This window comes from Brevundimonas sp. NPDC007368, assembly GCF_042869015.1.
In the GTDB taxonomy this organism is placed as follows: domain Bacteria; phylum Pseudomonadota; class Alphaproteobacteria; order Caulobacterales; family Caulobacteraceae; genus Brevundimonas.
Map to the genome: position 1 here is coordinate 1 of NZ_JBIAFA010000002.1, position 224,148 is coordinate 224,148.

The following is a 224,148-nucleotide window of genomic DNA, read 5'->3' on the forward strand; positions in this document are numbered from 1 at the left end:
GTTCGAGAACGCTTCGGCGGAATCGACGGTCTCGGGCCGTCGCTAGGCGCGCTCTCTCCCCGGAGCGCCCACTGAAACGCCCGCCGGAACACTCCGGCGGGCGTTCTTCATGACCGGGCCTCATCGAGCCAGCGTCCGGCGCGGCCCAGCAGCCGCACCGCATTGGCGTGCAGGCGCTCGCCTGGCGGTCTTTGACGATGAAGGTTCATGCGGCGGCCTCTGGCGAGGTCCCAAGGCGAGGGGCTTTGAGCGAGGCCGTTCGTCTAGACGAGGCCGGCGTAGGCCCCGCCGTCGAGCTGGAGGTTCTGGCCGGTGATGTAGCCGGCCCGGGACGAACAGAGGAAGGCGCAGGCGTCTCCGACTTCTTCAGGCCGGCCGAAACGTCCCGCCGGGAGCGAGCGCGCCATCTCCGCACGGGCGGCGCTCTCGTCGACGCCTTTCAGGCGGGCCAGGGACCGCGTCATCCGCTCAAGGCGATCCGTGTCGATCTTCTCCGGGAGAAGGCAGTTCACCGTGACGCCGTCGCCGGCGACCTCCCGGGCCAGGGCCTTGCAGAAGGCGGTCAGACCGGCGCGCGGACCTGCCGACAGGGCCATGGGCAGCTGCGGTGACTTCACCATGGCGGAGGTGATGACGACGATTCGGCCTGATCTCCGGGCGCGCATACCGCCGATCAGGCTCTGGATCAGCAGGATGGGGGAGACCATCTTGGCCGACACGGCCTCGGTCCAGGCGGCTTCGTCCCACTGGTCCATATGGCCAGGCTTGGGCCCCCCGCTGTTGCAGACCAGGATGTCCGGGGCGGGGCAGGCCGAAAGCGCCTCCGCGCGGCCTTCGGCGGCGTCGATGTCTCCGACCACCGTATACGGGCGGCGACCGACGGCGTTCTGGATCTCGTCCGCCGCGCGGGCCAGCCGCTCTTCATCGCGCCCGTTGAGCCAGACCTCGGCGCCCTCGCGCGCCAGAGACAGGGCGCAGGCCTTGCCCAGGCCGGCGGAGGAGGCGCTGACAAAGGCGCGTTTGCCCTGGAGGCCAAGGTCCATGATTTTGCTCCGACGACCGCCCTCAAAGGGTGCGGGCGATGATTTCCTTCATGATCTCGGATGTGCCGGCGTAGATCCGCGCGACCCGGGCGTCGACCCAGGCGCGGCCGACGTCGTATTCGCTCATGTAGCCGTAGCCGCCGTGCAGCTGCAGCAGTTCGTCCAGCAGCTGACCATGAAGTTCCGCGCCGGTAAGCTTGGCCATGGCGGCGGTCTCGGGGGTCAGCTCCCCGTCCAGGAGCTTCTGCAGGCAGTCATCGACGAAGACCCGCAGCATGGTCGTGCGCGCCTTCACATCGGCCAGTTTGAAGCGGGTGTTCTGGAACTCCAGCAGGGGCTTGCCGAACACGATGCGCTCACGGGTATAAGCGATCGTCTTGTCCAGCATGGCCTCCAGCGAGGCGGCGGCCCGGATGGCGATGACCAGACGTTCCTTCGCCAGCTCCGTCATCAGACAGGCGAAGCCCCGACCCTCCTCGCCGAGGCGGTTCTCCACGGGCACCCGCACGTCGGAGAAGAAGAGTTCCGAAGTGTCCTGGCCGCGCAGGCCGATCTTCTCGAACTTGGCGCCCTTGGTGAAGCCCGGCGTTCCCTCCTCGACGCAGAAGAGGGTGATGTCCTTGGGATTGGCCTGCCCCTCCACCTTGGCGGCGACAATGGCGAGCCCGCTGTTGACGCCATTGGTGATGAAGGTCTTCTGGCCGGACAGGATGTAGTGGTCGCCCTCGCGGCGCGCCTTGGTCCGCATGCCGCGCAGATCGCTGCCGATCTGGGGTTCGGACATGGCGATGACGGCGATGAGCTCGCCGCTGATCAGCCTTGGCAGCCAGCGCGCCTTCTGGTCGTCGGAGCCGTAGTTCACCAGATAGGGAACGGCGATGTCGGAATGGGTGGTGAAGCCCACAGCGGTCGCATTGACCCGCGCCAGCTCCTCGATCAGCACGGCGCTGTGGCCGAAGTCGCCGCCGGAGCCGCCGAAGGCCTCCGGCGCCGTCACGCAGAGAAGACCTTCCTCTCCGGCCCGGAGCCAGAGGGACTTGGGCACGATCCCGTCCCTTTCCCATTGGGCGTGATGAGGCGCGATTTCGGTCTCGACGAAGCGTCGGACCTGATCGCGGAACATCTCATGATCCTCGCGGAAGACCTTGCGCATGGTGAACTCCGTCTAGCTGTCAGTGAAGCGCGCGGGACGCTTTTCAAGCATGGCCGCCACGGCTTCTGCATGATCGGAGGTGTGGTGCGCCAGCGCCTGGTAGGCGGCGGACAATTCCAACAGGGCGCCGAGCCGCATATGCTGCCCCTCGCGAAGCAGCCTCTTGGTGAGGCGCAGGGCATGGCCGGGATTGCCGGCGATACGGTGCGCCAGGGCCATGGCGGTCTCCATCAGCGCGTCCGGCGCCGTCAACTGGGTGACCAGGGTCCAGTCCAGCGCAGTCTTGGCGTCCAGGGAGTCGCCCGTCAGGGCCATGTGGCTGGCGCGCGGCATGCCCACGATGCGCGGAAGCAGCCAGGCGCCGCCATCGCCAGGGACGATGCCGAGCTTGACGAAGCTTTCCGCGAAGGTGGCGGTTTCTGAAGCGATCCGGATGTCGCACATGCAGGCCAGATCCAGGCCGGCGCCGATCGCCGGCCCGTTGACGGCGGCCACGATCGGCGTTTCCAGCTCATAGAGGGCCGTGGGTATCCTTTGGATGCCGTCGCGATAGCGATTGCGCAGCTGGTAGGGCGAGCCTTCGAAGATGCCGGTACGGTCCCGCATGGCCTTGACGTCGCCGCCTGCGCAGAAGGCAGAGCCTGCTCCGGTCAGTACCACGACGCGGATGGAGGGATCGGCGCGGACCTCCTCGCAGGCGTCCTCGAAGGCGTACATGTCTTCGGGGCGGCTGAAGGCGTTGCGCTGTTCCGGTCGGTTCAGGGTCCAGACGGCCACCGGGCCGTCGCGAGACTTCAGAAGAAAGTCGCTCATGGCTGAGGGCGCTCCTTGAGGGTTTCGGTGATGAAGGGCCAAAGGCCGTCCTCGCCAGCGTCGGCGATGATGCGGCCGAGCCGTTCGGACCATCGCGCGTCGGATCCGTATTCGGTCCGCCAGGCCCAGAGGCGTCGTGTCAGGAAGTGCAGGCTGTGTTCGTGGGTGAAGCCCAAGGCGCCGTGAACGGCATGGGCGATGGCCGCGCCCTTGCCCGCAGCTTCGCCGGCGACGGCCTTGGCCGAGGCCGTGGTCGCGAAATGCGGCGTCCGCCGGGCCTGCATGAAGGCGGCTTCAGCGACGGCGCCGGCTGCGGCCGCCTGCGTCGCAAGCTGGGCGAGTTGCTGCTGGACCGCCTGGAACTTGCCGATCGGGCGGCCGAACTGGACACGTTCGTTGGCGTATTGGGCGCTCATCTCGGTCAGCCGTCCGAGTGCGCCGGCTATCTGGCCCGAGCGGATCAGGGCGCCGCTCAGGCGCGCTGTGTCAGGCGGGCCGTCGAAGGCCGCGTCCGAGACCAGGGAGCCGGACGCGAGGACGACGGTGTCGCGCGGCTCGCCGGCGACGTTCACGTCTTGCTCCACGGCGGCGCCCGTCATGTCGTGCAGGCCCAGGCGTCCGCGCGCCGTGTCATGCAGGACCAGCCAGCGCGCCTGACGGCCCCATGGCAGGTCGGGCAGGACCGAGACGGCGTCGCCCGCCGCGAAGACAGTCACGCCGCTCTCGGGCGGGGCGATGCCGCAGGCGGACAGAAGGGCGTTGGCGACGAGGGTTTCCGGCAGGGGGGCGGGGACGGCGCTGGCGCCGCAGGCCCGGATGACGGGAAAGAGGTCGGTCCAGCTTGCGCCGATTCCTCCCAGGTCCTCGGAAACGGCGGCCAGGGGCAGGCCGAGCGCCTCCACCTGAGCCCACAGGCTGTCGGACCAGGCGCCGGTCTCGGCGAGGCGCAGCGTCTCGGCGTCGACCGCGTCCGCAAACAGGCGCTCGACGCTCTCCTGGAACATGGCGCGCATCAGCGGACTCCCAGACCGCGCGCAAGAATGCCGCGCAGGATTTCGCGGGTGCCACCCCGCAAAGAAAACGAGGGCGCCATGCCCTGGGTGACGGCCAGGACCCGACGCGTGGTTCGCGCCTGATCGGCCTCGGGCAGAGAATCAATCAGGCGGATCGCGGTCTCGACGGTGTCCTGCTCGTATCCTGTGCCTAGGTCCTTGACGCAGGACGCCGCCCAGACCGGATCCTGTCCGCCGGCTAATTGTCCGGTGACGGAGATGGACATGGCGCGCAAGGCGACCAGCCAGGCCCCCAGGCGGCCGATCTCCACCGCCTGGCGGGCGTCGGGGGAGCGGCCGACCGCCTCCGTAAGGCACCGGAACAGCGTCAGGGCGCTCAGGAACCGTTCGGGGCCGCTGCGTTCGAAGGCCAGCTCCGAGGTCGCCTGCGCCCAGCCTTCGCCTGCGGTTCCCACCAGGGCGTCAGCCTCCAGGATCACGTCGTCAAAAGTGACTTCGTTGAAATGTTCATGGCCGGAAATGTCGCGGATGGGACGGATGGTCACGCCGGGCAGGTCTAGGTCGACGATCACCTGGGACAGGCCGGCGTGTCGTTCGCTGGCCGGATCCGTGCGAACCAGGGCGATCATGGCGTGGCACCGGTCGGCGTTCGTGGTCCAGACCTTGCGGCCGTTCAGCCGCCAGCGGCCGTCCGACTGACGGTCGGCGCGGGTCCGGACGGAAGCAAGGTCGGAACCGGAATCGGGTTCGCTCATACCGATACAGAAGTACATCTCCCCGGCGGCGATGGCCGGAAGATAGCGCTGCTTCTGGCTCTCGACGCCATGACGCAGGATCAGGGGCGCGCTTTGTCGATCCGCGATCCAGTGCGCCGAGACCGGCGCCCCAGCGGCCAGCAGCTCCTCGCTGACGACAAATCGCTCGAACGACGTCGCGTCGTGTCCGCCGTATTGTTTGGGCAGAGTGAGGCCGACCCAGCCCTGCCTGGCCAGGGCCCGGCTGAATTCGGGGTCGAAGCCCATCCAGGAGAGGGCGCGTTCTTGAGCAGGATAGTCGGCTAGCCGCTGCGCCAGGAAGGCGCGGACCTGGTCTCTCAGGGGCTCAAGGCCGGGGGGGAGCGCTGGCGCGCCGAACTGATCGAGGAGATTCACTGATGATTCCGGGATGTTGGCCCGCTTCCCTGGGAAGCCCCAAATCCATACATCCGAGAATGTAGTTCTGACCAGAGAATTTTGGGCAACTCAAGAACCGTCTCGACCTCGTCGGTCCTCACGGTGGCCGGAGAGGGGCGCGCCCCGATGCGCTCCGGAGCCCGGGGGACGCAGTCGAGGGCGGCGCGCCAGGCTTTCCGCGGCGGTTCCGGTCCGGCCGGCGTCGTACGTCTCAGAATAGACCTTGAGGGATTGGACTAGAGTTAGAATGATATTTCAGTGTGAGAAAATTTGTTGACTCGGCGAAGTCCATAACCGAGTGGGAGACGACAAGCGGCCGTGTCGGCGGGGCGACCTCGCGGCAAAGGTCGCGGGCATGGCGGGTCTCTGCCGTCGCGCCGGACATTAGGGAGAGTGTCGTTGACCGCTGTTCATTGGAAAGCCCTGCTTTGCGCTAGCGCATCCGTGCTGGTTCTGCCCTCCGCCGCCCTGGCCCAGACGACGGGTGCGGCGCCCGAGTCTGAGGCGCCTGCGAGCGGACCGACGGGTCTTGAGGATGTGATCGTGACCGCCCAGCGGCGCGAGCAGCGCCTGCAGGACGTGCCGGTCGCCGTGACCGCCTTCGGGGTCAAGGAGCTGGAACGCCGCCAGATCACCGACGTGCGGGCTCTGACCGAGAATGCGCCGTCCGTGACCTTTACCGCGACCCCGTATGGCAACAACGACCTGATCCTGGCGATCCGCGGCGTCGCGCCGGGCGGCGTGCTTCCCAACGTCGACCAAGCGGTCGGCACCTATGTCGACGGTCTGTATTACGCCCGTCCCGAAGGCAGTAATTTCGCCCTGGTGGACGTCGCCTCGGCCGAGGTTCTGCGTGGTCCCCAAGGGACCCTGTTCGGACGCAATACGATCGGCGGCGCGCTGAACATCACGACGAACAAGCCGAACTATGAGTTCGGGGGCTCGCTGAAGGTCGGCTACGGCAACTACGACGCCCTGAGCGCCACGGCCATCGTCAACCTGCCGCTGGTCGAAGACAAGCTGGCGGCGCGCCTGGTCTACGGTCATGTCGAGCATTCGGGCTACGGCCGCAATCCGACGCTGGGCAGCGACGTCGCCGACCAGAACGACGACTTCGTTCGCGCCTCGGTTCGGGCCGACATCGCCCCCGAGCTGCGGGTGGATCTGAGCTTCGACCACTACTGGGGCTCGAACCATCAGCCTCTGTGGGTGCTGAACTCCTATCAGGCCGGTTTGAGCCCGGCCATGTACGCCCCCTATGTTGCCGAGCCTGGGTCACGGATCAGCCAGGCCGGCATCAATCCAGTCAACGACTCTAGGGTCTATGACTTCAACGGGACCATCACGGCCGAACTGCCGTTTGGCGTGTTGAAGTCGATCTCCGCCTATCGCAACGTCTACTTCGAAGGCGCGACCGACCTGGACGGCACGCCCCTGCCGACGGCGGACACCCGCGAGTTCGTTCTTGACGGCGAACAGGTCTCGCAGGAGCTGCAGCTCTCGGGCGCGAGCCTTTCCGATCGTCTGAACTGGACGGTGGGCGCCTATTATTTCCATGAGCAGGTGCGCAATACGCCCCTGACGCGTATCCCCGCCGCCATCCAGGACAATACGATCCGGCCTGACAACAAGTCGGTCAGCGTGTTCGCCCAGGCAAGCTACGAGATCCTCCCGAGCCTGCGCTTCACGGCCGGCGTCCGCGCCGTCAAGGACACCCGCGGCATGACCTATACGCCTGCGCGCTATGTGGTGACGGGCTTTCCGACCAACGCGGAACCGCCGGCTTCGGCGATCACGCCGGGACCCTGTCCCTTCACGGCCATGGGTCTGAATGAAGCGCCGGGGAGCTGCCTCTACACGCCGGACGACATCAGCTTCGAGACCGTGCCCTTCACCGTCGGCCTGGACTACCGGCTTCCCGGCGACGGTCTGCTGTACGCCAAATACTCCAAGGGCTTCCGCACTGGCGGCTTCCAGCAGGCCAGCGGCACGACGGCGGCCTTTTTCACGCCCTTCAACGAGGAGAGCGTCGGCAGCTACGAGATCGGCGCGAAGCTGGCCCTGTTCGAGAACCGGCTGCGGTTTTCCGCCAGCAGCTTCTTCTCCACCTTCGACGACATCCAGCAGAATGCTATCTTGCAGACGTCGCCGGTCGTCATCGCCGTGCTCAACTCGGGTACTGCGGAAATCTACGGCGCGGAGTTTGAAGCCACGGCCTTGCTGGGCGACCTGCGCCTGCACGGGTCGCTCGGCCTGATCGAGCCCAAGTTCACCGATGGCCCCTACAAGGGCAGCGAGGTGCCGACGGTGGCCAAGACGACCTGGTCGGTCAGCGCCGACTATCCCGTCCAGTTCAACGCCGGACGTCTTGACCTGCATCTCGACTACAATTGGCGTTCGGATGTCTACTTCCTGAATACGGTGACGATCACTGCGGCCGGACCGGTGGACCTGTCGGAGTTCCAGCGGAAGTCTATCCGCCAGGACGCCTACGGCCTGCTCAACGCCCAGGTGTCGTGGACCTTCGACGCGCGGCCGATCACATTGGCCCTCTACGGCAAGAACCTGACGGACGAGTATTTCGCCGCAAGGTCGGGCTCGTTTGCGGCCTCGAACTTCAACAGCATCGTCGTCGGCAGCCCGCGCACCTACGGAATGTCGGTGTCCTACGCCTTCTGAGCCGCGCGTAAGTCTGGGGGTTCCAGCCCTCTATCCTCGGGGCGCGGTTCAGTGCGACCGCGCCCCGCCTTTTCTGCTTCGGCCGACCCTTTTCCAGGGCTGGTCTTGCCGGGGAGCATGGCCATGTCGGCATCGCTGGACGGTCGCCGCATCATCATCACCGGCGGCGCCAGCGGCATGGGAGCCGCCATGGTTCGAGCCTTTCCCGCCATGGGCGCGCGAGTGGCGTCGCTGGATGTCCAGTCGGCTGAAGGCGCGCGGATCGTCGATGAAGCCGGGGCTGCGGCCTTCTTTCAGGTCGACGTGGCCTCGGAAGCTTCCGTAATTGCAGCCGTGGAGGCCGCCGTCGGGGTTCTGGGCGGGCTGGACGTCCTCATCCATGCCGCCGGCGTCGCGCCCTTCGCCGCGGCCGCCGAGACCAAGCTGGATCTCTGGAACCATGTCATGGCGGTCAATGCGACCGGCGCCTTCCTGACCAATCGCGCCGCCTACCCGCATCTGAGAGCGAAAGGCGGGACGATCCTCAACTTCGCGTCCGCCGCCGGCGTGAAGGGGCATCCCGGCAAGGCGGCCTATGCGGCGGCCAAGGGCGCCGTGCTGGCGTGGACGCGAACCATCGCCGTGGAGTGGGGGCGGGAGGGCGTCAGCGCCAACGCCTTGGCCCCGGCCATCTGGACCCCGATGTATGACCAGACCCGCGCCGCGATGGACGAGGACCAACTGGCGGCCCACGACGCCGCCAAGGCGCAGACCATCCCGCTCGGAGGGCGGCTGGGCGACGTCGCCCGCGACTTCGTGCCCGTGCTCGCCTTCCTGGCCTCAGACGGCGCCCGCTTCATCAACGGCCAGGTGATCGCCGTCGACGGCGGCATGCTCATGGTCCGCTAGGGATCAGCGCTGTCCGTGGTTCCGGGACGGGCGCACTTCGCCTGGTAGTGCTTGTATACATTCTGCTATGCGAACAATATTTCGATATCAAAACATTTCTTGACAGCCCCTGTGACGACGCAGGTATTCTGTCCGCTGCTGCGGACGCTGGCGGCCAGGAAAGAAACGCGCCGCCTGCTGCAGGAGAAGGCGCCATCGGCCGGGATCGACCGGACAAGAGACGAGGGAGAGATTGATGGTCGGGACCACACACAAGCCAGGCGAGAGGTCCGGCGTCGAGCCGCCGTATCCGCCGCTCAAATACGCCTGGTATGTGATTGGGGTCCTGTTCGTCGCCACCCTGCTGTCGCAGTTGGACCGGCAGCTGCCAGCCCTCCTGGTCAAGCCCATTCGCGCCGAGTTCGGCATCTCCGATACCCAGTTCAGCTTCCTACAGGGCTATGCCTTCGCCCTCTTCTATACCGTCGCGGGCCTTCCGTTCGGATGGCTGATCGACCGTACCGTGCGGCGCAACCTGATCATCGTGGGCATGGTCGTCTGGAGCGTCATGACGGTCCTCTCGGGCTTTGCGCAGAACTATAACCACCTGGTCCTGGCCCGAATGGGCGTCGGCATCGGCGAAGCCGTGCTGGCCCCCGCCGCCTATTCCATCATCGCCGACTATGTCGCGCCTCATCGGCGGGGCCGCGCCTTTAGCGTCTATTATCTCGCCCTGGCCATCGGCTCGGGCGCGTCCCTGATCCTCGGCGCCCTGATAGCACATCTGGTGCCGGAAGCCGGCCTAGCCCTGCCGTTCGTGGGACAGATGGAGCAATGGCGGATGACCTTCCTCATCGCCGGCGCTCCGGGGGTGATCCTGGCCTTGATCGTCCTGACTATCCGCGAGCCGGTTCGGCGCGATCAGGCGACGGGCAAGAGCAAGGCGGAAGGCACCTGGATGGAGTTCCTTCGTCATCTGGGGCGCTTCAGGTCCGCCTACAGCCGCGTGCTGACCTATCCGGGCGTGGTCGCTATCGTCGGTTACGGCAACCTGGCCTGGGCCCCCACCTTTTTCGATCGTCGCTTCGACATCCCGACCAAGACCTCGGGTCTGATCATCGGCGTCCTGGTGGCGGTCGGTGGTCTCGCGGGCACCCTGGCGAGCGGCTACATCAGCGACCGCTGGGCGGCGAGAGGCGTGCCTGCGGCCCGCCTGCGGGTCGCCATGCTGGCCTGGCTGCTGGTGCTGCCGACGGTCTGCGCCTGGTCCCTGGTGGGAACGCCCTGGTTGAGCTTCCTCTTGCTGACGCTGGTCGTCACCGGATTCGGCATGGCCCAGGCGGCGGCGCCGACCGCGGTTCAGGAAATCACGCCCAATCGCATGCGCGGCAAGGCCGTGGCCCTCTATCTCCTGATCGGCGGCCTGGTGGGCATCGGTTTCGGCCCCATGTCGGTCGCCCTGGTGACCGACCATGTGTTCAAGAGCGACGCCGCCTTGCCCTATGCTCTGGCCTTGGTCGGGGGGCCGGTCTCTCTGCTGGGCCTGTGGCTCACCTGGTCGGGGCTCAAACCCTATGAGCGCACGGCCCAGGCCTTGCGCGCGGGGGAATAGGAATGCGGATCTGGCGGCTAAGGCCGTCCGGACCTCAAGCGGCGCCAGCGATGCGGTGTCCCGGTTTCAGAGCGGCGCGACGGTCGGCCTCCTCGAGCGGATCAACCCCTGTCTGGGCAAGGATATCGCGATGGTGGCCCTGTGAAACGATTTCGTAGGCTTCCGCTCACGATCGTTGCGGCGGGTGACTGGAGCTAGGCCTTAAGCCCCCTTGTCGGCGGCGTCGCTCTGTGACGGGCGACGACGGATGGAGCCGGTGATTATCAATTCGTCCGCGCCGCATGCCGGCCGGTCTTACATCAGGAAGATATCATGGCCGGGACGCGTCGCCCCTCGCGCAGGAGAGACCTTCAAGGGCTTACGATCACGGAGCTTGCAAACCTCGCCGGCACGACGGCGCGCGCTCTGAGATATTATGAGGAGTTGGACCTCCTGAGGCCGCATCGCGGAGAGCGCCAGGAGCGCTTCTATTCGTCGGCTTCGGTGGGCAAGGCTCTGCAGGTGGTGAGGATGCGACGCCTCGGCGTCCCTCTGGCGGATATCGCCAGGATCATGAAGGACGGCGACGCAGGCGGCTTCAGGCGAATCATTGAGGAGAAGCTGACCGATGTGGAAAGCCAGCGTGAACAGCTGGCGGCCTTACTCCAGCGGCTCACGGCCGATGAAACCGCGGGCTGGATGCGGGAGGTGTTAGACAGCGACGTCGATCATATTTGTCAGGGCAGGTGTGAAACGGGCGTAGAGAGCGCCGCCTCTAGATTGTGAAAGGGGGCGGCCGGGCCGCCTCTTCATCAGGAGCAGAGCGGCCGTTGCCTGTCGAACTTGTCCCAGATGAGGGTGGTCCCGCTGCGGATCATGGCGCAGTTGATCTCTTCCCCCTCCGCCGTCCGACAGATGGCCGTGACGCGTTTGTAGCTTCGACCTGTCGGCTCGCAGGTCAGCGTCTTTCCCGCCGTGAGCCGGTTCAGCGTGGCGGTCGCCGATGCGCCGCTGGCGGTCGGGCAGGGATGTCCAGGCGAACAGGTCTCGTCCGCCTCCCGGGCGGCGACGGCGTGTAGCCTGACCTTCACGCCGTCCTTGCAGCGCAGGGTGTCGCCGTCGTTTACATAGGCCACGTCGCAGAGGAAGGTCGTGTCTGGCGCCGCAGACTGGAGAGCGGAGGCCGGCTGCGGGGCCGGCCCGGTCGCGTCCGTCGCGGGCCAGTTCAGGGCGGCCAGGACGACCAGGGAGCCGAGGAGCGTCGTCGGGACGAGGGTGCGGCGGCCGTGCCGACGAGGACCGGTGCGGCGGTAGGGTTTCAGTCTCATGGACGGCAGCCTAGGGGCCGTCGGGTTTAGGCTCCGTGAGCAAGCTTGGCCGGAGGGGAAAGGAAGGGCGGATCGGGGCGCTCCGATCGGGAGCGCGCTGCCCAGGAGGCCGCCGTGTCGCCATCTGCTTCCGTTCTCCGCCCGTCCCTGTCGCCGACCCCGACGACCGACGACGATATCGACCTGCTGGCCGCCCTGCTTGGACGAACCCTGTCCTCGTCCGCCGGGCGGGCCGCCGCCGCAGGCTTGGTCGAGACCTTTGGGGGATTGGCCGGGGTCGCCGCGGCCGATGAGGCGGCCCTGCGCCGCCAGGGACTTTCGCAAGCTACGGTCGCCGAGCTGGGCCGCGTCCAGGCGCTGGCCGTGCCCATGGTCCGGGCGGAGGCCTGCCGACGGCCGGTTCTGTCGTCCTGGACCGCCCTGACCGCCTATCTTCGCGCCGCCCTGGCCCATGCGCCGAGGGAACAGTTTCGCACCCTCTATCTCGACAAGCGCAACATCCTCATCCGTGAGGAATGGCGGGCCGACGGCACCGTGGACCACGCTCCCGTCTTCAACGCGGGCCCGGCGCGCGTGGCGCGTACGGGGCGTATCCCTCGCATCAGGGAAACCGAGCAATATGTTGAATTGGTTGTGGAATGCTATCTTGCCTTGGCGGCAGGACGGGTGGTCCGTTCGGCCCGTGACTGTAGGCGGACGGAGGTCGGGCCATGATCGGCGACCTGACTGGCGGGTCCGTGTCGACGGACGGGGACGATGTGCTCCTGACGCGAAAGGAGGCCTCCGCCTTTCTCGCCCAGATGGGCGTAAGGCTGAAGCCGGCCACCCTGGCCAGGATCTGGTCGGTGGGCGGCGACGGTCCGCCCTGTCGCCACGTGAGGTCGAAGCCCTATTACCCGCGCGGCCTGTTGCGGGCCTGGGCCCTGACCCAGATTTCCGAAATCCGGAGCCGGGCGCCGGCGGCCGCCCAGGCGCGCCGTCGTGTCTGAGGATGTCGACGAAAGCTCCACCGGCGGGGGACCGGGGGACCGGATCCTGCCCTGGGCCCAGGTCCAGGCCCTGACCGGTGTGAGCCGAACCACGGCCTGGCGGATGCGGCGGACGGGTGAGTTCCCACGATCCGTCGTTCTTTCTCCCGGGAGGGTCGGCTGGTGGGAAAGCGAATTGGCCGCCTGGCGAAAGACACGGGGAGGCCGGGTCTTCGCGCCGCCCTCCCGCCCTCGCCCTGCGGAATCCACCCGGCGCATGCGTCCGCCTGAACCCTCAGCCTGCTTGCCGCAGGAGGCGGAGGCCCAGGAGGCGTCGCGTCCGCGCGCCACTCTGGCTCCGCGCGGCGTCCGGCGTCGCGTTTTCGTCCATCCCGACCAGATCGACTTCGGTTTTTAGAACGCGACGGATGAGTGCAGTGTTTCGGAGCCTGCGCTGCTTTCGGAAATGACGCAGCGAGTTTGGCGCTTGGCTAAAAGCGCTGCGGGAAATAGCTGCGACTTAAAAAGCGAAATCAGACGCAACATTAAAAGCGAAATTTAGCGCAGCAAAAAAAGCGTAATTTAAAACGACATAAAAAGCGAAATTTGATACATCATAAATAGCGAAAAATAGCGCATTGGAGGGCGCTATTTTCGAACCGCAAGTTTTGAACGCAGGAAGCAGACCTTTTGGCCACGCCGCAGGAAAAGCTAGCTGACGCTCTGGAGGCGCTCCACGCGCTTCAGGAGCAAGGGCGGGCTATCATTCGCACGCAGGATCTCACGCGGGTTCAGCGCGAACGCCTCACCAGGCAGGGTTTCATCCGTCCGGTCATCAACGGCTGGTACATTCCGGCTCGCCCGGACGAGGCGGTTGGAGAAACCACCGCCTGGTATGCCTCCTACTGGGATTTCGTCAGCGCCTATCTTGAAGACCGCTTTGGCGACGCCTGGTCGCTTTCTCCGGAGCAATCCCTCCTGCTGCACGCAGAGCAGTGGCGAGTGCCTGACCAACTCCTGGTGCGATCTCCGCGTGGCCGTGGTCAGGTGACGCAACTCATCCACGGTTCCAGCCTGTACGATCTCCGCCTGCCAGGGGCCCAGGACCAGGATCAGGCGGTTCTCAGAAGTCTGCGAGTCTACAAAGTGGAAGCGGCGCTCATTGCGTCCGGACCCGGCGTATACGCAACCTTTCCCATGGAGATGCGAGCCGTTCTGGCGGGGCAGCGCGATTTCTCCGCCGTGCTCGAGCGGTTGTTGAACGGGGGTCATTCCGTCATCGCGGGCCGGCTGGCGGGCGCGTGCCGAAATATCGGCCGTGACAGGGAAGCCGACGATATTCTCGAAACCATGCGCGCCGCTGGCTATGACGTCAGGGAGACAGACCCCTTTGCAGGACGACTGCCGGGGTTCGTCTACCGCCGCGACGAGTCGCCGGCTTCCCAACGAATTCGGCTGATGTGGCAAACCTTGCGGGAGGATATTTCCGGACGATTTCCGGCGCCCGCTGAACAACCCGTCGTCTCCGAGGACTATCTCCAGGCGGTGGAGGACCTCTACGTCACCGACGCCTATCATTCGCTTTCGATCGAGGGCTATCGGGTCGATGCGGCCCTGATCGATCGGGTTCGGCGCGGAGACTGGAACCCTGAGGCCAATGACGAAGATCGCCGGCAACGCGACGCTCTGGCCGCAAGAGGCTACCATGACGCCTTCCAGGCGGTGAAGGCGAGCGTCGCGCGGGTGCTGGAGGGCCAGAACGCTGGGCGCATCGCCGATCAGGACCATAGAGGCTGGTATCGTCAGCTCTTCGGGCCGAGCGTCACGGCGGGTCTTATTCCTGCCGGCGCGCTTGCCGGCTATCGCAACGGGCCAGTCTATATTCGCGGGTCGCGTCACACGCCGCTCAACCCCGATGCGGTGAGAGACGCCATGGGGACGCTGTTCGAACTGCTCCATGAAGAGGTCGAACCCAGCGTGCGCGTGGTGCTGGGCCATTTCGTCTTCGTCTATATCCACCCCTACCTCGACGGAAACGGCCGGATGGGGCGGTTCCTGATGAACCTCATGTTCGCTTCGGGCGGCTATCCGTGGACAGTCATCCCGGTGCAACAGCGGCAGGCCTATATGGCCGCGCTGGAGCAGGCGAGCGTCGATCAGAACATCGGCCCCTTCGCCGACTTTCTTTCGGGTCTGATCGGCGAGACGCCGCCCGCGGCTCCGGCATGATAGGCTGCTGGTCGATCATCCCTTCGCGATGCTGCGCCTCAACGTCGGCTGTGTGAAGGGGGCTCATCCCGAGACGAATCGCGGCAGCGTCGCCGCCTCGGAGGAGACAGGCGGGTGTTGCGGTGATCGGCAGGTGGAGGAGAAGCGCTCGGTCCGCGCCGTCGACGTTCGGCTATTCGCTTCTGTCCGCAGATAACCTGCAGGCCATGATGGCCGAACGTCTGGATCGCGCCGACCTCCGTACGGAAGCCTTTGCCGAGGGGGTGAGGTCCTTGAAGGGCATCCTCGGCGAAGTGCGTCCGCTCCAGGTCCTGGCGACCCTGGCGCACTGGGGTTTGAGCCATGCGGTCGGCCCTGACGGTGTGGCCGAGAAGTCTCTTATCCCGGACCTGTCCCAGCACCATGTCGAAATACTCCAGGCGTTGATCCTCAGCCTTCCGCCGGAAGCCTGGGGAACCGCCGTCGCCACACCTTTGCAAATCCAGAAGGTGATCGATCTTCTCAAGGAGGTCGGCGCCGCCTTCCATGAGAAACGCGCCCGGGCCGTCCTGGCGGCCAAGACGCCTCAAGCCGGTGCGCTTCTGTCTCTTCAGGAACGTATCCGCACCCATACGCAGGTCATCCGCAACTGGGGCTATTTCGGCGATGTCCTGACCATGGTCCGGTCCCTCTATTCGCCGCTGGATGCTCGCATGGCCGATGCTGTCGGGGTGTCGGCGAGCCAGATGATCGAGGTCATGGAGGCGCTGGTCAGGGTATTGGAAGAACGAAAGGCGGAGCAGTTCGTCATACTCAAGTCGGTCTTCGCAGCCAGGGACGTCCGCCGGCTGGTGTGCGGCTATTTCGAGCAATACGCCTCCGAGGATGATCCCGAAGCCTACCTGTCAGCTATCCCGCGCGGGACCCCGATCCGGACGGTTCGCGAGTGGCTGCTGGTGCACGCAGACCAGTCGCGGATGCACTCAGGCCTGGTCTCGATAGACGAGATCGCCGCAGCAGCCGGCGTCCAGTTTGAGATCGCCGGAGCGGTACTGGAGCGGTTGTGCGAGGCGCCGGGAGCGCTTGTCGGCGCCTCCCCTGAACGCTTCTTCATGGACAATCCTGTCTGGACTGCGCCCGGCGTGAAGCTAGGGAACGGGGGCTTCTTCTTCGCGGCGCCGCAGATCGCATTCAGCTTCATTCACGCCATCATGGCCAGGGTTTGCTCGGAAGCGGGGCTTGACGAGGCCCTCTCACGGCGACGCACCACCTATCTCGAGAAAGAGGTCGAGCGGCAGGTAAGGCGGGCCTTCCCGCAGGCCCGGGTCCTTGCCGGCGCAAAGTGGCGCTGGGAGGAAGCCGCTTATGAAACAGACTGTCTGGCGGTCATCGACCGGACACTGGTCATCGTCGAGGCGAAATCCGCCGCCCTCACGCCCCAGGGCTTGAGGGGGGCGGAGGGCCGGCTGAAGCGACATGTCGACGACCTCATCGTCGACGCCGCTTTGCAGTCGGCCAGACTGGAGATGGTGCTGGGCAGGGCGAGGGAGGGCGACGCTGCGGCCCGCGCCGTCGCGGAAGAATTGGGGCTGGACGTGGAGGCTATCCAGCGCGTCGTTCGTATCTCGGTCACGCTGGACGACTTCTCCGCCGTCAGCTCGGCGGAGCTGGAATTGAAGCTCGCAGGGCTTTGCCCGGCCGAGGTCGAACTTCCCGCGACCCTGTCCATCGCGGACATGCGTTGCGTGGTGGATCTTCTGCAGCCGATCCACGTGCTCCACTATTTCCATGCCCGCGGGCGGTTACAACGACAGATCAGACTGGTGGCCGATGAGCTGGATCTGCTCGGCTTCTATCTGGCGTCCCGGTTCAATCTTAGCGGTCTTCCTGCGACCGGTGGAATCGTCCTGACAGGCATGTCCGCAGCTGTAGACCGCTATTATATTAATCGCGACGCTGACACACCTTCATCGCCTCCGACCCTGGCTCCCTCGCCAGTCCTAGATTCGGTCGTGAGGGGCTTGCAGGAGCGGCACCCAAAGGGATGGACGACGAAGGCGATCGACCTGCTGGATGCCGGCAGCCTCGCCGAGATGGAGGAGCTATCTCGCCGGCTTGAAAAGATTCGGCGCGAGGTAGCTCGGCGGAAGCCAGACAAGGAGGGAGAGTGCGCCCTGGTCTGGGCTCCGCCTGAACCGGCCCGGCATCTGGTCATGTTCCTTGTTTTCACTCGCCGCCAGGAGAGCTTGGCTGAAGATGTGGCCGCTGATCTGGCGGCGGAGGCGCTTATGCTCAGCGGACGCGATCGATGCCTGGTCGTGGCGCGCAGGGTGGAAACCTGGGACGCGCCCTACGCCTTCGTAGGGACCTTCCGCAGACAGGCGTCGCTGTTCTCAGGACCATGGGGAAACAGGGGGGCTCCCCATCATCCTGGTCGCGGCGACCAGGGGCTTGAACAGGGGCAACGCACGAAGGGACAGTGATGAACGGGGTGACGGAGCGCGTAAAATACAAGGCTCAGGTCTTCGATAGCGTGATCAACGCCTTCTTCCGCCTGCGGGACCTGGATTCAGAGCTGCTCGGGCAATCGAGGGCCGACACCGGCCGGGATGTCGCCGAGGCCATGGTGAGCGCCGCTGTGAGCGGTTTGACCTATGGAAGGGCCGGCGTCGCCCGTCGGGGAGAGGCGGCGGCCATGCTTCGCGCCCTGGCCGACCGGGTGGAGAGCGACGGGCTCGTGGGTCTGGAATGGGGACTTGAAGGCACGCTGGCCAGACATGCCTGGCGTCCTGATATCCGCTCGCCTGAGGGACGCGCCGAACTTGATGCGCGGGTAGATCTGGTCATCGAGGGGATGATGGGCCCCGCCCGAGCTTTGACCGTCCCTGAAACCCGAGCCATCGTTTGCGCCTCATTCATGCGCATGGCCCTCGAACATGTCATGGATCTGGTGGCCGAGCGGCCGGACCAGGCGGCAAGCCTGCACGCCGACGTCATGGCGAGTCTGGACCCCGTGCTGGCGCGTTTCCAGGCGGCTTTGGATGAGGATGGCGCTGCGGCGCCGAAGACGTCAGACCGTCAGTCGTCCAGTTGATCGAGCAATAGAGACCCCATCTCGATGATGGTGCTGAAGTCGGCGAGCATCTGCGGATGGAAGATCACGGGCGGCCCCCGGTCGAGCCGATGCTGCATGACCGGTACGAACCGCGCCATAGCCATGGCTTCGTCGTCCAGTCGCATGGCTTCCTCATCCGCGCCGCCTAGCCGGGCGGCTTCGGCGCGCGCTTTGAGGGCGTTGTAGGCGTCGGCGTCCTCGGGATCGACCGACCAGGGCGGAATGTACAGGGGGATCTGATGGGCCAGCGCGTCCCGGAAGTCCTTCAGGTGGACGAACCACGGATCCCGGGACGCCAGATAGGCCTGGAAGCGTGCGGGAAAAGTGGAGCGAAACTCATCCTGACCCGGCAGCAGGCCGACACGTGTTCGGGGCCAGGCGCGGCCGCCCCGAGCCTCGGGCTGGCGTTCGTGGAGCCAGATCCAGGCCATGTTCTCGCAGCATCCGAAGGCGTTCATGACGAAGGCCTGGATGTGCGCGGTCGCCGATTGGGTCGCGTCCCGCGTCGGGATGTGCTCCAACGCCGGCGGGAGAAGAGCGTAGGTCTGCTCGATGCAGTGGGCCAGCATGGACAGGCGTCGCCCGAGGCCGTGGTCGGCCTGTTCACGGGCCGCAGCGGTTCTGAGCGGCGCGCGAACCAGGCGCAGACGGAAGCCGGCGTAGTCCCGGCGCATCTGTTCCAGACCGGCGGCTAGGTCCTCGACCTGTTCCTGGGTGAAGAACACGCGATCCTCCGGCAACAGGGAAGGATCAGGCCAGGGCTTGCCGCGCCTCGCGGATATCGATCCGGGCGCGGCGGCCATGCTTGTCCAGAAGGTGGAGGAGGTTGGCGCCGTTGAGCAGGGTCAGGGGCTTGCCGTTGGCGAACTGATAGGCGTCGGGGCCATAGTCCGCCGTGGTGACCAGAATGCCCTTGGAGGCGCCCTCGTTCATGACCGTGCCGTAGAGGTCTCGAACCGCGCCGACGCCGACGGTGCGCGTATAGCGCTTGGCCTGGATGACGATCTTGCCGCCGCTGATGGGATCGGGGTCGAAGGCGACGGCGTCGACGCCGCCGTCGCTGCTCGAGCGCGTCACCTTGACCTCGCCGCCGCGCGAGCGGAATTCCTGCTCGAAAAGTTCGCGGACCAGATGCTCGAAGTCCTCCCAGGACATGCTTGCGAGATTGGTCCCTTCGTCGAGGGTATGGGCGACATCCCGGCCTTCGATGAATCGACGGTCCTCGCGGTTCATCTCCATCACGGGCGGGACGGCGGTCAGCGAGGCCAGGCTCGCGGCGGAGACGCCCTTGAGGCTCTTGAAGCAGGCCTTGGGATCAACGCGGGCGAGATCGATCGCCTCGAGACTCGCGCGATCCACCAGCACCGACAGCAGGCAGGCGCGCGCCTCCTGTCCGGTCCTGGGGTCCACGTATTCGACGTGGCCGTTGAAGAGGACGCGGTCGATGTTGTGGTCGACGTCCGCCTCGAAAAGCTCGTGCAGGGTGCGCAGGCAAATCTGATAGGCGGCGCTTTCGAAATTGGCCTTGCGGTCACGCTCGGGGATCAGGGTCTCCTTGAGTTCGCCAGACGCCTTCACGAACTTCACGCTCTTTACGGCAGGCAGGACGTCCGGAGAGGGCAGGTCATAGCTGACGAGCAGGAGGCGACCCTCCGGCTGATACTGGACCTCGTAGGACTTCTCGAAAAGACCATCATAGTCGGAGGCCTCCAGAACGAGGCTGGCGTGTTCGACGACCGCTTCGGGGTCACCGGCCGCCACCGACATGCGCAAGGCGTCGACCTTGGCGTTGGTCTCGGCCTGTTCAGCGAGGAAGGCGTTGTTGGCGGCCTCATGCTCTGCCCAGAAGTCGTCGTGCTCCTTCTGCCACTTCGATACCTCGTCTGCATGCCGCGAACGCCCGAGCGCCTCCTGGGCCTCCCATACTGCGATGGCCTCGCGATGCTTGCCGGCGGCCTGTTCCTGGATGCGGGCCATCTTGCCCGTCAGGCGGCTCCAGAAGGAGATGATGGGCTCGGCGAACGCCGGCGCCGGGGCGGGTTTGAAGGCGGGTTTGGCGCGAGAGAAGCGCAAGGGCATGGGATAGGTGCTGCGGTCTTTCAGCCCCTCCCAGTCGATGGCGTCATTGACCGAGAGGGTATGGGCCAGGATGCGGCCGAGGTTATCGAGCCGCTCCATGGCGTCGGCCGTCATCTCGTCTGCCGATTCCTTGCCGGATTGCAGCAGTGCCCGAACCTGGTGCTGTTCCCACTTCTCGTCCCATGCGGCCAGCAGGGCGTCGACCTTGCTCTGAAGGATGAACTTCTCCGGCGCGCTGAGTTCGCGGTGGAGGTTCATCTTCGAATGGCGGAGGTCAATGTAATAGCGCAGGATTCGCGTGCCGGAGGCGTTCCAGCGGGCGGTGAGGGAGCCGGCGACGATATTGCTGAGGTTGGACGATCTGAGAACGAGGTCCGCCATGAAATCCCCCTTGAAGAACGCGAATCATTGAAAATCTTGAGCGGTGGACAAGAAGCTCCGTTTTCCCTGCGTTGCAACCTCAAGGTTATGAGGCGGCTGTCCCAGCGTGGCATGGGCTATCCACTATCGTATCCTAGCTTCGGCGCCTGATGCCGGTCGCCCCCTGCTCCTAGAATGCGCTAACGCCCCCTGTCTGCCGTATGCGCGCTGTGAATTCAGAGCAGCGAACGCTCGACATCCTTCGTCCCGGCGGCTTTTCGGGCCGCGCGCTCGGCCTGTCGTAGGGAGACCTTCATGTTCGTGACGCGGGCCGACACCTCGGGGTCCTCCGCAAGGTGCCGGCGGTAGTCGGCGAAGCCATCGCCGGTTGCGTCGGCGCAAGCGGGCGCGAGGTGTCCCTAGTAGAGGGCATCCAGCCGACGGTGGGCGTCAGCCAACTCGCGGAGCAGGAGATCGAGGTCCCCGGCCGAAATCAGCCGGCTGCCTTCGAATATCCGACTGTGATCGACGGGCAGGCGCGTGGTGCCGGCCTCTGCCGCGGCGGCCATGAGCTGGCCAAGGAGGTTCTGGGTCTCAGGTGACATGAGGACCAGTCGATCCTCGGCGCCCTGGGCCTGGGCCCAAACGCCGTGCGCCAGTTCATGCCGTTTCGTCGCTGGGGCCTCGGCGAGCGCCAGCACCGCCTTGAGCAGGAGGCGGTCGTCATCGCTCAATCGCCCGTCGCTGGCGGCGACAATGGCCTTGGTGCGTCGATCCCAGCCCTTGAGCCGATCAAATTCTCCGCGGGCGTCCATGTCGCCCCCGGTGATCAGGGCGTGGATCTGGTCGAGTTGTTTCTCGATCAGACTCCAGCGGGCGAAGGCGCTGCAGATCCGCGGTGCGAGCGCCTCTATCCCTGGCTGACCAAGGACCGGTTCCTCGAACTGGATGATGCGGGTTTCTAGGGGGATGCGAACGGTGCTGATGCGCATCTCCGGAATGGGCGGGGGATCGCTCGGTCGTGTCTCAGGGGGAGAGGTCTCATGCAGGCCTCCGCCGCCGGGCGCCGAGAAGAAGGGCGATAAGGCTATCTCAGCCTCGTCGATCGCTACCTCGCTCGCGTCGCCGTTTTCGACGGCCTTCGTCCTGGCCCGGGCGGCCGCCGCCAGCATCTGGCGGCCGAGGATATCGAAACCTAGGAGAATGGCGAACACGACTACCAGCCCGACGGCGTACATCTGCAGCAGGCCGTTCGAGAAGAAGGCTGTCGCCACAGCGACCGCGCAGAGAAGGGCAATTACAGAGGTCGCTAGGACGCCGGACCGGCGAGACCAGACCATCACTATGGGAGTGAGGAGCACGGCGGTAGCGCCGATGGCGAGATTGGCGGCCACCTGCTGGGCGACGCCGCCCGGCGGGATCGCGTAGAAGGAAAAGACGAACAGGGCGAGGGCGGCAAGCGCGGAGGCGCCGAGAAGGCCCTTGAAAACCAGGTCCCGGACAAGGAGTTCCAGGGCGGCGGCGGACTGGACGAAGGGCGCATAGGCGAGGGTTTGGGTCGCCGCGACTCGTTGGGCGAAGGCGTCATCCGCCGTCTCATTGGCCTCCTGCGTCATCCCCCAGCTTTCCCTTTCTGCACAAACGGCAGTATTCGAGTGCGGTGCAGTTCTGTCGAGAGGGCGACGGCCGTCCCGACTTCACCAGCGAATGGCGTGGGTGGCGGTCAGCAGTCGTCAGCGTGACTCGGCGTCAGCGAGCATATTCGACAAAAGGCGATCCCAGGCCAGGAGCGCCGTGCGCTTCTCCGACATGAAATCATAGAGGGCATAGGTAGTGAGGGTGACTGCGGCGGCTCCGCCTTTTTCACTCGTATGGTTGAGGATCCGGCCGATTACGAAGGGAGAAATACTGAGTCTTTCGCTGGCCATATTTGTCGCCGCCGTCCTTCGAAGATCGTGCGGAGTCACGGGCGGCAAAGACAGAGAGGCGCTTACGTCTCGCAAGGCGCGGCTCAGGGCGGCTGGGGTCAGGGATTTCGTCTGATCCCAGCGCGCGGGAAAGATGAACGTCGAGGGCTTCTCGCTGGCGATGTCGGCCAGGGCGACGGCCTCGCGAATGAGCGTGACGGCGCCGGGAGGCAGCGGCACAAGAGTGGTTCGCCCGTTCTTCGTCCGACTCCCGGGAATGGTCCAGACGGCCTGATCGAGATCCACTTCTTCCCGGGTCATCCCGGCGACCTCATGCCTGCGCTGCAAGGTGATGAGCAGCAACTGGATGGCGATCGTTACGGGCCGACTTACGTAGATACGCTGGTTGTCTCTGCGCACGCCGCCCTCACGGGTCAGGGACGCCGGAGCGTCGAGCGCGCGCCAGACCAGCTTGATCTCTTGATCGCGCAGTACCCGTTCGCGAGGCATCTCGACGCCCATGGCCGGAACTCTGGCGACCGGGTTGGCCGCAACCGCTTCGGCTTCAACGACCGCGTAGTTGAACATCTGGCGGATCTGGGCGCGAACGCGGTTGGCGCTCGTGTCCTGTCCCTTGGCCGTTAGTTTTCGAAGAACCTGCTTAATCTCGGCGGGCGTAACATCCTCTAGCCTCAAGGAGCCAAGCGCAGGCTCGATATGCTTGGTCCATAGCCACTTCTCGGCCTTGATCGTGGATGGCCGCTTGCGCTTTCCTCGAGGCTTCCATTCCCCCCGGTCCGTCGCTTCGAAGTAGGCGACGCTGAGATCACGGAATGTCTTGATGGTCTGTGATCTTCGTTCAACCCTCTTGCGACGCTTTGCGCCAGCGGGATCGACGCCGTCTGTCGCCTGCAGACGGGCTTGAGCGCAGCGCCTGCGGGCGTCGGCGAGAGAGACGTCGGGGTACAGACCAAGGCTGAAGCGACGTTTGTCGCCGTCTTCTGTCAGGTAGCGAAGTGTCCACGCCTTGCGTCCCGTTACGCTCACCCGAAGCATCAAGCCCGCGCCCAGCGGGTTTTCATCATGGATATCAAGGCGCGTTCCGGGAGGCGCGGAAACCGACGCGACGAATTTGTCTGTCAATCGGACCTTGGGCATGGCGCCAGTGTCGCAGATTTGATCTTGGACCCCAAGGCATTTTGGGGTCCATATGGGGTCCAAAAAGCTGAAACAGTCTGAACTCGCCTGAGACCGATTGAAACAATATATTGTTATTAATCAATAAGTTGATTGAAGGTGATGCAGCCGCCTGAAACCCAATGAAACCGGTATTCCGTCTGACTTTTAATCAGAGGGTCCTCGGTTCGAGCCCGAGGGGGCGTACCATCTCCCCTTTTTTCTGAAGTGCTGCGTTCGACTGCGGAACGACCGCTCGGCGCCCCTGGTTCTGTTCAGGAAGCCACGGGAGATCGGCCATGCCGCATCAGAACACCACCTCGTCCAAAGCCACGTCCCAGAACGCCGTGAACGACCCGATCACGCCCAACGATCAGGCACGCGAGCAGGATCGGTCGGTTCATCCCGAGCCGCGATCCTACGCCGCGCATGACGTCGTTGATTCGACCCTGGCGGGGCCGGCGGCCGGAGAGGTTGCGGACTATGCCGACGAGGGCGAGGCCATGGGGATGTCGGGCCAGCAGCAGGGCCGAAATCACAGCGTTCGCCCGATCCGCACCGAGTCGCACAACGGGCAGGGCCGCAAGACGCGTCAAGCCAACCACGAGCGCTTCGGCCGTCGGCCGCAATAGCCTTCACCGTGGGAGAGGCTTCACCATGGGGGTGGGGCGTGGTCTAAGGCGGGATGCGCCAGATTTCCCATGCCGTCGCCGCCGTCTCCCTTTCGCTGGCCTTGGCCGGCTGCAACGCCGGAGCCTCGGCGCGCGGCGGCGCTGAACAGGTCGGCGCGGGGTTGGGCAACGCCGTCACGGCGCCGCTGGATGATCTGAACCTGCGTCGGCAGGAGATTCCAACTGTTCTGCTGCAGGCGGAGAGCAACCCCTACGACCTGCGCAACCTGAACCACTGCCGCACCATCGCCGCCGAGATCGCGCGGCTGGACGACGCCCTGGGGCCGGATACGGATGCGCCGCCGTCGCAGGACGGCTCCTATCTCAGCGAGCGGGCGGCGGACGCCGCCGCCGGGGCCACGCTGGATGCCGTGCGCGGGGCCGTGACCGACTTCATTCCCGCGCGCAGCTGGGTGCGGCGTCTGAGCGGCGCGGACGCCCACAGCAAGCACGTACAGTCGGCCATTCAGGCCGGGCTGCGCCGTCGGTCCTTCCTCAAGGGGGTCGGGATGCAGCGCAACTGCGCCCCGCCGGCGGCGCCGGCGGGGTTCGTGCCCCGTCAGACCCGCGGCGCGCGCTAGGCTTTCAGGTGCCGGGCGCGGAAGTCGCGCCGGAACTGCTCGAACCGACCTTCGCTGATGGCGTCGCGCATGGCCGCCGTCAGGGCCTGGAAGAAGGCGATGTTGTGCCAGCTGAGCAGGATCTTGCCGAGGATCTCATCGGCGCGGATCAGGTGATGCAGATAAGCCTTTGAATAGTCGTTGGACGCGGGGCAGGGCACGCCCCTGTCCAGCGGGTCCTGATCCTCGGCAAAGCGGGCGTTCTTGATGTTGATCGGCCCGTCCCAGGTCCAGGCCTGGCCGTGGCGACCGGCGCGGGTGGGCAGGACGCAGTCGAACATGTCAACGCCGCGCCAGACGGCCTCGACCAGATCGATCGGCTTGCCGACGCCCATCAGATAGCGGGGGCGGTCCTTGGGCAGGAACTCAGGCGCGAAGTCCAGCACCTCGCACATGGCCTCATGCCCCTCGCCGACGGCCAGGCCTCCGATGGCGTAGCCGTCGAAGCCGATCTCCTGGAGGCGTTCCGAGGATTCGCGGCGCAGGTTCTCATAGGTCGAGCCCTGCTGGATGCCGAACAGGGCCTGCGTATCGCGCGTGCCGAAGGCGTTCTTGGAGCGCTGGGCCCAGCGGGCCGACAACTCCATGCCCTGACGGGCGCGCTTTTCCTCGGCGGGCCAGGCGACGCATTCGTCCAGTTGCATGACGATGTCGGAGCCGAGGCGGTCGGCCTGAATCTGGATCGAGCGTTCCGGCGTCAGGACGTGTTTCGAGCCGTCGATGTGGCTGGAGAAGGTCACGGCCTCCTCGGTCAGCTTGGAAATGCCCGACAGGCTCATGACCTGGAAGCCGCCGGAGTCCGTCAGGATCGGCTTGTCCCAGCGCATGAAGTTGTGAAGCCCGCCCAAGCGCTCCATCCGCTCGGGGCCGGGGCGCAGCATCAGGTGATAGGTGTTGCCCAGCAGGATGTCCGCGCCGGTCTGCTTGACCTGATCCACCGTCAGCGCCTTGACCGTGGCGGCGGTGCCGACCGGCATGAAGGCGGGGGTGCGGATGTCTCCGCGCGGGGTCTTCAGCGCGCCGGTGCGGGCGCGGCCTTCGGTGGCGTTGATCTGGAAAGGAAAGGGCAACAGTTAACTCCGCTCATCCCCGCGGAGGCGGGGACCCAGGCTTTAGCCATGTCCATGCGGCTGGCTCGTGGCTCTCAAGCATATGCGGGTCCGCCCTGTCACCCCCGACATCGTCATCCCGGCCTTGAGCCGGGATCGCGGCAGGCGTCGCGTTTTGAGCGGTCCCGGATAACGGCTTCGCCGTTTCCGGGATGACGACCTGTTGGGACTAGCGCAGGCTTTCCAGCATTTCGGCGCGCTGCAGGTCCTTGGGGCGGCCGAACAGGCGGCAGGTCTCGATCTGCTCGGTGATCGAGGGCGTGAAGACGGTGAAGTCCTCCAGCACGATCGGCACGCGGGTCGAGAAGGTGACGGGAACCCAGTCGCCGCCGGCGCGCACGTCCATATTGGCCATGACGTCCAGCGGCACGGGCGTGGTCAGGATCTGGCCGAAGACCTGCGAACGGAACAGACCCTCGCCGGGATCGGGCGTGACCTCGCCGTGAAGACCCTCGATCAGGCGGCGCGCGTCACGCGGACTGCACAGGATGTCGATGTCCGGCGCCCGCCAGTCCTGCAGCCCCCACAGCACCATGGCCGCGCCGCCGAAGATCCACCACGGGTCCTGCATCTCGCTCGCCGCTGAAGCGAGGATGTCCAGGGAGGCGGCGAAATCGTCGGGCAGGTTCTCGGTCATGCGTCCTTCCTGAACAGCAGGCTCCCGTCGCCATAGGAATAGAAGCGGTAGCCGTTGTCGATGGCGTGGGCGTAGGCGGCGCGCATGGTCTCCAGCCCGGCGAAGGCGCTGACCAGCATGAACAGGGTCGATTTCGGCAGGTGGAAGTTGGTCATCAGCACGTCGCAGGCGCGGAAGCGGTAGCCGGGCGTGATGAAGATGGCGGTGTCGCCGTGGAAGGGCTGGACCACGCCGTCCTCGGTCGTGGCGCTTTCCAGCAGGCGCAAGCTGGTGGTGCCGACGCAGACGATGCGGCCGCCGGCGGCGCGGACGGCGTTCAGGGCGGCGGCGGTCTGGGGCGAGACCTCGCCCCACTCGGAGTGCATCTTGTGGTCGGCGGTGTCGTCGGCCTTGACCGGCAGGAAGGTGCCGGCGCCGACGTGCAGGGTCACGGCGTGGGTGCTGACGCCGCGCGCGCGGATGGCGTCCAGCAGGGCCGGGGTGAAGTGCAGGCCCGCCGTGGGCGCTGCGACCGAACCGTCATAGGTGGCGAAGACCGTCTGATAATCCCTCAGGTCGCGGTCGTCCTCGGGCCGCTTGGCCGCGATATAGGGGGGCAGGGGCATGACCCCGACGTCGCGTATGGCGTCGTCCAGCGCCGGCCCGGCCAGGTCGAAGCGCAGGGTGATCAGGCCGTCTTCGTCCTTCGCCTCGACCGTGGCGTCGAGGCGGCCCAGCTCGCAGGCGGCGTCGTTGCTGCGGCCGAAATGGATGCGGTCGCCCGGCTTGATGCGCTTGCCCGGCTTCATGAAGGCGGACCAGACGTCGGGGGCGTCGCGGTGGTGCAAGGTGGCCTCGACCTCGACGGTCAGGGTCTCGCCCTCCGGCCCGATCCGCTGGCGCACGCCGGACAGGCGCGCGGGGATGACCCGCGTGTCGTTGAACACCAGGGCATCGCCGGGCTGCAGGAAGTCCGGCAGGTCGCGGATGATCCGATCGTCCAGCGCGCCGTCCCTGACCACCAGCAGACGCGCGGAATCGCGCGGCTCGGCAGGGCGCAGCGCGATGCAGGCATCGGGCAGGTCGAAGTCGAAATCGGAGGTCAGCATGAGGACGGGCAAAGGCCATGCCCGCGCCGCCGGGTCAAGGCGCAGGGCGGTTGGCCGCGCCGCGCGAAGCGACTATCTGACCCCCAGTTCGCATGAGGAAGACGACATGGCCGATCGCTATCTGGACGACCTGACGGTCGGTGAAAGCTGGGAAGGGGCGCCCTTCACCATCACCGAGGCCGAGGTGATCGCCTTCGCCGAGCAGTTCGACCCCCAGCCGATGCACATCGACGCCGCCGCCGCCGCCGAGGGCCGGTTCGGCGGTCTGATCGCCAGCGGCTGGCACGTCGCCTCGCGGGTGATGCGCGAGTTCGTCGATGCGGGCTATTTCGGCGCGACGCCACTGCTGGGCATGAATGTCGACGCCCTGTGGTGGGTACGACCTGTACGGCCGGGCGACACGCTGACGGTTCGCCGCGAGATCATGGAAATCCGCCCGTCAAAGAGCCAACCCGACCGGGGCGTGGTCCGCACCAAGACCTGGGTGACCAATCAGGACGGCGATCTGGCCATGAGTTTCGAGAACCAGATGCAGTTGCCGAGAAACGCCGAAGCGCGGCTCTAGGCCCCGCCGATCAGGCGGGGTCGACCCAGTTGGCGGACCAGAGGGCTCCACATCGTGGCGATGTGGCTGCCGCCATAGACCACGAGGACGCGGCGATGCGTGTCCAGCCGTGACCGGATTAGGTCGAGCAGGTGCTGGTCCCTGATCCTCATATGCAGTTTGTTTTCCCTTTGGATGGGGCCTGCATAGTCGGGGTCGTGGCTGGCCAGCCAGTCTGGGTCGGCGTTCAGATCCAGGCCGGTGCGGTTGCGATACCAGGCGCGAAAGGCCCCGACGCTCGGGTCGGGGGCGGGCCTCAGGCCGCGCGCGCTGGATCGCGCCCAGCGTTCGAAGACGGCGTCGAAGCGGGGATCGGAGGGGCCGGTGATGTCGCCCTCCCGCCTGCTCTGCTCAAGCGGGCCGAAGAGGGAGGCGTAGAAGGCGTCCTGAGGGTCGCTGCCCCCGGCCAGCAGGGCGGCGTAGATATCCTGATCAGGCTCGCCGCCCCACAGGGGGAGATCGCGCGCCATGGCCAGTTGCGCCGTATAAAGGGCTTCGCCGGCTGAAGCGGGGTCCGGTGAGGCCACGCAGGATGAACACGGCGGGTGGGCCGCGCCTACTTAAATGCCTGTCATGCGAGGCAGGGTTGGGTTGATCCGCCCGCTGCGGTTGACCGCGCGCGTTCAAGGCTGCAAAGCCCGTGGATGCTTCAGAACCTTGAAACCCTGTCCCGTGAGGCCCGTTCGTGGCCGTTTGAGCAAGCGCGCAACCTGCTGGCCCACGTGCTCAAAAAACGGCTGTCGGACGCGGAGCGCGATGCGGCGAAACTGCTGATCGACGCGGGCAAGGCGGACGAGGCTCTGGCGACCTTCGAGGCGCTGAACCGGCCGGTGATCCTGGAGACGGGTTACGGACCGTCCGGCCTGCCGCATATGGGCACCTTTGGCGAAGTCGCCCGCACGACCATGGTGCGCAATGCGTTCCGCGCCCTGACCGGCGATCACTGGCGCACGCGCCTGATCGCCTTCAGCGACGATATGGACGGCCTGCGCAAGGTGCCCGAGGGGGTGCCGAACCCGGAGATGCTGCGCGAGGACCTTCATCTGCCGCTGACCAAGGTGCGCGATCCGTTCGGCACGCATGACAGCTTTGGCGCGCACAACAACGCCCGCCTGCGCGCCTTCCTCGACAGCTTCGGCTTCGACTACGAGTTCATGTCCTCGACCGAGACCTATCGGTCGGGCCGGTTCGACGCGACCCTGCTGACCCTGCTGGAACGCTTCGACAAGGTCATGGGCATCATGCTGCCGACCCTGGGCGAGGAGCGTCGCGCCACCTATTCGCCCTTCCTGCCGATCAGCCCGATCACCGGCCATGTGCTGCAGGTGCCGACGCTGGAGCGCAATGTCGAGCGCGGCACCATCGTCTTTGACGATCCTGCGGGCGGCCGCACCGAGGTCCCCGTCACCGGCGGCCATGTGAAGTTGCAGTGGAAGCCCGACTGGGCCATGCGCTGGACCGCGCTGGACGTCGACTATGAGATGTCGGGCAAGGACCTGATCGAGAGCGTGCGCGAGAGCGGCAAGATCTGTCGCGCCCTGGGCGGCACGCCGCCGGAAGGCTTCAACTACGAGCTCTTCCTCGACGTCGAAGGCAAGAAGATCTCCAAGTCCAAGGGCAACGGCCTGACGATGGAGGAGTGGCTGCGTTACGGCACGCCCGAGAGCCTGAGCTGGTACATGTTCCAGTCGCCGAAGTCGGCCAAGAGCCTGCACTTCAACGTCATCCCGCGCGCGACGGACGACTATCTGTCCTTCATCGAGCAGTACAGGACGCAGGAACCGGCCAAGCAGATCGACAACGCCGTCTGGCACATTCACTCAGGGACCCCGCCCGAGAGCGCCTCTCCGGTATCCTTCGCGCTGCTGCTGAACCTGGTCGGCGTGGCCAACGCCTCCAGCAAGGACCAGCTGTGGGCCTATTTCGCCAAATACCTGCCGGACGCCACGCCGACGAGCGAGCCCGTGCTGGACCGCCTGATGGGCTATGCGCTGAACTACTACGAGGACTTTGTGAAGCCCTCGAAGACCTATCGTCTGCCCGACGACAAGGAGAAGGCGGCGCTGCTGGATCTGGCGGACCGTCTAAAGGCCCTGCCGGCCGACACGACCGACGGCGAGATCATCCAGGGCGAGGTTTACGCCGTGGGCAAGGCGCATGAGTTCGAGCCGCTGCGGGCCTGGTTCCAGGCGCTCTACGAGGTGCTGCTGGGCGCCTCGCAGGGACCGCGCTTCGGGTCGTTTGCGGCCATCTATGGTCTGCCCCAGACCATCGCCCTGATCGAAGCGGGCGCGAACGGCGAACTGGCCTAGAGCTGAATGATTGGAGCCGTCGCAGGAAACTGTGGCGGCTCTTTTCTATTGAGGGGGCAGGGCCTCAAGCAGCCCGAAGGGCGATAGGCCCAACAAGGATGTGCGGTAGGCCCAAGAAAGATGAACCGAAAATAACGGCGAGGCCGGGGGAGCCTTCAGCTTCGCCGGGGCATTGTCCTCCTCACGACACTCGATGACAGGAGAGAGACATGTCGAAGTTCTTCAAGGCGGGTCTGGCCGCCACCGCAATGTTCGCCGCTCTGGGCTCGGCCGCCGTGCCGATGACCGCCAGCGCCATGCCGCAAGCCAACGGCGTCACCAACTGTGACGCGCCGGGCGGCCGTCAGCGCGCCGGCGCCGCGATCGGCGCCGTACTGGGCGGCCTGGCCGGCAGCCAGGTGTCCAAGAATGAGCGCGCCCTCGGCGCCGTGGTCGGCGCGGGCGCCGGCGCCGCCGCCGGTTCCTACATCGGCTGCAACCAGCAGCGCGCGCGTTCGGCCAACCAGGCGGCCGCCAACTCCTACCGCGCCACGTCGAACCTGCGCATCCGCACGGGTCCGGGGACCAGCTATCGCCAGACCGGCAGCCTGTCGGCCGGCCAGCCCTTCACCGCCGTGGGTTCGCAAGGCGAGTGGGTCCAGATCGCCGGCGGCGGCTGGGTGAACGCCCACCACGTCGCGCCGAACTAAGCCACTGACAGTCTGAATGGAGAGAGCCGTCCCTGACCGGGGGCGGCTCTCTTTTTGTGCGCTATCGGCCGTTCGGCCTACTTGAGCGCCAGTTTCGTGGCTGTGCCGGCCTTGGGCTACTGACTGACCCAGAGGATGCGTGCCATCCACAGGATGTCGCGGCGGGGCAGGGCGCGGGGCGGATAGGCGGGGTTGATCGAGGCCAGGGTCACTTCGCGCGCATTCATCGCTGCGATCTCCTTGGCCAGGGTCTCGCCTTGAGCGGTTCGCACCGCCACCCGGTCGCCGCGCCGCACATCTGAAGCCTCCAGATCCACGATCACCCGGTCGCCGGGGCGATAGAGGGGCGCCATGGAATCCCCGTCGATGGTCAGGCTGAACAGGCTGTCCTTGTGCGTCGGCAGGCTGGTCTGGTCCCAGCCCTCGGCCAGGGGCAGGCCGGCGTCGTCGAAGAAGCCGTCGGCGCCCGCCTTGGCCAGGCCCAGCAGGGGGATGGAGCGGTCTTCGGCCGGGGCGTCGTCGGCGAGTGCGGCGAAGGCGGCCAAGGAAAGGCCAGTCGCCTCCAGAACTCGGGTCAGGCTCTCGGTCGAAGGCCAGCGCGGACGGGGCGGCTCGCCGGGGCCGAAGCGTTTGGACGGATTGAAGCTGGTGGCGTCCAGGCCCGCGCGACGCGCCAGGCCGGACGGCGAGGTTCCCTCGCGACGCGCCAGGGCGTCCAGGGCCTTCCAGAGTCTGGCGTGGGAGAGGGGCAAGGGCGTTCCTGCAACGGCGACGCCAGCAATCTATCGCGGAGTGATAGGAATATCCACCTATTCGGCTTCGTCGCCGATGGCGCGGCGTTCTTGCCACGCCCAGAAGGTGCCGATGGCGATCGCGAGCATGATGCCGTAACCGGTCATGTTGACGACGGTATAGAAGGCCGAGATGGGGGTGCGCAGGTCCGCCATGATCATGATGTGGCTGGTCACGGCCAGAAGCTGCAGGGCGCAGGCCCAGACCGGCCACGAACGCGGCGCCTTCCAGACCATGGTGCCGAAGACGATCAGCAGCACGACGTCGACTGCGAAGACGCCCCATTGCACGCCGAAATAGCCGCCCGAAGTTTGCGCCATCAGCGACGCAAACCAAGCGAACAGATAGGCGCCGGCGCCTATGCGCTCGGGTTCTCCGCCCTTGAGCAGGGCGAACAGGCCTACAATGACCATGAATCCGGCACCAACGTAGCCAGCAATGGTTTCAAACACGAAGGCCCCCACTGTCGCCATGACAATGGGGGCCAACATACAGCAGAGTTATCGAGAACCGGAGCCTCGATATCCTAGATTACGCCGAATTAAGCGACGCGCAGATGATCGCTCTTGCGGGTCATCGGGCGGTCGTCCCACTCGTCGGGCTTGTTCAGCGGGCCGGCGGCGTAGACGCCGTAGCCGAGGCGACGGTGATCCTTCTGCAGCTCGGCGTGGCAGGCGACGACGGCGTCGCGGGCGGTGCTGAGAGCCATGATGGCCTCGATGGCCTTGGCTTGCGAAGCAGCGCCGGACACCGGAGAGATCGACAGGGCGGCGCGGGCGCCGATCATCGACTGAACCAGGGTGGTGGCGTGGGTGATGGCGTCATCCACAGCCTTTTCGGTGGCGTAGAGGTCGCCAGCGACGCTGGCGATGACTTCAGAGCGATCCATGGCTTTACCCCTCAATAAAGAAACACCGTCATTTCTTAACGCGTATTAAGGGTGTTTGGTAGGGGTTTGTTTACCAAGGGTTACGTTTCAATCTTAAGTTGTTTTCGCCGCCCTAGGTTGAGCCCTCATCGTCATCGAGCAGGAAGTGGGCGGTCAGGGCGGCGATGGGCTGGTCGCGGCCTTGCTGCCAGGCCTCGGCCACCACGTATGCGACGCGCCGGCCGGCCTTGTTGATCCGGGCCTGGGCGAAGACGTCGTTCGGGCGACCCGAACGCAGATAGGCCACGGTGACGTTGATCGGGCGGGGCAGACGCAGGCGCGGATAGGTGAGCGCCACCTGGGCGACGGCGGTCATCTCCAGCAGGGCGGCGGTCGATCCGCCGTGCAGGGCCGGCAGCATGGGATTGCCGATCAGATGGTCGGCAAAGGGCATGACGACCGTCAGTTCGTCCCCGTTCAACTGCGTCTGCAGGCCCAGGAAGCGGGCGTAGGGCAGGCTGTCGAGCAGGGGGGCGCTCATGCAGCGTCTCCAGTGTGGCTGGCCCGAGGGCGCAGGTTGGCGCCGGCGCGGTGATCGCCCTCGGCGCTGATGACATAGGCGGACTGGGCGGCCGCCACGGGATCGGCGGAGTCGTCCTCGAAAGCCCAGGCGCGGACGAAACCGATGCTGCGCGTCAACCGGTAGCAGCGTGCCTCGGCGATCAGATCGCGCTTGGGCATGGCGGCGCGCATGTAATCGACCCGCAGATCGAGGGTGGCGATGGGTTGATAGGTCCCAAGGCCGACCCAGACCGCCAGGCCGCCGACATGGTCCAGCAGGGTGGTGACCAGCCCCCCGGCGAGGACGCCGGTCTCGGGATCGCCGATCAGGTCGTCACGATAGGGCACGCGCAGGCGCACGCGGTCGCCGTCCAGACCTTCATACTGAAAGCCCAGGGCATGGGTGTGAGCCGCGCCCGCGGCGAGTTGCGGCAGCAGGTTGGTCAAAAACATATCCGTCATCGAGACGCCCTTGGCTAAGGCTGTCGACGGTCAGGCCGAGCGTGACAGCGCTCGCCTTGGTGGCCCGTGGCGCGGGGGCTTGTCCAGTGGCCGCGGGTCAGGCCGCCGGAGGGCGAGGGATCAGGCGGCGGGACGTTTCCGCGCCGTCGGCGCGTCCGACGCGACGGCGGGGTCGGCGGCGAGAGCCGCGTTCATCGCCATGCGCAGGCGCTCCGGTTTGATGGGCTTTTCCACCACGGCGGCCATGCCGACGGCCAGATAGTGCTTGGCGTCCTCAGGATCGGCGTTGGCGGTCAAGGCCACGATGGGAATGTTCCGGCTGTCACCGGGCAGGGCGCGAATGGCCTGAGTCGCCTGGACGCCGTCCATGCGCGGCATCTTGATGTCCATCAGGATCAGGTCGAACGGACGAATCTGAACGGCTTCCAGCGCTTCCTGGCCGTCCTCGACGGTTTCCGACGTGCAGCCGAACATTTCGCACAGGGCCTGGGCCACGACGCGGTTGGTCGCGTTGTCGTCGGCGATCAGGACGTGCGGGCGGGCCTGCAGATCCAGTTCGTCCAGGGTGGAGACGTTGGACGGCTCTTCCTGTTCGATGACGGCGCGCGGCGCCGACAGGTCGAAGGCGAAGGTGGCGCCGCGACCGATATTGTTCTCGGCCCAGATGCGGCCGTCCATCTGCTCGATCAGGTGGCGGCTGATCGCCAGGCCCAGGCCTGCGCCGTCCGCGCCGTCCGTCTGTTCGAAAATCTGGTCGATGCGCGTCGAGTCTACGCCGGGGCCGTCGTCACGAACGCGAGCTTCCAGGCGCACATGGTCGCCGATGACCATGGCCTTGAGGCTGGCTTCCACCATGCCGTTGCGGGCGAATTTCAGGGCGTGGCCGATCAGGTTGTTGAACACCTGGGTCAGGCGCGCGCCGTCCAGCACGCCGGCCAGCTCGGTGTCGCCTTCATAGCCGACCATCAGGGTCACGCCGTCCTGGGCGGCGCGGGGCGCCCACAGGGCTTGAACCTCGTCCATTACGGCGCGCAGCGGCGTCGGCTCGGGCTTCAGTTCCAGCTCGCCGGCCTGGGCTCGTGCCAGGTCCAGGGCGTCCTGCAGGGTGTCGAGCAGGGTTTCCGAGGAATCGATGATGGTCTGGACGTGGGCGAGAGCGGCTTGGCTCAGAGGCTGGCGACGCAGCAGTTCGGCGACGGCCAGGACGCCGTTCATCGGCGTGCGCAGTTCGCGGCTCATCAGGCCCATGAACTGGCTCTTGGCGCGGGCCGAGGCTGCGGCCTGGACCTCGGCGTCGTTGAGGGCGCGCACCTGATCGCTCAGGTCGAGGTTCTGCTGGCGCTGGATGGCGTTGACCGCGCGCAGCAGGGACACAGCCGTGCCGACGCCGCGATAGGCGCCGTTGCGGGTGACGATGAAGCCGCGCATCAGGGCGCCGGGCCCGCTCTTCAGGATGATGTCGGAAAAGGCGTCGATGCGGACCCCGGCTTCGACCACGGCGGGTTCGGCGTCCATGACGTGGGTGACTTCGCGGGCGCCGTACAGACTCTGACCCAGCGAGCTGGACAGCTTCATCAGGAAGTCGCTGCGTTCGATCAGCCCCAGGGGGCGTTCGCCATCGACGACCGGGATGACCAGGGTGTCCGGTTCGCGCTCAAACCGAGCAAGGACCGCGCTCGCCATGGTGGCGGCGGTCACCGGCTCTGCGCGCTCGGTCAGCACTTCGATCGTCGGCATACGGCCGGCACTCCAATATGGAGTTTTACATTCTGTGAGAACGCTTTGCGAAAGGGTTAAGGGCGAACCGAATTTGCTCAAACTGACGAAAAGGGTGGAGCGGTCGTGTTTTGCGGCGCGACGCCGAGTGGCGTATAGGGAGGGCTGATCCAATCTTTCCCTGTCTCCTTCTGGATGCGCGCGGCCGTCGGCCGACCGCAGGTTCGTCATGAGCGTTACGCCGCAAGCTTCTGAAAAATCGGCCCTTGTTTTGTTTTCGGGCGGGCAGGACAGCGCCACCTGCCTGGCCTGGGCGCTGAAACGCTATGACCGCGTCGAGACCATCGGCTTCGACTATGGCCAGCGTCACGCGGTCGAGATGCAGGCGCGCCAGACGGTGCGCGAGCAGATGGTGAACGTCCTGCCGCAATGGTCCGACCGGCTGGGGCCGGATCACGTGGTCGACCTGACAGGTTTCGGGGCCATCGGCGAGACGGCCATGACCACGGATCGCGCCATCGAGGCTGACGCGCGCGGCCTGCCCAACACCTTCGTGCCGGGGCGCAACCTGATCTTTCTGGTGGCGGCGGCGGCCCTGGCCGACCGCAGGGGGCTGGAGGTTCTGGTCGGCGGCATGTGCGAGACCGACTTCTCGGGCTATCCCGACTGCCGCAACGATACGATCCAGGCCATGAGCCAGGCCCTGACCCTGGGGCTGGCCAGGCCGTCGCCGATCGAGACGCCGCTGATGTTCCTGACCAAGGCCCAGACCTGGGCCCTGGCCGAGCGGATCGGCGGCGCGGCGTTGGTGGAGATGATTGTGGAGGCCAGCCACACCTGCTATCTGGGCGACCGGACCCATCGCCACGACTGGGGCTATGGCTGCGGCACCTGCCCGGCCTGCGAGCTGCGCGCGGCGGGCTATGGCGAATGGGCGGCGCGCGCGTGACCTATTCGGCCAAGGAAGTCTTTCTGACGGTGCAGGGCGAGGGTGGTCAGGCCGGAAGGCCCGCCGTCTTCCTGCGCTTTGCCGGCTGCAACCTGTGGAGCGGGCTGGAGCGGGACCGGGCCACCGCCGTCTGCAGCTTCTGCGACACGGATTTCGTCGGCGTGAACGGCGACGGCGGCGGCAAGTTCAAGACCGCCGACCTGATGGCCGACCATGTCGCCGGCATGTGGCGGGGTCGCGAGGGCGATCCCAAGCTGGTGGTCTGCACCGGCGGCGAGCCGCTGATGCAGTTGGACGCGCCCCTGATCGAGGCCCTGCACGCCCGCGGGTTCGAGGTCGCCATCGAGAGCAACGGCACCCTGGCCGCGCCCGAGGGGATCGACTGGATCTGCATCAGCCCCAAGGCCGACGCGCCGGTGGTCCAGACCTCGGGGCAGGAGCTGAAGCTGGTCTTCCCTCAGCCGCTGGCCATGCCCGAGCGGTTCGAGGGTCTCGACTTCGAACGCTTCTGGCTGCAACCCATGGACGGCCCCGACCAGGCCGCCAACACCGCCGCCGCCATCGAATACTGCCTGACCCACCCGCAATGGCGGCTCAGCGTCCAGACCCACAAATACATCGGGGTGCGATAGGCGCGAAGCGCAAGGTTGACGACCATCGTTCTTTGAATGACTGTGTGCTCCTTTCTCAAGGAGTGGGCTAATGAGATGTTCTGCGTTGGGCTTCCTCATCTGTATATCGGTGGGAGCGGTCGGCGCTTCGGCGCAAACCTCAAATCCCCCTGTTCAGCCAATGTTGCTGCCGCCACAGTCGCCACCGGTGGTGCAAAGGATCCCCGATCCGAATTGGCGCAATGTCATGGAGATGCGGATCTCTGAGTGGGAAATCGGCGTACGGGGGAATCGTGAGGCGGCCCGTGATGAGCGTCAGAAATTCAGGCGGGCTCAGCGTCTTGCCAGGATGATCAATGGCGGGCGGTGCGATGATGCATTCAAGCAAGCATTGCTTGAGAAGGATCGCGATATGGCTCAGCGCGTTGCTGATGTCTGTAGCAATGGCAGCGTATCCTAAAGGGACGAATGTCGCGTCTCATTGTATTAATGCGTCGCACGGGTTCAGGGTGGTCTTGAATTCCGTGCGACGTATTCAGTTGCGCTGCGTTGGCGGGGCCATATGCCTTTTTGGTAGTAGAGTAAGTATATTGAGGGGCTTTTCGCGATAGGGGCTCGCTTCGGCCCTGATTGTTTGCTCAACGGCTTGTCGCCCTGCTTAGGCTAATGCTGAGCGCCCTCGGGCTTTAGAAGCGGCCCACCGCCGCCATCGCCCGCGCGACGTATTCAGCCTTCTCGCCGACGGGGGCGACGTAGTGGATGGCGTCTTCGGCGTCCTGAACTGTCGCCAGGCGGGCGATCATCCAGGCGGCGAGGTATTGCGAGGCGAGGCAGCCGCCGGCTGTGGCGACATTGCCGTGCGCGACGAAGGGGGCGTCCACGACATTGACGCCGGCCTCGACCACCCAGGGCCTGGTGGTCAGGTCGGTACAGGCGGGCAGGTCGCCGATCAGGCCCAGTTTGGCCAGCAACAGGGTTCCCGAGCACTGGGCGCCGATCAGTTGACGCGACGGGTCCAGTTGCAGGCGCGACAGGAAGGCGGGATCGGCGGAGTAGTCGCGGGTCTTGATGCCGCTGCCGATCAGGACGGCGTCGGCCTCGGCCAGGAACTCCAGCGGCTTCTGGCGCTGGATGGTGACGCCGGCCATGGAGGTGACCTCGGGCGTGGGGCAGGTGATGTGGGCGGCCCAGCCTTGCGCTTTCATCCGGTTCAGGATGCCCGCCGCGATGAAGCTGTCCAGCTCGTTGAAGCCGTCGAGGGTCAGGATGGCGATCTGCATGCTTGGCTCGCTTGGGGAGGAAGGCTCACCCTAGGCCGCAAATGGCGCGGTCCGACAGGGCCGCTTGGCGCGTGAGCGGCCTGATCACAGCCAAGGGGCTGTCAGAGGCCTTCTCTCGCAACGGCGATCAGCAGAGGGACAAAGATATAGGCGACCTTGCCTTCGTTGGCGGCGGCGTCGTCGGGGTGAAGGCGCGAGCCGTTTCTGTTGAGGGCTTCGCTTCGCGCGCTTCGGACGTTCATGGCCTTTGGAAAGTGGTCGGCATGGCATTGGCTGTAGGCGCCGTTCTGAATGATGCAGCTCAGTTCCAGAGAACGTCCGGGGCGACCGCCGACGTCGCCTTCGCGCGGAGGCCTTTGCAGTCGCAGGTCCGGCGCTGCCCTGGGTATGGCGTCCCGGTCGTCCACAAGCGGGTATCCGCAGGCTGTCAGTACGCGATCGAGATTGGCGGACTGGGCTGGAAGATCGAACGCGGCGTTGATCGGTGCGCTGTCTCCGGGAGCGGACCGAAGCCGCAATCCGCCGCCCGCGCGCAGGAACCGCGCATCGCGGGCAGGCAGGGTGCTGGTCAGGGAGCCGCCTTCATCCATGGTCCACGACTGGGTGTCGGTTGCGCCGCCTGAACGGGTAGCGGTGAGAAGGCGCGACGTTTCGGTGGTCGCCGGCAGGCCGGCCAACAGAACCCGGAGTTGGCCATTGGCGCACTGGGCGATGACGGCGTGGCCCGAGTCGTAGCGGACAGCGGCGACGGTCAGGCTGCGAGCGGCGTCCTCAGCGAATTCCCAGTCGTCATCGGCCTGAGCCGCAGCCGTTGTTGTTCCCCCAAGACCGAGGCCGGCGATCGCCAGCGCTGCAAGTCCTTGCCTCAATCCACGCATCGCCGATCCCCTCTTCCGGCTAAGGATTTGGGGTCTGGCGGGTGAGGTCGTCAAGACTGTGAGAACGGCATGAACAAGGCCCTAGCAGTCCTTGCCCTGGCGCTGGCGTTGTTCGCAGCGGCGCTGTTCGCGTTCCCATTCGCGCTGCTCGCGCTCGCGCCTGGCCTTGGTTTCCTCGTCCGAGGTGGTGACGGCGTCGAAGCCCGCGCCGACCACGGCGCCAGTGGCCTTGACCGTGCCGCCGACGACGGCCGCGCCGGTGCCGACCACGGCCCCGACCAGGCAGCCTTGCAGCATCAGCGAACCGCCGATGACGGCCAGAAGGGCGGTCGCCCGCGCGAAGGGTTTGGTCATGAGAATCTCCCGAGGCGCCCATTCTGCGCGACGGAAGTGAACAGAGGCTGACGGCGGGATCGTGGCCCGCATCCTTTTGCCGTCATCCCGGGGCCGCGAAGCGGAACCCGGGACCCAGACGTGGGCGGCCAGCGGGACGGCACAGTGGATAGAGCCGCCGCCTGGGTCCCGGATAACGGCTGCGCCGTTTCCGGGATGACAGAGGGTGTTCTTACAAACTGTCGACCATGACCAGTTCGGCGTCTTCGCTGGCCGTGATGGTGATCACGGCTTCGTCGACGATGCCGGCGCCGTCGCGGGCGTTCAGCGTCGTTCCATTGACGTCCACCCGGCCCACGGCGGGCACCAGATAGGCGCGACGCCCGGCGGCCAGGTCATAGGTCAGGCTCTCGCCCGCCTTCAGCGTCGCCGCCAGAATCCTGGCGTCGGCGTTGATCGACAGGGCCTCGTCCGCCGGATCGCCCGAGGCGACGACGGTGAAGCGGCCCGAACGGTCGCTCTTGGGAAACTCCCGCTGGCCCCAGGACGGCGGGGCGCCCGGCTTGTCCGTCTCGATCCAGATCTGGAACAGGGTGGTCGTCTCGTTCTCGAGGTTGAACTCGGAGTGACGCACGCCCGTGCCGGCGCTCATCACCTGAACATCGCCCGCGCCGGTGCGGCCCTTGTTGCCCATCGAGTCCTCGTGGGTGATGGCGCCGGTGCGGACATAGGTGATGATCTCCATGTCGGCGTGGGGGTGGGGCGGGAAGCCCGACTTGGCGGCGATCTCGTCGTCGTTCCAGACGCGCAGACGGCCCCAGCCCATACGCTTGGGATCATAGTAGTTGGCGAACGAGAAGTGGTGTTTGGCGTTCAGCCAGCCGTGGTTGGCGCCGCCGAGGGTGCTGAAAGGTCTGACGTCGATCATGGTGCGGTCTCCCTGTGGCGCAGCCTATGCCGCGCTGTTCGAGACCTATATAGGTAACAATGACTGTTGCGAAAAGGGGTGTGACACAAAGCTTGTCATCCCGGAAGTGTCGGAGCCGCTATCCGGGACCGCGAGAAGTGCTGACGGCGGCGTTCCTTGCGGTCCCGGCTCTGCGCTGCGCTTCGGCCGGGATGACGGCTGTGGGGCGCTACCCCACCTGCGCCCGGTGGCGCAGCATGGCGTCGGCCAGGACGATGGCGGCCATGGCCTCGACGACCGGGACGCCGCGCAGGGCGACGCAGGGGTCGTGGCGGCCCTTGGTGCGCAGGTCGATCTCGGCGCCGTCGCGGTTGATGGTCTGGCGCAGGGTCAGGATGGAGGAGGTGGGCTTGAACGCCACGCGCGCCGTCAGCGGCTGGCCGGTGGAGATGCCGCCCAGAACCCCGCCCGCCTTGTTGGACAGGAAGACCGGCAGGCCGTCGTCGCCCAGGCGCATTTCATCGGCGTTGTCCTCGCCCGTCAGTTCGGCGGCGCCGAAGCCCGCGCCGATCTCGACGCCCTTGACCGCGTTGATCGACATCAGGCCCGAGGCCAGTTCGGCGTCCAGCTTGGCGTAGAGCGGCGCGCCCCAGCCGGCAGGGACGCCCGTGACCTCCAGCGCCACGACGGCGCCGATGGAGGAACCGGCCTTGCGCACGCCGTCCAGATAGGCCTCCCACGCTGGGACGACCTCAGCCGAGGCGGCGAACAGGGCGTTGTCATAGACGGCGTCGAAGTCGAGGGCCTCGTCGGCGATGTGGTGCGGACCCAGCTGGACCACGCCGGCGCGGATGCGGATGGTCTCACCCAGAACCTTGCGGGCCACGGCGCCTGCGGCGACGCGGCTGGCGGTTTCGCGGGCGGAGGAGCGACCGCCGCCGCGGTGGTCGCGCACGCCGTACTTGGTCTGATAGGCGAAGTCGGCGTGGCCGGGACGGAAGGCGCGGGCGATCTCGCCGTAATCCTTGGAGCGCTGGTCGGTGTTCTCGATCATCAGGCTGATCGGCGTGCCGGTGGTGACGGGACCGTTTCCGTCGTCGAAGACGCCGGACAGGATGCGGACCTGGTCAGCCTCCTGCCGCTGGGTGACGAAGCGGCTGCCGCCGGGCTTCCTCAGGTCGAGCAGGGGCTGGATGTCGGCCTCGGTCAGCGGGATCAGCGGCGGGCAGCCGTCGACGACGCAGCCGATGGCCGGGCCGTGGCTTTCGCCCCAGGTGGTGACGCGGAACAGATGACCGAAGGTATTGTGCGACATGGCCTAACGCTTAGGCCGCGATGCGCTCCGGCGTCCAGACCCGCGTGAAGCGCAGCAGCAGGTCTTCGGCGGCCGAGGGCAGGTCGGCCGAGGCCTCCAGCTTGACGAACAGGTCGCCGGCGGGCCGACTGCCGCGTGCGGGCAGCCCCAGGCCTTTCAGGCGCAGACGCACCGGCTCGACCATGTCGGGAACCAGCCAGGACGAGCGCGGACCGGCGTGTGTCATGATCTCGATGCGACCGCCGTCGTCCATCATCCGTTGCGGCACGGCCCAGGTCATGAACAGGTCGCCGCCCAGGACCGACAGGCCGTCGGCGGGCCGGATCAGGGCAGGCAGCAGAAGGTCGCCGCCGTTCGCGGCGCCGCGTTTCAGCCGGATCGTGTCGCCGCTGCGGACGCCCGGCGGAGCGTGGATCAGCAGGGTGCGACATCCGACGACCACGCGGACGCAACCGCCGCTGATCGCCTGCATCGGCGTCAGGGTCAGCAGGGGCGCAGGGGCGGGCGGCGGCGTGAAGGGCGCCGACTTGGCGTGCGATGCGGGGGCGGGCAGGGCCAGGGTCTGGGCCTGCAAGAGGCGATAGGCGGCGATGACGCGGCGGAACCTGTCGGCGTCGCCGCCGTGCGCGTCGGGACGCGCGGCCTTGACCGCCGTACGGAAGGCAGCGGTCAGGCCTTCAGGACCGACGGGCCCGGTCAGGCCCAGCAGCGACCGGGCGTGTTCAGGGGTGAGGGCGTCCGCGCACATGGCGACCAGCCTCGGGCCAATATGGTCAAGACTGGGTTAACCTTGTCGATTGAAACGAGAATTTCAGTTTATGGTGAAGCTTGGTGTCGCGCCTTAGTCTACGGCTGATGACGTAGGGGAAATGCGGGTGTAGAGAATCACGCATGACCCAGCCCCTGATCCCGCCCAGCCCGTCTGTTCAGGACTACGCCGCGCAACTGGCGGCCAATGCGGACGAGACCATGTTCGAGCAAGTCGAGCCCTATGGCCTGTTCGCCGAGTGGCTGGAGGCGGCCAAGGCGTCGGAGCCGAACGACGCCAACGCCATGACCCTGGCGACGATCGACGCTGAGGGAATGCCGGATGCGCGGATCGTCCTGCTGAAGGATGTGGACGTGCGCGGCTTCACCTTCTTCTCAAACCAGGAAAGCGCCAAGGGCGAGCAGCTGTGGGCCCATCCGTCGGCGGCCCTGGTCTTCCACTGGAAGAGCCTGCGCCGGCAGGTGCGCGTGCGTGGTGTTGTCGAGCAGGTCAGTGTGGCCGAGGCCGACACCTACTTCGCCAGCCGTGCGCGCGAGAGCCGTATCGGGGCCTGGGCTTCTGATCAGTCGCGGCCGCTGGCCAGTCGGGCGATGCTGGAAGCGCGCGTCGCTGAAAAGACGGCGAGCTTTGACGGGCAGGAAGTGCTGCGCCCGGATCGCTGGACGGGCTGGCGAGTCGTGCCGCAGCAGATCGAGTTCTGGCGCGATCGAGCTTTCCGGCTGCACGATCGGTTGCGGTTTGACCGCGAAGGCGAGGCCTGGCGCCGGACGCGCCTCTGGCCGTAAGGGGCTCGACTAGACGGCGTAGCGGGCGAGGAAGGTTTCGACTGCGTCCTCGGCGATCGCGCGCGGCGCACGTTCAGCGACGACGTCGTCGCCCGTGACCAGCGGGACGAAGAAGACGGGGTGTTCGATCATCCCCATCAACTGCCCCGCCGCCCATGAAGGCTTGTCGACCTTCATCTGGCCATCGGCGGTCATTTCCATGAGCATTCCGATCAGGACGGCGCCGAAGTCGTTTCGTCCCCGCTCGAAGAAATGCATGGCGATGGCTTCAAAGCGCGGGCGTTCCGCCAGCACCAGTCGAAACACGGAGCGAACGAAGGTGTCGCTCATGAACTCTGCATAGGCGCTCATGAAGGCCGCCAGCCGCTCGCGCGGCGTGCCGCTGACGATGGGCACGGCGCCCATGTGTCGGGCGAAGTCCTCCGAGGCGTCGTTGATCACCGCTTCGAAGAGCACCGCCTTGCTGTCGAAAAAGGCATAGAGGGTGGCCGTTGAGACGCCGGATTCCCGAGCGATCGGCTCCATTCGTGTGCCAGCGTAGCCTTCGTTGATGAAGTGCAATCGGGCCTGGCGCACAATGGCGGCGCGTCGAGGATCATCGAGATCTTGGGCCAAAGCAGTCATCGTTACATACCCGTAAGGACTATGGATAACGTGCCTTTAAAATGCCACGATTGCAACAGGGAACGAAGTTCTGCGAATCGAAATCAATTAATGATGCCAAGCCGCTAGGAGCGGGTGGGCGAGAACCGGAGCGGCGAGGCGAATGACCGCCTGCGGATCTTCCAGCCGTACGGCCGCCGTAGCGTCAGCGACGATGAAATCGGCGTGGGTGCGCGAAGGTTCCGTATGGCGCTCGTGCCCGGGCCGCACCGTCAGCAGGTACTGGTGAATGACGGATTCGGCGGTGCGGCCGCGCTCGGTCTGGTCGCGCAGCAGTCGGCGGATGAAGCGGATGTCGGCGGGGGTGTCGACAAAGACCTTGATGTCGAACAGGGCGGTCAGAGCCGGGTCGCACAGCACGTGGGTGCCTTCCAGAATCACCACTTCGGCCGCCGGGATGGGTTCGCCGCCCGGATCGCGGCCGTGGTGGATGAAGGAATAGAGGGGGGCGACGACGGGACGGCCGGCCTTCAAATCCTTCAGGTGCTGGATCAGCAGGTCGTGGTCGCGAGCGGCGACATCATCGAAATCATGAGTCTCGGCGTCAAAGCCCGGCACGCTGGCGGCGTCCAGATAATAGGAATCTTCGCGCATCAGCACGGCTACGCCGGCGGGCAGGGAGGCGACCAGGGCTTCGGCCAGTGTGCTCTTGCCGGAGCCTGAGCCTCCAGTGATGGCGATGAGGATGGTCATGGGGGTCTCCGTGCGTTCCGGCGGCTTTTAGGCGGATCGCGCGCGATTGACGACAGGCCAGGGCCGCAGAAGCGAGGAGAGGCGCGTTCGCCGAAGAAAGATCGTCAGACGAGCGGCGGCGGCCAAGGCGCGAGATCAGCCGTCGGGTTTGGCAAACCGTCGATAGAAACTGCGACTTTGTTTCCCTAACGGCACGTTGCTTATCGCTGTTCACCTAGATAGCGTCGCTGCAAAGCGCCACGTTCTAGAGGGTGCGAGACGAGGGAATGCGATGCTGGGTTTGATGCAGGACTGGCCGCTGACGGTCGACAAGATTCTCGATCACGCGAAGAATTGGCACCCGAACCGCGAGGTCGTGACGAGATCCGTCGAGGGGCCGATCGAGCGCACCACCTATGGAGCCATCCACGGTCGGGCCAAGCGGGTGTCGAACGCCCTGAAGGCCTGGGGCGTGCAGCCTGGCGACCGGATCGCCACCCTGGCCTGGAACACCGGCGACCATATCGAGACCTGGTACGGCATCATGGGCATCGGCGCGGTGTGCCACACCCTGAACCCCCGCCTGTTCCCGGAGCAGCTGGTCTATATCATCAACCACGCCGGTGACCGGATCATCTTCGTCGACCTGACCTTCGTGCCGCTGCTGGACGCCATCCTGCCGCACTGTCCTTCGGTCGAGCGCGTCGTCATCATGACCGACCCGGACCACATGCCGCAGACCAGGCTGCCGGTGGTCGAGTGCTATGAGACCGTGCTGGAGCAATCCTCGGAAGACATCGAGTGGGGCGGCTTCGACGAGCAGACCGCCTGCGGCCTGTGCTACACCTCGGGCACGACGGGGAACCCCAAGGGCGTCCTCTATTCGCACCGCTCGAACTTCATCCACACCCTGCTGGGTCTGCAATCGACGGTCCTGGGCGCCACGCCCAAGGAAGTCATCCTGCCGGTCGTGCCCATGTTCCACGCCAATGCCTGGGGCATCGCCTTCGGCGGGCCGGCGGCGGGCTCCAAGCTGGTCATGCCGGGCGCGCGTATGGACGGCCCGGCCATCTATGAACTGCTGGAGACCGAAGGCGTCACCTTCTCGGCCGCCGTGCCGACCGTCTGGCAGGGGCTGCTGAACCACCTGCGCGAGAACAATCTGAAGCTCTCGACGGTCAGGCGCGTGCTGATCGGCGGCGCCGCCGTGCCGGAAAGCATGATCCGCGCCTTCCATGACGAGTTCGGCGTCGAGGTGTTGCAGGGCTGGGGCATGACCGAGACCTCGCCCATCGGCACCCTGTCGAACATGACGCCCGAACTGGCCGCCCTGCCGTTCGAGGAGCAGCTGAAGTGGCGCGTCAAGCAGGGCACGCCGCCGCTGGGCGTCGAACTGAAGCTGAAGAACTACGCCGGTCAGGAGATGCCGCACGACGGCTCGACCTACGGCCGCCTGATGATCAAGGGGCCGACCATCGCCCGCGCCTATTTCCGCGACGAGGGCGGCGAGATCCTGGATAACGAAGGCTTCTTTGACACCGGCGACGTCTCGACCATCGACGACCACGGTTTCATGCAGATCACCGACCGGGCCAAGGACGTCATCAAGTCCGGCGGCGAATGGATCAGCTCCATCGAGATCGAGAACCTGGCCGTGGGCCATCCCAAGGTCGCCCTGGCCGCCGTCATCGGCTCGGCCCACCCGAAATGGGATGAGCGCCCGGTCCTGCTGATCAAGCTGAAGGAGGGCGAGACCGAGGACAAGCAGGAGCATCTGGACTTCCTGGTCGGCAAGATCGCCAAGTGGTGGATGCCGGACGACGTGGTCTTCCTGGCTGATATTCCGCTGGGCGCCACGGGCAAGATCGACAAGAAGCTGCTGCGCGAGCAGATGAAGGATTACCGTCTGCCGACCGCAGGCTGATCTTTCAGGAGGGCCGCATGGCTGAACCATCCCGAACGCAGGCGCGAACGGCTGAAATCCGTCTGCGCTGGCTGACGCTGGCGGCGTTCGCGGCGCCTCTGCTGGTGCTGGCCGCCGTCTTCGGGACGCGGCTCGGTCTGTGGAGCGCCGAGTTCGGCCTGGAGGTGCTGACGCTGAGGATCGGACGCATCCTGGCCTTTGTCGGGCTGGCGGCGGCTTTGGTCGCCGTCATCGTCGCGATGAAGGACATGAGGCGCCGCGGGCTCTACGCCGCGGTTTCACTGGTCGTAGCGGGCGCGGCCGTGGCCCTGTTCATGGTGCAGGGGCAGCGCTTCGCCGTCCCGGCCGCCAATGATGTGACCACCGACGCGGGCGAGCCTCCCGCCTTCTCCCGTGCGGTGCTGGCCATGCGCGGCGGGCAGGGGGGGGCGACCCCATCCGTCGCCTGTCCTGATCTGGTTTCCGTTCCGCGCCAGGTGGCGCCCGAAACGGCGGCGGCGGCGCTGGAGGCGGCGGGATTCACGCCTCGCGGCGCTGCGGCTTTCAGGGCGGACGGCTCCAAGGAAGGCTTCTGGTTCGGCCTGACCCATGACGCCGCCATTCGCATTCGTCCGGGCCGCACTGACGTGCGCGTGGCCCAGCGAGAGGGCGTGGCGGTCGGCGACGAGGCTTGCCGACTGGCCCGCGCCATTACGGACGGTCTGCAGCCCTAGTCGGCGGTCAGGCTGTAGCTGGCGGCCAGCGTCGGTTCCGGCGTGGCCGCGGCGCGGCCCTCCTTCACCAGCTTGATCAGGTGTGACAGCACCGACAGGCTGGCGGCCGGCCACAGCCGCTGATCGACGGCGGCATAGAGGGCCGGAACCATCTGGGCGATGGTCGTGTCGCCCGCCGCCAGCCGGGCCATGATCTGCGCCTCGCGCTCCAGCCGATGGTCGCGATAGGCCTTCAGGAAGGGCGCGACCTGGGTGATGGCCGGGCCGTGCGTCGGCCAGATGGTCGAGAAGCCGCGCGCCAGCACCCGGTCAAGACTGGCCATATAGGCGGCCATGTCGCCGTCCGGCGGGGCGACGACCGTGGTGGACCAGCCCATGACGTGGTCGCCGCTGAACAGGGCGTTCTCCTCGCGCAGGGCAAAGGCCATGTGGTTGGACGCATGGCCGGGGGTGGCCATGGCCTCCAGCGTCCAGCCGTCGCCATCGACCCTGTCGCCGTCGCTCAGGATGACGTCCGCTGTGAAGTCCGCATCGTCGTCCTCGTCCATCGAGGCCTTATCCATGGCGTCCGAGGCGTGGATGGTCGGCCCTTGCGGCGCCGCCGCCAGGATCGGCGCGCCGCCGACCGCCTCGGCCAGGGCGCGCGACAGGGGGGCGTGGTCGCGATGGGTGTGGGTCACCAGGATATGGCTGACGGTCCGCCCCTTCACCGCGCGCAACAGGGCGTGCAGGTGAGCCTCGTCTTCGGGGCCGGGGTCGATCACCGCCACACTCGTCCCCGGCATGTCGCGCCCGACGATATAGGTCCCTGTTCCGGTGAAGGTGAAAGGTCCCGGATTGTCGGCGATGACCCGCTGGATCAGCGGCGACACCTGATCACGATGGCCGTAGGTGAAGTCGAACTGTCGGACATAGGGGATCACGGGCGGGCGTCCTCGGCGTGCAGCGGGGGCCAGCGTGGCGCCGACCTTGCGTTCAACGCTTGTAACCCATTCAGGAGCCGTCGCCGTGATCCGAACTGCCGCTTTTCCTGTCTCAAATCGGCTTCCGGCCGTGATCGCCGCCTTGCTGTGTCTTGCGACGACGCAGTGGATCGTCGCCTCATGTACGCCCGAACCCGCCGCGCCCTATGCGGCGCGGGCCGCCGTCCGCTAAAGCGGCAGGCGGCTCAGGTCGTAGCCGGCGGCCAGCGCCGTCGCTCGCAGATCATCCGCATTCGCGCCCCGCAGGCGCTCGGCCATGGCCCAGGCGGCGGTTGATCTCATGCCCGACCGGCAAAAGAGAAGGATGCGTTCTCCCGGAGACAGGCTGTTCATAGCTTCAAGCGTGCGAAGAGCAGCGGCCTGATCCGGAAGACCCGAGACTGGAATTTCCAAGTAGCGCATGCCGGCCTTGGCGGTCATCTCCGTCATTTCCGCAGACGTGGGCTGATTTGGGTCTTCGCCTTGAGTTCGATGGCTGACCACGACCTTCACATTGGCCCTTGCGGCTTCCGCGAGGTCATTGAAGTCGATCTGGCCGGCGACAAATGTGGCTTCATCTAGGGGGTGCATTGCAACTTTCTTTGCTCAATGTGGCTAAAAATCAGCACGTTAAGTAATAGTGTGGCGAGTATGTGACGATATGACACACATCGTGCGACGAAGCAGAAATTTCCATGCGGCGCTTTCAGCGTCCCGCTAACATGGGTCTGCAGGGAGCGTGAGGGGCGACCGGCCCGGCTGCAGATGCCCATGAACTTTCCCTGATAGGGCGGGTAGCGGCTTATTGGATGCTTCCAGAGGAGGATATCTTGAAGATTAGAAACATTCGGCAGCGTCTGCTTCAGTCTACTATGATTGGCGGCACGGCGCTCATGGCGTTGACGGCTGTATCGGTCGGGACGCTCGCAGCGCCCACAGTTGCATCCGCACAGGATTACACCAGCGGCGTTCTGACCGGCACGGTCTCGGATGCTTCTGGCGCGCGGGTGGCGGGGGCCACGGTCACCACCACGTCGGCTCAGGGAACTGTGCGGACGACGACGACCGACGCCAACGGCTCATTCCGCCTGCCGGCTCTGGCTGTCGGCTCGTATGAGGTTAGCATTTCATCCTCCGCTGGCTCGGCCACCGATCGCGTGTCGGTGTCGCCGGGTGGCAGCAGCTACGCCTTTACCGTGGCCAACTCGGGCGGAGCGACGACCGTGGGTGACGTGATCGTCACTGGCGCGCGCAAGACGCAGGACTTCAGTCGCACCGACACCGGTCTGAGCGTTGATGTGCAGGAATTCGCTGATCGGGTGCCTACCGGCCGCAGCATCAATGCTGTGACCCTGTTCACTCCGGGTGCCAGCGCCCCCGATGCCACAATCGCGGCTAGTTCGCGCCGCAACCAGTCGCTGGTTTCGCTGTCGGGCACCTCGGCTGCTGAAAGCGTTTATTATATTAACGGTCTGAACGTCACCGATCAGCGCAGCTTCCTCGGTTACGGCGAGCTCCCGTTTGATTTTATCCAGACGATCGACACCAAGACGGGCGGCTATCAAGCTGAGTACGGCCGCGCTACCGGCGGCGTCGTCAACATCGTGACCCGCTCTGGCAGCAATGAGTGGACCGGGGGGGTCAGCACCTATTGGACTCCGAACGGTCTGCGTAGCTCGCGAGGCGTTTCCTACCAGGCTGGTGGCAACAACGCCGCCGGCATTCAAAACTTCAACCAGTATTCAGAGAGCGATGTGAAGGATTATACCGCCTATATCGGCGGTCCGCTCTGGAAAGATCATCTCTTCCTGTTCGGCGTCTACAACATTCGTGATGTCGAAACGGCCGGCGCTCGTTCGCGGACATATGCGTACAGCGCCGCGAACCCGGATGGCGTTGCCGGCGCAACGCGAACCCAGAGCTATGCGTCTTATGACGATCCCCGCTGGGCGGTGAAGCTGGACTTTGTTTTGAACCCGCAGCATCGTCTTGAAGCAACGCTTATCAACGACGAAACGACCACCACCACTGTCACCAAGACGTTTGACGCCACCACCGATGCATACCTGCGCGAAACTGCGCCGATCTACGCCGATGCCGGAGGTCTGACGCAGATTTACAAGTACACGGGCGTTTTCACCGATTGGTTCACCTTGTCGGCGCTGTTTGGTCGTCAAGAAAATTCTCAACTGGATTATGGTGATCCAATCAACATTCCGGGCATTCGCGACTATGTGGCGAATGGTGGGGGCTATATTACGTCAGGTATTCATGCCGGACCCTACAATCTGGAAGGCGAGGATATCCGCAAGACCTATCGTGTGGATGCCGACTTCTACGTCAACCTGCTTGGCGAGCACCATCTCCGTGTGGGCTATGACAAGGAGGATCTGACGTCCACGGCGCGCAGCGCCTATTCGGGCGGGGCGCTCTACTATGCGCTGGATCAGGCTGATTGCCCGGCCGGTACGCCCGCTGCCGGTTGCGTCGAAGTGCTGACCTTCGCCAACAACGGCCGCTTCACGGCTGAGCAGACCGCGCTGTATGTTCAGGACTCGTGGGACATTCTGCCCAACCTGACGCTGCAGTTGGGTGTCCGCAACGACCAATACGATTACAAGAACGTCGATGGCGAGAGCTATATCAAGGTCGACGACCAATGGGCTCCGCGTCTTGGCTTCAACTGGGACCCGCTCAGTGATGGAGTGAATCGTATTTATGGTTCGTTCGGTGATTACTATCTGCCGATCGCGACCAATACGTCCATTCGTGCTTCCTCGGGTGAGGTCTATACGGACGAGTTCTTTGATGCGACCCGCAATCCGGATGGCTCTTTGACCCTGAACGGCAACTACCCGGTTCTCGGTACGCGCCGTCAGATCGACTACCTCAGCCCTCCGGGCGCTCCCGATCCGCGCACGGTCGCCGAAGCCGACCTGAAGCCGATGTATGAGCGCGAGTTTGTGCTTGGCTACGAACACAGCTTCGTGGACGGCATGTTCGCCGACTGGTCTGCAGGCGTTCGTTATGTCAACCGCAACCTGGAAGAAGCGATTGAGGACACGGCGATCGGTGACGCCATCGTCCGCTATTGCATCCGCACCAATACGGCCTGCGGCCAGTCCGGACCGGGCGATGCTGATTTCGCTTCGCTGTTCCCCTATGTGCTGGTGAACCCGGGCGATGGAGCTTCGGTCTTCATCGACCTTCAGGGCGATACGCGCACGCTGGGCAATGGTGCGCCGAATCCGGCCTACAATCCGCAGCAGATCAATCTGACAGCGGCAGACTTGGCGCTGCCGGAAGTTGAGCGCAAGTATCAGGCTTTGGAGTTCACCTTCCAGCGTCCGTTTGATGGTACTTGGGGGCTCCAAGGATCGTACACCTTGGCCGAGTCCAAGGGTAACTACGAAGGCGCTGTGAAGTCCGACATCGGTCAGACCGACACGTCGATCACCCAGGACTACGACCACGCGGCCAACTCGTTGGGCGCCTATGGCTATCTGCCGAACCATCACGCCCACACGATCAAGCTGTTCGGTTCCTATGCGCCGAACGACTTCTTCAACATCGGTGCCAACTTCACGGCGCAGTCGGGCCGTTATTATGGCTGCTTGGGCCGTGTGCCGGTGTCGGTCGATCCGCTGTCGCCTCAAGTCGGCACCCCGTCGGGTTGGTACTGCCCGATTGGCGCGAACAATGCCGTCATTTCTACGCCGCGCGGTTCGCAAGGGGAAACGCCCTGGACCTATCAGCTTGACCTGAGCATGAACTTCAACCTGCTCCAGGACGAGACGAAGGGCGCTCTGACGGCCTCGGTCGACATCTTCAACGTCTTTGACAATGACGAAGTCACGCGAGTCGTGGAGCAGGGTCTGGTTCGCACCGGCAGCAATGCCCCGAATGCTCGTGCGCCTTATTTCGGCATGGCGCGCAGCTACCAGGCTCCGCGTACGCTTCGCTTCGGTCTGCGCTACCGCTTCTAAGTTTGAGGTAGTCTGATCAGGGCGGCGAACTTCGGTTCGCCGCCCTTTTTTTGACTTCGGTTGCGCGCGCCCGGCGTCAGATGGGACGACAGCTGACGCCCCGTGCGGCGGTGTGGTCGAGAATGGGCTAGGCCACCGTCTCACGCGCCGCTGTACTTGGCTCGTAGTTGAGGATGGGGGCCAGCCAGCGTTCGGCGGTTTCGACGTCCCAGCCCTTGCGGCGGGCGTAGTCTTCGATCTGATCGCGGTCGATCTTGCCGACGCCGAAGTAGTGGCTGCCCGGATGGCCGAAGTAGAGGCCCGAAACCGAGGCCGGCGGGGTCATGGCGTAGCTTTCGGTCAGGGCCATGCCCGCGTTGTTCCCCGCGTCCAGCAGGCGGAACAGGGTGGCCTTTTCCGTGTGGTCGGGCTGGGCCGGATAGCCGGGGGCGGGGCGGATGCCCTGGTACTTCTCTTCGATCAGGTCCTGCGTCGTCGTGACTTCGTCGGCGGCATAGCCCCAAAGCTCGGTCCGCACCTTCTTGTGCAGGGCCTCGGCGAAGGCTTCGGCTAGGCGGTCGGCCAGGGCCGTGGCCATGATCGAGGAATAGTCGTCGCCGGCGTCCTTGAACTTCCTGGCGATTTCCAGTTCGCCGTGACCCGCCGTGACGGCGAAGGCGCCGACGTAGTCCTGGCCTTCTTCCGCGATGAAGTCTGACAGGGCCAGGTTGGGCTTGCCGTTCGACTTCTTGATCTGCTGACGCAGGGTGTGGAAGCGAGCGATCTCTTCGGCGCGGCTCTCGTCGGCATAGACGGCGATGTCGTCGCCCACGGCCTGAGCGGGCCAGAAGCCGACGACGCCCTTGGCCGTGAACCACTTCTCGTCGATGATCCGCTTCAGCATGGCCTGCGCGTCCTTGAACAGGTCCTGCGCCGCCTCGCCGACGATCTCGTCTTCGAGGATCAGGGGATAACGGCCGATCAGCTCCCAACTGGCGAAGAAGGGCGTCCAGTCGATGTGGTCGGCCAGATCGGCCAGGTCCCAGGCGTCAAACGCCCGCACGCCGATAAACGACGGCTTGCCCGGCATGGTCGCGGCGGGATCGGCGTTGAAGCGGTTTTCGCGCGCCTGCTGCAGCGTGGCGCGGGCCTTCACCTCTTGTCCGCGCGCGTACTGTTCGCGGATGCGGATGTATTCGTCGCGCGTGGCGGCTTCGTTGTTGGCCTTTTCGGTGGGCGACAGCAGACCGGACACCACGCCGACGGCGCGGCTGGCGTCGATGACATAGGTGGTCGAGCCCTTGCGATAGCCCGGCTCGATCTTGACCGCCGTATGGGTGCGGCTGGTCGTGGCTCCGCCGATCAGCAGGGGCATGTCGAAACCGCGTCGCTCCATCTCGCGGGCGACGAAGACCATCTCGTCCAGTGACGGGGTGATCAGGCCCGACAGGCCGATGATGTCGACCTTGTGCTCGATGGCGGCGTCCAGAATGCGGTCGGCCGGGACCATGACGCCCAGGTCGATGACCTCGTAGTTGTTACACTGAAGCACGACGCCGACGATGTTCTTGCCGATGTCGTGAACGTCGCCCTTGACCGTGGCCATCAGGATGCGGCCCGCCTGCTCGCGCGGTTTTCCGGCCTTCTCGGCCTCCATGAAGGGTTCCAGCCAGGCGACGGCCTGCTTCATCACGCGGGCCGATTTCACCACCTGCGGCAGGAACATCTTGCCCGAGCCGAACAGGTCGCCGACCACGTTCATCCCGTCCATCAGCGGGCCTTCGATGACGTGCAGGGGGCGTTCGGAGGCCAGGCGGGCCTCCTCGGTGTCGGCCTCGATGAACTCGGTGATGCCGTGGACCAGGGCGTGGGCGATGCGGGCCGCGACGGGCTGTTCGCGCCAGCTCAGGTCGACGACGCGCGCCGCGCCCTTTTCGCCCTTGTAGCGGGGGGCCATGTCCACCAGCCGCTCGGTGTTGGACACATTGGTCCGCTGCGGCCGGTTCAGGATCACGTCCTCGACGGCTTCGCGCAGTTCGGCGTCGATGTCGTCATAGACGGGCAGGTCGCCCGCGTTGACGATGCCCATGTCCATGCCGGCGTTGATGGCGTGGTACAGGAAGACGCTGTGGATGGCCCGGCGTACCGGCTCGTTGCCGCGGAAGCTGAACGAGACGTTGGACACCCCGCCCGAGACGCGGGCGTAGGGCAGGGTGGCCTTGATGACCTTCGTCGCCTCGATGAAGTCGACGGCGTAGTTGTCGTGCTCCTCGATCCCTGTCGCCACGGCGAAGATATTGGGGTCGAAGATGATGTCCTCGGGCGGGAAGCCGACCTCGTTGACCAGGATGTTGTAGGCGCGGGTGCAGATCTCGATCTTGCGCGCGGCGGTGTCGGCCTGACCCACCTCGTCAAAGGCCATGACCACGACGGCGGCGCCGTAGCGCAGGCATTTGATCGCGTGCTCGCGGAAGGCGGCTTCGCCCTCCTTCATCGAGATCGAGTTGACGATCGGCTTGCCCTGAACGCACTTCAGGCCCGCCTCGATGACCTCCCACTTGGAGCTGTCGATCATCACCGGCACGCGGGCGATGTCGGGCTCGGCCGCGATCAGGTTGAGGAAGGTGCGCATGGCGACGGCGCCGTCCAGCAGGCCTTCGTCCATGTTGATGTCGATGATGGCGGCGCCCGCCTCGACCTGTTGACGCGCGACGTCGAGGGCGGCGGTGTAGTCGCCGTCCACGACCAGCTTACGGAACTTGGCCGAGCCGGTGACATTGGTCCGCTCGCCGACGTTGATGAAGACAGGACGCATCAGGCAGTCTCGGAATTTAGGACGGGCAGTTTTGAACGCTGCCACAGACTCTTCTTGATTGAACGGGCGCGTCGGCACGACCAGACGGACACCGCTGTGCTCTTGGCCGCCTCCTTGAAGCCTCGACTATCGAGGAATACCCACGAGCGAGTGGGGTATCCGCGAGGTCCGCTGACGGTTACGCCCCGGCCAGAAACCACGGCATCGCAAAGAGCGAGCGCTCGTTCGACGTCGCGATCATCCAAGAGGGGTTCGTAATCCAGACCTTGGCCGGTGCTTACGCGCAGTTCGAAACTGCCGATGCGCGCGTCGAGATAAGACAGGTTGTTGCCGTCTCCCAATCGCAGCAGAACCGCTTTTTCGGAATCATGATCAATCTCGCAGGCAGAATTAGCGGCTGCGAAGCTGGCTAGTTCGATCCGCATACGCCGGAACGCTTCGATTTCGGGGGCCTCACTCACGCCACCAGCTCGAAGGGTTCGAGGCCCGCCAGACGCATGGCCACGGGGCGCTCGGGGATTTCGCGCGGTTTCAGCGGCGCGACTTCTTCGGCGACGTGCTTGATGTGGTCGGGGGTGGTGCCGCAGCAGCCGCCGACGATGTTGACCAGGCCCGAGGCGGCCCATTCCTCGATGAAGTGGGCGGTTTCGTGCGGTTGCTCGTCGTACTGGCCCATGGCGTTGGGCAGGCCGGCGTTGGGGTAGGCGGCGACCAGGGTGTCGGCCACGCGGCTCAGTTCGGCGATGAAGGGCCGCATCAGGTCGGCGCCGAGGGCGCAGTTGAAGCCGACGGCGAAGGGCTTGGCGTGACGCACGGAGTTCCAAAAGGCCTCGGCGGTCTGACCGCTGAGGGTGCGGCCTGACCGGTCGGTGATGGTGCCGGAAATCCAGATGGGCAGGGCGGGGAGGCCCTCGTCCTCGAGGTCCTTGATCGCCTTGATGCAGGCCTTGCAGTTCAGCGTGTCGGTGATGGTCTCGATCAGATAGAGGTCGACGCCGCCCTCGTTCAGGGCCTGCACCTGATGGCGATAGGCGTCATAGACCTGATCGAAGGTCACGCTGCGCGCGCCGGGATCGTTCACGTCCGACGACATGGACAGCATCTTGGTCAGCGGCCCGATGGAGCCGGCGGCGAAGCGGGGCTTGTGCGGCTCTTTCGCCGTCCAGCGGTCGGCGGCGGCGCGGGCCAGCCGGGCGCCTTCCAGATTGATGTCCCAGACAGCCTGAGCGTCCAGATGATAGTCATCCTGGGCCAGCACCGTGCCGGAGAAGGTGTTGGTCTCGCTGATGTCGGCGCCCGCGCCGTAATACTGGTCGTGCAGGTCGGCGATGATGTCGGGGCGAGTGATGCAGAGGATGTCGTTGTTCCCCTTCATCTGGTGCTTTTCGTCATAGCCCTTGGCCGCGACGAAACGGTCGCCGCGGAAGTCGGCTTCCTCCAGCCCGCGCCGCTGGATCATGACGCCCCACGACCCGTCGAGGACCAGGATGCGTTCCTTGGCCGCCGCGTGCAGGGCTGCGATCCGTTCGGGACGGGTAAGGGGGGAGGTCATTTACGCAACAGCCTTGGTTTCACGCACGCCCAGCACCCGGCAGATCGCATAGACCAGCTCGGCGCGGTTCAGGGTGTAGAAGTGGAAGTCCGAGAAGCCCTCTTCTTGCAGTCGCGCGCAGGTCTCGGCGGCGATGGAGGCGGCCAGCAGCTTGCGGGTCTCGGGATCGTCGTCCAGCCCGTCGAAGTGGGCGGCCAGCCAATCGGGGATGGAGGCGCCGCAGGCCGCGCTCATCCGGCTCAGGCCCTTGAAGTTGGACACGGGCATAATGCCGGGGATCAGGGGGATGGTCACGCCCGCCGCCCGCACCCGGTCGCGGAAGCGCAGGAAGGCCTCGATGTCGAAGAAGAACTGGGTCACGGCGCGGGTCGCGCCGGCGTCGATCTTGGCTTTCAGGACATCAATGTCGTGATCGATCGACGGGCTTTCCGGGTGTTTCTCGGGATAGGCGCCGACGGTGATGTCGAAGCCGCCGACGCGGCTGATGGCCCGGGACAGTTCGGTGGCGTTGGCGTAGCCGTCGGCGCGAGGGGCATAGGCGCCGCCGATGCCCCCAGAATTATCATGTCCGCCCGGTGGATCGCCGCGCAGGGCCACGATGTGATCGACGCCGATGGCCTTGTAGCCCTCGATGACCTCATCCACCTCGTCCCGGCTGGCCTCGACGCAGGTCAGGTGGGCGGCGGGGCGCAGGGTCGTCTCGCTGATGATGCGCTGGACCGTGCGGTGGGTGCGCTCCCGCGTTGAGCCGCCCGCGCCATAGGTGACCGAGACGAAGGCGGGGTTGAGCGGCTCCAGCCGACGGATGGCGGACCACAGATTGGCCTCGGCCTCGTCCGACTTGGGCGGGAAGAACTCGAAGGAGACGCTGACGGCGTTGTGGTTCGAACCGGCGCGCGCCACAGGGCCGAGCGGCGACAGCAGCAGGGCGCGGGCTTCGGCCAAATTCAGCGAGGAAGCGGAGGAGGGAGCCATCAGGCGGTCTTTCGAGCAGGGACATCGGCGCGCTCGCCGGTCCAGATGTGGACGGTCAGGCCCTCGGTGTCGGGCGGCAGGGCGACCGGGGCGTCGGCGGTCAGGCCTGCGTCGGCCAGCCAGCCCTGGATTTCCTCGTCGGCGAAGCCCAGGCGGCGATGCTGGTGCGCTTCACGCAACTGCTCCAGCTGGTGCGGGGCGAAGTCGACGATCAGAAGCTTGCCGCCGGGCATGACCAGACGCGCGGCCTCGGCCACGGCGGCGGCGGGGTCGGCCAGATAGTGCAGGACCTGATGCACGATCACCAGATCGGCGCTGCCGTGCGGCAGGCGGGTCGAGAAGATGTCGCCGTGACGCAGCTCGACCTTGTCCAGCCCGGCCTTGGAGACATTGGCGCGGGCGATGTTGAGCATGTTCTGGCTGAGGTCGAGCCCGACCGACATCTTCGCCTTCTTGCCGAACAGGGTCAGCATCCGACCCGAACCGGTGCCCAGATCGACGACGCGCTCGAACGGGCCGGGACCGGCCGCCTGCTCGACGGCGGTCTCGACCGCGCTCTCGCAGACATAGAGGCTGCGCATCTGGTCCCACTGGGGCGCGACCTGCTCAAAATAGCGGGCGGCGTCGATGGCGCGCTCCTTGCGCACCTCGTCCAGACGGCGATGGTCGGCCTCGCCCTCGGCGTCGTCCAGCAGGTCCAGAACGGTGTCGATCAGCCGCCGCGACAGGGCGTCGTGGGACAGGCGGTAGAAGACCCGCGCCCCGTCAGGGAATCGTTCGATAAGCCCGGCGTCGGCCATCAGCTTCAGGTGACGCGACACGCGCGGCTGGCTCTGGTCCAGAACCCGCGACAGCTCCATGACCGACAGCTCCTCGGCGGCCAGCAGCGACAGCACGCGTAAACGGGTCGGTTCGCCCGCGGCGCGCAGGGCCTCGACGGTCTGGTCAGCAGTCAGTGTCATGAGGTCGTATAAAGATATCCTTATACGATTATGCAAGCAAAATCTGACCGCAAGCGGGCGCGATGCGACGGTCAAGCCGCATGGATCATTCAGAGACCCGTGAGATCGTGCGGGCTCACGTCGTGACGGGCGTCTTGAGCGGTTCGCCCGCGAAATGGGCGGTCAGATTCTGCAGCAGCAGCATCAGCATGCCCTGCACCGCCTCGGTCGTGGCTCCGGCGGTGTGAGGCGTAAGCACGGTGTTGGGCACGCTGGCCCAGCGTGCGGCGTCGGTCGGCTCGATTTCGAACACGTCGAGCGCGGCGCCGCCGAGGCGTCCGTCGCGCAGGGCGGCGATGACGGCGTCCTCGTCCACCAACTGGCCGCGCGCGACATTGACCAACAGGCCGGACGGGCCGAGCGCCTCGATCACCTCGGCCGAGATCAGGCCGCGATTGGTCTCGTCCGCGCGGCAGGCGACGACCAGAATGTCTGAGGCGCGGGCCAGATCGATCAGGCTGTCGGCGCGCGGCCAGGCGGCGTCCTTGGCGCGCGGCGCCCACCACTGGACGGTCATCCGCATGACCTCGGCGCGACGGGCCACGGCCTCGCCGATGGCGCCCAGACCGATGATGCCGAGGGTCTGACCGCCCATCGACGGGGTGATGGTCTTGGAGGCAGGGGTCCAGCCGCCCGCGCGGACCTGGCGGTCGCCCTCGGCGATCTGACGCCGCGCGGCCAGGATCAGGCCAACGGCGTGATCGGCCACGTCCTCATGGTTGATGGCGGGGGCGTGGGTGACGGGCAGGCCGCGCGCGCGGCACCAGTCCACGTCGATGCCGTCATAGCCGGAGGTGAAGCAGGCGATCAGCGACAGGTTGGGCAGGCGTTCGATCAGGGCCTTGTCCAGCTCGAACTCGCCCGCCACGACCAGGACGCGCACGTCGGCGGCGGCCTCGACCGGCGGTCCTTCCCAGAAGCGATAGACGTCGTAGGCGCTTTCGAGAAAGGCGCTGAGCGGTCCGAGGTGCCGCTGCATGATCAGGATGGCGGGGCGCTGGGTCATGGGCCGCAGACTAACCCGGTTCCGCCACTTCGCCAGCGGCCAAAGAAAAACGGCCCCCCGAGCGGATCGGAGGGCCGTTTAATCTAGCTTAGCGCTGGATCAGCGACCGAACTTCTGGTGCTGGATGCGCTTGGGAATGATGCTGTCCGCACCCAGGCGGCGCATCTTGTCCTGTTCGTAGGCTTCGAAGTTACCCTCGAACCATTCCACGTGGCCGTCGCCTTCGAAGGCGAGGATGTGAGTGGCCAGACGGTCAAGGAACCAGCGGTCGTGGGAGATGACCACGGCGCAGCCGGCGAACTCTTCCAGAGCCTCTTCGAGGTTCTGCAGGGTCTCGATGTCCAGGTCGTTGGTCGGTTCGTCGAGCAGGATCAGGTTGCCGCCGGCGGCCAGGGTCTTGGCCAGGTGCACGCGGTTGCGCTCACCGCCGGACAGTTGACCGACCTTCTTCTGCTGGTCGCCGCCCTTGAAGTTGAAGCTGCCGACATAGGCGCGGCTGTTAATCTCGCGCTTGCCGACCAGCATGATGTCGGTGCCGCCCGAGATGGCCTGCCAGATGGTGTCGTCCGGCTTCAGATCGTCGCGCGACTGGTCGACATAGGCCAGCTTGACCGTCTCGCCGACCTTGATGGTGCCGCCGTCAGGCGTTTCCTGGCCGGTGATCAGCTTGAACATGGTCGACTTGCCGGCGCCGTTGGGGCCGATGACGCCGACGATGCCGTTGGGCGGCAGCTTGAAGGTCAGGTTGTCGAACAGGGTCTTGTCGCCATAGGACTTCTTCAGGCCCTCGACTTCCAGCACCACGTTGCCGAGGCGCGGGCCAGGCGGGATCTGGATGACGGCGAAGGACTGGGCCTGACGCGAGTTTTCCTGCTCGGAGACCATCTTCTCGTAGGCGGCCAGACGGGCTTTGGACTTGGCCTGACGGGCCTTGGCGCCCGAGCGGACCCATTCCAGTTCACGGGTGAGGGCGCGCTGGCGAGCTTCCGATTCCGACTGCTCCTGGACGACGCGCTTCTGCTTGGCTTCCAGCCACGAGGAGTAGTTGCCCTCGTGCGGGTGGCCCTTGCCGCGGTCCAGCTCCAGCGTCCACTTGGTGACCTGATCCAGGAAGTAGCGGTCGTGGGTGACCAGGATGACGCAGCCCGGGAAGTTCTCCAGGTGGTGCTGCAGCCAGGCGACGGATTCGGCGTCCAGGTGGTTGGTCGGTTCGTCCATCAGCAGCATGTCGGGCTTGCTGAGCAGCAGGCGGGCCAGGGCCACACGGCGCTTCTCACCGCCCGACAGGTTGGTGACTTCCCAGTCATCCGGTGGGCAGCGCAGGGCGCCCATGGCCATTTCGATGCGACTGTCGATGTCCCAGACGTCGCCCGCGTCGATCTTTTCCTGGAGGGCGGTCATCTCCTCCATCAGTTCGTCGGTGTAGTTTTCGCCCAGCTCGTTGGCGACTTCGTTGAAGCGGTTGACCCACTGCTTCTCTTCACACCAGGCTTCGACGTTCTGGCGAACGTTCAGGGCGGGATCCAGCTGGGGCTCCTGCTCCAGATAGCCGCGCTTGATGCCGTCGGCGGCGCGCGCCTCGCCCTGGAACTCGTTGTCCAGGCCGGCCATGATCTTCAGCAGGGTGGACTTACCCGAACCGTTGACCCCGACGACGCCGATCTTGGCGTCGTTGTAGAAGCTCAGCCAGATGTTCTCGAAGATCTTCTTGCCGCCGGGGAAGGTCTTGGTCAGACCCTGCATCTGGAAAATATATTGCTGCGCCATGAGGTGCGGTTTCGCCCTGTCGTCTGATCTGATGGGGAGGTTGGCGCGGGATGTAGCCGTCGCGGACCCTTTGGGCAAATCTCTAGACGTAACGCGGGGCGGTTTGAAGGCGCTGCATCCGTTCCGCCCGCTCGCGGCCTCTACCCGTCAGCCCGTTGAGGGCAGGGGAGCGGCGTTTATGAAATCACTGGCGATGGGAGTGCTGTTGGCGGGGACGCTGGCCGGCACGGCGGGCGGGGCGAGCGCGCAGGACCGCGCGGCCTTCGGCGCGGCGATGGACGCCTTTGCCAGCCGGGCGATGCAGCGGGTCGAGGCGGCGCCCGGTCTGGCCGTCGCCGTGGTCGACCGGGACGGGCTGGTTCATGCGGCGGGTTTCGGCGTGGCGGACGTGGCGACGGGCGCAGCCGTCACGACGGACACCCAATTCTACATCGCCTCGGCCACCAAGAGCTTCACCGCTCTGTCGTTCGCCGCCATGGCGCACCGAGGCGAGGTGGATCTGGACGCGCCCCTTGCCGATTGGGCGCCGCCGTCCGGCGTCCCGTCGGACATCGCCGCCCGGATCACCCTGACCGACTTGCTCAGCCACCGCTCGGGCGTGGACAACGCCCCGATCGCCTTCCGCCTCGCCTATTCCGGCGACTGGACGCCCGAGGTCCTGTGGCGGCTGACGGCGGAGACGCGACCGCGCGACACTCCCTATGGCCATTTCGTCTATGCCAACGCGGGCTACAACCTGGCCACCTTGCTGGCGGAGCGCCGCTGGGGGCGGGACTGGCGCGAGATGGTCGAGGACGAGGTGCTGACGCCGCTGGGCATGACCGCCACGACCGCGCGCATCGACGAGGCCCGTGCGTCGGGGGCGGTGGTCGCCGTCGGACATTTCGGACGGATCCCCAGCCAGCCCGAGCGGTCGCCCCTGCAGAAGACCGACGCGACGATGCAGTCGGCGGGCGGGCTGATCTCGACCGCGCACGACATGGCCCTGTGGCTCGAGGCGCAGATCAACGACGGCCGTGTCGGCGGGCGCCAGGTCTTGCCGGCGGGGCTGGTCGCCTCGACCCACGTGTCGCGGGTGGGGCAGGAGGCGACCTTCGGCCCCTATGTCCGCACCGGCTATGGTCTGGGCTGGCAGGTGGGGCGGTATGGCGACGACGTGCTGATCCACCACTTCGGCAACTTCTCGGGCTCGCGCGCCCATGTCTCCTTTATGCCGCAGCGGCGTCTGGGCGTGGCCGTCATGGTCAACGAAGACGCCTTCGCCGGCGATCTGGCCGATGTGGTCGCCAACTACGCCTATGACTGGTTCGCCGGTCTGCCCGACATCGACGCCGTCTATGACGCCAGGCTCGACGCCCTGGTCGTCGAGCGCGACCGCCGCCGCACAGGCATCACGGGCGCCGTGGAGGCGCGGGGCAAGCGACCCCGCACCCTGTCGCTGCCGAACGCGTCCTACGTCGGGGACTACGTCAACCCGGCCTATGGAACCCTGACGATCCGCGAAACGGGCGAGCGTCTGTCCGTCGCCATCGGCGTGCAGCAGGTGCTGGCCGACTACCTGACCGAGCCGGAGGGCCTCCGCGTCGAACTGACTCCGTTCCGAGGCGAAGGCGTCGTGTTCAAACTGGATGCCGACGGTCGCCCCGCCTCGCTGGTCAGGACGCAGTGTTCGAGCGAAACTAGGGCTTGGCGGGCAGGACCGCCATCAGGGCGCGTGTGAAGCCGCGTGGCGCGACCGTCAGGTGGTCCTCCTCGTTCAACACTTCGCTGGTCAAGGTCAGGCCCTGATAGCCGCGCGACCGGAGGCGCTTCTCGAAACGAGCGTTGTCTCCGACCATGTCATAGCGGGTGTTGAGGCGACCGGACCCCGGAAACTCGTACTCGCCGATATACATATGGACCCGCGCCGGAAGGTCCGTGTGCGCGCGGGCGTAGTCAGCTTCAGTCTGCATCATGGCGTGATCGCCGAACCAGAAGGACGGACTGCCCAGAATATAGCCATCGAACAGTTCCGGTTCGCTGAACAGGATCTGCGCCCCCAGCAGCCCGCCATAGGAATGGCCCAGCAGGATGCGGCGCGCGGGGTCCGCCCGGAAGCGGTTTTCAATGAAGGGCAGAGCCTGAGTCTTCAGATAGGCCTGATAGGCCGCGCCGCCGCCCGTGCGATCATTGATACGGACGGGGGTGTAGTCGCGGGTGCGGCTGCTCATGCCGCCTTCTCCCACCGCGTAGGACAGACCGACCAGGATGAACTCCTCGATGACCGGACCATCCAGATTCACCCGCCGGGCGATCTGGCGAATGATGGGGAAGGCGTAGTCGGCGTCGGTGACATAGAGGACCGGATAGCGGCGGTTGGGCTGGGCCTCATAGCTGGCGGGCAGGCTGACGAAGACCTCGTAGTCGCGGCCCGACACCGGATCGGGCACGCTCCAGACCTGGGTGCCCGTCAGCACATAGGGCGCGCCCTCGGCGGCGGATCCGGCGGTGGTTTGGGCGTCTGCCCGTTCGCCGCAGCCAGCGGCGAGGCTCGCCGCTACCAGAATCGTCGCCAGTCCCAATGCCCGCATGGAGCCCCCCCCCTCAAGCTTCACCAGAAGGGCAGACTTCAGGGCAAATGCGGCGTTGAAAGGGCGATCAGGCGTAGTTGAAGCTGATCGAGATGCGCTGTTCCTCGGCGCGGTTGGCCGGGACCTCGTGGCGCAGCCAGCTTTCCCACATCAGGATCGTGCCCGAGGCCGGCTTCAGATAGACGAAGGGTTTCTCGGCCTCGCTGGCCTCGGCGGTCAGGCCGGGGCGGGCCATCATCATGACCAGGCGCGGATCCTCGATCTTCAGCGACGAGGCGCCGTCGGGGACGTGGATATAGATGGTGCCGGAAATGATGGCGTGGGGGTGGATGTGGCCGGTGTGGCCGCCGCCGGGCATCAGGACATTGACCCACAGATTGTCCAGCTTGGGCTTGCGCGCCAGATCGAAGTGCAGGGCCTTGGCGTAGGTGGCGGCGTGCTTGTCGAGCAGCTTCTTCAGCTCGGCGAACTCGGGGAAGCGGTGCGGCAGGTCGTTGATCGAGCCGTAGGAGGTGTAGCCCGGATAATGATTGGCCTTGCACCATTCGATCCCGGCCTCGTCCTCCTCGGCCATGACCAGGCAGAGGTCGAGGATTTCCTCATGCAGTTCGGGCCAGGCGGCGGTTTCGGCCAGCGAGGCTTCATAAACCTGGGTAGGGAAGAGGGGGCGCAGGGACATGGCGGTTCCATACCGCTCCGTCGCCGGTTTGGGGAGGGCGTTGCCAGTAAACCCGCTCATCCCGGCGAAGGCCGGGATTCAGATGCAAACGCCGATGACCTTTCATGAAGGCGCGACGGGAGCCCGGTTTTCTTCAGGTCGCGACATACAATCTGGATCCCGGCCTTCGCCGGGATGAGCGGCTTCGGGGGTCAGAAGGGGAGCGCAGATTCCCCGCGCAGAATCGCCTCGGCCTCAGGGCTGTGCTTGGCGTCGGTGCGGTCGTGCAGGACCAGGGGCGGCAGCAGGCGCAGCGGCGCCTTGCCGGTCTTGATGGCTTGGACCAGCACCCGCTTGGCGGGTTGGTCGGCGTAGGGCTGGATGGGGCGGATGGCGAAGGAACCGGCCTTCTCGCCCAGCAGGGCCAGCAGGTCGGCCAGGCGGTCGGCGCGGTGGATGACCACGATCTTGCCGCCCTCGCGGACGGCCTTCAGCAGAAAGCCCGTCCAGGCCTTCAGCCCGTCGTCGGCCATCCATGCGCCCTGCTTGCCGGGAGCGGGCACCCGCAGCGCGCCGGGGTCGTCGAAGAAGGGCGGGTTGCTGACCGCCCAGTCGAACGCCGGCAGGTCCAGGGCGCGAAACCCCTGCGCCACATCGCCGCTGAGAATGGTGGCGCGGTCATCGACGCCGTTCAGGGAGGCGTTTTCGCGGGCCAGTCCGGCGGCGGTCGCATCGCGCTCCAGCCCGGCCAGGATCACGCCGGGGCGACGGGCGGCCACTTGCATCAGCACAGCGCCCGCGCCGCAGCCCGCCTCGATCAGGCGCTCGCCCGGCTTGGCCTCGACGGCGGCGGCCAACAGGGCCGCGTCCATACCGGCGCGATAACCCTTCACCGGCTGGCGCAGGCGGACACGTCCGCCCAGCAGGGCGGATTCCGCAACTTCGGCGGCGACAGTAAGGGCTGACCCGGCTTGACCCATCATGACGCCGCCACCATTGTGCGCCGCATCGCGTTCGGGCAAGCGGATGCGAGTGATTTCCGGGCGAATCTTCCCCTTCGCCCCCTGAGTTGAAAGAGATTTTCGTGGACGCAGCTCTCGTCGCCGCTCCCCGCCCCAAGGGCGATGTGGACGCTCTTGTTCGTCTGGCAAAGGACGACATGGCGGCGATCGACGCCCTGATCATCGCCCGGATGCAGTCCGACGTGCCGGTGATCCCGCTGTTGGCCGAGCATCTGGTCTCGGCGGGCGGCAAGCGTCTGCGCCCCCTGCTGACCGTCGCCGCTGCACGCGCCATCGGCGCCACAGGCGAGATCGAGGGACCCAAGAAGCTGGCGGCCTCGGTCGAGTTCATCCACACCGCCACCCTGTTGCATGACGATATCGTCGACAGCTCTGAGATGCGACGCGGCAAGGTGGCGGCGCACCTGATCTGGGGCGCGGCCTCGTCGGTGCTGGTCGGCGACTTCCTGTTCGCGCGGGCCTTTGAGCTGATGGTCGAAACCGATTCCTTGCGTGCTCTGGGTATTCTGGCGACGGCGTCCAGTGTGATCGCCGAGGGCGAGGTGCTGCAACTGACGCGCGCCCACGACCTGAACCTGGATCAGGACACCTATCTGCAGATCATCCGCGCCAAGACCGCCGAACTGTTCGCCGCCGCCGCCGAGTCAGGCGCGGTGGGCGCCGGCGCGACCGAGGAACAGGTCAAGGCGCTGCGCGACTACGGCATGGCCCTGGGAATCGCCTTCCAACTGGCCGACGACGCCCTGGACTACGGCAGCGACACCGCGACGCTTGGCAAGAACGCCGGCGACGACTTTAACGAGGGCAAGGCCACCCTGCCGCTGCTGCTGGCCGTCCAGCGCACCAAGGGCAAGGAAGACCTGTTCTGGGACCGCGTCATCACCAAGGGCGAGCGCACGCCCGAGGACTTCAACCGGGCGCGTGAACTGATCCTGGGCACGGGCGCGGTCGAGGCGACGCTGGACGCCGCCGGCGACTATGCCGACCGGGCCAAGGCGGCGCTGTCGGTGCTGCCGGCCAGCGACTGGCGCTCGGCGCTGGAAGACCTGGCCGACTTCGCGGTCAGCCGCGCGGCCTAGTTTCGACGCCGCAGCCCGCCTAGCCCCCTCAGAAGAGAACGCGCGGCGGCGCCCACGGTCGGCGGCGTGGGAACACTGCGGTCCTGAGCGCGCGCGCCATCGGCCCCGTCGCCCATGTCCATGTCCGACATGTCCACGCCCAGCATGGTCGTGGTGGTCGAGCCGTAGCGCACCTTGACCACGTGCTCGATGTTCCAGGCCTCGCGCCGGTTGGCCGGGCGCGGCGGATAGGTGAAGTCGGCCTCGCCGCCAAAGGCCGTGACCTTCACCATGGCCTGGGGCGCGGCGGCCAGGACGGCGCCGGGGATCGGGCAGCGCGTGGTCGTGGCGGGCAGAACCACCTTCTGCGCGATCAGCCGGTCCAGATTGCCGGGCGACAGGAAGTCGGGGATCATGCCGGGCGAGATGGCGATGTCGCTGGAGCTCCAGATGACGACGTCGCCGGCCTCGTTCGCGCCCATGGTCAGGGCGAAGTAGCCGCGCGCGTTCGGCACGATCTGCCAGCCCAGGCCCGAGCCGTCGTTCGGCCCGACGCCCGTCAGTTGCAGCGGGGCCAGGAAGTCCTGATCGCCGTTCAGGCTGAAGGCTATGTCGGGGGTGTAGTCGCCCTGAACCTTGTGCTCGCCGACCAGGGAGCCGTCAGGCGGCACGGTCTGGCTGTCGCGGCTGTTGGGCCAGTCGCCGTAGGTGCGGCCCGAGCCGGGCGAGGGCGGCGTGGGCGAGGACAGGCGGATGTTGTTCGCAAGGGCGCCGAACTGGCTGCCGCTGTTGCGAGACAGTTCGATCACGACGGGTTGGCCGGCGCCGGTCGCCTCGCCGCAGCCGTGATAGATCAGCATCCGCAACGAGCCGCCGTAGTCCTGCGGCGCGTCGCGGTCGTAATCGGGTCCACGTTCGGGCATGTCCGGCGTGATCAGCGGCAGGCTGGGGCCGACGCCCAGGGCGGCGGGCGGCAGGTGCTCGGCGTGGGGCGAGGCCGTGGTGCGGCTGGATTGAAGCTGCAGCGTCAGCGACTTGTGGACGCCGCCGCCGGACATCATCGCCATGGGGTTGAACCCGCGACCGCCGGCGCCGCCCATGCCGGGCAGGCCGCTGCTGGTCTGGGCGGTCATCCAGTAGGTGGCGACCGGGCCGGTGGTGGGCTGGGACTGGGCGGCGGCGAGGGCGGGCGCAGTCAGGGCGGCGGTCAGCGCCAGGGCGCTGGCTGTCGTCAAACGCTTCATGAGACTAGCCTCCGAAGGATCGAGTATCGACGATCTTCGAACGCTACGCCTCTCGCGACGATCGCGCCAGAGACGCGACCGCCGCTCTATGAGGAATGCCTATTTCAGCGAGGCGCAGAACTTCTGGATACGGCGGCAGCCTTCTTCCAGCACGGCTTCCGAGGTGGCGTAGCTGATGCGGAAATAGGGGCTGAGGCCGAAGGCGGCGCCCTGGACCACGGCCACGCCTTCCTGGTTCAGCAGTTCGGCGGTGAAGACCTCGTCGTCGGTGATGACCACGCCCGATTCCGTCGTCTTGCCGATCAGGCCCTCGATCGAGGGATAGACGTAGAAGGCGCCTTCCGGCGTCGGGCAGCGGATGCCCGTGGCCTGGTTCAGCATGGACACCACCAGATCGCGGCGCTTCTCGAAGGCGCCGGCGCGTTCGGTCAGGAAGTCCTGCGGCCCGTTCAGGGCCTCGACGGCGGCCCATTGGCTGATCGACGACGGGTTCGACGTCGTCTGGCTGGCCACCTTGCGCATCAGGTCGATCAGCGGCTTGGGGCCGCCCGCATAGCCAATGCGCCAGCCGGTCATGGCATAGGCCTTGGACACGCCGTTGCAGGTCAGGGTGCGGTCGTAGAGGTCGGGCGCGACCTGGGCGATGGTGACGTATTCGAAGTTGCCATAGACGAGGTGCTCGTACATGTCGTCGGTCAGAATCCAGACCTGCGGGTGCTGGCGCAGCACCACGGCCAGGGCTTCCAGCTCGGCGCGGGTATAGGCGGCGCCGGTCGGGTTCGACGGCGAGTTGAGGATCAGCCACTTGGTCTTGGGCGTGATGGCGGCGTCCAGAACCTCAGGGCGCAGCTTGAAGCCGTCGGCTTCCTCGCCGATCACGGTGACGGGCTCGCCGCCGGCCAGCAGCACCATGTCCGGGTAAGAGACCCAGTAGGGGGCGGGCACGATGACCTCGTCGCCGGGGTTCAGGGTGGCCACCAAGGCGTTGTAGATCACCGGCTTGCCGCCTGAGGCGACGTGGATCTGATTGGTTTCGTACTTCAGGCCGTTTTCGCGCGCGAACTTGGCGACGATGGCCGCCTTAAGCTCCGGCATGCCGTCGGCGTCGGTGTACTTGGTCTCGCCGCGGTGGATGGCCTCGATGGCGGCGGCCTTGATGTTGTCGGGGGTGTCGAAGTCCGGCTCGCCGGCGCCCAGACCGATGACGTCGCGTCCCTGGCGTTTCAGCTCGCGCGCCTGAGCAGTCACGGCCAGGGTGGCCGAAGGCTTGACGCGGGCGAGAGAGGCGGACTGAAGGCTGGACATGTCTATCCCGTCTGGTGGATGTGGTGAGAGCCGGGGAGGCGAGGCTTGATACGCAACCCGGCGCGGGCGCACAACGTTTGTGCGTCCTGCGGACGATCAAAAGGCGATTTGGGCGAAATTTATGCGGCGGATCGTCGATTTTCTGCTGAATATGGAAGCCCAGCGGTGGCGAACCCTGCTGGTCAGCCTGCTGCTTCTGGCGGGAATCATCGCCCTGTTCGCCTTCGGCAAGGCGCACTTCACGCTCGGCGCCGAAGAGAAGCTGGAGGCCTGGCTGGCCGGCTATCGCGTCGGGCCCTGGGGTCTGGCTGCGGCCATCATCGTCTTCACCCTGTCGGCCTTCGTCGGCATACCGCAGTTCATCCTGATCGCCGCCTGCGTGGTGGCCTTCGGGCCGTGGTTCGGTTTCCTGTACAGCTGGATCGCGACCGTAGCCTCGGCGGCCGTCACCTACTGGCTGGGGCGCGGCCCCACGGCGCGGGCGCTGGAGCGTTTCGGCGGCGGAGTGACGGAGCGGCTGCAGCGCTTCGTCGGACGCAACGCTTTTTCCGCCAGCTTCATCATTCGCAACGTGCCCTCGGCGCCCTTCATCGTCGTCAACATGGCGTTCGGGGCGGTGCGGGCGTCCTTCCCGGGCTATCTGGCGGGCTGCGCCCTGGGGGTTCTGCCCAAGACCGCTCTCGTCGCCTTCTTCGGCGGATCCTTCATGGCGGCGGTGTCCGGCGACGGGGTGTGGACCTCGTTGATCCTGGCGGGTGTCGCCGTCGTCTGGCTGGGGCTTATGCTGGCGGTACGCGAGATCGTGAAGCGTCGGGAGGCGGCGCGCGCGGACTGACATCGGCGTGAGGCGAGCCGCTTCTCGGCCGTTGAAGCGGCCTTTCGGCGTTCAACGAGCGGGCCGTGTCCGGGACCCGAGGGTGCGACCGGCAAGCGGGGCCGAAAAAGCTTGAGCGGACAGGCTTTCAAGCCTTGCCGTGACAAGGCTGTGATCGACGAGTCATAGGCGCTTGCAATCGACGCGGCATGAGGGCAAACGGGCCTGTAGTCGGCCAGGCGAGGACGATCAGGACAGCGCTGTGCACACGGGTGCGCGGGGCAGGGGCGTCGCCAGAGCGGACGAACAAGACTCACGCCCTAGCAGGCCCGAACAAGCGGTAACCTACGCCCATGCTTTCACCCCTCTTCGGCATGATCTCCAACGACATCGCGATGGATCTGGGGACGGCCAACACCCTGATCTACATGCGTGGCAAGGGCATCGTCCTGAACGAGCCGTCGGTTGTCGCCCTGCGCAACGTCGGCGGCCGCAAGATCGTCCACGCCGTCGGCCTGGAAGCCAAGCAGATGCTGGGCCGCACGCCCGGCCACATGGAAGCCATCCGTCCGATGCGCGACGGGGTCATCGCCGACTTCGAAGTCGCCGAGGAGATGATCAAGCACTTCATCCGCAAGGTTCATAACCGCAAGGGCTTCGTGAACCCCAAGATGATCGTCTGCGTCCCCTCGGGCGCCACGGCCGTCGAGCGCCGCGCCATCAATGATTCCTGCCTGAACGCCTCGGCCCGCCGCGTCGGTCTGATCGACGAGCCCATGGCCGCCGCGATCGGCGCCGGCCTGCCGATCCACGAGCCGACCGGCTCGATGGTCGTCGACATCGGCGGCGGCACGACCGAAGTGGCCGTCCTGTCGCTGTCGGGCATCGTCTATTCGCGTTCGGTCCGCGTCGGCGGCGACATGATGGATGACGCCATCATCAGCTACATGCGCCGCAACCATAACCTGCTGATCGGCGAAACGACCGCCGAGCGCATCAAGAAGGACATCGGCACCGCCCGCATCCCGGCCGACGGCGAAGGCCTGTCGATCGAGGTCAAGGGTCGCGACCTGATGCAGGGCGTGCCGCGCGAAGTGAAGATGAGCGAGCGTCAGGCCGCCGAGGCCCTGGCCGAGCCGGTCTCGCAGATCGTCGAGGCCGTCAAGGTCGCGCTGGAAGCCACCCCGCCGGAACTGGCCGCCGACATTGCCGACAAGGGCATTATGCTGACGGGCGGCGGCGCCCTGCTGCGCGGTCTGGATGTCGAGATCCGCGATCATACCGGCCTGCCGGTCCAGGTCGCTGACGATCCGCTGTCCTGCGTCGCCATCGGCTGTGGCAAGGTGCTGGAGCACCCGTCGTGGATGAAGGGCGTCCTCGAGTCCTCGCTCTGAGGCTGATCAGCCTGTCGTAGGGACCGGGTTCTTCGGGAATCGGTTTTTGCGATAGGCTCTCACCATCGGCGGAGCAGACTTCGCCGGTCCCGGATCTCTAGGTAGGAAGGCTGGCCGTGGCGTTTCGCGACGGACCGTTCGAGACCATCAAGGTGCCGCTGGCCTGGACGGCGGCGGTCGTGGTCATTGTCGGCCTGATCGGCGCGGCCATGCTTCTGCTTGGCGACCGCCGGGGCGCTCAGGACGTTGACGGATACGCCCCCGCGCGGGCGGCTTTCGAGGCCGGCGCGGCTCCGGTCGGCGCCGGACTGTCCGCGCCCGTCCGTTGGACCGGCAACGTCGTCGACTACGTCAAGGGCTACTTCTTCGCCGTGTCTGAGAACCGGCGGCTGCGTCAGCAGGTGGTCGAGCTGAGCGCCTGGCGCGACGAGGCGCTGGCGCTGAAGAACATCAATGGCCGCTATGAACAGATGCTCGGCGTCAAGACCGAGCCGCCGATCCCCATGGTCACGGGCCTGGCCATCACCGACGCGCGCGGGCCCTTCGCCCGGTCGCGCCTGCTGAACATCGGCGCCGCCAAGGGCATCCGCGTCGGGAATCCGGTGTTGAGCGAGCACGGCCTGGTCGGCCGTATCATGGGCGTTTCGGGGGGCAACAGTCGTATGCTGCTGCTCACCGACGTGGCCTCGCGCACGCCGGTTCTGGTCGAGCGCACCGACGCTCGCGCCATGCTGACCGGCGACGGCAGCGGCAGCCCGCGTCTGGACTATGTGCGCGGCGCCGGGTCGATCAAGGAAGGCGACCGCATCATGACCTCGGGCGACGGCGGCGGTTTCCCGCGCGGCCTGCCCATCGGCGTGGCCGCCAAAGGCGTGGACGGGACCTGGCGGGTCAAGCTGTTCAGCGACCGTACGGCCATCGACTATGTCCGCGTCCTTCTGTTCCAGGACTTCGGTCAACTGGCCGACCAGAACGCTCTGAACGCGCCGCCGCTGGCCAGCCTGGCCGCCGCGCCGCCGCCGACCCCGGCCCAGGCCGCCGCCATCCAGGACGTGGCTACGCGCCGGGCCGCTGCAGCGGCGGCGACCGCCGAGCGCGTCCGCGCCGCCAACGCCGCGCCGCCGCCCGCCCCCGTAGCTGCTGCGCCGGCCCCGACGTCAACGGCTCCTGCGACGACGACCCGTCCCGCAGCTACGCGCCCGGCGACGCCCCAACCGCGTCCGGCCACGCCTCGGCCGACGGCGCCCGCGTCGGTTCAGCCCGCCGTCACGCCTGACGCCGCGGCGACCCCTGCGGGAGCGGCAGAGTGAGACGGGCGATCACGGTCCGCGTCGTCGGCCCGCTGCAATGGATCGTCTATCCGGCGCTGATCGCCATAGCGGCGACAGTGCTGTTGGCCGTTCCCTTCCGGCTGTTCGGTCTGAACCTGCCCGAGCCCGTCTTCCCCATCGTCCTCGCCTTCGCCTGGCCGCTGATCCGGCCCTCGATGTTGGCGCCGGCGGTCCTGTTCGGCCTGGGGCTGTTCCTGGATCTGTTCTGGGGCGCCCCCATGGGCCTGTGGGCGCTGAGCCTTATGGCCGTCTATGGCGCCGTCCTGCTGGCCTCGAACTTCATGGCGGGGCAGGCGACCATCGTCCTGTTTGCCCTTTACGCCGCCTCGACGGGCTTCGCCTTCTTGCTGGCCTACATCATCACTACCTTGAGCCTGGGGAATGCACCGAGCATCCTCGCGGTTCTGGGTCAGGTCGTGCCGACGCTGCTGCTCTTCCCTCTGGCCGATTGGTTGATCCAGCGGTTTGACGACGCCGACGTGCGGTTCCGATGAGCAGCGAACCTCATATCTTCTTTTCGGACGTCAATGAGCGGCAGGGGTCTTTCCTGCGGCGCACCTTCCTGCTGGGCGGGGGCATGGCGCTGGGGACGGTGGCCCTGGTCGGTCGCCTGGCGCAGTTGCAGATCGTCAAGGCCGAGGAATACGCCACCCTCGCCACCAACAACCAGTTCAACTTCCGCCTGGTCCCGCCGCCGCGCGGCCTGATCAAGGACCGCAACGGCGTGGTCGTGGCGGGAAACCGGCCCAGCTTCCGCGTCTTGGTCGTGCGTGACGAGACCAAGGATCTGGACCAGACCCTGGACCTGTTGGGTCAGTTGCTGCCGGACACCTTGGAGCGTCGCCGGACCTTGATCCGTGAGATCAACGCCGCGCCGCGCTTTTCGCCGGTGCCGGTCAAGGCCGACCTGACCTGGGAGGAGTTCTCCAAGGTCAATCTGCACGCGGCCGAGCTTCCCGGCGTCATGGCTGATATGAACGAGGCCCGCTACTATCCGTTCGGCGGCGCCTACGCCCATGTGATCGGCTATGTGGCCAAGGTGTCGGACCGCGACGTCAAGGCGATCCGCGACAGGGGCGAACAGCCGCCCTCCATCCTGTTCAATCCGGGCTTTCGTATCGGTCGCCAGGGCATCGAGAAGGCCCTGGACACCGACCTGCGCGGCGAGGCCGGCGGCAAGCGGGTCGAGGTGGACGCGCGCGGCCGGGTCGTGGCCGAGGATGTCGCCGGGTCAAAGCCCCCTGTTCAGGGCGCCGAGGTCATGCTGACCCTGGACAACGACGTCCAGAACCGTGCCCTGGAAGTGTTCGGCGAGGAAGCGGGCAGCTGCGTGGTCATGGATGTGCGCAACGGCGACATCCTGGCCATGGTCTCGTCGCCGTCGTTCGATCCCAATCTGTTCGTGTCGGGCGTTCCGTCGAAGATCTATCGGGCGCTGGCCGATTATGAACGGCGGCCGCTGCTGGACAAGGCCCTGGGCGGCACCTTCGCGCCGGGCTCGACGTTCAAGCCGGTCGTGGGGCTGGCGGCGATGAAGCGGGGCTGGGACCCGAACCGCCGCGTGGTCTGCAACGGCAGCTTCTTCCTCGGACGTCGTTTCGCCTGCCTGGGACGGCACGGGGCGCTGGACATGCGTGGCGCCATCAAGGCGTCTTGCAACGTCTACTTCATGACCGTGGCGACCGAGTTCGGCCCCGACGCCATCGCCGAAACCGCGCGTGAAATGGGCTTTGGTCAGACCTTCGACATCGGCCTGACGGGACAAAAGGCGGGGCTGGTGCCGGACCGCGAATGGCGGCGGCGCAATCCCGTGCGCGGCGACGGCAAGTGGTATCCGGGCGAGACGCCCAGCTATGGCATCGGACAGGGCGCGTTGAACGTCAACGCCCTGCAGCTCGCGGTCTATACGGCCCGCATCGCCAATGGGCGGAAGGCGGTGACGCCGCGCCTGATCAAGTCGATCGGCGGCGTCGAGCAGACGGCCGGAACGGACTTCGCGGACCTGCCGTTCGACGCCGCCATGCTGCAGGTGCTGCGCGACGGCATGGAGGCGGTGACCGACGTGGGCGGCACCGGCTTCCGCAACAGCCAGCTGGGGCTGGGCGCCGTGCGCATGGCCGGCAAGACCGGCACGGCCCAGGCGCAGAACTACGGCGCGGGATCGCGCAAAGGGGCGGGGCGCCCCTGGGCCCAGAAGGACCACAATCTCTTCATCGCCTACGCCCCGACCGACAATCCCCGCTACGCCGTCTCCGTGATCGTGCAGCACGGCGGTTTGGGCGGAGGCACGGCCGGCGCGCCGCGTGCGCGTGAAGTGATGAAGGTGGCCCTGCTCAAAGACCCCGAGATCCGCGCTCGTATCGAACAGGCGGGCTTCGAAGCCCCTGAAGACGCCGGCGCTCGCGAGGCCGAGGCCCGCGGAGAGCCCATTGACGGGCTGACGGTCGAGGCGCCGATCGTTGACCAAGCCGCCCCGCCGCCGGAGCCTGTACAGTGACCGCCTCCGCCCTGTCCCGTCCCGGTGAACGCGACCGGATCTCCAGCAAGCTGGCCGAACTGGACTGGCGGGTCATCGGCCTGCTGTGCGTCCTGGCCGGCATCGGCACGGCCATGCTGTATTCGATCGCGGGCGGCAGCTGGTCGCCGTGGGCTTGGAAGCATCTGCTGCGTTTCGGCGTCCTGCTGGTCGCCATGATCGGCCTGGCCATGGTCCACCCGAAATGGTGGTTCCACGCGGCCTATCCCGTTTATGGCGTCCTGCTGCTGCTGGTGCTGATGATCGAGTTCACACCGCTGGGCTATACGGCGGGCGGCGCCAAGAACTGGCTGAACCTGGGCTTCATCCGCATTCAGCCGGCCGAGTTCGTCAAGATCGGCCTCGTCCTGGCCTTGGCGCGCTGGTACCACGGCCACTCGGCTCAGGACGCCCGCTGGTCGTGGAAGCTGCTGATCCCGGCGGGCATGATCGGCGTACCCTTCCTGCTGGTGGCCAAGCAGCCGGACCTGGGCTCGGCCATGGTGATCGGCCTGACCGGCGCGGCCGTCATGTTCATGGCGGGCCTGAGCTGGCGCGTGATCGCGGCGGGCGCCGCGGCGGCCGTGGCGATCATTCCGCCCTTCGTCATGTTCGTCATGCACGACTATCAGCGCAACCGGGTCCTGACCTTCCTGAACCCCGAGGCCGATCCCTCCGGCACGGGCTACAACATCATCCAGTCCAAGATCGCCCTGGGCTCGGGCGGGCTGCTGGGCAAGGGTTACGGGCTGGGCAGCCAGAGCCAGCTGGAGTTCCTGCCGGAACGCCACACCGACTTCATCTTCTCGACCGTGTCCGAGGAGTTCGGCTTCCTGGGCTCCTTTACCGTTCTGGCCTGCTATCTGGCCCTGATCCTGATCTCGCTGCGGATCGCCTCGCTGTCGCACAGCCATTTCGGCCGGATCAGCGCGGCGGGCATGACCGCCTTTCTGGCCATCTTCATCCTGATCAACGGGGCCATGGTCATGGGCTTGGCGCCGGTCGTGGGCGTGCCCATGCCGCTGCTGTCCTACGGCGGTTCGACGATGATGACGGTGATGATCGGTTTTGGCCTGATCCTGTCGACCCATGTGCACCGCTACGTCGAACTGCCGAAGGGCCAGGGGCTGTTCTGATCGCGGTTTCAGGCGTTAGGCTAAGGCCATGACCGACAAAGCGCCCGAACCCGACGCCATCCCTAAAGCCGATCCCTCGATGTTCTCGGACTGCGGCGACACGCCCTGTCCGCAGCCGGTCATGGCCGATCCCAAGAACGAGGCGGCGGCCCTGGCCGAGGGCGTGAGGATGCGCAACAATCCGGCCGAATGGGCCTTTGTGCGCCTGTCCAAGCTGATCGAGGAGTTCGAGGCCAAGCTGGACAAGGACGAGGAGATCGGCGCCCGCGTGGTCGGCCTGCCGGGCGAAGGCACGATGCAGATCGTCGATGTCGGTTTCTGGGGCCCGGACCTGATCATCTTCTTTGGGCGCAACGCCGACGGCAAGCCGGTGCGCCTGATCCAGCACTACACCCAGCTCAACGTGGTCCTGGCTGCGATCAAGAAGCCCGAGGAGCGCGAGGCCCGCCGCATCGGCTTCCAGCTCAATGAAATGGTTATGAAGACCAATCCGCAGCCGGCCGCATAGAACCGTCATCCCGGCCAAGCGGCGCAAGCCGCGCCGAGCCGGGACCGCCAAGGACGCGGCGGTTTGCCATTAGCCGAGGTCAGGCGGCTGTGCTTCCGGCGCTCCCGGATAAGGGCTGCGCCCTTTCCGGGACGACGAGGAAGGCGGTGCGACGATCTAAAGCGTCGCCGCCCAGTCCGTGCCCTTGATCAGGCTGTCGATGATGCCCGGCTCGCTGGAGGCGTGGCCGGCGTCGCCGACGATGTCCAGCTTGGCCTCGGGCCAGGCGCGGTGCAGGGCCCAGGCGCCCGAGATCGGCGTCACCACGTCAAAGCGCCCTTGCGCGATCCAGCAGGGGATATGGCGGATGGTGTCGATGTTCTCGAGGATCCAGTGCTCGCTGTCGAAGAACCCGCCGTTGGTGAAGTACCAGTTCTCGATCCGGGCGAAGGCCACGGCGAACTCGGGCTCGGCGAACTTGTCCGGCTTGCCTGAAGGGCCCTGGACGCTGACGGTTTCGCCTTCCCAGCTGGACCATGCCACGGCGCAGCGATTGCGCTCGGCGATGTCGTCGCCGAGCAGGCGCTTGTTGTAAGCGGCCATCAGGTCGCCGCGCTCGGCCTCGGGGATGGGGGCGACGAAGCGTTCCCAGGCGTCGGGGAAGATCATCGAGGCGCCGTCCTGATAGAACCAGTGCAGCTCCTTCTTCGTCAGCAGGAAGATGCCGCGCAGGACCAGGGCCCGGCAGCGGTCCGGATGCTTGATGGCGTAGGTCATCGACAGGGTCGACCCCCACGAGCCGCCAAAGACGACCCATTTGTCGATGCCCAGCATCTCGCGCAGGCGCTCGATGTCGGCGACCAGGTCCCAGGTGGTGTTGTTTTCCAGCGAGGCGTTGGGCCGCGACAGGCCGCAGCCGCGCTGGTCGAACATGACGATGCGGTACTTGGCCGGATCGAAGTAGCGGCGCATCCCCGGATTGACCGCCCCGCCGGGGCCGCCGTGCAGGACGATGACTGGCACGCCGTGCGGGTTGCCGCTTTCCTCGTAATAGATCTCGTGGACGCTGTCGGTCTGCATCCAACCCGAGGCATTGGATTCCAACTCGGGATAGAGGTCGCGGCGGGGGGTGTCGGTCAAGGGAAACGCCATGTCAGAAATGAGGGGTTTTCAGATTGGCCGGTCAGGCGTTGACGATGTGTGAGCGGAACGCGGCGACGGCCAGCACGATCCATCCGGCGATCATCAGGGTTCCGCCGACAGGGGCGACGGTCCCCATGACGGGCAGGCTGAGCAGACCGATCATGGCCAGGGCCAGGCAGAAGATCAGCCCGCCGCTCGCCGCCAGCCAGCCGGCGATCCGCGCGATCTTGCCGCCCGCGGCCCAGGTCGCGCAGACGACCGCCAGGACGGCGTGGACCATCTGATACTGGGCGCCCGTGGTCAGCAGGCTCTTGATCGCCGGACCGGCGCCGTGGGCGGCGAAGGCGCCGAGCGCCACGGCCATGGCCCCGTTGAAGGCGGCCAAAACAAGCAGGTTGCGGTCATGGCTCATGGCCTAATGTCTAGACCACAACTTTACCGGAGTCTGCTATCGCAGCGGCGATGAAGTCCGCTCCGCGCATGGCCCTGCAATACGTCCTGCTGTTCGCCGCCAGCGGCGTGACCCTGCCCTTCGCCGGCCTGTGGTTTCGCGAGCAGGGGCTGAGCGGGGCCGAGATCGGCGCCCTGCTGGCCATCCCCATGCTGGGACGGGTCGTGACCGGCCCGCTGCTGGCGGTCTGGGCGGACGGGTTCAGATACAGGCGCACGCCGATCGCCCTGCTGGGGCTGGCCATGGCCCTGGGCTACGGGGGGGCGGGCCTGGTGCAGGGCTTCGCCGCCTGGGCGGTCTGCTGGTTCGTCGGGGCCACGGCGGCGGCGGCGCTGATCCCGCTCAGCGACGTCATGACCTTGCGGGTGGCCAAACGCGAGGGCTTCGACTTCTCCCTGCCGCGCGGCTGCGGCTCGGCGGCCTTCGTGGTCGCCAATATCGGCATGGGGGCCCTGCTGACGCGCACCTCGCCCGACGTGGTCATCATCTGGATTGCGACGGCGGCGGTTCTGATCGCAGCAACGGCCTGGCGCGTCCTGCCGGCCGAGCCGGTCACGGATGGTCCCCGCTTGCCTGGGCTGGAACGCTTCAAGGGATTGGGGCGGCTGGTGGTCGACCCTGTCTTCATGGCTGCGGTCTTCGCCATCGGCGCGGTGCAGGCGGCGCACGCCTTCTACTACGGCTTCTCGGCCATCGCCTGGAAGGCGCAGGGCATTCCCGAGAGCATGACCGGCCTGCTGTGGGCCTTTTCCGTTCTGGTCGAGATCGGCTTCATGTGGGTGGTCGAGCCGTGGCGACGGCGCGCCGGGATCGGAGCGTGGCTGATGCTGTCCATCGGCGCGGGCGCGGCGGTCGTGCGCTGGACGTTGATGGCCTTCGCGCCGCCGCTGTGGGCGCTGTGGCCTTTGCAGACCCTGCACGCGTTCAGCTTCGCCGCCACCTATCTGGCCGGGGTGCAGATAGTTGAGCGCCTTTCTCCGCCGGACGATCACACAGCGGCGCAGACGCTGGGCTCCGTACTGTCGGCAGGACTGCTGATCGGCCTGGCGACGGCGGTGTCTGGGCCTCTGTATGACGCTTACGGCCTCAAGGGTTATCTGGCCATGGCCGGGCTGGCGGCGAGCGGAGGGCTGGCCGGCGTGGTCCTGCAGACGCGACTGAGGAAGGCCTAGGCGGCGCTGGGACGGGGCAGGGGCGCCAGGTGGCGCGCGATGGCCGAGGCCGCGGTCTTGACCGCCAACTGCACCTTGGCGTTGGTGACATCGGACGGCGCGCGGATCAGGCCGATGGCGGGCGAGGCCGGGCCGTCCGGCAGGTCGTTCAGAATGCGATAGAGGATATAGCTGCCCGCATCCTCCTCGGCGTCCGAGGCGGCCACGGCGTTTAGTCCCGCTGCGCTCAGGTCACGGACGATCTCGGCGGTCGGAGCGGTGGCGCGGGCCACGCCGGGGCCGGTGTGATCCAGCCGGTCGGCCCTGTCCAGACATCGGTTTTCGGCCCGCATCTGCACGCGGAAGACGCCGGTGTGGGCGGTTCGCCCAACCAGAAGGAGGGCGCCGCATTCGCCTTTGGCCAGCAGGTCGCTGAGTTGGGCGGCCAGGGCGTCCGCCTCGGCCGAGCCGGCAACGGGCAGGGTGCGGGCTCCGATCGGATTCCAGGGATCGCCCGACAGGTCTTCGACCGGGTCCCAGGCCGTGAAGCTCGGGTCCCAGGCGCAGATGGCGATAGCGGGGCGCCGATCAGGGCGAAGCCCGTTGTCCATATCCAGCAAGGAGTCCACCCTGTGTGACACTAACGCGACAGCGGCCGGAACGGTGCGGTCAAACCCGGCGGGAGGTCAAGCCCGTCGGGGCAAAATGTGACAGCTTTGCGGCAAGCTTAGCCGAGGTCGCCGATGGCGGCGTCCAGCAGCATGAAGGCGCGGCCCTCGTCTGTCGCCAGTCGCGCCTGCACGTCGTGGGCGTCGCCGCGGCGCGCCTGATCCTGCATTTCCCGACCGAAGGCGCGGACATAGGCGTCGGCGTCGGCGCGCAGTTCGGCGTCGGCCAGAATGCGGCGCGAGACGCTGCGCACGGCGGCGGGGGCGACGCGGCGTACGATCTGGCGGGCCCGGTCGGGGTCCTGTGCGGCCAGGGCGCGGGCGGCTTCCTCGATGCGGGCGCGCGGCAGCAGCGCATTGGGATCGACCCCCATGCGGCGTATAGCGGCGGTGATGCGGTCGGCGAGGGCGGCGGCGTCGACCGGCGCGGCGACCGGTGCATCCAGCTCCAGCGGCGCTTCATAGGCCTCCTGATCGTAATCCTTGGCCAGATCGTTCCAGTCCAGGGCCTCGTCCTTGGCGGGCGTCGGTGCGGGCGGCGCGGCCGGGCTTTCGTCGCCCGTCGGCTCCAGCCGCAGGCGGCCGCGCAGGCCGAAGCCGCGCTCCTTGGGCTCCGGCTTGGGTTCGGGCTTCGGCTCAACCGGGCGCGGCTTGTAGCGCGGCGTTTCCGGCGCGGCCGCGGACAGCAGGGGCTCGCGGCGACGACTGGTCGGCGTGTCGCCCGACACTACGCCCATGACGCGGACGGCCTCGGTCAGCATCTCGTAGTTGCGGCGCACGCGGTCCTGGAAACCCGACTCCAGGGCTTCGGTGTCCTCGGCGGCCTTGCGCGAGGCGGCGGACAGGGCCGACAGGCCGCTCTCCACCGAGGACCGCACGGCGTTGACGCGGGCGGCGGCTTCTTCCGGCAGGCGGCTGGCGCGATCGTCCATCTCGGCGACGACGGTTTCGACCTGGGCCAGGGCGGCGGTCATGCGCTCCAGCGTGCCCTCCAGACGTTCGATGACCTTCTCGCCGGTCAGATCGACCATGTCGGCGGTCTGGTTGACGATCTTGCGGGCGCCGTCGATGCGGGCCTCCGCGGCTTCGTCGGCCTTCTGGGCGGCGTCGAACAGGGACTCGCCCAGTCGGTCGGCGCGGATCTGGGCCTGTTCGATGGCGGCGGTGGCGGCGGCGCGCTGCTCCTCGGCGGTGGCCTGCAGGGCCGAGAGGGCGCGGCGGGTTTCCTCGACCAGAAGATCGCGGGCCTCGGCGGCCAGGGCCTCGAAGCGGTCCAGCGCCAGCTTGGTGGCGTGGTCGAAGCCGTCGGCCTCGCGCTGCGACAGGTCCACCAGGGCGCGGAACTGATCGGTCACGGCCTCGACCTGGGCTTTCAGGGCGTCGCTGACGTCGCCGCTGGTCTGGGTCAGCTCGCCGGCGGCGCTGCGGGTCAGGGACAACTGCTCGGTGAACTGGGCGCGTTGGCTCTCGATCTGGGCCGAGAAGTCTTCCTGATCGGTGCGCAGGGCGTAGGCGGCGGTGACCAGCGACGCGCGCTGCTGACTCAGGCCTTCCTCGACCGACTGGATCTGCTCGGCGACGCCGGTTCCGGCGGTTTCCAGACGCAGGGTCTGGCGGGCCAGGTCGTCGGCGGCGGCGCGAGCGGCGTCCTGGGCCTCGCCGGCGGCGGCGGCCAGATCGGCGGCGCGAGCGGCCAAGGCGGCCTCGGCCTCGCGCAGTTGGGTCTGGGCCAGGTCAGAGGCGTCGACCACCATGCGCGACTGGCGCTCGACGGCGTCGATGACGCCGGTCGCCTGGCTGTCCAGTTGCACGCCGAGGGCGCCCATCTGTTCGCGCTCGCGGCCCAACTGGTCGGCCAGACGGCGGGCGGTGCGGCCGGCGCTCTCGGCGGCCTCGTTCAGGCGGACCGTTTCCTGAGCCAGGGCTTCGCGCAGCAGGGCCATGTCGTTGCGGGCGCGTTCGGCGGCCAGGGCCGCCTGATCTATGTCGCCGCGCAGGCTGGTCAGAACCTGGCCCGTCTGATGGGCGGCCAGGGCGGTCGGTCCGACCAGGGACTCGGCCATGTCACGCGCACGACGGGTCTCGTTCGCCAGATTGGCGCCTTGACGCACGGCATGGGCCAGCATGATGGCGAGGCCCGCAGGGGCGAGAGCGATCAGGGCGTAGACGGCCAGCCGCAGCGGCTCCAACTGTACCGCGCCCGATCCGAACTCATAGGCGAACCAGGAGGCCACGCCGCCGATCCAGAGGGCCGAGGCCAGGCCGGCGATCATATAGGCGTTGCCGCCGGGGCGCGCGACGGCGGAGCGGCGGCTCGAAGCGGCGGTGATAGGGGCGGGGTGCGACGTCTCGTCGACGACGGCGGGGGGCGCATCGGCCGAAATGGACAGTTCGGGCTGGGCGTGCAGCGCGGCGGCGCGCTCCTCGGCCAGACGCTGCTCCTCGAGCAGGCGGCGACGACGACGCTCGGACATGGGGCGTTCGGGCTCGAGCGTCCGCTCGAGCTCCAGGGAGTCGTCGGAAGCGAGCGCCGAATCCTCTTCGGACGTCACAAAGGGACTGGACTCGTCGTGACCCTCGCCCGGTTCCGGGTCGGAGAGGTTGAGCGGCGGCCGATGGCTGGACTTCATGGGGCGTCGATCTCGATCACTATTCGCCGGATACGCGGCGAGGGCGCGCGGAGGGATTGAACCCTAGCGGCTGGATCCGGTCGCGCAAAGGCTCGGACGCAGGGATTCAACGGGAAGATCGGGGATGATCGCCGCTGAAGCGGCCGTATCAGCAGTCGCTGGGCGCGGCGACGGTGATGGCGGCGGCGGGCTTGTCCTTGCTGCAGTCCTGCACGCGCTGGATCTCACGATCAGCGTTGCGCGGGGCGTGCAAATCGACGCCGAACTGCGACAACGCCGCCGCAGCGAGCATCGCAATCAGGCCAGCCAGCATTTCCAGCAGCATTTGCATGGTCGGCGTTATGACAGACGCAGGGCCGTATTACAATGAGGCGGCAATATGAAGCGGAGCCATTGACCGGCGGTCGTGGAACGAAAATCGTGGCAGCGTCACTGTAACATCGGACGCTGGGCGGATCGTCACGCGAATCAGACAGCTAAGGCCGCATGCACGACCAGGGCGACACTTATGAAGGCAGCCTGCTCGATCCCGGGCGCGACTGCTGGCGCGTGGCGATAGCCAGCCGTTTCACACCGCTGATGGAGAACAACGCCTACTTCGACGCCCTGGCTTCGGCCTTGCAAAAGGCGACTACGTCCATCGTCGTTCTGGGTTGGCAGTTCGACCCGAGGACGCGGCTGGACCCTGAATCCCCGCTGACTGACCGGCGCGGCGAGATCGGCCATCAGTTGCGGATGCTGGTGCGTGAAAAGCCTGATCTGGACGTGCGGCTGCTGATCTGGAAGTCGCCGTTGCTGATCGCCGCATCCCAGGGCTTCTATCCGCACAAGGCGCAGCGCTGGTTCCGTAAGCGCACGGTGGAATTCCGCCTCGACAACCCCGGCATCCTCGGGGCTTGCCACCATCAGAAGGTGATCGTCATCGACGACAAGGTGGCCTTTTGCGGCGGCGGCGACATCGCCACGGACCGTTGGGACACCGCCGAGCATCTCGACAACGACCCGCGCCGCTGCCAGCCGTCCGGCCTGTTCAGCGCCCCCCGGCACGAGGTCATGTGCGTCATGGACGGGCCGGCGGCCAAGGCTCTGGGCGATCTGGCGCGGGAGCGCTGGTATCGCGCCACCTGGGAACGAACCCTGCCGGACGTGGTCCAGAGCGACCCCTGGCCGGACGGCGTGGAGCCGAGCCTGACCAACGTGCCCGTCGGCATCGCACGCACCGAGCCGCGCGTTCGAGGGCGGCCCGAGGTGCGCGAGAACGAGGCCCTGCATCTGGAATCGATCCGCAGGGCGAAGCGGCTGATCTATCTCGAGAACCAGTACTTCACCTCGCCCGTTATCGCCGCCGGTCTCGCTGAACGGCTGGCCGAGCCGGAGGGGCCGGAGGTGGTGCTGGTCTCGACCGGGCGTAGTCCCAGCTGGTTCGACAGTCTGACGATGGACACGGCCCGCGCCGAGGTCCTGTACCGGCTGGAGCAGGCGGATCAATACAACCGTTTCTTCGCCTTCAGTCCGCGCACCATTGAGGGCGACCGGATCATCGTCCACGCCAAGATGTCGGTCATCGACGATCGCTTGCTGCGGATCGGCTCGACCAATCTGAACAACCGCTCGCAGGGCCTGGATACCGAATGCGACGTGGCCGCCGAGCCGACGACGGAGGAGGGGCGCGAGGCGATCCGCCGCTTCCGCCAGCAATCCATCGGCCATTTTCTCGGTATATCGGGCGAGGACTTCGCCCATGCCGAGGCGGTCATGGGTTCGGTCGGGCAGGCGGTCCAGACTTTCGGCGCCGATCGGATGACGGTGCTGGGCTCGGACCCGCCCAGCAAGGCCCAGCGGATGATCGCCGAATGGCAGCTGGGTGATCCCGGCTCGTCGACGGATGCGTGGCGGCCCTGGAAGCGATTGAATCGCTCGCAGCGTCCCCGCCTCAAGGGGCCTCAAACGCCGGGCTGAAACTCGAAGTCGATCGCCAGCGGCAGATGGTCCGAAGCGGCCCGCGCCAGCGGATGCAGCGGCGTCATGGCCCCCGTCACCCGGATCTCAGGGCTGACGAAGCAGTGGTCGATGCGGATGGCCGGGAAGCTGGAGGGGAAGGTCTTCACCGAAGGCTTCAATCCCAGTTCGCGCTGGGCGTCGGCCAGCCGTCGGGTCAGGGCGTGATAGGGGCGGGTGATCGAGGTGGCGTTGAAGTCGCCGGTCAGGATGGTTGGACCCTTGCAGGCCGGATCGCCCAGCCAGTCCCGTCCGACCAGGGCTGCCGCCTGCAGCCTCTGCTCGCGCGGCACCAGACCCAGGTGGGTGTTGAAGACGTTCAGGATGGTTCCGTCGAAGTCGATGGCCGACCACAGGGCGCCGCGCGGCTCCAGGCCTCGCAGATTGGGCAGGGTCGGCAGGGCGGCGGCGCGGATCAGCCGCTCGGGTCGCGCCGTCAGGATGGCGTCGCCGTACAACTCGGCCTCGATGGTCATGGCCGGATGGAAGCGGAAGCCCATCGAAAGCCGCTCGGCGATGGCGTGGGCCTGATCGACGCCGTTGGTGCGGGCGCGGCCGACGTCCAGTTCCTGCAGACAGACGATGTCCGGCTCCAGTTCGGCGATGACGGCGGCGACGCGCGCCACGTCCAGCTTGCGGTCGACGCCGACGCAGCGGTGCACATTATAGGTGACGAGTCTGGGCATGGGTCCTTGTCGGCGCGGTCGATCCCGCAGCCTGTCTATACAGTCTAGATGACAACCAGACGGTCGGGGACCTCGTTGATATCAGCGGCTCGCGGCGGAAACTGTTCCGCCAGAACCTGACCGCACAGGGCAATGGCCTGCTGCATGCCCTCGACCGGCTGATTGCGGCGCAGGCCCTCGGTGAGGGCGGCGACGGCGTCGGCCCAGACCTCGGGGCTGACGCAGGCGTGGATGCCTTCATCGGCGATGACCTCGACCTGATGATCGGCCAGGGCGGCGAAGATCAGCACCCCGGTCCGCGCCTCGGTGACGTGCAGGCCGTGGGCCAGGAACTGCTGCATGGCGGCGCGGCGCACGCGGGTGCGGCGCAAGGGGGCGGGGGTGAGCAGCCGGCGCACGGCGGGGATGAGGCTCAGCAGGAAGACGCTGACGAAGACCGCCGCCTGCACCAGAGCATAGGCGGCCAGAGCCTGTCCGATCTCGACCTCGCGCGCGGCGGCGTGGGCCGCCTGCCAGTCGGCGCTGCCCAGGCCCGCCAGATTGGGCAGCCAGTGAGCCCCGAAGCCCAGGGGGATCAGGCCGAGCGGCAGCAACAGGGCCGCCGCCGCCGCCCAGGCCAGACTGACGTCGCGATAGGAGGACACCTGCCGCGCCACGACGCAGAAGATCTCGCCCGAGGTGTTCTCCTCGGCGCGTGCGATGGCCTCGGCGACGCGGGCGTGGTCGTCGGTCGTGAACTGCATCACCATCCCCCCGAGGCGCCGCCGCCGCCGAAGCCGCCGCCGCCTCCGCCAAATCCGCCTCCGCCAAATCCGCCGCCGCCGAAACCGCCTCCGCCGCCCCAGCCGCCGCCTCCACGACCGCCGCGGCCCTGGTTCTTCAGCGCCTCGCTGGCGGCCCAGATCAGAATGGGGGTCAGGCCGTCACCCTTGCCGTGACGTCTGCGACCGCCCGCCGCCGCCCCGACCAGGCTGATGAACAGGAAGAAGAAGATCAGGAAGATGATCAGGGCCGGCAGGATCGGCTTCTCGCGCTCGCTCGCCGCGCTCTTGGCTTCGGCCGCGCGGGCCTGGGCCTCGGCGGGATCGGCGGTCAGCTGGGCGATGATGGCGTCGGCCCCGGCGATGATGCCGGCGGCGTAGTCGCCCTGTCGGAAGGCGGGCAGGATGTCGTTGCGGATGATCAGCGAGGAGTAGGCGTCGGTCAGGACGCCTTCCAGCCCGTATCCGACCTCGATCCGCACCTTGCGCTCGTTCGGGGCGACGATCAGCAGGGCGCCGCCGTCGTTTTCCTTCTGACCGATGCCCCAGTGACGACCCAGCTGATAGCCGAAATCCTCGATCTCCTGATCCTGAAGCGAGGGCAGGGTGACGACGACCAGTTGATCCCCGGTCTGCTGTTCCAGCGTGGCCAGCTTGCCGGTCAGGGCCTGTTCCTGTTCCGGGGTCAGCAGTTGGGCGTCATCGACGACCCGGCCCGTCAGCGTCGGGAATTTGATCTCGGCGGAGAGGGCGGGCAGGGCCGCCCAGAACAGGACAAGGCCGAGCAGCAGCGCCGGGATCAGGCCCGACGCTCGCCGTTCCCTCGGGGCGAGGGCGGAAGGGCTCATGTCAGGCTGACTACGCCGCCGGAGCCGGAGCCGCCGCGGGCGGGGGCGAACCGGGCGCGGCTCCCGGCGCGGTCGCGGGCGCGCCGCCGCCGGGTTGGGCGCCGGGAACGCCGAGGTTGAAGTTCACGCTCGGGGCGCTCTGGGCCTCGGCGGTGGCGGTAAACAGCTGCATGGGCTTGGAGCCGCCGTGCAGGGTCTTGGCCCAGATCACGGTCGGGAAGGTGCGCAAGGACGTGTTGTAATCGCGGACCGCCTCATTGTAGTCGCGGCGCGCCACGGCGATGCGGTTCTCGGTGCCTTCCAATTGCGACTGCAGGGTCAGGAAGTTCTGATTGGCCTGCAGCTGCGGATAGGCCTCGACCGTCACCAACAGGCGCGACAGGGCGGACGACAGCTCGCCCTGAGCCTGTTGATACTGCTGGAAGGCGGCCGCGTTATCGAGGTTGGAGGCGTCGATGTTGACGCTGGTGGCCTTGGCGCGGGCCTCGATCACCTGGGTCAGGGTGGTGCGTTCCTGAATGGCCGCGCCCTGAACCGTAGCGACCAGATTCGGCACCAGGTCCGAACGGCGCTGATACTGGCTCTGGACATCGGCCCAGGCCGCCTCGGCCCGTTCCTGCTTGGTCGGAATGGTGTTGTAGCCGCAGCCCGCCACGGCGGGGGTCAGGACGACGACGGCGGCGACGGCCGCGAGACGGGGCGAGAATCCAGCCATGAGCTCCTCCGGCGGCCATGATGACCGCTGATCCGGTAAAGACTATCGGGGCCGAAAGGCTCCGCTTCAAGGCTGGATTTTTCGAGACGTTTAGCTGTTCAGGTTTTCGGGTGTCACGCCTGCGGCTCGGCAGGCGGCGGTGTAGGTGTTGGCCAGCAGGCAGGCGATGGTCATGGGGCCGACGCCGCCGGGGACCGGGGTGATCCGGCCCGCGACCTCGACCGCTTCATTGAAGTCCACGTCGCCGACGACGCGGGTCTTGCCCTCGGCGGCCTTGACCGGGTCCTTCGAGGGGACGCGGTTGATGCCCACGTCGATGACGGTGGCGCCCGGCTTGATCCAGTCGCCCTTGATCATCTCGGGGCGACCCACGGCGGCCACCAGAATGTCGGCGGTGCGGCACAGGGCGGGCAGGTCGCGGGTGCGTGAGTGGGCGATGGTGACGGTGCAGCTTTCACCCAGCAGCAGTTGGGCCATCGGCTTGCCGACGATGTTGGAGCGACCGACGATGACGGCGTTCAGGCCCGACAGGTCGCCCAGTTGGTCCTTCAGCATCATCAGGCTGCCCAGAGGAGTGCAGGGGATCATGCCGGGCAGACCCACCGCCAGGCGCCCGACGTTGACCACATGGAAGCCGTCGACGTCCTTGTCCGGGTCGATAGCGCCCAGGACGGCGGCCGAATCGATATGCCTGGGCAGGGGCAGTTGCACCAGAATGCCATGGATGCCCGCGTCGGCGTTAAGCGCCGCGATCAGCGCCAGAAGCTCGGCCTGGGTCGTTGTGTCGGGCAGGCGGTGGGTGTCCGACCGCATCCCCGCCTTCAGCGTCGTTTCGCCCTTGTTGCGGACATAGAGCTGGCTGGCGGGGTCTTCGCCGACGATGACCACGGCCAGGCCTGGCTTGACCCCGTGAGCGGCTTCCAGGCGCGCGGCGGCCGCGGCCACGCGCTCGACCAGGGTCTGCGAGAAGGCCTTGCCGTCGATGAGCGAGGCGCGGGCGGGTTCGTCAGCCATGATCGGCTCCAAAAGGCTTGGGAACGTGAAAGCGTGGGCGCGATTTACAGCCGCTGCGGTTCGGCGTCTATGATAGCGCCAGCAAAGAGGTTTTCATGCGTCATTCTCAGTTCGCGGCCCTGTTCGGGGCGGTCAGCGCCGTCGCCCTGCTGTCGTCCGGCTCCGTTTTCGCCCAGAGCGCGACGGACATCCGCATCGGCGCCGAGGTTCGCGGACGACTGGAAGAAGGGGATGCGCGAACCCGGGGCAGCGACGCCTACCGCTATGACGACTACCGGGTGCAGCTTCGTGCAGGACAGCGTCTGCAGGCCGAACTGCGCAGCAGCGACTTTGATTCCTTCCTGGCGATTTACGCGGAGGGCCGCACCTCGGGCGAGCCGCTGGGGACCGACGACGACGGCGCCGGCAGCGGAATGAACGCCCGCCTGCGCTTCACGGCCGAGAGTGACGGGGTTTATATTGTCCGCGCACGGCCCTATTCGGGTCTGGAGACCGGGGGGTACACCCTGGCGCTTAGCGAGCGCGTGGCCCCGCGCCAGCCGCGTCCGGGGCGGATCACGGTCGGCGGCGACGTTTCGGGCCGCCTCACCAGCGGCGACGCCGAAGACGAGGATGGAAACACCTTCGACGCCTACGCCTTCCGCGCGAACGCCGGGGATCGGGTGGCGATCCTGCTGGAAGCGGATGACTTCGACCCCTTGGTACGCATCGGCCGCATGGTCGGCGGTTCCTTCGTGCAGTCGGCCCAGAACGATGATGGCGCGGGCAAGGGGCTGAACTCCTACCTCGTTTTCACCACGCCTCAGGCCGGCGAGTATGTGATCCAGGCCGCATCAGTGAGCTCGGGCGCCGAGGGCGATTATCGCCTGTCGCTGGAGCAGGGCCCGCCCGCACCAGAGGCGCGCAGCATCACGATCGGTGAAGAGGTCAGCGGCCGTCTGGACGACGACAGCGCCCAGAGCGACGCCGGCGCGCCTGCTGACCTGTACCGCTTCACTGGTCGCGCGGGCCAACGCGTGGCGATCAGTCTGAAGGCCGACGATTTCGACAGCTACCTCGAACTGTTCGACGCCAATCACAACAGCCTGGCCACCGACGACGACAGCGGCGGCGAACTGAACGCCCGCCTGACTTTCGTCCTGCCTGACGACGGCGACTATCTGATCGAGGCGCGCGGCTTCTCGGACGCCACGGGCAGCTACGATCTGAAACTGGAAGAGGTGGCGCCGCCGCCGCCGCCGACCGCCATCAGTTTCGGCCAGACGGTTCAGGGCGACCTGAAGCTGGGCGGCGCGGTCGATGACGAGGGGCGCCTCTATGACGGCTACGCCTTCAGCGGGACCGAGGGCCAGCGCGTTCAAGCCATCATGCGTTCGGGCGATTTCGACGCCCTGCTGCAGGTCGGCAAGGCGGGCGACGAATTCGAGGAACTGGCGTCTGACGACGACGGCCTGCGTCAGGGCACGGACGCCCGGCTGACCTTCACCCTGCCGGAAGACGGCGACTATGTGATTCGCGCTCTGCCCTATTCCAGCAGCGGCAAGGGGCTCTATTCGCTGGAGTTTGCCGACCGTGGGCCTGAACCGGGCGCGGGCAGCCTGCTGGTCGGATCGACGGCGCGCGGCAGCCTGACCGACAACGACGCCATGAATGACGAGGGCGTTTCCTTCGACGCCTACACCTTCAAGGCCAAGGCGGACGAGAAGCTGCGTTTCACCATGATCTCAGCCGCTTTCGACGCTTTCGTCGAGGTGGGCGAGGACAAGGACGGCGACTTCCGCAGTCTGGCTGAGGACGACGACAGCCTGTCGGACACCCACGCCCGGCTGGACTGGACCGCGCCGCGCGACGGGACCTATGTCGTGCGCGCCCGCAGCTTCGCCGCCGCCTCGACTGGCGATTACGTGCTGACGGTCGAGCGCCAGCCCTGAGGCTGACGGGGAGGGCGCGATGAGCGACGACCTGATCCTGGGCCGCAAGGACCAGCACCTCGACGTGGTGCTGTCCGGCGGCGGGCGTCACGCCCTGGCTTCCGGCTTCGACGACTGGCGCTTCGTACATGAGGCCTTGCCGGATCTGGACCACGCCAAGATCGACCTCGGCGCCGACTTCCTCGGGCGGCGTCTGCAAGCGCCCCTGCTGATCAGCGCCATGACCGGTGGACCGGCTCGCGCCGAGGCCATCAACGCCCGTTTGGCCGAGGCCGCTCAGCATCTGGGCATCGCCCTGGCCGTTGGCTCGCAGCGGGCGGCCATCGAGGGCGGGGCGACCGGCGGACTGGATCGGTCCTTGCGTGACCGGGCACCCGACACGCCGATTCTGGCCAATATCGGCGCGGCCCAGCTGACGCGCGGTTTCGGCGTCGGGCAGGCGAGGCGGGCGCTGGACATGATCGGCGCCGACGCCCTGGTCGTGCACCTCAACCCCTTGCAGGAAGCCTGTCAGCCCGAGGGCGACCGAGACTGGTGGGGCGTGGGCGCAGCCCTTCAGGCCCTGATCCGCGATCTGGACGCGCCGGTCATTGTCAAGGAGACGGGGGCAGGCATTTCCGCCGTCACCGCCCAGCGCCTGATCGCCATGGGGGCGGCGGGTGTGGATGTCGCCGGGGCGGGGGGCGCCAACTGGGGCCTGATCGAGGGCGAGCGCGCGATCGATTCGGCGGACAAGGCCCACGCCGCCGCCTTCGCCGCCTGGGGCATCCCCACCGCCCGCGCCATCGCCGAGGCGCGCAACGCCTTGCCTGAGGCCCTGATCATCGGTTCGGGCGGAGTCCGCGACGGTGTCGACGTGGCCAAGGCCGTTCGTTTGGGTGCAGATGTGGTCGGCATGGCCTCGGGCGTCATTCAGGCGGCGACTGAGTCGACCGAGGCGGTGGTCGCCCACTTCCAGACCGTGATCCGGCAACTGCGCACCGTCTGCTTCTGCACCAACGCCGCCAACGTAGCGGCGCTGAAACGCGTACCCTTGCTAAGTGTAAAATAAATCAACTGTTTAGGCGCTCGGGTTAGGGCGCTGTTTCGGACCCCACGGAGACTCCCCCTCTATGCGCACCCTTCTGATGACGACCGTTCTGGCCTCGGCTCTGACCGTCGCCGGCGCCGCTTCGGCCCAGAGCACCATCCGCCCCGGCCAGACCATCCAGGGCAACTTCACCGCCAAGGACGCCCGCATGGGCGACGGCTCGCACTACCGTTGCTACGTCGTTCAGACCAACCCGGACGAGGCCTATACGGTCACGCTCAGCTCGTCGGACTTCGACACCTATCTGTCGGCGGGCGCCGGGGCGGACTGCGACGACACCTCGATCACCAACGACGACGGCCCCGACATGGGCACCAACTCGCAGCTGCGCTTCGCCTCCAGCGGCGGCCTGTGGATCATCAAGGCCAACACCCTGAGCGAGGGCGAGACCGGCCGTTATGAGCTGCGCGTCTCGGCGGGCGAGCGCATCCGTCCGACCACCCAGGTCCTGCCGATCTCGGTCGGCGAAAGCCGCTCGGGCCGTCTGGAGTTCAGCGACCGCCGCGCCGACGACGGCTCCTTCTACGACTGCTACGCCCTGACGATCGCGCGCGCGGGCAGTGTCGCCCTCCGTCTCGATTCCGGTGATTTCGACGCCTACCTGGGGCTCTATGAAGGGCCGCAGTGCGACGGCGACTCCCTGGCCACCGACGACGACAGCGGCGGCGGCACCAGCGCCCAGATCGTCCAGACCCTGCGTCCGGGAACCTATTCGATCCGCGCCAATACGCTCGGATCATCGGAAGAGGGCGACTACACCCTCAGCGTCACCTCGCGCCGTTGATGACGCGGCGGCCTCGACAGCTCTAGTCGAGGCCGCCTTCGTCCCGGATGGCCGTATCGGCGGCCGCGATCTGGGTTGGCGAGCGATCATCCTCCGGCGTTTGAGCCGGTAGCGGCTGGTCGAAGCCGAAGCTGTAGTCGTGAGGCTCGAGTTGGATCGGTGCGGGGCGCAAGGTCGTCCACACTAGCCCGCCTGTACGCTCGAGCGGCGGCTCCTCTTCGGGAGGCGGGTCGGACCAACCCGCTTCGAGATAGGCGTATTCTGCATCGAGCACTGCGGGCGGCCGTAGCCGCTTCGGGTCATGGACATAGTCGTCCCGCAGGTCGCCGACGGCCAGGGCCGTAGGGGGTGGAAGGTTCGGTTCTTGGGGCGCGACCACCTCGATATGCATGGCGGCGCCGACAACGTCGCGGTGGGCGATGGCCGTGGAGTTCCATGCCGCCCAACCCCCGCCTCCCAGCGTCATGATGCCAAGCGCCAGCCCGCTCAGAGCGACGACCTTCATTCAGAAGCCTCCCGTCAGCGCGACCAAAGCGCCGCACACGTCCTCAACGGGTCAGAGGCGGCCGAGGTTCACGCCGGAGTTTCCGCGACCTTGTTGAGGGGGAGATGAGGAGGCGTCGTCCAGGTTCAGGCGCGCCATCAAGGGGAGTGTGCAAGCCCCGCACACGCCTGTCGTCGATGTGCGGGGCTTGGCCGAGATCTACGCCGAGGGCAGCAGATCGCCGGCGAAGGCGCGGTAACGTCCGGCCCGCACCGCGTCCGTCGCACGGGCGATGTCCGGCGCGAAGTAGCGGTCGGCAGAGTAGGGCTCGGCCGCCTCGCGCACGATGGCGTAGGTCTGTTCCAGTTCCGACGACGAGGTCAGCGGACGACGGAAGTCGATGCCCTGTGCCGCGGCCAGCAGTTCGATGCCCACCACGGTCGCGGTGTTGGCGGCCATGTCCAGCAGGCGACGCGCGCCGTGGGTGGCCATCGAGACGTGGTCTTCCTGGTTGGCGCTGGTCGGCACGGTGTCGATGACGCAGGGGTGGGCGACCATGCGGTTCTCGGCCACCAGGGCCGCCGCCGTCACCTGGGCGATCATGAAGCCCGAGTTCACGCCGCTGTCCTTGACCAGGAAGGCGGGCAGGTCGGTCATCTTGGGATCGACCAGGATGGAGGTGCGACGCTCGGAGATATTGCCGATCTCGCACAGGGTCATGGCGATCATATCTGCTGCATAAGCAACAGGTTCGGCGTGGAAGTTGCCACCCGAGATGACGTCTCCGTCCTCGATGAAGACCAGCGGATTGTCGGTCACGGCGTTGGCTTCACGCTCCAGCATGGCGGCGGCGTTGCGCAGGACGTCCAGCGTGGCGCCCATGACCTGCGGCTGGCAGCGCAGGGAGTAGGGATCCTGCACCTTGGCGCAGTCGTGGCGGTGGCTGTCGCGGATGGCGCTTCCGGTCAGCAGTTCGCGCAGGCGGCGTGCCACGTCGATCTGACCCGGCTGGCCGCGCAGGGCGTGGATGCGGTGGTCGAACGGGGCGTCCGACCCCAGCAGGGCGTCGACCGACAGGCCGCCCGCCGCGATGGCGGCGGCGAAGACGTCCTCGGCGGCAAACAGGCCGGCCAGGGCCAGGGCCGTCGAGCACTGGGTGCCGTTCAGCAGGGCCAGACCCTCCTTGGGGCCCAGGACGACGGGCTTCAGCCCGGCCTTGGCCAGGGCCGTCACGGCGTCCAGCGTCTGACCCTGATAGCGGGCCTCGCCGACGCCGATCAGGACGCAGGACATGTGGGCCAGCGGGGCCAGGTCGCCGGAGGCGCCGACCGAACCCTTGGACGGGATCAGCGGCAGGACCTCGGCGTTGACCATGCCGATCAGGGTCTCCAGCGTGTGGCGACGCACGCCCGAGGCGCCCTTGGACAGGCTGGCGATCTTCAGCACCATCAGAAGGCGGGTGACGTTCTCGTCCAGCGGCGCGCCGACGCCGCAGGCGTGGCTGAGCACCAGGTTCTTCTGAAGAGTTTCAAGGTCTTCCGTCGCAATGCTGGTGTTGGCCAGCAGGCCGAAGCCGGTGTTGATGCCGTATACCGTGCGGCCCTCGGCCAGGATGGCGGCGACGACCGCCGCGCCCTTTTCGACATTGGCCCAGGCGGCGTCGGTCAGGCTGACCGTGACCGGGCCGTTCAGGGCGGCGCGAAGCTGGGCGAGGGTGAGCGGCGCGGCGCCGATTTCGATGGTGGTGGTCATAGGCTTACAGGTCCAGCGAGGGCAGGTTCAGGCCGTGTTCGCGCGCGGCGTCCTTGGCGATGTCGTATCCGGCGTCGGCGTGGCGCATGACGCCGGTGGCCGGGTCGTTCCACAGGACGCGCTCCAGACGCTTGGCCGCTTCCGGCGTGCCGTCGGCGACGATGACGACGCCGGAGTGCTGGGAATAGCCCATGCCGACACCGCCGCCGTGGTGCAGCGACACCCACGACGCGCCCGAGGCCGTATTCAGCAGGGCGTTCAGCAGGGGCCAGTCGGACACGGCGTCCGAGCCGTCCATCATGGCCTCGGTCTCGCGGTTCGGGCTGGCGACGGAGCCTGAGTCCAGATGGTCGCGGCCGATGACGACAGGGGCGCTCAGTTCGCCGGAGGCCACCATCTCGTTGAACATCAGACCGGCGCGGTGACGGTCGCCCAGGCCGATCCAGCAGATGCGCGCCGGCAGGCCCTGGAAGGCGATGCGCTCGCCCGCCATGTCCAGCCAGCGGTGCAGACCGGCGTTGTCGGGGAAGAGCTTCTTCATCGCCTCATCCGTCTTGCGGATGTCCTCGGGATCGCCCGACAGGGCGGCCCAGCGGAACGGCCCGATCCCGCGGCAGAACAGCGGGCGGATATAGGCGGGGACGAAACCGGGGAAGTCGAAGGCGTTCTTCACGCCCTCGTCGAAGGCGACCTGGCGGATGTTGTTGCCGTAGTCGGTGGTGGGGACGCCCATGGCGTGGAAGTCGAGCATGGCCTGAACGTGGACGGCCATCGACTGACGCGCGGCGGCTTCGACGGCGGCGGGGTCGCTGACGCGCTTTTCTTCCCACTCGGCAACGGTCCAGCCCGAGGGCAGGTAGCCGTTGACCGGGTCGTGGGCGCTGGTCTGATCCGTCACCAGATCGGGGCGGACGCCGCGCTTGACCATTTCAGGCAGAAGGTCAGCTGCATTGCCCAAGAGGCCGATCGACAAGGGTTTCTTGTCCTTGAACGACTGCTCCAGCAGGGCCAGGGCCTCGTCCAGGGTCTCGGCCATGACGTCGACATAGCGGGTGCGCAGGCGGAACTCGATGCGGCTGCGCTGGCACTCGATGGTGATGCACGACGCCCCGGCCATGGTCGCGGCCAGGGGCTGGGCGCCGCCCATACCGCCGAGGCCCGCCGTCAGGATCCACTTGCCCGACCAGTCGCCGCCATAGTGTTGGCGACCCGCCTCCATGAAGGTCTCATAGGTGCCCTGAACGATGCCCTGGGTGCCGATGTAGATCCACGAACCGGCGGTCATCTGGCCGTACATGGCCAGACCCTTCTTATCGAGCTCGTTGAAGTGGTCCCAGGTCGCCCACTTGGGCACCAGGTTGGAGTTGGCGATCAGCACGCGCGGCGCGTCGGCATGAGTGCGGAAGACGCCGACCGGTTTGCCCGACTGGACCAGCAGGGTCTCGTCGGCTTCCAGCTTCTGCAGTTGCTCGACCATGGTGTCGAAGGCCTCCCAGTTGCGGGCCGCCTTGCCGATGCCGCCATAGACGACGAGGTCCTCGGGACGCTCGGCCACCTCGGGGTCGAGGTTGTTCATCAGCATCCGCATGGCCGCTTCGGCGGCCCAGGTCTTGGCGGTCTTTTCAGAGCCGTGCGGGCTGCGGATGATGCGGGTGTTGGGCGTGGCCATCGAATCCTCCATGCGGCGTCAGCCGCCGTCGTGTTTGGGGGAGTGTTATGTCTAGACATTAATGCGCGCAAGGGGCAGTTTCGATTCATGGATCAAGAGCCGCTTCATCGACGGATCGCCGGCGACATCGAGCGCCGCATCGCCTCGGGCGAGTGGCGGCCCGGTTTCCGCATCCCGACCGAGGCCGAGCTGATGGCGGAGTACGGCTGCGCCCGCATGACGGTGTCGCGGGCCATGACGGACCTGTCGGCGCGGGCTCTGGTGGTGCGCCGCCGTCGCGCCGGGACGGTCGTGGCCCACCCGCCGGTGCATTCGTCCGCCCTCGTCGCCATCCCCGACATCCAGTCCGAGGTCGAGGGCAGGGGGCTGGCCTATGCCCACCGCCTGCTGGGCCGCATCGTCCGCCCCGCGCGGCCCGACGAGGGGCTGGGCCAGCGGGTGATTGAGCTGGAGACCCTGCACCTGGCCGACGACCTGCCTTTCGTCTTCGAGCGTCGCCTGATCTCCCTGACCGCCGCGCCCGAGGCCGAGGCCGCCGACTTCACCGCCCAGCCGCCGGGCGGCTGGCTTCTGGCCCACATGCCCTGGACCGAGGCCGAGCATCGCATCTCCGCCGTCGGCGCCGACCCCGAGACCGCGACCCATCTGGGTCTGGCCGACGGCGCGGCTTGCCTCAGGCTGGAGCGCCGCACCTGGCGCGACGGTCAGGGCGTGACCTGGGCGTGGCAGACCTTCCCCGGCGCGGCCTATGATCTGGTCGCCCGCTTTTCCCCGACTAAAGGATGATCCCGATGAGCCAACCGTCTGAAGCCCTGGGCTGGCGCTCTGTCGGCGATCTCGTGGGGAACCATCCCGACGCCCCCGTCGCCCTGATCGGCGCGCCGTTGAACGAGCGGTCGTTGACGCCGGGCCGCTGCGATCTGGGGCCCAAGGCCCTGCGCGCCGTCCTGCCGCGCCTGTCCACCTATGACGTCGAGACGGGGCTGGAGCTGGATCTCAAGGTGCATGACGCCGGGGACGTGGCGCTGAAGGCCGTCTCGCCTTTCGACGCCTTCGAGCCGGTGCGCGATGCTGTGGCTGCGCAAGGCCACCGCGCCCTGACCATTCTGGTCGGCGGCAACAACGCCATCACCCGGCCTGGCGTCCATGCACTCGGGCTGGAGCGCGTCGGCGTCCTGACGCTGGACGCACATTTCGACCTGCGCGACACGGATCAAGGCCTGACCAACGGCAACCCGATCCAGGCCCTGCTGGACGATGGGCTGGACGGCCATCGCATCAGCCAGGTCGGCCTCGCCCCCTTCGCCAACACCCGCCGCGCCCACGAAAAGGCCGAGGCGGCGGGCATCAGTGTCCGCACCGCCCGCGAGTGCCGCCAGCGCGGTCTGGCGACGGTGGTGGTCGAGGAGCTGGAGCGCCTGTCGTCCCTGTGCGAGGTCATCTACGTGGACTTCGACATCGACGTCATCGACCGCAGCCAGTGGCCCGCCAGCCCCGGCGCCCGCCCCTTCGGGGTTTCTGTCCACGACTTCTTCGACGCCGCCCGCGCAATTGGGGCTCATCCCAAGGTCCGCGCCGTCGACCTGACCGAATACGACCCCTCGCTCGAAGTCGGCGATCTCGGCTCCCTGACCGCCGGACGCTGGTTCTGCGAAATCCTCAGCGGAGCAGCCGCGCGATGATCCTCGCCGACCGTCTCATCACCGACTGCCACGTCGCCGCCATGACCGAGGGCGGCGCCCCCTATGGCGCGATCGAGGACGCCGCCATCCTGATCCAGGGCGGGCGCATCGTCTGGGTCGGGCCGCGCGCCGACCTGCCTGTGCACAAGGCTGTGGAAACCGACAGCTTGGGCGGCCGCTGGGTCACGCCGGGCCTCATCGACTGCCATACCCATCTGGTCTTCGGCGGCGACCGCTCGGGCGAGTTCGAGCGGCGGCTGGAGGGCGCGACCTATGAAGAGATAGCGCGCGCCGGGGGCGGCATCGTCTCCTCGGTCAAGGCTACGCGCGAGGCCAGTGAGGACGAACTCTACGCCTCGGCCTGCAAGCGTCTGGAGGGGCTGAAGGCCACCGGAGTCACCACGGTCGAGATCAAGTCCGGCTATGGCCTGGACCACGACAGCGAGCTGAAGATGCTGCGCGTCGCCCGACGCATCGGGCGCGACGCCGGGGTGCGGGTCCGCACCTCCTATCTGGGCCTGCACGCCGTCCCGTCTGAGCATAAAGCCGACCGCGCCGTCTATGTGGACAAGGCTGTGGATCAAATCCTGCCCGCTGCCCATGCCGAGGCTCTGGTCGACGCGGTGGACGCCTATTGCGAGCCCATCGCCTTCACCACGGACGAGGTGGCGCGCCTGTTCGACAAGGCCAAGGCGCTGGGTCTGCCGGTCAAGCTGCACGCCGATCAGTTGTCGGACGGCGGCGGGGCGGCCCTGGCCGCCCGCTATCACGCCCTGTCCGCCGACCACATCGAGCACACGACCGAGCCGGGGGTTCAGGCCATGGCCGAGGCGGGTGTCGTCGCGGTCCTGCTGCCCGGCGCCTTCCTGATGCTGCGCGAGACCAAGGCGCCGCCGGTGGCCCTGCTGCGCCAGCACGGCGTTCGCATGGCGGTGGCGACCGACTGCAACCCCGGCACCTCGCCTGTCGCCTCGATGACAGCTGCGCTGAACCTGGCCTGCGTTCAGTTTCGCCTGACCCCGGAAGAAGCCATCGCCGGCGCCACCCGCCACGCCGCCCGCGCCCTGGGCTTGCAGGACGAGGTCGGGACCATCGAGCCGGGCAAGGCCGCCGACCTCGCCGTTTGGGACATCACCCGCCCGGCTGAGCTCTGCTACTGGCTGGGCGCGCCCCTGCTTCACCGTCGCTATTCGGATGGTGATATCACCTAAAGGTTGTATTTTATCGTTACTGTAATCTAGGGTTGTCGGTGGGGAGGCCGACAATCCATGGATGCAGACGACTTCATTCGCCGCTGGTCCGAGGCGCCGATCAGCGAGCGCGCCCATTATCAGACCTTCATCGCCCAGCTCTGCCGCCTGATCGGGGAGCCGGCGCCGGACGACGAGCGGGCAGGCGACCTCGACTACTGCTTCGAGCGCCCGGTGAAGTTCTTGCACGAGGACGGCGGCAGCCACCCCGGCTATATCGACTGCTATCGGCGCGGCGCCTTCGTGCTGGAGGCCAAGCAGTCGGGAAAGCGCGGGGCGGGCGGGGCGCTGGACCCGCAGCCCCAACTGGCCTTGTTCGGCGGACGCGGGCGCAGGGTTTCGCCGCCGCCGCCGCACACGCTTGAGGCTCTTATGCGCAACGCCAAGCGTCAGGCCGAGAACTACGCCAAGGCCCTGGATGAATGGCCGCCCTTCATCATCGTCGTGGACGTGGGGCGAGCCATCGAGCTGTGGTCCGACTTCGGGCGGCAGGGCAAGGCCTATGTCCCGTTCCCCGACCGCGCCCGCTATCGCATCGAGATGGCGCAGCTGCGCGACGAGGCGGTGCGGGATCGGCTGAGGCGGGTCTGGTCCGATCCGATGAGCCTGGACCCCGCCGCTCGCGTGGCTGAGGTGACGACCGACATCGCCGCCCGTCTGGCCTGGCTGGTGCGCTCAATCGGCGGGCGGGTTCCGGCTGGCGAGGATGGACGGCCTGATTCAGTGGCCAAGGCGGCGCGGGCCAACCAGACGGCCCTGTTTGTCATGCAGTGCATCTTCGCCATGTTCGCCGACAGCGTCGGCCTGATCGAGGACAAGGGGTTCCGGCGCTTCCTGGAAAGCTATCGCGGCCACGCCGATCAGTTCCATCTGGGGGCGGGCGACTTCTTTCGGCGCATGGACGAGGGCGGGCATTGCTCGGCCATTCGCCAGACCCTGCGCCGGTTCAACGGGGGCCTCTTTCGCCATGCTGCGGCCCTCCCGATCACGGAAGACGAACTCGAGGCCCTGATCGCCGCCGCCCGGCGCGATTGGGCGTCCGTCGAGCCGGCGATCTTCGGCGCCCTGCTGGAGCAGGCTTTGGCGCCGGACGAGCGGTCTGAACTCGGCGCCCACTACACGCCGCGTGCTTTTGTCGAGCGCCTGGTCGAACCGACGATCATGGAGCCGTTGCGCGCCGATTGGGAGGCCGCCGAGGGCAGCGCGCTGGGCCTCTATGCGGCAGGCGACCAGAAGGCCGCGCGCAAGTTGGTGCGTGATTTCCACCGGGATCTATGCCGCATCCGCGTGCTGGACCCGGCCTGCGGCACCGGCAACTTCCTCTATGTCGCCATGGGGATGATGAAGGAACTGGAAGGCGAGGTCCTGGCGGTCCTGGCCGAGATGGGCGAAGCGCAGGGATTGTTGGCTCTGGACGGTCATACGGTCAGTCCTGAACAGTTCTGGGGACTGGAGAAGAACGCCTACGCCGCCTGGATCGCCGAGATGGTGATGTGGATCGGCTATCTGCAGTGGCATTTCCGGGTCTATGGCGACGCCAAGCCATCGGAACCGATCCTGCGCAACTTCGAGAAGATCCGGCAAACGGACGCCCTGCTGTCGTGGTCGCGTGAGGAGTTGGTTCGCGACGCCGCAGGGCGGCCTGTCACGCGATCGAGGCCTCGACGCCCGAATGACGGGGCACCGGTGTTGTTCGTCGCGGACGATGTTGAGCGGGAGGTCGTGCGCCTGATCGATCCGCGTCCGACGCCATGGCCGGACGTGCATTTCATCATCGGCAACCCGCCCTTCATCGGCGGCAAGGACCTGAGGCGCGAACTGGGCGACGGCTATGTCGACGCCCTGTGGCAGGTGCGGCAAGGGCGGTTCCGCTCAGCCGACCTGGTGACAGCCTGGTGGGATAGGGCGGCGGACATCCTGACGGAGAAGGGCTCCAGCCTGCGCCGTTTCGGCTTCATCACCACCAACTCGATCACCCAGACCTTTTCGCGGCGTGTTCTGGAACATCACCTGAAGGGCACGCCGCCGATGCGGCTGGTCTTCGCGATCCCGGACCATCCCTGGATCAAGGGCGGGGATCGCGCCGCCGTCCGGATCGCGATGACCGTGGCCGAACGCGGCGAGACGCAAGGTCAAGGCAGGCTTTTGACTGTTATCTCGGAGGCGGGCCTGCACACCGACGCGCCCGAGATCGTCTTCGCGGAGGCGCGCGGCGCGATAGCGGCGGACCTGACCGTGGGGGTGGACGTGACCGAGGCTGTAGAACTGAAGGCCAACGCTCTGCTGTGTTCGCCGGGGGTCAAGCTACATGGCGCGGGCTTTATCGTTGCGACGGATCGGGCGGCGGCCCTGCTGTCCGCGTCCGACATGGAGGCGGTCTCGCCGATCCGCGCCTATCGAAACGGTCGGGATTTGGCGGACCGCCCGCGGGGGGCGAAGGTCATCGACCTGTTCGGTTGGGAGGAGGCGGAGGTGCGGCGGCGGCACCCGGCTATCTTTCAGCACCTGCTGGAGACGGTGAAGCCCGAGCGCGACCGCAACAACCGCCCCTCATACCGCGACAACTGGTGGGTCTTTGGCGAGCCGCGCCGCGAGTTGCGCCCGGCGCTTGAGGGGCTGGAGCGCTATATCGCCACGGTCGAAACCGCCAAGCATCGGTGGTTCCGATTTCTCGACGCGGACATCCTGCCCGATAATCGGCTGATCTGTATGGCGTCGGATGACGCGGCTGTTCTGGGCGTCCTGTCGTCGCGATTGCATGGTGACTGGGCGCTGGCGCAGGGCGGGACGCTGGAAGACCGTCCTGTCTATACGAAAGGCCCCTGTTTTGACGCCTTCCCGTTCCCTGACCTTTCGGGGCGAGTCAGAGCCGAGATCGCGATCCTGGCGGATGAGATCGACGCTCTGCGTGCCCAGGTGCTGGAGCGGCACGGTTTCCTGAGCATGACCGGCCTCTACAATGCTCGAGCGCGGTGGGCGGCCGGCGGGACGCTGACCGAGGCGGAGCGCGCCGTGCATGAGGCCGGCTGCATCGGCCTGTTGGATCACTTGCATCGACGTCTCGATGCGGCGGTGCTGTCTGCGTATGGCTGGCCCGCCGACCTCCCGGCACAGGAGGCCGTGACGCGCCTTGTCGCCCTGAACCGCGAGCGGGCGGTAGAGGAGGGGCGCGGCGAGGTGCGGTTCCTGCGGCCTGACTTCCAGGCCGGGCGCGTGAAGACCTCCCGTCGCGCGGTGCAGGTCGAGGCGAATCTCGATGTCGCGGCCAGCTTGCTGCTCTTGCCCGAGGCGCCAGGGCCCATGGCTTCCGCCCTGCTCGACGCGTTGAGGCAGGAAGGCATGCCGGTCGGTCCCCGCGCTCTGGCGGCGCGGTTCAGCGGTCGTCGCGGGCGGCGGATGGAGGATCGCATCGAACAGACCTTGGCGGTTCTTGCCGTGGCCGGGTCGGTGCAGCGCACTCCGGACGGATGGTTCACCCCGCGTCGGCTGTGATGCTAGCGTTCGCTTCCGGAATCGGGGGCGGAAAGCATGACCCAATCACAGACGGATGTCGTCATCCTGGGCGGGGGGCATAACGGGCTGGTCTGCGCCTACTATCTGGCGCGGGCCGGGCTGAAGGTGACGGTGCTGGAACGGCGCGGCGTCGTCGGCGGGGCGGCGGTGACCGAGGAATTCCATCCCGGTTTCCGCAACTCGACGGCCAGCTATACCGTCAGCCTGTTGAATCCGCGCGTCATCGCCGACATGGAACTGCCGCGCCACGGGCTGCGGGTGGTCGAGCGGCGGGCGGCCAACTTCATGCCCTTTAGCGACGGGCGCTACCTGCTGACCGGCGAGGGGCGGACCCAGGCCGAGGTGGCGAAGTTCTCGATCCGCGACGCCGAGCGCCTGCCCGAGTATGAGGCGCGGCTGGAGACGGTCGCTGCCATCCTGCGCGACCTGATCCTGACCACCCCGCCGAACGTGGTCGAAGGCGGCTGGCTGGCGGCACTGCCGGAGATGCTGAAGGCGGCGTCGCTGGGGCGGCGGGTCTCGGGGCTGGGCCTGGCGGCGCAGCGCGACCTGCTGGACCTGTTCGCCAAGTCGGCGGGCGACTGGCTGGACGGCTGGTTCGAGAGCGATCCGATCAAGGCCCTGTTCGGCTTCGACAGCGTGGTCGGCCACTACGCCAGCCCCTATACGCCCGGTTCGGCCTATGTCCTGTTGCACCATGTCTTTGGCGAGGTGAACGGCAAGAAGGGGGCCTGGGGCCATGCCATCGGCGGCATGGGCGCCATCACCCAGGCCATGGCCGCCGCCTGCGCCGAGCAGGGCGTCGACATCCGGTTGGACGCCTCCGTCGTCGAGGTGCTGACCGAGCGGGGCAGGGCGGTCGGGGCCGTGACCGAGGCGGGCGACGTCATTCGCGCACGCGCCGTCGTCTCCAATCTGCACCCGCGTCTGCTGTTCGACCGGCTGGTGGATCCGGCCGTGGTCCCGGCGGACTTCACCGCGCGGATGAGCCGCTACGCCTCGGGCTCCGGCACCTTCCGCATGAATGTCGCCCTGTCCGAACTGCCGCGTTTCACCGCCTTGCCGCAGGCGGGGGATCATCTGACGGCGGGCATCATCATCGCGCCGACCTTGGACTATATGGACCGCGCCCACGCCGAGGCGCGGCTGAACGGCTGGTCGTCGAAGCCCATTGTCGAGATGCTGATCCCCTCGACCCTGGACGACAGCCTGGCGCCGGCGGGGCGGCACGTCGCCAGCCTGTTCTGCCAGCACGTCTCGCCCGATCTGGCCGACGCGCATCGCGACACCGTGGCCGACCTGATGATCGAGACGATCGACGCCCATGCGCCGGGATTCAAGGCCTCGGTGGTCGGGCGGCTGGCGCTTGGGCCGCGCGATCTGGAGCGGCGCTTCGGCCTGGTCGGCGGCGACATCTTCCATGGACGGCTGACGCTGGATCAGCTGTTCAGCGCCCGGCCGGTGCTGGGCCACGCCGATCACCGGATGCCGGTGCCGGGCCTCTATCTGTGCGGATCCGGCGCCCATCCCGGCGGCGGCGTCACCGGCGCGCCGGGCCACAACGCAGCGCGCGCCGTGCTGAAGGACATCAAGCTGCGCTGATCAGGCCAGGCTGATGTTCATCGCCTTCATCAGGGCGTCGCGGATGGCGCCCTCGGTAAAGGGTTTCTGGATGGTGGGATTGCCGCGCCAGTGTTCGGGAAGGCCAGCCTCGCCATAGCCGGTCGAGAAGACGAAGGGCACGCCGCGCGCCTTCAGCGCCTCGGCCACCGGAAAGACTTCGCGACCCGCGACGTTGACGTCCAGAAGGGCGGCGTCCAGCCCGCCTTCAGTCGTCGCGGCCCGCAAGCCGTCGTCGATGTTTGACTCCGGCCCCACCACGGCGCAGCCCATGTCGTCCAGTATGGTTTCCAGCAGCATGGCCACGAGGGACTCGTCTTCGATCACCAGCACGCGACGGCCCTGCAAAGCGTTGGTCATGCGGCTTCCTTGCTTAAGGGGATGGTGATTTCGGCGGTGAAGCCGTCGTCGCGATAGTGCATCTGAACCGTGCCCGCCAGATCATGTCGCACATTGCGTTCGATCAGACGGCTGCCGAACCCCCGGCGTTCAGGCTGGGCCACCGACGGTCCGCCGGTCTCGCGCCAGACGATGCCGAGGTGTGGATTGGTCTGGTCAGCGACCGACCAGTCGACCAGCACGCGCCCTTCGCCTGGCGACAGGGCCCCATACTTGGCGGCGTTGGTCGCCAGTTCGTGGAAGATCATGCCCAGAGACACGGCCATGGCGGGGTCCAGCGCGACATTGGGACCGTTCAGGGTCAGGCGGTGCAGACCGTGGGCCGTCGTTTCGTGCTCCAGCACCTCGCGCAGATCGGCGCCTTCCCAGTGGCTGCGGGTCAGCAGGTCGTGAGTGTGCGACAGCGACAGGATGCGCGACTGGAAGGTCTCTGCGAAGGAACGCGGATCCTCGTGCGAGCGCGCGGTCTGCATGGCGATCGATTGGACCGTGGCCAGGGTGTTCTTCACCCGATGGTTCAGCTCATCGATCATCAGCTTCTGGCGTTCGGCGGCCAGGACGGTGTCGGTGACGTCATGGCCCTGGACGAAGACTCCCACGATCTCGCCGCCGTTGTCGCGGATCGGCTGATAGATGAAGTTCAGATACCGCGTGGCCAGGGCGGCGTCGGGCGTTTGCTGCAACTGCACCGGGCTTTGGCGGCCGTGGAACGGCTCGCCGGTCGCCAGCACCTCGTCGAGAAAGTCGTAGTAGCCCTGACCCGCCAGTTCGGGCAGGGCTTGGCGGATGGGCTTTCCGACCACGTCGCGATGGCCGATCAACTGGCCATAGGCGCCGTTGTGCAGCTGGATCACGTGCTCCGGGCCGTTCAGCACCGCCACGAACCCCGGCGTCTGCATGAACATATCGAGCAGTTGTCGCCGCTCGGTCTCCAGCCGGCGATTGTCCGCTTGCACGCTCATGGCGCGGCGGAACATCCCGCCGCCGATCAGGCTGTCCAGAGCAGAGGTCGGTTCTTCGGGCCTCAGGCGCCCGACCTGACGGCGCAGCCGCTCCAGTTCGGTGATGTCGCTGGTGTGCTGCAGGATGTGGGTGACGCGACCCTCGGCGTCCTTGATCGGCGTGTGAGTGCAACTCCAGTACCGATCGTCATAAATCGTCGTCCCGTCAGCCTGCGGCACCGGGATGGGATAGTGAAGCACAGCCAGATGATCGGGCTGGCCCGACGCCAGCACCTTTTGGAAGGAGGTCAGAAGCTGACGAGCGTTTTCCGTCGCTTCCTTGCCCGGTCCGGCGTCGTATTCCTGCATCACGGGTTGACCCAGCAGGTCCTCGCGCCGCCGATGGGTCACGTCGAGATAGGCCTGGTTCATGCCCGCATAGCGCAGCTGGGCGTCCAGCAGCATATAGGGGTTGGGCGAGGCGTCGAACGCGGCGACCAGATCAATTGTTTTGGCGAGTGTACGCAACCTAGCCCCCGGCTTCGCTTCCCTAACGCCAGCCAGACAGAAAGGGTGCGTGTTCCTGCCGCAAAAACTTGCAGCTTGTCCAGCGGTGGCGCTCGCCAGGAGAAATGACGAGTTCTGACATCAGCGGTCAGGCGCTGGCGCCCAGGGACTCGTTCAGGGCCCAGTACATGGGCTTGGGGCTGTAGGCGTCGTCATAGGGTAGGCCGCGGTTGACGCCGTGCGCGGCGCGCGCGCGAGCGTCGATCTGTTCGGTCAACCAGGAGAACTTGTCGGTCAGACCCCAGGTCACCACGCCGCGCACCTCGGGGAAGGCCAGCATGACGTCGAGGTAGCGGCGGGTTTCGTCCGCGACCTTCTGATCACGTGCGGTGGTCGGGGCGGCGGCTTCCGACTCCTTGACGTCCAGCTCTGTCACCGTGATGTCGAGGCCCAGATCGATCAGGGCCTTGGTCATTTCCTGCAGGCCGACCGTGTCGATCGGCCCCTTGGACAGGTCGAGGTGGGCTTGAACCCCTACGCCGTCCAGCGGAACGTTCGCCGCGCGCAGGCGACGGGCGAGGGCGACGAAAGCCTGGCGGCGGGCCTTGTCGACGGGATTGCCGTACTCGAAGCCGTAGTCGTTGATGACCAGATGGGCCTTGGGCGCATGGGTCCGCGCTTCTTCCATCGCGCGTTCGATATAGGTCGGGCCGAAGGCGCGGAAGAAGGTGTTGCGGCGCAAGTTGCGGGCGCCGGCCTGGGTGTCGATGGGCTCGTTGATCACGTCCCACTCTTCGATACGCGAGCCGTAACGGCCCAGCACGCGCGAAAAATGCTCGGACATCAGCCGCCAGTCTCGGCGTTCCAGCATCTCGTGCTTGGCCCAGTCCGGCGTGCTCTGATCCCACAGCAGGGTATGGCCGCGCACGCGCAGGCCATTGTCGTCGGCGAACGTCAGCAGATCATCGACGGGGGCGAAGTGGAACTGCCCCTTGCGCCACTCCAGCGAGTTCCACTTGAGGTGGATCTCTGGGGTCAGCACCTCGCAGTCGCGCAGAATGGCGGCGCGCAGGGCCTTGTCCTGGCGCAGATGGTCGGCGCGGGCGGCGGCGCCATAGTAGCGGCCGCCGCTGCGGGCGGCGTGAGATAGGGAGGGCAGGGCGCTGGAGGCGTCGGGCAGGGCGGCGCCTTCTCCTTCAGCCCATGCGCCATGCGGCGCAACGGCGAGCGCCGGCGTCAGCGCGAGACCGGCCAATACAGATCGTCGTGACGGAAGCGTCAGCATACTACGCCTAGCCTTCTCAAGAAGCGGAGAAGAGTAAGCGTGATCGTTAAGCTCCCCGGGGATAACGCCGGGTTAACGATTGCCGATGGGTAGTTTTAGGGCGGAATTGCAGTCGCGGTTTGGCGACCTATTCTAGGGCTAAGCTTGGCGAGGACCGTTATGCGGCCGGGATCAGAAGCTGCGGTAGAAGCCGACGCGAACATAGCCGTCGGAGTCGCGGTCATCCCCGTCGCTCAGGCCGGCCGAGATCTGGAACTCGGCCTCTTCGCCAATCTTGACGCCCAGAACGGGGCCGACGTGATAGGCGCTGTAGTTGGAATCCCCGTCGGTGGCGATTTCCAGGCCCGCGCGCAGGCGGCCCGAAGCGCCGACCGTATGGGTCAGGCTGACCATGGCGTCGTAGTCGTCGAGTTGGAAGCCGTAGGAGCCGTACCAATCAACCCGCCAGGGGCCAGCCACATGACCGCCGTCCAGGCTGACCATGACCTCGCCCTCGCCGCCGTCACGTCGATTGCCGGGGTCTGCCGGGCTGAGGTCGGTGTCGACATAGCGATAGCCGACGCCGACGCTGCCCCAGGTCGGGCCGGAGCCGTAGCGATAGATCAATTCCGCCTGTCCGCCGGTAAAGTCCGCGTCGATGGTGGTCGGGCCGCTGCGATAGTCATAGCCGCCGGTATAGACAGCCCCGCGCACCGCCCAGCCCTTGCCGTCGACAGAGCCCGGCAGGCCGACCGTCGCGCCTGCATAGGCCGAATCCGCGACGTCCAGCTTGCCGCCGGCGAAGATCGTCACATCGCTCTGCGCCGCGGCGCTTCCGGCCCAGCCGGCTGCGCCGAGGATGAGCAGGGCCGCTGCGAAGAGGGTTTTCGATGCGAAACGACGGCGATGGGCGGTCATGAACTTTCCCTGACGATAGTATCGGCGCGTCGCGTTCTCGGCGGCGCAGAGGAAGGCGCTTCAGCTAAGCTCGATCATTTTGGTTAATACTTTCAGACGACCAGTTTTCCTCGCGCCAGTTCAGCCAGACTCTCGGCGCTACGGTCGACCGGGGGCTTGGTGTGCGAGACCCAGTCGATCAGTTCCGCCATCCCGGTTTCCATGTCCCGCTCCGGCTTGAAGCCGTAGGCTTGCTCGATCCTGGAGATGTCGCCGAAGCAGTGGCGGATGTCGCCGACGCGATACTTGTTCAGCACTTCGGGCGCGATGTTCTTGCCCAGAAGGCGGGCCAGAACGCCGGCGATTTCATTCACCGAGATCGGGGTTCCGCTGCCGACGTTGAACACGTCCCAGGTCTGGCGTTCGCTGTCGAGGACGGTCGCGAAGGCGCGGGCCACGTCCTGGACGTGAACAAAGTCGCGCATCTGCCGTCCATCCTCGAACACCAGGGGCGGCTGGTCGTTGAGCAGGCGCGCGATGAAGATGGCGGCGACCCCGGTGTAGGGGTTGCTCAGGGCCTGACGCGAGCCATAGGCGTTGAACAGGCGCAGGGCCACGGTGGGGATCTGAAGCGCCCGCCCGACCGAGAGGAACATCTCTTCGTGGTCGCGCTTGTTCACCGCGTAGATGGAGTTGGGCTGCAGCAGCTTGTCTTCGGCGGTGGGGACGGGTTCCAGTTCCTCGCCGTCGATCATGACTTCCCACTGCCGGGCCTCAAGCTGGGCGTGCGAGCGGACATCGGCGGTGACGTGGGTGTTGGTCGAGGGGCGGATGTAGTCACCCTCGCCATAGATGGACATGGACGAGGCCACGGCCATGCGCTGGATCGTGTGCGGCCTTTGAGACAGCACCTCCAGCATGACGGCTGCGGTCATGACATTGTTGCGGGTGTAGTCGACGATGTTGGTCATGCTCTGGCCGACCCCGACCGAGGCCGCCAGGTGGGCCAGGTGGGTGACGCCGTCAAGCGCGGCCTCGAACACGCCCTCGTCCAGCAGGTCGCCCTTGATGCGGCGCGCGCGAGGATCGAGGTAGGTCGGCCAGCCGTCGGCGTCCATTTCGCCGTCCGCGTGGACCTGGGGCGACAGGTTGTCGAGCACGCTGACGCGATAGCCGCGCGCCAACATGGCGTCCGTCAGGTGCGAACCGATGAAGCCGGCGCCGCCCGTGATCAGGATATGCTTGTCCATGATCGATCCGCTCAATGGTCGTGGCGAAGGACGCCGTACTGATCCAGCTTGGACCGCACGAGCGTATTGTTGGCGTCGACCTTCTCGGTCCGCTGCCAGACCTGGCCGCTGTCCTTCAGGTACATGACGAAGCCGAGCGTCAGCGGAATGATCCAGACGCACCACCAGATCATCACGAAGATCGGATTGACCATCAGCATGTAGCCGATCCGCTCGCTGGTGCGCTCCAGAACCAGTCCGGTCCGCGTCCAGGTCCTCATGTAGAGCCCGACGATCAGGACGGTGAAGGCGATGATGTTGAAGATCGACAGGATCACCAGCCACAGGGGAAGGAAGTCGTCGCCGTTGAAGAAGCGCCACGCCGCCCAGATCCCCAGCGGGATGCCCAGGGTGTTCACCCACAGGGACATGCAGGGCAGGAAGTTGGTCCAGGCGCGCAGGCGCTCGCTGAAGGTGAAGTCCATCTCCTTCAAGGGCGTGCCAAGGCTCTGGAAGAAGCCGGCGACCCAGCGTTTCCGCTGCGTGATGCCTTCGCCGAAGGTTTCGGGCACCTCTTCGATCAGGGAGTTGTCGATGATGCCCAGCGTCTTGCCGTTCTTCCAGAAGCGCTCGCCGACCTCGGGGTCCTCGATGGTGATCCACGGGTGGAAGCCGCCGAGGGCGATGAGGTCATCGACCTTGAAGAACAGTCCCTTGCCCAGGACCCAGAAGGGCTGCTTGGGGTCCGACAGGTGGCCGTACTTGGCACCGTCCCAGGTCATGTGGTCGAAGGCGTGGAAGGCGGCGGGCAGGCTGGCCGTCAGATTGCCGGCGACGTTGCGCGCCTGCAGCACGTCATAGGTCTGCAGGCCGATGGCGGCGGCCTTGAAATGGTCGGCCGGCGGGCAGCTGTCGGCGTCGATGTAGTTGAGGGTCAGATTGACCTTGTCGCGATAGGTCTCGGCGACCTGATAGAGGGCGTAGATCAGTTGCCGGGTCTTCTTGGGCGGCAGATCCTTGACCCCGGCGCGCTTGCCGCGATGCCACCAGTAGGCCTTGGGGTTGGCGTCCCAGGCGTTCCAGACAGGATCCCAACGCGGGTCGCTCGTCGGCGGAACCTCGAGGATTTCGACGAAGGGGTAGGCCGCCGTCAGCCGGCTCAGGCTGGCAATGGTCTCAGTGTCGTCAGCGTTGGGAATGGCCACCACCCGATAGCGATCACGCGGATAGTCCAGCTTGGCCAGGGCGGTGAAGGTGGTCTCCATCGTGCGCTCGAGCTCGCGCAGAACCGGGTAGAGCAGGACGATGAACGGCATGTCCGCTTCGGCAGGCATGGGGGCGTCCATGTCCACGCGATTGACGCGCAGGGCGCGGAAATACATCTCGAGCAGGAAGCAGCCCAGGTAAAGCAGTTGGGATATGGCGAACAGCCAGATCAGGATCGTCGGAACGCTGTAGTTTTGCATCGAAAGGCCCGCCCAGGATTTCCGTGTTGGAGTGTCGTTCCAGTCGTTTCGTGCGTTTCTCTTAGGGTGCGTCAGGAGGCGAACGCGCTTGTCGGGCTGCGACCGCTGTTTCTCATCTCGTCCATGAAGTAGGCGATGGTCCTGGACAGGCCGTCATGCAGGGGCACCTGCGGCGACCAGTTCAGGCGCGCCAGGGCGCGTGAAATATCCGGCTTGCGTCGACGAGGGTCGTCCACCGGCAGGGGGTGATAGACGATCCTGGAGCTGGATCCCGCCATGGCCAGGATCTGCTCGGCCAGTTCATTGACCGTGGTCTCGTTGGGATTGCCGATGTTGATGGGGCCGTCGATGTCGGCGTCCGCGTTCATCAGGCGCACGAAGCCCTCGACCAGATCATCGACGAAGCAGAAGGAGCGGGTCTGCTCGCCGCTGCCGTAGATGGTGATGTCCTCGCCCAGCAGGGCCTGGACGATGAAGTTCGACACCACCCGCCCGTCGTCGGGGTGCATCCGCGGGCCATAGGTGTTGAAGATGCGCACGATCCGCGTCGTCAGTCCGTGCTGGGCGCCGAAGTCCGTGACCAGGGTTTCGGCGAAGCGCTTGCCCTCGTCATAGCAGGACCGGGGGCCGACCGTATTGACGTTGCCCCTGTAGTTTTCGGTCTGTGGATGAACTTCGGGGTCGCCGTAGATCTCTGACGTCGAGGCCTGGAAGAAGCGCGCGTGATCAGTCGCGGCCCTGTTCAGAAGATTGAGCGTACCGAGCGAGCAAGTCAGGGCCGTTTTGACACGATCATACTGATAGTGAACAGGAGACGCCGGGCAGGCCAGATTATATATTTGATCAACGGCAGGCAGATCGTCCGGAACAGGGTCGTTGATGTCGTGATGGATCAGGGTGAATCGACCCGATGATTCCAAGTGTTCGACGTTCTGCGGTCTCCCCGTATGGAAGTTGTCAATGCAGATCACCGTGTGACCATTTTCGATCAATCGCGCGCAGAGATGCGATCCAAGGAAACCTGCTCCACCAGCAACAATGATTGTTGCTTTGTCGGATTCGTAAAAGGTCTCGTTACGATTGTAGAAATGACGATTTTCAACCATCTCTTACGATCCTAAGTGATCAGGTATCTTTAATCTGTTCTGAAAAGATCTACGACTGCATTCATCTGACGCGGGAATTCCCGAAAGCGCAAGCGGCACATTAAGAACTTGTTAACCAATGGTGCGGCCATGGGTTCCGTCCGCATTTCGACGGAAATGCGGCGACGGTCCGGCGCGCGGGCGCCGGATGATCGGTGTGTGGACAGGATTGGACGCGGGGCGGACCGGAAGGCGGCGAAGCGCCTCAGGCGGTCAGGTCCGAGACGGTGGGGCCAGTCAGGCGGCTTGAACGTCCCTGACGACGGCGGTCACGCCGTGAACCAGCGGTTCGAACACATGCTCGGCCAGATGCCGCACGACCGGCGCCGCCACCCCGTCGCCGGTCAGGTGATAGGCGTCGCTGTATTGCCGGGGCAGGACGTAGCTGTCCTTCAGCCCCATCAGCCGCGCCGTCTCGCGGGCCGAGATCAGGCGCGAGCGGATGCGCCGGCCCTCGACCACCAGAATGACCTGACGGCTGGACCCGCCCGAGGGGGTGCGCAGGCAGCCGGCCACGTCGTCGAAGCGAACCTCGGCGCGCTGGACCTTGGCGCCGGTCTCATCGACGCGGGTCCGGCGATAGACGCCCCCGACCATGCGGCGCCCGGCGCGCTTGGCGGCGGCGACCTTGGCCAGGTGGACCGGCGACATCATGTCGAGCAGCTTCTTCGTCTCCGCCTGGGTGTGCCAGGCGACGCTGGTGGGGCGGTCCTCGATGATGTCGGCGAAGGTGGTGATGCGGCGCTCGGGCGTCGGCACGTTCCACCACAGCAGGTGGTCACGCACGTCATCAGGCAGGTTCCCCACCGCGCGACGCAGGGCGCGGGTGTGGAAGGGCTCGATGGGCTCCGGCGACAGCAGGTCGGGCGCGACCTCCACATCGGCGCGCACGCCGATGACGAACAGGCGCGGGCGCGACTGGGGCACGAACAGATCGGCGTTGATGACCAGGGCGCCGTAGAGATAGCCCGCCTCGGCGAAGGTCCGGCAGATGGCCTCGAAATCCTTGCCGCCGTGCGACGTCAGGGCGCCGCAGACGTTCTCGACCGCCACCATGCGCGGGGCGCGCTTGTCCTTGATCAGGCCGTGGATCAGGTCCCAGAAGGCGTAGAAGGTGCCGGACCGCTCGCCCTTCAGCCCCGCGCCGGCGCCGGCCAGCGACAGGTCCTGACAGGGGAAGGAGCCCCAGACCATGGCGGCCGTGCTCGGCAACTGGGCCGCGTCCAGGGCGCGGATGTCGCCCACCGTCAGCTCGCCGCCGGTGCCCCAGTTGGCCTGATAGGAGAAGCCCTTCTTGGCGTCGAAATCATTGGCGAACAGGCAGGTCCAGGCAGGCCCCAGACCGGCGCGGACCATGCCGCCGCCGGCGAAGAACTCGTAGAAGCTGGGGGCTGAGGGGGACGAATCGCGCATCCCGGCACTGTGGCGCAGGCGGGCCTCCATTTCCACGCTCGGCACACGCGCCCTTGACGTCAGCGGGCAGGGGGCTAGGAACCCCGGCCCCTCTCCCCGCAGGTTCTCCCCATGACGTCCGCGACGCCCGCCACCATCGGCATCGACTTCGGCACGACCAATACGGTGGTGTCGCTGACCCAAGGCGACGGCCCGGCGACCCTGGTGCGGTTCCAGGCGGACGAGAAGGATCTGTTCGCCTTCCGCTCGGCCTTGAGCTTCCAACTGCACGAGGCGCGCGATGGCGGCGCGCCCGAACGGGTCATCGAAGCCGGTCCCTGGGCCATCGAGGCCTATGTCGAGGACCCGCTGGACACCCGCTTCATCCAGTCGTTCAAGACCTTCGCCGCCAGCGCCGCCTTCACCGAGACCCGGATCGACAACCGCCGCTATCAGTTCGAGGACCTGTTGTCAGCCTTCCTGCTGCGGCTGAAGCATCACGCCGACGGGGCGATGGACGCCCTGCCGCCGCGCATCATTGTCGGCCGTCCCGTGACCTTCGCCGGGGGCAACCCAAACGAGGCCCTGGCGCTGGAGCGCTATGAGGCGGCGTTCTCTCGGCTGGGATTCACCGACATTCGCTACGCCTACGAACCCGTCGGCGCGGCCTTCTTCTTTGCGCGCGAGTTGAAGCAGGACGCCAATGTCCTGGTCGCCGACTTCGGCGGCGGCACCAGCGACTTTTCCATCGTGCGCTTTGAGCGGGCCGACGGCGCGCTGAAGTCCACGCCGCTGGCACGTTCGGGCGTGGGCGTGGCGGGTGACGCCTTCGACTATCGGATCATCGACCAGCTGGTCTCGCCGGAACTGGGCAAGGGCAGCCTGTACCGGGCCTTCGACAACCGCCTGCCGATCCCCCAGCGCTACTACAGCGCCTTTGCCCGCTGGGACCAACTGGCTCTGCTGCGCGCGTCCAAGGATATGCGCGACATTCGCGGATTGGCGACAACGGCGCTGGAGCCCGAGAAGATCGAGCGCCTGATCGAGGTGCTGGACGACAACCACGGCTACGCCCTCTATCGCGCCGTCTCGGGCCTGAAAGAGGCCCTGTCGCGCGATGAGGAAGCGGTCTTCTCCTTCGTCGCCGGATCGGTGCGGATCGAGAAGCCGGTCAAGCGCACGGACTTCGAGGGCTGGATCGCGCCGGAGCTGCAGGTCATGGAGACCGCCGTCGAGGAGGCCATGGCCCAGTCGGGTCTGGACGGGACGCAGATCGACCGCGTCTTCCTGACCGGCGGCACCTCCTTCGTGCCGGCGGTGCGCGACATCTTCATCCGCCGCTTCGGCGCTGACCGCATCGAGACCGGCGGCGAGTTCGAATCCATCGCCTCCGGCCTGGCCCTGATCGGGCGCGAGGCCGATCTGGACCTGTGGAGCCAGAAGGCGGCTTAATCCCGAACCGGCGCGCCCAACGGGAAGTGGGCGCGATAGGGCCGGGCCTCGTCCACCGCCCGCGCCATCGACGGCCGGGCCAGCAGCCGTGCGCGATAGGCTTTCAGCGTCGCGAAGCGGTCGTCGATGGGATGCGACCAATCGGCGTAGAAGAGCGCGGGCGCGGCGGCGCAGTCGGCCAGGCTGAAGCCGTGATCGGTGGCCCATTCCCGTCCCGCCAGCCGTTGGTCCAGCCAGGCGTAGGTTGTTTCCAGCATCTGCTTCGCCTCGGCCACGCCATAGGGATCGCGGTGGCCCTCGGGCCGCAGCGCGTCGGCCACCAGCTTCTGCTGCGGGCTCGAGACATAGTGGTCGAACACCCGGTCCATCATCCGCACCTCGACGGCGGCGGCCGGATCGGCGGGGATCAGGCGCGCCGGGCCGGGATGACGCACCGCCAGATGCTCGATGATGGCCGTGGCCTCGACGACCGTGCGGTCGCCGTCCTGCAAGACCGGGAACTTGCCGACCGGCCATAGCGTCTTCAGTTCGGCGAAGGCGGCCTCGCCCTCCAGCAGCCGGAACGCGAACGGCGTGTCGTTCTCATACAGCGCGATCAGCGCCTTCTGGCAGTAGGACGAGAAGGGATGGGCGTAGAGCTTCATGGGGGGCTCTTCACTACTGATCGAGAGGTATCGCCACGACCTGATATTGAACGGACGTGTCCGAGCCCCAGCAACAGGCCGCCTCGACAAAAATGATGCCGTCCACTGGATCGGAAATTTGAAGGCCTGCCCGGGGCCGAAGAATGGGAACCTCTCCCATTGTTGCGGCTGCTCCTCGCGCGCGAGCAAAGCGCTCTTGCCCCACCGCGACCCAGCCATTGAAAGTCTCCACCAAGCCAGTGAAGGGCCAGGTCTGGCCGGGACGATTGATTAGAGATTTCGGCACGACGGGCAGCGGGGCGCTGAAGACCGGCGTGATCTTGTCGTCGCAAACCCGCAGGACTTCGCCGTACCGTCCATTTAGGTGCGCCAAGCTGGCCCCAACCAATACGCAGTCTGCGTTCGCGGCGTCAGGGATGATGCCGACAATCGGGGCGCACTCGGGATTCAGCCGTCCTCCGCACAGTTGGTCGCTCGTTTCTTTCACGATGGAGACCGTGCCGGTGGACACATCAACGCGACGCAGGCCACCACCCCATTCGCCCTTGTTATAACCGACGAACAGCACGTTTCCCGTCAGGGGCGAGACGTGTGCGTAGGGTTCGAGAGATGCAGCGAGACGCAGTCGGGTGAAGCCCTGACCTGACGGAATCAACACCGTCGTTGTTGTCAGGACGCCGGGGCCTTCGGGCGTCGAGAACAAAGAGATGGGACTCCCTTCGAAATAGATGCGCCGCTCAGGCAGATCAGTATCCAGAAGGTCTCTCACTAGGCTTTCATTCGCGTTCAGGGTGACAAGCGCCCAGAGGTGCTGGCCATCGGCCATCACATCGATGGCGTCGTTAGCGGCAACCACACGTTCGCCGGTCCGTCTGTCAAATCGCACGACCTTTTTAGACGCACCGCGAAGCCAGAGATCATTCCCCTTGCCGATTCCCTCGACTATGGCGCCGCCAAGGTCAGGGTCGGTCCAGGCTCGACGAGCCTCCATGCGGACTTGCGCAAACGCATCTCCGCACGTCGCCAGAACTATGAGAACCGAAATGAGTATCGAGCGCATGGCGTCACCATGCGGTGAAAGCGCGAGCATGCCTAGAATCTTCGAGCGCAAGCGAGAAACTGGAATTTGACCCCTAAGTCTCCCGGTGCCAGATCGCGGCTCTCAGCAAGCGAGGAGCGCCCCATGACCATCACTCTGTACGGCATCAAGGCCTGCGACACGATGAAGAAGGCGCGCGTCTGGCTGGACGGGCAGGGCGTGGACTACGCCTTTCATGACTACAAGGTCGCGGGCGCCAACAAGGCCGATCTGGAGCGCTGGATCGCCGAGCATGGCTGGGAGACGGTGCTGAACCGCGCCGGGACCACCTTCCGCAAGCTGCCGGACGCGGACAAGGCCGACCTGAACGCCGACAAGGCCATCGCCCTGATGCTGGCCCAGCCGTCGCTGATCAAGCGGCCGGTGCTGGACCTGGGCGACGGGCGCACGCTGGTCGGCTTCAAGCCCGAACGCTACGCCGAGGCATTTTCCGCCTAATCCTCTACTGCGGTTTCCGGGCGGTCGTGGCCGTCGGCGCGCTCGGTGATCCACTGGCCTGACGTATCCTCGAACTCGATCCACGAGGTGCGGTCCGGCACCTGCTGCTCGCGCGACACGGCGACAGCGGCGGCGCGCGCGGCGTCATGGGTGGCGAAGGTCTCGGAGAAGCTGTCGCCCAGCTTGTAGGCCCAGCCGCCGTCGTGGGGGACGATGCGATAAACGATACGGGTCACGCGTTTTCCTTCAGGCGAGGGCCGTTGGCGACAGGCGTCGACGGCGGGACAAAAGCTGTAAGGTCACGCCGAGGATCAGCAGGACCAGCAGGGTCAACTGAAAGCCGACGACCAAGGGGTCTTCGACGCCAGAGGCGACCAGATCGCCCGCCGGCAGCCGGGTCAGGGTCTCGGTGACGCTGGGCAGCAGCAGGGTGAAGTATGAAATGCTCAGCGCGATGGTCTCGATCGACCAGCGATAGCGGGCCACGGGCTTGATGAACCCGACCGTCGCCCCGACCGTCAGCGAGATAAGGCTGAGTGCGGCCACGGCGGCCCCGGGCGGCGACTTGATGACGAAGATGGCCGAGATGGCCCCGATGAACATAAAGCCCAGATAGGCCTTGCCCATCCGCGTGGCGGGATCGATCCGCCCATGCATCAGCAGCAGGATCAGGCCGATGGGGACGGCGGGCAGGCTGCCGAGCGTATGAAACCAGCCCAGCGCAGACAGTTGGGGCAGCATGGCGGACACCTCAGGGTCAGGAGGAAGGATCAAGGCCACTGCACGCGCGAACGACGCCGCTTCGACACCGTTGATCGACCGCGGGCCGCTGTCGAGTCACGCTGTGGTGACAGCGGCCGTTGCCTTACAAAGAGTTCATGCGCGATCCTGCATCTGATCGGCGCCCTCATCACCTCTTGTTATCAGAAGGCCGCAGCGTCACGCTCGGCTCCACTGTTCAAGAAGGGGCGAAACCCATGGAAGAGTTCATTCCCGTTGCATTCTTCATCATGATCGGTGCGATCGTGATCGTGCCGAGCTGGCTGAAGAGCAAGGAGCGCAAGGAGATGCAGGCGACTTTGCGCTCGGCCATCGAAAAGGGCCAGCCGCTGCCGCCGGAAGTCATCGACTCGCTGAGCAAGGACAACATCAAGCCCCCGGCGTCGGCGGCGCGCGACCTGCGGGTCGGCGTCATCCTGCTGGCGGTCAGCCTGGGCGTCGCCCTCTTTGGCTACATGGTCAGCTTCGCCGAGATGGACGCCTTCTATCCGATCGCCGGCAGCGCCGCGGTGCCCGGCATGATCGGTCTGGCCTTCATTGTTCTGAGCATCTTCAACAAGAACAAGGGTTGAGGCGGGCCGGGAGGGGAGACCGTCATGGCCAAGCCTTTACGCGATCTGCACGATGTCGAGCTCGCCGCCCTGTCGGCGGCGGGCGGGCGTCGCGAGTTCGGGGAACTGGTGCGTCGCCACAGTCCGGCGGTGCGCGGCCTGCTGCGTCGGATGGGGGCGCAGCCCGCCCTGGCCGACGACGTGGCCCAGGACGCCTTTCTGCTGGCGTTCGAGAAGTGCGCCGAGTTCAGGGGCGAGGGGACCTTCGGCGCCTGGATCAAGCGGATCGCCGCCCGTCTGTATCTGAAACGTCGCTCGAAGGACGCCCGCTACGTGGCCGAGGTCGAGAACGACGAGATCGCGCCTCATGTCGACAGCGCCGGGCGCATGGATCTGGACGAGGCGATGAAGGGGCTGACTGAACCGGAGCGCCTGTGCGTCTCCCTGTGCCACGGGGCGGGCCTGTCCCATCCCGAAATCGCGGCCGCCATTAATTTGCCGCTTGGAACGGTGAAATCTCATGTCAAGCGTGGTCTGGATAAACTTCGGGCCCGGCTCCAACCGGAACCGGTTGCTCACGGGAGCGCGTCCCATGTCGGTTGATGAGTTCGACCCTGCCATCGAGCGCCTGTTCGCCAAGGCTCCGGCCTTTGCCGATTCGGCCCAGTTCGAGGCTGCCCTGGCGGCGAAGCTGAATAAATCCTCGCGTTTCCGGACCGTGGCCCTGTCGATTGCGGGGCTGGTCGGCGGCGTCATCGCCGTGCGCGAGGTTCTGAACGTCAATTTCAACTTCACCGAGTCGTCGGCGTCCGCATCGACGGGCGCGCAGCCTGTCGTTCAGGGATTGAGCATGGCGGGCGTGGATGGCGCTCAGGCCGTCCAGTCCTTGCTGGATCGGGTCGGTCTGGCCGGGGTGGATATGAGCTCCATGGGCGGAATGCAGATGTTCTGGGCCACGGCCGGGGTTCTGGTCGCGCTGCTTGCGGCCGGGGTCGTGAAGCTGTCGCAGGAAATCTGAGCGCCGTTTTCCTGCCGAAGTCGCGACCTACTGCTGAAATTTCAGGTCGCGGCGCAAACGCCTGCGTTGCGGGCAGGACGACGACCCTCTAGGGTCGCGCCGGTTTAGCGACCAGTCTTGGCAGCGGTTTTTGGGGCGACGTTTCGTGGTTGATGTCTTCGAACAGGTCGAGGAGGAGCTTCGCTCCGATCGATACAAGCGTATGGCCCGCACCTGGCTGCCGATCGGCGCAGGTCTGCTGGCGGTCGCCCTGGTCGCCGCCCTGGGCTGGTGGGGCTGGCAGAGCTATGTGACGAATCAGGCCGACAAGGCCTCTGCCGCCTATGATCGCGGCATGATCGCCCTGCAGGCCAATAATCCGTCGGGCGCTGACGCCGCCTTCGCCGAAGCCGCCAAGTCGGGCAACGGCGCCTACAAGGCCTTGGCCCTGATGCAGCAGGCTGGAATCGCCGTTTCTGCCAACAAGACCGAGGATGCGGTCAAGCTGTTCGACGACGCCGCCAAGGCCGCTGGCGATCCGATCATCGCCGACGCCGCCGCGATCAAGGCTGTCTTCCTGCTGATGGACACCGCTCCGCTGGCCGATATCCAGAAGCGCCTGGAGCCTCTGGCGAACGACAAGCGCCCGCTGCACGCCTTCGCGCAGGAAGCCCAGGCCATGGCCCTGCTGCAGCATGGCAAGACCGCCGAAGCGCGTCAGATCTTCGTTCAGCTGCAACTGGGTCAGAACGTGCCGGACGACATCCGCCAGCGCGCCCAGGCGGGCGTGCAGGCGGTTGATTCGGGCACTGCGCCTGCTCTGGCCGACATCGTTCGCGCCGCCGTGGCCCTGCCGACGCCGACTGCGGCGCCCGCCGTCGCTGCGGCTCAAGCTCCGGCCGCTCCCGTATCTGGGGAAGCGGCGCCCGCCGCCGCTCGCCCGTAATCGACGCTTTCAGGACGCCCCGCATGAACCGAACGCTGAAAGTCGCCCTGCTGTGCGGTCTGGCCATGACCGTCGCTTCCTGCGGCACGGTGCGCAGCGCCTTGCCGTTCGGCCTGGGCGGACAAAAGGAAGACACCGCCAAGGCGACCGAAGGTCAGCGCATCTCGATCCTCGAGTTCGAACAGCAGTTGGCCCCGTCGGCCGCTCTGTCGGGCCGTGACTTCTTCCTGCCGGGACCGCAGGCCGCGACGGCCTGGACCCAGCCCGGCGGCAACGCCGAGAACGCGGTCGAGCACGTCATCGCCGCCCCTGAGTTCACGGTCGCGTGGAAGCGCAACATCGGCGCCGGCTCCAGCAAGACGCGTCAGGTCATGGCGCCCGTCGTGGCCGACAACGGCAAGGTCTTCGTTCTGGACGGCGAGGCTGGCGTGACCGCCGTCGACGCCGGCACGGGCGCGGTCCTGTGGAAGGCTGACGTCAAGGTCGACGAGACCGACCGCGGTTCACGCTTCCTGGGCATCGGCTTCGGCGGCGGTGCAGGCGGTGGCGGCTTCGGCGGCGGCGTGGCCGTAGGCAGCGGCAAGGTCTTCGTCTCTTCGGGCTATCGCTCCATGACGGCGCTGGACGCCGCGACGGGTGCGGTGGTCTGGACGTCTAAGGTCGATCTGCCGATCCACGGCGCGCCGACGGTGCAGGGGCAGCGCGTCTTCGTCATCGACGTCGACAACCAGCTGATCGCCTTCAATGTGAATACGGGCCAGCAGGACTGGTCCTATCGCGGCATCACCGAGCCGGCCCGCATCATGCGCGCCTCCAGTCCGGCGGTCAGCGGCGACACTGTTCTGGCGCCCTTCTCCTCGGGTGAACTGGTGGCGCTGCGTGCGTCGAACGGCCAGCCCGTCTGGCAGGAAGTCCTGTCACGCACCAGCCGCACCAGCGCCCTGTCGGAAATCCGCGACATCGCCGGTCGTCCGGTCGTCAGCCGCGGCTTCGTCTACGCTATCAGCCAGTCGGGCGTCCTGCAGTCGATGGACATCCGCTCGGGTCAGGCCAAATGGTCGCTGCCGGTCGCCGGCGTCAATGCCCCTCTGCCGGTCGGCGACGTCGTCTATGTCGTGTCCAAGGCGGGCGAACTGACCGTGGTCAACCGCGACTCGGGCCAAGTCTACTGGACCCGCGACCTGAACGAGGGCCGCGTCCGCAAGGAAGGCGGCGTCCTGGGCTTCGGCAAACGCACCGTGCGTCCGACCTGGTCGGGTCCGATCCTGGCCTCGAACCGTCTGGTGCTGGTCAATTCGGACGGCGAGGCCGTGGCCTTTGATCCGAAAACGGGCGCGCAGCAGTCCAGCGTCCGGCTGGGCGCGGCGGCCTATATCGCTCCGGCCGCCTACAACGGCGCCCTCTATGTCCTGACGGACAAGGGCGAACTGGTCAGCATCCGCTGATCTTTTTTCTGAATTTGAGTTAGAAAGCCGACATGGCTCTAAAAGTCGCCATCGTCGGCCGGCCCAACGTGGGCAAGTCGACACTGTTCAACCGACTCGTCGGCAAGCGTTTGGCGCTGGTCGATGACCGCCCGGGCGTGACCCGTGACCGTCGCTACGCCGACGGCAATATCGGCGACATGGACCTGACGCTGATCGACACGGCCGGCTACGAAGACGTCACCGACGAAAGCCTTGAAGCGCGCATGCGCGAACAGACCGAGGCGGCAATCGAGGACGCCGACGTCATCCTGTTCACCATGGACGCCCGCGAGGGCGTGACCCAACTGGACCGCATCTTCGCGGACCGCCTGCGCAAGGTGCACAAGCCGGTCATCCTGCTGGCCAACAAGTCCGAGAGCCGCGAAAGCTCGGGCGGCGTGGGTGAGGCCCACAGCCTGGGCTTCGGCGAACCGGTCGCCATTTCGGCCGAGCACGGCGAGGGCATGGCCGACCTGTATCAGGCCCTTGTGGTCGCTTCCGAAGATGTCTTCATCGAGGAAGAGGAAGAGACCGACAAGCCGATCCGCATCGCCATCATCGGCCGCCCGAACGCGGGCAAGTCGACGCTGATCAATCGTCTGCTGGGTGAAGACCGCCTGCTGACCGGTCCCGAGGCCGGCATCACGCGCGACTCTATTTCGGTCGATTGGGAATACGAAGGCAAGGCGATCCGCTTCGTCGACACCGCCGGGATGCGCCGCAAGGCCCGCGTCCAGGAGAAGCTGGAGAAGCTGTCGGTCGCCGACACCATCCGCGCCATCACCTTCGCCGAGGTTGTCGTGCTGGTGATGGACAAGGACGACGCCTTCGACACCCAGGACCTGCAACTGGCCGACCTGGTCGAGCGCGAAGGCCGCGCCCTGGTCTATGTCGCGTCGAAGTGGGATCTGGAAGAAGAGCCCCAATCCAGGATGGCCGAGCTGAAGCGCCTGGCCGAGGACAAGCTGCCGCAATTGAAGGGCTCTCCCTTCGTGGCCCTGTCGTCGCACAATGGACGCGGCGTGGATCGGCTGATGCCGGCCATCATCAAGGCCTATGAAACCTGGTCGGTGAAGGTCAAGACCAAGGACCTGAACACCTGGCTGTCCATGGCCACCCAGAGGCACCCGCCGCCCGCCGTCGACGGCAAGCGGGTGAAGCCGAAATACATGGCCCAGACCAAGGCCCGTCCGCCGACCTTCGTGCTGATGGCCAGCCGCGCCGGCGACATGCCCGAGCACTACAAGCGCTATCTGGTGAACAGCCTGCGCGAGAGCTTCGATCTGCCCGGCACGCCGATCCGGCTGACGGTCAAGTCCGGCTCGGCCAATCCCTATGCCGAGGGCGGCGCCAAGTCCGGTCCCGAGCGTTACAAGGGTACGGCCAAGACCGCGCCGCGCAAGGTGCTGAAGGCCGAGAAGGCCGCGGAGGCCCTGTCCAATCTTCCCGGCAAGGCGCTGGAGCAGAAGAAGTCAGGCATCAAGCCCAAGGTGAAGGCCCTGGGCGGTTTGAAAGCCGGCGCCAGCAAGAAGGCTGGCCAGAGCATCGCGGTCCAGAAGGGTGCGCGCGGCGGCGCCCGACAGGTCTCCCGTTCTGGCCGCATCCGCACCGGTCAGAAGCACGCGCCCAAGAAGTAGGGCGCGCAGTCTGGGAAAAATCAGGGCGAGCGGTCAGCGACGACGGCTCGCCCTTTTTCTTTTTCGTGGCTCAACGGCGTAGACGGGTCGAGATGCTTCGACGGTCAGGCGGGCCCTCGTCGTGTCCTGCGCGTCCGCGTGTTCGCCGGAACGACGCGGGCTGGGGAGTCCTGATCGCCGATGACCGCCTTTAGCGCCAGGGCCACGAACAGCACCCACCGGATGTTGTGCCAGTTCATGGTGATGCTCTCGGTCAGCATGGTCAGCGTGTAGGCCGTCATCATCGGCATCAGCAGCCAGCCCGATGGCCGGGCGTAGGCCGCCCACAGGGCCCGCCCCCACATCTCGATCATCCAGGCCGCAAGCAGGATGACGCCGGGTATGCCCAGGGCCAGATAAACTTCCAGCCAGCCGCTGTGGGCATGGGCGGCGCTGAACTTGGCTTCGTGGGCGATCCAGGCCTTGGCCCCCCCGGGCGAGGCGTCGTCCCAGACCACGCCGTAGCCGAAACCGGTCCACAGTCGCTGCTGCATCTGGTGCATGATGCCGCTCCAGATCTCCGTGCGTCCGGTCAGGGTGGCGTCCTTGCCGAGCAGGTCGAAGATCAGATCGCTGCGCGTGGCGACGATCAGGAGGGCGGCGCAAACGACCACGACAGCCAGCCACGTGCCGACGATAGCGCGCTTCGGCCCGGCCTGAACAAGGGCGACGAAGCCCATGCTGGCGAAGGACAGCACCAGCACAACCAGCCCCGTCTTGGAGGTCGACAGGAGCACGAGGGCCGAGGCGATGGCGGCGCAGACCAGCCACAGCCGACGTCGCTGCGGGACCATGACGGCGGCGGCGGTCATGCAGATGGCCGCCAGCCCCATGTTCTCGCCGAGGGCGTTCTTTTCCAGCCAAAGGCCGCGCCAGGCCCCCGGGAAAAGTTCATGCATTCGGCCCCAGTCAGGCAGCAGGGCGCCGAGGAAGAGAGAGGCGACCATCATCACGGCCATGGCAGAGGCGAGAATCTCGGTCAGCGTGGCCCAGCGCCAGCGCGCCGCCAGCGCCACGCCGCCCAGGGTGGTGAATACAAGGGCGAACACCCGGCGCAGCGTCACGTCCGGCATGATCGACCAGGCCACCGAGGCGGTCGTCAACAGCAACAGCAGGATCAGCAGGGGAGAGCAAGCAAGCGCCCTCAGCGCCCTGCCGGGCCGGATCAGAAACAGTCCGACCGCCAGGGCATAGGCGGGGTAGAAGCCGTTGCGCAGGAAGTCGGCGGACCTCAGACCATAGCCGGTCATCGGCGCAGCCCAGGCCTGGGAATAGATCAGAACGATCAGCACCGAGGCCAGAAAGGCCAGGATGTCGCCATAGGGGGTCGCGCGCGCCACGGGGGCGGGACGCGACGTCGCATCAGGCGTCAATCGAAGGTTTGGCCTCGTCGGTCCTGATAGTCGTCCCCCCGGCGACTGGATCGACATGGACGAGCCTAGACCAGGGCGTCCGCCGACCGGCCCAGCTTCCAATCCTTGAAGCTGATGGTCAGGGGCGGGGTGAGGTCGGGGCGGGCCAGTTCGACCATCAGGGGGCCGATCTCCGAAGGATGGGGCAGGACTTCGGGATCTTCGCCCGGGAAGGCCTGGGCGCGCAACTGGGTGCGCATACGGCTCGGATCGACCACGGCGACGCGGATGGGCGTGCTTTCGACTTCGTCGGCCCAGCATTTCACCAGGTTCTCGGCCCCGGCCTTGGTGGCGGCGTACATGCCCCAGAAGGCGCGCGGGTCAGCAGCGACGCTGGTGGTCAGATAGATGGCGCGCCCGGCGTCCGAGGCGCGCAGCAGCGGTTCCAGCGAGCGGATCAGGCGATAGACGCCTGTGAAATTGATCTTCTCGACCTTGGCGAACTCGCGCGGTTCGGCGTGGGCGACCGGCGTAAGGCCCGACGGGCCCATGGTCGCGGCAGCCTGAACCCAGATGTCCAGCTTGCCGAAACGTTCGAACAGGGCGCCGCCCAGACGATCAATGGCGCCGCCATCGACCAGGTCGAACGGGACCAGGGTGGCGTGCTGGCCGGTGGCGGCGAAGATGGCGTCGTCCAGCTCTTCCAGACCGCCTTGGGTACGCGCGGCGGCCACGACGTGGGCGCCGGCCTTGGCCAGAGCCAGGGCGGTCTCGTAACCGATGCCGCGCGAGGCCCCGACGACCAGGGCGATGCGATTGGCGAGGGGGAGGGAAGCGTGTTCGGACATGGCCCGCTGATAGCGCGCCCCGACGTCGGGCGAAAGGCTCAGCCTCGCTTCAGTATCCCGGCGCCGGTTGCCATAGGCTGAAGCTGACGCCCTGATCGTCACTGGCGATGGCGGACAGGCCCGACGGGCTCTCGGCCGGCATGGCCGCGTGTCCACCCAGCGCCCGGACGCGGTCGCAGGCGGCGTGAATGTCGTCCACGCGGAAGTAGAGATGCGAAAAGGCCCGGTGCTCGCCCTTGGTGATTCCAAAGGCCGGGTCCGAGTCCTTCACATGGGCATAGGCCGGGTGCGAGGCGGCTTCGTCGAAGGTCCAGTCGAACAGGCCCGCGTAGAAGGCGCGGGCCCTTTCGATGTCAGGGGTGTCGAGGGTGAAGTAGCCGAGCTGGATCATACCGCCTTAAGCGGTCACCAGCAGGGAAAGTTGCCCGCCCTTCGCATCGCGGCCGCCTTCTTCGATTTCGCGGTCCAGCAGGCGGGTGGGATAGTCGCCGGTGAAATAGTGGTCCGTGAACTGTGGATTGGCGGCGTCACGCGGCCCGGCGCCCAGAGCGTCGTAGAGGCCGTCGATGGACAGGAAGCCGAGCGAATCGACCTCCAGGATGGCGCGCATCTCGTCCATAGTGTGGGTCGCGGCCATCAGTTGCGTCCGCTCGGGCATGTCGATGCCGTAGAAGTCGGGGAAGAGGATCTGCGGGCTGGCCGAGCGTAGGTGAACCTCCTTGGCGCCGGCCGCGCGCACGGCGCGAACCAGCTTCAGCGAGGTGGTGCCGCGAACGATCGAGTCGTCGATCAGGACCACGCGCTTGCCTTCCAGCGCCGAACGGTTGGGGCTGTGCTTCATGCGCACGCCCTTTTGCCGGGCGCCCTGGCTGGGCTGGATGAAGGTGCGGCCCAGATAGTGGCTGCGGATGATGCCCACTTCGTACGGAATGCCGCTTTCTTGCGCGTAGCCGAGAGCGGCAGGCACGCCCGAGTCCGGCACAGGCACGACAATGTCTGCCTCGACCTCGAACTCGCGCGCCAGACGACGGCCCATTTCCTTGCGGACGTTGTAGACCGAGCGGCCGTTCACCACGCTGTCGGGGCGGGCGAAATAGACATACTCGAACAGGCAGGGACGGGCGGCGCGGGCGGGGAAGGGCTTGATCGAGGTCAGGCCGTCCTCGTCGATCACGACGACTTCGCCGTGTTCGATGTCGCGGATGAAGGTGGCGCCGATGGTGTCTAGCGCGCAGGTCTCGGAGGCCAGCACCCAGGCCTCGCCCACCTTGCCCAGCACCAGCGGGCGGATGCCCAGCGGGTCGCGCGCGCCGATCATCTTGTAGCGGGTCTGGGCGACCAGGGCGTAGCCGCCTTCGATCCGGCCCAGGGCGTCGATGAACCGGTCGACAATCTTGGCCTTACGGCTGCGGGCGATCAGGTGAAGGATGGCCTCAGAGTCCGAGGTGGACTGGAAGATGGCGCCTTCAGAGACCAGCTGCGCGTGCAGGTATTTGAAATTCGTCAGGTTGCCATTGTGGGCGATGGCGATGCCGCCCTGGTCCAGATCCGCGAACATGGGCTGGATGTTGCGCAGGAAGCTGCCGCCGGCGGTGGAATAGCGGGTGTGGCCGACCGCAGCGCCGCCGGGCAGGCGGGTGGTCAACTCGGCGTTGCCGAAGGCCTCGCCGACGAGGCCCTGATGGCGCTCGGTGTAGAAGCGTTCGTCGCTGACGCTGGCGATGCCGCAGGCTTCCTGGCCCCGATGCTGCAGGGCGTGCAGGCCCAGTGCGACGATGGAGGAGGCTTCATTCTCGGGCGCGCCCCAGACGCCGCAGACACCGCATTCCAGCCGCAGCTGGTCATCCTCCGGCTCGCGCCAGTGTTCGCGGTGAACGATGGGATCGGCGATATGGTGGCGCATCGTCAGGCTCCGATGACCGGGACAGGATAACTCAGGCGGCGGCGCCGCGCACGTAGTCCGCCATTGCGTCGAGGGCAAGGCTATTGATCGGAAAACCCTTCGCGGACGGAAGAACCGACTACGGGAGTCAAGGCGTCGGCACCCTTTCCAAGAGTCGGCAGGACGACCTGAATGGCCTTGGCCGAGCCTTCGCTGACGGGCGACAGGGCCGCTTCCGTCAGCCAGCGCGGGGGATTGTCGGTCATCACGCCCATGATGGTCAGATGCACCGCCCCGATCAGGGCCAGGGCTCGCAGGGCGCCCAGCGCCAGACCGAAGATCTGATCAAAGGCGCCGAGCGCATTGCCGCGCGCGCCCTTGGAAATCGCCGCGCCGAGCAGGCGCAGGCCAAAGTAGAGAATCAGGAAGGTCAGGCCCACGGCCAGCACCGAGCCAGCCCAATCTGGGTCGACCAGCGAGCGTCCGAACGGGGCGGTCCAGGGCAGGGTGATCAGGGCCAGCAGCCCCGCCAGGAAAAAGCTGAAGAAGGCCGTCAACTCCCGCACGCCGCCCCGGAACCAGCCGGCGGCGCCGGAGGCCAGAAGCACAAGGATGACAAAGACGTCGTAGCCGGTCACGCGCGCTGCAATTCCTGAAGGAGAAGAGGCCGCCTCAATAGCGGTTTTGCGAGATTCGCTCGACCACCTCGGTCAGCAGGCCGGCGGTTGTCAGGGCCACGTCGCCCTTCTTGACCTTGTCCTTGGCCTGGGCCGGGGCCAGGGCGCGATCGAAGCCCAGCTTCTTGGCCTCCCTCAGCCGCGCCTCGGCGCGATTGACGGCGCGGACCTCGCCCGACAGGCCGATCTCGCCGAAGACGACGCAGCCCTGAGGCAGGGGCTTGTCCAGCGCGGAACTGATCAAGGCGGCGGCGGCGGCCAGGTCGGCGGCGGGTTCGTTGATCCGCAAGCCGCCGGCGATGTTCAGATAGACGTCCTTGTCCCCGAAGCCGAGGCCGCAGCGGGCCTCCAGCACGGCCAGCAGCATGGCCAGCCGGCCGTTGTCCCAGCCGACGACCGCCCGGCGCGGCGTGCCATAGGCAGAGGGCGCGACCAGGGCCTGAATCTCCACCAGAACGGGTCGTGAGCCCTCGATCCCGGCGAAGACGGCGGCGCCCGGGGCGCGGTCCTTGCCTTCGCCCAGGAAGAGGGCGGACGGGTTGGTGACTTCACGCAGGCCGACGTCGCTCATCTCGAAGACGCCGATCTCGTCCGTGGCGCCAAAGCGGTTCTTGCCCGCGCGCAGGATGCGGAAGGGATAGCCGCGCTCGCCTTCGAAGCTGAGGACGGCGTCGACCATGTGCTCGACCACGCGCGGTCCGGCGATCTGACCGTCCTTGGTGACGTGGCCGACCAGGACGATGGCCGGGCCGCCGTCCTTGGCCAGCCGCACCAGTTCGGCGGCGCAGGCGCGGACCTGGGTCACCGAGCCGGGCCCAGCCTCGTGGGCGTCGGACCACAGGGTCTGGATGGAGTCGATGATGACGATGTCGAACTTGTCGCGCTTCAGCGTCGTCAGGATTTCGCGCAGGGCCGTCGCGGACGCCAGCGACACGGCGGCGTCGGCCACCCCCATGCGCTTGGCGCGGGCGCGGATCTGCTCGATGGCTTCTTCGCCAGAGATATAGGCCACGTGGGCGCCGTTGCGGGCGGCCTTGGCCGTGACCTCCAGCAGCAGGGTCGACTTGCCGACGCCGGGGTCGCCGCCCAGCAGGATGGCCGAGCCTGGCACCACGCCGCCGCCGCAGACACGGTCGAACTCGGTGACGCCGGTGACGATACGCGGCGGCTCGGGCGTGTCGGATTGCAAGGTCTCGAACTGCAGGCCGCGTCCGCGCGACGTCGAGGCGGGCTTCATCGCGCCGGGCGGGGCCGACTTGGACTCCTCGGCCAGACAGTTCCATTCACCGCAGGCCGAGCATTGGCCCGCCCATTTGGAATGAACCGCCCCGCAGGACTGACAGACATAGAGAAGGGTGTCGCGCGCCATGACCCTGACCTAGCAGGAATCGCGGCGCGGGCGAGGGGCCATGCGTCGGGCTACGTCCAGTTCTGACGCAGGGCGACGCGCGCGGGTTGCATTGGGCCTCATATGCCCGTCATCCTGCCAAGCTATAGCGTCGTTACGACTCAACCCCCGCCGAGGCCTTCATGACCGCTCCGAACCCGCCCGCCATCGATCCGGGCCTCGTCGCCCGCGTGCAGAACATCCTGATGCGGCCCAAGCTGGAATGGCCGGTCATCGAGGCGGAATACGCCACGACGCGCAGCCTGTTCGCCCGCTACGCCATGATCCTGGCCGCGATCGGTCCGGTCGCCAGCTTGATCGGCGGGCAGTTGTTCCCGATCCACATCTTCGGCTCGGTGATGCGCACGCCGATGATCGGCGGCCTGCTGGGCGCCATCGTCACCTGGGGTCTGTCGCTGGTGTCGGTCTTCGTTCTGGGCCTGATCATCGACGCCCTGGCCCCGACCTTCAACGGCACCAAGGACAAGGTGCAGTCGATGAAGGTCGCCGTCTATTCGATGACGGCGGCGTGGACGGCCTCGATCTTCAATCTGTTCCCGGCCCTCGCCTGGCTGGGCGGACTGCTGGGCCTCTACGGCTTCTACCTGCTCTACCTCGGCCTGCCGACCGTGATGAAGGCGCCGCAGGACAAAGCTCTGGCCTACACCGCCGTGGTCGTTATCTCGGCCATCGTGCTGTGGATGGTGGTCAGCGCCATCGCCGCCGCTGTCGTGGCCAGCTTCGTGGTCGGCACGATCGGTCTGGGCGCGATGGCGCTGAGCTAAGGTCTAGCCGACATAGAGGCGCGGCACGCGCGGCGTGATCGATGTCAGCATTTCATAGCTGATGGTTCCCGCCGCCGTCGCCGCGTCGTCCACCAGACGGTTGGCGCCGAAGATCTCGACCGTGTCGCCGGCCGCCACGTCCAGACCGGTAACGTCCACCGCCAGCACGTCCATCGACACCCGGCCGATGATGGGGCGAAGCTCGCCCGCGACCCAGACCTGACCGCGCGGGCTGTTGCTGCGCATGACGCCGTCGGCATAGCCGGTGCCGCAGGTCGCCACGCGCATCGGCGCCTCGGCGCGATAGCCCTGCGAATAGCCCACTGTCTCGCCCGCCGGCACGTCGCGCACCTGCATGATCTGGGCGTTCAGCGTGGCCACCGGGGCGATGCGGCTGTCGGGCTTGCCCTCCGGTCCGCCGCCGAACAGGCAGATGCCGGGACGGGCCACGTCAAAGGCGAAGTCCGGCCCCAGGAAACAGCCGCCCGAGTTGGCGAAGGACCGCGTCACGCCCGGATAGCGCGTGACCGCCGCGGCATAGGCGTCGCGCTGGGCGCGGTTCAGCGGGTTAGCCGGTTCGTCAGCGCAGGCCAGGTGGGTCATGACCAGCTCCAGCCCCTCGAAAGGCTCGGGCGCGTCCTCGACGCGGAAGCCCAGTCGGTTCATGCCGGTGTCCAGCTGCAGGCCGCAGGCGCCGCCGCCCGCCGCCGTCCAGGCTGCGATCTGACCAGGCTGGTTCAGCACGGGGCGCAGGTTGGCCGCCTTGATCATGGCCGCCGACGACCCGTGGCAGCCGTCCAGCACATAGATGACCGGCTCAGGCCCGATCGCCTCACGCAGCAGCACCCCCTCGGCCGCCCGCGCCACGAAGAAGGTCCGCGCCCCCTCGGCCATCAGCCGCTTCGCCACGGCGGCGGCGCCCAGGCCGTAGCCGTCCGCCTTGACGACCGGATTGACCGGCACGCCGGTCAGGCCCTGCAGGGTGTGGAAATTGCGCGCAAGGGCGCCAAGGTCGACGGTGAGGGAGGCGGGGAGGGACATGGAGACCTTATGCCGCAAGATTCATGCGGCGCCACGACCCCTGAGCCGAATTACTCGGGAATATCCGCATAGGCGCCGTAGCGATCATCGTGGGCCAGGTTGCCGAAGCGGACGGTGTCCGCGTCGAAGGCCAGTTTGACGATGCCGATGGGGCCGTGGCGCTGCTTGCCGATGACGACCTCGGCCTGGCCTTGCAGGCGGTCCATGTCCTGCTGCCATTGCAGGTGCTCTTCGGTGCCTTCGCGCGGTTCGGCACGGCCCAGGTAGTAGCTTTCGCGATAGACGAACATGACGCAGTCGGCGTCCTGCTCGATCGAGCCGGATTCCCGCAGGTCGGACAGTTGGGGCCGCTTGTCTTCGCGCTGCTCGACCTGACGCGACAGCTGCGACAGGGCGATTATCGGCACGCCCAGTTCCTTGGCCAGGGCCTTCAGACCGCCGGTGATCTCGGACACCTCCTGCACGCGGTTCTTCTGGCCGCCGCCTTCGCCCGTCGTCACCAGCTGCAGGTAGTCGACGATGATCAGGTCCAGGCCGTGCTCCATCCGCTTCAGCCGTCGCGCGCGCGCCGCCAGCTTTGAGATGGAGATGCCGCCGGTGGCGTCGATGTAGAGGGGGCTCTCGCCGATCTCGACCGCCGCGTCGCGCAGCTTGCCAAAGTCCGAGGCGTCGATCTCGCCCTTGCGCAGCTTGTCCGACGACACGCCGGACGCATCGGCCAGGATACGCATGGCCAGCTGCTCGGCGCTCATTTCCAGCGAGTAGAAGGCCACGACCCCGCCGTTGACCGTCTTGCGGCCCTCCGGCGTCGGTTCCCACTGATAGGCGCGGGCGACGTTGAAGGCCATGTTGGTGGCCAGAGCGGTCTTGCCCATCGACGGACGGCCCGCGAGGATCAAAAGGTCGGACGGGTGCAGGCCGCCTAGCTTGCGGTCCAGGTCGACCAGGCCGGTGGCCAGACCGGCCAGCTTGCCTTCGCGCTGATAGGCTTCGCCCGCCATTTCGACGGCCCCGGCCAGGGCGGTGGAGAAGTTGACGAAGCCGGACGAGGGCTTGCCCGTCTCGGCCAGCGAATAGAGGGTCTGTTCGGCCTGTTCGATCTGCTCGTCGGCGGGCGTGTCCGGGTTGGGCGCCTCCTTGATCATCTCGCCGCCGATGCGGATCAGGTCGCGGCGCAGGGCCAGGTCATAGATGACGCGGGCGTAGTCAGGCGCATTGGCCGCCGGGGGCGCGCGATCGACCAGATCGGCCAGGTAGCGCAGGCCGCCGAATTCATGGAAGGCAGGGTCCTGCTTGAAGCGCTCCATCAGGATGGTTGGCTCGGCCAGCAGGCCCTGACGGATGTGGTCCTCGATCGCGTCGAACAGCCGCTGATGGAAGGGTTCGTACATGTGCGAGCCGCGCAGGCGGTCGCTCAGCCGCTCGAACACGGCGTTGTCGAACATCAGCGAGCCCAGCAGCGCCTGCTCCGCCTCCAGGTTGTGGGGCATGGACGAGACGGAGACCTGATCGGCGTTTCCGTAGGGCATGGGAGCGAAGGCGTTCATTGAAATACGCATAGCCCTAACCGGCTCTTGCGTCAGATGCGGCCGTCGCTGTCATGGGGACCATCCGACGCCGTCTGTGGACGGTCCTGAAAACCCCTGATGGATCAGCGGTGGTCAGGAAGGGCAGGGATGCTCCGCCGCCATCCATTCCCGCACGGCCTGGGTCACGCTGATGTTGCGGCGCGCCTGGGGGATGGCGTTAAACCGAGCCAGCAAGGCGTCGGCGGATAGGCTGACCTTGTCAGGCATGCACGTAGCGGGGCGGCGACCGGTGGTCCGCGCGGCGTCCTGTTCGCTACGCACAGCGGTAAAGGCTTGCTTGACCTCGTTCATCAGACGTCGCGTGTCCGACCGCAGCAGGGCGGTCGGATTGCGCGGGATTCGGTTGGCGGACGTCAGGAACTCTTGAACCGTCATGGCGCTGGCGCTGCCGGCCCACAGGCTGGCGGCGAGAGCGAGGACGAGCGTGGCCTTCTTCATGCGGACCCCTTCGATTGGAACGGCCCAGCTTCTCGCCCCTGTGATGAATGCTCGATGAACGCTGTCAGGTCTCCAGCGGCAGCGTCGGCAGGGTGTTGGGATAGATCCGTTCGATGTCCCCTCCCGCCGCCTTGGCCGAGCGCGCCATGCGATAGGCGTTCACCGGCTGGGTCTCGCCGATCCACAGGGCGTTGATCAGGTGATCGGCATAGGGATCGTCGGTGTTGGGGTGGATCAGGATCTTCAGCCCCAGATGGTTCAGCATCAGCCAGGGAATGACGGTCGGAACCTGTTCCCTGGCGAAGCCGAAGTAGAAGGAGGGCGTGGTGTGCGGCCCGCGCGGCCCTTCGTTCCACTCGCCCAGCTCGACCTTGAAGCGATGGATGACCCAGTCGCGCAGCTGGGCCGCGCGGTAGGCCGTGTCCTCGTTGAAGTAGATGTGGGCGTGATAGCTGCTGATCTCGGTGTAGGCGCGCGGCGTCGAGGGCAAGTCGACGCCGCGCGGCAGCGGCTGGGGCGGGCCCTTGGGGTGCGCGCCCCAGGGGCTGAGGGTGCTGTCGTCGCCGACCTGAACCGCTGCTTCGGCCGGGCGGGACGAGACGGCCGCGGCGGTCGCCGCCGCAGCCGCCACGCCGCCCCCGACCAGCAGGGCCCGACGCGAGGCGGAGGGGAGAGCTCCCTCGCGCTCGGGTCCCGCCGTCGTCACCATTTCACGCTCAGACGGGCGTAGCCGTAGCGGCCGTTGAACCCGAACGGAGAATAGTAGGGGAAGCCCAGAACCCCGTTGCTGTTCAGCGTTTCGGGCACGAAGTCGGGGTATTCGTCGAAGACGTTATCGACGCCGACGGCCAGGCCGACGCGGTCGGTGAACTGGAAACGGCCTTCCAGATCGACCGTGGTCTTGGCCCCGGTCGAGTAGTCGTTGGCCGGGGTCGAGCCAGCCTGCAGCACGTCGGCGTAGTAGGTCGCCCGCGCCGTCGCGCCCCAGCGGCCGAACTTCCAGTCCGCCGAGCCTGAGACCTTCGTATCCGGCGTGCCTTCCTCGATGGTGAGGATGCGGCTGCGTGCGAACAGGGTCGGCACCGGGTTCAGCACCGAGGAGGAGGTCGGTAGCCTGGTCACGCTGACGTCGTTGACGTTGGCGGCGACGGTGAAGTCCCAGTCGCCGACGCTCTCGGTGCGCAGGCGATAGCGACCGACGATATCGACTCCCTCGGTCTCGGTCGTCACGCCGTTGAGGAAGAAGCGCGCGGCTTGGACGCCCAGCGGGTCCAGCAGACCGGCGACCTGGGGCGAGAAGCTGCGGTTGATCAGTTCGGACAGGACGATCTGGTCCTCGATGGTGATCTTGTAGGCGTCCACCGTCAGGTCGAAGTCGCCCAGGCGGACCACCGCGCCCAGCGAATAGTTGGTCGAGGTCTCGGGCTTCAGCGCCCTGGCGCCCAGGGCCGTGGCGACGGCGCTGGTGGCGGGGAAGGTGCCGGTTTCGACCACGGCGCCGTTCTGGATCACCGACGAGGTCGAGGTGAAGAAGCTCTGCTGCAGCGACGGCGCGCGGAAGCCGGTCGAGACCGAACCGCGCAGCGCGAAGCTTGGGTTGAAGTCATAGCGGGCCGCCAGCTTGCCGGTCTGGGCGTCGCCGAAGTCGGAGTAGTCCTCGACCCGCAGGGCGCCCTCGACCGTGAACTTGTCGGTCAGCGGGATTTCCACGTCGGCGTAGAGGGCGACCGCGTCGCGGTCTTCGTCCACCTCGTTCGAGGGCTGGAAGCCGACGAAACCCTGCGCGCCGCCGGCCAGCGCGGTGTTGCCGCCTAGCGGGCCGCGGTTCCAGGATTCCGGCTGACCGGCCTCGATCTTGTAGCCTTCGCGACGGGCCTCCAGGCCCCAGGCGAAGTTCAGCGGGCCGCTGAGGCCGACCTCGAACTGACGGGTGAAGTCGGCGCCGAAGACCAGTTGGTCATAGATCAGGCTGCCGGAATCGAAGCTGGTCGGCGAGGCCGCGCCATAGGTGGCGTTCAGCGAGTCCTCGGTGCGGAAGTCCAGGGCGTTGCGGCCATAGACCAGGCTGAAGTCGGCGTTCCATCCGGCGATCTCGCCCTTCACGCCGCCCGACAGCGACAGATCGCGAGAGTTGATGGCGATCTTGGGCAGGAAGCCGTTGGGATAGACGGCGGGCACGTTGTTGGCGTTGTTGGCCAGGCGAGGGAAGGCGGCGCCTTCGCTGTCGCGGTCCTGATAGCCGGCCCAGCCGTAGGCGTCCCAACCCGCAGCCAAAGGCTTGCCGGCGTTGGCGAAGACGGTCCACTGCTCGACCTTGGGGTCGCCCAGACGCGCCGTGACGGCGTTGGGGGTGACGCGCGGATCCAGATCCGAACGGTTGGTCGGCTCACGGTTCAGATACTCGGCCGACAGGGTCAGGAAGCCGTCGGACCCGAGGCCCAGGCCCTGCCATGCCGAGGCGGTGATGGTGCGGCCGTCGGTTTCGTCGCGCTCGCCGCGAGCGGTCTTCACAGTGGTGGCGTATTGGCCGTAGGTGACGCTGGCGCCGCCGCCCTCGCGGGCTTCCTTCAGGCGCAGGTTGATGACGCCGGCGATAGCGTCCGAGCCGTATTGGGCCGAGGCCCCGTCGCGCAGGACCTCGACCCGGTCCAGGGCCCCGGTCGGGATGGCGTTCAGATCGACGGCGGCCGAGCCGCGACCGACCGTGCCGTTGACATTGACCAGGGCCGAGGCATGACGGCGCGTGCCGTTGACCAGCACCAGGGTCTGGTCCGGCGACAGGCCGCGCAGTGTGGCGGGCCGGATGGAGTCGGAGCCGTCATTGGCCGAAGGGCGGGCGAAGCTAAGCGACGGCACGGTCTGGGCCAGGGCGGCGGCGAACTCGGTGGTGCCGCGGTTCGACAGGGTCTCGGCGGTCACGACATCGACGGGGGCCAGGGTGTCGAGGCGCGAGCGACTGGGCACGCGGCTGCCGGTGACGACGATGTCATCAACCGAGGTAGCGTCGTCGGGCGTTTCTTGAGCCGAGGCGGCGCCCGCGATCAGCAGGGCGGCGCCGGATGCCGCAAGGAACAGACTGGAACGATAGGCGAAGGTCATCTCGAGAGGTCAGCTTTTCTGATTGGACGCAAGGCGGCGGGCGGCGCCGTTGAGCGGCGTCGTGAGGCTGCGTCGATTGTCTGGGTGGTCAGGGCCGGCGGCGGACCGGCCGAAAGGCGATCAGCGGCGGGCTGGACATCGCGCCGGTCGAACGACCGGGCGGTGTATTGTGGCGTACAGGCGCATTCGCATCATCGTCTCCCGCCCATCGGGGAGGATGAGCCATGGCGATATTGCGGTGCGAAAGCGGCGCGGGATATCGAGAATATGTCGCTTAATGTATAGAAAACCTAAACTGACCGGCCAAGAAAAAAAGGGCGCGTCCCGAAGGACGCGCCCCTTGATCGATACCGTCAGTCGACAGATCAGGCTTCGTCGCCGAAGCCTTCTTGTTGACCGGCGCCGCCTTCGATCAGTTCTTGGGCGGCTTGTTCGGCGGCGTTACGCTCGTCGTCGAACTGGGCGCGGATGACATCCTCGCCCTTCGCTTGCCGCTCGGCTTCTTCAGCCGAACGCGCGATGTTGATCTTAACCGTGGCGCGGACCTCGGGGTGCAGGCGAACCGGCACTTCGTGGACGCCCAGGGCCTTGATCGCGACGTTCAGGACGACTTGCGAACGCTCGACCTTGCCGCCTTCGGACTGAATGACTTCAGCCACGTCGCGACCGGCGACCGAACCGTACAGGTGACCGGTTTCACCGGCCTGACGGATCATGACGTAGGTCTGGCCGTCGATCTTGTCGGCGACCTTCTGAGCTTCGGCCTTGTTCTTCTCGTTGCGGGCTTCGATAGCCGCGCGGTCGAGTTCGAACGCCTTGAGGTTGGCCGAGGTCGCGCGGCGAGCCTTGTCGCGCGGCAGCAGGTAGTTACGAGCGAAGCCGTCCTTGACGGTGACGACGTCGCCGATGGCGCCGAGGTTCTCGACGCGTTCCAGCAGAACGACCTTCATCTTACTTCACCACGTACGGCAGGAGGGCCAGGTAGCGAGCGCGCTTGATGGCCTTGGCCAGTTCGCGTTGCTTCTTGGCGGAAACGGCGGTGATGCGCGAGGGCACGATCTTGCCGCGTTCGGAAACGTAACGCTGCAGCAGCTTCACGTCCTTGTAGTCGATCTTCGGCGCGTTGGCCCCCGAGAACGGGCAGACCTTGCGGCGACGGTAAAAGGGACGACGGCCGGCCGAGCCGGAGCCGGCCGGGGCGCCCGGGATGGGAGCGGTGGTGTCGGTCATGATCCGGTTCCTTATTCCGAGGCCGCAGCTTCGTCGGCGCGCGGGGCGCGATCGCGATCGCGCTCACGTTCACGACGGGCCAGCAGGGGCGACAGTTCCAGGTCGAGTTCCTCGACGCGGACGGTCAGCCAACGCAGGACGTCTTCGTTCAGCGACAGCTGACGCTCGACTTCGGCCACGGCGGCGGCCGGGGCGTCGATGGCGAGCAGGGAATAGTGAGCCTTGCGGTTCTTCTTGACCCGGTAGGTCAGGTTGCGCAGACCCCAGTACTCGATCTTGGCGACGCTGCCGCCGCCTTCTTCGATCAGAGCCTTGATGGTGTCGTTCAGCGCTTCGGCCTGTTGCGCCGAGATATCCTGGCGCGTCATGACCGTGTGCTCGTAAAGAGCCATGCGGTAGTCTCCCTTGTGGGCATCGGCGTGAATGGGACCGGGTAGTCCTGTCCACGATGGCTCCTGAAGCGGCGGCCGGGATGACTTCCCGAACCCTTTGGCGTTCCGCAACAGGACCGAAGCCCTGGAAAGGCGGCGCGTATAGGCGAAAAAGCCCGCCAGAGCAAGGCTGACCGACCCGCGTTGCCAAGCGCAGCCGAAACAGCGGATGGTCTGCGCCTGACCGGAGACGCCGCATGACTTCATCCGAGCCGAACGCCCTTCTGAAAAGGCGCTGGTCCCTGATCGGGCCCGGCATCGTCGTCGCGGCGACCGGCGTAGGGGCGGGTGATCTGGTGGCGACCCTGATCGCCGGCTCGCGCTTCGGCTATGCCCTGCTGTGGGCTGCCATCGTCGGCACGGTGCTGAAGATCGCCCTGGCCGAGGCCGTGGGCCGCTGGACCCTGGCCAGCGAGCGCACGATCTTCGACGGCTGGTCCAGTCTGGGGCGAGGGCTGCTGCCCGGGGCGATCGGCGGGCGGCTCAACTGGGCCGGGCTCTATTTCGGCCTCTATGTCGTCATCTGGGGCTTTGTTTACGGGGCGGCGGCCATGACGGCGACGGCCCTGCCGCTGGCGGCCCTGTTCCCGGCGCTGGACCTCAAGGTCTGGGGCATGTTGAGCGGGATCGCGGGGCTGACCTTCGTCTGGTTCGGCGGTTACGGCCTGTTCGAGAAGGTGATGACGGCCTGCGTCGGGGTGATGTTCGTCACCGTGGTCGGTCTGGCGGTGCTGGTCACGCCCGACATTCCGGCCCTGCTGACCGGCCTGTGGCCGACCCTGCCGCAAGGGTCGGTCTTCTATACCCTGGGCCTGATCGGCGGGGTGGGCGGTACCATCACCATGGCGGCCTATGGCTACTGGCTGAACGCCAAGGGCTGGAAGGGGCCGGGCTGGATGTCGGTGATGCGGCTGGACAATCGGGTCGCCTATGTCGTCACGGGCGTCTTTGTCGTGGCCATGCTGATCGTCGGGGCCGAGCTGCTGCACGCGGCCGGGATCGCCTTGCAGGGTGGCGACCGGGGGCTGCTGGATCTGGATCAGGTGCTGAGGGAGCGGTTCGGGTGGCCGATCTCCGTCCTGTTTCTGGTCGGCTTCTGGGCCACCAGCTTCTCCAGCCTGCTGGGCGTCTGGCAGGGGGTCAGCCTGATGTTCGCCGACTTCACCGCCCATGTGCGGGGCAGGGCGGGCGAGGAGGCTGTGCGCGGCGACCGCAGCCGAGCCTTCCGCGGCTATGCCCTGTGGCTGACCTTTCCGCCGATGGCTCTGCTGTTCATCGACCGGCCGTTTGGCCTGATCGTGGCCTATGGCGTGCTGGGCAGCCTGTTCATGCCCTTCCTCGCCGGGACCCTGCTGTGGCTGCTGAACAGCGACCGCGTGCCGAGGGAATGGCGTAGCCATTGGTTGTCCAACACGCTGCTGGCGGCGGCGGCGATCCTTTTCGCGGTGCTGGCGGGCAAGGAACTGATCGGGCTGATCCCGTCGTAGGCGGCGCAATCCTCGCAGGAGTTTCACAAAAGCCCCGGCGAACCGTTGCAATAGGTGGCTAGCTCCTCCCTCAGACTATCGGGGAGACTTCCATGAAACTGTCCGCTGCCTTTCTGGCCGCCGCCGCTGTCCTGATGGCCGCCGCGCCGTCGATGGCCCAGATCGTGGCTCCGCCGGACCCCGATCCGCTGCCGCCGCCTCTGCACGCGCCGAACGGGCGATGGGCCGCCAAGGGCTGGGCTGACCGCATCGTGTTGAGCCCCGCCGCCGACGCCGCGCGCGGCGCAGGCGTAGCCTGGCGCACCGATACGCGTCAGACCGCCGCCGAGGCCCAGGTCGCCGAGGAAATCGACGGCCCGTTGCTGGGCTATACGGCCCGCACCGTGGCCGGAACCACGGCCCCGATCCAGAACGAGAATGGTCAGGCCCTCTATCATCAGGTTCGCTTCGACGGCCTGAAGCCCGACACCCGCTATGTTTATCGCGTCCGCGCCGCCGACGGCTGGAGCGAGTGGCTGCCGTTCCGCACGGCCAAGGCGGAGTTCGCCCCCTTCCGCTTCATCTATCTGGGCGACACCCAGAACGACATCCTCGAGATCGGCTCGCGCGTGATCCGCTCGGCCTTCAAGGAGGCGGGCCCGGCCGCCCTGGTCGTCCACGCCGGCGATCTGGTGGCGCAGCGCGAGGTCAAGGTTCACGACGACGAGTGGGGCGAATGGACCGAGGCCGGCGGTCGCGCCTTCGCCATGACGCCGCAGCTGCCGGCGACCGGCAATCACGAGTATGTCGATCATATCCTGCCTGGCGGCGAGGAAACGCGCGTGCTGGGCCCGCACTGGGCGCTGCAGTTCGCCTTGCCGGACAACGGCGCCGAGGGCGTCAAGGCGACCAGCTACTTCGTCGACTATCAGGGCGTGCGCTTCATCGTTCTGGACGGCACGGCGGCGCTGGATCTGGGCGGGCTGGAGGCGCAGACGCGCTGGCTGGACGCGACGCTGGCCAGCAGCCCTGCGCGCTGGAACGTCGCCCTGTTCCACCAGCCCATCTACACCTGCGCCCGACCCCAGGACACCGAAGAGCTGAAGGCGGCGTGGAAGCCGATCTTCGACGCCCGCAATATCGATCTGGTGCTGCAGGGCCACGACCACTGCTACGGTCGCGTCTCCAACCCGGCAGGCGCCGAGGCTTCGCGCGCCGACAGCGCGGCGGGGCGTCCGCAGGGGCCGGTCTATGTCGTCTCGGTCACCGGCTCCAAGATGTACGGGCTGAATGATCGGGCGGACACCCAGCCAGTGCGCGCCGCCGAGAACACCGAGCTATATCAACTGATCGACGTCGAGGCCGATCGCCTGTCGTTCCGCGCCTTCACCGCCACGGGGCAGTTGTATGACGCCTTCACCCTGACGCGGGGTGCGGACGGCCGCAATCGCCTGACCGAGAGCGATGAAAGCTTGCTGGCCCTGCGTCGCTGCGACGGCGCGGCGGGGCCGGACGACCGTCCCTGCACCGCTGAAATCAAGGACTGACGAGGGACGATCCGCCGTTCTTCTTGCCGTAGGGGAGGGTTTCGCCTACCCCTCGGCGCCTTGAATCAACGGACCACGGATCGTTCCTCTATGACCCTCGCGCTTCTCTTCCCCGGTCAGGGCAGCCAGAGCGTCGGCATGGGCGCAGCTCTCGCCGAGGCCTTCGCCAGCGCCCGCGACGTCTTCGCCGAGGTCGATGACGCGCTGAACCAGAAGCTGTTCGACCTGATGCGCGAAGGCCCGGAAGACCAGCTGACCCTGACCGAAAACGCTCAGCCGGCCTTGATGGCTGTTTCGGTTGCGGCGGCGCGGGTGCTGAAGGTCGAGTTCGGCGTGGACGTGACCAAGGCCGGTTTCGTCGCCGGTCACTCGCTGGGCGAATACTCGGCCCTGGCGGCGGTCGGGGCGATCAGCCTGTCGGACACGGCCCGCCTGCTGAAGCTGCGCGGCCAGGCCATGCAGCGCGCCGTGCCGGTGGGCAAGGGCGCGATGGCCTCGCTGATCGGTCCCAAGACCGACCTGGCTCTGGCGGAAGAGGCGGCCAAGGCCGGTTCGGAAGTCGGCGTCTGCGTCGTCGCCAATGACAACAACAACGGCAACGTCGTCATCTCGGGCGACAAGGCCGCTGTGGATCGCGCCATCGAGAAGGCCAAGGAACTGGGCGCGCGCGCCATTCCGCTGAACGTCTCGGCGCCCTTCCACTGCCCGCTGATGCAGCCCGCCGCCGATGAAATGGCCGCCGCCCTGGCGGACGCGAAGATCGTCGCCCCGGCCGTGCCGGTGGTCGCCAACGTCACCGCCCGCCCGGAAACGGACGCGGAGGTGATCCGCCGCCTGCTGGTCGAACAGGTCACGGGCCGCGTGCGCTGGCGCGAGAGCATGGAGTGGATGGCGACCGAAGGTGGCGTGACCCGTTTCGCCGAGATCGGCTCGGGCAAGGTCCTGACCGGCATGGCCAAGCGCATCGCGCCGGACGCCGAGAGCCTGGCGCTGAACACGCCGGAAGACCTCGAAGCGTTCGCGAAGTCGCTCTGATTTCATAGGGATAGAAACAATGTTCAACCTTTCGGGAAAGATCGCCCTCGTGACCGGCGCGACCGGCGGCATCGGCGGGGCCATTGCGCGCTCGCTGCACGCCCAGGGCGCGACGGTGGTGCTGTCGGGCACGCGCGAAGCCGTTCTGGCTGATCTGGCCAAGGAACTGGGCGAGCGCGCCTTCTTCGCGGCCGCCAACCTGTCGGACCCGGAATCGGTCGATGGTCTGGTGGCGCGCGCCGAGGAAGCCGCCGGCGGCCCGCTGGACATCCTGGTCGCCAACGCCGGCATCACCAAGGACGGCCTGCTGATGCGGATGAAGGACGAGGACTTTCAATCCGTCATCCAGATCAACCTGGAAAGCTATTTCCGCCTGACCCGCGCCGCGGTGAAGGGGATGATGAAGCGCCGTTCGGGCCGCATCATCGGCGTGACCTCGGTGGTCGGCGTCACCGGCAACCCGGGCCAGACCAATTATTCGGCGTCCAAGGCCGGCATGATCGGCTTCTCCAAGTCGCTGGCCCAGGAAGTCGGTTCGCGTGGGATCACGGTGAATTGCATCGCGCCGGGCTTCATCGCCTCGCCGATGACTGACGTGCTGAACGACCAGCAGCGCGAGGCCATCCTGACCAAGATTCCGTCGGGCCGTCTGGGCACGGGCGACGAAATCGCCGCCGCCGCCGTCTATCTGTCGTCGGACGAAGCCGCCTATGTGACGGGCCAGACCCTGCACGTGAACGGCGGCATGGCGATGATTTAAGGCGTTGCGCGTCGCGATCACGACGCGCAACAATCTATTTCCCGCCCCGATGGCTGTGCTAAAGGGCGGGAATGCTTCGCGGCGGTGAGTCCCTTCGGGTCTTGCTTCCAAGGGGCTGCCGTGACACGGCGAACACTGAGACCCCGCCTTCACGGCGACAAACAAACAGGCAGAGAGACACTCATGTCCGACACCCTCGAACGCGTCCGCAAGATCGTTATCGACCACCTGGACGCCGATCCGGACAAGGTCACGGAAAAGGCCTCCTTCATCGACGACCTGGGCGCCGACTCGCTCGACAACGTCGAGCTGGTCATGGCCTTCGAAGAAGAATTCGACGTCGAGATCCCGGATGACGCCGCTGAGCACATCCAGACCGTCGGCGACGCTGTGAAGTTCATCGACGAGAAGCTGGCTGGCTAATCCAGCTGCGATCCGTCGCACTTCCTGAATGATGGCCGCCGTGGCGGGCCCCTAGCGGGACCGTCCGGCGGCCATTATTGTTTTCGGTCACGATTCTGCAGTCCAAGGAGCGCGAACCATGCGCCGCGTCGTCATCACGGGCCTCGGCCTTGTCACTCCGCTCGGCACGGGCGTGGAACACGTCTGGAAAGGCATCGTCGAGGGCCGCTCGGGCATCGGTCCGATCACTGCCTTTGATACCGAGGGCTATGGCTGCACCATCGCTGGCGAAGTGCCGTCCGTCGACGGCCGTGGTAGGGGCGCGCCTGATCAGCCGGGCGTCTTTGATCCCGATCAGGTAATGTCGGCCAAGGACCGCAAGCGCGTCGACGACTTCATCCTCTACGCGATCGCCGCCGCCGACGAGGCCCTGGCCGACGCGAACTGGAAGCCGGAATCCGAGGACGACAAGGAAGCGACCGGCGTCATGGTCGGCTCCGGCATCGGCGGCCTGGGCCCTATCGCAGACACGGCCATCATCCTGAAGGAGCAGGGCGTCCGCCGGGTCAGCCCCTTCTTCATCCCCTCGGCCCTGATCAACCTGGCCTCGGGCCAGATCTCGATCCGTCACGGCCTGAAAGGCCCGAACCACTCGGTCGTCACCGCCTGCGCCACCGGCGCCCACGCCATCGGCGACGCGGCCCGCATGATCGCCCTGGGCGACGCCGAGGTCATGGTGGCGGGCGGAGCCGAAAGCTCGGTCGTGCCGATCGGCATCGCCGGATTCCTGGCCTGCAAGGCCCTGTGCACCGCCTACAACGACACGCCGGAGAAGGCGTCGCGTCCCTATGACCGCGGCCACGCCGGCTTCATCATGGGCGAGGGCGCCGGCATCATGGTGCTGGAAGAGTACGAACACGCCAAGGCGCGCGGCGCCAAGATTTACGCCGAGGTCGTCGGCTACGGCATGAGCGGCGACGCCTATCACATCACCGCCCCGTCGGAAGATGGCGACGGCGGTCTGCGGGCCATGAAGGCGGCGCTGAAGCGCGCGGGCCTGCAGCCTTCGGACCTGGACTACGTCAACGCTCACGGCACCTCCACCATGGCCGACTGGATCGAGCTGAAGGCCATCGAGCGTCTGGTCGGCGACCACGCCAAGGACGTCGCCGTCTCCTCGACCAAGTCGATGACGGGCCACCTGCTGGGCGCCGCCGGGGCCATCGAGAGCATCTTCTCGGTCCTGGCCATCCGCGACCAGATCGCCCCGCCGACCATCAACCTGGACGACCCGGAGATGGAGACGCCGATCGACCTGGTCCCGCACAAGGGCAAGCCGATGAAGATCGACGTCGCCATGTCCAACAGCTTTGGTTTCGGCGGCACCAATGCGGCCGTGATCTTCAAGAAGGTCGACTGATTTGGCCAAGGCTCCGTCGCGTCGTTCCGCGCCCAAGGTTCGCATCCCCAAGAACCGCGTGCCGAAGCGGGGCGGAGCCGCCAAGTCGAGCTTCGGCGTCGGCCTGATCACGGCGGCGGGGACGCTGGGCGTCTTTGTGCTCGCGGCCCTGATCGGTCTGTGGGTCGTCTATTGGGGGCCGGGTCCATCGGCCAAGGAAGGCGAGGCGACCATCGTCACCCTGCCGTCGGGGGCGGGCGTCTCGGCTATCGCCGCCAATCTGAAATCGGCGGGCGTGATCCGCTCGACCGACCTGTTCCGCGCCGCCGTCAGCCTGAGCGGCGCCGACCGCAAGATCCGCGCCGGCGAATATGAGGTGCCGTCGGGCGCCTCGCTGGCCACCGTGGTCGGCCTGCTGGTCGACGGCAAGGCGGTGCGCCACTACGTGACCCTGCCCGAGGGCTGGTCCTCGGCCCAGGCTGTCGACATCCTGATGAAACAGCCGGTCCTGACCGGCGAGGTCGAGGTGCCCGCCGAGGGCAGCCTGTGGCCCGACACCTATGAGGTGGCGCGCGGCGAGACCCGGGCCTCGGTCGTGGCCCGCATGCAGCGCGCCGCCAAGACCAAGTTGGCCACCCTGTGGGCCCAGCGCTCGCCCAATACCATCGTCACCACGCCGGAAGAGGCCCTGGTCCTGGCCTCTATCGTCGAGAAGGAGACGGGCCTGGCTTCGGAACGGCCTGAGGTGGCGGCGGTCTTCACCAACCGTCTGCGGCTGGGGATGCGGCTGGAGAGCGATCCGACCATTGTTTACGGCGTGACCAAGGGCCGTCCGCTCGGACGCGGCATCCGCGCCTCGGAACTGCGCGCCCAGACGCCGTGGAACACCTATCTGATCGACGGCCTGCCGCCGACGCCCATCGCCAATCCCGGCGAAGAGGCGCTGAAGGCGGTGCTGAACCCGCCGCGTTCTGAATATGTCTTCTTCGTCGCCGACGGCACCGGCGGCCACGTCTTCGCGCGGACCTATCCCGAGCATCTGCTGAACGTGGCGCGCTGGCGCGAGATCGAGCGGCGCAAGGCGGGCCTGCCGCCTGGCCAGACGGCGTCCGTGCCCGGCGCGGCGCCGGCGCCGATGGGCGAGGCGGCGGCTGCGCCCGTAGCGATCCCGCCGGGCGCCAAGGTCATCTCCGTGCCGACGGTGGCCCCGCAATGAGCGCTTCCATTTCAGGCATGACCGGCTTCGGTCGGGCCGATGGGGCGCTGGACGGCTGGACCTGGACAGTCGAGGCGCGTTCGGTCAACGGGCGCTCGCTGGAGGTTCGCTTTCGCGGACCGGGCGGGTTCGAAAACCTGGAGCGTCTGGCCAAGGCGGCGGCGCAGGCGCGTCTGAACCGCGGCCAGGTGACGCTGGGCGTCCAGGCCAAGCGGGCCGAGGGCAGCGAGCCCGCGCCGCGCGTCAACGAGACCGTGCTGGCCACCTATCTGAAGCTGGCGAACCAGTTGGCGGAGGAGGGGGCGACGCCGCCCTCGGCCGACGGCCTTCTGTCCCTGCGCGGCGTTATCGAAGTGGCCGAAGAGGTCGAGGACCCCGAGGCCCACGCAGTCGTCGAGGCCGCCATCGCCGCGACCATCGAACAGGCGCTGGATGCGCTGAAGCTGTCGCGTCAGCGCGAGGGCGAGCAACTGACCCCGGTGATCCACGACTTCGTCGGGACGATCGAAGCCCTGGTCGCCCGCGCCGAACTGGAAGCCTCAAGCCAGACCGAGGCGATCCGCGAACGCTTCACGCGCCGGATCAGCGAACTGGCCCCCGATGCGCCGGGTCTGGACGAGCGAATCTTCCTCGAAGCCGCCGCCCTCGCGACTAAGGCTGACGTGCGCGAGGAACTGGATCGTCTGACCGCGCACGTCGATTCGGCGCGGACACTGTTGCAGCAACCCCCCGCAGGGCGAAAACTCGACTTCCTGATGCAGGAATTCATGCGCGAAGCGAACACGCTCTGCTCGAAATCCGCTACCACGCCGCTCACCGGAATCGGCCTCGAACTCAAGGCCGTCATCGAGCAGCTTCGAGAACAAGTTCAGAATGTCGAATAACCGCACCCCCCGCCGTGGCGTCCTGCTGATCGTGGCCAGTCCGTCGGGGGCCGGGAAAACCTCGCTGTGCCGCCGCCTGATGGCCGACCACAAGGGGCTGGAGTTGTCGGTGTCGATGACCACGCGCGGCATTCGCCCGGGCGAGGTCGACGGCCGCGACTACAATTTTGTCAGCCAGGAGGAATTCCAGCGTCTGATCGACGCCGACGCCTTCCTGGAATGGGCCGACGTCCACGGCAACCGTTACGGCTCGCCCGCCGCGCCGGTGAACCGCGCCCTGGCCGAGGGCCGCGACGTCCTGTTCGACATCGACTGGCAGGGCGCCCGCGACGTGGCTGAGAAATGCCCCGGCGACGCCGTGCGCGTCTTCGTCCTCCCGCCGAGCCTGGAAGAACTGCGTCGCCGCCTGGTGACCCGTTCGCAGGACGCCGACGACGTGATCGAACGCCGCGTCGCCAACGCCAAGGGCGAGATCGAACACTGCGACGAGTTCGACTACGTCCTGGTCAACGAGGACTTCGACAGCAGCTACGCCGAACTGGCGCACATCTATCACGCCGAACGCAGTCGCCGCGCCCGCAATCTGTGGGTCGAGGGCTACAAGGCCGCGCTGCTGAAGGAAGTGGTCTGACTTGATCGCTTTTCCCTCTCCCATTGGGAGAGGGCAGGAATCGAGACCTAGCGGAAGACCACGCGCACTCCCGGCTTGACCCGCGACGCCAGTTGTTCGGCGTCCCAGTTGGTCAGACGTACGCAGCCGCTGGAGAAGGTCTTGCCGACCTTTGACGGGTCCGGCGTGCCGTGGATGCCATAGGTGTCGCGCGACAGGTCGATCCACACCGAACCGACCGGATTGTTCGGCCCAGGCGGGATGATGACCTTGCGGTCGCCCCGGTCATAGCTGACCCGGTCAGGGTCGTAGGTGTAGTTGGGCTCGGGCGCGACGCCGACCACGCTCAGGTCGCCGGACGGCGCCGGGCGCGCTGAACTGCCGATGGTGGCCGGATAGAAGGCCAGAAGTTTGCCGTCGGCGTCATAGGCGCGGACCGAGCGTTCGGTCTTGTCCACCACGATGCGCGCCACGTCGGCGTTCAGGTCCGTCTGGGCGACGGCGGCGACGATGATGGTCTGGCCCGCCTTGCCGAAATCGACGCCGGGGTTGAGGGCGCGCAGCAGGCCCTCGGTCATATGAAACTTCTCGGCCAAGGCTTCCAGGGGCGTAGTGTAGCCGACGGTGGCCAGCTTCGACATGGCCTGAAGGTCGGACGGGACCTGCCCGATGAAGGGCCCGGTCAGGTCGGCGGCGGTGATGACATAGTCGGCCATGACCTTGCCGTTGTCGCCTGCGGTTAGCCGCCGGAAGACCTCAGCGTCTAGAACGCCGTCCTCGGGCAGACCGGCGGCCTTTTCAAAGGCGGCGATGGCCTGACGCGTATTGTCGCCGCCCAGGCCGTCGATGACGCCCGGAGAGAAGTTGGCCCGGTCCAGCAGGATCTGGGCGCGGGCGATGGCGGGGTCGGGCGCGGCGGGCGCCGTCTGGCCGTTGGGCGTGGGCGGCGCTGCGGCCTCGAACACCGCCGCTTCAATCGCCTCGCGCGTGAGCGCAGGCGCGGGTGAAGCGGCGGATGGCTGTTCGGACTTTGGCGTCTCGGCAGGCGATCCGCAGGCGGTCAGAAAGACCAGGGCGAAGGGCAGGGCGGCGGAGGCAACGAGACGCGACTTCGACATGAAGGCTCCGAAGGTTTCGGGCCCTGACGAACGCCCCTAGGCGCTGAGGCGTTCCTCGGCGGCCGCTGTTCTGGCCGCGAAGAAGGGCTTGATCCGGGTCAGGGCGTCTTCGACCTGGGGTGTCGAGACGGCGAAGCTGAAGCGGATGAAGCGGTGGCCGTTGACCGGGTCGAAGTCGACGCCGGGGGCGGTGGCCACGCCGGTTTCGCGCAACAGGGCCTCGCAGAAGCCGATGCTGTCGTCGGTCAGGTGGCCGATGTCGGCGTAGATGTAGAAGGCGCCGTCCGGCGGGGCGATAGAGCGCAGGCCCATGGCCGGCAGGGCGTCGAGCATCAGGGCGCGGTTGGCCCGATAGACGTCGATATTGGCCTCCAACTCCTCCTCCTCGTCCATGGCGATCAGGCCGGCATGCTGGCTGAGCGTGGCGGGCGTCAGGAACATATTGCCGACGCGGGCGCGGGCCTGCGGCACCTCGGCCTCGGGCAGGATCAACCAGCCCAGACGCCAGCCCGCCATGCTCCAGTATTTGGAGAAGCTGTTGACGATCAGGGCCTTGGGCTCGAACTGCAGCATGGACGGGGTCGGGCCGGTGTAGGACAGGCCGTGGTAGATCTCGTCCGAGATGACCGAGATGTTCCGTTCGCGGCAGACCTCGGCGATGGCCTTCAGCTCGGCCTCGGGGATGATGGTGCCGGTCGGGTTGGCGGGGCTGGCGATGATGACGCCAGCGGGCGCGGGTTCGAGGGCGCGCAGGGCCTCGGCGGTCAGCTGGAAGCGCACCTCGGGGCCGCAGTCGATCTCGACCGGCGCCATGTGCAGGGCCTTCAGGGTGTTGCGATAGGCGACATAGCCGGGGCGGGCGATGGCCACCCGGTCCCCGGGCTGGAACCGCATCATCAGGGCCAGCACAAGGGCGGGCGAGGCGCCGGCCGTCATGACCACCCGCTCGTGATCGACGCTGACGCCGTAGCGGTCGTCATAGAGCCTGGCGATGCGGGCGCGTAAGGAAGGGCTTTCCCAGTAGCCGCCGGGCTCGCTGTCGAGGATGCGGTGAGCCTGGGCGATGGCGGCGGCGGGGGCGCCGGTCGAGGGCTGGCCGAACTCCATGTGAATGATGGAGCGGCCCTGGGCCTTCAGCTCATGGGCCAGTCGGCTGACGCTGATGGCGCGGAAGGGTTCGATTTCAACGGTCATGGCAGGCTTACTTCAGGGCGTCGGCGAGGCGCAGGAAGCCGGCGATGTCGATGACCTCGGCGCGGGCGTCGGGTTCGATGCCGGCGGCCTCGCACAGGGCGGCGCCGCCGAGCTGTTTCAGGCTGGAGCGCAGCATCTTGCGGCGCTGGCCGAAGGCGGCGGCGGTGACGAGCTCCAGCTTCTTCAGGCGCCCGGGCGAGGGGCGCTCGTCGCGCGGGACGACATGGACGACCGCCGAGGCCACCTTGGGCGGCGGGGTGAAGGCGGCGGCGGGCAGGTGCATGACGATGCGGGCCTCGGCCACGGCCTGGGTGATGACGGCCAGACGGCCATAGGCGTCGTCGCCGGGCGCGGCCACGACACGCTCGGCCACCTCCTTCTGGAACATCAGGGTCAGGGCGCAGGGCTGCCACGGGCCGGTCAGCCACTTGATCAGCAGGGGGGTGCCGACGTTGTAGGGCAGGTTGGAGACCAGATGGGCGGGGCCTTCGACCAGTTCGGCCTCGCGGACCTTGAGCGCATCGCCCTCGACGATGGTCAGGCGGCCTGAGCCGTCGTCCAGTTCGCTGAGCAGGGGGATGAAGCGGGGGTCCTTCTCGACCAGAACCACCTTGCCGGCGTCGCTTTCCAGAATGGCGCGAGTCAGGCCGCCGGGGCCGGGACCGACCTCGATCACGGCGCGGCCCTCGAACGGGCCAGCGTAGCGGACGATCTTGCGCGTCACATTGAGGTCCAGCAGGAAGTGCTGGCCGAAGCTCTTCTTGGCCAGCAGGCCGTGGGCGTCGAGCGTCTCGCGTAAACTCGGCAGGGCGTCAGCCACTGAAACTCCAATCCGCTCATCCCCGCGGAGGCGGGGACCCAGTGCTTGGGCTTCATACTCAAAGGTTGAGCGTTTGTCCGCTGGAATGGCCGGGCGGAGCGAATGACGCTCTCACTGGGGCCCGCCTCCGCGGGGATGAGCGGGAAAATCAGCGCGTGGCGCGCGCCGCCGCCATCTCTGAAGCCAGTCGCACGGCGGCGATGAAGCTGTCGGCGCGGGCGATCCCCTTGCCGGCGATGTCGAAACCGGTGCCGTGGTCGGGCGAGGTGCGGACGATGGGCAGGCCGAGAGTGGCGTTCACCCCGCCCCAGAAGTCCAGGGTCTTGACCGGGATTAGGGCCTGATCGTGATAGAGGCAGATCGTGGCGTCGTAGCGGGCGCGGGCTTCGTCGTGGAACAGGGTGTCGGCGGGCAGGGGATCGGTGATGTTCAGCCCTTCGGCGCGCAGGGCGGCGGCGGCGGGGCGCAGGACCTCGACTTCCTGCAGGCCGATCGAACCGCCTTCGCCCGCATGGGGGTTCAGGGCGGCCATGGCCAGGCGCGGGGCGGCGACGCCGAAATCGCGCTTCATCGATTCGTGGACGACGCGGGCGACGCGCATGACGCGGTCCGCCGTGACCAGTTCGGGCAGTTGGTCGATGGCGACGTGGATGGTCACCAGGCAGGCGCGCAGATCCTTGGCGGTCAGCATCATGACCGGGCCGCGCGTGCCGCTGAACGGCATGTCGGCGGTCAGTTCAGCGATGAACTCGGTGTGGCCGGGGAAGCGGAAGCCGGACGCATACATCGGCGCCTTGGCGATGGGGGCCGTGACCACGCCTCCGCCTTCGCCCGAGATGACCAGATCGACAGCGCGCTCGATCCAGTCGGCGACGGCGGGCGCGTTGTGGGGATCGGGCTTGCCCGGCGTGACCTTGGCGGGGGCCGGGTGGTGCAGAACCGGGATGGCGCGACCGAAGACTCCGCGAGCGTCGGACGGGCTGAAGATCTGCACGACCGGCGCGCCCTGGGACGACAGGACGTCCGCGTCGCCGATGACGACGAAGGGCGTGATGGGGGCGAGCGGGCCGGGCGGCGTGGCCAGAACCGGCCACGCCTTGGCGATGATCTCCGGCCCCACGCCGGCGGGATCGCCCATCGTGACGATGAGCGGCCGCCCGGTCATCTTTGCTTGATTTCGATCAGGGCGTCAGCCCGCAGGTCGCGCAGGTAGCGGCGGCCCAGCATGGCGTAGTTCTGATTCTGCAGGCGGGATTCGACCTGCTGGCGCGAGGGCGCTTCGGGGCCGCCGAGGCGGCGACCGCAGACCGCCAGGATATGCACGCCCAGCGGCGTGCGCACGACGCTGCTGACCGTGCCGACCTCTGCCGAGCGGGCGACTTGCTGGAACTGCGGCAGCAGGTTGGCCACGTCGCTTTCGCCCAGGTCGGCGCCCTGCATGCCTTGCTCGGCGCGGGCGCGTTGCAGGATGTTGTCGCAGGTCGTTCCGCTGCGCAGTGTCTCCAGGCGCTGGGTCGCGGCGGCCACGTCGGCTTCGCTGGCGGTCTCCGGCAGTTCGATCATGACCTGCTTCATTTGAACCAGGCTGGTGGCCGCGCCGGAACGCTTGTCCCGCATGTAGAGGATGTAGACTCCGCCATCGACCGGAATGGGGTTGGAAAGCTGGCCGACCTCGAGCGCCGCCATCGCCTGCTCCAGCGCGGGCTGAACCGTGCCCTGGACCACCCAGCCGGCGTCGCCGCCGCGGGCGGCGGAGGGCGCGGCCGAGAACTGGCGGGCGACGGCCATGAAGGGCGCGCCCTGGACCATCTGCTGGACCAGCTGGCGGGCGCCGTTCATGGCTTCCTGCATACCGCCGACACGGCTGGCTTCGAGGTAGATCTCGCCGACCAGATACTGGGGCTTGGTGGCCGACTCGGTGAGCTGGCGCATGGCTTGGTCGACCTGGGTGCGGCTCACCTTGGCGCGATCGCGGAAGCGACCCCCGACCAGTTCACGCCAGCCGATCTCGGTGCGCAACTGCTCGCGGAAGGCCTGGGGACGGATGCCGCCCTGTTCCAGGAAGGCCATGTAGTTCGGGCCGGTGGTGCCGGCCTCGCGCGCCATGCCGGCGATCTCTTCATCGACTTCCTGATCGCTGATCTTGAGCGATTCGAACTTGGCGATCTCGGCGGCCTGTAGGTGCTGTTCGATAAGGTCGTTGAGCGCCTGCTGCTGGATGGCGCCGATATTTTCTTCAGTGGGCTGGACCTGGGCCATGGCCATGACGACCAGCATCCGCTGGCGCAGGTCGTAGCCGGTGATGATCCGGTCGTTGACGGTGGCGATGATGCCGTCCGACAGGCGGAACTGCGGAGCAGCCGCGGCGCGTTGCGGCGCTTCCTCGGCGGCCGGGTTCAGCGTCCCGGCGGCAGGCGCCGGTTGGGTCGGGGCCGTTTGGGCCGCAGACTGACCGACAGCCGTGCCGGCCATGAGGGCGGCCATGGCCACGCCCGTCGTGTAACGCATCAAACGCATCGTCAGTCCTGATTCCCTAAAGCCGTCTCGTCCCCCGTTCAGCAGCGTCATTGACGATGCCGAGCCGTGGAGGGCGCGCGCCCCTGTACGCCATGCTTAGCGCATATCATCGCGTTCAATAGCCTGAACCTCCAAAAGTGGCGAGGTTAAGTCGAATATAGACCCCTTCGGAGGGGCCGGTCGGACGCACCCGGGTGTTGTCGCGACGCCATCCCAGCTCGACGCGGAAGCAATCGTCGTCGAACAGAAGGCCGACCTCGGAGCGGGTGATGATGTCGCGTTCCAGATCGGCGATGCCGTTCACCGCCACGCCCCAGTTGCCATAGACGAACTGGTGGCCGGACAACTGGACGAACTCATAGTTGCGGTTCAACGGGCCGCTGACCGGGTTGGAGCGGTCGATGATGTAGCTCAGGCTGGCCTGGTTGCGGCGTCCCCAACGTCCGTCAACCGTCGTTTCCGCGCGGCGAACGTCGCCGTTGGGGTCGATGGTGGCGTGCGCCCAGCCGCGGATGCGGTCGGACGGAGCAAAGGTCGCCTGGACCACCCAGTCAGACGTGCGGTCGGCCAGGCCGGAGGGGTCGTAGAGGCGCGCGGGATCGTCCGGGATCGGCGTCAGGAACTCGTTCTGATCATCAGCGCGAATGCTGCGGCCGATGAACAGGCTAGCCGAACGCTTGTCGTCCCAGCGCAGGGTGGCGCGCGCGCCGGCCGTGAAGCGAACTCCACCTTCCAGCAGATCGTAGCCGGGGAAGCGGTCCATGCGGAACAGGGAGCTGTGGTCCAGTTCCAGCGTCTGACTGTCCTCGTTGGGGATGCGGCGATCCAGGTCGGCGTCGTTCGACACTGACAACTGGGCCATCGGTTCCAGGATCAGGTCGGCTTCGGCGCTGAGGCGGCGATAGAGCGGGTAGCTGACATCCACCCCGGCGCTGGCGCGTCCGCGCGTGAAGACGTCCGAGTTCACGCCCATCATCGGCGGCAGGTCATTGACCGAATAGACGTCGAGCCGGGCGTCCACGAAGGGCTCCCAGCGCAGCCCCATCGGCGAGATCAAGGTGCGGCGCCAGTCGACCTGCCCGGTCACGCGTCGGCTGTCGACGCCGGGCAAGCCGTCGGTCGGGCCGGGGGGGATCAACTCCGGCGGCAGGGTGGGGGAGCCGACATAGGCGTCGCGGAACAGGGCGACGGCGGAACCTCTCAGGCGCAGTCGGCCGCCGAACACGGGATTCGGAGCTTCCCAGCGCGCGTCGATCAGCGGGGCGACCAGGGGCAGGGTCTTGTCGTCCTCGAAGATGTTCAGGGCCGGCGTGACCGGGTCGAACTGCGCGACCCGCAGGCTCTGCATCGAGAAGGCCGCGACCGAAAGATAGGACCTCTGGGTCTGCCGTTCGGCGTAGATCTGGCTGATCAGGCGGCGACGGTCGCCATAATAGAGGCCGTTGTCCTGATAGGTGTCCCGGACGTTGTAACGGTCGAAAAGGCTCTTGTCCGAGGTGCGTTCGGCCGTGAAGCCCCAGCGCCACGGCCCTTGAAGATCGAACTTGCCGTGCGCCAGCAGATAGCTGCGATTGGTACGGTCGCCGAAGCGCACATTGCTTTCAGCGTCGCCGTCGCCGTCCTGGTCGAAATCGCCGAAATCGCGCTCATAGGTGTAGCCGCCGCGCACGACCAGCGTGCCGCTGTCGAAGCGCCGACGCCACTGAGCGTTCAGGAAGGGCGCGACCTTGGTGTTGATCTGCGGACTGATCAGCAAGTCTTCGGACGGCGAGACGACGTGGAGGTAGGGAACCTCCAGCGAGGCGCCGCGGCCTTCATCGAAATCCGGGAAAGGAATCAGGAAGCCGGACGCCCGCTCGACGCTGGGGTCGGGGTGAGCAAAGGCCGGCAGGTAGAAGACCGGCACCCCTCCGACGCGGAAGACGACGTTGCGATACAGGATGGCGCGCAGGTCCTGGTCCTGCACCGCCTTGTCGGCCTGAATCGATACGCTGGGCTGCTTCGGTCCGTTCACGTCGCAGATCGGGCAGGGCGTGAAGATGACGCGGTTCAGTTCGCTGACGTTCTCGGAACGGCGCACCGCCGTCGCCGCCATCAGGCTGGCGCCATTGGCGAGGCGCATGGCGAGATCGGTCGCGACGCCGGCCTTGAGGTCCGCATCCAGTTCGATGCGGCTGGCGTGGACGACCGTACCGTCAGGGGCTGCGATTTCGGCGTGGCCGGCGGCGGTGGCGACGCCGGTCTTGAGATCGTAGGTGACCTCCTCGGCGCGGATGCTGTGGTCGCGTGTCCGGGCGTAGACGCGATTGTCGGGCGTCCCGTTGGCGCTCACGACGTCGCCCTCGCGGCTGGCCGCGTCAGCGTTCACATAGAGGCTGTCGGGGGTCAGGCCGTCGGCTCCAGGTGCGTTCTGGGTGGTCGGCGCCGGGGCAGGCGCCGCGGCGTTCTGGGCCATCGCGGGCAGGGCCGGCAGGCAGGCGACGACGGCCGCACCGGCCAGGAGCCGGGCGCGCAGGGCTCCCTCACGGATTTTGCGGCGATCACTCATGCGGAATCCACTCTTTGCCGGGCGACCGGAAACCGTCCGATTAGCCGTCTTCGGTATAGAACAGCAAGGTGAAGGCGGCGAGCGCCGTCAGCACCGGCGGCAGCCAGGCGGCCAGAACCGGCGGCACGACTTCGGCCGAGCCCATGGCCGAGGAAAACTGGTTCACGAAGAAGAAGGCGAAGCCCAGCACCACGGCCGCCACCGTCATTCGCGCCAGATCGCCGAGCCGCATCAGACGCAGCGAGAAGGCGGCGGCCAGTATCGACATGGCGGCGAACATCAACGGCGTGGCCAGCAGTTGCTGAAGGCGCAGGCGATAGGCGGTCGAGGCGAAGCCGGCGTCCTCGATTCGCTGGATCTGGTTCGGCAGGGACCAGAAGGGCGTCGATTGCGGTCGGGCGAAGCGCTGGAAGGCCTCCTTGTCCGCCAGGTTCGAGGGCAGGTCGAGCGTGGCGTAGCGAACTGCGCGCTGGCCCGTTTGGGCGCCCGTTGCGTCGGTCAGGCGCCAGCGTCCGGCCGTCAGAGAGGCCGTGGCCGCGTCGATCCGCTCGGTGAAGGTGCGACGGCCGCTGGCCGTGGTCGTGTAGATGAAGAAGCTGGCGTCCAGAAGCCGCCCGCTGGCCGGGTCCTGCCGTTCGCCGCGAATGATCATCTGGCGGGCGGCGTCGCCTTCGCGCAGCCAGACGGCCTGCTGGGTTTCGGCTCCGGGCGAGGTGCCGGAGATGCGGCCACGTTCACGTTGCCACATGCCGTCGCCCGCCGCGGCCATGGGGCCGAAAACGGTGACGGTCAGTACGCCGAGCACCAGGGCGCACCCTGCGGCCGGCAGTACGAATCGCCAGGCCGAAACGCCCGCCGCGCGCATGGCGATCAGTTCGCTGCGCCGGTTCAGGCCGACGAAGGCCGCCAGGGTGCCGAAAAGGAAGACGAAGGGCAGCAACTGGATGACGACGCTGGGCGACTTCAGCAGCACCAGGCCGAAGATGCGGGCGCTGGACAGTTCGCCGGATGAGTTTAGCCCGCGCGACACCTCGACAAAGTCGATCAGCATCACCAGGGTGGAAATGACGGCCAGGGCGACGGCCAGGGCGCGCAGTTGCTGGACCAGCACATAGCGTTCGATGCGGCCGAGACGGATCCTCATGCGAACCTCGCCTTGAAACGTTCATAGGGCGCCCAACTACGTCGCCGATGCGGTTTGAGTGCGCGGAACAGCAGGCGCAGGGCCAGGAAACTGACACCCAGCGGCAGCAGATATTGAAGCAGGTTCAATGCGCCGTTCCAGGCGCTGGCCGCGACCAGACCATAGCCGAACACGCGCACGATCAGGAAGACGCCCGCCGCCTTGGCAATGCGACCGCTGTAGCCGGTGCGGCTGAAGGACCCGCCGAGGATGGCGGTCAGCGCCAGGGCCATCGCCGCTAGCGCATAGAGGGGCGACGCCAGCCGAGAATGGGCCTCGGCCAGAAGTTCGCCGCGCGTGCCAGCGCTTTCCAGCAGGGCGGGCGTCGGGTCGAGCAGTTCTGTCAGCCACAGGTCCGACGGCTTGAAGCGGATGCGCTCCGTCGTCTTGGTGTAGGGCGAGAGGTCGAAGACCTGCTGGTCGAACGACAGCTGGTTCAGAACGTCGCGCGAGGAGTAGCGCTGCATCGACCCGTTCTGCATGGTCAGGACCGGCAGGCCGTCGACGCGGCCGAAGCGGGCGGACTCGGCGTCCCAGGTCGTGACCGTCTTGCCGTTGTCCAGATAGACGAACAGGTTCTTCAGCAGGCCGTTCTGCTCGATCTGCTGGACATAGACGGTCAGGCCGCCAGGGCCCTGGACGAAGCGGCCTTCCTCGACCAGCAGGGCGGCCAGGTCGGTGCGGATTGCGAAGGCCTGGCGACGCGCCTCGCGTTGGGCCCAGGGCTGGACGAAGACATTGGTGATCAGGGCGACCACGGCGATGATGACGGCGATCTGGATCGCCGGCCGGATCAGGGACCAGCGGCTGACGCCCGCGGCGTAGGCGGCGGTCAGTTCCTGTTCGCGCTGCAGCCGCGTCAGGGCGATCAGGGCGCCGACGAACAGGCCGATGGGCAGGATGACCGCGATCAACTGGGGCAGGGCCAGAAGGGTCAGCTTGGCCATGACCCAGATGCTCTGGCCGCGCTCGACGATGACTTCGAGTTGGTCGAGGCTTTGGCTCAGCAGCCCGATTCCGGCCAGCGCCGCGCACGCCGCCACGACGGGCAGGCCGATCTGGCGAAAGAGGTAGCCTTGAATCAGCGTCATGGTCGGAAAGAAAGGGTTTCGGGGGCGAGCGAGTTGCAGCCGCGAGCGATGCGGGCCATGTAATACACATCCCAACGCGACGGTGGAACAGCCGCAGCGTTATGTCTGATTCAAGCACGACCGGGGCATGGAACCCTGGCCTGGAGTAGGTTTCATGAAAATCGAGTTCGTCGCTTCCCCCAGCGCCGCTCAAATCCTTGCCGTTCTGGTCCACGAAGGCCGTGCGTTGGCCGGCACGGGCTCTGCCCTGGACGCCGCCGCTTCGGGCGCACTGACCAAGGCCATGGCGAACAGCCGTTTCACCGGCGCCGCGAACAGCAATCTCGCCGTTGCGGCCCCCGCCGGCGTCGACGCCAATTCGGTGCTGCTGGTCGGCGCGGGCGCGGCTGACAAGTTCGACGATCTGGCGGTCGAAACCGCCGCTGCAGCCGCCTATCACGCGGCCAAACTGTCCGGCGCCGAAGTCCTGACCATCGACGCCGCGCACCTGTCGGCCGAACAGGCCGCTCGCGTCGGCTTCGCCGTGCGCCTGGCCGCCTACCGCTTCGCCAAATATCTGACCAAGCAGAAGGCCGACAAAATTCCGTCGGTCACGACGGTTCGCGTCGTCACCTCGGACGCCGCCGCCGCCGAAGCCGCCTTCCAGCCGCTGTCGGCCGTGGCCGACGCCGTCCTGTTCTCGCGCGACCTGGTGTCGGAACCGGCCAACGTCCTGTATCCGGCCGAGTTCGCGCGCCGTGTGAAGGAACTGGAAGCCCTGGGCGCCAAGGTCGAGATCCTGGGCGAAGCCGAGATGGAAAAGCTGGGCATGCACACCCTGCTGGGCGTGGGCCAAGGCTCGGAGCGTGAAAGCCAGTTGGCCGTCATCCAGTGGAACGGCGGCAAGGAAGGCGAGGCCCCCATCGCCTTCGTCGGCAAGGGCGTTTGCTTCGACACCGGCGGCATCTCGCTGAAGCCGGCTGACGGCATGGAAGAGATGAAGTGGGACATGGGCGGCGCCGCCGCCGTGGCCGGCCTGATGCACGCCCTGGCGGGCCGCAAGGCCAAGGTCAACGTGGTCGGCGTCCTCGGGTTGGTCGAGAACATGCCTGACGGCAAGGCCCAGCGTCCGGGCGACGTGGTCGTGTCGATGTCGGGCCAGACCGTCGAAGTCCTGAACACCGACGCCGAAGGCCGCCTCGTTCTGGCCGACGCGCTTTGGTACACGCAGGAGCGCTTCAAGCCGAAGTTCATGATCGACCTGGCCACCCTGACGGGCGCCATCATCATCTCGCTGGGCCTGGAATACGCCGGCGTCTTCTCGAACAATGACGACCTGGCTGACGGCATCCTGGCCGCCGGTCCCAAGGTCGGAGAGAATGTCTGGCGCCTGCCGATCCCTGCCGCCTATGAGCGTCACATCGACAGCCCGATCGCCGACGTGAAGAACACGGGCAACGGCCGCGCCGGCGGCTCGATCACCGCCGCCCTGTTCCTGCAGCGCTTCACCAACGGCGTGCCGTGGGCGCACATCGACATCGCGTCGACCGCCTGGGTCAAGGACAGCCGCAATCCGACCGTGCCGGACGGCGCCGTGGGCTATGGCGTGCGTATGCTGGACCGCATGGTCGCCGACAAATACGAAGCCTGATCCGACGCATTCAGAGGGTAGGACCGGGTGTCTGACGCCAAGCCGGAAATCTGGTTCTACCATCTGGAGCGCTCGACGCTGGATCAGGTGCTGCCGGGTCTGCTGGAAAAGATCCTCCAGCGGGGCTGGCGCGCTCTTGTGCGCGGGGCGGTCGCGCACCGCCTCGACGACATCGACGAGCACCTGTGGACCTATCGCGCCGACAGCTTCCTGCCGCATGGCCTGGCGTCGGAGGCGCACGCCGTCCGCCAGCCCATCCTTCTGTCCGAATCGGGCGAGAACCTGAATGGTGCTCAGGCGCTGTTCATCGTCGATGAAGCAGAGCTGGGGGCCACGGAAGGGTACGAGCGGTGCTTCATCATCTTCGACGGTCGCAACGAACAGGCGCTGCAACAGGCGCGCGAACGCTGGCGCGCGCTGAAGGCGGCCAACGCCAACCTGGCCTACTGGAAACAGACGGACGAAGGGCGATGGGAAAAGGCGGCCTGATCGTCTCCTTGACCGCCCTGGGGCTGCTGGCCGTCGCCGGCTGTTCCTCGTCTTCGCCCACGCCGACCGCGCCTCGCATCGTCGAGCAGGCGCGTCAGAACCAGCCGGTCGGCACGCGCCTACCTCAGAACGACGCCGACATGTGCAAGGCGGGCGAACTGCAATGGCTGGTCGGGAAACCGCGGACCGAGATTCCCGTTCCGGTGGACGTGGTGAACCGTCGGGTGGCCTGCACCACCTGTCCCGTCACTGAAGATTACTCGCCTTACCGCCTGAATATTTTCTATAATCAGCAAACCGGCATCGTCGAGCGCGTGAGCTGCGGCTAAGCCCGGAACAAAGAGGAACGCCATGAAGACGATCGTGATGCTGACGGCTTTTGCGGGCGCTGTGACGCTCTCTGCCTGCGCTCCGACCCATGATGCGGCGCCGGGCGCTGAACCGACGCCTGTGGCCTGCAAGGCTGGCGACTATCAGGAATATGTCGGCCGCAATCGCTCGACCATTCCCGCCGACGCTCCGCGCGGCCGCATCTTCCGCGTCCTGTGCAGCAGCTGCGCGGCGACGATGGACTTCCGCGACAACCGCGTGAACTTCACTTACGACGACAAGACCGAGGTCGTGACGCGCGTCAGCTGCGGCTGACGTGATTCAGGGGGCGGGCTTGACCATGACCCGGACCACGTCCGCCCCCTCGGTCCCGACTTCATAACGGGCCGTGCCGCCGCGCCGCATCATCATGCGCGGGGCGGCGATTTCCTCGCCGTTGCGGAACAGGTTCACCTCGGTGACGAGCATATCTTCGGCGCCGTCACCCTGTTGGGCGTAGACGGTGGTGTTGAAATCAAGCGCATCCTGGTCGCCGTTCAGGGTCAGGTTCGCCGTGCCGCCGACCGCGACGAAGGTGCTGGCCAGAACCACCTCCTTGCCCGCTTCCATCAATTGCAGCTCCACCGCGTAACGCTGAGGCGTCGCGTCCTGGGCCAGGGCGGGGAGCGCGATCAGCGCGGACGCGAGCGTCATCGCGGCGAACAGGTGGTTCATGTCGGCGTCCTTTCAAGCGAGCAGCGTCTAGGTGCTGTGATTCACTTAGAACGTCGATATGGAAAGGTCTCAGCGCTCCAGGCCGTAGAGGGCGTCGGCGACGTCCTCGACCTTTTGACGGACCACGATCTCGGCGTCGCGCAGACCGCGATTGTAGAACAGCCGACCGATGTCGCGCTCAATGAATTCGACCAAGATTTCGGCGGGAAGCTGGCCGACCTCGACTTCCATGTCATCGCGCAGATAGGCGCGCAAGCGGCTGGCCGCCTCCTGCAACTCCTCACGTGTCAGGACGGAAGAGGGCGGCTTCTTCGTCATGCGACCTCCGCCAGGGCTTCCTCGGCGGCGATCCACTCGGCCTCGGCTTGATCGAGCTCCGCCTGGGTCTTGGCGCGGGCGCGCGTCAGGCCCTCCAGTTTTTTCGGGTCCTTGACCGCGGCGGTGGCCAGGTCGTCGTCCAGGCGGGCCAGGTCGGCGGTCAACTGGGTCATGCGATCCTCGGCCTTCTTCACCGCATGACGCAGGGTGGACGGCGAGGGACCTTTCTTCTTCTCGACCTTGGGCGCAGCGGCGGGCGTGGGGGCGGCGGCCGTGACCTCCTCGCGCACCTGGGTCGGCTTCATGCCCGCCTGCTTTGCGCGGTCCAGGACGAACTTCTGATAGTCGTCCATGTCGCCGTCGAAGGGCTTCACCGAGCCGTCGGCGGCCAGCCACAGGCGGTCGGCCACCAGTTCCATCAACGAGCGGTCGTGGGTGATCAGGATGACCGCGCCCGTATATTCATTGAGCGCGTCCAGCAGGGCGCGGCGGCTGTCGATGTCCAGGTGGTTGGTCGGTTCGTCCAGGATCAGGATGTGCGGCGCATCCATCGCCACCAGGTTCAGCAGCAGGCGCGCCCGCTCTCCGCCCGACAGGGAGCCGACCGTGGTTTCCTGTTTCTCGAACGGCAGACCGAACTGGGCCAGACGGCTGCGGCGGCTGCTTTCCGAGGCGTCCGGCATGGCGCGGCGGATGATCTCCAGCGGCGTGTCCGTCGGATCCATGGCCTCGATCTGGTGCTGGTGGAACCAGCCCACGCGCATCTTGCCGTCGCGATGGAACTCACCCGTCTCGATGGTCAGGGCCTTGGCGATCAGCTTGGCGAAGGTCGACTTGCCCGCCCCGTTGACGCCCAGCAGACCGATGCGGTCGTCCAGGTCCATGCGCAGGTTCAGGTTTTTCAGGATCGGCTTGCCCGGCTCATAGCCGACGTTGGCCTTCTCCAGCCGGATCAGCGGCGGGGGCAGGGGGCGTTCGGGCGACGGCAGGGTGAAGGGGGCGACGCGCTCTTCCGGCGGCAGTTCGATGCGCTGCATCTTCTCCAGCCGCTTGACGCGCGACTGGGCCTGGGTCGCCTTGGAGGCCTTGGCCTTGAAGCGGTCGATGAACTTCTGCAGGTGGGCGCGCTCGGCGTCCTGCTTGGACTTGTTGGCCTCCATCAGGCGCAGCTTCTCGGCCCGCGTCTTTTCGAAGGTGTCGTAGTTGCCAGTGTAGAGGTCCAGCTTGCGGTTCGACAGCTGCAGGATGTGGGTGCAGACGCCGTTCAGCAGCTCCCGGTCGTGGCTGATGATCAGGGCCGTGTGCGGATAGCGCTTGAGCCGCTGCTCCAGCCACAGGGCGCCTTCTAGGTCGAGGTAGTTGGTCGGTTCGTCCAGCAGCAGCATGTCCGGCTCGGCGAACAGGGCGGCGGCCAGGGCCACGCGCATTCGCCAGCCGCCCGAGAACTCGGCCATCGGGCGGTGCATGTCGTCCTGGCTGAAGCCCAGGCCGACTAGGATTTCCGAGGCGCGCGACGGGGCGCTGTCGGCGTCGATCTCGATCAGGCGGCCCCAGATCTCACCCATCTCTTCCGGTTCAGCGGTCTCCAGCCGGGTCAGCAGGTCGTGGCGCTCGACGTCGGCTTCCAGAATGGTGTCCAGCACGCTGACCGGCGTCGCGGGGTGTTCCTGATCCACCGAGCCGATACGGGCTGTCTTGGGCAGGGAGATTTCGTCGCCGTTGGCGGCCAGTTCGCCGAGGATCAGCTTGAACAGGGTCGACTTGCCGATGCCGTTGCGGCCGACCAGACCGACCTTGGACCCTGGGGGCAGGCTGACGGAAGCGTCGTCCAGGAACTCGCGGCCCCAGGCATTGTAGGTCAGGTTTTTGATCTGCAGCATGGGAACCGGAAAGAAAAAGGCTTACGCGCGGGGATATTGGAAAGATGTGCGGCGCTCGCTATAAGCCGCCGACCCTCAAACTCCCAAACAAGAAGTCACTTCCCATGACCGAACGTACCTTCTCGATCATCAAGCCCGACGCCACGCGCCGCAACCTGACGGGCGCCATCAACGCCGTGATCGAAGGCGCCGGCCTGCGCATCGTCGGTCAACGCCGCATCAAGCTGACCGAAGCCCAGGCCAAGAAGTTTTACGAAGTGCACGCCGAGCGTCCCTTCTACGGCGAACTGGTCGGCCAGATGATCGCCGAGCCGGTCGTCGTCCAGGTGCTGGAAGGCGACAACGCCGTCGCCAAGTACCGCGAAGTCATGGGCGCCACGAACCCGAACGACGCCGCTGAAGGCACGATCCGCAAGCTGTTCGCCCTGTCGATCGGCGAGAACTCGGTCCACGGTTCGGACTCGCTGGAAAACGCCGGCATCGAAATCGCCCAGTTCTTCACCGACGCCGACATCGTTGGCTAAGGTTTGAATAGGCCGCCCTTGCGCGGCCTAGCGAGAGCATAAAGACGGCCCGTCTCCGGAACCGGAGGCGGGCCGTTTCGTTTTCACGGTCCTGTTACCTGTTCAGCCACAAAGGAAGACCGCCATGAAGACGATCCTCAAACTGGCGCCGGCCATCGGCCTCGTGGGCCTTCTGGCCGCCTGCGGCACCACTACGGAACAACGTGCGGCTTCGGGCGCTCTCGGCGGCGCTGTCGCCGGCCAGGCCATCGGCGGCAATACGGGCGCGACGGTCGCCGGCGCCGCGATCGGTGCGGTTGCAGGCGCCGTGACGACCCCCAAGAAGCCGAACTGATTTCGCCCGGGCCTTCCAGATACAAGAACGGCGTCAGCTGCGAAGCTGACGCCGTTTTCGCGTTCGCTATCGGACGCGCCGCTTACCAGATGCGGGCGCGGCTTTCAGGGGCGATGTATTCCGCCTGATCCGGGGTGACGCCGAAGGCGGCGTACCAGGCGTCGATGTTGCGCGGCGGGGTGGCGGCGCGGGCGGCGCCCGGCGAATGCGGGTCGGTCGTCAGTTGCTCCTTGAGCGCGGCCTCACGCGACTTCTCGCGCCAGACCTGAGCCCAGCCTAGGAAGACGCGCTGGTCGCCGGTCAGACCATCGATGACCGGGGCCGGCTGGCCGTTCAGGCTGCGGTGATAGGCGTCCAGCGCCATCAGCAGACCGCCCAGGTCAGCGATGTTCTCGCCCATGGTCAGGGCGCCGTTGATGTGGGCGCCGGGAACAGGCTCCTGAGCGTCGTACAGGGCCCCCAGAACCTTGGCGCGTTCCTCGAAGCGGGCGGCGTCTTCGGGCGTCCACCAGTCGCGCAGCACGCCGTTGGCGTCCGACTTGCGGCCCTGATCGTCGAAGCCGTGGGTGATCTCGTGGCCGATGACGGCGCCGATGCCGCCATAGTTGACGGCCGCGTCCGCGTTCGGGTCGAAGAAGGGCGGCTGCAGGATGGCGGCCGGGAAGACGATCTCGTTGCGCGGCGGGTTGTAATAGGCGTTCACCGTCTGGGGCGTCATACCCCATTCCAGCGGATCGACCGGCTTGCCGATCTTGCCGCGCTTCCAGGCCCAGTCGAAGGCCGAGGCGCGTTCGACGTTACCGTAGAGGTCGGTCGCCGAGAGCTCCAGACCGTCATAGCTGCGCCACTTGTCCGCATAGCCGATCTTTACGCCGAACTTGGACATCTTGAGCAGGGCCTGCTCGCGCGTCGGCTCGCTCATCCAGTCCAGGTTCTTCAGGCGCTCGGTCATGGCGGCGCTGAGGTTGGCGACCAGCGCCTCCATCTGGGTCTTGGACGAGGCGGGGAAGTGCAGGCGGACGTATTCCTGACCCAGCACCTCGCCCAGCTGGCCGTCGACCAGGGCCACGCCGCGGTTCCAGCGCGGACGGTTCTCCGGCTGACCGCGCAGGGTCTTGCCGCGGAACTCGAAGCGCGAGTTCACGAAGGAGTCGGACAGGTAGGGGCCGGCCTGATCGACGATCTGGAAGGCTTCCCACGCCTTCAGCGTGTCCAGCGAGGTGTCGGCGAAGACCTGGGCGATGCCGGGGATGGCGGTGTTTTCCATCAGGACGACGGTCGGCACATCAGCGATCTGGGCGCCTTGCAGGAAGGCGGTCCAGTCAAAGCCGGGGGCCAGCTTGGCCAGGTCAGCGGTCGAGGCCGGGTTGTAGATCTTGTCGATCTGGCGACGCTCGACCGTGGTCCAGTGCTTCTCGGCGACCTTGGTCTCGAAGGCCAGGATGTCGGAGGCGGCCTGGGCCGGGTTCGACCAGCCCGCAGCCGTCAGGGCGCGGGTGATGTAGGCGACATAGGCCTCACGCTGAGGCGCGAAGTCGGCCTTCAGGTAGTAGTCGCGATCGGGCAGGCCCAGGCCGCCCTGGCCCATATAGGCCGAGTTGAGGTTGGGGTTCTGCAGGTCCTCGAACACGTCGACGCCGAACAGGGAGCCGCCGAAGCCGGCGTGGCTTTCGCCCATCAGGCGGGCCATGCCGCTGTGGTCCGTCACGGCGCGCACGGCGGCCAGATCAGCGGCCAGCGGCTGGGCGCCCAGTTGATTGACGCGGGCCTCGTCCATGAAGCTGGCGTAGAGGGCGCCGACCTTTTGCGCATTGGCGTTGGTCGGGTTGGCGGCGCTGGCTTCGATGATCGACTTCAGCTGGCTCTGGGCGTTTTCATACAGAACGTCGAACGGGCCGAAACGGGCCTTGTCCGAGGGGATCTCAGTGTTCTTGAGATAGGTCCCGTTGGCGTACTCGTTGAAGTCGTCGCCGGGCTTCACCGCCAGGTCGCGCCCGTTCAGGTCAAAGCCCCAGGGATGGATTTGCGGCGCGGCAGCAGCAGCGGCGTGGCCGGCATGGCCGGAGTGGGCGTTCTGGGCCGAGGCGGCTTGGGCGGAGAGCGCGAAGGCGAGCGCCAGGCCGGCGGCGCCCATCAGGCGGGTCTTGGACATCGGGTCTTCCCATGTGGAAACATCGAGCGGTCGCCGGTCCACTCAGGCTGGACCGGTCCGATCGTTCGCGGGGAAACTGCTCCTGCCTGCGACCGCCTGTCGCATTAAAAATCGTTAAGGTGGACGTCGCCCTAGCGCGTCACGAAAGCCGCCAGTGTCTGCGGATACAGCACATGCTCCGCAGTCTTGACCCGCTCGGCCAGGGTCTCAGCCGTATCGCTCGCCAGGATCGGCACGCGGGCTTGACCCAAGACCGGGCCTTCATCAACGCCTTCAGTCACGACGTGGACGGTGCAGCCTGCCTCTGCGTCGCCGGCCTCAATGGCGCGGGCGTGGGTGTTCAGGCCGGGGTAGAGAGGCAGCAGCGACGGGTGGATGTTCAGCATCCGCCCCGCCCACTTCTGCACCAGCCAGGGCGTCAGCAGCCGCATGTAGCCGGCCAGGGCGACGACCTCGACGTTCCGCTCGACCAGCAAGGCGTCGATGGCGCGCTCATGCACCTCGCGATCCTTGCCGAACGCCTTGTGCTCGACCGTCAGGGCCTCCACCCCGGCGACGCGGGCCTTCTCCAGCCCCGCCACGTCGGCGATGTTGGAAACGACCACCACCACCTCATAAGGGGCGTCGGCGGCCTGACCTGAGGCGATCAGCGAGGCCATGTTCGAGCCGGAGCCGGAGATCAGCACCGCCACGCGCGTCTTGGGCTTGCGGGTTTCAGTCATGGAGCGGCTCGGGCGACGGATCGGGGAGGCGGGAGGGATGCGACCGTCGTCGCCTCTTGGCAAGCCCATGCCGCTGATCAGGGCGTCATAAAGTCCGTTGCCGGACGGCCCCGCTTGGCGTTAGCGTCCCGCCGCCGGGCTGTCCGGCGCGTGAGGGGGAGTTTCAAAATGCGTCATCTGCTTACTGCGGCCTGTGCGGCGGCAATCCTGGCCGTGCCGATGGTTTCCATGGCTCAGGAAGCCTCCGGCGGCGGTTCCGGCCCCTTTTCGCTCGGCTTCGGACCGCTTGCGCAACGCCAATGCCGAGCAGGTCGAGCGCAACTGGGCTCGCGCCACGCCGGAAGAGAAGGAGGTGACGACCAGCCATTCGATCACCGCCCACGGCCGCGCGATGCGCTACAAGGCCACGGTCGGCACCCTGACCATTCGCGACGACGCCGGGATGCCGACGGCCAGCCTCTTCTACGTCGCCTACACCCTGGACGGTCAGCCGGTCGGCCGCCGCCCGGTGACCTATCTCTACAACGGCGGGCCGGGCTCGCCGACGGTCTGGCTGCACATGGGCGCCTTCGGCCCGGTGCGGGTGCTGACGGACGATCCGGTGGTCGAGCGCCCGGCGCCGTTCAACGTCGGCCCCAACGACATGACCCTGCTGGACAAAACCGACCTGGTCTTCATCGACATGGTCGGCGCCGGTTACTCGCGCCCGCTGGCCGAGACGCCGGGTTCGGCCTTCTGGGGCGTGGATCAGGACGCGGACGCCTTCACCCGCGCCATCATGCGCTACACCAGCAAGTTCAACCGCTGGTCCAGCCCCAAGTATGTGCTGGGTGAAAGCTACGGCACCCTGCGCACCGGCGCGGTGGCGCATCAGTTGGAAAGTCGGGGCATGTCGCTGAACGGCGTCATCCTGCTGTCGTCGATCATGAACTATGGCGTGCGCCAGCCGGGCTATGCCCAGAACTTCATCACCCTGCTGCCGACCTATGCGGCGACGGCCTGGTATCACAACAAGGTGCCGAACCGCCCGGCCACAGTCGAGGCCCATGTCCAGCGGGCGCGCGACTTCGCCATGGGGCCCTATGCGGCGGCTTTGGCCAAGGGGCACATGATCTCGGACGCCGAGCGCGCCCAGATCGCCCAGCAGATGAGCGAGCTGATCGGCCTGTCGCCGACCTTCATCGACAACGCCAACCTGCGGGTCGAGCTGTCGCCCTTCCGCAAGGAGCTGCTGCGGGATCGGCGCGAGACGATCGGCCGTCTGGACACCCGCTATCTGGGCATGGACGCCGACGCCGTGGGCGGTGAGCCGGAAGAGGACCCGTCGAGCAGCGCCATCACCGGGGCCTATTTCGGCGTCTTCAACGACTACATCGCCAATACGCTGAACTTCCGCACCGACATGGACTATCGCCAGTCGGCGCGCGGCCTGCCGGGCTTCAACTGGAACTGGAGCCACCGTCCGCCGGTGGGCGGGATGCAGACCACGCCGAACACGGCGATCGACCTGGCCACGACCATGCGGCGCAATCCGCATCTGAAGGTGCTGGCGCTGAACGGCTACTACGACGCCGCCACGCCCTTCTTCTCGACCGAGTTCGACCTGGCCCAGATGATGCTGGAGCCGAAGCTGCGCCAGAACCTGGAGTTCACCTACTATGAGGGCGGGCACATGATGTACACGAGCCGCAAGGCGCTGGAGGAACTGCACGTCGATCTGGCCAAGTTCTACGACGAGACCCAGAACGGCGGGGTTCGGTAGCAAACCCTTCTACCGCTCATCCCGGCGGACGCCGGGATTCAGTCCTTTGGTTTCAGGCTTTGGTGTTTGAGGTTCTCACTGGGCCCCGGCGTCCGCCGGGGTGAGCGGATTGAGAAGCTGGCGAAGAAAAAGGCCCCGGTCGCGAGACCGGGGCCTTTGTCGTTTCAGGCGCTGGAAGCTCAGGCGGCTTCCAGTTGTCCGCAGATGAAGGCTTCTTCGCCCGCGTTCAGCAGGGCGGCCAGGACCGGCTCGGCGTTTTCCGGCGAGACGATCAGGATGAAGCCGACGCCGCAGTTGAAGGTTCGGCGCAGTTCGTGGTCGGAGATGCCGCCGACGACGCCCAGCCACTCGAAGACGGGGGGCAGGGACCAGGCGTTCCAGTCGAAGGCGGCCTGCAGGCCCTCGGCGATGCAGCGCGGCGGGTTTTCGATCAGGCCGCCGCCCGTGATGTGGGCCGCGCCCTTGACCAGACCGGCCTTCATCAGGGGCAGGACCGGCTTCACATAGATGCGGGTCGGCTCCATCAGGGCCTGGGCCAGGGTCTTGTCCTTGGCGAAGGGGGCGTCGTCGCCCCAGGCCAGGCCGGACTTTTCGACCACCTTGCGGATCAGCGAATAGCCGTTGGAGTGCGGACCCGAGGAGGCCAGGCCGATGATGACGTCGCCGGCCTTCTGCTGATCCAGATAGGGCAGGACCTGACCGCGCTCGACCGCGCCGACCGAAAAGCCGGCCAGGTCATAGTCGCCGCCCGAATACATGCCCGGCATTTCGGCCGTCTCGCCGCCCACCAGGGCGCTGCCCGATTGGCGGCAGCCCTCGGCGATGCCGGCGACGACGCGACGCGCGGCGTCCACGTCCAGCTTGCCCGTGGCGTAGTAGTCCAGGAACATCAGCGGCTCGGCGCCCTGCGCCAGCAGGTCGTTGACGCACATGGCGACCAGATCGACGCCCACGCCGTCATGACGGCCGGTTTCGATGGCGATCTTCAGCTTGGTGCCGACGCCGTCCGTCGTGGTGACGATCAGCGGGTCTTCAAAACCGGCGGCCTTGAGGTCGAACAGGGCGCCGAATCCGCCCAGCGAAGCCTCGGCGCCGGGGCGGCGAGTCGACTTGGCGAGGGGTTTGATCGCATCGACCAACATTTCTCCGGCGTCGATATCCACGCCCGCATCGGCGTAGGTGAGGCCGTTTTTCAGGGCTTCGGGGGTGTCGCTCATCGGTCACGGCTCGAAATCGGGGGCGAAAATCTGTCGCAGCGCTCTTGCCACGACGGCGTCGCGCGGGGCTATAGCATCGGAATGACGCCAATCACCACCAATGACGCGCTAATCGACTTCTGCGAACGCCTGGCCAAGGCCCCGTTCATCACGGTCGACACCGAATTCATGCGCGAGACGACCTACTGGCCCAAGCTGTGCCTGATCCAGGCCGCTTCGCCGACGGACGCCGCGATCATCGACCCGATGGCCGAGGATCTGGACCTGGAGCCCTTCCTCGCCCTGCTGCGCGACGAATCGATCATCAAGGTCTTCCACGCCGCCCGTCAGGACGTCGAAATCTTCAACCGCCTGGGCGCCATGCCCAAGCCGATGTTCGACACCCAGGTCGCCGCCATGGCCGCCGGCTTCGGCGATCAGGTCAGCTATGAGCAGCTGGTCCGTCAGATGCTGCGTCAGGAACTGGACAAGGGCAGCCGCTTCACCGACTGGGCGCGTCGCCCGCTGTCGGACGCGCAACTGGTCTATGCCCTGGGCGACGTGACGCACCTGGCGGCCCTCTATCCCAAGCTGCGCGACCGGCTGCAGAAGGAAGGTCGTCTGGACTGGGTCATGTCCGAAATGGGCGCCCTGACCGACCCGGCCCTCTATGACACCACGCCCGAGAATGCCTGGAAGCGCCTGAAGCCCAAGAAGTTCAGCGCCAAGTATCTGGCCGCCTTCGTCGCCGTCGCCGTCTGGCGCGAGCGCGCGGCCCAGGAACGCGACCAGCCGCGCGGCCGTATCCTGAAGGACGAGGGCATCGACGAGATCGCGGTGCAGGCCCCGACCGATCCCGAGGCCTTCAACCGTCTGCGTTCGGTGCCCAAGGGCTTCGGCGGTTCGCGCCTGGGTCTGGAGCTGGCCGCCGAGCTGAAGCGCGTTCTGGCCGACCCGGAAGCCCATGCGCCCAAGCTGGAGCGCCCGGCGCACAGCCAGCCGGCCCCGCCCTCGGTGGTCGAACTGCTGAAGGTGCTGCTGAAGGCCAAGAGCGACAACGCTGGCGTGGCCACCAAGCTGATCGCCAACGTCGCCGATCTGGAAAAGATCGCCAATGACGACAACGCCGACGTCGAAGCCATGAAGGGCTGGCGCCGTCAGCTGTTCGGCGAGGACGCGCTGAAGCTCAAGAAGGGCGAGATCGCCCTGGTGCTGAATGGCTCGCGGGTCGAGGTCGTCGAAATCGAAGGCTAGGGCTTAGGAAGCCGGCGGCGACGCCGGCTCCCACAGTTCGATCGGATTACCCTCGGGGTCATGGATGCGCGCGAAGCGTCCGATCTCGGGGGTGGCGTCCCATTCCGGCTTGGTGATGACCTCGATCCCGGCGGCCTTCAGCGAGGCGATCAGGTCGTCCAGTCCCTCGACCCGCAGGTTCAGCATCCAGCGGTGGTCGGCGGCGAAATAGTCGCTGTCTTCCTTGAACGGGGCGAAGACCGTCGGTCCCGCCTGCTGGTTCCAGATCCAGACGTTTTCCGGCGCCCCGACGCCTAGGTGGGTCAGATACCAGTCGGCCAGGGCCTTGGCGTCCTTGGCGCGGAAGAAGAAACCGCCGATTCCGGTCACGGGCATGGGATCGTTCCTCTAGATTTTCAGCGTCAGGTTCATGGCCTCGGCCAGAGCCTTGGCGCGGCGGCGAGTCTGTTCGCCCAGCAGCATGTCGGCGTAGCCCTCGGCGGCGGTGATCCGCAGCGCGCCCTTCTCGACGGTGGCGGCGGCGTTGGCCAGCAACTGCGGCGAGCGGCCCGACAGGTCGCAGGCCAGCCGCATAGCCAGGCCCAGGGCGCGGGCGCGCTTCTGGCCAGGCGCCGACAGCAGACGATCGACGGCGTCCGGCGACGGCGTCTTGGCCTCGCCGCCGTAACGGGCGTTCATGGCCACCGCCAGGAAGGCTCGCTCGGCGTGGGTCTGGCCCGGAATGGGCGAACGAAGCACCTGATCGAAGACCAGATCCACCCGGTGGTCAGGGTGCAGGCGGGCGCCGAGGTCGGCCAGACGACAGACCGAGGCGGTCAGCAGGGCGTCGCGTTCCTCGCCAAAGGCCTCGGGCATGGCTGAGACGACAGGTTGCAGCCAGCCGTCCAGGGCGCGCGGCAGGGCCGGGTCCACGCCTTGCCGTCCGCCCCAGGCGGAACAGCCGGCCAGCAGGGGATCGACCGCCGCCATCTCGGGCGACAGGCCCGCGTAAAGCAGACCCTCGCGCACGCCCCAGGCGGAAAAGGTGATGGATCTCAGCCCCAGGGCCTCGATCAGTCCGTCCAGCACCAGGGCGGCGTAGGGCAGGGTCTCGGCCCGGCGCTTGGACACGCCCGGCAGCTTCTCCAGCGAGGCCTTGGACTGACGCGCCACCAACCGGGCCAGATCACGCGCATCGGCGGCGCTCATGGCGTATTCGTGGACGATCCGCAGCGGATGGTCCGTCTGGGCCATGTGCATCTGGGCCAGGCTGCGCCAGGCCCCGCCGACGGCGTGCAGTTCGGTCGTGGCGTAAGCATCGGCGATGGGCGCCAGCCGCTTGGCGATGCGGCCACGCAAGCGGTCGACGTCGAAGCCCTTGGGGTCAACCAGTGAGAAGGGGCCTAGCGGCAGGGTCACGCCCTTATCGAGCGGGCGATTGCGTCCGCCGTTGCCGATCCGGGTCAGCTCCAGACTGGCGCCGCCCATATCGGCGGCCACGCCGCGCGAGCCCGGTGCGCCTGCCAGAACGCCAAGCGCCGAATAGCGGGCTTCCTCCTCGCCGCTGAGGACGCGGACCTGCAGGCCCGTCTCGGCGGCCACGCGGGCGCAGAAGTCGGCGCCGTCCTCGGCCTCGCGCACGGCGGCGGTGGCGGCGATGATGGTCTGGTCCGGCTGGACGCCCTCGATGACGGCGGCGAAGCGGCGCAGCGCCGTCATAGCAGCGACGACGCCGGGCACCGACAGGCGCCGGGTCGCGGCCAGATCACGACCCAGACCGGCCAGGACCTTCTCGTTGAACATGGTCCAGACCGCCCGGCCTTCCAGCCGATACAAGACCAGGCGCACCGAGTTGGAGCCGATGTCGATGACGGCGATCTGGCGCGAGGGATATTCAGCCTCGACGCCCATCAGCGATGCTTCCGAGGCTTGAGCCCTGCGTAGGACAGGGCGCCGGGCAGGGTCTTCACCTTGCGGCCGCGGCCCGACAGGCTGGGATTGGTCATGAAGTACTTGTGGGCCGAGAAGGGACGTTCGGGACCGGAGGGCGTGACTCGGCGATAGGTCCCGTCGGCGGCCAGGGTCCAGCTCTGGGCGTCGTCCTTCAGGTTGGCGACCATGATCTGATCCAGCACCTGATCATGGACCGTGGCGTTCAGGATGGGCGTCATCAGTTCGACGCGGCGATCCAGATTGCGCGGCATCCAGTCGGCGGACGAGATGTAGAGTTTGGCCTTGTTGCTGGGCAGGTCGTGGCCGTTGGCGAAAGCGACGATGCGGCTGTGTTCCAGGAAGCGGCCGACGATCGACTTGACCCGGATATTCTCCGACAGACCCGGCACGCCGGGACGCAGGCAGCAGATGCCGCGAATGACCAGTTCGATGCGAACGCCCTGCTGGCTGGCGCGGTACAGGGCGTCGATGATCTCCGGATCGACTAGGGCGTTCATCTTGGCCCAGATGGCGGCGGGCTTGCCCTTGGCGGCGGCGGACATCTCCTTGCCGATCATTTCCAGCAGGCTGGTCTTCATGTTCAGCGGCGAGACGACCAGGGCTTCCAGCTCATCTGGCTCGGCATAGCCGGTGATGTAGTTGAACACCCGCGTGGCGTCCTGACCCAGGACGGGGTTGCAGGTGAACAGGCTGAGGTCAGTGTAAATCTTGGCCGTCGTCGGGTGATAGTTGCCGGTGCCGAAGTGGCAGTAGGTGCGCAGGGCGTCGCCCTCGCGACGCACCACCACGCTCAGCTTGGCGTGGGTTTTGTACTCCACGAAGCCGAAGACGACGTGGACGCCGGCCCGTTCCATCTGCCGCGCCCAGCGCAGGTTGGCCTCTTCGTCAAAGCGCGCCTTCAGTTCGATCAGGGCGGTGACGTTCTTGCCGTTCTCGGCCGCCTCGATCAGGGCGGCGACGATGGGGCTGTCCTTGGAGGTGCGGTACAGCGTCTGCTTGATGGCGATGACGTTGGGATCGCGCGCGGCCTGTCGCAGGAACTGGACCACCACGTCGAAGCTCTCGAACGGGTGGTGGATCAGCATGTCCTTTTCGCGGACCGCCGCGAAGATGTCGCCGCCGTTGTCGCGGACGCGCTCGGGATAGCGCGGCTCATAGCCCTTGAACTTCAGGTCGGGGTGCCCGCCGGGGATCAGTTCGGCCAGTTGCGCCAGCCCTAGCATCCCCTCCACCAGAACCACGTCCTGCGGCTGGGCGTGCAGTTCGGCGATGATGAAGTCGCGCAGGTCCTCGGGCATGGAGGCCTGGATCTTGATGCGGACGACCGAGCCCATGCGACGCTGCTTCAGCGCCTCCTCGAACTCCATGACCAGGTCTTCGGCCTCTTCCTCGATCTCGATGTCCGAGTCGCGGATCAGGCGGAACAACCCCTTTTCCAGAATCTCGCAGCCCGGAAAGAGGTGGTCGATGAACAGCAGCAGCATGTTCTCGAGCGAGACGTAACGCTTGCGGCCCGGCGCCGAACGGCCGTCGGTGGCCAGAGCCCAGAAGCGCCGCACCTGGGTCGGCACCGGCACCAGGGCGTAGAGGACGCGGTGGTCGCTGTTCCGGCGCAGCTTCAGCGCCAGCGAGAAGCCGAGGTTGGGCAGGAAGGGGAAGGGGTGGGCGGGATCGATCGCCATCGGCGTCAGCACGGCGAACAGCTGATTCAGGAACTCGGGTTCCAGACGCTCGCGTTCGGTGCGGGTGATCTTGGCGGCCTCGACCACCTCGATGCCCCCGGCGGCCATTTCCTTGCGCAGGACGCGCCAGCGGCGCTGCTGTTCGGCCATCAGGCCCCCGGCCGCGGCGTTGACCTGTTCCAGCTGTTCGGCGGGGGTTAGACCATCGGGCGAGACGACGCGGACGCGCTCGCGCACCTGACCTTTCAGGCCCGCCACGCGGGTCATGAAGAACTCGTCCAGGTTGTTGGCCGAGATGGAGAGGAAGCGGACCCGCTCCAGCAGCGGGTGGCCCTCGTTGGCGGCTTCTTCCAGCACACGCCCATTGAAGGCCAGCCAGGACAGCTCGCGGTTGATGAAGCGCTCGGGCGAGTTCATCAACGCCTCGGACAGCTCCAGCTGGGGCGCGCGCGAGGAGGGGACTTCCTCACCGGTGTTATCGACGGCGATGGGCGCGATTTCAGTCATTTGACTGTTGTCGCGCGGGCCTGTGACGGCTGCAACCGCGATATGAAGTTATCCGTCAGACAGTTCGTCGCTGTCGCCCAGAACCTGACGGGCCAGAACGCGCGTGACGGGGCGGTGGTAGGCGTCCAGTTGATCGACAATGCGTTCGACTGCGTCGGCCGAGCGGTCGATGCGACGGGCCAGATAGTCCACGACTTCCTCGCCCGGCGTGATGTTGCGGGTGGCGAAGGCGCGCTTGAGCATGGCCCCCAGCACGACGTCGTCGGGCGCTTCGATCCCCACGGTGCGGATGGCGTTCAGGCGCGAGCGCAGATCCGGCAGGTCGCAGGCCCAGGCCCCAGGCGGATCGCGTGACACCAGCAGCAGGGCGCCGCCGCCCGACTGCGTCAGGTTGATCAGGTGGAACAGGCTCTCGTCATCGGCGTCCTGGGCGCGGTCCAGAAGGACGAACTGGCCTTCCAGTTCCAGCGGATCGACCAGGGCGGCCTCGGCGCCGTGCAGGGCGAGGGCGCCCGTGCGTTCGACCCAGGCGGCGGCGAGATGGCTTTTGCCGCTGCCGGGCGGTCCGAAGATCGACAGGATCGAGCCCGCCATCTCGGGCCAGGTCGCCAGCACCGACGTGGCGGCGGCATTGGAATCGGACACCGCGAAATCCGCCGCGCGTTGCGACGCCTCCTGCCGCAGCGGCAGGCGCAATTGCTGGATGTCGGAACCGAGGGCGGTCATGAACTGAACCATAGCAGAGGCCATCGGACGCGCTGTGGGCAGGTTCCCGGCGGCGGTGGACAACCGCGCGGCGCTGTGGATTTAGCCGCCAGCCTTGACTTTCCGGGGCGATGATGGGCCTTTCGCCCCTCCTAATTCACGCTGTTCTACAGCCGTTTTCAGACGATATCCGATCATGCACGCCTATCGCACCCATACCTGCGGCGCCCTCCGTTCGACGGATGCGGGCGCGAATGTTCGTCTGTCGGGCTGGGTTCACCGCAAGCGCGACCACGGCGGCCTGCTGTTCATCGACCTGCGCGACCACTACGGCCTGACCCAGCTGGTGCTGCACCCCGAGACGCCGGGCTTCGAGGCCGTCGAGCGTCTGCGCGCCGAAAGCGTCATCAAGATCGACGGCGAAGTGGTCAGCCGCTCGGCTGAAACCACCAACGCCAACCTGCCCACGGGCGAGATCGAAGTGCGCGTCCTGTCGGTCGAGGTCCTGTCGGAAGCCGCCGAACTGCCGCTGCCGGTCTTCGGCGAGCCGGAATACCCGGAAGAGATTCGCCTCAAGAACCGCTTCCTCGACCTGCGGCGCGAGACCCTGCACAAGAACATCGTCCTGCGCTCCAAGGTGATCCACTCGATCCGCCAGCGCATGGTCGAGCAGGGCTTCCTCGAGTACCAGACGCCGATCCTGACGGCCTCGTCGCCGGAAGGCGCGCGCGACTTCCTGGTGCCGTCGCGCATGCACCCGGGCAAGTTCTACGCCCTGCCGCAGGCCCCGCAGCAGTTCAAGCAACTGCTGATGGTCTCGGGCTTCGACCGCTACTTCCAGATCGCCCCCTGCTTCCGCGACGAGGACCTGCGCGCTGACCGCTCGCTGGAATTCTATCAGCTCGACGTCGAGATGAGCTTCGTGACGCAAGAAGACGTCTTCGCCGCCATCGAGCCGCTGATGAACGGCGTCTTCAATGAGTTCGGCGAGGGCAAGCCGGTTTCGCCCATCGACGGGACCCACACCTTCACCAACGACTTCGGCCAGACCATGGAGCACAAGGGCTTCGAGCGTCTGACCTATGCCCAGTCGATGAAGTGGTACGGTTCGGACAAGCCGGACCTGCGTAACCCGATCAAGATGCAGGACGTGTCCGAGCACTTCCGTGACGGCGGCTTCGGTCTCTTCGCCAAGATCCTGGGCGCTGACGCCAAGAACGCCGTCTGGGCCATCCCGGCTCCGACCGGCGGCTCGCGCGCCTTCTGCGATCGCATGAACTCCTGGGCGCAGGGCGAGGGCCAGCCGGGTCTGGGCTACATCTTCTGGTCGGACGATCAGCAGGCCTGGGGCGGTCCGATCGCCAAGAACCTGGGTCAGGAGCCGACCGAGGCCCTGATGGCTTCCTTGGGTCTGGGCAAGGGCGACGCCGCCTTCTTCACCGCCGGCGACCCCGCCATCTTCGCCAAGTTCGCCGGTCTGGCCCGCACCCGCGTCGGCACGGAGCTGAAGCTGGTCGATGAAGAGCAGTTCAAATTCTGCTGGATCGTCGACTTCCCGATGTTCGAGTGGTCGGAAGAAGAGAAGAAGGTCGACTTCAGCCACAACCCCTTCTCGATGCCGCAGGGCGGTATGGAAGCCCTGGAGACCCAGGATCCGCTGACCATCCGCGCCTATCAGTACGACATCGTCTGCAACGGCTATGAGCTGTGCTCGGGCGCGATCCGGAACCACAAGGCCGAGATCATGCTCAAGGCCTTCGAGATCGCCGGCTACGACGCCTCGGTGGTCGAGGAGCAGTTCGGCGGCATGCTCAACGCCTTCCGCTTCGGCGCCCCGCCGCACGGTGGTCTGGCCCCCGGCATCGACCGCATCGTCATGCTGCTGGCCAACCAGACGGCTATCCGCGAGGTCATCGCCTTCCCGCTGAACCAGCAGGGTCAGGACCTGCTGATGAGCGCGCCCGCCGAGGCCGCCGACAAGCAACTGAAGGAACTGTCGATCCGCACGGCCCTGCCGCTCAAATAGGCGGTGTCGCGGCGTTGAAATGAAAAGGGCGGCTCGCGAGAGCCGCCCTTTTTGTTGGTCTGTTCGGTTGGCCTAGTGTCCCGAGGCGATGACCAGATTGCGCTGACGCGGCGGGATGGGCGGCGCAGGCGGGGCCGGAGGCGCTGGCGGCTTGCGAATGACGCGGATGCCGCCGACGCCGCCGCACGACCGCACCGTCAGGCCATTGGGCAAGCGGGTCGCGCCGTCGCCGCAGGCGTCGTGGATCTGATCCTGGGTCAGGCCGCGCGCGCCCGACAGGTCGGCGCCGCGAATGTCCGTGCGGTTCATCGAGGCGCCCGAGAAGTTGGCGCGATCGAAGCTGGCGCCTGTCAGGCGGGCGCTGTCCAGTGAGGCGTTGTTGAACTTGGCGCCGTCGAACACGCCATTGCTCAGGTTGGACGCGTTGATCTCGGCATTGGAGAAGTCGGCGCCGTTGGCGCGGACATTGGCCAGGGTCGAGCCGAACATCTCGCTGCTGTTGAACTTGGCGCGGGTCAGGACAGCGCGGTTGAAATTGGCGCCGTTCAGCTCGGCCGAAGAGAGGTTGGCGTCCTGAAAGTTCGTGCCGATCAGATTGGCGCCTGTGGCCTCGGCGCCGGTCAGATTGGCGCTGGTGAATACGGCGTTGGTGAAGTTGGCGCCCATCATTTCCACGCCCCGCATGTCAGCGCGGCTGAAATCACTGCCGGCGAAGTTCGAGCCGAGCAGCTCGGCCCCGCGCAGGGTGGCGCCGACCAGGGTGGCGTTGGTGAAGCTGGCGCCGGTGAAGGTAGCGCCCGACAGGTCCCGACCTGAAAGTTCGCAGCGGTTGCAGCTGCCGCCCAGCGAAACCATGCGGGCGACGTCGCGATCCTGCATCTGAGACAGGGTCATCGTCCCGGCGAAAGCGGGCGCAGCGACCAGCAGCCCCGAGAGGGCGGCGGCTGCGGGAGCCAGGGGACGGAGAAGGGCGAGCGGGCGTTTCATCACGATACCTAGATGCGCCTGTCGCCTGAAAAACCCTACTTAAATCGTGGTAACGATGGAGACCGTCAGCAGGCCGGAATGCGCAGGCCGCGCGGCAGGACCGTGGCGTCGTCGCCGCAGGCCTGATTGAGCTGGCCCTGGGTCAGGCCGACGACGCGCGCGAGCTGCGCGCCCGACAGATTGGTCCCGTTGAGCTTGGCGCCCGACATCGTGGAGCCGTCCAGATAGGCGCCGACGAAGCTGGCGTTGGTCAGGTCGGCCCCGGCGAAGTTGGAGCCCGAAAAGACGCCACCATAGGCTTCCACGTCGCGCATGTCGGCGCGCGAGAAGCGGGTGCGGTTCATGACCGACAGGCTGAGATCGGCCTGACGCAGCCGGGCGCCCGCCAGGTTGAGGCCGCGCACCTCCATGCCCGAGAAGTCGCCCTGGAAAAGGTTGCAGCCAGGGCAGCTGGCGCCGCCGCGCACGCGGGTGATCTGCGAGGCGTTCTGGGCGACGGCGGGCAGGGCCGTGGCGGCCACCAGCGAGGCGACGAGTGCGATTGCGAGACGGTTCATGCGAAGACTCCGGGCTTTGACATCGCCTCAGCAAGAAGCGGGCCGAAACAGCGTCTCAATCACCCCTGCATCTGCGGAGCCGCGCCGCAGGTGTCGCAAATCCAGCCCCCGCCGCGGTTCTGCAAGGCGAAGTCTCCGCATTGGGGACAGGCGACGGCCTCGGTCGGCGTGGCGGCGCGAAGGGGCTCGGGTTTGCGCCCAAATGGGACGACCACGAGGTTGTCGGGTGCGGCGCCGCGGGCGAAGCCCTTGGAGATGAAGCGCGCCGCCGGCACCGGCTCGGCGTCGTTGGTCGCGGCGGCGCCCAGGCCGTCGGGGTTGAGGCCCTCGGGTTCGGCGTTGGCCAGTTCCTGCCGCTCCAGATAGGAGACGCCCAGTTCGCGGAAGATGTAGTCGAGGATCGAGGTCGCTGAGCGGATCGAATCATTGCCGGTGACGCGTCCCGCCGGCTCGAAGCGGGTGAAGACGAAGGCGTCGACGAACTCGTCCAGCGGCACGCCGTATTGCAGGCCGATGGAGATGGCGATGGCGAAGTTGTTCATCAGGCTGCGGAAGGCGGCGCCTTCCTTGTGCATGTCGATGAAGATCTCGCCCAGTTCGCCGTCTTCGTACTCGCCGGTGTGGATATAGACCTTGTGCCCGCCGACGGCCGCCTTCTGGATATAGCCTTTGCGACGGTCCGGCAGCTTGCGCCGGGTGCGGTCGCGCTCGATGACCTTCTCGATCACCCGTTCGACGGGCTGCGCCTCGGGCTCGATACGGCGCTGCACAGGCGCGTCGGCCTCGACCAGCTCCAGGCGGAAGTCGGCGGGCGGCGCGGCGCGCCGCAGGACCACTGCGCGGCGACCGTCGCGGGCGGCCTGACCCAGGGCGCGGGCGGCCTGAAGAGGTCCGGCGCGCCAGTCGATCAGGTCCGGTGTGACGTCGGGCGCATCGCTATAAGGTTCGATGGCGCGCCGCAGCTCGGCTTCGAAATGTGCGGGGTCGGTAGTCAGGAGGTCGCGTAGCGCCTCAGGCGCGGCCGCCCAGCCGGACAGGTCGGAATGGCCGAAGGCGGCGGTTCGAGCCTCTTCGATCGCCTCGTCATCAAAGCCAAGGCGCGGCAACAGGTCGTCCCCGTCTTCGACTGAAAGGCCCAGAACGTCGCCGATGAATCCCGCGTCCAGAACGGGCGGGGTAAAGGCGGCGGCCAGTTGATTTGTTTGCGACAGCGCGAGTTCGACCGCCTCAAGCTCGACATCAGTGAAGCCTAGATCCCGCAGGGCCGAGTGGTTGACGCCTGGCGCGCCCATCAGACTGCGGCGGCCGAACAGTTGTCGCTCGGCGCCCTCGATGTCGCCGCCCGCGCGGGCGATGGCCCGAGCCAGCGAAGGTCGCAAGCGACGCTCGGGCTCGCCGTCTTCGGTCTGGAAGAGGTCGGTGGCGCCAAAGGGCGAGGCGCCGAGGCGCAGCTCCAGCTCCGCATCGCGCACGAACAGGTTGATCGCGGCATGTCGACGACCATGCTGTCTCATGACCTTGGTGTCGAACCCGCGCTGGCTGGCCATTTCGATGACTTCGTCGCCGATGACGTCCCATTCGGCGCAGGAGCCGCGTTCGGCGGCCATTTCGACCGAGACGGCGCTGGCGGCGGCCGAGACGCGGGCTCCGGCCGATGCCGCCAGGGGGATGGCGTTCTCGGCGTCGTTCGCGACGGCCCAGTCGGTCAGGCCGAACAGGCCGAGCCCGATCGGGCGCGCCGCGTCGCGGCGGCCGGTGTTGGCGGCGTTCGAGCCGATGCCGCCGCCGGTCTCAATCTCGAGAGCGATGACCCAGAGCCGCGTCAGGTCGTCCAGGGCAGCGTCGAAGGCGTCGCCGGCGACGGACGCCAAGGTCTGCAGATCTAGTGCGGCGCGAGCCTCTAGTGCGGCGTCCGCCAGAGCGTCGGCGTCGCGCGGGGAGAAGGTCAGCGCCAGATCGCCTTCGAGCGCCGCCGCAGCGACGGCAAGGGCTTCGGGGCTTCCCGAGGCGACGGCGTCGCGATGAGCCAGAACGGGTTGGACCGGAGGGGGCGCGTGTTCGCGCAGGGCAATGGTGAAGCTCTGGCCTTCAGCCGCGCGGAGGATGTCAGCGTCGCTCGCGCCGCAGCGGCGGGCGATCAGGGCGGCGCGGGCCAGGGCTGGATTGCGGGCGGGATCGGCACAGGCTGCCGGCGGGCCTTCGCAACGATCAACTGCGTCTGCAACGCCGCGCAGGGCTTCGGACAGCGCCTCGGCGGCGCGCGCCGACAGGCGTTCGCCGCGTCGCGCGGCGGTTAGATCGGCCAGCCGCTTGGCCGAGCCGGGGTCGTCGAGGGCGACGACGCCGGGAGCGCCTGCCTCTACAAGGTTCGCAGCGCCCGGCGCGGCGACGCCCAGAAGGAGGGTGGCGGACAGCTCGCTGGCGAAGGTGTCGGCGTCCTCGGTCGCGACGAACAGCCCTTGAGCCAGTCCCCATGCGCCGAGGCGATGCGCCCAGCGCTCGGCGGCTCCGCCCAGCCAGGCGTCGGGGGCTTCCCCGAGGGGGAAGACGCCGACGGGTAGGTCGGTCGGGAGGCCTTCGCACCAGTCCAACCAGGCCTCGACGCGAACATCGGTCCAGTTCGCGGGAGCGACAACGGACGTCACCACGCCCGGACGTTCGATGGTGCGCAGCTCCAATGCGACGAGGTCGGCGAGCTCGGAAAAACGGGGCTTGATGCGCATCTGACGTCTCCGCGCGTGTCCTGATCGTGACATTAACGACGCCTCGAAAGGCGTTTCAATAAATCTTGGGGCCTTGGTGCGGGTTACCCCCAAGATGTTGATGTCGGGCAGGGATACCGGAAACCGGTCTCGGGCTGGACGCGGGCGGCTCCGGTTTCTATGATCGTGCCGCGTCGCCGGACCTCCCTGGGCGACGGGATTCGAGTAGGTTCGACGACGTGCTGAGCAAGATCTTCACCTGGTGGAACGGCGCCACGATCGGCACCCTGTTCACCGTCGGCAAACGCGGCCAACTGGTCGGCACGGACGAGTTCGGCAACCGCTATTATCAGTCGCGCGACAGCGTCAGCTATGACGGCCGCCAGCGTCGCTGGGTCATCTATGACGGCTATGCCGAGGCGTCGAAGGTTCCGCCGGAATGGCAGGGTTGGCTGCGCTACACCTATGACGAGACCCCGGTCGAGAAGCCGCTGCCGCGCCGCGCCTGGGAAAAGGATCACCTGCCCAACCTGACCGGCACGCCGATGGCTTGGCGTCCGCAAGGTTCGCTGGCCAACGAAGGCAAGCGCCCCGCCGCCACCGGCGACTATCAGGCCTGGAGCCCGGAATGACCGCACGCCGCCTCCTGCTCGTCGGCGTGGCCGCAGCGGGACTGGCGGTCGCGGGCGCCGGCATGACCAGCGCCCTGATGGACCTGCCGCAGGACGCCGTGCCGGTTCAGGATCCGGTCGGCGATCTGCTGCGCGACACCAACCGCACGCCCTTGCAGAATCCGCAGGCCACGCCCCCTGCTCCTGCCACGACGCCGCAGGGCGCTACGCCATCGACGGCCGCTCCCGTGGCCGCGCCTGGCACGCCGATCGTCGTGGTGACGCCTGAGGCTGAGATCGCCGCTGTTCAGGAAGATGTGCCGCCCGAGGCCGAAGCCGAGACGCCCAAGGCCGCTTCCGGGCCCGTCGTCACGCCTGGCCGTCGCCAACGTCGCCCGGTCGCTATCATTCACGCCATCGACAAGGTCACGGCCGAATCCATGCGATTCGAAGTCGAGGTCGGCGGTCGTCCGGTCCGCTTCAACAAGACCCTGATCTTCAGCGCCCGCGCCTGCGAGGTCTCGGCCTCGGACGAGCAGACCGAGGACGCCATCGCCTATCTGGAAGTCGGGGTTCAGCCGCGCGGCGTGGTCGTGCCGACCGAGGCGCGTCAGATCTTCAAGGGCTGGATGTTCGCCTCATCGCCCGGCGTTAGCGGTCTGCAACACCCAATCTACGACGCCTGGGTGATTGGCTGTAAGGCATAGTCCACGGCCTCTGCGCCTGTCATGGGTGCGGTCAGGAGGGACTTGTCCGGCGTCAGACGCAGCGCCGGCTTAAGCAACCGCAGGTAGGCCGCTTGCGGCGTCTCCACCGCACCGAACTGGCTCAGGTGCTCGGTCAGGAACTGGGCGTCCAGCAGGCTCCAGCCGCCTTTGCGCAGTCGCGCCACCAGGTGCACCAGAGCGACCTTGGATGCGTCGCGCGCCCGGCTGAACATGCTCTCGCCGAAGAAGGCGCCGCCCAGCGTCACGCCATAGAGGCCGCCGACCAGAACCTCGTCCCGCCAGCACTCGATGCTGTGGGCGCAGCCGCGCAAATGCAGCTGCAGGTAGAGCGAGCGGATCGGGTCATTGATCCAGGTGTCCTCGCGACCCTCGGCGGACGCGGCGCAGGCGCTCAGGATGGCGTCGAAGGCCGTGTCGACGCGCACCTGAAACGGCTCGCCCCGAACGGTGCGACGCAGACGGCTGGGAATGTGAAAGCGATTGAGCGGGATGACGCCCCGCTGGTCCGGCTCGACCAGAAAGACACGCGGGTCGTCGCGCGCCTCCGCCATGGGAAAGACGCCGCGAGCGTAGCAGGCCAGCAACTCCTCGGGTCCGAAGACGCTGGAGGGGCTGCTGGCGCTGAACTCGGGTTCGTCCAAGAGGGGTTAGGCCTTGGCCTTCTGGGCGGCGGCCCACTTCTCCAGCCAGTGGATGTCGTAGTCGCCCGACAGGATGTCCGGCTCCTGCAGCAGCTTCTGGAACAGGGGGATGGTGGTGTCGATGCCGCCGATGACCATTTCGTTCAGGCTGCGCTTGAGGCGGGCCAGGGCCTCCTCGCGGTCGCGGCCGTGAACGATCAACTTGCCGATCAGGCTGTCGTAGTAGGGCGGGATCGAATAGCCGGCGTAGATAGCGCTATCCAGACGCACGCCCAGGCCGCCCGGGGCGTGGAAGTCCGTGATCGTGCCCGGCGACGGGGTGAAGGTCTCGGCGTTCTCGGCGTTCACCCGGACCTCGATGGCGTGACCTTCGAAGTGGATGTCCTCTTGGGTGAAGGACAGCGGCAGGCCAGCGGCGATGCGGATCTGTTCGCGGACCAGATCGACGCCCGTGATCATTTCCGTGACCGGATGTTCGACCTGCAGGCGGGTGTTCATCTCGATGAAGAAGAACTCGCCGTCTTCCCACAGGAACTCGATGGTGCCGGCGCCTAGGTAGCCGATGGCGGCGATGGCCTTGTTGACCGTCTCGCCAATCTTCTTTCTGCCTTCAGCGGAAAGCGCGGGCGAGGGGGCCTCTTCCAGCACCTTCTGGTGACGGCGCTGCAGCGAGCAGTCGCGTTCGCCCAGGTGGACGACGTTGCCGTGGCTGTCGGCGATGACCTGGATCTCGATGTGACGCGGCTTCTGGAGGTAGCGCTCCATGTAGACGGCGCCGTTGCCGAAGGCGGCCTTGGCCTCGGTCTGGGCCGTCTGCACGGCCTCGACCAGGTCGTCGGGCGTCATGGCCACCTTCATGCCGCGACCGCCGCCGCCGGCGGCGGCCTTGACGATCAGGGGGAAGCCGATCGACTTGGACGCCTCGATGGCGGCCTCGACCGTCTCGACTTCGCCGTCAGAGCCGGGGACGACGGGGATGCCCGCGTCCTTGACCGTCTGCTTGGCGGTGATCTTGTCGCCCATCACGCGGATGTGGTCGGGCTTGGGACCGATGAAGGTCAGGCCGTGGGCCTCGATGATCTCGGCGAAGCGGGCGTTTTCCGACAAGAAGCCATAGCCCGGGTGGATCGCCTGGGCGCCGGTGATCTCCGCCGCCGCGATGATCTGCGGGATGTTCAGATAGGACTTGGCCGCCGGGGCCGGGCCGATGCAGACGCTTTCGTCGGCCAGCCGCACCCACATGGCGCCGCGGTCGGCTTCCGAGTGCACGGCGACGGTGGAGATGCCCATCTCCTTGCACGCCCGGTGGATGCGCAGGGCGATTTCGCCGCGGTTGGCGATCAGGACCTTGGTGAACATGGCTGGTCTCAGGCTTCCAGCAGAACCAGGGCTTCGCCGAACTCGACCGGCTGGGCGTCTCCGACCAGGATTTCCGACACGACGCCGTCGCGCGGGGCCTGGATCGGGTTCATGGTCTTCATGGCCTCGACGATCAGCAGGGTCTGGCCCTTCTTGACCTTGTCGCCCGGCTTCACGAACTGCGGGGCTTCCGGCGAGGGCTGCAGGTAGGCGGTGCCGACCATCGGCGACTTCACCTCTTCGCCCTTGCGCGAAACGATCGTGGCCGGGTCCGACGGCATCGAGGCCGGGGCGGCGGCGGCGACCGGCGCGGCGTGAGCGATCGGGGCCGGGGCGGCGGCGTACTGGATCGGGGCGGCGGCGACGGTGACTTCACGGGCGACGCGGATGCGCAGTTCGCCGCGCTCGACCTCGATCTCGGTCAGGTCGGTGTCGTTCAGGATGTCGGCCAGGCTGCGGATCAGGCCTGCGTCGATGGCGTCGTTCTTGTGCTTGTCGTCGGACATGGGGGTCTCTTCTACTTGATCTTCTTGCGGCGCGAGGGGGTCAGCCCTTGGCTCCGGCGCGGCGCGCCAGATCCAGAGCGGCCCGGACGGCCAGTTCGTAGCTGCGAGGGCCGAAGCCGGCGATGACGCCGGTCGCGGCCAGGGAAACATAGGAGTGATGCCGGAACGCCTCGCGCGCGGCGGGGTTCGACAGGTGACATTCCACCACGGGGATGCTCAGCGTCTTCAGGGCGTCCAGCAGGGCCACCGAGGTATGGGTGAAGGCGGCCGGATTGATGACCAGGGCGTCGGCCTCGGACCGGGCTTCCTGAATCCAGTCGACCAGTTGGCCTTCGTGGTTTGATTGCTTGAACACCACGCGCGCGCCCTCGGCCGCCGCCTCGCACATGGCCTGAACATCGGCCAGGGTCTCATGGCCATAGATGTCCGGCTCCCGAACCCCGAGAAGGTTCAGGTTCGGCCCGTTCAGGACATACAGGGTCAGGGTTTCGGGCATTCGCTCGCAAAACAGGCGCGCCGTGTCCGCGCGGAATCGAGCGCGCGTTGTAGCTCAGGTGGCGCGCGGCGCAAAGCGGGTGGGTGAAAAGGTTGACGTGGGGGCAGGCGGGGGCGGGGGAGCGGGGTTGAGGGGGGGCGTTGGAGCGGCCTCATTGAACGACCGCCATGGGTGGGAAGCGGATATTGACGTTTGGACGGAGTCGCTGTCGTTAAACGCATGACCGTCCGCAAAAAAATAACGCTTCAAGACTTTTTCGAGCGTATCTCATCGGAGTTTCTCTATCAGCATCCAAAGGCGCGACTGAGGATTAATGGAGATGATGGCCTTCTTATCTGGCGCAGGAATGGGCTTAAGACCGGCGTTGTGGTCAGTCCCTCTCTAAAGGGAGCGTTCGTCTTTCTCGGCCATGCCCGCGTTCAGGTCGAGGCGGTCACTGAATGTGTTGCCATACTTAAGGCGATCTTCGCCGGAGAGATTATCGAAGTGACGGCAACCGGTCGCGACGCCGACATTTGGATGGCCCACGCCTCCGCTCCTGGCGCCCACATCAATAAGTATGACCGAAGCAGAAGCGTCGAGGTCCCCGTCTTTGCGCAAATGGATTTCCGATCTTGGCCATCTGACTGATGCCGCCGCCTCCGTTCCCAACGGGTAGAAAGCAGACATAGGCTCGGGGATTTGATGTCTCTGGCCTGAACCCTCATTATTATGCGCGTCACTTGAGAGAGGCTAGGCCTCCGCACGCACCCTTGGAGCGAACAGTTTGCGTATCGAAGTCAACGGCGAGGGGCGGGACACCGCCGCCACGACCATTCTGGGCCTGGTTCAGGAGTTGTCGCTGGACCCCAAGAAGGTGGCGGTCGAGCGCAATCTGGAGATCGTGCCGCGGTCGCTGCACGGCGAAATGGCGCTGGCCGAGGGCGACAAGATCGAGCTGGTGCAGTTCGTGGGGGGCGGCTGACAATTAGTCCGCTCATCCCCGCGGAGGCGGGGACCCAGTTCTTTGGCAAACAAGCTTGTTGTTTGAAGGTGGTGCGTGGGGCTCTCACTGGGTCCCCGCCTCCGCGGGGATGAGCGGGAAGGGGGAGATCAAATCCCGCAACGCCGCTTCCCCCCGACGCACGGCGGCGCTAGGTCAGGAGCATGACCGATACAGCCCCCCGCACCGACAGCTGGACCGTCGCCGGCCGCACCTTCAACTCGCGCCTGATCGTGGGCACCGGCAAGTACCGGGACTACGCCCAGAACGCAGCGGCGGCCGAGGTCTCGGGCGCCGAGATCGTCACCGTGGCGGTGCGTCGGGTGAACCTGACCGATCCGAACCAGCCGGTGCTGACGGACTTCATCGACCCGAAGAAATACACCTATCTGCCCAATACGGCGGGCTGCTTCACCGGCGAGGACGCGGTGCGGACCCTGCGCCTGGCGCGCGAGGCGGGCGGCTGGACCCTGGTGAAGCTGGAAGTCCTTTCGGACCAGCGCACCCTGTTCCCCGACATGGAAGAGACCCTGCGGTCGCTGAAGCTGCTGACCGCAGAGGGCTTCGAGGTCATGGTCTATTGCACCGACGATCCCGTCTATGCGCGCAAGCTGGAGGACGCGGGCGCGGTGGCCATCATGCCGCTGGGCGCGCCGATCGGTTCGGGCCTGGGCGTGCAGAACCCCATCAACATCCGCCTGATCGTCGAGCAGTCCAAGGTGCCGGTCCTGGTCGACGCGGGCGTGGGCACGGCCTCGGACGCCGCCATCGCCATGGAGCTGGGCTGTGACGGCGTGCTGATGAACACGGCCATCGCCGAGGCGCGCGACCCCATCCTGATGGCCAGCGCCATGAAGCACGCGGTCATCGCCGGGCGGGAATCCTATCTGGCCGGACGCATGAAGAAGCGTCTCTATGCTGATCCGTCATCGCCGCTGGCCGGTCTGATCTAGGGCGCAACCCAGTCCGCGACCTTGGGGCCGCTTGCGGCCTCGCTTCCCGGCGCGCACTCTCCCGGCGACTGAGGGAGAGGGATGATGCGCTTCGGATGGATGGCCTGCTCGGCCTTGGCGGCCTGCATGATCGGGCCGATGGCGGTGGCGGACGCCACGGCGGACAAGGCCGTGCGCGACCTGCTGGACCAGCCCCAGGTCTGCGGTCCGGGCGGATCGGCCATCGGGGCGATCCCGACCAACGACATCGTCATGGTCGAGGGCTTTGGAACCGGCGGCTTCAAGATCGACACGGCCAACCCCGAGGCCCAGGCCTGGTTCGACCATGGCGTGCGGCTGCGCTGGGCGTTCGAGCACACCGAATCGGTGCGTGCTTTCCGCAAGGCGCGGGCGCTGGACCCGTCGTGCGGCATGTGCGCCTGGGGCGAGGCCTGGGCCATCGGCCCCAATCTGAACGGCGGCGGGCAGGACAAGGCCTCGATCGAGGCGGCGCGCAAGGCCGCGCGCGACGCCCGCGGTCTGGCCCGTGACGCGACGCCGGTGCAGCGCCAAATGATCGACGCCCTGATCCAGCGCTATTCCGGTTCGGAAAAGAGCCGCGCCGACCGCTTCGCCCAGCGCATGGACCGGATCGCGCGTCAAAACTCCGATGACGGGGCCATCGCCAACATCACCGCCGACGCCTGGCTGCTGGCCGCCGACGAATGGTGGGACGACGAGGGCAAGGCGGCTGATCCGGCCATCCCGCGCGCCATGGGCCTGCTGGAGCGGGCGCTGGCCAAGGACCCGAACGATCCGGGCGCGATCCACCTCTATATCCATCTGACCGAATGGTCTGACGACCCGCACAAGGCCATTCCCTACGGCGAGAAGCTGGCGCTTCTGGCCCCGGCGGCCAGCCATCTGGTACATATGCCGTCGCATACCTATTACCGCGTTGGCCGCTATCGCGATGCGATGGAGAGCAACGTCAACGCCGTGGCGCTGGACCGGCGTTATGACGCTCTGGCCAAGCCGCCGGGCGGGGTGCCGGCGATGCGGCTGCACGCCCACAACATCCACTTCGGCATGGGCGGCGCCCTGATGGCCGGGGGCGGTGAGGAGGGGCTGAAGCTCGCCGACTGGTTCCTGGCCACCTATCCGAACATCGGCGCCCAGGAATACTGGCGCCAGATCGTCGCCAACAACGCCTAAGCCCTGTACGGCCGCTTCGGCGCGCCGGAACAGGTGGCGGCGCTGAAGGAGCCGCCGGCCACCCATCCCTTGCTGCGCATCAGCTGGCGCTATGCGCGGGGCGAGGCGGCGGCGAGGGCCGGCGACGCCGCCGCCGTTCGGGTCGAGGCGGACGCCATAAAGGCTCTGCGCGAAGCCACGCCCTTCAGCGGACCGATGGCTGAGCAGCGTGCGGTCTTCACCGAATTGTCGCAGCGGATTCTGGAAGGTCGGGCGGCCATGATCGAGGGTAATGCGAGCGCCGCCGTCGCCGCCTTCACCCGCGCCGCCCAGATTCAGGCCATGGACGACGAGGGCGGCGACCCGCCGATCATCTGGTATCCGACGCGCCGCAGTCTGGCGGCGGCCCTGCTGGCCAGCGGCGACGCTGTCGGGGCCAAGGCCAAGGTCGAGGAGTTGCTGAAGGACTGGCCCAGCGACCCCTACAGCTATTTCGTGCTGGCCGAGGCCGAGCGGAAGCTGGGGAACGCCGACGCCGCCGCCGAGGCGACGCGACGTTCAAACATCGAGTGGATCGGCGGCGAGCGGTCGCTGGCGGCGGCTTAGCGCCCTAACACGCGTGACGTCACCCCCGCGACCAGCCCGAGGGTGACGGGAAAGATCAGTGCTTGGCTTCTTCGATCATCTTGGCGACGGCTGCGGGCTCGATGCTGGCGCTGGCCTTGCCGTTGATGAAGAAGGTCGGGGTGCCCTGCAGGCCCAGGGTCGCCGCCGTGGTGTGGATGTCGGTGACGTGGCGGGTCATTTCGGGCGAGGCGATGGCGGCCTGGGCCTTGGTCATGTCGACGCCGTGCGCGACCAGGATGGCGTCGATGGCCGCGCGGTCCAGGGCGCGTTCGGTCATCAGGGCGTCATAGACCTCCAGATACTTGCCCTGCTGATGCGCGGCCAGAGCGGCGCGGGCGGCGTATTGTGAGGTGACGTCGTCGCCACGGTCCAGGATCGGCCAGTCCTTGAACACGAAGCGGACGTCTGGGTGGGCGGCCATCAGGGTGCGGTAGTCGTGGGCGACGGCCTTGCAGCCCGGGCAGCGGAAGTCAAAGAACTCGATCACCGTCACCTTGGCGTCGGCGGGGCCGAAGCTGGGGTCGCGGGCGTCATGGGCCAATAGAGCCGGGTTTGCCTTGACGGCGGCGTTGATGGCCTGGACGCGGGATTGCTCTTCATTCGCCTGACGCGCGGCCAGGACCTCGTCCAGCACCTGCGGGTTCTCGATCAGATAGGCGCGGACGCGCCCGCCGAAATCACCGCCAGTCAGATAGGGTGCGACCGACACGCCCAGAGCCAGAACCGAGACGGCCAGAGCCGCGCCCGCCACGGTCTTGCCGGACAGAGACGACAGGATGCTGCCCTTCGGCGCAGGCGTTTGGGTCTGAGGGGCGTCGGGGCGGGCGTCGTTGGTCATTAAAGGTCTCGGTATCGGGAAAGGTGGGCGGGCGTCAGCCGTTGGGCAGGATGACGCCGCGACTGTTGCGCTGCTCGTTGCGGCGCTCCGCATCAGTGATGTCTTTTTCCGAGGCGCCCGACGACAAGACGATGTCGGTGGCGCGTCGCCATTCGATGGAGTTGCGGTCCAGCATGTCGCGAGCGCGCATGGCGAACTGGTTGGCCTGTTCGGTGCGGCCCAGTGCGAACCAGTATTCGGCCGAGGCCAGACGCGCTTCGCCTTCCTTGCCCTGGCTGGCGTAGGCCTGGCCCAGCAGGCGCCAGGCCAGGGTGTTATCCCTCTCCAACGCGACGGCGCGCTTCAACTGATCGACGGCGGCGTCCAGATTGGCGGCGTCACTGGTTTCAATCAGGGCGTGGGCCAGGTTGATCTTCAGAAGGGGGGCGTCGGGCTTCAACTCGACCGCCTTCTGATGGGCGCCGATGGCCTCGGCCGGGCGGCCTTCCTCGAACAGGATCTGGCCCTTCAGTTCCCAGAAGTAGGGATTGGCGGGCTGCTCGATCAGCAGGTCGTCAACGGCGCCGAGGGCCTTGTCCGTCTGGCCGTCGCGATACCAGGCGATGGCGCGGGCGTAGCGGGCGGGCAGGGAGGTGTTGGACGATGGATAGTCGCGCAAGGTCGCGTTCGGCGTGTCCATGAAGGAGCGGATCTTGGCGACCACCAGGGCGTGCTGGGCCATCCGCTCGGGGCTGTCCTGGTGATTGTAATGGGCGGCCGCTTCGACCGGACGACGCAGGGATTCGATGCGTTGGGACGACAGTGGGTGGCTGCGGAAATAGGGATAGCGACGCTGATCCGAGAAGACTTCCTGCGAGCGGAAGTTCTCGAAGAACTCGACCATGCCCTTGCCGGACTCGCCGGCGCGTTCCAGGGCGCGGGCGCCGGTGATGTCGGCCTCGCCTTCCTGACTCTGCATATAGCGCAGGGCGCCGAGAGTGCCGAAATACTGGCTGGAGGCCAGAAGCGCCGCGCCCGCGTCCGGCGCGCCGGCGATCGCGGCCAGAGCGCCAAGGGCCATGGTCATGATCATCGGCTGCATGCCGGCGTTCTGGGCGCCGTCGCGCAGGGTGTGGCGATTCTTGATGTGGCCAGCCTCGTGGGCGATCACGCCCAGAAGCTGGTTGGGGGTCTTGGTCTGCAGGATCAGGCCGGTGTTCAGGCCCATGATCCGCCCGCGTGTGGCGAAGGCGTTCAGGTCGTTATCGTTGACCAGCAGGATCTCGACCTCGGTCGGGTCCAGCCCCATGGCGACGAAGACCGGTTCGGACCAGTCATGGATGATCCCTTCGATCTCGGTGTCGCGGATCAGACTCTGGGCCGAGGCTGATCCGGCCGCACCCAGCACCGCCACGATGGCCGTGGCGGTAGCAAGGATGCGGGATGCGACACGGGGAAGCCTGGTCATGGCGTGCTCCAGAGCGACAGTCTCCCCCGTGTCTTCAAGCCTAATCGTGTCCGATCAACGGCGCCACCAGCCGCGCTTCGGCTTCTCGGGCGGAGCGACGATCTGATTGGGATCTTCGGCGATCATGGCGGCCACGTCGACTTCCGGCGTCGGCGCGAGCGTCGGCTCGACGACTGTGATCGGCGCAGGCGTCGGTTCAGCGACCGGCTGGGGCGCGGGTTCAGGACTCAGGGCCTGCTCGATGGCGGCCTCGACCTTGGCGGCGAAGACCGGTTCCACGTCCAGTTGAGCGGGCACGACGACCGGCGCGGCCTCGGTCGTGACTTCAGCCTCTGCCTCTGCGGGGGCTTCGGTAACGGCTTCGGCGGCGACATCGGCGCTGACCTTGCGGCGGACGCGGCGACGCTTCGGCGCCTCGGCGGCTTCGGCGACGATTTCAGGCGCGTCAACCGCCGTTTCCTCGGTCGGGATGACCGTGGCGATGGGCGTGTCCGGCGAGCCGACGGGGGGCAGGCCTTCGTTGACCGCGCGGTCCTCGACCTTGGCTTCGTGCGGCAGGCCGCCACGGTCCCGGCCGCGACCGCGACCGCGACGACGACGCGAACGGCCGCCTTCACGTTCGGCGCGTTCGCCTTCCGGACGTTCGCTCGCGAGGGCTTCAACGTCACGAGCTTCCGAGACCTCGACCGGCGCGCGCTCGGCGCGCGGTGCAGGGTTGATCGGGTCGAACCAGACGTAGGGGTCTTCCAGCGACGGCGTGCGGCCGCGCACCCAGGTGAAGGCGTCGCGTTCGCCGTCCTCGCGCATGCGGCGACCGCCACGACGGCCGCGACGGCGGCGACGACCAGCATCTCCGTCGTCGTCCTCGCTGTCGGCGGAAACCGTATCGACCGAACCTTCGTCCGAGCCTTCCTCGTCACGGCGGCCGCCGCGACGGCGGCGACGGCGGCCGCGGCCGCGGCCTTCACCGTCGTGTTGCTCGGCGCGTTCACGGGCTTCGTCGTCGTCGCCGTCTTCGCGGTCCAGGTCGACGTCGTCCTCGTCATCGCTTTCGATGACTTCGTCGTCCTCGTCTTCGTCCTCATGGTCGAAGGCGCTGTCGTCGAAGCCGTCGTCCAGCTCGGCGGCCGAGATGTGGGTGACGACCGGGATGAAGTCCTCGTTGGTCGAGGTGCGCTCGATGGCGTGTTCGCCCTGGGCCAGGCTGTCGTCGATCTGGATGACCACGTTCAGCCCGCGCTGGTCCAGCAGGCGCTGCAGATAGCTGCGCTTGTGGTTCAGGATGTAGAGGGCGACGGCGGTCGAGACGCGCAGGTTGATCGAACCGGCGCCGTTGCGACCGGCCTCGATGTCCACGGCGCGCAGGGTGGTCAGGGCGGCGCTTTCCGCCGAACGGATGCGACCGGCCCCCTGGCAGCAGGCGCATACCTCGGTGGCGCCTTCGATCACGCCGAGGCGGCGACGCTGGCGGCTGATCTCCATCAGGCCGAAGCCCGAGATGCGGCCCATCTGGATGCGGGCGCGATCCTTGGCCAGGGCGTCCTTCAGGGCCTTTTCGACGGCGCGGTTGTTCTTGCCTTCATCCATGTCGATGAAGTCGATGACGATCAGGCCGGCCAGGTCGCGCAGACGCAGCTGGCGAGCGGCCTCGACGGCGGCTTCCAGGTTGGTCTTGGTGGCGGTGGCCTCGACATTGCGCTCCTTGGTGGAGCGGCCCGAGTTCACGTCGATCGCGACCAGGGCCTCGGTCTGGTTGATCACCAGATAGCCGCCCGACTTCAGCGGCACGACCGGCTGGTGAATCTGGGTCAGCACCTCTTCGATGCCGTTGGCCGCGAACAGGGGCTTGGAGCCTTGATAGAGGTGAATCTTCTTGGCCTGCGACGGCATCAGCACGCGCATGAAGTCGCGGGCTTCCTTGAAGCCTTCCAGGCCCTCGACCTGAATGCCGTCGAAGTCCTTGTCGTACATGTCGCGCACCGCGCGACGGACCAGGTTTTCTTCTTCGTAGATGACGGCCGGGGCGTTCGACTTCAGAGTCGTCTCGCGGATCGTCTCCCACAGGCGCAGCAGGTATTCATAGTCGCGCTTGATCTCGGCGCGGGTGCGCTTGGCGCCGGCCGTGCGGATGATCAGGCCCATGCCCTTGGGCACCTTCAGGGCGGCGGCGGCGGACTTCAGACGGCGGCGGTCCGAGGTGTTGGTGATCTTGCGCGAAATGCCGCCGCCCTTGCCGGTGTTCGGCATCAGGACGCAGTAGCGGCCGGCCAGCGACAGCCATGTGGTCAGGGCCGCGCCCTTGGCGCCGCGCTCGTCCTTGACGACCTGCACCAGCAGGATCTGGCGGCGCTTGATGACGTCCTGGATCTTGTAGCGACGCATCAGGCGACGCTTCAGGCGCTCCTCGTCGGCCAGACCGCCTTCGGACTCGTCGTCGCCTTCACGGCCCAGATCGTCGTGATCGTCGTCGTCGGCGTTCGCTTCGGCCATGATGGCTTCGCGGTCGGCGACCGGGATCTGATAGTAGTCGGGGTGGATCTCGTTGAAGGCCAGGAAGCCGTGACGATTGCCGCCGTACTCGATAAAGGCCGCCTGGAGGCTGGGCTCTACGCGGGTGACCTTGGCGAGATAGATGTTGCCGCGAAGCTGGCGGCGCGCCGTGGATTCGAAATCGAATTCCTCAACCTGGCGTCCGTCCACGATGGCGACGCGGGTTTCTTCCGCGTGCGCCGCATCGATCAGCATTGTCTTTGACATTAAAAGTCTCTCTCTGGCGCGCCAGGCCGGGCCCTGCGGATACATCCGCGGACAAGGGGGCGGCTCGCCGAATGGAAATGGGGGCCAGGGCGCGCGTCATCCCCTCGCGGATGGCGAGAGCGGCATCAAATTGCCGGTCGGGAGCGCAGGCGGGTCGGCCCATGAGGTTCTGTCGGTCCTGGATCCGAACGCGCCGTTCAAGGCCGCGTCCCGGACCCGTTCTTCGGATCGTCGGCCAGGCCGGGCGATCCTCGGAATGAGGTGAAAGTCAGCGCCGCGAGGAGGGCGCGCCCGGCTCTGCAGGAAATACAGAGGGCGCGATCATTCGCTTGCGGACCAGATCATAGGCATATGTAGCGGAAAATAAAAGAACCACCGCCGTTACAGGTCTTAACGAAATCCTTAATCGCTCGGTGCATGCTGCCATCCGAACCAGAAGGGTGAAGTCCGTCCATGTATGGCCGGTGGCGTGACAATCTGGCCCGTTGGGGCGTGCGCGAATGGGCGATGACGGGCTTGGCCTTCGTCGTGATCTGCGGCGTCGTGCTGACGGCTGGGCGCGGCCTGGCCTTTGGTCCGGACGGTCAGATTTCCGGCATTCGGTTCGGCGGCGACGCCCAGCGCACGCGTGTCGTGCTGGACCTGGGCAAGACCACGCGCGGACAGGTGATCGAGGACGGCACGACCGGCCGCGTTATCGTTGCTCTGTCGGACGTGGCGCCGGGCCGGGGTCTGGACGGCAATGGCTCCGGCCTCGTCCGCGGCTATGAGGTCGCGTCGGCCGGCACGTCGTCGCGCATCCGGCTGGACCTGGCGCGGGGCGCCGAGATCGAGCGCCGCTTCTTGCTGCCGCCTGGCGACGGGGTCCAGCACTATCGTTATGTCATCGACCTGAAGGCCACAGGCGCCGCCGCTGCGGTCGCCGCCAGCACGCCGCCGCGCCGCGAGCAGGCGCGCAAGGAAAAGCCGCTTATCGTTATCGACGCAGGCCACGGAGGCCGCGATCCGGGCGCCCAGGGCGTTCATGCTCAGGAAAAGGCCGTCACCCTGGCCGCCGCGCGTGAACTGAAGGCCGCGATCGAGCGCACCGGCCGTTATCGCGTACGCCTGACCCGCGACAGCGATGTCTATGTCATCCACGGCCGCCGGGTGCAGATCGCCCGCGACGCCGGGGCCGACCTCTTTATTTCTCTGCATGCCGACGCCGGGACCGATCCGGCCCTGCGCGGGGCGAGCGTCTACACCCTGTCGGAACAGGGAGCAGGCCGTGCGGTACGCGAGTACACGCGTGGCGACGACTGGCAGCGCGACCTGCGCCTGCCGGGCCGCGACCCCTCGGTCGACCGCATCCTGCTGGACATGACCCAGCGCGCCACCCAGAACCGCTCGGCCCAGTTCGCGCGGGTCCTGCTGACCCATCTGGAGGGCGACAATCATCCGCTGCTGCGTCGCAGCCACCGCGACGCCGGTCTGGCCGTCCTGCTGGCGCCCGACGTTCCGGCCATCCTGCTGGAGATGGGTTTCATCACCAATCCGGAGGACGAGCGCGTCCTGACCGACGAGCGTGCGCGTCGCCGCCTGATGCGCTCGGTCGCCGAGGGCATCGACCGCTACTTCCGCGAACCCTCGGCGCCGGTGATGGTGGCCGGCGATGTCACGGGCGGCGGCTGACCTAGTCGTCCAGCGCCAGCTTGGCGCGGTGGAAGATCTCCTCAAACATTTCCGGCGTCAGGCGCCCCGTGTTCGTGTTCAGCCGCGAGCAGTGATAGCTGTTGATGATGGTGTAGCCGCCGACCTTGCCCTCGACGCCATGTCCGGCGGGGATGGCCGTGCCGGGGTAGCCGAGCGTCCGCAGGATGCTGCGGCGGGACACGTCGCCCAGGGTCACGATGACCTTGAGCCGGGGCAGGGCGGCCAGCCGATCGATCAGGAAGGGGCGGCAGGTGTTTTCCTCATCGCCCGTCGGCTTGTTCAGCGGCGGAGCGCAGCGCACCGCGTTCGTGATCATGCAGTCGACCAGGGTGAGGTCGTCGTTTCCGTCGGGGTCGTAGGTCCCCTGTGCGAAGCCGGCTTTCCTCAGGGTGTCGAACAGCAGCCAGCCGGCATGGTCGCCGGTGAAGGGGCGGCCGGTGCGGTTCGCGCCCATTCGGCCCGGCGCAAGGCCAGCCACCAGCAGGCGGGCGTTCGGGTCACCGAAGGAAGGCGCGGGGCCGTTCCACCAGTCCGGGTTCTGGCGGATGTTCTCCTGACGATAGGCGACCAGGCGCGGGCACAGGGGGCAGTCGCGCGCAGGTTCGGGGTTCAGGGGGCGGCTCATGAACGGTCGTTCCGGTCTAGGGTTCGGGCGACGCCTTGATTCATGGCGGTCTTGGGCTTGCTGAAGTGGGTCATGACGTCGGCCAGTTCGACGAAAGCGTCGGCCTGACGCCGCAATTCGTCGGCGATCTGGGGTGGCTGGGTCCTGGTGGTCGAGACGACGGTGACGCGCACGCCTTTCGCCTGAACAGCCTGCACCAGTCGGCGGAAGTCGCCGTCGCCCGAGAACAGGATCATGTGATCCAGCCGCGGCGCCAGCTCCAGCATGTCGACCGCGATCTCGATGTCCATATTGCCCTTGATGCGCGACTGACCCTGGGCGTCGGTGAAGCGTTTGACCGGCTTGGTCACGACGGTGAAGCCGTTGTAGTCGAGCCAGTCGATCAGCGGACGGACCGGCGAGAACTCTTCGCCCTCGACCACCGCCGTGTAATAATAGGCCCGCACCAGCTGGCCCTTCTGGCCGAACCAGTCGGACAGCTTTCTGAAGTCGAGATCGACGTTGAGCGCGCGGGCCGCAGAATAGAGGTTGGCGCCGTCGATGAACAAGGCGATGCGGTCGCCCGTATGGCCGGTCATGAATATGAGTCCGTGGAAATGGTCGAGAATATGAGCGTCCCGACCGATATTCCCGAGGGCGACCTCGATCTGGACGGCGCAGTCATCGTCGCCCTGGGCTGCAATGACAAGGGCGTCTGGTCCTCTTGCGAAGAGTCGCTGGAGGCGGCTCTGGCGCGGTTCCGGGCCGAGGGCATCGACATTCTGGCGCGGTCGTCCTGGTGGTCGTCCAAGGCCTGGCCGGACCCTTCCGATCCCCCCTTCCTGAACGGGGTGGTGATCGTGCGGACGGAGCATGATCCCGGCGTGCTTATGAGCAAGCTGTCACGGATGGAGGACGTGTTCGACCGCCGTCGCAGCGTCCGCAACGCGCCGCGGACCCTGGATCTGGATCTGATCGCCTATGGGCGTTTGAGCGGGGATCTGGACGGGCTGATCCTGCCGCATCCGCGCGCGGCCGAACGTCTGTTCGTCATGGGGCCGCTGGCCGAGATTGCGCCGAAGTGGCGGCACCCGACGATCGAGGGCGACGCCGCGACGCTGGCGAAGCAAGCATCTGTCGGAACCGACGCGCGTCCTTTGCCCCGTTGACGCCGGCTTGCGGCCGGTTAGGTTCTTCGAAATGACACCGGAGGACATTTTGTGCTGCTGACCGCTCTTGCGCTGCTCGTCGCCGTGCAGACCCAACCCGCGTCGCCGCCCGCCGGGACGGGGGTGGTGATCCGCGAAGCCGACACCATGGTGCGTCAGGTTCCGCCGCATAACGGCGAGGGGATGAGCACGGCCTATCGCATTTCCGACGGCGTCCCCAATCGAGCGATGGAGTTCCGCAAGCGGGTGCTGCATCCCGGCGCGGCCATCGGTCTGCACCCCATCGCTCATGACGAGGTCTACTACGTCGTCAGCGGTGAAGGCGAGGTGACGTCGGACGGGGTGACGACGCCGATGCGCGCCGGTGACGCCGCCTATCTGTTCGACGGCAATGTCGTGGGCATCCGCCAGACCGGAGAGGTGGACCTGGTGCTGATCATCAGCTATCCGCTGGCCCAAAGGAAGAACTGAGGCGTTTTGCGCCGCATTCCGGCCTTCGCGGCGTTGCACAATCACGCCTAACCCTATATTTTGTGCGGTTCTCCCTGCCGCCAGAGGAATTTCATGGCCCGCGTCACTGTCGAAGACTGCATCGAGAAGGTTCCGAACCGCTTTGGTCTGGTTCTGCTGGCCGGTCACCGCGCCCGCAACATCGCCAACGGCGCCGCCCTGACCATCGACCGCGACAACGACAAGAACCCGGTCGTGGCCCTGCGCGAGCTGGCCGACGAGACGGTCGTCCCGGAAGAGCTGCGCGAGAACATCATCACCACGCTGCAACGCGTCGACGAGCGTACCGAGGCCGAGGATGAAGCCGAAGTCGTGGCCCTGCTGGCCGAGCCGCAGCACATGAACATGGCCGAGGCCGAACTGATCCGCGCGCTGCAAAGCGACCGGGATGGCGGCCAGGAGGAACGCTACTGACGGCTGAGCCAGTCAACGGCGTAACCATTCTTCCGGCGCGGTCCCCCGCGGACCCGTCGCCGGACAAAGTCGCGAATCAGATAGACCAGACGGCGTCGCTCCTTCCCGGGGCGACGCCGTTGTCGTCTGAAGTCGCCGAGTCCCTGCCGTCCGTGTCCCAAGTGTCTGAAGCCAAGCGCGCGCCGATCATGCGCCAGTTCGAATTGATCGAGGCGGTCAAGGCCTACGACCCGACCGCCGACGAAGCCCTGCTGAACCGCGCCTACGTCTATGCGATGAAGATGCACGGCTCGCAGCTGCGCGCCTCGGGCGATCCCTATTTCGCACACCCGATCCAGGTCGCGGGCATCCTGACCGACTACAAGCTGGACACGGCGACCATCGTCACGGCCCTGCTGCATGACGTGGTCGAAGACACTTCGGCCACGCGTGACGACATCGCCGCCATGTTCGGCGAGGAGATCGCCGTCCTGGTCGAGGGCGTGACCAAGCTGTCGCGGCTGGAGCTTCAGGCCGAGCACACGCGCCAGGCGGAGAACCTGCGCAAGTTCATCCTGGCCATCTCCAAGGACGTGCGGGTCCTGCTGGTCAAGCTGGCCGACCGCCTGCACAACATGCGCACCCTCCAGTACGTCAAGCCGGAGAAGCGCGAGCGCATCAGCCGCGAGACGCTGGAAGTCTATGCCCCGCTGGGCCGCTCCATCGGCATCCACTCCATCGCTTCCGAACTGGAGGAACTGGCGTTCGAACATCTGAACGCCACGGCTCGCGTCGCCATCCAGCGCCGTCTGGAGGCGCTGAAGCTGGAGCATGGCCGCGCCATCGAGGGCGTGTCGCGCGAGATCGAGACCGTGCTGAGCGAGGCGGGCATCACCGCCCATGTGAAGGGCCGCGAAAAGACACCCTATTCGATCTGGCGCAAGCTGCAGAGGAAGTCGGTCGGCTTCTCGTCCCTGTCAGACATCTACGGCTTCCGGGTCATCGTCGAGGCCGAGGATGACTGCTATCGCGCGTTGGGGGTCATCCACCGGGCCTGGCCCATGGTGCCGGAGCGGTTCAAGGACTTCATCTCGACGCCCAAGTCGAACAACTATCGCTCGCTGCACACTACGGTTGTCGGTCCCGGCGGCCTGCGCATCGAGATGCAGATCCGCACCGAGATCATGGACCGCGTGGCCGAGGACGGCGTGGCGGCGCACTGGGCCTACAAGAACCACTCCTACGGCTTCGATCGCGAGGCGATGGAGGCCGACGGCGGGCGCGACCCGCTGTTGAACCTGCGCCACCTGGTTCAGGTTATCGAACACGGCGAGGGCGGCGAGGACTGGGTCGAGCACGCCAAGCTCGAAATGTACCTGGATCAGGTCTTCGTCTTCACGCCCAAGGGCGCGTTGATCACCCTGCCGCGCGGCGGCATGGCCCTGGACTTCGCCTATGCGGTGCACACTGAGGTCGGCGACACGGCCGTGGGCGTCAAGATCAACGGCGAACTGAAGCCCATGCGCACGGCGCTGCAGAACGGCGACGTGGTCGAGATCATTCGCGGGACCAAGCGCGAGGTGCCGACCGACTGGCGCAGCCTGACCGTCACCGGCCGGGCGCGTTCGGCCATTCGCCGTCATATCCGCACTTCGGAGCGCGACGAGTTCGTGCGCCTGGGCAAGGCGACGCTGGAGCAGACGCTGGAGCGGGCGGGCAAGTCGCTGGCCGAGGTCTCGCTGAAGCCGGTCTTGGAAACCCATGCCATCGCCACCGAAGAGGATATGTTCGACGCCATTGGGCGGGGCCGTCTGGCCGCGACCAAGATCGCCGAGACCATGTTCCCGGCGCTGAAGGGCCAGCTGAAGGCGGGCCCCGAACGCAAGCGGATCGGCAATGACCAGGCCCGCCTGTTCGTGCGCGGCAGCGGCCTGACGCCGGGTGTCAGCATTCACTTCGGCGCCTGTTGCTCGCCGGTGCCGGGCGACCGCATCGTCGGCATCCTGGAACCCGACAAGGGGCTGACGGTCCATACCATCGACTGCCAGACCCTGGCCGACTTCGCCGACGACGACAGCGTCTGGCAGGACCTGCAATGGACGCCGCAGGCGGAACAGGACGCCGTGGCCTCGGCCCGTCTGCGCGCCACCATCCGCAATGCGCCGGGCGTGCTGGGGCAGGTGGCGACCATCATCGGTGAGGCCGGCGGCAACATCCTGAACCTGTCGATGGCCCATCGTCAGCAGGACTTCTTCGACGTCGACATCGATGTGGAGGTCGAGGACGCCCGTCACGCCACCATGATCATCGCGGCGCTGCGCGCCAATCCGTCCGTCGACACCGTGGACCGCGCGCGCGGCTGATCGCCCGCGCGTCTGACTGAAGGCCGAAATGTCTCCCGAACAGCAAGCTCTCGCCAACGCCGCTCAATTGGCGTCGCCCTCTTATCGTCTGGCCGCCCTGGATCAGGACTTCCTGCTGGGCGAGTCCATGCGCGGGGTGCGCTTCCTGATGGAGTACGAGAAGGCCGAGGAGGCGCTGAAGGCCTGGGGCGTACGCTCGACGTTGGTGGTGTTCGGTAGCGCTCGTGTCGGCGCCAACGGCGGCGGGCGGCACAGCTACTGGTACGAGCAGGCTCGTCTGTTTGGCCGCATCGCCTCGGAGCGGGGCGGGGCCTTCCGCGGCTCGCCGGGCGAGGTGCGCGACAACGTCATCGCAACCGGCGGGGGCCCGGGCATCATGCAGGCGGCCAATCAGGGCGCGCATGAAGCGGGCGCGCCGTCGATCGGCTTCAACGTCACCCTGCCGCACGAGCAGGTGCCCAATCCCTGGTCGACGCCGGAGCTGACCTTCCAGTTCCACTACTTCGCCATGCGCAAGATGCATCTGGCCATGCGGGCCAATGGTCTGGTGGTCTTCCCCGGCGGCTTCGGCACACTCGACGAACTGTTCGAAATCCTGACCCTGCGTCAGACCGACAAGGCGCCGCCGATCCCCATCGTCCTGTTCGACGAGGCCTATTGGCGCTCGGTCATCAACTTCGACACCCTGATCGAGCACGGCATGGTCAAGGCCTCGGACATGGAGTTGTTCTCGTTCGCCGACGACGCCGAAACCGTCTGGACCAGGCTGCTGGAAGGCGGGCTGAAGCCGAACTGCGACATCAAGTAGGTCGCTCGGCTTGAGAGGCGGAGATGCAGGGTCTAAGGGACGCTCTCATGAACACTGAAGACGTCCTCAACGAATTCCGCGACGCCGGCGCCCTGCGCGAAGGCCATTTCGTCCTGTCGTCCGGCCTGCACAGCCCGGTCTTCCTGCAGAAGAACCTGGTCTTCATGGATACGCGCCGCTGCGAGCGCCTGTGCAAGGCCCTGGCCGAGAAGATCGTCGCCACGGTCGGTCCGGTCGACGTGGCCATCTCGCCCGCCGTCGGCGGCATCATCCCCGGCTATGAGACGGCGCGGCACCTGAACGTGCGCTCGCTCTACGTTGAGCGCGAAGGCGGCGAGTTCAAGCTGCGTCGCGGCTTCACCGTCGAGCCGGGCGAGAAGGTCGTGATGGTCGAGGACATCGTCACCACGGGCCTGTCGTCGCGCGAATGCATCGCCGCCATCCAGAAGGCCGGGGGCGAAGTCGTCGCCGCCGCCTGCATCGTCGATCGCTCGGGCGGGCGGGCCGACGTGGGCGTGCCGCTGATCGCCCTGGCGACCCTGGACGTCCCGGCCTATCCGGCCGACGCCTTGCCGCCCGAACTGGCCGCCCTGCCGGTCGAGGACCCGGGCAGCCGCCGGCTGGCCAAGTAAGCCAGATTAGGCGAGCGTAGTCCGATTGACGATTCAAGCGGCCAAACCTCAGGGGAGGCGTGAATGATTGGGCTAGTGACGTTTCTGGCCGTTGGCCTTCAAACGGCGCCGCAATCGCAAGTCGAAGATGCGCGAGATGTGAAATTCGACCAATTGGCGCCGGTGGTGGTGATAGAGGTCTCCCGTCACCCCCTGTCGGCGTTGGAAACCTTCAGCATCTACCCCTATTTCGCACAAGCGGGTGGGCGCCGTCATTTGGCCGCTCGTCGGGCGATCAACATGCGCGGAGGCCAGCGTGTTTCGTGGGCGGTCATTAGCGAGTGTCCGGGCGCGCAAGAGGTAGTTCTGGAGCTGGAGCGCCTGCCTGCTCCAGCGATAGACATCCCGGGGTTTGGTCGAGATGATGATCAAGGTCCCGGCACGGACGGGGGCTCGTTCAAACTGTGGAGCCGTGGGCCAACCTGGCCGACTGCATATGGCTACGAGGTCGCGTTCGAGAGTAACTTCGGGTCGCCGCTGGCTGATTGGGCGAACCGGTTCAAGGCAACGCTTGCTGATTGCTGGCAGCCTGATCCACCCAGGACTATGGGCTCTTCTTGATGATCATGGAACGGTGCACCGGGATAGCTTTTGAGTGCATGATAAGAAAGGGATCGAGATGAAGCGCGAGCGGGTTCGTCTGGGCGTCAATATCGATCACGTCGCCACGGTTCGTAACGCGCGCGGCGGCGCCCATCCCGATCCGGCCCGCGCAGCCGAGGCGGCGCTGGCGGCGGGGGCGGACGGAATCACCGCCCATCTGCGCGAGGATCGCCGCCACATCACCGACGCCGACATCGACGTGCTGACGGCCCTGTGCCGCCGCGCGAACAAGCCGCTGAACTTCGAGATGGCCGTGACGGACGAGATGCTGGCCATCGCCCTGCGTCACCGTCCGCACGCGGCCTGTCTGGTGCCGGAGCGTCGCGAAGAAGTCACGACCGAAGGCGGTCTGGCCGTGGCCGGTCATGAGGCCCGCATCGCCCCCGTGGTGAAGGCGCTGTCGGACGCGGGCATCCGCGTCAGCCTGTTCATCGAGCCGTCCGAAGCCCAGGTCGAGGCCGCCGCCGCCGTGGGCGCGCAGGTGGTCGAGTTCCACACCGGCCGCTACTGCCATCTGTCCGATCCGGCCGAGCGCGCCTTCGAGCTGGACCGTCTGGCCGCCGCCGCCGCCCAGGCCGACATTCTGGGGCTGGAAGTCCACGCCGGCCACGGCCTCGACTACGCTACCGCCAGCGTCGTCCTGGGCATCCCCGAGATCAAGGAGCTGAACATCGGCCACTTCCTGATCGGGGAGGCGGTCTTCGTTGGTCTGGACGCCGCTATCCGCCGAATGCGGACGGCGATGGACGAGGCGGTGGCTGGAGTCAGCCGGTGATTATCGGCATCGGCGCCGATATGTCGGACATCCGGCGCATCGAGGCGTCGCTGGATCGCTTTGGCGACCGGTTCAAGAACCGCTGCTTCACCGAGATCGAGCGCATCCGTTCAGATCGAAAGCCGGACCCGGCCTGGAGCTACGCCAAGCGGTTCGCGGCCAAGGAAGCCTGCGCCAAGGCCCTGGGCACAGGCATGCGCGCAGACGTCTATTGGCGCGACATGGGGGTGGTGAACCTGAAGTCGGGTCAGCCGACCCTGGCGCTGACGGGGCACGCCGCCGAGCATCTGGCCCGGCTGACCCCGCCGGGGCATGAGCCGCGCATCCATCTGACCCTCAGCGACGAACACCCTTATGCTCTCGCTTTCGTGGTCATCGAAGCCTTGCCCGTGGCGTAATCAGCCTTTACGCCTCAGGCATCCAACCCCGCGTTCTGCGGGGGATTCGAGCAGACCATGAGCGACGACCCCAAGGCGAACGGCGGCGCCGGCAATCCTGCCATCGACCCGACCGAGCCGCGACCGATCTGGAGCGACGACGGCGACGCCCCCTTCGACATGGGCGATGATCCCGAAGCCCTCGACAGCGACAAGCCGATCTACGCCATGCCGCGTCCCAAGAAAGCCAAACGTGTGAAAAAAGAGAAGTCCGCGAGCAACGAGACGGTCGAGATCATCAAGACCATCGTCTTCGCCCTGCTGATCGCCTTCGTGCTGCGGGTGCTGCTGTTCCAGCCCTTCACCATCCCGTCGGCCTCGATGGAGCCCAACCTCTATGAGGGCGACTACATCGTCGTGTCGAAGTGGTCGTACGGCTACTCGAAACACTCGATCCCGTGGAGCCCGCCGTTGTTCGACGGCCGGATCATGGGCAAGGATCCCACGCGCGGCGACATCGTGGTGTTCAAGCTGCCGCGCGACAACAAGACCGACTACATCAAGCGCGTGATCGGCCTGCCGGGCGACAAGGTGCAGATGGTCTCCAACAAGCTCTACATCAACGGCGCTCCGGTGAAGGACGTCGTCGTCAGTCGCGCCGAGATGGCCGACATGTTCGGCCCGCGTCCCGTGACCCAGGTCCGCGAGACCCTGCCGAACGGCAAGAGCTTCATGACCCAGGACTTCGGCCCCGGCGGCGATTTGGATGACACGCCTGTCTATGAAGTACCGGCCGGCCACTTCTTCATGATGGGCGACAACCGCGACAACTCGATCGACAGCCGCGTCGAGATGTCGGCCGGCGTGGGCATGGTCCCGGCCGAGAACCTGGTAGGCAAGGCCGAGATCATCATGTTCTCCTGGTCGCCGGGCGCGTCGCTGTTCAACCCGGTCAGCTGGTTCGCGAACCTGCGTCCCAGCCGGTTCTTCAAGATCCTGGACTGATGGCGAACCTTCGGGCCGAGGCCGTCGCCGCGCTCCGGCGTCGGCTGGGCCATGAGTTCAGTGACCCGTCCCTGCTGGAACGGGCCCTGACCCACGCCAGCGTGGGCGAGGGCGGGGGACAGGCCGACGGCCGCCGTCCCGCCGACAACGAGCGGCTGGAGTTCCTGGGCGACCGGGTGCTGGGCCTGCTGGTCGCCGACCGCCTGACGCGCGAGTTTCCCTCGGCCGACGAGGGCCAGCTGTCCGCGCGGCTGCACGCCTTGGTCGACAAGAGCGCTTGCGCACGGGTCGGCGAACGGCTGGGCGTCGGTCCGGCGCTGCGCCTGTCGGCGGGCGAGACCAAGACGGGCGGCCGCAGAAAGGCCGGAGTCATCGCCGATGCTGTCGAGGCTGTTCTGGCGGCGGTCTATCGCGACGGCGGCCTGACGGCGGCCAAGGCCATGTTCGATATCGCCTGGGCCGAGGAGTTCGCGTCGCCCCCGGCGCCGGCCGTGACCAATCCCAAGTCCGCTCTGCAGGAGTGGGCTCAAGCGCAAGGGCGTCCGCTGCCGACCTATCGGGTGGTGGAACGCACCGGATCAGATCATGCTCCGACCTTTGTGGTCGAAGCGACGGTGGTCGGCTTCGACCCCGTGAAACAAACAGGACGTTCGCGTCAGGAGGCGGAGAAAGCCGCCGCCACGGCGCTGTTGAAACGAGAAGGCGTAATTTGACCGAGACTCTCAACCCGAACCAGCGCGCGGGCTTCGCCGCCATCATTGGCGCGCCCAACGCCGGCAAGTCGACGCTGGTGAACCGCCTGACGGGCTCCAAGGTCTCGATCGTGACCCAGAAGGTCCAGACCACGCGCTTCCCCGTGCGTGGCATCGCTATCGAGGGCGACGCCCAGATCGTCCTGGTGGACACCCCCGGCATCTTCACCCCGCGCCGGCGTCTGGATCGCGCCATGGTCGCCTCGGCCTGGGGCGGCGCCGAGGACGCGGACGTGGTGGTCCATCTGATCGACGCCCCTTCGCACATCGCGTCCGAAGGTCGTGATGGCACCGCCGCCGACCGCAAGTCGGCCGAGGACACCGAAACCATCATCGCCAACCTGAAGGCGACGGGAACCAAGGTCATCCTGGTGCTGAACAAGATCGACGGGATGCGCCGCGACACCCTGCTGGCCCTGTCGCATCGCCTGTTCGAGACCGGCGTCTATGAAGAGGTCTATATGATCTCGGCCCTCAGCGGCGACGGCGTGGACGACCTGAAGCAACGTCTGGCCCGTTCCATGCCCGCCGGGCCGTGGCTCTACCCGGAAGATCAGTCGGCGGACGTGCCGGTGCGCGTTCTGGCCGCCGAGATCACCCGCGAGAAGGTCTATCTGCGCGTTCATGAAGAGCTGCCCTATTCAGCGGCGGTCGAGACCACGGCCTTTGACGAGAAGCCCGACGGTTCGGCGCGCATCGAGCAGACCATCTATGTCGAGCGCGAGAGCCAGCGCCCCATCGTTCTGGGCAAGGGCGGTCAGACCCTGAAGTGGATCGGCCAGAAGTCGCGTGAGGAGCTGATCGAGTTGCTCGACCGCCCCGTCCACCTGTTCCTGACCGTCAAGGTCGACCCCAAGTGGCAGGACAGCCGCGCCCTTTACGCCCAGTTCGGGCTGGAGTTCGACGTCTAAAAACCTGGTTTAGTATCGTGTTTGTAGTTCCCAAGTCCGCAGGCGGGCGGCCCTGGCTCCTCGGATCCCTGGCCGCGGTCGCCCTTGCTTCCGCCGGCGCCGGCGCATGGATCGTCCACGCCATCGCGCCTGAGACCCAGGCCGCGACGAGCAAGGTCGGGCTGCCCGAGCGCCCGCCGGTCGAGGTGGTCGAGGCCCTGCCGCAACTGAAGGCGCGGCTGGACTATCTGGGCGAACGCAAGCAGTTCATGGGCGCCATTCTGGTGGCCAAGGGCGATCAGGTTCTGTTCCGTCAGGTCTATGGCAAGGCGAACTACGAAAACGATCAGCCGCTGAAGCTGGACACGCGCTTCCGTCTGGCCTCGGTGTCCAAGCAATTCACCGCCGCCGCGATCCTGAAGCTTCAGGACGAGGGAAAGCTGTCGGTCGATGATCCTGTCTGCAAATGGATCGAGGCCTGCCCGGACGCGTGGAAGCCGCTGCGCATCCACCACCTGCTGTCGCATACCTCGGGCATTCCCGACCTGATGGCGCAGTCAGAGTGGGGGCGCATCCGCGTCACCCCGCGCACGCCGCAGGAACTGACCGAGACCTCTGCCCGCTATGGCCTGCAGTTCGAGCCAGGCACCAAGATCCGCTACGACAACGCCGCCTATAATCTGGCCGCCGAGATCGTCAGCAAGGCCAGCGGTAAGCCGTTCGAGACCTATCTGAACGACGCCATCCTGAAGCCTCTGGGCCTGAAGGACACCGGCTCCGACGCCCACGCCGACGCGCAGGGTCTGGCCATGGGCTACGCCAACTTCCCCGCCGGACTGGCGGCTCAGCCGATCGCCAACGTCAGCGTCGTCTTCGGCGCCGGGGCGCTTTATTCGACGCTGGACGACATGCTGGTCTGGAACCAGGCCCTGCATAAGGGCCATGTCCTCAGCGACGCCTCCTATGCCCAGATGATCGCCGACCATGCGCCCGAGGGCACGCCCAAGGAGCGGGGCCGCGCGCACCGGGCCTATGGCTACGGCATCTACGTCAACAGCCTGGGCGAGCAGGTGAAGCCCGCCTTTGACGACAGGCAGATCTATCACACGGGCAGCTGGGCCGGGTTCCGCAACCTGGTTCTCTATCAGCCCGAGGCCGATGTGACCGTGGTGGTCCTGTCCAACAACTACCACCAGCGCGACCTGGTCTTCATGCTGAGCCAGCAGGCCATGGCCGAGGCTCTGGGGCGTGAGTTCCCGACGAGCATGAACCGTTAGAAATCAGCTAATCCTCCCCCGCGAGCGGAGGAGGACTGCGATGGTCAGGCCTTCATCGACCCCGTTTCGATGAAGCGCTGGTGCCAGGACAGGGCCTCGGTCAGCAGGTGCGGCGATTGCAGGCCGTAGGAGCCCTTGAGCGCGCGAGCGTAATAGTCCTTCAGCGCGTCGCGATAGTCGGGGTGGGCGCAGTTGGCGATGATGACCTGGGCGCGTTGCTTGGGCGACAGGCCGCGCAGGTCGGCCAGGCCCTGTTCGGTGACGATGACCTGAACGTCCTGGGTGATGTGGTCGACATGGCTGGCCATGGGGACGATGGCCGAGATCTTGCCGCCCTTGGCCGTCGACGGGGTGACGAAGCAGGAGATGTAGGCGTTGCGAGCGAAGTCACCCGAGCCGCCGATGCCGTTCTGGATGCGCGAGCCCATGACGTGGGTCGAGTTGACGTTGCCGTAGATGTCGGCCTCGATCAGGCCGTTCATGGCGATGCAGCCCAGACGGCGGATGATTTCCGGGTGGTTCGAGATTTCCTGCGGGCGCAGGATGATCTTGCCGCGGAACTGCTCCATGCGGCTGTTCAGGTCGGCGGCGGCCTCGGGGCTGAGCGAGAAGGCGGTGGCCGAGGCGACGGTCAGCTTGCCGCTGTCCAGCAGGTCCAGCATCCCGTCCTGCAGCACCTCGGTGTAGGCGGTCAGGTTTTCGAACGGGCTGTCGGCCAGACCCGCCAGCACGGCGTTGGCGACATTGCCGACGCCCGATTGCAGCGGCAGCAGATGGGCGGGCAGGCGGCCCAGCTTCACCTCGTGCTGCAGGAACTCGATCAGGTGCCCGGCGATGGCTGTGGCGCTGGCGTCCGGCGCGGCGAAAGGCAGGTTGCGGTCGGGGCTGTCCGTCTCGACGATGGCGGCGATCTTTGACGGATCGACGCGGAAGACCGTCTCGCCGATGAGGTCGGTCGGCCTGGTCAGCGGGATCGGCACCCGCGCGGGCGGCAGGGCGGTGCCGTAGTAGATGTCGTGCATCCCCTCCAGCGCCGCGTTCTGCCAGCTGTTGACCTCCAGGATGATGCGGTCGGCGCGGTCCAGCCAGGTCTTGTTGTTGCCGATGGAGGACGAGGGGATCAGCGAGCCGTCCTCGCGGATGCCCGAGACCTCGACCACTGCCGTCTCCAGCGGGCCGAGGAAGCCCTGCCAGGCGACCGGCGCCACCTGCGACAGGTGCATATCGAGGTATTCCATCTCGCCGCGATTGATCTTTTCGCGCGCGATGGGGTCGGAATTGTAGGGCAGGCGGAACTCGATGCCGTCTGCCTTGGCCAATGCGCCGTCCAGTTCCGGCCCGGTCGAGGCGCCGGTCCAGACCTTCAGCTTGAACGGGTTTCCTGCGGCGTGCTCGGCCTCGATCCGGTCGGCCAAGGCCATGGGTACGACCTTGGGATAGCCCGAGCCGGTGAAGCCGCTCATGCCCACGGTCGAGTTGGCCGGGATCAGGGCGGCGGCGTCCTGGGCGGACATGATCTTCGACTTGAGGGCGGCGTTACGGACGCGGGACATCGCAAACCTGACGACTGGAGCCGGGGAGGGCTCAGGGAGAGGATCGGACATAGGCGCCGCATCACCCTGATTCCAATACGGCTTTGGTCGTAACAGTCTGTGATCACAAAGGCGTCAGCCGCCGGGCTTCCAGTCCTCGGTCGGGTTGGTGTTGACCATCCAGGGGATGCCGAACCTGTCGGTGAAGCTGCCGAAACCGGGAGACCAGAAGGTCTCGGCGAAGGGCATGCCGAGCTTGCCGCCTTCGGACAGGGCGTCGAAGACCTGTCGCGCCTTGGCGAGGTCGTCGGTGTGATACGACACGTCGAAGCCGTTCTTGGGCTTGTCGATGTTCGGCGCGAACTCGGGCGGCATGTCGGCCCCCATGATGGCCTGATCTCCGACCTCCAGCCAGCCGTGCATCAGCCAGTCCTTGTATTTGGGATCGACCGGCATGTCGGGCGGGCCGTCGCCGAAGGGGAGGGCGGCGGTGACCTTGCCGCCCAGCACGCGGGCGTAGAACTCCAGCGCTTCGCGGCACTGGCCCTGAAAGCTGAGGCTGGTGACGATCTTCATGAGACCTCTCCGGGTTGTCGGGTGGAGGTCTGAACGCGCGGGGCGGTCGTCGTTTCCCTTAGCCCCCTAGGCTAACCCCCTCCACGCTCATCCCGGCGAAGGCCGGGATCCAGATCATATGACGGATCAGCGGGTTCCAAGGACGGGATTGCGCCATCTGCAACAAGCCCCGCGTCTTCCAATCTGGATCCCGGCTTTCGCCGGGATGAGCGGATGTGTGGGCGCTTTCACCCGTGCGAGAACAGGACTAGAACAAAGCCATGATCACCACCGCCCTGATGATGCTCCAGGTTTCCGCCGCGCCGCTTCAGTCTGTGCCTGTCGTCGAAGCCGAAACCGCCTCTGTCGAGCTCACGCTGGACGCCATGCACGCCGCGGCGTCAAAGGCCGACGGCGAGGCCTATTTCGCGACCTTCACGACGGATGGCCGCTTCATCGGCACGGATGCGACCGAGCGCTGGACCTTGCCGGAGTTCCGGGCCTACGCCATGCCCTATTTCTCGCAGGGCAAGGGCTGGACCTATCGCCCCGTCACGCGGACCGTGAGCATCGCCGCGATCGACTGCCGCTGCGTCGCCTGGTTCGACGAGGTTCTGGACAACGACGCCTATGGCACGACGCGGGGGTCGGGCGTGCTGCGCCTGACCGACGACGGCTGGAAGATCGAGCAGTATGTCCTCAGCTTCGCCGTGCCGAACGACAAGGCGCGCGCTGTCGTCGGCGTGATCAAGGCCGACTGATGGAGGTTCAGGACGACGCCTTTGTCCTGTCGGCGCGGGCGCATGGCGACACCGGGGCGGTGGTGGAACTGCTGACCGAGCGGCACGGACGCCGCGCCGCCTATGTCGCGGGCGGGGCGTCGCGGAAGATGCGGCCCTTCCTCCAGGCCGGGGCGCGGGTCGTGGCCGATCTGCGGTCGCGAACCTCGGACCAACTGGGGTCTGCGCGGCTGGAGCCGGTGGGCGAGGGGCCAGCGGCTCTTTTCGATGATCCTCTGGCCCTGGTGGGGCTGAACGCTGCGGCGGCGGTGGCGCAAGGCGCGCTGCCGGAGCGTGAGCCGCATCCGGGCGCGTTTCTGGCCTTTGAGGCCATGATGGGGGCGTTTGCCTTGCCCGAGGTCTGGCCCGCCATCTTCGTGCGGTTCGAGGCGGGGCTGCTGGAAGACCTGGGCTTCGGGCTGGACCTGTCGCGCTGCGCCGCTACCGGCTCGATGGACGACCTGATCTACGTCAGCCCCCGAACGGGTCGCGCCGTCAGCCGCGACGCGGGCGCGCCCTATGCCGACAAGCTGCTGAACCTGCCGCCCTTCATGTTGGGGGCGCAGGCGGGCTTGAGCGAAGGCGACGTGAAGGCGGGGCTGGAGCTGACCGGGCACTTCCTCGAGCAGTTCGTCTTCCACGCCTTGAACAAGCCCTTGCCGCCCGCCCGCGTCTGGATGATCGAGCGGCTAGCGGAGGCCGGGCGGCTCTAGCCGAAGGTGAAGGCGAAGATCTGAACACCGGGGTCGAGGAACTCGATCTCGAAGGTCCGTTCGCGCGCGCCGTCTGACTGGCGCACCAGTTGATACAGGCGCTGGCTGTCGATCCGGCCCATGCCTTGGGCGTCGATGTCCACGCCCGCGTCGGCGCCCGGCGCCTGACCGTCGATGCGGACGCGGAAGCGCACCGCCTTGCCCATGCTGCTGGGCCCCATGACCAGATGCAGGTCGCGGGCCTTGAAGCGGAAGGCCAGCCGCCCGCTCGGTGTTTGAAGATCGGCGTGTTCGGCGCGAACGATCCAGTCGCCGGACAGGCTCCAGTCGTTCAGTTTCAGGGGCGCGGCCGCATAGGTCTTGCGCACATCGAAGCCGAAGCCGCCGGGCGAGACGAAATGCGCGGCGCGGGCATAGCCGACGTAGGTTTCCGGCGACGCGACCTTGGCCATGTCGGCGGCGGCCTCGGCGCCCTGGCCGCGCACCTGAACCACGGCCTGATCGACGCCCGTGGCCCCGGCCTCCTTCAGCAGTTGCTGGATGACCCGCTCGGAGTGTTCGTAATCGCCCTCGCCGAAGTGGTGGTAGCGGATGCTCCCCTTGGCATCGATGAAGTAGTGGGCCGGCCAGTATTTGTTGTCGAAGGCGCGCCAGATGGCGAAGTCGTTGTCCATGGCCACGGGGTAGGTGACGCCGAAGCGGCGCACGGCGTCGCGGACATTGGCGGGCGACTTCTCGAAGGCGAACTCGGGCGTGTGGACCCCGATCACCACCAGTCCCTGATCGCGGTACTTCTCTGCCCAGGCGCGGACATAGGGAATGGTCCGCACGCAGTTGATGCAGGAGTAGGTCCAGAAGTCGACCAGCACGACCTTGCCGCGCAGTTGTTCGGCGGTCAGCGGCGGGCTGTTGATCCACTCGGTCGCGCCCGTCAGCGGCGGCATGGCCCCTTCGACCGGCAGGGCGTTCAGGGGCGCGGCGGGGGCGTTCACCGGCTGGCCCGCGCCGAAGCGGCTGAGCAGACTTTGTTCGATCCGGTTCGTGCTGCTGCTCGACAGCCGGGTCAGCAGGCCGGTGTCGAGACCGAGCGCGATGGCGGCGACGCCGACCAGGACCAGGACGCCTAGACCCCGCCGCACCCATTCGCCGACGCCCAGCGACTTCTTCATCGTCTGGAAGACCTTGCCGCCGATCAGCAGGGCCAGGGCCAGCGAGGTCGCGGCCCCGGCGGCGTAGGCGACCAGCAGCAGGGTCGTGCCAACGCTGGCGCCTTGCAGCGCGGCGCCGGTCAGGATCAGCCCCAGGATCGGGCCCGCGCACGGCGCCCACAGCAGGCCCGTCGCCACGCCCAGCAGGAAGGAGGGCCAGACGCCGCCGCCCGCCTGTTGCTCTGCGCTGGCCTTCTCGGTCAGGCGCGAACCGAGCGCGACCAGAGGCCGCGTCAGCCGGTCCGCCAGCGCTGGAAACACCAGCATCAGCCCCAGCACCGCCATCACCGCCAGGGCGATCCAGCGCCCGACCTGATTGGCCTGCACCGCCCAGCCGCCGCCGACCGCCGCCAGCGTCGCCACGCCCGCGAACGTCAGCGCCATGCCCAACAGCAGGGGCAGGCCGCTTTTCACAAAGGGCTGGCCTGTTCGAGCGAACACAAAGGGCAGGACCGGCAGGATGCAGGGGCTGAGAATGGTCAGCGCCCCGGCTAGATAGGACAGCAGGATCAGGAGCATCGTGTCGTCCTTAGGCCTCAGACCCTGGTGTTATGTTGCAAAGAACGCGTCGGATGGCGTCGGGTTACAAGAGGCGTTGCAGATCGCGGATGGCGGCGCGGGTTTCCTGCGCCAGAACCTCGACCAGTTCGGCGGCGCGCAGGACGCGGCCCAGCGGCGCGGCCTGACCGGCCCATTGCGGTGCGTAACCGTCGTCGCCCTGCAGACTGGCGGCGGCGTTCAGCGCCTTGCCGATGTCGTAGGCGTAGGGATAGCCGGCGGTCAGGGCCTCGTCCGCGCGCCGCATGAAGGCGTTCTCGATGCCGCGCGCGGGACGGCCGGAAATGACTGGGCTGACGCGGGTGCGCTCGGCGCGCGGTCCGGCCAGGGCGGCGCGATAGGCGGGGTTGGCGGCGGACTCGGGGCAGGAGACGAAGGCGGTGCCCAGTTGCGCGCCTGCAGCGCCCAACGCCAGCGCCGCAGCGATCCCGGCACCGTCCATGATCCCTCCCGCTGCAATAACCGGGATGTCCAGTTCGCGGGCCAGCAGGCGGGTCAGGGGCAGGGTTGCGAAGCGCGGGTCGTCGGCGGGATCAAAGACGCCGCGGTGGCCGCCGGCCTCGACCCCTTGCGCCACGATCATGTCGATGCCTGCGGACTGGGCCAGGCGGCCCTCTTCTGGCGTGGTGGCGCTGGCGGCCAGCAGGCAGCCAGCGGCCTTCAGCGCGGCGATTTTCTCGGGCTGAGGCAGTCCGAAGTGGAAGCTGACCACGGCGGGCTTCTCGTCCAGCAGGACCGCCAGTTTGGCGTCGTCGGTCAGGAAACTTTGGTAGATCTCTGTCAGGGCCTGGGGCGGCACGGCCCCGAATTCGGCGAAGACTGAGCGCAGACTGTCGATCCAGACGCGATCGCGCGCAGGATCAGGCGGCGTCGGGGCATGGCAGAAGACATTGACGTTGAACGGCCGGGTGGTCAGGGCCTTCAACGCCTTTATCTGGCGTCGGCCTTCGACCGCATCGACCGAGGCGATGGAGATGGAGCCCAGCGCCCCGGCGTTCGACACCTCGGCCGCCAGTTCGGGCGTCGAGGTTCCGGCCATGGGCGCCTGAACGATGGGCAGGTCCAGCCCGAGGCGGTCGGTGAGGGCGGTCTTCATGCGCGGTTCCTGCCTTTTCTACGACGGCGCTCCACAGATAGGCGCGGATCGTCCCCGCGTCAGCCGCGCGCTGCGCTAGACTTTGTCGTTCAGATCACCGATTCGAAGTCGCATGACCATCCACACCCCGACGCCCGAAGGCGGCCGCATCGTTGAAGAGCCGATGGGCGATGCGCTGTCCAAGCGCTACCTGGCCTATGCTCTGTCCACGATCACCAACCGGGCGCTGCCCGACGTGCGTGACGGCTTCAAGCCGGTGCACCGGCGCATCATGTACGCCATGCACCAGATGCGGCTGAACCCGCAGGCGGCGGCGCGCAAATGCGCCAAGGTCGTCGGCGAGGTCATGGGCGGCTATCACCCGCACGGCGACGCCTCCATCTACGAGGCCCTGGTGCGTCTGGCCCAGGACTTCGCCCAGCGTTATCCGCTGGTCGATGGTCAGGGCAACTTCGGCAACATCGACGGCGATAGCGCCGCCGCCATGCGTTACACCGAGTGCAAGCTGACGCCCGCCGCCGTCCTGCTGTTGGACGGCATCGATCAGGACGCGGTCGACTTCCGCCCGACCTATGACGATCAGGACGAGGAGCCGGTGGTTCTGCCGGCCGGCTTCCCCAACCTGCTGGCCAACGGCTCTTCGGGCATCGCCGTGGGCATGGCGACCTCGATCCCGCCGCACAACGTCGGCGAGCTGATCGACGCCTGTCAGCTGCTGCTGGAGCGGCCCGAGGCGACGACCTCGGAGTTGGTGCAGATCGTGCCGGGGCCGGACTTCCCCACTGGCGGCGTGTCGGTGGAAGGCCACGCCTCCATTCTGGACGCCTATGAGACCGGTCGCGGCGGGGTGCGTCTGCGCGCCCGTTGGGAGACCGAGGACCTGGGCCGCGGCGTCTGGCGCATCATCGTCACCGAGATGCCCTATCAGGTGCAGAAAAGCCGCCTGATCGAGGGTCTGGCCGACCTGATCGAGAACAAGAAGGCGCCGCTTCTGGGCGACGTGCGCGACGAGTCGGCGGAAGACATCCGCCTGATCCTCGAGCCCAAGAACCGCACCATCGAGCCCGAGATGCTGATGGAGAGCCTGTTCAAGCTGTCCGATCTGGAGGTCCGCTTCCCGATCAACATGAACGTGCTGGACGCCACGGGTACGCCGCGCGTCATGGGCTTGAAGGACTGCCTGCGTGCCTTCCTGGATCACCGCCGCGTGGTGCTGAACCGCCGCTCGCAATGGCGGATCGAGCGGGTCGAGAAGCGACTACACCTGCTGGAAGGCCTGCGCATCGTCTTCCTCAACCTGGACGAGGTGATCCGCATCGTCCGCGAGGAGGAACAGCCCAAGGCCGTCCTGATCGCACGCTTCGGCCTGAGCGAGCCCCAGGCTGACTACATCCTCGACACCCGTCTGCGTCAGCTGGCGCGGATCGAGGAAATGGCGATCGATAAGGAATACAACGCCCTGGCCGAAGAACTGGCGGCGCTGAAGGCGCTGACCTCGTCCGAAGCCAAGCAGTGGAAGGCCATCGGCAAGGAGCTGGAGGCGGTCCGCAAGGCGCTGATCTCGCCGCGTCGCACGACCATCGGCGAAGCGGTGGACTCATCGGCCTTCGTGGCGCCCGAGGCCTTCATCCCGCGTGAAGCCATCACCGTCATCCTGTCGGAGCGAGGCTGGATCCGCGCCGCCAAGGGCAAGGTCGAGGACCCCTCGGAGCTGAAGTTCAAGGAAGGCGACAGCCTGGGCTTCCTGGTGCCGGCCTTCACCACGGACAAGCTGCTGATCGGGGCCTCGGACGGGCGTATCTTCACCATCGGCGCCGACAAGCTGGCCTCTGGCCGGGGTCACGGCGAACCGCTGCGTCTGATGATCGATCTCGACGAAAAGGCCGAGATTATCAATGTCGTGGCGCACGAACCGAATGCGAAGCTTCTGGTGGCCTCCAAGGCCGGCTACGGCTTCATCGCGCCGGAGAACGACCTCCTTGCCCAGAAGCGCGGCGGCAAGCAGGTGCTGAACGGCGAGATGCTGGCCATGCTGCGCATCCCGTCGAACCCGCAGGGCGACCACGTCGCGGTCATCGGCGAGAACATCAAGGCGCTGATCTTCCCGCTGGCCGAACTGCCTGAAATGGGCCGCGGCAAGGGCGTGAAGCTGCAGAACTACAAGCAGGGCGGTCTGGTCGATGTGGCGGTGTTCAACGCCGAGGCGGGGCCGGAATGGGCCGACGGCGGCGGCCGTCGTCGCAACTGGCCCGACTGGAAGGACTGGCTGGGCAAGCGCGCCGGGGCCGGACGCCAGGGGCCGCGCGGGATGCGCAAGTTCCGCTGACGCCAAGGTGACGGCGATTTCATTGGAGGTCGCCGTCAGCCCTTGCGATAATCCACCCAAGGCCGATCCGGCCGGGGTTGGAGATTTCAATGATCACCTGGATCATCATCGGCGTCATCGTCGTCGTTCTGCTGTTCGTCGTCGTCGGCGCCTACAACAAGCTGGTGGCGCTGGATCAGACGGCCAATCAGTCGTTTGCCGACATCGACGTGCAGTTGAAGCAGCGTCAGGATCTGATCCCCAATCTGGTCGAGACAGTGAAGGGCTACGCCACGCACGAGCGCGGCACCCTGGACGCCGTCACCCAGGCTCGCGCTGCCGCCGCCGGCGCCCGCACGGTGGATGAGAAGGTGCAGGCCGAGAACATGCTGACCGGCGCACTTGGGCGTCTGTTCGTCGTGTCCGAGGCCTATCCGGACCTCAAGGCCAACGCCAACTTCCAGCAGCTGCAGATGGACCTGTCGGACATCGAGAACAAGCTGGCCGCCGCGCGCCGCTTCTTCAACAACGCGGTCAGCGAGTTCAACGCCGTGCGCCGTCAATTCCCGACGGTGCTGTTCGCCGGTCTGTTCGGCTTTGGCGCGGACAAGCCCTTCTTCGACGTGGGCGAGGGCGAACGCGCCGCCCTGAATGCCGCCCCGCCGACGGTGAAGTTCTAAGCCCCAATGGCGGTTTTTGGTCAGGCCGTCGGCCTCAAGACCCACATCTGGCAGAACAATACCCGGTCAGCGATCCTGCTGGCCGGGTTTCCGGTGCTGCTGGTCGGCCTGCTGTTCGGCGTTCAGGTGCTGATGATGGGCTTCGGCCTGCTGCCCAACTCGGGCGGCGGTCTGTCGCAGGATCTGGCGCTGGCGGCGTCCATGCTGGGCTGGACCGTGCCGGCGGCCCTGGTTGCGGCGGCCGTCTGGTTCGTCATCGCCTACTTCGGCAATCAGGCGATGATCGACTCCATGACGGGGGCGCGCAAGGTCGAGCGCCGGGTCGAGCCCGAGCTCTACAACCTGCTGGAAAACCTCGCGATCTCGCGCGGGATGAAAACGCCGACGCTGCGGATCATCGAGAGCCCATCGCTGAACGCCTATGCGTCCGGTCTGCACGAGGGCAACTACAGCGTCACCGTCACGCGCGGGCTGATGCAGACCCTCAGCCGAGACGAGATGGAGTGCGTGCTGGCGCACGAACTGACCCACGTCATCAACAAGGACGTGCGCACCATGGTGATCGCCTCGATCTTCGCGGGCATCATCAGCGTGATCGCCGAACTGGTGTTCCGCAGCCTCTTCTACATGCGCGGCGGGCGCAGCCGGGACAACAAGAACGCCATGCCGCTGATCCTGATTGGTCTGGCCATCGGGGTGATCGGCTTTGGTCTGGCGACCGTCATCCGCATGACCCTGTCGCGGACTCGCGAATATGTGGCCGATGCCGGGGCGGTGGAGCTGACCAAGAACCCGGACGCCATGATCTCGGCCCTGCGCAAGGTGTCGGGCCAGTCGAAGATCGAGGCGCCCGACGAACTTCGCGGCATGTTCCTCGACAATACGGCGGACAAGGCGGACTTCGCCGGCCTGTTCGCCACCCACCCGCCGATCGAGAAGCGGATCGCGGCCCTGGTGAAGTTCGCGGGCGGTCGTGACGAGGGACCGTGGGGCCCCGCGCCTTCGGTTACATCCAGCACGGCCGTTCCAACGACCTGAGGCTTAGGGCAGCCGTTCCCAGCCCTGCGGGCGCAGGGCCTCCATGGGGCGGAACCTGGCCTTGTAGTCCATCTTGGGCGAGCCCTGGACCCAGTAGCCCAGATAGACGTAGGGCAGGCCGACCATGGCGGCCTGGCGCAGGTGATCCATGATGGCGAACTGACCCAGGCTGCGGCGCTCCAGGTCGGGGTCGAAGAAGCTGTAGACCATGGACAGGCCGTCGTGCAGCAGGTCGGTCAGGCAGACCCCGACCAGATCGCCGGGGCCGTCGTCGGTCGCGGGCAGGCGATATTCGATCAGGTGGGTGCGGACGGCCGTGTCCTCGACCATGGACACATAGTCGGACCAGCCCATGTCGCTCATGCCGCCGCCGGGGTGGCGGGCGGTCAGGTAGCGGCGCAGCAGGTCGAACTGCTCCATCGTCGCCTCGGCCTCGACCAGATCGCGCGACAGATCGGCGTTGCGGTTCAGGATCTTGCGCTGCGAGCGCGAGAAGGCGAACTCGGCCACCGGAATGCGCACCGAGACGCAGGCGGCGCAGGCCTCGCAAGCGGGGCGATAGGCGATGTTCTGGCTGCGGCGGAAACCGGCCTGGGTCAGGGCGTCGTTGACGTCGGCGCCGTCGCTGAAAGGCAGGTTGGCGAAGACCTTGCGCTCGAATTGGCCCGGCAGATAGGGGCAGGGCGCGTTGGCGGTCATGAAGAACCGCAACTGCCGGGTCGGGAAGTGCTGGGTCACGGCCTTACGTCCGGTCCCGATCGTGTCGGCGGATTTGCGAGCGGATCGTCATGTCCCGATTTGGCGCGCAACCGGAGGATTTCGCAAGCGCCGAGAGGCCCGGCGCTCGCGATCACAGGCTGGTGTCCGTGGGCAGGACGGGCGCTTCGCGCAACAGGACGATGGCGATGCGGCGGTTGCCGGCGAGAGACGGATCGTCGGGGTAGAGGGGGTCCGAGCCCGCCTTGCCCGCCACCGAATAGACCCGGTCGGCGTTCACGCCCGCAGCCTGCAGCGTCAGGCGCGAGGCGTCGGCGCGCGCCGAGGACAGCGCCCAGTCGCCGGCGCCGCTGGCGCGGCTGGAGCCGGCGACGGCGCTGGTGTGGCCGGTGATCGAGATGCGGTTGGGCAGCTGGTTGATGACCTTGGCGATGGCCCGCAGCAACATCTGGGCGCGCGGGTTGGGGCGCGAGGAGCCGTTTTCGAACATCGAGCGGCCTTCCTGATCGACCAGCTGGATGCGCAGGCCCTCGGGCGTCTGGTCGATGATCAGCTGTTTCGACAGCTCGGCCAGCTCGGGCATGGCCTGCATGGCCTGGCGCAGGCTCTCGGCGGCGCTGGCGAAGTCGGCGGCCTCGCGTCGGGCGATCTCGGCGCGCAGGGCGGATTCGCTGGCGGCGGCCAGGTTGGCGCTCTGGCCCGCGGTTTCGGAAGAATCAGGCGCTTCGGGCGCGAGCTGCTCGATGACCGACATGGAGCCCGAGCTCTTGGCTCCGTCGTCGCCCAGGGCCGTGCCGCCCAGGATGCCGCCCGATCCCGAGGTGGAGGCCGAGACGTTGGCCGGGGCGAAGTATTCGGCGATGCCGCGTTTCTGTTCCGGGTCGGTCGTGTTGATCAGCCACATCAGCAGGAAGAAGGCCATCATGGCGGTCACGAAGTCGGCGTAGGCGACCTTCCAAGCGCCGCCGTGGTGGCCGCCGGCGGTCACCTTCTTCACCTTCTTGATAAGGATCGGGCGATCGCTCGCGGACATGGGCAGGCCAATCTTAACGTCGTTTGTTAGCTGTGAATCCCATGCGGCCGTTAAGAAGCGGTTGCCTTGCCGCCGCGTCGTGTTGTTCAAGCGAAAAATCCGGGAGGGGCGCGATGTTTCTTGAACTGGCGATAATGGCGGCGCTGGGCGGCCATCGGGAAGACGCTGCGCTGGCGCGAGCCGATGCGGAGGGCGCCCTGCGGCTGCGGGAGGTGGCGCCTGAGCTGGCGGCCATGCCCGAGGTCACGCTTGAGGCCTATCTGGTCGACGGCCGCAATCCGCGCGCCATTCGGACGGCCATGAACGCGGTGCGTCCGGCCGAGGCTGACGGCGGCGAACGCTTCGATGCTGTGACGCGGTGGCGCTATTCGACACGCTGGCAAGGGCGGGGCGACGTGCGGTGTGTGCCCGAGACGGCCGAGGCTATCGTGGCCATCACCGTCATTCTGCCGGACCTGGCCGAGGCCGACCGGCTGGGGCGTCGGGATCGTGAAGCCTGGGATCGCTACTTCAAGGCCCTGGCGACCCACGAGATGAACCACGCCCGGATCGCGCTGCATGGGCGGCAGGAGATCGAAAAGGCCATGAAGGCCGCCTCAGGCTGTGAAGACATGCAGGCGGCGGTCGCCCGGGTTGCGGAGGAGGTTAGCGCCGCAAGCCGTGAATATGATCGCCTGACCCAGCACGGCAAGCGCGAGGGCGCCGTCTTCCCTTAACGGCGCTTGTCGGCGTCCGTCCGGCCTTGCCCGCCGGCGCACCACGCCTTAGGTCAGGCTTGTGTCAGTGACCTTTTCTCCTTCCGACTTCGACGCCAAGGCCTATCGCAAGGCGCTGGGCGGCTTCGCCACCGGCGTCTGCGTGGTGACGGCCCATACGGCCGAAGGGCCGCTGGGCATCACCGTGAACAGCTTCACCTCGGTGTCGCTGGACCCGCCGCTGGTGCTGTGGTGCCTGGACGTGAAGTCGGACCGCCACGACGCCTTCGCCGGGGCCGAGCGCTTCGCCGTGCACATGCTGCCGGTCGAGGATCAGGCCATGTCGGACCGCTTCGCCTGGGGCGTATGCACCCTGTCAAACGACGAGTTCGAGGTCGGCGACCCGGCCCCGCCACGCCTGCGCAACGCCGTGACGCGGCTGGACTGCACGACCCACGACCGTATCGTCATGGGGGACCACCTGGTCATCGTCGGGCGGGTCGCCGCCTTCGAGACCCTTCCGGGCGACGCCCTGACCTATTTCCGGGGCAGGTACGGACAGGCCGTCGATCCGACGGCTTGAGATGTCCCTTCTCCCACAAGGGGAGAAGGAAGAGATCAGCCCAGCAGCCTCGCCGCCTTGGGCGCGAAGTAGCTGAGGACGCCCGAGGCCCCGGCGCGTTTGAAGGCGTGCAGGGTTTCCAGGATGGCGCGGTCTTCCTCCAGCCAACCGTTGGCGATGGAGGCCTGCATCATCGCGTACTCGCCGGACACCTGATAGGCGAAGGTCGGCACCTTGAAGGTGTCGGACACCAGCCGGACGATGTCGAGATAGGGCAGGCCCGGCTTGACGATCAGGGCGTCGGCGCCTTCGGAAATGTCCATCGCCACCTCGCGCAGCGCCTCGTCGGCGTTGGCGTAGTCCATCTGATAGGTCTTCTTGTCGCCGGTCAGCGACTTGGACGAGCCCACCGCGTCGCGATAGGGGCCGTAGAAGGCCGAGGCGTATTTGGCGGCGTAGCTGATGATCAGGGTGTCCGACAGGCCGTTGGCTTCCAGAGCCTCGCGAATGGCCTGAACCCGGCCGTCCATCATGTCGGACGGAGCCACGGCGTCGGCGCCGGCGTGGGCGTGGATGAAGGCCTGTTCGGCCAGGCGCTCCAGCGTCGGGTCG

Annotated in this window: 214 protein-coding genes (1 of these 214 only partly in view); 96 read left to right on the forward strand and 118 right to left on the reverse strand. The window is 66.9% G+C overall.

The window, feature by feature from the left end; all coding sequences use genetic code 11:
- Positions 1-263: 263 nt before the first annotated feature.
- The 5 genes from ACFYLW_RS03645 to ACFYLW_RS03665 are packed head-to-tail and all read right to left on the reverse strand — an operon-like array spanning position 264 to position 5,173.
- Positions 264-1,043, reverse strand: a complete 780-nt coding sequence (locus tag ACFYLW_RS03645; protein ID WP_390182877.1) for an SDR family oxidoreductase — start codon at positions 1,041-1,043, stop codon at positions 264-266.
- A 22-nt stretch (positions 1,044-1,065) separates the two neighbouring features.
- Positions 1,066-2,196, reverse strand: coding sequence for an acyl-CoA dehydrogenase family protein (locus ACFYLW_RS03650; protein WP_390182878.1), 1,131 nt, complete (start codon positions 2,194-2,196; stop codon positions 1,066-1,068).
- Between the two features lie 12 nt (positions 2,197-2,208).
- A complete protein-coding gene (locus tag ACFYLW_RS03655) occupies positions 2,209-3,009 on the reverse strand; it encodes a crotonase/enoyl-CoA hydratase family protein (protein ID WP_312165486.1) in 801 nt (266 codons plus the stop codon).
- The gene (locus ACFYLW_RS03660) at positions 3,006-4,022 is read right to left on the reverse strand and encodes an acyl-CoA dehydrogenase family protein (protein WP_312165489.1); all 1,017 of its coding nucleotides are present in this window, start codon (positions 4,020-4,022) and stop codon (positions 3,006-3,008) included. Before ACFYLW_RS03660 ends, ACFYLW_RS03655 begins: the two co-directional genes overlap by 4 nt.
- Positions 4,022-5,173: an acyl-CoA dehydrogenase family protein gene (locus ACFYLW_RS03665; RefSeq protein WP_312165492.1), complete on the reverse strand. Its 1,152-nt coding sequence runs from the start codon at positions 5,171-5,173 to the stop codon at positions 4,022-4,024. Before ACFYLW_RS03665 ends, ACFYLW_RS03660 begins: the two co-directional genes overlap by 1 nt.
- 465 nt (positions 5,174-5,638) lie before the next feature.
- Between ACFYLW_RS03665 and ACFYLW_RS03670 the strand changes: the two genes are divergently transcribed.
- The 4 genes from ACFYLW_RS03670 to ACFYLW_RS03685 all read left to right on the forward strand — a co-directional run bounded on the left by ACFYLW_RS03670 (position 5,639) and on the right by ACFYLW_RS03685 (position 11,117).
- Positions 5,639-7,873, forward strand: a complete 2,235-nt coding sequence (locus tag ACFYLW_RS03670; protein WP_390182879.1) for a TonB-dependent receptor — start codon at positions 5,639-5,641, stop codon at positions 7,871-7,873.
- A gap of 123 nt (positions 7,874-7,996) precedes the next feature.
- A complete protein-coding gene (locus ACFYLW_RS03675; RefSeq protein ID WP_312165497.1) occupies positions 7,997-8,761 on the forward strand; it encodes an SDR family oxidoreductase in 765 nt (254 codons plus the stop codon).
- A gap of 235 nt (positions 8,762-8,996) precedes the next feature.
- Positions 8,997-10,352 (forward strand): spinster family MFS transporter, encoded by a 1,356-nt coding sequence (locus tag ACFYLW_RS03680; protein ID WP_390182880.1) that lies wholly within the window; start codon positions 8,997-8,999, stop codon positions 10,350-10,352.
- A gap of 312 nt (positions 10,353-10,664) precedes the next feature.
- Positions 10,665-11,117, forward strand: coding sequence for a MerR family transcriptional regulator (locus ACFYLW_RS03685; RefSeq protein ID WP_312165501.1), 453 nt, complete (start codon positions 10,665-10,667; stop codon positions 11,115-11,117).
- Between the two features lie 26 nt (positions 11,118-11,143).
- On the opposite strand, the gene ACFYLW_RS03690 is transcribed toward ACFYLW_RS03685, so the two are convergent.
- A complete protein-coding gene (locus ACFYLW_RS03690; RefSeq protein WP_390182881.1) occupies positions 11,144-11,659 on the reverse strand; it encodes a thermonuclease family protein in 516 nt (171 codons plus the stop codon).
- Positions 11,660-11,773: 114 nt separating this feature from the next.
- On the opposite strand from ACFYLW_RS03690, the gene ACFYLW_RS03695 reads away from it, so the two are divergent.
- From ACFYLW_RS03695 to ACFYLW_RS03720, 6 genes are all read left to right on the forward strand, one after another.
- Positions 11,774-12,373, forward strand: coding sequence for a JAB domain-containing protein (locus ACFYLW_RS03695; RefSeq protein WP_390182882.1), 600 nt, complete (start codon positions 11,774-11,776; stop codon positions 12,371-12,373).
- On the forward strand, positions 12,370-12,648 hold the full coding sequence (locus ACFYLW_RS03700; protein ID WP_390182883.1) for a hypothetical protein: 279 nt from the start codon (positions 12,370-12,372) through the stop codon (positions 12,646-12,648). Before ACFYLW_RS03695 ends, ACFYLW_RS03700 begins: the two co-directional genes overlap by 4 nt.
- A complete protein-coding gene (locus tag ACFYLW_RS03705) occupies positions 12,641-13,045 on the forward strand; it encodes a helix-turn-helix transcriptional regulator (protein WP_390182884.1) in 405 nt (134 codons plus the stop codon). Before ACFYLW_RS03700 ends, ACFYLW_RS03705 begins: the two co-directional genes overlap by 8 nt.
- A 272-nt stretch (positions 13,046-13,317) precedes the next feature.
- Positions 13,318-14,856 (forward strand): Fic family protein, encoded by a 1,539-nt coding sequence (locus tag ACFYLW_RS03710; RefSeq protein ID WP_390182885.1) that lies wholly within the window; start codon positions 13,318-13,320, stop codon positions 14,854-14,856.
- A gap of 209 nt (positions 14,857-15,065) precedes the next feature.
- Positions 15,066-17,318 (forward strand): hypothetical protein, encoded by a 2,253-nt coding sequence (locus ACFYLW_RS03715; RefSeq protein ID WP_390182886.1) that lies wholly within the window; start codon positions 15,066-15,068, stop codon positions 17,316-17,318.
- Complete coding sequence (locus tag ACFYLW_RS03720) at positions 17,315-17,929, forward strand: hypothetical protein (RefSeq protein WP_390182888.1); 615 nt, start codon at positions 17,315-17,317, stop codon at positions 17,927-17,929. Before ACFYLW_RS03715 ends, ACFYLW_RS03720 begins: the two co-directional genes overlap by 4 nt.
- Here ACFYLW_RS03720 and ACFYLW_RS03725 read toward each other — a convergent pair.
- From ACFYLW_RS03725 to ACFYLW_RS03740, 4 genes are all read right to left on the reverse strand, one after another.
- Positions 17,914-18,675, reverse strand: a complete 762-nt coding sequence (locus tag ACFYLW_RS03725; RefSeq protein ID WP_390182889.1) for a hypothetical protein — start codon at positions 18,673-18,675, stop codon at positions 17,914-17,916. The genes ACFYLW_RS03720 and ACFYLW_RS03725 overlap by 16 nt on opposite strands.
- A gap of 25 nt (positions 18,676-18,700) precedes the next feature.
- Positions 18,701-20,410 (reverse strand): restriction endonuclease, encoded by a 1,710-nt coding sequence (locus ACFYLW_RS03730; RefSeq protein WP_390182890.1) that lies wholly within the window; start codon positions 20,408-20,410, stop codon positions 18,701-18,703.
- A 398-nt stretch (positions 20,411-20,808) separates the two neighbouring features.
- Positions 20,809-22,005, reverse strand: a complete 1,197-nt coding sequence (locus tag ACFYLW_RS03735; RefSeq protein WP_390182891.1) for a hypothetical protein — start codon at positions 22,003-22,005, stop codon at positions 20,809-20,811.
- A 117-nt stretch (positions 22,006-22,122) separates the two neighbouring features.
- A complete protein-coding gene (locus ACFYLW_RS03740; protein WP_390182892.1) occupies positions 22,123-23,454 on the reverse strand; it encodes a tyrosine-type recombinase/integrase in 1,332 nt (443 codons plus the stop codon).
- Between the two features lie 317 nt (positions 23,455-23,771).
- Between ACFYLW_RS03740 and ACFYLW_RS03745 the strand changes: the two genes are divergently transcribed.
- Positions 23,772-24,104 (forward strand): hypothetical protein, encoded by a 333-nt coding sequence (locus ACFYLW_RS03745; RefSeq protein WP_312062322.1) that lies wholly within the window; start codon positions 23,772-23,774, stop codon positions 24,102-24,104.
- Positions 24,105-24,157: 53 nt separating this feature from the next.
- Positions 24,158-24,724 carry a hypothetical protein gene (locus ACFYLW_RS03750; RefSeq protein WP_312062324.1) on the forward strand — a complete coding sequence of 189 codons (567 nt, stop codon included), beginning with the start codon at positions 24,158-24,160 and terminating at the stop codon, positions 24,722-24,724.
- Here the strand turns inward: ACFYLW_RS03750 and tgt are convergent.
- From tgt to queA, 3 genes are all read right to left on the reverse strand, one after another.
- Entirely contained in the window at positions 24,721-25,836 is a 1,116-nt protein-coding gene (gene tgt / locus ACFYLW_RS03755) for a tRNA guanosine(34) transglycosylase Tgt (protein ID WP_312062386.1), read from the reverse strand. The two genes, ACFYLW_RS03750 and tgt, sit on opposite strands and share 4 nt — an antisense overlap.
- Positions 25,837-26,041: 205 nt before the next feature.
- A complete protein-coding gene (locus ACFYLW_RS03760) occupies positions 26,042-26,509 on the reverse strand; it encodes a hypothetical protein (RefSeq protein ID WP_312062325.1) in 468 nt (155 codons plus the stop codon).
- A complete protein-coding gene (gene queA / locus ACFYLW_RS03765) occupies positions 26,506-27,597 on the reverse strand; it encodes a tRNA preQ1(34) S-adenosylmethionine ribosyltransferase-isomerase QueA (protein WP_312062327.1) in 1,092 nt (363 codons plus the stop codon). Before queA ends, ACFYLW_RS03760 begins: the two co-directional genes overlap by 4 nt.
- On the opposite strand from queA, the gene ACFYLW_RS03770 reads away from it, so the two are divergent.
- Entirely contained in the window at positions 27,596-28,162 is a 567-nt protein-coding gene (locus ACFYLW_RS03770; protein ID WP_312062329.1) for a MaoC family dehydratase, read from the forward strand. The genes queA and ACFYLW_RS03770 overlap by 2 nt on opposite strands.
- On the opposite strand, the gene ACFYLW_RS03775 is transcribed toward ACFYLW_RS03770, so the two are convergent.
- Positions 28,159-28,671: a hypothetical protein gene (locus tag ACFYLW_RS03775; protein ID WP_312062330.1), complete on the reverse strand. Its 513-nt coding sequence runs from the start codon at positions 28,669-28,671 to the stop codon at positions 28,159-28,161. The two genes, ACFYLW_RS03770 and ACFYLW_RS03775, sit on opposite strands and share 4 nt — an antisense overlap.
- 174 nt (positions 28,672-28,845) lie before the next feature.
- Between ACFYLW_RS03775 and ACFYLW_RS03780 the strand changes: the two genes are divergently transcribed.
- Together ACFYLW_RS03780 and ACFYLW_RS03785 are read left to right on the forward strand one after the other, a co-directional pair.
- Positions 28,846-30,513 (forward strand): lysine--tRNA ligase, encoded by a 1,668-nt coding sequence (locus ACFYLW_RS03780; RefSeq protein ID WP_312062331.1) that lies wholly within the window; start codon positions 28,846-28,848, stop codon positions 30,511-30,513.
- A 209-nt stretch (positions 30,514-30,722) separates the two neighbouring features.
- Positions 30,723-31,202, forward strand: coding sequence for an SH3 domain-containing protein (locus ACFYLW_RS03785; RefSeq protein ID WP_312062332.1), 480 nt, complete (start codon positions 30,723-30,725; stop codon positions 31,200-31,202).
- A 116-nt stretch (positions 31,203-31,318) separates the two neighbouring features.
- Here ACFYLW_RS03785 and ACFYLW_RS03790 read toward each other — a convergent pair whose 3' ends face one another.
- The 6 genes from ACFYLW_RS03790 to ACFYLW_RS03815 form a co-directional block, all read right to left on the reverse strand.
- Positions 31,319-31,954 carry a helix-turn-helix transcriptional regulator gene (locus ACFYLW_RS03790; RefSeq protein ID WP_292082417.1) on the reverse strand — a complete coding sequence of 212 codons (636 nt, stop codon included), beginning with the start codon at positions 31,952-31,954 and terminating at the stop codon, positions 31,319-31,321.
- 57 nt (positions 31,955-32,011) lie between these two features.
- Positions 32,012-32,407, reverse strand: coding sequence for a hypothetical protein (locus ACFYLW_RS03795; RefSeq protein WP_312062333.1), 396 nt, complete (start codon positions 32,405-32,407; stop codon positions 32,012-32,014).
- A 128-nt stretch (positions 32,408-32,535) separates the two neighbouring features.
- The gene (locus ACFYLW_RS03800; protein ID WP_292082419.1) at positions 32,536-32,883 is read right to left on the reverse strand and encodes a hypothetical protein; all 348 of its coding nucleotides are present in this window, start codon (positions 32,881-32,883) and stop codon (positions 32,536-32,538) included.
- Positions 32,884-32,995: 112 nt separating this feature from the next.
- On the reverse strand, positions 32,996-33,403 hold the full coding sequence (locus tag ACFYLW_RS03805) for a PaaI family thioesterase (protein ID WP_312062335.1): 408 nt from the start codon (positions 33,401-33,403) through the stop codon (positions 32,996-32,998).
- On the reverse strand, positions 33,400-33,885 hold the full coding sequence (locus ACFYLW_RS03810; protein ID WP_312062337.1) for a PaaI family thioesterase: 486 nt from the start codon (positions 33,883-33,885) through the stop codon (positions 33,400-33,402). The genes ACFYLW_RS03805 and ACFYLW_RS03810 overlap by 4 nt, the downstream gene beginning before the upstream one ends.
- Positions 33,886-34,005: 120 nt before the next feature.
- A complete protein-coding gene (locus ACFYLW_RS03815) occupies positions 34,006-35,622 on the reverse strand; it encodes a response regulator (RefSeq protein WP_312062338.1) in 1,617 nt (538 codons plus the stop codon).
- Between the two features lie 208 nt (positions 35,623-35,830).
- On the opposite strand from ACFYLW_RS03815, the gene queC reads away from it, so the two are divergent.
- The 3 genes from queC (at position 35,831) to ACFYLW_RS03830 (ending at position 37,621) form a co-directional block, all read left to right on the forward strand.
- Positions 35,831-36,550 carry a 7-cyano-7-deazaguanine synthase QueC gene (queC, locus tag ACFYLW_RS03820; RefSeq protein WP_312062340.1) on the forward strand — a complete coding sequence of 240 codons (720 nt, stop codon included), beginning with the start codon at positions 35,831-35,833 and terminating at the stop codon, positions 36,548-36,550.
- A complete protein-coding gene (queE, locus tag ACFYLW_RS03825) occupies positions 36,547-37,182 on the forward strand; it encodes a 7-carboxy-7-deazaguanine synthase (RefSeq protein WP_312062387.1) in 636 nt (211 codons plus the stop codon). The genes queC and queE overlap by 4 nt, the downstream gene beginning before the upstream one ends.
- Before the next feature lie 85 nt (positions 37,183-37,267).
- Entirely contained in the window at positions 37,268-37,621 is a 354-nt protein-coding gene (locus ACFYLW_RS03830; RefSeq protein WP_312062341.1) for a hypothetical protein, read from the forward strand.
- Positions 37,622-37,847: 226 nt separating this feature from the next.
- Here ACFYLW_RS03830 and ACFYLW_RS03835 read toward each other — a convergent pair whose 3' ends face one another.
- From ACFYLW_RS03835 to ACFYLW_RS03860, 6 genes are all read right to left on the reverse strand, one after another.
- On the reverse strand, positions 37,848-38,441 hold the full coding sequence (locus ACFYLW_RS03835; protein WP_312062343.1) for a DJ-1/PfpI family protein: 594 nt from the start codon (positions 38,439-38,441) through the stop codon (positions 37,848-37,850).
- A 101-nt stretch (positions 38,442-38,542) separates the two neighbouring features.
- On the reverse strand, positions 38,543-39,373 hold the full coding sequence (locus tag ACFYLW_RS03840; RefSeq protein WP_312062344.1) for a hypothetical protein: 831 nt from the start codon (positions 39,371-39,373) through the stop codon (positions 38,543-38,545).
- 27 nt (positions 39,374-39,400) lie between these two features.
- Positions 39,401-39,673 carry a hypothetical protein gene (locus ACFYLW_RS03845; protein WP_312062345.1) on the reverse strand — a complete coding sequence of 91 codons (273 nt, stop codon included), beginning with the start codon at positions 39,671-39,673 and terminating at the stop codon, positions 39,401-39,403.
- A 211-nt stretch (positions 39,674-39,884) separates the two neighbouring features.
- Positions 39,885-40,580, reverse strand: coding sequence for a pirin family protein (locus ACFYLW_RS03850; protein ID WP_313472624.1), 696 nt, complete (start codon positions 40,578-40,580; stop codon positions 39,885-39,887).
- A gap of 208 nt (positions 40,581-40,788) precedes the next feature.
- A complete protein-coding gene (gene aroC, locus ACFYLW_RS03855) occupies positions 40,789-41,874 on the reverse strand; it encodes a chorismate synthase (protein WP_312062348.1) in 1,086 nt (361 codons plus the stop codon).
- A gap of 10 nt (positions 41,875-41,884) precedes the next feature.
- Positions 41,885-42,622, reverse strand: coding sequence for a DnaJ C-terminal domain-containing protein (locus tag ACFYLW_RS03860; protein WP_312062349.1), 738 nt, complete (start codon positions 42,620-42,622; stop codon positions 41,885-41,887).
- A 143-nt stretch (positions 42,623-42,765) separates the two neighbouring features.
- On the opposite strand from ACFYLW_RS03860, the gene pdxH reads away from it, so the two are divergent.
- Entirely contained in the window at positions 42,766-43,428 is a 663-nt protein-coding gene (gene pdxH / locus ACFYLW_RS03865; protein ID WP_312062351.1) for a pyridoxamine 5'-phosphate oxidase, read from the forward strand.
- A gap of 9 nt (positions 43,429-43,437) precedes the next feature.
- On the opposite strand, the gene ACFYLW_RS03870 is transcribed toward pdxH, so the two are convergent.
- Complete coding sequence (locus ACFYLW_RS03870; RefSeq protein WP_292082433.1) at positions 43,438-44,052, reverse strand: TetR/AcrR family transcriptional regulator; 615 nt, start codon at positions 44,050-44,052, stop codon at positions 43,438-43,440.
- Between the two features lie 87 nt (positions 44,053-44,139).
- Entirely contained in the window at positions 44,140-44,784 is a 645-nt protein-coding gene (gene udk, locus ACFYLW_RS03875) for a uridine kinase (protein WP_312062352.1), read from the reverse strand.
- Between the two features lie 271 nt (positions 44,785-45,055).
- On the opposite strand from udk, the gene ACFYLW_RS03880 reads away from it, so the two are divergent.
- Together ACFYLW_RS03880 and ACFYLW_RS03885 are read left to right on the forward strand one after the other, a co-directional pair.
- Complete coding sequence (locus ACFYLW_RS03880; RefSeq protein WP_312062353.1) at positions 45,056-46,687, forward strand: long-chain-fatty-acid--CoA ligase; 1,632 nt, start codon at positions 45,056-45,058, stop codon at positions 46,685-46,687.
- Between the two features lie 17 nt (positions 46,688-46,704).
- On the forward strand, positions 46,705-47,400 hold the full coding sequence (locus tag ACFYLW_RS03885) for a DUF1499 domain-containing protein (RefSeq protein WP_312062356.1): 696 nt from the start codon (positions 46,705-46,707) through the stop codon (positions 47,398-47,400).
- On the opposite strand, the gene ACFYLW_RS03890 is transcribed toward ACFYLW_RS03885, so the two are convergent.
- On the reverse strand, positions 47,397-48,323 hold the full coding sequence (locus tag ACFYLW_RS03890; RefSeq protein WP_312062358.1) for an MBL fold metallo-hydrolase: 927 nt from the start codon (positions 48,321-48,323) through the stop codon (positions 47,397-47,399). The two genes, ACFYLW_RS03885 and ACFYLW_RS03890, sit on opposite strands and share 4 nt — an antisense overlap.
- A 228-nt stretch (positions 48,324-48,551) precedes the next feature.
- Positions 48,552-48,953: a TIGR01244 family sulfur transferase gene (locus tag ACFYLW_RS03895; RefSeq protein ID WP_312062360.1), complete on the reverse strand. Its 402-nt coding sequence runs from the start codon at positions 48,951-48,953 to the stop codon at positions 48,552-48,554.
- 239 nt (positions 48,954-49,192) lie between these two features.
- Between ACFYLW_RS03895 and ACFYLW_RS03900 the strand changes: the two genes are divergently transcribed.
- Positions 49,193-52,348: a TonB-dependent receptor gene (locus tag ACFYLW_RS03900; RefSeq protein ID WP_312062362.1), complete on the forward strand. Its 3,156-nt coding sequence runs from the start codon at positions 49,193-49,195 to the stop codon at positions 52,346-52,348.
- Positions 52,349-52,475: 127 nt separating this feature from the next.
- Here ACFYLW_RS03900 and metH read toward each other — a convergent pair whose 3' ends face one another.
- The 7 genes from metH to ettA all read right to left on the reverse strand — a co-directional run bounded on the left by metH (position 52,476) and on the right by ettA (position 61,443).
- Positions 52,476-55,142 carry a methionine synthase gene (gene metH, locus ACFYLW_RS03905; RefSeq protein ID WP_312062363.1) on the reverse strand — a complete coding sequence of 889 codons (2,667 nt, stop codon included), beginning with the start codon at positions 55,140-55,142 and terminating at the stop codon, positions 52,476-52,478.
- Positions 55,142-55,603 (reverse strand): hypothetical protein, encoded by a 462-nt coding sequence (locus tag ACFYLW_RS03910; RefSeq protein WP_312062365.1) that lies wholly within the window; start codon positions 55,601-55,603, stop codon positions 55,142-55,144. Before ACFYLW_RS03910 ends, metH begins: the two co-directional genes overlap by 1 nt.
- A complete protein-coding gene (locus ACFYLW_RS03915; protein ID WP_312062367.1) occupies positions 55,600-56,694 on the reverse strand; it encodes a homocysteine S-methyltransferase family protein in 1,095 nt (364 codons plus the stop codon). The genes ACFYLW_RS03910 and ACFYLW_RS03915 overlap by 4 nt, the downstream gene beginning before the upstream one ends.
- Positions 56,695-57,669: a methylenetetrahydrofolate reductase [NAD(P)H] gene (gene metF, locus ACFYLW_RS03920; protein WP_312062369.1), complete on the reverse strand. Its 975-nt coding sequence runs from the start codon at positions 57,667-57,669 to the stop codon at positions 56,695-56,697.
- A complete protein-coding gene (locus tag ACFYLW_RS03925) occupies positions 57,669-58,631 on the reverse strand; it encodes a metalloregulator ArsR/SmtB family transcription factor (RefSeq protein WP_312062370.1) in 963 nt (320 codons plus the stop codon). Before ACFYLW_RS03925 ends, metF begins: the two co-directional genes overlap by 1 nt.
- 115 nt (positions 58,632-58,746) lie before the next feature.
- Entirely contained in the window at positions 58,747-59,676 is a 930-nt protein-coding gene (locus tag ACFYLW_RS03930) for a 2-hydroxyacid dehydrogenase (protein ID WP_312062371.1), read from the reverse strand.
- Between the two features lie 99 nt (positions 59,677-59,775).
- On the reverse strand, positions 59,776-61,443 hold the full coding sequence (ettA, locus tag ACFYLW_RS03935) for an energy-dependent translational throttle protein EttA (protein WP_312062373.1): 1,668 nt from the start codon (positions 61,441-61,443) through the stop codon (positions 59,776-59,778).
- A gap of 178 nt (positions 61,444-61,621) precedes the next feature.
- Between ettA and ACFYLW_RS03940 the strand changes: the two genes are divergently transcribed.
- Positions 61,622-63,163: a serine hydrolase gene (locus ACFYLW_RS03940; RefSeq protein WP_312062374.1), complete on the forward strand. Its 1,542-nt coding sequence runs from the start codon at positions 61,622-61,624 to the stop codon at positions 63,161-63,163.
- Here the strand turns inward: ACFYLW_RS03940 and ACFYLW_RS03945 are convergent.
- The 3 genes from ACFYLW_RS03945 to ACFYLW_RS03955 form a co-directional block, all read right to left on the reverse strand.
- Complete coding sequence (locus ACFYLW_RS03945; protein WP_312062375.1) at positions 63,123-64,013, reverse strand: alpha/beta hydrolase-fold protein; 891 nt, start codon at positions 64,011-64,013, stop codon at positions 63,123-63,125. The two genes, ACFYLW_RS03940 and ACFYLW_RS03945, sit on opposite strands and share 41 nt — an antisense overlap.
- A 67-nt stretch (positions 64,014-64,080) precedes the next feature.
- Positions 64,081-64,692, reverse strand: a complete 612-nt coding sequence (locus ACFYLW_RS03950) for a TIGR02466 family protein (RefSeq protein ID WP_312062376.1) — start codon at positions 64,690-64,692, stop codon at positions 64,081-64,083.
- A gap of 191 nt (positions 64,693-64,883) precedes the next feature.
- Positions 64,884-65,654 (reverse strand): tRNA1(Val) (adenine(37)-N6)-methyltransferase, encoded by a 771-nt coding sequence (locus ACFYLW_RS03955; RefSeq protein ID WP_390182893.1) that lies wholly within the window; start codon positions 65,652-65,654, stop codon positions 64,884-64,886.
- A gap of 143 nt (positions 65,655-65,797) precedes the next feature.
- On the opposite strand from ACFYLW_RS03955, the gene ACFYLW_RS03960 reads away from it, so the two are divergent.
- Positions 65,798-66,772 (forward strand): polyprenyl synthetase family protein, encoded by a 975-nt coding sequence (locus ACFYLW_RS03960; RefSeq protein WP_312062389.1) that lies wholly within the window; start codon positions 65,798-65,800, stop codon positions 66,770-66,772.
- Here ACFYLW_RS03960 and ACFYLW_RS03965 read toward each other — a convergent pair.
- Both ACFYLW_RS03965 and ACFYLW_RS03970 read right to left on the reverse strand, forming a co-directional pair.
- Positions 66,769-67,995 (reverse strand): hypothetical protein, encoded by a 1,227-nt coding sequence (locus ACFYLW_RS03965; protein WP_312062378.1) that lies wholly within the window; start codon positions 67,993-67,995, stop codon positions 66,769-66,771. The two genes, ACFYLW_RS03960 and ACFYLW_RS03965, sit on opposite strands and share 4 nt — an antisense overlap.
- Positions 67,996-68,094: 99 nt before the next feature.
- On the reverse strand, positions 68,095-69,300 hold the full coding sequence (locus tag ACFYLW_RS03970) for a pyridoxal phosphate-dependent aminotransferase (RefSeq protein ID WP_312062380.1): 1,206 nt from the start codon (positions 69,298-69,300) through the stop codon (positions 68,095-68,097).
- Positions 69,301-69,421: 121 nt separating this feature from the next.
- Between ACFYLW_RS03970 and ACFYLW_RS03975 the strand changes: the two genes are divergently transcribed.
- The 7 genes from ACFYLW_RS03975 to ACFYLW_RS04005 all read left to right on the forward strand — a co-directional run bounded on the left by ACFYLW_RS03975 (position 69,422) and on the right by ACFYLW_RS04005 (position 76,998).
- Positions 69,422-70,135 (forward strand): VTT domain-containing protein, encoded by a 714-nt coding sequence (locus ACFYLW_RS03975; protein WP_312062382.1) that lies wholly within the window; start codon positions 69,422-69,424, stop codon positions 70,133-70,135.
- Between the two features lie 332 nt (positions 70,136-70,467).
- Complete coding sequence (locus ACFYLW_RS03980; RefSeq protein ID WP_292082454.1) at positions 70,468-71,508, forward strand: rod shape-determining protein; 1,041 nt, start codon at positions 70,468-70,470, stop codon at positions 71,506-71,508.
- Between the two features lie 116 nt (positions 71,509-71,624).
- On the forward strand, positions 71,625-72,818 hold the full coding sequence (gene mreC, locus ACFYLW_RS03985) for a rod shape-determining protein MreC (protein WP_390182894.1): 1,194 nt from the start codon (positions 71,625-71,627) through the stop codon (positions 72,816-72,818).
- Positions 72,815-73,333, forward strand: a complete 519-nt coding sequence (locus tag ACFYLW_RS03990; RefSeq protein ID WP_312065473.1) for a hypothetical protein — start codon at positions 72,815-72,817, stop codon at positions 73,331-73,333. The genes mreC and ACFYLW_RS03990 overlap by 4 nt, the downstream gene beginning before the upstream one ends.
- A complete protein-coding gene (mrdA, locus tag ACFYLW_RS03995; RefSeq protein WP_312065474.1) occupies positions 73,330-75,336 on the forward strand; it encodes a penicillin-binding protein 2 in 2,007 nt (668 codons plus the stop codon). Before ACFYLW_RS03990 ends, mrdA begins: the two co-directional genes overlap by 4 nt.
- A complete protein-coding gene (rodA, locus tag ACFYLW_RS04000; RefSeq protein ID WP_292082458.1) occupies positions 75,333-76,490 on the forward strand; it encodes a rod shape-determining protein RodA in 1,158 nt (385 codons plus the stop codon). Before mrdA ends, rodA begins: the two co-directional genes overlap by 4 nt.
- A gap of 28 nt (positions 76,491-76,518) precedes the next feature.
- Positions 76,519-76,998: a DUF6173 family protein gene (locus tag ACFYLW_RS04005; protein WP_292082459.1), complete on the forward strand. Its 480-nt coding sequence runs from the start codon at positions 76,519-76,521 to the stop codon at positions 76,996-76,998.
- 156 nt (positions 76,999-77,154) lie between these two features.
- Here ACFYLW_RS04005 and pip read toward each other — a convergent pair whose 3' ends face one another.
- A complete protein-coding gene (gene pip, locus ACFYLW_RS04010; protein WP_312065475.1) occupies positions 77,155-78,129 on the reverse strand; it encodes a prolyl aminopeptidase in 975 nt (324 codons plus the stop codon).
- 31 nt (positions 78,130-78,160) lie between these two features.
- On the reverse strand, positions 78,161-78,532 hold the full coding sequence (locus ACFYLW_RS04015) for a DUF423 domain-containing protein (protein ID WP_390182895.1): 372 nt from the start codon (positions 78,530-78,532) through the stop codon (positions 78,161-78,163).
- A gap of 50 nt (positions 78,533-78,582) precedes the next feature.
- On the opposite strand from ACFYLW_RS04015, the gene ACFYLW_RS04020 reads away from it, so the two are divergent.
- Entirely contained in the window at positions 78,583-79,743 is a 1,161-nt protein-coding gene (locus ACFYLW_RS04020) for an MFS transporter (protein ID WP_312065477.1), read from the forward strand.
- On the opposite strand, the gene ACFYLW_RS04025 is transcribed toward ACFYLW_RS04020, so the two are convergent.
- The 3 genes from ACFYLW_RS04025 to ACFYLW_RS04035 all read right to left on the reverse strand — a co-directional run bounded on the left by ACFYLW_RS04025 (position 79,740) and on the right by ACFYLW_RS04035 (position 83,351).
- Positions 79,740-80,333, reverse strand: a complete 594-nt coding sequence (locus tag ACFYLW_RS04025; protein ID WP_312065483.1) for a hypothetical protein — start codon at positions 80,331-80,333, stop codon at positions 79,740-79,742. The two genes, ACFYLW_RS04020 and ACFYLW_RS04025, sit on opposite strands and share 4 nt — an antisense overlap.
- Before the next feature lie 116 nt (positions 80,334-80,449).
- On the reverse strand, positions 80,450-83,020 hold the full coding sequence (locus ACFYLW_RS04030) for a tipN (RefSeq protein ID WP_312065478.1): 2,571 nt from the start codon (positions 83,018-83,020) through the stop codon (positions 80,450-80,452).
- Between the two features lie 148 nt (positions 83,021-83,168).
- Entirely contained in the window at positions 83,169-83,351 is a 183-nt protein-coding gene (locus tag ACFYLW_RS04035; RefSeq protein ID WP_292082464.1) for a hypothetical protein, read from the reverse strand.
- A gap of 155 nt (positions 83,352-83,506) precedes the next feature.
- Here ACFYLW_RS04035 and ACFYLW_RS04040 point away from each other — a divergent pair, with 155 nt between their 5' ends.
- On the forward strand, positions 83,507-84,979 hold the full coding sequence (locus tag ACFYLW_RS04040) for a phospholipase D-like domain-containing protein (RefSeq protein WP_312065479.1): 1,473 nt from the start codon (positions 83,507-83,509) through the stop codon (positions 84,977-84,979).
- On the opposite strand, the gene ACFYLW_RS04045 is transcribed toward ACFYLW_RS04040, so the two are convergent.
- The 5 genes from ACFYLW_RS04045 to folD form a co-directional block, all read right to left on the reverse strand.
- Positions 84,964-85,704, reverse strand: a complete 741-nt coding sequence (locus tag ACFYLW_RS04045) for an endonuclease/exonuclease/phosphatase family protein (protein ID WP_312065480.1) — start codon at positions 85,702-85,704, stop codon at positions 84,964-84,966. The two genes, ACFYLW_RS04040 and ACFYLW_RS04045, sit on opposite strands and share 16 nt — an antisense overlap.
- 44 nt (positions 85,705-85,748) lie before the next feature.
- On the reverse strand, positions 85,749-86,447 hold the full coding sequence (locus tag ACFYLW_RS04050) for a TPM domain-containing protein (RefSeq protein WP_312065481.1): 699 nt from the start codon (positions 86,445-86,447) through the stop codon (positions 85,749-85,751).
- Entirely contained in the window at positions 86,447-87,313 is an 867-nt protein-coding gene (locus ACFYLW_RS04055; protein ID WP_312065482.1) for a TPM domain-containing protein, read from the reverse strand. The genes ACFYLW_RS04050 and ACFYLW_RS04055 overlap by 1 nt, the downstream gene beginning before the upstream one ends.
- A 10-nt stretch (positions 87,314-87,323) precedes the next feature.
- Entirely contained in the window at positions 87,324-88,028 is a 705-nt protein-coding gene (locus ACFYLW_RS04060) for a LemA family protein (protein ID WP_313472618.1), read from the reverse strand.
- Between the two features lie 90 nt (positions 88,029-88,118).
- Positions 88,119-89,042 carry a bifunctional methylenetetrahydrofolate dehydrogenase/methenyltetrahydrofolate cyclohydrolase FolD gene (gene folD / locus ACFYLW_RS04065; protein ID WP_312063551.1) on the reverse strand — a complete coding sequence of 308 codons (924 nt, stop codon included), beginning with the start codon at positions 89,040-89,042 and terminating at the stop codon, positions 88,119-88,121.
- Between the two features lie 95 nt (positions 89,043-89,137).
- Between folD and ACFYLW_RS04070 the strand changes: the two genes are divergently transcribed.
- The 3 genes from ACFYLW_RS04070 to ACFYLW_RS04080 all read left to right on the forward strand — a co-directional run bounded on the left by ACFYLW_RS04070 (position 89,138) and on the right by ACFYLW_RS04080 (position 92,847).
- On the forward strand, positions 89,138-90,973 hold the full coding sequence (locus ACFYLW_RS04070; RefSeq protein ID WP_312063553.1) for a PPC domain-containing protein: 1,836 nt from the start codon (positions 89,138-89,140) through the stop codon (positions 90,971-90,973).
- A 19-nt stretch (positions 90,974-90,992) separates the two neighbouring features.
- Positions 90,993-92,024, forward strand: coding sequence for a type 2 isopentenyl-diphosphate Delta-isomerase (gene fni / locus ACFYLW_RS04075; RefSeq protein ID WP_312063555.1), 1,032 nt, complete (start codon positions 90,993-90,995; stop codon positions 92,022-92,024).
- Between the two features lie 61 nt (positions 92,025-92,085).
- The gene (locus ACFYLW_RS04080) at positions 92,086-92,847 is read left to right on the forward strand and encodes a peptidase (protein ID WP_312063557.1); all 762 of its coding nucleotides are present in this window, start codon (positions 92,086-92,088) and stop codon (positions 92,845-92,847) included.
- Between the two features lie 22 nt (positions 92,848-92,869).
- On the opposite strand, the gene ACFYLW_RS04085 is transcribed toward ACFYLW_RS04080, so the two are convergent.
- The 3 genes from ACFYLW_RS04085 to hutU all read right to left on the reverse strand — a co-directional run bounded on the left by ACFYLW_RS04085 (position 92,870) and on the right by hutU (position 96,752).
- A complete protein-coding gene (locus ACFYLW_RS04085; protein WP_312063559.1) occupies positions 92,870-93,352 on the reverse strand; it encodes a hypothetical protein in 483 nt (160 codons plus the stop codon).
- Between the two features lie 198 nt (positions 93,353-93,550).
- A complete protein-coding gene (gene hutH / locus ACFYLW_RS04090; RefSeq protein ID WP_312063560.1) occupies positions 93,551-95,083 on the reverse strand; it encodes a histidine ammonia-lyase in 1,533 nt (510 codons plus the stop codon).
- 4 nt (positions 95,084-95,087) lie between these two features.
- On the reverse strand, positions 95,088-96,752 hold the full coding sequence (gene hutU, locus ACFYLW_RS04095) for a urocanate hydratase (protein ID WP_312063562.1): 1,665 nt from the start codon (positions 96,750-96,752) through the stop codon (positions 95,088-95,090).
- A gap of 87 nt (positions 96,753-96,839) precedes the next feature.
- Here hutU and ACFYLW_RS04100 point away from each other — a divergent pair, with 87 nt between their 5' ends.
- Genes ACFYLW_RS04100 through ACFYLW_RS04120 form a run of 5 tightly spaced genes read left to right on the forward strand, consistent with a single transcriptional unit; the run spans position 96,840 to position 104,799 of the window.
- Entirely contained in the window at positions 96,840-97,538 is a 699-nt protein-coding gene (locus ACFYLW_RS04100; protein ID WP_312063564.1) for a UTRA domain-containing protein, read from the forward strand.
- A 5-nt stretch (positions 97,539-97,543) separates the two neighbouring features.
- Complete coding sequence (locus tag ACFYLW_RS04105) at positions 97,544-98,434, forward strand: agmatinase family protein (protein ID WP_312063565.1); 891 nt, start codon at positions 97,544-97,546, stop codon at positions 98,432-98,434.
- A complete protein-coding gene (hutI, locus tag ACFYLW_RS04110; protein ID WP_313472616.1) occupies positions 98,431-99,645 on the forward strand; it encodes an imidazolonepropionase in 1,215 nt (404 codons plus the stop codon). The genes ACFYLW_RS04105 and hutI overlap by 4 nt, the downstream gene beginning before the upstream one ends.
- Before the next feature lie 57 nt (positions 99,646-99,702).
- Positions 99,703-103,176, forward strand: a complete 3,474-nt coding sequence (locus ACFYLW_RS04115) for a DNA methyltransferase (RefSeq protein WP_312063568.1) — start codon at positions 99,703-99,705, stop codon at positions 103,174-103,176.
- A gap of 36 nt (positions 103,177-103,212) precedes the next feature.
- Positions 103,213-104,799 carry an NAD(P)/FAD-dependent oxidoreductase gene (locus ACFYLW_RS04120; RefSeq protein WP_312063570.1) on the forward strand — a complete coding sequence of 529 codons (1,587 nt, stop codon included), beginning with the start codon at positions 103,213-103,215 and terminating at the stop codon, positions 104,797-104,799.
- Here ACFYLW_RS04120 and ACFYLW_RS04125 read toward each other — a convergent pair whose 3' ends face one another.
- The 8 genes from ACFYLW_RS04125 to ACFYLW_RS04160 form a co-directional block, all read right to left on the reverse strand.
- The gene (locus tag ACFYLW_RS04125; RefSeq protein WP_292082485.1) at positions 104,800-105,177 is read right to left on the reverse strand and encodes a response regulator; all 378 of its coding nucleotides are present in this window, start codon (positions 105,175-105,177) and stop codon (positions 104,800-104,802) included.
- On the reverse strand, positions 105,174-106,685 hold the full coding sequence (locus ACFYLW_RS04130) for an HWE histidine kinase domain-containing protein (RefSeq protein WP_313472614.1): 1,512 nt from the start codon (positions 106,683-106,685) through the stop codon (positions 105,174-105,176). The genes ACFYLW_RS04125 and ACFYLW_RS04130 overlap by 4 nt, the downstream gene beginning before the upstream one ends.
- A 127-nt stretch (positions 106,686-106,812) precedes the next feature.
- Positions 106,813-107,919, reverse strand: coding sequence for an endo-1,4-beta-xylanase (locus ACFYLW_RS04135; protein WP_312063575.1), 1,107 nt, complete (start codon positions 107,917-107,919; stop codon positions 106,813-106,815).
- Between the two features lie 201 nt (positions 107,920-108,120).
- The gene (gene bcsS / locus ACFYLW_RS04140; protein WP_312063577.1) at positions 108,121-108,846 is read right to left on the reverse strand and encodes a cellulose biosynthesis protein BcsS; all 726 of its coding nucleotides are present in this window, start codon (positions 108,844-108,846) and stop codon (positions 108,121-108,123) included.
- A 92-nt stretch (positions 108,847-108,938) separates the two neighbouring features.
- A complete protein-coding gene (locus tag ACFYLW_RS04145; protein ID WP_312063580.1) occupies positions 108,939-110,075 on the reverse strand; it encodes an NAD-dependent epimerase/dehydratase family protein in 1,137 nt (378 codons plus the stop codon).
- Between the two features lie 11 nt (positions 110,076-110,086).
- Positions 110,087-111,520, reverse strand: coding sequence for a glycosyltransferase family 2 protein (locus ACFYLW_RS04150; protein WP_312063582.1), 1,434 nt, complete (start codon positions 111,518-111,520; stop codon positions 110,087-110,089).
- 71 nt (positions 111,521-111,591) lie between these two features.
- Positions 111,592-112,563, reverse strand: a complete 972-nt coding sequence (locus ACFYLW_RS04155) for a UDP-glucuronic acid decarboxylase family protein (protein WP_312063619.1) — start codon at positions 112,561-112,563, stop codon at positions 111,592-111,594.
- A gap of 339 nt (positions 112,564-112,902) precedes the next feature.
- Positions 112,903-114,078 carry a DNA cytosine methyltransferase gene (locus tag ACFYLW_RS04160; protein ID WP_312063583.1) on the reverse strand — a complete coding sequence of 392 codons (1,176 nt, stop codon included), beginning with the start codon at positions 114,076-114,078 and terminating at the stop codon, positions 112,903-112,905.
- Positions 114,079-114,189: 111 nt separating this feature from the next.
- Between ACFYLW_RS04160 and ACFYLW_RS04165 the strand changes: the two genes are divergently transcribed.
- Positions 114,190-115,509, forward strand: a complete 1,320-nt coding sequence (locus ACFYLW_RS04165; protein ID WP_312063585.1) for an Hsp70 family protein — start codon at positions 114,190-114,192, stop codon at positions 115,507-115,509.
- On the opposite strand, the gene ACFYLW_RS04170 is transcribed toward ACFYLW_RS04165, so the two are convergent.
- Together ACFYLW_RS04170 and ACFYLW_RS04175 are read right to left on the reverse strand one after the other, a co-directional pair.
- Positions 115,506-116,153 carry a glutathione S-transferase family protein gene (locus ACFYLW_RS04170; protein WP_312063587.1) on the reverse strand — a complete coding sequence of 216 codons (648 nt, stop codon included), beginning with the start codon at positions 116,151-116,153 and terminating at the stop codon, positions 115,506-115,508. The genes ACFYLW_RS04165 and ACFYLW_RS04170 overlap by 4 nt on opposite strands.
- Before the next feature lie 13 nt (positions 116,154-116,166).
- Entirely contained in the window at positions 116,167-117,243 is a 1,077-nt protein-coding gene (locus ACFYLW_RS04175; protein WP_312063588.1) for a hypothetical protein, read from the reverse strand.
- A 93-nt stretch (positions 117,244-117,336) separates the two neighbouring features.
- Between ACFYLW_RS04175 and ACFYLW_RS04180 the strand changes: the two genes are divergently transcribed.
- Positions 117,337-117,690 (forward strand): ArsC family reductase, encoded by a 354-nt coding sequence (locus ACFYLW_RS04180; RefSeq protein ID WP_312063590.1) that lies wholly within the window; start codon positions 117,337-117,339, stop codon positions 117,688-117,690.
- Here ACFYLW_RS04180 and ACFYLW_RS04185 read toward each other — a convergent pair.
- Both ACFYLW_RS04185 and ACFYLW_RS04190 read right to left on the reverse strand, forming a co-directional pair.
- On the reverse strand, positions 117,687-117,926 hold the full coding sequence (locus ACFYLW_RS04185) for a DUF2188 domain-containing protein (RefSeq protein ID WP_292082501.1): 240 nt from the start codon (positions 117,924-117,926) through the stop codon (positions 117,687-117,689). The two genes, ACFYLW_RS04180 and ACFYLW_RS04185, sit on opposite strands and share 4 nt — an antisense overlap.
- Before the next feature lie 10 nt (positions 117,927-117,936).
- On the reverse strand, positions 117,937-118,431 hold the full coding sequence (locus tag ACFYLW_RS04190) for a hypothetical protein (RefSeq protein ID WP_312063592.1): 495 nt from the start codon (positions 118,429-118,431) through the stop codon (positions 117,937-117,939).
- A gap of 137 nt (positions 118,432-118,568) precedes the next feature.
- On the opposite strand from ACFYLW_RS04190, the gene ACFYLW_RS04195 reads away from it, so the two are divergent.
- The 6 genes from ACFYLW_RS04195 (at position 118,569) to der (ending at position 124,067) form a co-directional block, all read left to right on the forward strand.
- Positions 118,569-119,042 carry a DUF6249 domain-containing protein gene (locus ACFYLW_RS04195; protein WP_390182896.1) on the forward strand — a complete coding sequence of 158 codons (474 nt, stop codon included), beginning with the start codon at positions 118,569-118,571 and terminating at the stop codon, positions 119,040-119,042.
- Between the two features lie 24 nt (positions 119,043-119,066).
- Positions 119,067-119,624 carry a sigma-70 family RNA polymerase sigma factor gene (locus tag ACFYLW_RS04200; protein ID WP_312063596.1) on the forward strand — a complete coding sequence of 186 codons (558 nt, stop codon included), beginning with the start codon at positions 119,067-119,069 and terminating at the stop codon, positions 119,622-119,624.
- A complete protein-coding gene (locus tag ACFYLW_RS04205; protein ID WP_312063597.1) occupies positions 119,614-120,039 on the forward strand; it encodes a hypothetical protein in 426 nt (141 codons plus the stop codon). Before ACFYLW_RS04200 ends, ACFYLW_RS04205 begins: the two co-directional genes overlap by 11 nt.
- A 202-nt stretch (positions 120,040-120,241) precedes the next feature.
- Positions 120,242-120,964, forward strand: coding sequence for a tetratricopeptide repeat protein (locus ACFYLW_RS04210; RefSeq protein ID WP_390182897.1), 723 nt, complete (start codon positions 120,242-120,244; stop codon positions 120,962-120,964).
- Between the two features lie 23 nt (positions 120,965-120,987).
- The gene (locus ACFYLW_RS04215; RefSeq protein WP_312063601.1) at positions 120,988-122,409 is read left to right on the forward strand and encodes a PQQ-binding-like beta-propeller repeat protein; all 1,422 of its coding nucleotides are present in this window, start codon (positions 120,988-120,990) and stop codon (positions 122,407-122,409) included.
- A gap of 32 nt (positions 122,410-122,441) precedes the next feature.
- Positions 122,442-124,067 (forward strand): ribosome biogenesis GTPase Der, encoded by a 1,626-nt coding sequence (gene der / locus ACFYLW_RS04220; RefSeq protein WP_312063603.1) that lies wholly within the window; start codon positions 122,442-122,444, stop codon positions 124,065-124,067.
- A 104-nt stretch (positions 124,068-124,171) separates the two neighbouring features.
- Here the strand turns inward: der and ACFYLW_RS04225 are convergent, their stop codons facing one another.
- The 6 genes from ACFYLW_RS04225 to radA all read right to left on the reverse strand — a co-directional run bounded on the left by ACFYLW_RS04225 (position 124,172) and on the right by radA (position 130,234).
- Positions 124,172-125,446, reverse strand: coding sequence for an O-antigen ligase (locus ACFYLW_RS04225; protein ID WP_312063604.1), 1,275 nt, complete (start codon positions 125,444-125,446; stop codon positions 124,172-124,174).
- A gap of 98 nt (positions 125,447-125,544) precedes the next feature.
- Positions 125,545-126,306 (reverse strand): SDR family NAD(P)-dependent oxidoreductase, encoded by a 762-nt coding sequence (locus tag ACFYLW_RS04230; RefSeq protein WP_312063606.1) that lies wholly within the window; start codon positions 126,304-126,306, stop codon positions 125,545-125,547.
- A 49-nt stretch (positions 126,307-126,355) separates the two neighbouring features.
- Positions 126,356-126,697 carry a VOC family protein gene (locus tag ACFYLW_RS04235; RefSeq protein ID WP_312063607.1) on the reverse strand — a complete coding sequence of 114 codons (342 nt, stop codon included), beginning with the start codon at positions 126,695-126,697 and terminating at the stop codon, positions 126,356-126,358.
- Between the two features lie 6 nt (positions 126,698-126,703).
- Complete coding sequence (gene purF / locus ACFYLW_RS04240; RefSeq protein WP_292082512.1) at positions 126,704-128,209, reverse strand: amidophosphoribosyltransferase; 1,506 nt, start codon at positions 128,207-128,209, stop codon at positions 126,704-126,706.
- Between the two features lie 80 nt (positions 128,210-128,289).
- Positions 128,290-128,826, reverse strand: a complete 537-nt coding sequence (locus ACFYLW_RS04245) for a CvpA family protein (protein WP_312063608.1) — start codon at positions 128,824-128,826, stop codon at positions 128,290-128,292.
- A gap of 34 nt (positions 128,827-128,860) precedes the next feature.
- A complete protein-coding gene (gene radA / locus ACFYLW_RS04250; RefSeq protein ID WP_313472612.1) occupies positions 128,861-130,234 on the reverse strand; it encodes a DNA repair protein RadA in 1,374 nt (457 codons plus the stop codon).
- A 161-nt stretch (positions 130,235-130,395) separates the two neighbouring features.
- On the opposite strand from radA, the gene ACFYLW_RS04255 reads away from it, so the two are divergent.
- Positions 130,396-131,037 (forward strand): YIP1 family protein, encoded by a 642-nt coding sequence (locus ACFYLW_RS04255; protein WP_312063611.1) that lies wholly within the window; start codon positions 130,396-130,398, stop codon positions 131,035-131,037.
- Between the two features lie 3 nt (positions 131,038-131,040).
- Here ACFYLW_RS04255 and alr read toward each other — a convergent pair whose 3' ends face one another.
- From alr to rpsF, 8 genes are all read right to left on the reverse strand, one after another.
- Positions 131,041-132,078: an alanine racemase gene (gene alr, locus ACFYLW_RS04260; RefSeq protein ID WP_312063612.1), complete on the reverse strand. Its 1,038-nt coding sequence runs from the start codon at positions 132,076-132,078 to the stop codon at positions 131,041-131,043.
- A 50-nt stretch (positions 132,079-132,128) separates the two neighbouring features.
- Positions 132,129-133,625 carry a replicative DNA helicase gene (locus tag ACFYLW_RS04265; RefSeq protein ID WP_312063614.1) on the reverse strand — a complete coding sequence of 499 codons (1,497 nt, stop codon included), beginning with the start codon at positions 133,623-133,625 and terminating at the stop codon, positions 132,129-132,131.
- A 114-nt stretch (positions 133,626-133,739) separates the two neighbouring features.
- Entirely contained in the window at positions 133,740-134,105 is a 366-nt protein-coding gene (locus ACFYLW_RS04270) for a hypothetical protein (protein ID WP_312063616.1), read from the reverse strand.
- Positions 134,106-134,169: 64 nt separating this feature from the next.
- A complete protein-coding gene (locus ACFYLW_RS04275) occupies positions 134,170-134,814 on the reverse strand; it encodes a DOPA 4,5-dioxygenase family protein (RefSeq protein WP_313472611.1) in 645 nt (214 codons plus the stop codon).
- On the reverse strand, positions 134,808-137,204 hold the full coding sequence (locus tag ACFYLW_RS04280) for a TonB-dependent receptor (RefSeq protein ID WP_312062093.1): 2,397 nt from the start codon (positions 137,202-137,204) through the stop codon (positions 134,808-134,810). The genes ACFYLW_RS04275 and ACFYLW_RS04280 overlap by 7 nt, the downstream gene beginning before the upstream one ends.
- A 365-nt stretch (positions 137,205-137,569) precedes the next feature.
- Positions 137,570-138,154, reverse strand: coding sequence for a 50S ribosomal protein L9 (gene rplI, locus ACFYLW_RS04285; RefSeq protein ID WP_292082520.1), 585 nt, complete (start codon positions 138,152-138,154; stop codon positions 137,570-137,572).
- A 1-nt stretch (position 138,155) separates the two neighbouring features.
- Positions 138,156-138,434: a 30S ribosomal protein S18 gene (rpsR, locus tag ACFYLW_RS04290; protein ID WP_105564333.1), complete on the reverse strand. Its 279-nt coding sequence runs from the start codon at positions 138,432-138,434 to the stop codon at positions 138,156-138,158.
- Between the two features lie 11 nt (positions 138,435-138,445).
- Entirely contained in the window at positions 138,446-138,826 is a 381-nt protein-coding gene (gene rpsF, locus ACFYLW_RS04295; RefSeq protein WP_292082521.1) for a 30S ribosomal protein S6, read from the reverse strand.
- A 236-nt stretch (positions 138,827-139,062) separates the two neighbouring features.
- Here rpsF and ACFYLW_RS04300 point away from each other — a divergent pair, with 236 nt between their 5' ends.
- The 9 genes from ACFYLW_RS04300 (at position 139,063) to gmk (ending at position 148,205) form a co-directional block, all read left to right on the forward strand.
- Positions 139,063-140,352, forward strand: a complete 1,290-nt coding sequence (locus tag ACFYLW_RS04300) for an Nramp family divalent metal transporter (protein WP_312062089.1) — start codon at positions 139,063-139,065, stop codon at positions 140,350-140,352.
- A gap of 92 nt (positions 140,353-140,444) precedes the next feature.
- On the forward strand, positions 140,445-141,878 hold the full coding sequence (locus ACFYLW_RS04305; protein ID WP_312062087.1) for a metallophosphoesterase family protein: 1,434 nt from the start codon (positions 140,445-140,447) through the stop codon (positions 141,876-141,878).
- A 90-nt stretch (positions 141,879-141,968) separates the two neighbouring features.
- Positions 141,969-142,913: an ACP S-malonyltransferase gene (gene fabD / locus ACFYLW_RS04310; RefSeq protein ID WP_312062085.1), complete on the forward strand. Its 945-nt coding sequence runs from the start codon at positions 141,969-141,971 to the stop codon at positions 142,911-142,913.
- Positions 142,914-142,932: 19 nt separating this feature from the next.
- Positions 142,933-143,673: a 3-oxoacyl-[acyl-carrier-protein] reductase gene (gene fabG, locus ACFYLW_RS04315; protein ID WP_312062083.1), complete on the forward strand. Its 741-nt coding sequence runs from the start codon at positions 142,933-142,935 to the stop codon at positions 143,671-143,673.
- A 183-nt stretch (positions 143,674-143,856) separates the two neighbouring features.
- Positions 143,857-144,096 carry an acyl carrier protein gene (locus ACFYLW_RS04320; RefSeq protein ID WP_105564338.1) on the forward strand — a complete coding sequence of 80 codons (240 nt, stop codon included), beginning with the start codon at positions 143,857-143,859 and terminating at the stop codon, positions 144,094-144,096.
- Between the two features lie 118 nt (positions 144,097-144,214).
- Entirely contained in the window at positions 144,215-145,495 is a 1,281-nt protein-coding gene (gene fabF / locus ACFYLW_RS04325; RefSeq protein ID WP_312062080.1) for a beta-ketoacyl-ACP synthase II, read from the forward strand.
- Between the two features lies 1 nt (position 145,496).
- Positions 145,497-146,690 carry an endolytic transglycosylase MltG gene (gene mltG, locus ACFYLW_RS04330; RefSeq protein ID WP_312062079.1) on the forward strand — a complete coding sequence of 398 codons (1,194 nt, stop codon included), beginning with the start codon at positions 145,497-145,499 and terminating at the stop codon, positions 146,688-146,690.
- Positions 146,687-147,574, forward strand: coding sequence for a YicC/YloC family endoribonuclease (locus ACFYLW_RS04335; protein WP_312062078.1), 888 nt, complete (start codon positions 146,687-146,689; stop codon positions 147,572-147,574). Before mltG ends, ACFYLW_RS04335 begins: the two co-directional genes overlap by 4 nt.
- Complete coding sequence (gmk, locus tag ACFYLW_RS04340; protein WP_312062076.1) at positions 147,564-148,205, forward strand: guanylate kinase; 642 nt, start codon at positions 147,564-147,566, stop codon at positions 148,203-148,205. The genes ACFYLW_RS04335 and gmk overlap by 11 nt, the downstream gene beginning before the upstream one ends.
- A gap of 47 nt (positions 148,206-148,252) precedes the next feature.
- Here the strand turns inward: gmk and ACFYLW_RS04345 are convergent, their stop codons facing one another.
- The 8 genes from ACFYLW_RS04345 to ACFYLW_RS04380 form a co-directional block, all read right to left on the reverse strand.
- Positions 148,253-149,302, reverse strand: coding sequence for a L,D-transpeptidase (locus ACFYLW_RS04345; RefSeq protein ID WP_312062074.1), 1,050 nt, complete (start codon positions 149,300-149,302; stop codon positions 148,253-148,255).
- A gap of 36 nt (positions 149,303-149,338) precedes the next feature.
- Positions 149,339-150,496 carry an aminotransferase class I/II-fold pyridoxal phosphate-dependent enzyme gene (locus tag ACFYLW_RS04350; RefSeq protein WP_312062072.1) on the reverse strand — a complete coding sequence of 386 codons (1,158 nt, stop codon included), beginning with the start codon at positions 150,494-150,496 and terminating at the stop codon, positions 149,339-149,341.
- A 7-nt stretch (positions 150,497-150,503) separates the two neighbouring features.
- Complete coding sequence (gene rsmA / locus ACFYLW_RS04355; protein ID WP_312062070.1) at positions 150,504-151,316, reverse strand: 16S rRNA (adenine(1518)-N(6)/adenine(1519)-N(6))-dimethyltransferase RsmA; 813 nt, start codon at positions 151,314-151,316, stop codon at positions 150,504-150,506.
- A gap of 148 nt (positions 151,317-151,464) precedes the next feature.
- On the reverse strand, positions 151,465-152,481 hold the full coding sequence (gene pdxA / locus ACFYLW_RS04360) for a 4-hydroxythreonine-4-phosphate dehydrogenase PdxA (protein WP_312062068.1): 1,017 nt from the start codon (positions 152,479-152,481) through the stop codon (positions 151,465-151,467).
- A complete protein-coding gene (locus ACFYLW_RS04365) occupies positions 152,478-153,824 on the reverse strand; it encodes a peptidylprolyl isomerase (RefSeq protein ID WP_312062066.1) in 1,347 nt (448 codons plus the stop codon). Before ACFYLW_RS04365 ends, pdxA begins: the two co-directional genes overlap by 4 nt.
- Before the next feature lie 124 nt (positions 153,825-153,948).
- Positions 153,949-156,381, reverse strand: coding sequence for an LPS assembly protein LptD (locus ACFYLW_RS04370; RefSeq protein WP_312062064.1), 2,433 nt, complete (start codon positions 156,379-156,381; stop codon positions 153,949-153,951).
- Between the two features lie 40 nt (positions 156,382-156,421).
- Positions 156,422-157,525: an LPS export ABC transporter permease LptG gene (gene lptG / locus ACFYLW_RS04375; protein ID WP_312062063.1), complete on the reverse strand. Its 1,104-nt coding sequence runs from the start codon at positions 157,523-157,525 to the stop codon at positions 156,422-156,424.
- Entirely contained in the window at positions 157,522-158,655 is a 1,134-nt protein-coding gene (locus ACFYLW_RS04380) for an LptF/LptG family permease (RefSeq protein WP_292082539.1), read from the reverse strand. Before ACFYLW_RS04380 ends, lptG begins: the two co-directional genes overlap by 4 nt.
- Before the next feature lie 154 nt (positions 158,656-158,809).
- On the opposite strand from ACFYLW_RS04380, the gene ACFYLW_RS04385 reads away from it, so the two are divergent.
- From ACFYLW_RS04385 to ACFYLW_RS04400, 4 genes are read left to right on the forward strand one after another with little or no spacing between them, the layout of a single operon-like run.
- Positions 158,810-160,285, forward strand: a complete 1,476-nt coding sequence (locus ACFYLW_RS04385) for a leucyl aminopeptidase (RefSeq protein ID WP_312062062.1) — start codon at positions 158,810-158,812, stop codon at positions 160,283-160,285.
- A gap of 27 nt (positions 160,286-160,312) precedes the next feature.
- Positions 160,313-160,774 carry a DNA polymerase III subunit chi gene (locus ACFYLW_RS04390; protein ID WP_312062061.1) on the forward strand — a complete coding sequence of 154 codons (462 nt, stop codon included), beginning with the start codon at positions 160,313-160,315 and terminating at the stop codon, positions 160,772-160,774.
- Positions 160,756-161,103, forward strand: a complete 348-nt coding sequence (locus tag ACFYLW_RS04395) for a hypothetical protein (RefSeq protein ID WP_312062059.1) — start codon at positions 160,756-160,758, stop codon at positions 161,101-161,103. Before ACFYLW_RS04390 ends, ACFYLW_RS04395 begins: the two co-directional genes overlap by 19 nt.
- A gap of 22 nt (positions 161,104-161,125) precedes the next feature.
- Positions 161,126-161,419, forward strand: a complete 294-nt coding sequence (locus ACFYLW_RS04400) for a hemolysin (protein ID WP_292082543.1) — start codon at positions 161,126-161,128, stop codon at positions 161,417-161,419.
- Between the two features lie 6 nt (positions 161,420-161,425).
- Here ACFYLW_RS04400 and ACFYLW_RS04405 read toward each other — a convergent pair whose 3' ends face one another.
- The 3 genes from ACFYLW_RS04405 to ACFYLW_RS04415 all read right to left on the reverse strand — a co-directional run bounded on the left by ACFYLW_RS04405 (position 161,426) and on the right by ACFYLW_RS04415 (position 164,016).
- On the reverse strand, positions 161,426-161,818 hold the full coding sequence (locus tag ACFYLW_RS04405; protein ID WP_312062057.1) for a hypothetical protein: 393 nt from the start codon (positions 161,816-161,818) through the stop codon (positions 161,426-161,428).
- Positions 161,819-161,887: 69 nt separating this feature from the next.
- Entirely contained in the window at positions 161,888-162,136 is a 249-nt protein-coding gene (locus ACFYLW_RS04410; protein WP_312062056.1) for a DUF2164 family protein, read from the reverse strand.
- Positions 162,133-164,016, reverse strand: coding sequence for an ABC-F family ATP-binding cassette domain-containing protein (locus tag ACFYLW_RS04415; RefSeq protein ID WP_312062054.1), 1,884 nt, complete (start codon positions 164,014-164,016; stop codon positions 162,133-162,135). Before ACFYLW_RS04415 ends, ACFYLW_RS04410 begins: the two co-directional genes overlap by 4 nt.
- Before the next feature lie 104 nt (positions 164,017-164,120).
- Between ACFYLW_RS04415 and ndk the strand changes: the two genes are divergently transcribed.
- Positions 164,121-164,540 (forward strand): nucleoside-diphosphate kinase, encoded by a 420-nt coding sequence (gene ndk, locus ACFYLW_RS04420; RefSeq protein ID WP_292082548.1) that lies wholly within the window; start codon positions 164,121-164,123, stop codon positions 164,538-164,540.
- A gap of 124 nt (positions 164,541-164,664) precedes the next feature.
- Positions 164,665-164,874 carry a glycine zipper 2TM domain-containing protein gene (locus ACFYLW_RS04425; protein ID WP_292082549.1) on the forward strand — a complete coding sequence of 70 codons (210 nt, stop codon included), beginning with the start codon at positions 164,665-164,667 and terminating at the stop codon, positions 164,872-164,874.
- An 82-nt stretch (positions 164,875-164,956) separates the two neighbouring features.
- Here the strand turns inward: ACFYLW_RS04425 and ACFYLW_RS04430 are convergent, their stop codons facing one another.
- Both ACFYLW_RS04430 and purN read right to left on the reverse strand, forming a co-directional pair.
- The gene (locus ACFYLW_RS04430; RefSeq protein ID WP_312062051.1) at positions 164,957-167,026 is read right to left on the reverse strand and encodes a M13-type metalloendopeptidase; all 2,070 of its coding nucleotides are present in this window, start codon (positions 167,024-167,026) and stop codon (positions 164,957-164,959) included.
- A 131-nt stretch (positions 167,027-167,157) separates the two neighbouring features.
- Complete coding sequence (gene purN, locus ACFYLW_RS04435; RefSeq protein ID WP_312062050.1) at positions 167,158-167,748, reverse strand: phosphoribosylglycinamide formyltransferase; 591 nt, start codon at positions 167,746-167,748, stop codon at positions 167,158-167,160.
- Between the two features lie 286 nt (positions 167,749-168,034).
- Between purN and ACFYLW_RS04440 the strand changes: the two genes are divergently transcribed.
- Positions 168,035-169,510 (forward strand): S10 family peptidase, encoded by a 1,476-nt coding sequence (locus ACFYLW_RS04440; RefSeq protein ID WP_390182899.1) that lies wholly within the window; start codon positions 168,035-168,037, stop codon positions 169,508-169,510.
- Positions 169,511-169,689: 179 nt separating this feature from the next.
- Here ACFYLW_RS04440 and purM read toward each other — a convergent pair whose 3' ends face one another.
- Positions 169,690-170,727 carry a phosphoribosylformylglycinamidine cyclo-ligase gene (purM, locus tag ACFYLW_RS04445; RefSeq protein WP_312062048.1) on the reverse strand — a complete coding sequence of 346 codons (1,038 nt, stop codon included), beginning with the start codon at positions 170,725-170,727 and terminating at the stop codon, positions 169,690-169,692.
- A gap of 81 nt (positions 170,728-170,808) precedes the next feature.
- On the opposite strand from purM, the gene rnd reads away from it, so the two are divergent.
- Complete coding sequence (gene rnd, locus ACFYLW_RS04450) at positions 170,809-171,960, forward strand: ribonuclease D (RefSeq protein ID WP_296177950.1); 1,152 nt, start codon at positions 170,809-170,811, stop codon at positions 171,958-171,960.
- A gap of 3 nt (positions 171,961-171,963) precedes the next feature.
- On the opposite strand, the gene ACFYLW_RS04455 is transcribed toward rnd, so the two are convergent.
- The 4 genes from ACFYLW_RS04455 to ACFYLW_RS04470 are packed head-to-tail and all read right to left on the reverse strand — an operon-like array spanning position 171,964 to position 176,807.
- The gene (locus ACFYLW_RS04455; protein ID WP_312062042.1) at positions 171,964-172,335 is read right to left on the reverse strand and encodes a VOC family protein; all 372 of its coding nucleotides are present in this window, start codon (positions 172,333-172,335) and stop codon (positions 171,964-171,966) included.
- Between the two features lie 12 nt (positions 172,336-172,347).
- Positions 172,348-173,850, reverse strand: coding sequence for a Ppx/GppA phosphatase family protein (locus ACFYLW_RS04460; RefSeq protein ID WP_312062040.1), 1,503 nt, complete (start codon positions 173,848-173,850; stop codon positions 172,348-172,350).
- Positions 173,850-176,081 carry an RNA degradosome polyphosphate kinase gene (locus ACFYLW_RS04465; protein WP_312062038.1) on the reverse strand — a complete coding sequence of 744 codons (2,232 nt, stop codon included), beginning with the start codon at positions 176,079-176,081 and terminating at the stop codon, positions 173,850-173,852. Before ACFYLW_RS04465 ends, ACFYLW_RS04460 begins: the two co-directional genes overlap by 1 nt.
- 48 nt (positions 176,082-176,129) lie before the next feature.
- On the reverse strand, positions 176,130-176,807 hold the full coding sequence (locus ACFYLW_RS04470; protein ID WP_292082558.1) for a DnaA ATPase domain-containing protein: 678 nt from the start codon (positions 176,805-176,807) through the stop codon (positions 176,130-176,132).
- Between the two features lie 175 nt (positions 176,808-176,982).
- Here ACFYLW_RS04470 and aspS point away from each other — a divergent pair, with 175 nt between their 5' ends.
- Complete coding sequence (gene aspS, locus ACFYLW_RS04475) at positions 176,983-178,812, forward strand: aspartate--tRNA ligase (protein WP_312062034.1); 1,830 nt, start codon at positions 176,983-176,985, stop codon at positions 178,810-178,812.
- 72 nt (positions 178,813-178,884) lie between these two features.
- Here aspS and ACFYLW_RS04480 read toward each other — a convergent pair whose 3' ends face one another.
- The 3 genes from ACFYLW_RS04480 to ACFYLW_RS04490 all read right to left on the reverse strand — a co-directional run bounded on the left by ACFYLW_RS04480 (position 178,885) and on the right by ACFYLW_RS04490 (position 183,079).
- A complete protein-coding gene (locus tag ACFYLW_RS04480; protein ID WP_292082560.1) occupies positions 178,885-179,799 on the reverse strand; it encodes a pentapeptide repeat-containing protein in 915 nt (304 codons plus the stop codon).
- A gap of 65 nt (positions 179,800-179,864) precedes the next feature.
- On the reverse strand, positions 179,865-180,356 hold the full coding sequence (locus ACFYLW_RS04485; RefSeq protein WP_312062032.1) for a pentapeptide repeat-containing protein: 492 nt from the start codon (positions 180,354-180,356) through the stop codon (positions 179,865-179,867).
- Positions 180,357-180,415: 59 nt separating this feature from the next.
- Complete coding sequence (locus ACFYLW_RS04490) at positions 180,416-183,079, reverse strand: TSCPD domain-containing protein (protein ID WP_312062030.1); 2,664 nt, start codon at positions 183,077-183,079, stop codon at positions 180,416-180,418.
- Positions 183,080-183,297: 218 nt separating this feature from the next.
- Here ACFYLW_RS04490 and ACFYLW_RS04495 point away from each other — a divergent pair, with 218 nt between their 5' ends.
- Positions 183,298-183,690: an NADH:ubiquinone oxidoreductase subunit NDUFA12 gene (locus ACFYLW_RS04495; RefSeq protein ID WP_292082563.1), complete on the forward strand. Its 393-nt coding sequence runs from the start codon at positions 183,298-183,300 to the stop codon at positions 183,688-183,690.
- A complete protein-coding gene (locus ACFYLW_RS04500; RefSeq protein ID WP_312062027.1) occupies positions 183,687-184,376 on the forward strand; it encodes a DUF2155 domain-containing protein in 690 nt (229 codons plus the stop codon). The genes ACFYLW_RS04495 and ACFYLW_RS04500 overlap by 4 nt, the downstream gene beginning before the upstream one ends.
- Here the strand turns inward: ACFYLW_RS04500 and aat are convergent.
- The 4 genes from aat to aroQ are packed head-to-tail and all read right to left on the reverse strand — an operon-like array spanning position 184,343 to position 187,399.
- A complete protein-coding gene (gene aat / locus ACFYLW_RS04505) occupies positions 184,343-185,038 on the reverse strand; it encodes a leucyl/phenylalanyl-tRNA--protein transferase (RefSeq protein ID WP_312062025.1) in 696 nt (231 codons plus the stop codon). The genes ACFYLW_RS04500 and aat overlap by 34 nt on opposite strands.
- Positions 185,039-185,044: 6 nt before the next feature.
- On the reverse strand, positions 185,045-186,397 hold the full coding sequence (accC, locus tag ACFYLW_RS04510; protein WP_292082567.1) for an acetyl-CoA carboxylase biotin carboxylase subunit: 1,353 nt from the start codon (positions 186,395-186,397) through the stop codon (positions 185,045-185,047).
- 8 nt (positions 186,398-186,405) lie between these two features.
- Positions 186,406-186,903: an acetyl-CoA carboxylase biotin carboxyl carrier protein gene (accB, locus tag ACFYLW_RS04515; protein WP_292082568.1), complete on the reverse strand. Its 498-nt coding sequence runs from the start codon at positions 186,901-186,903 to the stop codon at positions 186,406-186,408.
- A 40-nt stretch (positions 186,904-186,943) separates the two neighbouring features.
- A complete protein-coding gene (gene aroQ, locus ACFYLW_RS04520; RefSeq protein WP_292082569.1) occupies positions 186,944-187,399 on the reverse strand; it encodes a type II 3-dehydroquinate dehydratase in 456 nt (151 codons plus the stop codon).
- 219 nt (positions 187,400-187,618) lie between these two features.
- Between aroQ and ACFYLW_RS04525 the strand changes: the two genes are divergently transcribed.
- The 5 genes from ACFYLW_RS04525 to ACFYLW_RS04545 all read left to right on the forward strand — a co-directional run bounded on the left by ACFYLW_RS04525 (position 187,619) and on the right by ACFYLW_RS04545 (position 191,113).
- Positions 187,619-188,029, forward strand: coding sequence for a hypothetical protein (locus tag ACFYLW_RS04525; RefSeq protein WP_312062022.1), 411 nt, complete (start codon positions 187,619-187,621; stop codon positions 188,027-188,029).
- Between the two features lie 136 nt (positions 188,030-188,165).
- Positions 188,166-188,363: a sulfur carrier protein ThiS gene (gene thiS, locus ACFYLW_RS04530; protein ID WP_312062020.1), complete on the forward strand. Its 198-nt coding sequence runs from the start codon at positions 188,166-188,168 to the stop codon at positions 188,361-188,363.
- Positions 188,364-188,545: 182 nt separating this feature from the next.
- Positions 188,546-189,334, forward strand: a complete 789-nt coding sequence (locus tag ACFYLW_RS04535) for a thiazole synthase (RefSeq protein ID WP_312062018.1) — start codon at positions 188,546-188,548, stop codon at positions 189,332-189,334.
- Positions 189,335-189,418: 84 nt separating this feature from the next.
- On the forward strand, positions 189,419-190,528 hold the full coding sequence (locus ACFYLW_RS04540) for a hypothetical protein (protein WP_312062016.1): 1,110 nt from the start codon (positions 189,419-189,421) through the stop codon (positions 190,526-190,528).
- 33 nt (positions 190,529-190,561) lie between these two features.
- Positions 190,562-191,113, forward strand: coding sequence for a hypothetical protein (locus ACFYLW_RS04545; protein ID WP_312062014.1), 552 nt, complete (start codon positions 190,562-190,564; stop codon positions 191,111-191,113).
- A 55-nt stretch (positions 191,114-191,168) separates the two neighbouring features.
- On the opposite strand, the gene ACFYLW_RS04550 is transcribed toward ACFYLW_RS04545, so the two are convergent.
- The 3 genes from ACFYLW_RS04550 to ACFYLW_RS04560 are packed head-to-tail and all read right to left on the reverse strand — an operon-like array spanning position 191,169 to position 196,176.
- The gene (locus tag ACFYLW_RS04550; protein WP_312062012.1) at positions 191,169-191,972 is read right to left on the reverse strand and encodes a thioredoxin domain-containing protein; all 804 of its coding nucleotides are present in this window, start codon (positions 191,970-191,972) and stop codon (positions 191,169-191,171) included.
- A gap of 34 nt (positions 191,973-192,006) precedes the next feature.
- A complete protein-coding gene (locus ACFYLW_RS04555) occupies positions 192,007-193,419 on the reverse strand; it encodes a M48 family metalloprotease (RefSeq protein ID WP_312062011.1) in 1,413 nt (470 codons plus the stop codon).
- Positions 193,420-193,473: 54 nt separating this feature from the next.
- The gene (locus ACFYLW_RS04560; RefSeq protein WP_312062009.1) at positions 193,474-196,176 is read right to left on the reverse strand and encodes an Rne/Rng family ribonuclease; all 2,703 of its coding nucleotides are present in this window, start codon (positions 196,174-196,176) and stop codon (positions 193,474-193,476) included.
- A gap of 453 nt (positions 196,177-196,629) precedes the next feature.
- On the opposite strand from ACFYLW_RS04560, the gene ACFYLW_RS04565 reads away from it, so the two are divergent.
- Entirely contained in the window at positions 196,630-197,847 is a 1,218-nt protein-coding gene (locus ACFYLW_RS04565) for an N-acetylmuramoyl-L-alanine amidase (protein WP_292082577.1), read from the forward strand.
- A gap of 1 nt (position 197,848) precedes the next feature.
- Here ACFYLW_RS04565 and ACFYLW_RS04570 read toward each other — a convergent pair whose 3' ends face one another.
- Positions 197,849-198,493, reverse strand: a complete 645-nt coding sequence (locus ACFYLW_RS04570) for a uracil-DNA glycosylase (RefSeq protein WP_292082578.1) — start codon at positions 198,491-198,493, stop codon at positions 197,849-197,851.
- Positions 198,490-199,071: an NYN domain-containing protein gene (locus tag ACFYLW_RS04575; protein WP_312062006.1), complete on the reverse strand. Its 582-nt coding sequence runs from the start codon at positions 199,069-199,071 to the stop codon at positions 198,490-198,492. Before ACFYLW_RS04575 ends, ACFYLW_RS04570 begins: the two co-directional genes overlap by 4 nt.
- On the opposite strand from ACFYLW_RS04575, the gene folK reads away from it, so the two are divergent.
- The 13 genes from folK (at position 199,060) to ACFYLW_RS04640 (ending at position 210,065) form a co-directional block, all read left to right on the forward strand.
- Complete coding sequence (gene folK, locus ACFYLW_RS04580) at positions 199,060-199,641, forward strand: 2-amino-4-hydroxy-6-hydroxymethyldihydropteridine diphosphokinase (RefSeq protein ID WP_390182901.1); 582 nt, start codon at positions 199,060-199,062, stop codon at positions 199,639-199,641. The two genes, ACFYLW_RS04575 and folK, sit on opposite strands and share 12 nt — an antisense overlap.
- Before the next feature lie 51 nt (positions 199,642-199,692).
- Positions 199,693-200,112, forward strand: a complete 420-nt coding sequence (locus ACFYLW_RS04585) for a cupin domain-containing protein (protein ID WP_312062002.1) — start codon at positions 199,693-199,695, stop codon at positions 200,110-200,112.
- 93 nt (positions 200,113-200,205) lie between these two features.
- On the forward strand, positions 200,206-200,565 hold the full coding sequence (gene rpoZ / locus ACFYLW_RS04590) for a DNA-directed RNA polymerase subunit omega (protein WP_292082582.1): 360 nt from the start codon (positions 200,206-200,208) through the stop codon (positions 200,563-200,565).
- Positions 200,566-200,753: 188 nt separating this feature from the next.
- Entirely contained in the window at positions 200,754-202,907 is a 2,154-nt protein-coding gene (locus ACFYLW_RS04595; protein ID WP_292083356.1) for a bifunctional (p)ppGpp synthetase/guanosine-3',5'-bis(diphosphate) 3'-pyrophosphohydrolase, read from the forward strand.
- 28 nt (positions 202,908-202,935) lie between these two features.
- Positions 202,936-203,715 (forward strand): TIGR00730 family Rossman fold protein, encoded by a 780-nt coding sequence (locus ACFYLW_RS04600; RefSeq protein ID WP_312062001.1) that lies wholly within the window; start codon positions 202,936-202,938, stop codon positions 203,713-203,715.
- 47 nt (positions 203,716-203,762) lie between these two features.
- Positions 203,763-204,347 (forward strand): orotate phosphoribosyltransferase, encoded by a 585-nt coding sequence (gene pyrE / locus ACFYLW_RS04605; RefSeq protein ID WP_292082584.1) that lies wholly within the window; start codon positions 203,763-203,765, stop codon positions 204,345-204,347.
- A gap of 75 nt (positions 204,348-204,422) precedes the next feature.
- Positions 204,423-204,947 (forward strand): hypothetical protein, encoded by a 525-nt coding sequence (locus tag ACFYLW_RS04610; protein WP_312061998.1) that lies wholly within the window; start codon positions 204,423-204,425, stop codon positions 204,945-204,947.
- A 58-nt stretch (positions 204,948-205,005) separates the two neighbouring features.
- Positions 205,006-205,764: a pyridoxine 5'-phosphate synthase gene (locus ACFYLW_RS04615; RefSeq protein ID WP_312062094.1), complete on the forward strand. Its 759-nt coding sequence runs from the start codon at positions 205,006-205,008 to the stop codon at positions 205,762-205,764.
- A complete protein-coding gene (gene acpS / locus ACFYLW_RS04620; protein ID WP_312061997.1) occupies positions 205,761-206,162 on the forward strand; it encodes a holo-ACP synthase in 402 nt (133 codons plus the stop codon). Before ACFYLW_RS04615 ends, acpS begins: the two co-directional genes overlap by 4 nt.
- Positions 206,163-206,219: 57 nt before the next feature.
- Positions 206,220-207,146 (forward strand): signal peptidase I, encoded by a 927-nt coding sequence (gene lepB, locus ACFYLW_RS04625; protein WP_312061996.1) that lies wholly within the window; start codon positions 206,220-206,222, stop codon positions 207,144-207,146.
- Positions 207,146-207,859 carry a ribonuclease III gene (gene rnc / locus ACFYLW_RS04630; protein ID WP_312061994.1) on the forward strand — a complete coding sequence of 238 codons (714 nt, stop codon included), beginning with the start codon at positions 207,146-207,148 and terminating at the stop codon, positions 207,857-207,859. The genes lepB and rnc overlap by 1 nt, the downstream gene beginning before the upstream one ends.
- Positions 207,856-208,809 carry a GTPase Era gene (era, locus tag ACFYLW_RS04635; protein WP_312061993.1) on the forward strand — a complete coding sequence of 318 codons (954 nt, stop codon included), beginning with the start codon at positions 207,856-207,858 and terminating at the stop codon, positions 208,807-208,809. The genes rnc and era overlap by 4 nt, the downstream gene beginning before the upstream one ends.
- 17 nt (positions 208,810-208,826) lie before the next feature.
- Positions 208,827-210,065 (forward strand): serine hydrolase domain-containing protein, encoded by a 1,239-nt coding sequence (locus tag ACFYLW_RS04640; protein WP_390182903.1) that lies wholly within the window; start codon positions 208,827-208,829, stop codon positions 210,063-210,065.
- A gap of 44 nt (positions 210,066-210,109) precedes the next feature.
- On the opposite strand, the gene ACFYLW_RS04645 is transcribed toward ACFYLW_RS04640, so the two are convergent.
- A complete protein-coding gene (locus ACFYLW_RS04645) occupies positions 210,110-211,618 on the reverse strand; it encodes an acetyl-CoA hydrolase/transferase family protein (RefSeq protein WP_390182904.1) in 1,509 nt (502 codons plus the stop codon).
- 114 nt (positions 211,619-211,732) lie between these two features.
- Positions 211,733-212,173 (reverse strand): VOC family protein, encoded by a 441-nt coding sequence (locus ACFYLW_RS04650; protein WP_312061988.1) that lies wholly within the window; start codon positions 212,171-212,173, stop codon positions 211,733-211,735.
- A 260-nt stretch (positions 212,174-212,433) separates the two neighbouring features.
- On the opposite strand from ACFYLW_RS04650, the gene ACFYLW_RS04655 reads away from it, so the two are divergent.
- A complete protein-coding gene (locus tag ACFYLW_RS04655; protein ID WP_312061987.1) occupies positions 212,434-212,913 on the forward strand; it encodes a nuclear transport factor 2 family protein in 480 nt (159 codons plus the stop codon).
- A complete protein-coding gene (gene recO, locus ACFYLW_RS04660) occupies positions 212,913-213,644 on the forward strand; it encodes a DNA repair protein RecO (protein WP_312061985.1) in 732 nt (243 codons plus the stop codon). The genes ACFYLW_RS04655 and recO overlap by 1 nt, the downstream gene beginning before the upstream one ends.
- On the opposite strand, the gene ACFYLW_RS04665 is transcribed toward recO, so the two are convergent.
- Positions 213,641-215,371 carry a cytochrome c biogenesis protein DipZ gene (locus tag ACFYLW_RS04665; RefSeq protein WP_312061984.1) on the reverse strand — a complete coding sequence of 577 codons (1,731 nt, stop codon included), beginning with the start codon at positions 215,369-215,371 and terminating at the stop codon, positions 213,641-213,643. The two genes, recO and ACFYLW_RS04665, sit on opposite strands and share 4 nt — an antisense overlap.
- 64 nt (positions 215,372-215,435) lie before the next feature.
- The gene (locus ACFYLW_RS04670) at positions 215,436-216,506 is read right to left on the reverse strand and encodes a nitronate monooxygenase (RefSeq protein WP_312061983.1); all 1,071 of its coding nucleotides are present in this window, start codon (positions 216,504-216,506) and stop codon (positions 215,436-215,438) included.
- Positions 216,507-216,618: 112 nt separating this feature from the next.
- On the opposite strand from ACFYLW_RS04670, the gene parC reads away from it, so the two are divergent.
- From parC to ACFYLW_RS04685, 3 genes are all read left to right on the forward strand, one after another.
- Positions 216,619-218,832 carry a DNA topoisomerase IV subunit A gene (gene parC / locus ACFYLW_RS04675; RefSeq protein ID WP_312061982.1) on the forward strand — a complete coding sequence of 738 codons (2,214 nt, stop codon included), beginning with the start codon at positions 216,619-216,621 and terminating at the stop codon, positions 218,830-218,832.
- Positions 218,833-218,921: 89 nt separating this feature from the next.
- Positions 218,922-219,491: a LemA family protein gene (locus tag ACFYLW_RS04680; protein WP_312061981.1), complete on the forward strand. Its 570-nt coding sequence runs from the start codon at positions 218,922-218,924 to the stop codon at positions 219,489-219,491.
- 6 nt (positions 219,492-219,497) lie between these two features.
- A complete protein-coding gene (locus tag ACFYLW_RS04685; RefSeq protein ID WP_312061979.1) occupies positions 219,498-220,529 on the forward strand; it encodes a M48 family metallopeptidase in 1,032 nt (343 codons plus the stop codon).
- A 3-nt stretch (positions 220,530-220,532) separates the two neighbouring features.
- Here ACFYLW_RS04685 and ACFYLW_RS04690 read toward each other — a convergent pair whose 3' ends face one another.
- The gene (locus ACFYLW_RS04690; RefSeq protein ID WP_312061978.1) at positions 220,533-221,267 is read right to left on the reverse strand and encodes an arginyltransferase; all 735 of its coding nucleotides are present in this window, start codon (positions 221,265-221,267) and stop codon (positions 220,533-220,535) included.
- 112 nt (positions 221,268-221,379) lie between these two features.
- Positions 221,380-222,279 carry a flagellar motor protein MotB gene (locus ACFYLW_RS04695; protein WP_292082601.1) on the reverse strand — a complete coding sequence of 300 codons (900 nt, stop codon included), beginning with the start codon at positions 222,277-222,279 and terminating at the stop codon, positions 221,380-221,382.
- Between the two features lie 113 nt (positions 222,280-222,392).
- On the opposite strand from ACFYLW_RS04695, the gene ACFYLW_RS04700 reads away from it, so the two are divergent.
- Positions 222,393-222,995, forward strand: a complete 603-nt coding sequence (locus tag ACFYLW_RS04700; protein ID WP_312064354.1) for a DUF922 domain-containing protein — start codon at positions 222,393-222,395, stop codon at positions 222,993-222,995.
- Positions 222,996-223,062: 67 nt separating this feature from the next.
- Positions 223,063-223,557 carry a flavin reductase family protein gene (locus tag ACFYLW_RS04705; RefSeq protein WP_312064353.1) on the forward strand — a complete coding sequence of 165 codons (495 nt, stop codon included), beginning with the start codon at positions 223,063-223,065 and terminating at the stop codon, positions 223,555-223,557.
- Positions 223,558-223,592: 35 nt separating this feature from the next.
- Here the strand turns inward: ACFYLW_RS04705 and hemB are convergent, their stop codons facing one another.
- Positions 223,593-224,148: the 3' portion of a porphobilinogen synthase gene (gene hemB, locus ACFYLW_RS04710; RefSeq protein WP_312064351.1), read on the reverse strand. 446 nt of this gene lie beyond the right edge of the window; the window shows 556 of its 1,002 coding nt (coding positions 447-1,002); the start codon falls outside the window, past its right edge; the stop codon is at positions 223,593-223,595.

Bases quoted from the DNA above. Each gene is read 5' to 3' on its own strand.
- ACFYLW_RS03645 (WP_390182877.1), bottom strand. From the start codon at position 1,043: ATGGACCTTGGCCTCCAGGGCAAACGCGCCTTTGTCAGCGCCTCCTCC.
- ACFYLW_RS03650 (WP_390182878.1), bottom strand. From the start codon at position 2,196: ATGCGCAAGGTCTTCCGCGAGGATCATGAGATGTTCCGCGATCAGGTC.
- ACFYLW_RS03655 (WP_312165486.1), bottom strand. From the start codon at position 3,009: ATGAGCGACTTTCTTCTGAAGTCTCGCGACGGCCCGGTGGCCGTCTGG.
- ACFYLW_RS03660 (WP_312165489.1), bottom strand. From the start codon at position 4,022: ATGCGCGCCATGTTCCAGGAGAGCGTCGAGCGCCTGTTTGCGGACGCG.
- ACFYLW_RS03675 (WP_312165497.1), top strand. From the start codon at position 7,997: ATGTCGGCATCGCTGGACGGTCGCCGCATCATCATCACCGGCGGCGCC.
- ACFYLW_RS03680 (WP_390182880.1), top strand. From the start codon at position 8,997: ATGGTCGGGACCACACACAAGCCAGGCGAGAGGTCCGGCGTCGAGCCG.
- ACFYLW_RS03685 (WP_312165501.1), top strand. From the start codon at position 10,665: ATGGCCGGGACGCGTCGCCCCTCGCGCAGGAGAGACCTTCAAGGGCTT.
- ACFYLW_RS03690 (WP_390182881.1), bottom strand. From the start codon at position 11,659: ATGAGACTGAAACCCTACCGCCGCACCGGTCCTCGTCGGCACGGCCGC.
- ACFYLW_RS03700 (WP_390182883.1), top strand. From the start codon at position 12,370: ATGATCGGCGACCTGACTGGCGGGTCCGTGTCGACGGACGGGGACGAT.
- ACFYLW_RS03715 (WP_390182886.1), top strand. From the start codon at position 15,066: ATGGCCGAACGTCTGGATCGCGCCGACCTCCGTACGGAAGCCTTTGCC.
- ACFYLW_RS03730 (WP_390182890.1), bottom strand. From the start codon at position 20,410: ATGGCGGACCTCGTTCTCAGATCGTCCAACCTCAGCAATATCGTCGCC.
- ACFYLW_RS03735 (WP_390182891.1), bottom strand. From the start codon at position 22,005: ATGACGCAGGAGGCCAATGAGACGGCGGATGACGCCTTCGCCCAACGA.
- ACFYLW_RS03740 (WP_390182892.1), bottom strand. From the start codon at position 23,454: ATGCCCAAGGTCCGATTGACAGACAAATTCGTCGCGTCGGTTTCCGCG.
- ACFYLW_RS03745 (WP_312062322.1), top strand. From the start codon at position 23,772: ATGCCGCATCAGAACACCACCTCGTCCAAAGCCACGTCCCAGAACGCC.
- ACFYLW_RS03750 (WP_312062324.1), top strand. From the start codon at position 24,158: ATGCGCCAGATTTCCCATGCCGTCGCCGCCGTCTCCCTTTCGCTGGCC.
- ACFYLW_RS03760 (WP_312062325.1), bottom strand. From the start codon at position 26,509: ATGACCGAGAACCTGCCCGACGATTTCGCCGCCTCCCTGGACATCCTC.
- ACFYLW_RS03770 (WP_312062329.1), top strand. From the start codon at position 27,596: ATGAGGACGGGCAAAGGCCATGCCCGCGCCGCCGGGTCAAGGCGCAGG.
- queA (WP_312062327.1), bottom strand. From the start codon at position 27,597: ATGCTGACCTCCGATTTCGACTTCGACCTGCCCGATGCCTGCATCGCG.
- ACFYLW_RS03775 (WP_312062330.1), bottom strand. From the start codon at position 28,671: ATGGCGCGCGATCTCCCCCTGTGGGGCGGCGAGCCTGATCAGGATATC.
- ACFYLW_RS03780 (WP_312062331.1), top strand. From the start codon at position 28,846: ATGCTTCAGAACCTTGAAACCCTGTCCCGTGAGGCCCGTTCGTGGCCG.
- ACFYLW_RS03785 (WP_312062332.1), top strand. From the start codon at position 30,723: ATGTCGAAGTTCTTCAAGGCGGGTCTGGCCGCCACCGCAATGTTCGCC.
- ACFYLW_RS03795 (WP_312062333.1), bottom strand. From the start codon at position 32,407: ATGGTCATTGTAGGCCTGTTCGCCCTGCTCAAGGGCGGAGAACCCGAG.
- ACFYLW_RS03800 (WP_292082419.1), bottom strand. From the start codon at position 32,883: ATGGATCGCTCTGAAGTCATCGCCAGCGTCGCTGGCGACCTCTACGCC.
- ACFYLW_RS03805 (WP_312062335.1), bottom strand. From the start codon at position 33,403: ATGAGCGCCCCCCTGCTCGACAGCCTGCCCTACGCCCGCTTCCTGGGC.
- ACFYLW_RS03810 (WP_312062337.1), bottom strand. From the start codon at position 33,885: ATGACGGATATGTTTTTGACCAACCTGCTGCCGCAACTCGCCGCGGGC.
- ACFYLW_RS03815 (WP_312062338.1), bottom strand. From the start codon at position 35,622: ATGCCGACGATCGAAGTGCTGACCGAGCGCGCAGAGCCGGTGACCGCC.
- queC (WP_312062340.1), top strand. From the start codon at position 35,831: ATGAGCGTTACGCCGCAAGCTTCTGAAAAATCGGCCCTTGTTTTGTTT.
- ACFYLW_RS03835 (WP_312062343.1), bottom strand. From the start codon at position 38,441: ATGCAGATCGCCATCCTGACCCTCGACGGCTTCAACGAGCTGGACAGC.
- ACFYLW_RS03845 (WP_312062345.1), bottom strand. From the start codon at position 39,673: ATGACCAAACCCTTCGCGCGGGCGACCGCCCTTCTGGCCGTCATCGGC.
- ACFYLW_RS03850 (WP_313472624.1), bottom strand. From the start codon at position 40,580: ATGATCGACGTCAGACCTTTCAGCACCCTCGGCGGCGCCAACCACGGC.
- aroC (WP_312062348.1), bottom strand. From the start codon at position 41,874: ATGTCGCACAATACCTTCGGTCATCTGTTCCGCGTCACCACCTGGGGC.
- ACFYLW_RS03860 (WP_312062349.1), bottom strand. From the start codon at position 42,622: ATGTGCGCGGACGCCCTCACCCCTGAACACGCCCGGTCGCTGCTGGGC.
- pdxH (WP_312062351.1), top strand. From the start codon at position 42,766: ATGACCCAGCCCCTGATCCCGCCCAGCCCGTCTGTTCAGGACTACGCC.
- ACFYLW_RS03870 (WP_292082433.1), bottom strand. From the start codon at position 44,052: ATGACTGCTTTGGCCCAAGATCTCGATGATCCTCGACGCGCCGCCATT.
- udk (WP_312062352.1), bottom strand. From the start codon at position 44,784: ATGACCATCCTCATCGCCATCACTGGAGGCTCAGGCTCCGGCAAGAGC.
- ACFYLW_RS03880 (WP_312062353.1), top strand. From the start codon at position 45,056: ATGCTGGGTTTGATGCAGGACTGGCCGCTGACGGTCGACAAGATTCTC.
- ACFYLW_RS03885 (WP_312062356.1), top strand. From the start codon at position 46,705: ATGGCTGAACCATCCCGAACGCAGGCGCGAACGGCTGAAATCCGTCTG.
- ACFYLW_RS03895 (WP_312062360.1), bottom strand. From the start codon at position 48,953: ATGCACCCCCTAGATGAAGCCACATTTGTCGCCGGCCAGATCGACTTC.
- metH (WP_312062363.1), bottom strand. From the start codon at position 55,142: ATGCGTCCTGTCTTCATCAACGTCGGCGAGCGGACCAATGTCACCGGC.
- ACFYLW_RS03915 (WP_312062367.1), bottom strand. From the start codon at position 56,694: ATGACCTCCCCCCTTACCCGTCCCGAACGGATCGCAGCCCTGCACGCG.
- metF (WP_312062369.1), bottom strand. From the start codon at position 57,669: ATGGCTCCCTCCTCCGCTTCCTCGCTGAATTTGGCCGAAGCCCGCGCC.
- ACFYLW_RS03925 (WP_312062370.1), bottom strand. From the start codon at position 58,631: ATGACACTGACTGCTGACCAGACCGTCGAGGCCCTGCGCGCCGCGGGC.
- ACFYLW_RS03930 (WP_312062371.1), bottom strand. From the start codon at position 59,676: ATGACCCAGCGCCCCGCCATCCTGATCATGCAGCGGCACCTCGGACCG.
- ettA (WP_312062373.1), bottom strand. From the start codon at position 61,443: ATGGCGCAGCAATATATTTTCCAGATGCAGGGTCTGACCAAGACCTTC.
- ACFYLW_RS03940 (WP_312062374.1), top strand. From the start codon at position 61,622: ATGAAATCACTGGCGATGGGAGTGCTGTTGGCGGGGACGCTGGCCGGC.
- ACFYLW_RS03945 (WP_312062375.1), bottom strand. From the start codon at position 64,013: ATGCGGGCATTGGGACTGGCGACGATTCTGGTAGCGGCGAGCCTCGCC.
- ACFYLW_RS03950 (WP_312062376.1), bottom strand. From the start codon at position 64,692: ATGTCCCTGCGCCCCCTCTTCCCTACCCAGGTTTATGAAGCCTCGCTG.
- ACFYLW_RS03955 (WP_390182893.1), bottom strand. From the start codon at position 65,654: ATGATGGGTCAAGCCGGGTCAGCCCTTACTGTCGCCGCCGAAGTTGCG.
- ACFYLW_RS03965 (WP_312062378.1), bottom strand. From the start codon at position 67,995: ATGAAGCGTTTGACGACAGCCAGCGCCCTGGCGCTGACCGCCGCCCTG.
- ACFYLW_RS03970 (WP_312062380.1), bottom strand. From the start codon at position 69,300: ATGTCCAGCCTTCAGTCCGCCTCTCTCGCCCGCGTCAAGCCTTCGGCC.
- ACFYLW_RS03975 (WP_312062382.1), top strand. From the start codon at position 69,422: ATGCGGCGGATCGTCGATTTTCTGCTGAATATGGAAGCCCAGCGGTGG.
- ACFYLW_RS03980 (WP_292082454.1), top strand. From the start codon at position 70,468: ATGCTTTCACCCCTCTTCGGCATGATCTCCAACGACATCGCGATGGAT.
- mrdA (WP_312065474.1), top strand. From the start codon at position 73,330: ATGAGCAGCGAACCTCATATCTTCTTTTCGGACGTCAATGAGCGGCAG.
- ACFYLW_RS04005 (WP_292082459.1), top strand. From the start codon at position 76,519: ATGACCGACAAAGCGCCCGAACCCGACGCCATCCCTAAAGCCGATCCC.
- pip (WP_312065475.1), bottom strand. From the start codon at position 78,129: ATGGCGTTTCCCTTGACCGACACCCCCCGCCGCGACCTCTATCCCGAG.
- ACFYLW_RS04015 (WP_390182895.1), bottom strand. From the start codon at position 78,532: ATGAGCCATGACCGCAACCTGCTTGTTTTGGCCGCCTTCAACGGGGCC.
- ACFYLW_RS04020 (WP_312065477.1), top strand. From the start codon at position 78,583: ATGAAGTCCGCTCCGCGCATGGCCCTGCAATACGTCCTGCTGTTCGCC.
- ACFYLW_RS04025 (WP_312065483.1), bottom strand. From the start codon at position 80,333: ATGGACAACGGGCTTCGCCCTGATCGGCGCCCCGCTATCGCCATCTGC.
- ACFYLW_RS04030 (WP_312065478.1), bottom strand. From the start codon at position 83,020: ATGAAGTCCAGCCATCGGCCGCCGCTCAACCTCTCCGACCCGGAACCG.
- ACFYLW_RS04035 (WP_292082464.1), bottom strand. From the start codon at position 83,351: ATGCAAATGCTGCTGGAAATGCTGGCTGGCCTGATTGCGATGCTCGCT.
- ACFYLW_RS04040 (WP_312065479.1), top strand. From the start codon at position 83,507: ATGCACGACCAGGGCGACACTTATGAAGGCAGCCTGCTCGATCCCGGG.
- ACFYLW_RS04045 (WP_312065480.1), bottom strand. From the start codon at position 85,704: ATGCCCAGACTCGTCACCTATAATGTGCACCGCTGCGTCGGCGTCGAC.
- ACFYLW_RS04050 (WP_312065481.1), bottom strand. From the start codon at position 86,447: ATGCAGTTCACGACCGACGACCACGCCCGCGTCGCCGAGGCCATCGCA.
- ACFYLW_RS04055 (WP_312065482.1), bottom strand. From the start codon at position 87,313: ATGAGCCCTTCCGCCCTCGCCCCGAGGGAACGGCGAGCGTCGGGCCTG.
- ACFYLW_RS04060 (WP_313472618.1), bottom strand. From the start codon at position 88,028: ATGGCTGGATTCTCGCCCCGTCTCGCGGCCGTCGCCGCCGTCGTCGTC.
- folD (WP_312063551.1), bottom strand. From the start codon at position 89,042: ATGGCTGACGAACCCGCCCGCGCCTCGCTCATCGACGGCAAGGCCTTC.
- ACFYLW_RS04070 (WP_312063553.1), top strand. From the start codon at position 89,138: ATGCGTCATTCTCAGTTCGCGGCCCTGTTCGGGGCGGTCAGCGCCGTC.
- fni (WP_312063555.1), top strand. From the start codon at position 90,993: ATGAGCGACGACCTGATCCTGGGCCGCAAGGACCAGCACCTCGACGTG.
- ACFYLW_RS04080 (WP_312063557.1), top strand. From the start codon at position 92,086: ATGCGCACCCTTCTGATGACGACCGTTCTGGCCTCGGCTCTGACCGTC.
- ACFYLW_RS04085 (WP_312063559.1), bottom strand. From the start codon at position 93,352: ATGAAGGTCGTCGCTCTGAGCGGGCTGGCGCTTGGCATCATGACGCTG.
- hutH (WP_312063560.1), bottom strand. From the start codon at position 95,083: ATGACCACCACCATCGAAATCGGCGCCGCGCCGCTCACCCTCGCCCAG.
- hutU (WP_312063562.1), bottom strand. From the start codon at position 96,752: ATGGCCACGCCCAACACCCGCATCATCCGCAGCCCGCACGGCTCTGAA.
- ACFYLW_RS04100 (WP_312063564.1), top strand. From the start codon at position 96,840: ATGGATCAAGAGCCGCTTCATCGACGGATCGCCGGCGACATCGAGCGC.
- ACFYLW_RS04105 (WP_312063565.1), top strand. From the start codon at position 97,544: ATGAGCCAACCGTCTGAAGCCCTGGGCTGGCGCTCTGTCGGCGATCTC.
- hutI (WP_313472616.1), top strand. From the start codon at position 98,431: ATGATCCTCGCCGACCGTCTCATCACCGACTGCCACGTCGCCGCCATG.
- ACFYLW_RS04115 (WP_312063568.1), top strand. From the start codon at position 99,703: ATGGATGCAGACGACTTCATTCGCCGCTGGTCCGAGGCGCCGATCAGC.
- ACFYLW_RS04120 (WP_312063570.1), top strand. From the start codon at position 103,213: ATGACCCAATCACAGACGGATGTCGTCATCCTGGGCGGGGGGCATAAC.
- ACFYLW_RS04125 (WP_292082485.1), bottom strand. From the start codon at position 105,177: ATGACCAACGCTTTGCAGGGCCGTCGCGTGCTGGTGATCGAAGACGAG.
- bcsS (WP_312063577.1), bottom strand. From the start codon at position 108,846: ATGACCGCCCATCGCCGTCGTTTCGCATCGAAAACCCTCTTCGCAGCG.
- ACFYLW_RS04145 (WP_312063580.1), bottom strand. From the start codon at position 110,075: ATGGACAAGCATATCCTGATCACGGGCGGCGCCGGCTTCATCGGTTCG.
- ACFYLW_RS04150 (WP_312063582.1), bottom strand. From the start codon at position 111,520: ATGCAAAACTACAGCGTTCCGACGATCCTGATCTGGCTGTTCGCCATA.
- ACFYLW_RS04160 (WP_312063583.1), bottom strand. From the start codon at position 114,078: ATGCGCGATTCGTCCCCCTCAGCCCCCAGCTTCTACGAGTTCTTCGCC.
- ACFYLW_RS04165 (WP_312063585.1), top strand. From the start codon at position 114,190: ATGACGTCCGCGACGCCCGCCACCATCGGCATCGACTTCGGCACGACC.
- ACFYLW_RS04170 (WP_312063587.1), bottom strand. From the start codon at position 116,153: ATGAAGCTCTACGCCCATCCCTTCTCGTCCTACTGCCAGAAGGCGCTG.
- ACFYLW_RS04175 (WP_312063588.1), bottom strand. From the start codon at position 117,243: ATGCTCGCGCTTTCACCGCATGGTGACGCCATGCGCTCGATACTCATT.
- ACFYLW_RS04180 (WP_312063590.1), top strand. From the start codon at position 117,337: ATGACCATCACTCTGTACGGCATCAAGGCCTGCGACACGATGAAGAAG.
- ACFYLW_RS04190 (WP_312063592.1), bottom strand. From the start codon at position 118,431: ATGCTGCCCCAACTGTCTGCGCTGGGCTGGTTTCATACGCTCGGCAGC.
- ACFYLW_RS04195 (WP_390182896.1), top strand. From the start codon at position 118,569: ATGCGCGATCCTGCATCTGATCGGCGCCCTCATCACCTCTTGTTATCA.
- ACFYLW_RS04200 (WP_312063596.1), top strand. From the start codon at position 119,067: ATGGCCAAGCCTTTACGCGATCTGCACGATGTCGAGCTCGCCGCCCTG.
- ACFYLW_RS04205 (WP_312063597.1), top strand. From the start codon at position 119,614: ATGTCGGTTGATGAGTTCGACCCTGCCATCGAGCGCCTGTTCGCCAAG.
- ACFYLW_RS04210 (WP_390182897.1), top strand. From the start codon at position 120,242: ATGGCCCGCACCTGGCTGCCGATCGGCGCAGGTCTGCTGGCGGTCGCC.
- ACFYLW_RS04215 (WP_312063601.1), top strand. From the start codon at position 120,988: ATGAACCGAACGCTGAAAGTCGCCCTGCTGTGCGGTCTGGCCATGACC.
- der (WP_312063603.1), top strand. From the start codon at position 122,442: ATGGCTCTAAAAGTCGCCATCGTCGGCCGGCCCAACGTGGGCAAGTCG.
- ACFYLW_RS04230 (WP_312063606.1), bottom strand. From the start codon at position 126,306: ATGTCCGAACACGCTTCCCTCCCCCTCGCCAATCGCATCGCCCTGGTC.
- ACFYLW_RS04235 (WP_312063607.1), bottom strand. From the start codon at position 126,697: ATGATCCAGCTCGGCTACTTCACCCTCGACACCCCTGACATCGAAAGG.
- purF (WP_292082512.1), bottom strand. From the start codon at position 128,209: ATGCGCCACCATATCGCCGATCCCATCGTTCACCGCGAACACTGGCGC.
- radA (WP_313472612.1), bottom strand. From the start codon at position 130,234: ATGGCGCGCGACACCCTTCTCTATGTCTGTCAGTCCTGCGGGGCGGTT.
- ACFYLW_RS04255 (WP_312063611.1), top strand. From the start codon at position 130,396: ATGACCGCTCCGAACCCGCCCGCCATCGATCCGGGCCTCGTCGCCCGC.
- alr (WP_312063612.1), bottom strand. From the start codon at position 132,078: ATGTCCCTCCCCGCCTCCCTCACCGTCGACCTTGGCGCCCTTGCGCGC.
- ACFYLW_RS04265 (WP_312063614.1), bottom strand. From the start codon at position 133,625: ATGAACGCCTTCGCTCCCATGCCCTACGGAAACGCCGATCAGGTCTCC.
- ACFYLW_RS04270 (WP_312063616.1), bottom strand. From the start codon at position 134,105: ATGAAGAAGGCCACGCTCGTCCTCGCTCTCGCCGCCAGCCTGTGGGCC.
- ACFYLW_RS04275 (WP_313472611.1), bottom strand. From the start codon at position 134,814: ATGGTGACGACGGCGGGACCCGAGCGCGAGGGAGCTCTCCCCTCCGCC.
- ACFYLW_RS04280 (WP_312062093.1), bottom strand. From the start codon at position 137,204: ATGACCTTCGCCTATCGTTCCAGTCTGTTCCTTGCGGCATCCGGCGCC.
- rplI (WP_292082520.1), bottom strand. From the start codon at position 138,154: ATGAAGGTCGTTCTGCTGGAACGCGTCGAGAACCTCGGCGCCATCGGC.
- rpsR (WP_105564333.1), bottom strand. From the start codon at position 138,434: ATGACCGACACCACCGCTCCCATCCCGGGCGCCCCGGCCGGCTCCGGC.
- rpsF (WP_292082521.1), bottom strand. From the start codon at position 138,826: ATGGCTCTTTACGAGCACACGGTCATGACGCGCCAGGATATCTCGGCG.
- ACFYLW_RS04300 (WP_312062089.1), top strand. From the start codon at position 139,063: ATGACTTCATCCGAGCCGAACGCCCTTCTGAAAAGGCGCTGGTCCCTG.
- ACFYLW_RS04305 (WP_312062087.1), top strand. From the start codon at position 140,445: ATGAAACTGTCCGCTGCCTTTCTGGCCGCCGCCGCTGTCCTGATGGCC.
- fabD (WP_312062085.1), top strand. From the start codon at position 141,969: ATGACCCTCGCGCTTCTCTTCCCCGGTCAGGGCAGCCAGAGCGTCGGC.
- fabG (WP_312062083.1), top strand. From the start codon at position 142,933: ATGTTCAACCTTTCGGGAAAGATCGCCCTCGTGACCGGCGCGACCGGC.
- ACFYLW_RS04320 (WP_105564338.1), top strand. From the start codon at position 143,857: ATGTCCGACACCCTCGAACGCGTCCGCAAGATCGTTATCGACCACCTG.
- fabF (WP_312062080.1), top strand. From the start codon at position 144,215: ATGCGCCGCGTCGTCATCACGGGCCTCGGCCTTGTCACTCCGCTCGGC.
- ACFYLW_RS04335 (WP_312062078.1), top strand. From the start codon at position 146,687: ATGAGCGCTTCCATTTCAGGCATGACCGGCTTCGGTCGGGCCGATGGG.
- gmk (WP_312062076.1), top strand. From the start codon at position 147,564: ATGTCGAATAACCGCACCCCCCGCCGTGGCGTCCTGCTGATCGTGGCC.
- ACFYLW_RS04345 (WP_312062074.1), bottom strand. From the start codon at position 149,302: ATGTCGAAGTCGCGTCTCGTTGCCTCCGCCGCCCTGCCCTTCGCCCTG.
- ACFYLW_RS04350 (WP_312062072.1), bottom strand. From the start codon at position 150,496: ATGACCGTTGAAATCGAACCCTTCCGCGCCATCAGCGTCAGCCGACTG.
- pdxA (WP_312062068.1), bottom strand. From the start codon at position 152,481: ATGACCGGGCGGCCGCTCATCGTCACGATGGGCGATCCCGCCGGCGTG.
- ACFYLW_RS04365 (WP_312062066.1), bottom strand. From the start codon at position 153,824: ATGCGTTACACGACGGGCGTGGCCATGGCCGCCCTCATGGCCGGCACG.
- ACFYLW_RS04370 (WP_312062064.1), bottom strand. From the start codon at position 156,381: ATGAGTGATCGCCGCAAAATCCGTGAGGGAGCCCTGCGCGCCCGGCTC.
- lptG (WP_312062063.1), bottom strand. From the start codon at position 157,525: ATGAGGATCCGTCTCGGCCGCATCGAACGCTATGTGCTGGTCCAGCAA.
- ACFYLW_RS04380 (WP_292082539.1), bottom strand. From the start codon at position 158,655: ATGACGCTGATTCAAGGCTACCTCTTTCGCCAGATCGGCCTGCCCGTC.
- ACFYLW_RS04385 (WP_312062062.1), top strand. From the start codon at position 158,810: ATGAAAATCGAGTTCGTCGCTTCCCCCAGCGCCGCTCAAATCCTTGCC.
- ACFYLW_RS04395 (WP_312062059.1), top strand. From the start codon at position 160,756: ATGGGAAAAGGCGGCCTGATCGTCTCCTTGACCGCCCTGGGGCTGCTG.
- ACFYLW_RS04400 (WP_292082543.1), top strand. From the start codon at position 161,126: ATGAAGACGATCGTGATGCTGACGGCTTTTGCGGGCGCTGTGACGCTC.
- ACFYLW_RS04405 (WP_312062057.1), bottom strand. From the start codon at position 161,818: ATGAACCACCTGTTCGCCGCGATGACGCTCGCGTCCGCGCTGATCGCG.
- ACFYLW_RS04410 (WP_312062056.1), bottom strand. From the start codon at position 162,136: ATGACGAAGAAGCCGCCCTCTTCCGTCCTGACACGTGAGGAGTTGCAG.
- ACFYLW_RS04415 (WP_312062054.1), bottom strand. From the start codon at position 164,016: ATGCTGCAGATCAAAAACCTGACCTACAATGCCTGGGGCCGCGAGTTC.
- ndk (WP_292082548.1), top strand. From the start codon at position 164,121: ATGACCGAACGTACCTTCTCGATCATCAAGCCCGACGCCACGCGCCGC.
- ACFYLW_RS04425 (WP_292082549.1), top strand. From the start codon at position 164,665: ATGAAGACGATCCTCAAACTGGCGCCGGCCATCGGCCTCGTGGGCCTT.
- ACFYLW_RS04430 (WP_312062051.1), bottom strand. From the start codon at position 167,026: ATGTCCAAGACCCGCCTGATGGGCGCCGCCGGCCTGGCGCTCGCCTTC.
- purN (WP_312062050.1), bottom strand. From the start codon at position 167,748: ATGACTGAAACCCGCAAGCCCAAGACGCGCGTGGCGGTGCTGATCTCC.
- purM (WP_312062048.1), bottom strand. From the start codon at position 170,727: ATGAGCGACACCCCCGAAGCCCTGAAAAACGGCCTCACCTACGCCGAT.
- rnd (WP_296177950.1), top strand. From the start codon at position 170,809: ATGACGCCAATCACCACCAATGACGCGCTAATCGACTTCTGCGAACGC.
- ACFYLW_RS04455 (WP_312062042.1), bottom strand. From the start codon at position 172,335: ATGCCCGTGACCGGAATCGGCGGTTTCTTCTTCCGCGCCAAGGACGCC.
- ACFYLW_RS04460 (WP_312062040.1), bottom strand. From the start codon at position 173,850: ATGGGCGTCGAGGCTGAATATCCCTCGCGCCAGATCGCCGTCATCGAC.
- ACFYLW_RS04465 (WP_312062038.1), bottom strand. From the start codon at position 176,081: ATGACTGAAATCGCGCCCATCGCCGTCGATAACACCGGTGAGGAAGTC.
- ACFYLW_RS04470 (WP_292082558.1), bottom strand. From the start codon at position 176,807: ATGACCGCCCTCGGTTCCGACATCCAGCAATTGCGCCTGCCGCTGCGG.
- aspS (WP_312062034.1), top strand. From the start codon at position 176,983: ATGCACGCCTATCGCACCCATACCTGCGGCGCCCTCCGTTCGACGGAT.
- ACFYLW_RS04480 (WP_292082560.1), bottom strand. From the start codon at position 179,799: ATGAAACGCCCGCTCGCCCTTCTCCGTCCCCTGGCTCCCGCAGCCGCC.
- ACFYLW_RS04485 (WP_312062032.1), bottom strand. From the start codon at position 180,356: ATGAACCGTCTCGCAATCGCACTCGTCGCCTCGCTGGTGGCCGCCACG.
- ACFYLW_RS04490 (WP_312062030.1), bottom strand. From the start codon at position 183,079: ATGCGCATCAAGCCCCGTTTTTCCGAGCTCGCCGACCTCGTCGCATTG.
- ACFYLW_RS04500 (WP_312062027.1), top strand. From the start codon at position 183,687: ATGACCGCACGCCGCCTCCTGCTCGTCGGCGTGGCCGCAGCGGGACTG.
- accC (WP_292082567.1), bottom strand. From the start codon at position 186,397: ATGTTCACCAAGGTCCTGATCGCCAACCGCGGCGAAATCGCCCTGCGC.
- accB (WP_292082568.1), bottom strand. From the start codon at position 186,903: ATGTCCGACGACAAGCACAAGAACGACGCCATCGACGCAGGCCTGATC.
- aroQ (WP_292082569.1), bottom strand. From the start codon at position 187,399: ATGCCCGAAACCCTGACCCTGTATGTCCTGAACGGGCCGAACCTGAAC.
- ACFYLW_RS04525 (WP_312062022.1), top strand. From the start codon at position 187,619: ATGACCGTCCGCAAAAAAATAACGCTTCAAGACTTTTTCGAGCGTATC.
- ACFYLW_RS04535 (WP_312062018.1), top strand. From the start codon at position 188,546: ATGACCGATACAGCCCCCCGCACCGACAGCTGGACCGTCGCCGGCCGC.
- ACFYLW_RS04540 (WP_312062016.1), top strand. From the start codon at position 189,419: ATGCGCTTCGGATGGATGGCCTGCTCGGCCTTGGCGGCCTGCATGATC.
- ACFYLW_RS04550 (WP_312062012.1), bottom strand. From the start codon at position 191,972: ATGACCAACGACGCCCGCCCCGACGCCCCTCAGACCCAAACGCCTGCG.
- ACFYLW_RS04555 (WP_312062011.1), bottom strand. From the start codon at position 193,419: ATGACCAGGCTTCCCCGTGTCGCATCCCGCATCCTTGCTACCGCCACG.
- ACFYLW_RS04560 (WP_312062009.1), bottom strand. From the start codon at position 196,176: ATGTCAAAGACAATGCTGATCGATGCGGCGCACGCGGAAGAAACCCGC.
- ACFYLW_RS04565 (WP_292082577.1), top strand. From the start codon at position 196,630: ATGTATGGCCGGTGGCGTGACAATCTGGCCCGTTGGGGCGTGCGCGAA.
- ACFYLW_RS04570 (WP_292082578.1), bottom strand. From the start codon at position 198,493: ATGAGCCGCCCCCTGAACCCCGAACCTGCGCGCGACTGCCCCCTGTGC.
- folK (WP_390182901.1), top strand. From the start codon at position 199,060: ATGGCCGGTCATGAATATGAGTCCGTGGAAATGGTCGAGAATATGAGC.
- ACFYLW_RS04575 (WP_312062006.1), bottom strand. From the start codon at position 199,071: ATGACCGGCCATACGGGCGACCGCATCGCCTTGTTCATCGACGGCGCC.
- rpoZ (WP_292082582.1), top strand. From the start codon at position 200,206: ATGGCCCGCGTCACTGTCGAAGACTGCATCGAGAAGGTTCCGAACCGC.
- ACFYLW_RS04595 (WP_292083356.1), top strand. From the start codon at position 200,754: ATGCGCCAGTTCGAATTGATCGAGGCGGTCAAGGCCTACGACCCGACC.
- ACFYLW_RS04600 (WP_312062001.1), top strand. From the start codon at position 202,936: ATGTCTCCCGAACAGCAAGCTCTCGCCAACGCCGCTCAATTGGCGTCG.
- pyrE (WP_292082584.1), top strand. From the start codon at position 203,763: ATGAACACTGAAGACGTCCTCAACGAATTCCGCGACGCCGGCGCCCTG.
- ACFYLW_RS04615 (WP_312062094.1), top strand. From the start codon at position 205,006: ATGAAGCGCGAGCGGGTTCGTCTGGGCGTCAATATCGATCACGTCGCC.
- lepB (WP_312061996.1), top strand. From the start codon at position 206,220: ATGAGCGACGACCCCAAGGCGAACGGCGGCGCCGGCAATCCTGCCATC.
- rnc (WP_312061994.1), top strand. From the start codon at position 207,146: ATGGCGAACCTTCGGGCCGAGGCCGTCGCCGCGCTCCGGCGTCGGCTG.
- ACFYLW_RS04645 (WP_390182904.1), bottom strand. From the start codon at position 211,618: ATGTCCCGCGTCCGTAACGCCGCCCTCAAGTCGAAGATCATGTCCGCC.
- ACFYLW_RS04650 (WP_312061988.1), bottom strand. From the start codon at position 212,173: ATGAAGATCGTCACCAGCCTCAGCTTTCAGGGCCAGTGCCGCGAAGCG.
- ACFYLW_RS04655 (WP_312061987.1), top strand. From the start codon at position 212,434: ATGATCACCACCGCCCTGATGATGCTCCAGGTTTCCGCCGCGCCGCTT.
- recO (WP_312061985.1), top strand. From the start codon at position 212,913: ATGGAGGTTCAGGACGACGCCTTTGTCCTGTCGGCGCGGGCGCATGGC.
- ACFYLW_RS04665 (WP_312061984.1), bottom strand. From the start codon at position 215,371: ATGCTCCTGATCCTGCTGTCCTATCTAGCCGGGGCGCTGACCATTCTC.
- ACFYLW_RS04670 (WP_312061983.1), bottom strand. From the start codon at position 216,506: ATGAAGACCGCCCTCACCGACCGCCTCGGGCTGGACCTGCCCATCGTT.
- parC (WP_312061982.1), top strand. From the start codon at position 216,619: ATGACCATCCACACCCCGACGCCCGAAGGCGGCCGCATCGTTGAAGAG.
- ACFYLW_RS04680 (WP_312061981.1), top strand. From the start codon at position 218,922: ATGATCACCTGGATCATCATCGGCGTCATCGTCGTCGTTCTGCTGTTC.
- ACFYLW_RS04685 (WP_312061979.1), top strand. From the start codon at position 219,498: ATGGCGGTTTTTGGTCAGGCCGTCGGCCTCAAGACCCACATCTGGCAG.
- ACFYLW_RS04695 (WP_292082601.1), bottom strand. From the start codon at position 222,279: ATGTCCGCGAGCGATCGCCCGATCCTTATCAAGAAGGTGAAGAAGGTG.
- ACFYLW_RS04700 (WP_312064354.1), top strand. From the start codon at position 222,393: ATGTTTCTTGAACTGGCGATAATGGCGGCGCTGGGCGGCCATCGGGAA.